At 74.1% G+C, this 217,296-nt stretch carries 226 protein-coding genes and 2 tRNA genes; 116 read left to right on the top strand and 112 right to left on the bottom strand.

From position 1 onward, the window contains the following. The 3 genes from GCU56_RS01715 to GCU56_RS01725 all read right to left on the bottom strand — a co-directional run. On the bottom strand, positions 1-749 hold a 749-nt coding region (locus GCU56_RS01715), incomplete at its 3' end, for a hypothetical protein (RefSeq protein WP_204331308.1). 243 nt (positions 750-992) lie between these two features. Beyond that, positions 993-1,077 (bottom strand) — tRNA-Leu (locus GCU56_RS01720). A gap of 75 nt (positions 1,078-1,152) precedes the next feature. After that, a complete protein-coding gene (locus tag GCU56_RS01725; RefSeq protein ID WP_345771578.1) occupies positions 1,153-2,190 on the bottom strand; it encodes a GGDEF domain-containing protein in 1,038 nt (345 codons plus the stop codon). A gap of 87 nt (positions 2,191-2,277) precedes the next feature. Between GCU56_RS01725 and GCU56_RS01730 the strand changes: the two genes are divergently transcribed. Both GCU56_RS01730 and GCU56_RS01735 read left to right on the top strand, forming a co-directional pair. Next, a complete protein-coding gene (locus GCU56_RS01730; RefSeq protein ID WP_163479794.1) occupies positions 2,278-3,606 on the top strand; it encodes a M20/M25/M40 family metallo-hydrolase in 1,329 nt (442 codons plus the stop codon). Next, positions 3,606-4,415, top strand: a complete 810-nt coding sequence (locus GCU56_RS01735; RefSeq protein WP_204331309.1) for an SDR family oxidoreductase — start codon at positions 3,606-3,608, stop codon at positions 4,413-4,415. Before GCU56_RS01730 ends, GCU56_RS01735 begins: the two co-directional genes overlap by 1 nt. A 1-nt stretch (position 4,416) precedes the next feature. Here GCU56_RS01735 and GCU56_RS01740 read toward each other — a convergent pair whose 3' ends face one another. Continuing rightward, complete coding sequence (locus tag GCU56_RS01740; RefSeq protein WP_163479796.1) at positions 4,417-4,995, bottom strand: class I SAM-dependent methyltransferase; 579 nt, start codon at positions 4,993-4,995, stop codon at positions 4,417-4,419. Between the two features lie 125 nt (positions 4,996-5,120). Between GCU56_RS01740 and GCU56_RS01745 the strand changes: the two genes are divergently transcribed. Next, complete coding sequence (locus tag GCU56_RS01745; protein ID WP_163479797.1) at positions 5,121-6,077, top strand: NADPH:quinone oxidoreductase family protein; 957 nt, start codon at positions 5,121-5,123, stop codon at positions 6,075-6,077. Positions 6,078-6,084: 7 nt separating this feature from the next. On the opposite strand, the gene GCU56_RS01750 is transcribed toward GCU56_RS01745, so the two are convergent. Then, positions 6,085-6,291: a DUF5703 family protein gene (locus tag GCU56_RS01750; protein WP_239521645.1), complete on the bottom strand. Its 207-nt coding sequence runs from the start codon at positions 6,289-6,291 to the stop codon at positions 6,085-6,087. A 115-nt stretch (positions 6,292-6,406) separates the two neighbouring features. On the opposite strand from GCU56_RS01750, the gene GCU56_RS01755 reads away from it, so the two are divergent. After that, entirely contained in the window at positions 6,407-6,673 is a 267-nt protein-coding gene (locus GCU56_RS01755; protein WP_163479799.1) for a hypothetical protein, read from the top strand. A gap of 89 nt (positions 6,674-6,762) precedes the next feature. Beyond that, positions 6,763-7,524 (top strand): DUF2470 domain-containing protein, encoded by a 762-nt coding sequence (locus GCU56_RS01760; protein ID WP_163479800.1) that lies wholly within the window; start codon positions 6,763-6,765, stop codon positions 7,522-7,524. Positions 7,525-7,587: 63 nt separating this feature from the next. On the opposite strand, the gene GCU56_RS01765 is transcribed toward GCU56_RS01760, so the two are convergent. Continuing rightward, entirely contained in the window at positions 7,588-9,540 is a 1,953-nt protein-coding gene (locus GCU56_RS01765; protein ID WP_163479801.1) for an AAA family ATPase, read from the bottom strand. Beyond that, positions 9,537-10,517 carry an aldo/keto reductase gene (locus tag GCU56_RS01770; protein ID WP_163479802.1) on the bottom strand — a complete coding sequence of 327 codons (981 nt, stop codon included), beginning with the start codon at positions 10,515-10,517 and terminating at the stop codon, positions 9,537-9,539. Before GCU56_RS01770 ends, GCU56_RS01765 begins: the two co-directional genes overlap by 4 nt. Positions 10,518-10,675: 158 nt before the next feature. On the opposite strand from GCU56_RS01770, the gene GCU56_RS01775 reads away from it, so the two are divergent. Then, positions 10,676-11,509, top strand: coding sequence for an undecaprenyl-diphosphate phosphatase (locus GCU56_RS01775; RefSeq protein ID WP_163479803.1), 834 nt, complete (start codon positions 10,676-10,678; stop codon positions 11,507-11,509). Between the two features lie 127 nt (positions 11,510-11,636). Here GCU56_RS01775 and GCU56_RS01780 read toward each other — a convergent pair whose 3' ends face one another. After that, complete coding sequence (locus GCU56_RS01780; protein WP_163479804.1) at positions 11,637-12,491, bottom strand: alpha/beta fold hydrolase; 855 nt, start codon at positions 12,489-12,491, stop codon at positions 11,637-11,639. A 43-nt stretch (positions 12,492-12,534) separates the two neighbouring features. Here GCU56_RS01780 and GCU56_RS01785 point away from each other — a divergent pair, with 43 nt between their 5' ends. The 5 genes from GCU56_RS01785 (at position 12,535) to GCU56_RS01805 (ending at position 15,627) form a co-directional block, all read left to right on the top strand. Then, entirely contained in the window at positions 12,535-12,990 is a 456-nt protein-coding gene (locus tag GCU56_RS01785) for a MarR family transcriptional regulator (RefSeq protein ID WP_163479805.1), read from the top strand. Positions 12,991-13,068: 78 nt separating this feature from the next. Then, positions 13,069-13,770: an MSMEG_4193 family putative phosphomutase gene (locus GCU56_RS01790; protein ID WP_163479806.1), complete on the top strand. Its 702-nt coding sequence runs from the start codon at positions 13,069-13,071 to the stop codon at positions 13,768-13,770. A 49-nt stretch (positions 13,771-13,819) separates the two neighbouring features. Next, complete coding sequence (locus tag GCU56_RS01795) at positions 13,820-14,371, top strand: DUF3090 family protein (protein ID WP_163479807.1); 552 nt, start codon at positions 13,820-13,822, stop codon at positions 14,369-14,371. A gap of 19 nt (positions 14,372-14,390) precedes the next feature. Beyond that, positions 14,391-15,146: an SCO1664 family protein gene (locus tag GCU56_RS01800; RefSeq protein ID WP_163479808.1), complete on the top strand. Its 756-nt coding sequence runs from the start codon at positions 14,391-14,393 to the stop codon at positions 15,144-15,146. 94 nt (positions 15,147-15,240) lie between these two features. Continuing rightward, positions 15,241-15,627 carry a VOC family protein gene (locus tag GCU56_RS01805; RefSeq protein ID WP_163479809.1) on the top strand — a complete coding sequence of 129 codons (387 nt, stop codon included), beginning with the start codon at positions 15,241-15,243 and terminating at the stop codon, positions 15,625-15,627. Here GCU56_RS01805 and GCU56_RS01810 read toward each other — a convergent pair whose 3' ends face one another. Then, positions 15,628-16,344 carry a maleylpyruvate isomerase N-terminal domain-containing protein gene (locus tag GCU56_RS01810; RefSeq protein ID WP_163479810.1) on the bottom strand — a complete coding sequence of 239 codons (717 nt, stop codon included), beginning with the start codon at positions 16,342-16,344 and terminating at the stop codon, positions 15,628-15,630. Positions 16,345-16,424: 80 nt separating this feature from the next. On the opposite strand from GCU56_RS01810, the gene mshC reads away from it, so the two are divergent. Beyond that, on the top strand, positions 16,425-17,678 hold the full coding sequence (gene mshC / locus GCU56_RS01815; RefSeq protein WP_163479811.1) for a cysteine--1-D-myo-inosityl 2-amino-2-deoxy-alpha-D-glucopyranoside ligase: 1,254 nt from the start codon (positions 16,425-16,427) through the stop codon (positions 17,676-17,678). Further along, positions 17,678-18,706 (top strand): HD domain-containing protein, encoded by a 1,029-nt coding sequence (locus GCU56_RS01820; protein ID WP_163479812.1) that lies wholly within the window; start codon positions 17,678-17,680, stop codon positions 18,704-18,706. The genes mshC and GCU56_RS01820 overlap by 1 nt, the downstream gene beginning before the upstream one ends. 211 nt (positions 18,707-18,917) lie before the next feature. Here the strand turns inward: GCU56_RS01820 and GCU56_RS01825 are convergent, their stop codons facing one another. Further along, entirely contained in the window at positions 18,918-19,778 is an 861-nt protein-coding gene (locus tag GCU56_RS01825) for a PAC2 family protein (RefSeq protein WP_163479813.1), read from the bottom strand. Between the two features lie 116 nt (positions 19,779-19,894). Between GCU56_RS01825 and GCU56_RS01830 the strand changes: the two genes are divergently transcribed. Further along, complete coding sequence (locus tag GCU56_RS01830) at positions 19,895-20,608, top strand: HAD family hydrolase (protein WP_204331311.1); 714 nt, start codon at positions 19,895-19,897, stop codon at positions 20,606-20,608. On the opposite strand, the gene GCU56_RS01835 is transcribed toward GCU56_RS01830, so the two are convergent. Further along, a complete protein-coding gene (locus GCU56_RS01835) occupies positions 20,605-21,792 on the bottom strand; it encodes an amidohydrolase family protein (RefSeq protein WP_204331312.1) in 1,188 nt (395 codons plus the stop codon). The two genes, GCU56_RS01830 and GCU56_RS01835, sit on opposite strands and share 4 nt — an antisense overlap. 248 nt (positions 21,793-22,040) lie before the next feature. On the opposite strand from GCU56_RS01835, the gene GCU56_RS01840 reads away from it, so the two are divergent. After that, positions 22,041-22,601, top strand: a complete 561-nt coding sequence (locus GCU56_RS01840; RefSeq protein WP_163479815.1) for a dihydrofolate reductase family protein — start codon at positions 22,041-22,043, stop codon at positions 22,599-22,601. A 33-nt stretch (positions 22,602-22,634) separates the two neighbouring features. Here GCU56_RS01840 and GCU56_RS01845 read toward each other — a convergent pair whose 3' ends face one another. Beyond that, the gene (locus tag GCU56_RS01845) at positions 22,635-23,594 is read right to left on the bottom strand and encodes a RecB family exonuclease (RefSeq protein WP_163479816.1); all 960 of its coding nucleotides are present in this window, start codon (positions 23,592-23,594) and stop codon (positions 22,635-22,637) included. A gap of 81 nt (positions 23,595-23,675) precedes the next feature. On the opposite strand from GCU56_RS01845, the gene GCU56_RS01850 reads away from it, so the two are divergent. The 9 genes from GCU56_RS01850 (at position 23,676) to pafA (ending at position 32,467) form a co-directional block, all read left to right on the top strand. Continuing rightward, positions 23,676-24,560: a tRNA (adenine-N1)-methyltransferase gene (locus GCU56_RS01850; protein ID WP_440588724.1), complete on the top strand. Its 885-nt coding sequence runs from the start codon at positions 23,676-23,678 to the stop codon at positions 24,558-24,560. 198 nt (positions 24,561-24,758) lie between these two features. Then, entirely contained in the window at positions 24,759-26,537 is a 1,779-nt protein-coding gene (gene arc / locus GCU56_RS01855; RefSeq protein WP_163479817.1) for a proteasome ATPase, read from the top strand. A gap of 143 nt (positions 26,538-26,680) precedes the next feature. Then, the gene (gene dop / locus GCU56_RS01860) at positions 26,681-28,186 is read left to right on the top strand and encodes a depupylase/deamidase Dop (RefSeq protein ID WP_163479818.1); all 1,506 of its coding nucleotides are present in this window, start codon (positions 26,681-26,683) and stop codon (positions 28,184-28,186) included. 102 nt (positions 28,187-28,288) lie between these two features. Beyond that, entirely contained in the window at positions 28,289-28,498 is a 210-nt protein-coding gene (locus GCU56_RS01865) for a ubiquitin-like protein Pup (protein ID WP_163479819.1), read from the top strand. 132 nt (positions 28,499-28,630) lie between these two features. After that, the gene (locus GCU56_RS01870; protein ID WP_345771579.1) at positions 28,631-29,062 is read left to right on the top strand and encodes an endonuclease VII domain-containing protein; all 432 of its coding nucleotides are present in this window, start codon (positions 28,631-28,633) and stop codon (positions 29,060-29,062) included. Beyond that, positions 29,059-29,901 (top strand): proteasome subunit beta, encoded by an 843-nt coding sequence (prcB, locus tag GCU56_RS01875; RefSeq protein ID WP_163479821.1) that lies wholly within the window; start codon positions 29,059-29,061, stop codon positions 29,899-29,901. The genes GCU56_RS01870 and prcB overlap by 4 nt, the downstream gene beginning before the upstream one ends. Positions 29,902-29,905: 4 nt before the next feature. After that, complete coding sequence (prcA, locus tag GCU56_RS01880; protein WP_163479822.1) at positions 29,906-30,772, top strand: proteasome subunit alpha; 867 nt, start codon at positions 29,906-29,908, stop codon at positions 30,770-30,772. 37 nt (positions 30,773-30,809) lie between these two features. Continuing rightward, the gene (locus tag GCU56_RS01885) at positions 30,810-31,043 is read left to right on the top strand and encodes a hypothetical protein (protein WP_163479823.1); all 234 of its coding nucleotides are present in this window, start codon (positions 30,810-30,812) and stop codon (positions 31,041-31,043) included. Between the two features lie 65 nt (positions 31,044-31,108). Then, a complete protein-coding gene (gene pafA, locus GCU56_RS01890; RefSeq protein WP_163479824.1) occupies positions 31,109-32,467 on the top strand; it encodes a Pup--protein ligase in 1,359 nt (452 codons plus the stop codon). 80 nt (positions 32,468-32,547) lie between these two features. Here the strand turns inward: pafA and GCU56_RS01895 are convergent, their stop codons facing one another. Continuing rightward, positions 32,548-33,651 carry a DUF3866 family protein gene (locus tag GCU56_RS01895; protein WP_163479825.1) on the bottom strand — a complete coding sequence of 368 codons (1,104 nt, stop codon included), beginning with the start codon at positions 33,649-33,651 and terminating at the stop codon, positions 32,548-32,550. Between the two features lie 110 nt (positions 33,652-33,761). On the opposite strand from GCU56_RS01895, the gene GCU56_RS01900 reads away from it, so the two are divergent. The 8 genes from GCU56_RS01900 to GCU56_RS01935 all read left to right on the top strand — a co-directional run bounded on the left by GCU56_RS01900 (position 33,762) and on the right by GCU56_RS01935 (position 42,082). Beyond that, the gene (locus tag GCU56_RS01900) at positions 33,762-34,730 is read left to right on the top strand and encodes a WYL domain-containing protein (RefSeq protein ID WP_163479826.1); all 969 of its coding nucleotides are present in this window, start codon (positions 33,762-33,764) and stop codon (positions 34,728-34,730) included. Next, the gene (locus tag GCU56_RS01905) at positions 34,727-35,710 is read left to right on the top strand and encodes a helix-turn-helix transcriptional regulator (protein ID WP_163479827.1); all 984 of its coding nucleotides are present in this window, start codon (positions 34,727-34,729) and stop codon (positions 35,708-35,710) included. The genes GCU56_RS01900 and GCU56_RS01905 overlap by 4 nt, the downstream gene beginning before the upstream one ends. A gap of 10 nt (positions 35,711-35,720) precedes the next feature. Beyond that, on the top strand, positions 35,721-35,912 hold the full coding sequence (locus tag GCU56_RS01910) for a hypothetical protein (protein WP_163479828.1): 192 nt from the start codon (positions 35,721-35,723) through the stop codon (positions 35,910-35,912). Between the two features lie 89 nt (positions 35,913-36,001). Continuing rightward, a complete protein-coding gene (tatA, locus tag GCU56_RS01915) occupies positions 36,002-36,322 on the top strand; it encodes a Sec-independent protein translocase subunit TatA (RefSeq protein ID WP_163479829.1) in 321 nt (106 codons plus the stop codon). Positions 36,323-36,345: 23 nt separating this feature from the next. Next, positions 36,346-37,302 carry a twin-arginine translocase subunit TatC gene (gene tatC / locus GCU56_RS01920; protein WP_239521646.1) on the top strand — a complete coding sequence of 319 codons (957 nt, stop codon included), beginning with the start codon at positions 36,346-36,348 and terminating at the stop codon, positions 37,300-37,302. A gap of 128 nt (positions 37,303-37,430) precedes the next feature. Beyond that, on the top strand, positions 37,431-38,330 hold the full coding sequence (locus GCU56_RS01925; protein WP_163479830.1) for a diacylglycerol kinase family protein: 900 nt from the start codon (positions 37,431-37,433) through the stop codon (positions 38,328-38,330). Between the two features lie 119 nt (positions 38,331-38,449). Beyond that, on the top strand, positions 38,450-41,299 hold the full coding sequence (locus GCU56_RS01930; protein WP_163479831.1) for a DEAD/DEAH box helicase: 2,850 nt from the start codon (positions 38,450-38,452) through the stop codon (positions 41,297-41,299). A 99-nt stretch (positions 41,300-41,398) separates the two neighbouring features. Then, positions 41,399-42,082: a DUF4333 domain-containing protein gene (locus tag GCU56_RS01935; RefSeq protein WP_163479832.1), complete on the top strand. Its 684-nt coding sequence runs from the start codon at positions 41,399-41,401 to the stop codon at positions 42,080-42,082. Positions 42,083-42,134: 52 nt separating this feature from the next. Here the strand turns inward: GCU56_RS01935 and GCU56_RS01940 are convergent, their stop codons facing one another. Further along, a complete protein-coding gene (locus GCU56_RS01940; RefSeq protein WP_163479990.1) occupies positions 42,135-43,055 on the bottom strand; it encodes a 5'-3' exonuclease in 921 nt (306 codons plus the stop codon). Positions 43,056-43,121: 66 nt separating this feature from the next. On the opposite strand from GCU56_RS01940, the gene GCU56_RS01945 reads away from it, so the two are divergent. From GCU56_RS01945 to GCU56_RS01960, 4 genes are all read left to right on the top strand, one after another. After that, positions 43,122-44,267 carry a M24 family metallopeptidase gene (locus tag GCU56_RS01945; protein ID WP_345771580.1) on the top strand — a complete coding sequence of 382 codons (1,146 nt, stop codon included), beginning with the start codon at positions 43,122-43,124 and terminating at the stop codon, positions 44,265-44,267. After that, the gene (locus GCU56_RS01950; protein ID WP_345771581.1) at positions 44,242-44,727 is read left to right on the top strand and encodes an Lrp/AsnC family transcriptional regulator; all 486 of its coding nucleotides are present in this window, start codon (positions 44,242-44,244) and stop codon (positions 44,725-44,727) included. The genes GCU56_RS01945 and GCU56_RS01950 overlap by 26 nt, the downstream gene beginning before the upstream one ends. A 107-nt stretch (positions 44,728-44,834) precedes the next feature. After that, on the top strand, positions 44,835-45,398 hold the full coding sequence (locus tag GCU56_RS01955; RefSeq protein ID WP_163479833.1) for a dihydrofolate reductase family protein: 564 nt from the start codon (positions 44,835-44,837) through the stop codon (positions 45,396-45,398). Positions 45,399-45,520: 122 nt separating this feature from the next. Further along, the gene (locus GCU56_RS01960) at positions 45,521-46,630 is read left to right on the top strand and encodes an Rv2578c family radical SAM protein (protein WP_163479834.1); all 1,110 of its coding nucleotides are present in this window, start codon (positions 45,521-45,523) and stop codon (positions 46,628-46,630) included. 22 nt (positions 46,631-46,652) lie between these two features. On the opposite strand, the gene GCU56_RS01965 is transcribed toward GCU56_RS01960, so the two are convergent. Further along, a complete protein-coding gene (locus tag GCU56_RS01965; protein WP_163479835.1) occupies positions 46,653-47,498 on the bottom strand; it encodes a hypothetical protein in 846 nt (281 codons plus the stop codon). Positions 47,499-47,744: 246 nt separating this feature from the next. Between GCU56_RS01965 and GCU56_RS01970 the strand changes: the two genes are divergently transcribed. Beyond that, positions 47,745-48,911 carry a carboxylate-amine ligase gene (locus tag GCU56_RS01970; protein WP_345771582.1) on the top strand — a complete coding sequence of 389 codons (1,167 nt, stop codon included), beginning with the start codon at positions 47,745-47,747 and terminating at the stop codon, positions 48,909-48,911. A gap of 110 nt (positions 48,912-49,021) precedes the next feature. Then, positions 49,022-49,894, top strand: coding sequence for a lysophospholipid acyltransferase family protein (locus tag GCU56_RS01975; RefSeq protein ID WP_163479837.1), 873 nt, complete (start codon positions 49,022-49,024; stop codon positions 49,892-49,894). A gap of 11 nt (positions 49,895-49,905) precedes the next feature. Here the strand turns inward: GCU56_RS01975 and GCU56_RS01980 are convergent, their stop codons facing one another. Beyond that, positions 49,906-50,436 carry a GNAT family N-acetyltransferase gene (locus GCU56_RS01980; RefSeq protein WP_163479838.1) on the bottom strand — a complete coding sequence of 177 codons (531 nt, stop codon included), beginning with the start codon at positions 50,434-50,436 and terminating at the stop codon, positions 49,906-49,908. A 43-nt stretch (positions 50,437-50,479) separates the two neighbouring features. Continuing rightward, complete coding sequence (locus tag GCU56_RS01985) at positions 50,480-51,880, bottom strand: lysine 2,3-aminomutase (RefSeq protein WP_163479839.1); 1,401 nt, start codon at positions 51,878-51,880, stop codon at positions 50,480-50,482. A gap of 103 nt (positions 51,881-51,983) precedes the next feature. Here GCU56_RS01985 and GCU56_RS01990 point away from each other — a divergent pair, with 103 nt between their 5' ends. The 7 genes from GCU56_RS01990 (at position 51,984) to GCU56_RS02020 (ending at position 60,100) form a co-directional block, all read left to right on the top strand. Then, on the top strand, positions 51,984-53,009 hold the full coding sequence (locus GCU56_RS01990; protein WP_163479840.1) for an L-erythro-3,5-diaminohexanoate dehydrogenase: 1,026 nt from the start codon (positions 51,984-51,986) through the stop codon (positions 53,007-53,009). After that, positions 53,006-54,520 (top strand): amidohydrolase, encoded by a 1,515-nt coding sequence (locus tag GCU56_RS01995; RefSeq protein ID WP_163479841.1) that lies wholly within the window; start codon positions 53,006-53,008, stop codon positions 54,518-54,520. The genes GCU56_RS01990 and GCU56_RS01995 overlap by 4 nt, the downstream gene beginning before the upstream one ends. Before the next feature lie 64 nt (positions 54,521-54,584). Then, complete coding sequence (locus tag GCU56_RS02000) at positions 54,585-56,195, top strand: lysine 5,6-aminomutase subunit alpha TIM-barrel domain-containing protein (protein WP_163479842.1); 1,611 nt, start codon at positions 54,585-54,587, stop codon at positions 56,193-56,195. Beyond that, on the top strand, positions 56,188-56,934 hold the full coding sequence (locus GCU56_RS24965; protein ID WP_163479843.1) for an OAM dimerization domain-containing protein: 747 nt from the start codon (positions 56,188-56,190) through the stop codon (positions 56,932-56,934). The genes GCU56_RS02000 and GCU56_RS24965 overlap by 8 nt, the downstream gene beginning before the upstream one ends. Continuing rightward, the gene (locus tag GCU56_RS02010; protein WP_163479844.1) at positions 56,931-57,335 is read left to right on the top strand and encodes a MaoC family dehydratase; all 405 of its coding nucleotides are present in this window, start codon (positions 56,931-56,933) and stop codon (positions 57,333-57,335) included. The genes GCU56_RS24965 and GCU56_RS02010 overlap by 4 nt, the downstream gene beginning before the upstream one ends. A 496-nt stretch (positions 57,336-57,831) precedes the next feature. After that, a complete protein-coding gene (lnt, locus tag GCU56_RS02015) occupies positions 57,832-59,442 on the top strand; it encodes an apolipoprotein N-acyltransferase (RefSeq protein WP_163479845.1) in 1,611 nt (536 codons plus the stop codon). A gap of 136 nt (positions 59,443-59,578) precedes the next feature. Then, positions 59,579-60,100 carry an FxsA family protein gene (locus GCU56_RS02020; protein WP_163479846.1) on the top strand — a complete coding sequence of 174 codons (522 nt, stop codon included), beginning with the start codon at positions 59,579-59,581 and terminating at the stop codon, positions 60,098-60,100. Positions 60,101-60,282: 182 nt separating this feature from the next. Here GCU56_RS02020 and GCU56_RS02025 read toward each other — a convergent pair whose 3' ends face one another. From GCU56_RS02025 to GCU56_RS02050, 6 genes are all read right to left on the bottom strand, one after another. After that, positions 60,283-60,627 carry an RNA polymerase-binding protein RbpA gene (locus GCU56_RS02025; protein WP_163479847.1) on the bottom strand — a complete coding sequence of 115 codons (345 nt, stop codon included), beginning with the start codon at positions 60,625-60,627 and terminating at the stop codon, positions 60,283-60,285. A gap of 182 nt (positions 60,628-60,809) precedes the next feature. Then, positions 60,810-61,550: a thymidine kinase gene (locus GCU56_RS02030; protein WP_345771583.1), complete on the bottom strand. Its 741-nt coding sequence runs from the start codon at positions 61,548-61,550 to the stop codon at positions 60,810-60,812. Continuing rightward, positions 61,547-62,899: an MFS transporter gene (locus GCU56_RS02035; protein WP_163479848.1), complete on the bottom strand. Its 1,353-nt coding sequence runs from the start codon at positions 62,897-62,899 to the stop codon at positions 61,547-61,549. Before GCU56_RS02035 ends, GCU56_RS02030 begins: the two co-directional genes overlap by 4 nt. 46 nt (positions 62,900-62,945) lie before the next feature. Continuing rightward, a complete protein-coding gene (locus GCU56_RS02040) occupies positions 62,946-63,842 on the bottom strand; it encodes a lysophospholipid acyltransferase family protein (RefSeq protein ID WP_345771584.1) in 897 nt (298 codons plus the stop codon). After that, positions 63,839-64,615 (bottom strand): glycerophosphodiester phosphodiesterase family protein, encoded by a 777-nt coding sequence (locus GCU56_RS02045; RefSeq protein ID WP_345771585.1) that lies wholly within the window; start codon positions 64,613-64,615, stop codon positions 63,839-63,841. The genes GCU56_RS02040 and GCU56_RS02045 overlap by 4 nt, the downstream gene beginning before the upstream one ends. A 34-nt stretch (positions 64,616-64,649) precedes the next feature. Next, the gene (locus GCU56_RS02050; protein ID WP_345771586.1) at positions 64,650-65,864 is read right to left on the bottom strand and encodes a MalY/PatB family protein; all 1,215 of its coding nucleotides are present in this window, start codon (positions 65,862-65,864) and stop codon (positions 64,650-64,652) included. An 86-nt stretch (positions 65,865-65,950) separates the two neighbouring features. Between GCU56_RS02050 and GCU56_RS02055 the strand changes: the two genes are divergently transcribed. After that, on the top strand, positions 65,951-66,370 hold the full coding sequence (locus GCU56_RS02055) for a hypothetical protein (RefSeq protein ID WP_239521647.1): 420 nt from the start codon (positions 65,951-65,953) through the stop codon (positions 66,368-66,370). 12 nt (positions 66,371-66,382) lie between these two features. Here the strand turns inward: GCU56_RS02055 and GCU56_RS02060 are convergent, their stop codons facing one another. The 3 genes from GCU56_RS02060 to GCU56_RS02070 form a co-directional block, all read right to left on the bottom strand. Continuing rightward, the gene (locus GCU56_RS02060) at positions 66,383-66,625 is read right to left on the bottom strand and encodes a hypothetical protein (RefSeq protein ID WP_163479850.1); all 243 of its coding nucleotides are present in this window, start codon (positions 66,623-66,625) and stop codon (positions 66,383-66,385) included. Positions 66,626-67,186: 561 nt separating this feature from the next. Next, positions 67,187-67,561 (bottom strand): PIN domain-containing protein, encoded by a 375-nt coding sequence (locus GCU56_RS02065; protein ID WP_163479851.1) that lies wholly within the window; start codon positions 67,559-67,561, stop codon positions 67,187-67,189. Next, positions 67,558-67,803, bottom strand: coding sequence for a type II toxin-antitoxin system Phd/YefM family antitoxin (locus tag GCU56_RS02070; RefSeq protein ID WP_345771587.1), 246 nt, complete (start codon positions 67,801-67,803; stop codon positions 67,558-67,560). The genes GCU56_RS02065 and GCU56_RS02070 overlap by 4 nt, the downstream gene beginning before the upstream one ends. 266 nt (positions 67,804-68,069) lie before the next feature. Between GCU56_RS02070 and GCU56_RS02075 the strand changes: the two genes are divergently transcribed. After that, complete coding sequence (locus GCU56_RS02075) at positions 68,070-68,441, top strand: VOC family protein (RefSeq protein ID WP_345771588.1); 372 nt, start codon at positions 68,070-68,072, stop codon at positions 68,439-68,441. Here GCU56_RS02075 and GCU56_RS02080 read toward each other — a convergent pair. After that, the gene (locus tag GCU56_RS02080) at positions 68,438-68,674 is read right to left on the bottom strand and encodes a hypothetical protein (RefSeq protein WP_163479853.1); all 237 of its coding nucleotides are present in this window, start codon (positions 68,672-68,674) and stop codon (positions 68,438-68,440) included. The genes GCU56_RS02075 and GCU56_RS02080 overlap by 4 nt on opposite strands. Positions 68,675-68,840: 166 nt before the next feature. On the opposite strand from GCU56_RS02080, the gene GCU56_RS02085 reads away from it, so the two are divergent. Next, positions 68,841-69,641, top strand: a complete 801-nt coding sequence (locus tag GCU56_RS02085) for a helix-turn-helix domain-containing protein (RefSeq protein ID WP_163479854.1) — start codon at positions 68,841-68,843, stop codon at positions 69,639-69,641. Between the two features lie 52 nt (positions 69,642-69,693). Further along, positions 69,694-70,284, top strand: coding sequence for a TIGR03086 family metal-binding protein (locus GCU56_RS02090; protein WP_163479855.1), 591 nt, complete (start codon positions 69,694-69,696; stop codon positions 70,282-70,284). A gap of 35 nt (positions 70,285-70,319) precedes the next feature. On the opposite strand, the gene GCU56_RS02095 is transcribed toward GCU56_RS02090, so the two are convergent. Continuing rightward, positions 70,320-70,961: a LysE family transporter gene (locus GCU56_RS02095; RefSeq protein WP_163479856.1), complete on the bottom strand. Its 642-nt coding sequence runs from the start codon at positions 70,959-70,961 to the stop codon at positions 70,320-70,322. Positions 70,962-71,222: 261 nt separating this feature from the next. Here GCU56_RS02095 and GCU56_RS02100 point away from each other — a divergent pair, with 261 nt between their 5' ends. Continuing rightward, positions 71,223-71,918, top strand: coding sequence for a M50 family metallopeptidase (locus tag GCU56_RS02100; RefSeq protein WP_345771589.1), 696 nt, complete (start codon positions 71,223-71,225; stop codon positions 71,916-71,918). A gap of 67 nt (positions 71,919-71,985) precedes the next feature. On the opposite strand, the gene GCU56_RS02105 is transcribed toward GCU56_RS02100, so the two are convergent. Together GCU56_RS02105 and GCU56_RS02110 are read right to left on the bottom strand one after the other, a co-directional pair. Then, on the bottom strand, positions 71,986-74,349 hold the full coding sequence (locus GCU56_RS02105; protein WP_163479858.1) for a glycosyl hydrolase family 65 protein: 2,364 nt from the start codon (positions 74,347-74,349) through the stop codon (positions 71,986-71,988). After that, positions 74,346-75,065 (bottom strand): HAD-IA family hydrolase, encoded by a 720-nt coding sequence (locus GCU56_RS02110; RefSeq protein ID WP_163479859.1) that lies wholly within the window; start codon positions 75,063-75,065, stop codon positions 74,346-74,348. Before GCU56_RS02110 ends, GCU56_RS02105 begins: the two co-directional genes overlap by 4 nt. Positions 75,066-75,210: 145 nt before the next feature. Here GCU56_RS02110 and GCU56_RS02115 point away from each other — a divergent pair, with 145 nt between their 5' ends. Both GCU56_RS02115 and GCU56_RS02120 read left to right on the top strand, forming a co-directional pair. Next, the gene (locus GCU56_RS02115) at positions 75,211-75,756 is read left to right on the top strand and encodes a YbhB/YbcL family Raf kinase inhibitor-like protein (RefSeq protein ID WP_163479860.1); all 546 of its coding nucleotides are present in this window, start codon (positions 75,211-75,213) and stop codon (positions 75,754-75,756) included. A gap of 76 nt (positions 75,757-75,832) precedes the next feature. Then, complete coding sequence (locus GCU56_RS02120) at positions 75,833-76,729, top strand: serine hydrolase (protein ID WP_163479861.1); 897 nt, start codon at positions 75,833-75,835, stop codon at positions 76,727-76,729. A 6-nt stretch (positions 76,730-76,735) separates the two neighbouring features. On the opposite strand, the gene GCU56_RS02125 is transcribed toward GCU56_RS02120, so the two are convergent. Continuing rightward, positions 76,736-77,551 carry a GNAT family N-acetyltransferase gene (locus GCU56_RS02125; RefSeq protein ID WP_163479862.1) on the bottom strand — a complete coding sequence of 272 codons (816 nt, stop codon included), beginning with the start codon at positions 77,549-77,551 and terminating at the stop codon, positions 76,736-76,738. Between the two features lie 92 nt (positions 77,552-77,643). Between GCU56_RS02125 and coaA the strand changes: the two genes are divergently transcribed. Next, complete coding sequence (coaA, locus tag GCU56_RS02130; RefSeq protein ID WP_163479998.1) at positions 77,644-78,606, top strand: type I pantothenate kinase; 963 nt, start codon at positions 77,644-77,646, stop codon at positions 78,604-78,606. Positions 78,607-78,784: 178 nt separating this feature from the next. Continuing rightward, on the top strand, positions 78,785-78,988 hold the full coding sequence (locus GCU56_RS02135; protein ID WP_163479863.1) for a DUF5999 family protein: 204 nt from the start codon (positions 78,785-78,787) through the stop codon (positions 78,986-78,988). A gap of 111 nt (positions 78,989-79,099) precedes the next feature. On the opposite strand, the gene gcvP is transcribed toward GCU56_RS02135, so the two are convergent. The 12 genes from gcvP to GCU56_RS02195 form a co-directional block, all read right to left on the bottom strand. Next, positions 79,100-82,042, bottom strand: a complete 2,943-nt coding sequence (gene gcvP / locus GCU56_RS02140; protein WP_163479864.1) for an aminomethyl-transferring glycine dehydrogenase — start codon at positions 82,040-82,042, stop codon at positions 79,100-79,102. A gap of 98 nt (positions 82,043-82,140) precedes the next feature. After that, complete coding sequence (locus GCU56_RS02145; protein WP_163479865.1) at positions 82,141-82,713, bottom strand: MerR family transcriptional regulator; 573 nt, start codon at positions 82,711-82,713, stop codon at positions 82,141-82,143. Positions 82,714-82,971: 258 nt separating this feature from the next. Continuing rightward, complete coding sequence (locus tag GCU56_RS02150) at positions 82,972-83,460, bottom strand: bifunctional nuclease domain-containing protein (RefSeq protein ID WP_163479866.1); 489 nt, start codon at positions 83,458-83,460, stop codon at positions 82,972-82,974. A gap of 114 nt (positions 83,461-83,574) precedes the next feature. Then, positions 83,575-84,330 (bottom strand): transcriptional regulator FtsR, encoded by a 756-nt coding sequence (ftsR, locus tag GCU56_RS02155; RefSeq protein WP_345771590.1) that lies wholly within the window; start codon positions 84,328-84,330, stop codon positions 83,575-83,577. A gap of 55 nt (positions 84,331-84,385) precedes the next feature. Continuing rightward, on the bottom strand, positions 84,386-84,901 hold the full coding sequence (odhI, locus tag GCU56_RS02160; RefSeq protein WP_163479867.1) for an oxoglutarate dehydrogenase inhibitor Odhl: 516 nt from the start codon (positions 84,899-84,901) through the stop codon (positions 84,386-84,388). Between the two features lie 254 nt (positions 84,902-85,155). Next, positions 85,156-85,557: a glycine cleavage system protein GcvH gene (gene gcvH, locus GCU56_RS02165; protein WP_163479868.1), complete on the bottom strand. Its 402-nt coding sequence runs from the start codon at positions 85,555-85,557 to the stop codon at positions 85,156-85,158. 67 nt (positions 85,558-85,624) lie between these two features. After that, positions 85,625-86,572 (bottom strand): DUF881 domain-containing protein, encoded by a 948-nt coding sequence (locus GCU56_RS02170; RefSeq protein WP_163479869.1) that lies wholly within the window; start codon positions 86,570-86,572, stop codon positions 85,625-85,627. Then, positions 86,569-86,901 carry a DUF1290 domain-containing protein gene (locus tag GCU56_RS02175; protein WP_163479870.1) on the bottom strand — a complete coding sequence of 111 codons (333 nt, stop codon included), beginning with the start codon at positions 86,899-86,901 and terminating at the stop codon, positions 86,569-86,571. Before GCU56_RS02175 ends, GCU56_RS02170 begins: the two co-directional genes overlap by 4 nt. A 3-nt stretch (positions 86,902-86,904) precedes the next feature. Beyond that, entirely contained in the window at positions 86,905-87,852 is a 948-nt protein-coding gene (locus GCU56_RS02180; protein WP_163479871.1) for a DUF881 domain-containing protein, read from the bottom strand. Continuing rightward, complete coding sequence (locus GCU56_RS02185; protein ID WP_163479872.1) at positions 87,849-88,517, bottom strand: CDP-alcohol phosphatidyltransferase family protein; 669 nt, start codon at positions 88,515-88,517, stop codon at positions 87,849-87,851. Before GCU56_RS02185 ends, GCU56_RS02180 begins: the two co-directional genes overlap by 4 nt. A 217-nt stretch (positions 88,518-88,734) precedes the next feature. Further along, positions 88,735-90,819 (bottom strand): elongation factor G-like protein EF-G2, encoded by a 2,085-nt coding sequence (locus GCU56_RS02190; RefSeq protein ID WP_163479873.1) that lies wholly within the window; start codon positions 90,817-90,819, stop codon positions 88,735-88,737. A gap of 5 nt (positions 90,820-90,824) precedes the next feature. Next, the gene (locus GCU56_RS02195; protein WP_163479874.1) at positions 90,825-91,025 is read right to left on the bottom strand and encodes a DUF1918 domain-containing protein; all 201 of its coding nucleotides are present in this window, start codon (positions 91,023-91,025) and stop codon (positions 90,825-90,827) included. 187 nt (positions 91,026-91,212) lie between these two features. Here GCU56_RS02195 and GCU56_RS02200 point away from each other — a divergent pair, with 187 nt between their 5' ends. From GCU56_RS02200 to GCU56_RS02220, 6 genes are all read left to right on the top strand, one after another. Continuing rightward, complete coding sequence (locus GCU56_RS02200) at positions 91,213-91,416, top strand: hypothetical protein (RefSeq protein ID WP_163479875.1); 204 nt, start codon at positions 91,213-91,215, stop codon at positions 91,414-91,416. Between the two features lie 90 nt (positions 91,417-91,506). After that, the gene (locus tag GCU56_RS23335; protein ID WP_204331314.1) at positions 91,507-91,683 is read left to right on the top strand and encodes a hypothetical protein; all 177 of its coding nucleotides are present in this window, start codon (positions 91,507-91,509) and stop codon (positions 91,681-91,683) included. 189 nt (positions 91,684-91,872) lie between these two features. Then, complete coding sequence (locus GCU56_RS02205; protein ID WP_345771591.1) at positions 91,873-92,391, top strand: sigma-70 family RNA polymerase sigma factor; 519 nt, start codon at positions 91,873-91,875, stop codon at positions 92,389-92,391. Then, complete coding sequence (locus GCU56_RS02210; protein ID WP_163479876.1) at positions 92,375-93,448, top strand: hypothetical protein; 1,074 nt, start codon at positions 92,375-92,377, stop codon at positions 93,446-93,448. Before GCU56_RS02205 ends, GCU56_RS02210 begins: the two co-directional genes overlap by 17 nt. Further along, positions 93,445-94,440, top strand: a complete 996-nt coding sequence (locus GCU56_RS02215) for an ABC transporter ATP-binding protein (protein WP_345771592.1) — start codon at positions 93,445-93,447, stop codon at positions 94,438-94,440. Before GCU56_RS02210 ends, GCU56_RS02215 begins: the two co-directional genes overlap by 4 nt. Continuing rightward, positions 94,437-95,285 (top strand): ABC transporter permease subunit, encoded by an 849-nt coding sequence (locus GCU56_RS02220; protein ID WP_163479877.1) that lies wholly within the window; start codon positions 94,437-94,439, stop codon positions 95,283-95,285. Before GCU56_RS02215 ends, GCU56_RS02220 begins: the two co-directional genes overlap by 4 nt. Before the next feature lie 15 nt (positions 95,286-95,300). Here GCU56_RS02220 and amaB read toward each other — a convergent pair whose 3' ends face one another. The 7 genes from amaB to GCU56_RS02255 all read right to left on the bottom strand — a co-directional run bounded on the left by amaB (position 95,301) and on the right by GCU56_RS02255 (position 104,191). Then, positions 95,301-96,830, bottom strand: a complete 1,530-nt coding sequence (amaB, locus tag GCU56_RS02225) for an L-piperidine-6-carboxylate dehydrogenase (protein ID WP_163479878.1) — start codon at positions 96,828-96,830, stop codon at positions 95,301-95,303. A gap of 10 nt (positions 96,831-96,840) precedes the next feature. After that, positions 96,841-98,007, bottom strand: coding sequence for an FAD-dependent oxidoreductase (locus GCU56_RS02230; RefSeq protein WP_163479879.1), 1,167 nt, complete (start codon positions 98,005-98,007; stop codon positions 96,841-96,843). A gap of 49 nt (positions 98,008-98,056) precedes the next feature. After that, entirely contained in the window at positions 98,057-99,493 is a 1,437-nt protein-coding gene (gene hglS, locus GCU56_RS02235) for a 2-oxoadipate dioxygenase/decarboxylase (protein WP_163479880.1), read from the bottom strand. 48 nt (positions 99,494-99,541) lie between these two features. Beyond that, positions 99,542-100,411: a 3-hydroxyacyl-CoA dehydrogenase family protein gene (locus tag GCU56_RS02240; protein ID WP_163479881.1), complete on the bottom strand. Its 870-nt coding sequence runs from the start codon at positions 100,409-100,411 to the stop codon at positions 99,542-99,544. A gap of 74 nt (positions 100,412-100,485) precedes the next feature. Further along, complete coding sequence (locus GCU56_RS02245; RefSeq protein WP_163479882.1) at positions 100,486-102,069, bottom strand: FAD-dependent monooxygenase; 1,584 nt, start codon at positions 102,067-102,069, stop codon at positions 100,486-100,488. 218 nt (positions 102,070-102,287) lie between these two features. Further along, on the bottom strand, positions 102,288-103,352 hold the full coding sequence (locus tag GCU56_RS02250) for an amidohydrolase family protein (protein ID WP_163479883.1): 1,065 nt from the start codon (positions 103,350-103,352) through the stop codon (positions 102,288-102,290). Positions 103,353-103,558: 206 nt separating this feature from the next. Beyond that, a complete protein-coding gene (locus tag GCU56_RS02255; protein WP_163479884.1) occupies positions 103,559-104,191 on the bottom strand; it encodes a LysE family transporter in 633 nt (210 codons plus the stop codon). Between the two features lie 72 nt (positions 104,192-104,263). Between GCU56_RS02255 and GCU56_RS02260 the strand changes: the two genes are divergently transcribed. Further along, positions 104,264-105,163: a LysR family transcriptional regulator ArgP gene (locus tag GCU56_RS02260; protein ID WP_163479885.1), complete on the top strand. Its 900-nt coding sequence runs from the start codon at positions 104,264-104,266 to the stop codon at positions 105,161-105,163. A gap of 158 nt (positions 105,164-105,321) precedes the next feature. Here the strand turns inward: GCU56_RS02260 and GCU56_RS02265 are convergent, their stop codons facing one another. Beyond that, positions 105,322-105,843 carry a GNAT family N-acetyltransferase gene (locus GCU56_RS02265; protein WP_163479886.1) on the bottom strand — a complete coding sequence of 174 codons (522 nt, stop codon included), beginning with the start codon at positions 105,841-105,843 and terminating at the stop codon, positions 105,322-105,324. 238 nt (positions 105,844-106,081) lie between these two features. On the opposite strand from GCU56_RS02265, the gene GCU56_RS02270 reads away from it, so the two are divergent. Next, complete coding sequence (locus GCU56_RS02270; protein ID WP_204331315.1) at positions 106,082-107,386, top strand: FAD-binding protein; 1,305 nt, start codon at positions 106,082-106,084, stop codon at positions 107,384-107,386. 43 nt (positions 107,387-107,429) lie between these two features. Here GCU56_RS02270 and GCU56_RS02275 read toward each other — a convergent pair whose 3' ends face one another. Both GCU56_RS02275 and GCU56_RS02280 read right to left on the bottom strand, forming a co-directional pair. Continuing rightward, entirely contained in the window at positions 107,430-108,452 is a 1,023-nt protein-coding gene (locus GCU56_RS02275) for an alcohol dehydrogenase catalytic domain-containing protein (RefSeq protein ID WP_163479887.1), read from the bottom strand. Positions 108,453-108,495: 43 nt separating this feature from the next. After that, complete coding sequence (locus GCU56_RS02280) at positions 108,496-109,380, bottom strand: aldo/keto reductase (protein WP_163479888.1); 885 nt, start codon at positions 109,378-109,380, stop codon at positions 108,496-108,498. Positions 109,381-109,542: 162 nt separating this feature from the next. Between GCU56_RS02280 and GCU56_RS02285 the strand changes: the two genes are divergently transcribed. Continuing rightward, entirely contained in the window at positions 109,543-110,439 is an 897-nt protein-coding gene (locus GCU56_RS02285; protein WP_163479889.1) for an MmyB family transcriptional regulator, read from the top strand. Positions 110,440-110,468: 29 nt separating this feature from the next. Here GCU56_RS02285 and GCU56_RS02290 read toward each other — a convergent pair whose 3' ends face one another. Beyond that, positions 110,469-110,642: a hypothetical protein gene (locus GCU56_RS02290; protein WP_163479890.1), complete on the bottom strand. Its 174-nt coding sequence runs from the start codon at positions 110,640-110,642 to the stop codon at positions 110,469-110,471. Positions 110,643-110,727: 85 nt separating this feature from the next. Between GCU56_RS02290 and GCU56_RS02295 the strand changes: the two genes are divergently transcribed. Next, positions 110,728-111,657 carry a MarR family winged helix-turn-helix transcriptional regulator gene (locus GCU56_RS02295; protein ID WP_163479891.1) on the top strand — a complete coding sequence of 310 codons (930 nt, stop codon included), beginning with the start codon at positions 110,728-110,730 and terminating at the stop codon, positions 111,655-111,657. Positions 111,658-111,691: 34 nt separating this feature from the next. Here the strand turns inward: GCU56_RS02295 and GCU56_RS02300 are convergent, their stop codons facing one another. Further along, positions 111,692-113,617: an FAD-binding monooxygenase gene (locus GCU56_RS02300; RefSeq protein WP_163479892.1), complete on the bottom strand. Its 1,926-nt coding sequence runs from the start codon at positions 113,615-113,617 to the stop codon at positions 111,692-111,694. Positions 113,618-113,833: 216 nt separating this feature from the next. Between GCU56_RS02300 and GCU56_RS02305 the strand changes: the two genes are divergently transcribed. Then, complete coding sequence (locus GCU56_RS02305; RefSeq protein WP_204331316.1) at positions 113,834-114,298, top strand: MarR family transcriptional regulator; 465 nt, start codon at positions 113,834-113,836, stop codon at positions 114,296-114,298. Positions 114,299-114,390: 92 nt separating this feature from the next. Here GCU56_RS02305 and GCU56_RS02310 read toward each other — a convergent pair whose 3' ends face one another. From GCU56_RS02310 to GCU56_RS02325, 4 genes are all read right to left on the bottom strand, one after another. Then, positions 114,391-115,803 (bottom strand): alpha/beta hydrolase family protein, encoded by a 1,413-nt coding sequence (locus tag GCU56_RS02310; protein WP_163479894.1) that lies wholly within the window; start codon positions 115,801-115,803, stop codon positions 114,391-114,393. A gap of 128 nt (positions 115,804-115,931) precedes the next feature. Beyond that, a complete protein-coding gene (locus GCU56_RS02315; protein ID WP_163479895.1) occupies positions 115,932-116,360 on the bottom strand; it encodes an acyl-CoA thioesterase in 429 nt (142 codons plus the stop codon). Next, positions 116,357-117,970: a long-chain-fatty-acid--CoA ligase gene (locus GCU56_RS02320; protein ID WP_204331317.1), complete on the bottom strand. Its 1,614-nt coding sequence runs from the start codon at positions 117,968-117,970 to the stop codon at positions 116,357-116,359. Before GCU56_RS02320 ends, GCU56_RS02315 begins: the two co-directional genes overlap by 4 nt. A 5-nt stretch (positions 117,971-117,975) precedes the next feature. Further along, positions 117,976-119,355, bottom strand: a complete 1,380-nt coding sequence (locus tag GCU56_RS02325) for a hypothetical protein (RefSeq protein ID WP_163479897.1) — start codon at positions 119,353-119,355, stop codon at positions 117,976-117,978. Between the two features lie 124 nt (positions 119,356-119,479). Here GCU56_RS02325 and GCU56_RS02330 point away from each other — a divergent pair, with 124 nt between their 5' ends. Further along, positions 119,480-120,391, top strand: a complete 912-nt coding sequence (locus GCU56_RS02330; protein WP_204331318.1) for a PaaX family transcriptional regulator C-terminal domain-containing protein — start codon at positions 119,480-119,482, stop codon at positions 120,389-120,391. Between the two features lie 23 nt (positions 120,392-120,414). Here GCU56_RS02330 and GCU56_RS02335 read toward each other — a convergent pair whose 3' ends face one another. The 3 genes from GCU56_RS02335 to GCU56_RS02345 all read right to left on the bottom strand — a co-directional run bounded on the left by GCU56_RS02335 (position 120,415) and on the right by GCU56_RS02345 (position 124,042). Beyond that, positions 120,415-121,698, bottom strand: a complete 1,284-nt coding sequence (locus tag GCU56_RS02335) for an aminomethyltransferase family protein (protein ID WP_204331319.1) — start codon at positions 121,696-121,698, stop codon at positions 120,415-120,417. 40 nt (positions 121,699-121,738) lie between these two features. Next, complete coding sequence (locus tag GCU56_RS02340) at positions 121,739-122,722, bottom strand: ABC transporter substrate-binding protein (protein ID WP_163479899.1); 984 nt, start codon at positions 122,720-122,722, stop codon at positions 121,739-121,741. A gap of 126 nt (positions 122,723-122,848) precedes the next feature. Then, a complete protein-coding gene (locus GCU56_RS02345; RefSeq protein WP_163479900.1) occupies positions 122,849-124,042 on the bottom strand; it encodes an MFS transporter in 1,194 nt (397 codons plus the stop codon). A 315-nt stretch (positions 124,043-124,357) separates the two neighbouring features. Between GCU56_RS02345 and GCU56_RS02350 the strand changes: the two genes are divergently transcribed. Further along, positions 124,358-124,708 (top strand): hypothetical protein, encoded by a 351-nt coding sequence (locus tag GCU56_RS02350; RefSeq protein WP_163479901.1) that lies wholly within the window; start codon positions 124,358-124,360, stop codon positions 124,706-124,708. A 37-nt stretch (positions 124,709-124,745) separates the two neighbouring features. On the opposite strand, the gene GCU56_RS02355 is transcribed toward GCU56_RS02350, so the two are convergent. Beyond that, entirely contained in the window at positions 124,746-125,351 is a 606-nt protein-coding gene (locus GCU56_RS02355) for an acyl-CoA-like ligand-binding transcription factor (protein ID WP_163479902.1), read from the bottom strand. Positions 125,352-125,482: 131 nt separating this feature from the next. Between GCU56_RS02355 and GCU56_RS02360 the strand changes: the two genes are divergently transcribed. From GCU56_RS02360 to GCU56_RS02380, 5 genes are all read left to right on the top strand, one after another. Further along, the gene (locus GCU56_RS02360; RefSeq protein ID WP_163479903.1) at positions 125,483-126,319 is read left to right on the top strand and encodes a mycofactocin-coupled SDR family oxidoreductase; all 837 of its coding nucleotides are present in this window, start codon (positions 125,483-125,485) and stop codon (positions 126,317-126,319) included. Next, positions 126,319-127,164 (top strand): mycofactocin-coupled SDR family oxidoreductase, encoded by an 846-nt coding sequence (locus GCU56_RS02365; protein WP_163479904.1) that lies wholly within the window; start codon positions 126,319-126,321, stop codon positions 127,162-127,164. The genes GCU56_RS02360 and GCU56_RS02365 overlap by 1 nt, the downstream gene beginning before the upstream one ends. Positions 127,165-127,336: 172 nt before the next feature. Then, on the top strand, positions 127,337-128,245 hold the full coding sequence (locus GCU56_RS02370; RefSeq protein WP_163480004.1) for an AAA family ATPase: 909 nt from the start codon (positions 127,337-127,339) through the stop codon (positions 128,243-128,245). Between the two features lie 6 nt (positions 128,246-128,251). Further along, positions 128,252-129,241, top strand: coding sequence for a vWA domain-containing protein (locus GCU56_RS02375; protein WP_345771593.1), 990 nt, complete (start codon positions 128,252-128,254; stop codon positions 129,239-129,241). A 284-nt stretch (positions 129,242-129,525) separates the two neighbouring features. After that, positions 129,526-130,263: a ComF family protein gene (locus GCU56_RS02380; protein WP_163479905.1), complete on the top strand. Its 738-nt coding sequence runs from the start codon at positions 129,526-129,528 to the stop codon at positions 130,261-130,263. A gap of 31 nt (positions 130,264-130,294) precedes the next feature. Here the strand turns inward: GCU56_RS02380 and GCU56_RS02385 are convergent, their stop codons facing one another. Continuing rightward, positions 130,295-131,002, bottom strand: a complete 708-nt coding sequence (locus tag GCU56_RS02385) for a histidine phosphatase family protein (protein ID WP_163479906.1) — start codon at positions 131,000-131,002, stop codon at positions 130,295-130,297. 353 nt (positions 131,003-131,355) lie between these two features. Between GCU56_RS02385 and GCU56_RS24970 the strand changes: the two genes are divergently transcribed. Together GCU56_RS24970 and GCU56_RS02395 are read left to right on the top strand one after the other, a co-directional pair. Continuing rightward, a complete protein-coding gene (locus GCU56_RS24970) occupies positions 131,356-131,559 on the top strand; it encodes a zinc-ribbon domain-containing protein (RefSeq protein ID WP_163479907.1) in 204 nt (67 codons plus the stop codon). Between the two features lie 123 nt (positions 131,560-131,682). Beyond that, positions 131,683-131,889, top strand: a complete 207-nt coding sequence (locus GCU56_RS02395; protein ID WP_163479908.1) for a hypothetical protein — start codon at positions 131,683-131,685, stop codon at positions 131,887-131,889. 96 nt (positions 131,890-131,985) lie between these two features. Here the strand turns inward: GCU56_RS02395 and GCU56_RS02400 are convergent, their stop codons facing one another. Continuing rightward, on the bottom strand, positions 131,986-132,870 hold the full coding sequence (locus GCU56_RS02400) for an IclR family transcriptional regulator (protein ID WP_163479909.1): 885 nt from the start codon (positions 132,868-132,870) through the stop codon (positions 131,986-131,988). A 243-nt stretch (positions 132,871-133,113) separates the two neighbouring features. Between GCU56_RS02400 and GCU56_RS02405 the strand changes: the two genes are divergently transcribed. From GCU56_RS02405 to GCU56_RS02430, 6 genes are all read left to right on the top strand, one after another. Beyond that, on the top strand, positions 133,114-134,319 hold the full coding sequence (locus tag GCU56_RS02405; RefSeq protein WP_163479910.1) for an FAD-dependent monooxygenase: 1,206 nt from the start codon (positions 133,114-133,116) through the stop codon (positions 134,317-134,319). Between the two features lie 51 nt (positions 134,320-134,370). Then, entirely contained in the window at positions 134,371-135,801 is a 1,431-nt protein-coding gene (locus GCU56_RS02410; RefSeq protein WP_163479911.1) for an aminomethyl transferase family protein, read from the top strand. Positions 135,802-136,149: 348 nt separating this feature from the next. Beyond that, positions 136,150-137,157, top strand: coding sequence for an ABC transporter substrate-binding protein (locus GCU56_RS02415; protein WP_204331320.1), 1,008 nt, complete (start codon positions 136,150-136,152; stop codon positions 137,155-137,157). A 104-nt stretch (positions 137,158-137,261) separates the two neighbouring features. After that, a complete protein-coding gene (locus GCU56_RS02420; RefSeq protein ID WP_163479912.1) occupies positions 137,262-138,212 on the top strand; it encodes an intradiol ring-cleavage dioxygenase in 951 nt (316 codons plus the stop codon). Beyond that, positions 138,209-139,330 (top strand): iron-containing alcohol dehydrogenase, encoded by a 1,122-nt coding sequence (locus tag GCU56_RS02425; RefSeq protein WP_163479913.1) that lies wholly within the window; start codon positions 138,209-138,211, stop codon positions 139,328-139,330. The genes GCU56_RS02420 and GCU56_RS02425 overlap by 4 nt, the downstream gene beginning before the upstream one ends. Further along, positions 139,300-140,058 carry a B3/B4 domain-containing protein gene (locus tag GCU56_RS02430; protein WP_345771594.1) on the top strand — a complete coding sequence of 253 codons (759 nt, stop codon included), beginning with the start codon at positions 139,300-139,302 and terminating at the stop codon, positions 140,056-140,058. The genes GCU56_RS02425 and GCU56_RS02430 overlap by 31 nt, the downstream gene beginning before the upstream one ends. 129 nt (positions 140,059-140,187) lie before the next feature. Here the strand turns inward: GCU56_RS02430 and GCU56_RS02435 are convergent, their stop codons facing one another. Then, positions 140,188-141,702, bottom strand: coding sequence for a mannitol dehydrogenase family protein (locus GCU56_RS02435; protein ID WP_163479915.1), 1,515 nt, complete (start codon positions 141,700-141,702; stop codon positions 140,188-140,190). Between the two features lie 118 nt (positions 141,703-141,820). Continuing rightward, complete coding sequence (locus tag GCU56_RS02440; RefSeq protein WP_163479916.1) at positions 141,821-142,615, bottom strand: IclR family transcriptional regulator; 795 nt, start codon at positions 142,613-142,615, stop codon at positions 141,821-141,823. Between the two features lie 234 nt (positions 142,616-142,849). Between GCU56_RS02440 and GCU56_RS02445 the strand changes: the two genes are divergently transcribed. From GCU56_RS02445 to GCU56_RS02470, 6 genes are all read left to right on the top strand, one after another. Beyond that, positions 142,850-143,713: an extradiol ring-cleavage dioxygenase gene (locus GCU56_RS02445; RefSeq protein ID WP_163479917.1), complete on the top strand. Its 864-nt coding sequence runs from the start codon at positions 142,850-142,852 to the stop codon at positions 143,711-143,713. Next, positions 143,710-144,084, top strand: coding sequence for a hypothetical protein (locus GCU56_RS02450; RefSeq protein ID WP_163479918.1), 375 nt, complete (start codon positions 143,710-143,712; stop codon positions 144,082-144,084). The genes GCU56_RS02445 and GCU56_RS02450 overlap by 4 nt, the downstream gene beginning before the upstream one ends. A gap of 80 nt (positions 144,085-144,164) precedes the next feature. Continuing rightward, positions 144,165-145,577, top strand: coding sequence for a vanillate/3-O-methylgallate O-demethylase (ligM, locus tag GCU56_RS02455; RefSeq protein WP_163479919.1), 1,413 nt, complete (start codon positions 144,165-144,167; stop codon positions 145,575-145,577). A 166-nt stretch (positions 145,578-145,743) separates the two neighbouring features. Next, positions 145,744-146,727, top strand: a complete 984-nt coding sequence (locus tag GCU56_RS02460) for an ABC transporter substrate-binding protein (protein WP_163479920.1) — start codon at positions 145,744-145,746, stop codon at positions 146,725-146,727. Between the two features lie 151 nt (positions 146,728-146,878). After that, positions 146,879-148,063, top strand: coding sequence for a CaiB/BaiF CoA transferase family protein (locus GCU56_RS02465; RefSeq protein WP_163479921.1), 1,185 nt, complete (start codon positions 146,879-146,881; stop codon positions 148,061-148,063). Then, positions 148,056-148,373: a hypothetical protein gene (locus GCU56_RS02470; protein WP_239521648.1), complete on the top strand. Its 318-nt coding sequence runs from the start codon at positions 148,056-148,058 to the stop codon at positions 148,371-148,373. The genes GCU56_RS02465 and GCU56_RS02470 overlap by 8 nt, the downstream gene beginning before the upstream one ends. Before the next feature lie 190 nt (positions 148,374-148,563). On the opposite strand, the gene GCU56_RS02475 is transcribed toward GCU56_RS02470, so the two are convergent. Both GCU56_RS02475 and GCU56_RS02480 read right to left on the bottom strand, forming a co-directional pair. Next, positions 148,564-149,679, bottom strand: coding sequence for an ATP-binding protein (locus GCU56_RS02475; protein ID WP_163479922.1), 1,116 nt, complete (start codon positions 149,677-149,679; stop codon positions 148,564-148,566). After that, positions 149,672-150,367 (bottom strand): response regulator transcription factor, encoded by a 696-nt coding sequence (locus GCU56_RS02480; protein ID WP_163479923.1) that lies wholly within the window; start codon positions 150,365-150,367, stop codon positions 149,672-149,674. The genes GCU56_RS02475 and GCU56_RS02480 overlap by 8 nt, the downstream gene beginning before the upstream one ends. An 88-nt stretch (positions 150,368-150,455) precedes the next feature. On the opposite strand from GCU56_RS02480, the gene GCU56_RS02485 reads away from it, so the two are divergent. Together GCU56_RS02485 and GCU56_RS02490 are read left to right on the top strand one after the other, a co-directional pair. Continuing rightward, positions 150,456-151,181 carry a M15 family metallopeptidase gene (locus GCU56_RS02485; protein ID WP_163479924.1) on the top strand — a complete coding sequence of 242 codons (726 nt, stop codon included), beginning with the start codon at positions 150,456-150,458 and terminating at the stop codon, positions 151,179-151,181. Positions 151,182-151,225: 44 nt separating this feature from the next. After that, entirely contained in the window at positions 151,226-151,651 is a 426-nt protein-coding gene (locus GCU56_RS02490; RefSeq protein WP_163479925.1) for an SRPBCC family protein, read from the top strand. A gap of 70 nt (positions 151,652-151,721) precedes the next feature. Here the strand turns inward: GCU56_RS02490 and GCU56_RS02495 are convergent, their stop codons facing one another. Together GCU56_RS02495 and GCU56_RS02500 are read right to left on the bottom strand one after the other, a co-directional pair. Continuing rightward, positions 151,722-152,273, bottom strand: coding sequence for a hypothetical protein (locus GCU56_RS02495; protein WP_163479926.1), 552 nt, complete (start codon positions 152,271-152,273; stop codon positions 151,722-151,724). Positions 152,274-152,822: 549 nt separating this feature from the next. Then, positions 152,823-153,263, bottom strand: coding sequence for a VOC family protein (locus GCU56_RS02500; protein ID WP_204331321.1), 441 nt, complete (start codon positions 153,261-153,263; stop codon positions 152,823-152,825). 327 nt (positions 153,264-153,590) lie between these two features. On the opposite strand from GCU56_RS02500, the gene GCU56_RS02505 reads away from it, so the two are divergent. After that, complete coding sequence (locus tag GCU56_RS02505; protein ID WP_163479927.1) at positions 153,591-153,956, top strand: YciI family protein; 366 nt, start codon at positions 153,591-153,593, stop codon at positions 153,954-153,956. Between the two features lie 28 nt (positions 153,957-153,984). On the opposite strand, the gene GCU56_RS02510 is transcribed toward GCU56_RS02505, so the two are convergent. The 3 genes from GCU56_RS02510 to GCU56_RS02520 all read right to left on the bottom strand — a co-directional run bounded on the left by GCU56_RS02510 (position 153,985) and on the right by GCU56_RS02520 (position 156,202). Next, the gene (locus GCU56_RS02510; RefSeq protein ID WP_163479928.1) at positions 153,985-154,626 is read right to left on the bottom strand and encodes a dihydrofolate reductase family protein; all 642 of its coding nucleotides are present in this window, start codon (positions 154,624-154,626) and stop codon (positions 153,985-153,987) included. Beyond that, positions 154,623-155,744, bottom strand: coding sequence for a serine hydrolase domain-containing protein (locus GCU56_RS02515; protein ID WP_163479929.1), 1,122 nt, complete (start codon positions 155,742-155,744; stop codon positions 154,623-154,625). Before GCU56_RS02515 ends, GCU56_RS02510 begins: the two co-directional genes overlap by 4 nt. 203 nt (positions 155,745-155,947) lie before the next feature. Beyond that, the gene (locus tag GCU56_RS02520) at positions 155,948-156,202 is read right to left on the bottom strand and encodes a proline racemase family protein (protein ID WP_163479930.1); all 255 of its coding nucleotides are present in this window, start codon (positions 156,200-156,202) and stop codon (positions 155,948-155,950) included. Positions 156,203-156,513: 311 nt separating this feature from the next. Between GCU56_RS02520 and GCU56_RS02525 the strand changes: the two genes are divergently transcribed. Beyond that, positions 156,514-157,500: a sensor histidine kinase gene (locus tag GCU56_RS02525; RefSeq protein WP_345771595.1), complete on the top strand. Its 987-nt coding sequence runs from the start codon at positions 156,514-156,516 to the stop codon at positions 157,498-157,500. 418 nt (positions 157,501-157,918) lie between these two features. Here GCU56_RS02525 and GCU56_RS02535 read toward each other — a convergent pair whose 3' ends face one another. Beyond that, a complete protein-coding gene (locus GCU56_RS02535) occupies positions 157,919-158,314 on the bottom strand; it encodes an ArsR/SmtB family transcription factor (protein WP_163479931.1) in 396 nt (131 codons plus the stop codon). Between the two features lie 87 nt (positions 158,315-158,401). On the opposite strand from GCU56_RS02535, the gene GCU56_RS02540 reads away from it, so the two are divergent. The 3 genes from GCU56_RS02540 (at position 158,402) to GCU56_RS02550 (ending at position 161,854) form a co-directional block, all read left to right on the top strand. Next, entirely contained in the window at positions 158,402-160,117 is a 1,716-nt protein-coding gene (locus GCU56_RS02540; protein WP_163479932.1) for a SpoIIE family protein phosphatase, read from the top strand. 199 nt (positions 160,118-160,316) lie between these two features. Continuing rightward, positions 160,317-161,105: an alpha/beta fold hydrolase gene (locus GCU56_RS02545; RefSeq protein ID WP_163479933.1), complete on the top strand. Its 789-nt coding sequence runs from the start codon at positions 160,317-160,319 to the stop codon at positions 161,103-161,105. A gap of 143 nt (positions 161,106-161,248) precedes the next feature. Further along, positions 161,249-161,854, top strand: a complete 606-nt coding sequence (locus GCU56_RS02550) for a dihydrofolate reductase family protein (RefSeq protein WP_163479934.1) — start codon at positions 161,249-161,251, stop codon at positions 161,852-161,854. Positions 161,855-162,119: 265 nt separating this feature from the next. Here the strand turns inward: GCU56_RS02550 and GCU56_RS02555 are convergent, their stop codons facing one another. Beyond that, entirely contained in the window at positions 162,120-162,281 is a 162-nt protein-coding gene (locus GCU56_RS02555; protein ID WP_163479935.1) for a hypothetical protein, read from the bottom strand. Between the two features lie 316 nt (positions 162,282-162,597). On the opposite strand from GCU56_RS02555, the gene GCU56_RS02560 reads away from it, so the two are divergent. Both GCU56_RS02560 and GCU56_RS02565 read left to right on the top strand, forming a co-directional pair. Then, entirely contained in the window at positions 162,598-162,789 is a 192-nt protein-coding gene (locus GCU56_RS02560; protein WP_204331322.1) for a hypothetical protein, read from the top strand. Positions 162,790-162,799: 10 nt separating this feature from the next. After that, positions 162,800-163,150 (top strand): DUF1980 domain-containing protein, encoded by a 351-nt coding sequence (locus GCU56_RS02565; RefSeq protein ID WP_163479936.1) that lies wholly within the window; start codon positions 162,800-162,802, stop codon positions 163,148-163,150. 48 nt (positions 163,151-163,198) lie between these two features. On the opposite strand, the gene GCU56_RS02570 is transcribed toward GCU56_RS02565, so the two are convergent. Further along, positions 163,199-164,494, bottom strand: coding sequence for a hypothetical protein (locus GCU56_RS02570; protein ID WP_163479937.1), 1,296 nt, complete (start codon positions 164,492-164,494; stop codon positions 163,199-163,201). Between the two features lie 357 nt (positions 164,495-164,851). On the opposite strand from GCU56_RS02570, the gene GCU56_RS25830 reads away from it, so the two are divergent. Next, positions 164,852-165,175, top strand: coding sequence for a tyrosine-type recombinase/integrase (locus tag GCU56_RS25830; RefSeq protein ID WP_440588725.1), 324 nt, complete (start codon positions 164,852-164,854; stop codon positions 165,173-165,175). A 375-nt stretch (positions 165,176-165,550) separates the two neighbouring features. Here GCU56_RS25830 and GCU56_RS02580 read toward each other — a convergent pair whose 3' ends face one another. Next, positions 165,551-166,213, bottom strand: coding sequence for a TetR/AcrR family transcriptional regulator (locus GCU56_RS02580; protein WP_163479939.1), 663 nt, complete (start codon positions 166,211-166,213; stop codon positions 165,551-165,553). A 211-nt stretch (positions 166,214-166,424) separates the two neighbouring features. Between GCU56_RS02580 and GCU56_RS24975 the strand changes: the two genes are divergently transcribed. The 3 genes from GCU56_RS24975 to GCU56_RS02595 are packed head-to-tail and all read left to right on the top strand — an operon-like array spanning position 166,425 to position 168,973. After that, entirely contained in the window at positions 166,425-167,624 is a 1,200-nt protein-coding gene (locus tag GCU56_RS24975) for a cytochrome P450 (protein ID WP_163479940.1), read from the top strand. Positions 167,625-167,627: 3 nt separating this feature from the next. Beyond that, positions 167,628-167,819 carry a ferredoxin gene (locus GCU56_RS02590; protein ID WP_163479941.1) on the top strand — a complete coding sequence of 64 codons (192 nt, stop codon included), beginning with the start codon at positions 167,628-167,630 and terminating at the stop codon, positions 167,817-167,819. Beyond that, a complete protein-coding gene (locus tag GCU56_RS02595; RefSeq protein WP_204331323.1) occupies positions 167,816-168,973 on the top strand; it encodes an NAD(P)/FAD-dependent oxidoreductase in 1,158 nt (385 codons plus the stop codon). Before GCU56_RS02590 ends, GCU56_RS02595 begins: the two co-directional genes overlap by 4 nt. Positions 168,974-169,220: 247 nt before the next feature. Here GCU56_RS02595 and GCU56_RS02600 read toward each other — a convergent pair whose 3' ends face one another. The 18 genes from GCU56_RS02600 to GCU56_RS02685 all read right to left on the bottom strand — a co-directional run bounded on the left by GCU56_RS02600 (position 169,221) and on the right by GCU56_RS02685 (position 187,055). Further along, positions 169,221-169,727, bottom strand: a complete 507-nt coding sequence (locus GCU56_RS02600; RefSeq protein ID WP_163479942.1) for a MarR family winged helix-turn-helix transcriptional regulator — start codon at positions 169,725-169,727, stop codon at positions 169,221-169,223. A 16-nt stretch (positions 169,728-169,743) separates the two neighbouring features. Beyond that, positions 169,744-170,646: a dioxygenase family protein gene (locus GCU56_RS02605; protein ID WP_163479943.1), complete on the bottom strand. Its 903-nt coding sequence runs from the start codon at positions 170,644-170,646 to the stop codon at positions 169,744-169,746. A gap of 91 nt (positions 170,647-170,737) precedes the next feature. Beyond that, positions 170,738-171,334 (bottom strand): nitroreductase family protein, encoded by a 597-nt coding sequence (locus GCU56_RS02610; RefSeq protein WP_163479944.1) that lies wholly within the window; start codon positions 171,332-171,334, stop codon positions 170,738-170,740. Between the two features lie 18 nt (positions 171,335-171,352). Continuing rightward, on the bottom strand, positions 171,353-172,060 hold the full coding sequence (locus GCU56_RS02615; RefSeq protein ID WP_440588726.1) for a GTP cyclohydrolase II: 708 nt from the start codon (positions 172,058-172,060) through the stop codon (positions 171,353-171,355). Positions 172,061-172,276: 216 nt separating this feature from the next. Next, positions 172,277-173,947 carry an NAD-dependent malic enzyme gene (locus GCU56_RS02620; protein WP_163479945.1) on the bottom strand — a complete coding sequence of 557 codons (1,671 nt, stop codon included), beginning with the start codon at positions 173,945-173,947 and terminating at the stop codon, positions 172,277-172,279. Between the two features lie 7 nt (positions 173,948-173,954). Beyond that, positions 173,955-175,115 carry an alpha/beta fold hydrolase gene (locus tag GCU56_RS02625; RefSeq protein WP_163479946.1) on the bottom strand — a complete coding sequence of 387 codons (1,161 nt, stop codon included), beginning with the start codon at positions 175,113-175,115 and terminating at the stop codon, positions 173,955-173,957. An 11-nt stretch (positions 175,116-175,126) separates the two neighbouring features. Continuing rightward, positions 175,127-176,188 carry an SMP-30/gluconolactonase/LRE family protein gene (locus tag GCU56_RS02630; protein ID WP_163479947.1) on the bottom strand — a complete coding sequence of 354 codons (1,062 nt, stop codon included), beginning with the start codon at positions 176,186-176,188 and terminating at the stop codon, positions 175,127-175,129. After that, complete coding sequence (locus GCU56_RS02635; RefSeq protein ID WP_163479948.1) at positions 176,185-177,612, bottom strand: aldehyde dehydrogenase family protein; 1,428 nt, start codon at positions 177,610-177,612, stop codon at positions 176,185-176,187. Before GCU56_RS02635 ends, GCU56_RS02630 begins: the two co-directional genes overlap by 4 nt. 1 nt (position 177,613) lies before the next feature. Beyond that, positions 177,614-178,417, bottom strand: a complete 804-nt coding sequence (locus GCU56_RS02640) for an SDR family oxidoreductase (protein WP_163479949.1) — start codon at positions 178,415-178,417, stop codon at positions 177,614-177,616. Beyond that, a complete protein-coding gene (locus tag GCU56_RS02645) occupies positions 178,414-179,430 on the bottom strand; it encodes a fumarylacetoacetate hydrolase family protein (protein WP_204331324.1) in 1,017 nt (338 codons plus the stop codon). The genes GCU56_RS02640 and GCU56_RS02645 overlap by 4 nt, the downstream gene beginning before the upstream one ends. A 13-nt stretch (positions 179,431-179,443) precedes the next feature. After that, a complete protein-coding gene (locus GCU56_RS02650) occupies positions 179,444-179,737 on the bottom strand; it encodes a putative quinol monooxygenase (protein WP_163479950.1) in 294 nt (97 codons plus the stop codon). Between the two features lie 35 nt (positions 179,738-179,772). After that, positions 179,773-180,909, bottom strand: a complete 1,137-nt coding sequence (locus GCU56_RS02655) for an FAD-dependent monooxygenase (RefSeq protein ID WP_163479951.1) — start codon at positions 180,907-180,909, stop codon at positions 179,773-179,775. Between the two features lie 149 nt (positions 180,910-181,058). After that, positions 181,059-181,358 (bottom strand): DUF2218 domain-containing protein, encoded by a 300-nt coding sequence (locus GCU56_RS02660; protein ID WP_163479952.1) that lies wholly within the window; start codon positions 181,356-181,358, stop codon positions 181,059-181,061. Then, the gene (locus tag GCU56_RS02665; protein ID WP_163479953.1) at positions 181,358-182,419 is read right to left on the bottom strand and encodes an ABC transporter permease; all 1,062 of its coding nucleotides are present in this window, start codon (positions 182,417-182,419) and stop codon (positions 181,358-181,360) included. Before GCU56_RS02665 ends, GCU56_RS02660 begins: the two co-directional genes overlap by 1 nt. Continuing rightward, positions 182,416-184,074: a sugar ABC transporter ATP-binding protein gene (locus GCU56_RS02670; protein WP_163479954.1), complete on the bottom strand. Its 1,659-nt coding sequence runs from the start codon at positions 184,072-184,074 to the stop codon at positions 182,416-182,418. Before GCU56_RS02670 ends, GCU56_RS02665 begins: the two co-directional genes overlap by 4 nt. 70 nt (positions 184,075-184,144) lie before the next feature. After that, the gene (locus GCU56_RS02675; RefSeq protein ID WP_163479955.1) at positions 184,145-185,320 is read right to left on the bottom strand and encodes a sugar ABC transporter substrate-binding protein; all 1,176 of its coding nucleotides are present in this window, start codon (positions 185,318-185,320) and stop codon (positions 184,145-184,147) included. A 241-nt stretch (positions 185,321-185,561) separates the two neighbouring features. Continuing rightward, complete coding sequence (locus GCU56_RS02680) at positions 185,562-185,987, bottom strand: VOC family protein (protein WP_163479956.1); 426 nt, start codon at positions 185,985-185,987, stop codon at positions 185,562-185,564. 51 nt (positions 185,988-186,038) lie between these two features. Further along, positions 186,039-187,055, bottom strand: a complete 1,017-nt coding sequence (locus GCU56_RS02685; RefSeq protein ID WP_163479957.1) for a LysR family transcriptional regulator — start codon at positions 187,053-187,055, stop codon at positions 186,039-186,041. A gap of 116 nt (positions 187,056-187,171) precedes the next feature. Here GCU56_RS02685 and GCU56_RS02690 point away from each other — a divergent pair, with 116 nt between their 5' ends. From GCU56_RS02690 to GCU56_RS02735, 10 genes are all read left to right on the top strand, one after another. Further along, positions 187,172-188,098, top strand: a complete 927-nt coding sequence (locus GCU56_RS02690) for a LysR substrate-binding domain-containing protein (RefSeq protein WP_204331325.1) — start codon at positions 187,172-187,174, stop codon at positions 188,096-188,098. Between the two features lie 130 nt (positions 188,099-188,228). Beyond that, entirely contained in the window at positions 188,229-189,161 is a 933-nt protein-coding gene (locus tag GCU56_RS02695) for a VOC family protein (RefSeq protein ID WP_163479958.1), read from the top strand. Positions 189,162-189,375: 214 nt separating this feature from the next. Continuing rightward, on the top strand, positions 189,376-190,290 hold the full coding sequence (locus GCU56_RS02700) for an alpha/beta hydrolase (RefSeq protein WP_163479959.1): 915 nt from the start codon (positions 189,376-189,378) through the stop codon (positions 190,288-190,290). Between the two features lie 404 nt (positions 190,291-190,694). Beyond that, entirely contained in the window at positions 190,695-191,672 is a 978-nt protein-coding gene (locus GCU56_RS02705; protein WP_163479960.1) for a cyclase family protein, read from the top strand. 15 nt (positions 191,673-191,687) lie between these two features. Beyond that, a complete protein-coding gene (locus GCU56_RS02710; RefSeq protein ID WP_163479961.1) occupies positions 191,688-192,821 on the top strand; it encodes an FAD-dependent monooxygenase in 1,134 nt (377 codons plus the stop codon). 22 nt (positions 192,822-192,843) lie between these two features. Then, a complete protein-coding gene (locus tag GCU56_RS02715; RefSeq protein ID WP_163479962.1) occupies positions 192,844-193,782 on the top strand; it encodes a VOC family protein in 939 nt (312 codons plus the stop codon). Between the two features lie 17 nt (positions 193,783-193,799). Continuing rightward, positions 193,800-194,768 carry a fumarylacetoacetate hydrolase family protein gene (locus GCU56_RS02720; RefSeq protein ID WP_163479963.1) on the top strand — a complete coding sequence of 323 codons (969 nt, stop codon included), beginning with the start codon at positions 193,800-193,802 and terminating at the stop codon, positions 194,766-194,768. Then, positions 194,765-194,944 (top strand): SDR family oxidoreductase, encoded by a 180-nt coding sequence (locus GCU56_RS02725; protein ID WP_204331326.1) that lies wholly within the window; start codon positions 194,765-194,767, stop codon positions 194,942-194,944. The genes GCU56_RS02720 and GCU56_RS02725 overlap by 4 nt, the downstream gene beginning before the upstream one ends. 20 nt (positions 194,945-194,964) lie before the next feature. Beyond that, a complete protein-coding gene (locus GCU56_RS02730; protein WP_163479964.1) occupies positions 194,965-196,134 on the top strand; it encodes an alpha/beta fold hydrolase in 1,170 nt (389 codons plus the stop codon). Positions 196,135-196,152: 18 nt separating this feature from the next. Next, positions 196,153-196,554, top strand: coding sequence for a VOC family protein (locus GCU56_RS02735; RefSeq protein WP_163479965.1), 402 nt, complete (start codon positions 196,153-196,155; stop codon positions 196,552-196,554). 762 nt (positions 196,555-197,316) lie between these two features. Here GCU56_RS02735 and GCU56_RS02740 read toward each other — a convergent pair. Both GCU56_RS02740 and GCU56_RS02745 read right to left on the bottom strand, forming a co-directional pair. Next, on the bottom strand, positions 197,317-197,721 hold the full coding sequence (locus GCU56_RS02740) for a PaaI family thioesterase (RefSeq protein WP_204331327.1): 405 nt from the start codon (positions 197,719-197,721) through the stop codon (positions 197,317-197,319). A 131-nt stretch (positions 197,722-197,852) separates the two neighbouring features. Beyond that, positions 197,853-199,244, bottom strand: coding sequence for an MFS transporter (locus GCU56_RS02745; protein ID WP_163479966.1), 1,392 nt, complete (start codon positions 199,242-199,244; stop codon positions 197,853-197,855). A 165-nt stretch (positions 199,245-199,409) separates the two neighbouring features. On the opposite strand from GCU56_RS02745, the gene GCU56_RS02750 reads away from it, so the two are divergent. The 6 genes from GCU56_RS02750 to GCU56_RS02775 all read left to right on the top strand — a co-directional run bounded on the left by GCU56_RS02750 (position 199,410) and on the right by GCU56_RS02775 (position 204,524). Beyond that, positions 199,410-199,853 (top strand): winged helix-turn-helix transcriptional regulator, encoded by a 444-nt coding sequence (locus tag GCU56_RS02750; protein WP_163479967.1) that lies wholly within the window; start codon positions 199,410-199,412, stop codon positions 199,851-199,853. A gap of 156 nt (positions 199,854-200,009) precedes the next feature. Continuing rightward, positions 200,010-201,002, top strand: coding sequence for an NADP-dependent oxidoreductase (locus GCU56_RS02755; protein ID WP_163479968.1), 993 nt, complete (start codon positions 200,010-200,012; stop codon positions 201,000-201,002). Between the two features lie 154 nt (positions 201,003-201,156). Next, the gene (locus GCU56_RS02760; protein WP_163479969.1) at positions 201,157-201,870 is read left to right on the top strand and encodes an SDR family oxidoreductase; all 714 of its coding nucleotides are present in this window, start codon (positions 201,157-201,159) and stop codon (positions 201,868-201,870) included. A 712-nt stretch (positions 201,871-202,582) separates the two neighbouring features. Continuing rightward, positions 202,583-202,753 (top strand): hypothetical protein, encoded by a 171-nt coding sequence (locus GCU56_RS02765; RefSeq protein ID WP_239521650.1) that lies wholly within the window; start codon positions 202,583-202,585, stop codon positions 202,751-202,753. 208 nt (positions 202,754-202,961) lie between these two features. Then, on the top strand, positions 202,962-203,270 hold the full coding sequence (locus GCU56_RS02770; protein ID WP_163479970.1) for a helix-turn-helix domain-containing protein: 309 nt from the start codon (positions 202,962-202,964) through the stop codon (positions 203,268-203,270). Between the two features lie 81 nt (positions 203,271-203,351). Continuing rightward, on the top strand, positions 203,352-204,524 hold the full coding sequence (locus tag GCU56_RS02775; RefSeq protein WP_204331328.1) for a tyrosine-type recombinase/integrase: 1,173 nt from the start codon (positions 203,352-203,354) through the stop codon (positions 204,522-204,524). Between the two features lie 219 nt (positions 204,525-204,743). On the opposite strand, the gene GCU56_RS02780 is transcribed toward GCU56_RS02775, so the two are convergent. From GCU56_RS02780 to GCU56_RS02820, 9 genes are all read right to left on the bottom strand, one after another. Continuing rightward, positions 204,744-204,817: transfer RNA gene (locus tag GCU56_RS02780), tRNA-Pro, on the bottom strand. Between the two features lie 99 nt (positions 204,818-204,916). Continuing rightward, positions 204,917-205,798 (bottom strand): alpha/beta fold hydrolase, encoded by an 882-nt coding sequence (locus GCU56_RS02785; protein ID WP_163479972.1) that lies wholly within the window; start codon positions 205,796-205,798, stop codon positions 204,917-204,919. A 72-nt stretch (positions 205,799-205,870) separates the two neighbouring features. Further along, on the bottom strand, positions 205,871-207,217 hold the full coding sequence (gene der, locus GCU56_RS02790) for a ribosome biogenesis GTPase Der (protein ID WP_163479973.1): 1,347 nt from the start codon (positions 207,215-207,217) through the stop codon (positions 205,871-205,873). Continuing rightward, positions 207,214-207,915, bottom strand: coding sequence for a (d)CMP kinase (cmk, locus tag GCU56_RS02795; protein ID WP_163479974.1), 702 nt, complete (start codon positions 207,913-207,915; stop codon positions 207,214-207,216). Before cmk ends, der begins: the two co-directional genes overlap by 4 nt. Further along, positions 207,912-208,274 (bottom strand): chorismate mutase, encoded by a 363-nt coding sequence (gene aroH / locus GCU56_RS02800; RefSeq protein WP_163479975.1) that lies wholly within the window; start codon positions 208,272-208,274, stop codon positions 207,912-207,914. Before aroH ends, cmk begins: the two co-directional genes overlap by 4 nt. A 90-nt stretch (positions 208,275-208,364) precedes the next feature. After that, on the bottom strand, positions 208,365-209,282 hold the full coding sequence (locus GCU56_RS02805) for an aldose 1-epimerase family protein (protein ID WP_163479976.1): 918 nt from the start codon (positions 209,280-209,282) through the stop codon (positions 208,365-208,367). Then, a complete protein-coding gene (gene xylB / locus GCU56_RS02810; protein ID WP_163479977.1) occupies positions 209,279-210,679 on the bottom strand; it encodes a xylulokinase in 1,401 nt (466 codons plus the stop codon). The genes GCU56_RS02805 and xylB overlap by 4 nt, the downstream gene beginning before the upstream one ends. Before the next feature lie 43 nt (positions 210,680-210,722). Further along, positions 210,723-211,565, bottom strand: coding sequence for a pseudouridine synthase (locus tag GCU56_RS02815; protein WP_163479978.1), 843 nt, complete (start codon positions 211,563-211,565; stop codon positions 210,723-210,725). A gap of 60 nt (positions 211,566-211,625) precedes the next feature. Then, entirely contained in the window at positions 211,626-212,045 is a 420-nt protein-coding gene (locus GCU56_RS02820) for a hypothetical protein (protein ID WP_163479979.1), read from the bottom strand. Positions 212,046-212,136: 91 nt separating this feature from the next. Between GCU56_RS02820 and GCU56_RS02825 the strand changes: the two genes are divergently transcribed. Further along, entirely contained in the window at positions 212,137-212,943 is an 807-nt protein-coding gene (locus GCU56_RS02825) for an alpha/beta fold hydrolase (RefSeq protein ID WP_163479980.1), read from the top strand. 9 nt (positions 212,944-212,952) lie between these two features. On the opposite strand, the gene scpB is transcribed toward GCU56_RS02825, so the two are convergent. From scpB to xerD, 5 genes are all read right to left on the bottom strand, one after another. Then, positions 212,953-213,786: an SMC-Scp complex subunit ScpB gene (gene scpB, locus GCU56_RS02830; protein ID WP_163479981.1), complete on the bottom strand. Its 834-nt coding sequence runs from the start codon at positions 213,784-213,786 to the stop codon at positions 212,953-212,955. After that, the gene (locus GCU56_RS02835; RefSeq protein ID WP_163479982.1) at positions 213,783-214,607 is read right to left on the bottom strand and encodes a segregation/condensation protein A; all 825 of its coding nucleotides are present in this window, start codon (positions 214,605-214,607) and stop codon (positions 213,783-213,785) included. Before GCU56_RS02835 ends, scpB begins: the two co-directional genes overlap by 4 nt. Before the next feature lie 31 nt (positions 214,608-214,638). Further along, positions 214,639-215,139 carry a hypothetical protein gene (locus tag GCU56_RS02840; protein WP_163479983.1) on the bottom strand — a complete coding sequence of 167 codons (501 nt, stop codon included), beginning with the start codon at positions 215,137-215,139 and terminating at the stop codon, positions 214,639-214,641. 73 nt (positions 215,140-215,212) lie between these two features. Continuing rightward, positions 215,213-216,121 (bottom strand): AAA family ATPase, encoded by a 909-nt coding sequence (locus GCU56_RS02845; protein WP_163479984.1) that lies wholly within the window; start codon positions 216,119-216,121, stop codon positions 215,213-215,215. Between the two features lie 215 nt (positions 216,122-216,336). Further along, positions 216,337-217,296, bottom strand: a 960-nt coding sequence (xerD, locus tag GCU56_RS02850; RefSeq protein ID WP_440588727.1) for a site-specific tyrosine recombinase XerD, incomplete at its 5' end; no start/stop codon positions are given.

Genomic DNA, 217,296 nt, shown 5'->3' on the forward strand with positions numbered 1-217,296 from the left:
GTGTCATGGCGCACTCCGACCGAGCAGGCGACAGCCGTAGCTACTCTCGTCCGGCCGCTGCGCTGGTGGGCGGGACGTCCCGGCCCATGACGAGACATCCGGCCACGGTCAGCAGCCAGATGCAGAACACGGCGTAGCACCCGGGCGTCGACGTCATGGCGGGGCGGCCCGTCAGCAGTGCAGCAATCACCTCGGCCTCGAAGGTGACGCCCTCGGTGTGCGGAGCTTCGAGGACGTGGTCGGAACCCGAGGTCGATCCGGGCGTAGACGTCGGCGCCTTCGGGAATCCCGGCCGCCCGCCGCACCCCGGAGGTGAGCATGAGTCGGCCACGGGCGTCCAGCGGCAAGGCAGCGACGGCGAAGTTCGGCCGCGGGCCCTCGGTTGAGCCCGGCAGGAACACGGTGAGCACCGCGCCGTCACGCTCGGCCGGCACGCGGGCCGCAGCGGCGATCTTGAGCGGCAGCATCAGCCGGCCCTCGACGTCGAGAGCCCGCAGCACGGTATGGCTGCGCACGGCAGCCATCTCGGCCGGCAGCGTCCAGATGCCCGAGAGGTCCACCGCCGAGGCGGCTTCGGTCGAGGAGATGACGGCGGTGAGGGCGAGCGCGTCGGCGGGCACTCGCTCGTCGGCGTCGGCCAGCAGGGCGCCGAACCCGGCGAAGGAGGCGGGCAGCCCGGCCGGGGACGGGGATGAGGCGCACAGCGGCGCGGCCAGCGCAGAAGAGGTCGGGGTGGACGGCGGGACCACGGCCCGACGGCGTGCGGCCGCCGGCGTCGGGGGAGCAGCGTTGGGCACTTGCCCGGACCGTCCGTGCCGCCGCTTGCTCGGCAGTCGCGTCCAGGACGCGTCGTAGCGCCGGCTCGTCGGAGGTTCCCGCGGACGGCGCGGTGGGAGGGATCGTTGCCGATCGCGTGTCGGCGGGGACCGTGTCGGTCGTAGATGTAGAGCCGGGCTCCGGCTCGACCTGGTGGGACGGCTCCCACTTCGAAGTGTCCGAGGGGGGACTTGAACCCCCACGCCCGATAAAGGGCACTAGCACCTCAAGCTAGCGCGTCTGCCATTCCGCCACCCGGACGAGTGCGTTGACGAGACTACCCGACCGCACGGGGCCGATCACGCACCCCCTGCCGCCCGCTGCGGGGCTGGAGCATCAGGCCGCGGCGACGGCGACCCGGCCCCGACCGGCCCGCTTCGCCTCGTAGAGCGCGGCGTCCGCCGCCGAGTACAGCGCCCGCAGCGAGGCCCCGGCGTGCGCCTGGTGGGCGACGCCGAGGCTGATCGACAGGGCCAGCAGCGAGCCGTCGGCGAGGGGGAGCGGCGTGGCCCGCACGGCGTCCAGCAGCTGCGCGGCCCGTCGGGCGGCGACCTCGGTCGAGCAGCCGCGGAGCAGGACCGCCAGCTCGTCCCCACCGAGCCGGGACAGGACGGCGTCCTCGGCCCGGATCTGGTCACGGAGCACCCCGGCGAGGTGGACCAGGACGTCGTCACCCACCGGGTGGCCGTGCGAGTCGTTGATCGCCTTGAAGGCGTCGACGTCGATGAGCACCAGCGCCGTCCCGCCGGCCGCGCGGTCGCCCAGCGTGTCGGCCAGCGCCTCGTCGAAGACCCGCCGGTTGACCAGCCCGGTCAGCGCGTCCCGCGACGCCTGCTCCTGCAGCGCGACCACCAGCTGCTCCTGCACCCGGTTGGCGCGCACCAGCATCACCGCCATCACCACGAGCACGGCGCCGAAGAACAGCAGATCGGTCAGGGCCGCGGCCGCGGGGAGGTACCGGAACAGCGTGAGACCGTCGGCCGCCAGCGCCGCGCCGGTGACCAGCGTGACCGCCGCCCAGCGCAGGTGCGAGGCGACCCACAGCACCGGGAAGGCGAAGAAGGCCTGGGCCGCGGCCGAGGTGTCCGCGGTGAGCAGGTTGAGTGTGGCGGTCAGGACGATCCCGCCCATGGCGAGCGCCGCGCAGGCCCCGAGCCGGTCGAGGACGCGGGGGTCGACCCGGACGCAGACGGCGGCCGCGGCGAGGAGCGCGAGGATGCCCGACCAGTGGACGACGGCGGCGGCGGTCCCGCCCTCGGACTCCTGCAGCAGCGGCAGGGCGACCAGCACCGCGGCGCAGACGACGAGGATCAGCGCGGCACTGCGGGCGGCTGCCCGCGGGTCGCGCGCCCGCAGTGCGCCGAGGATCTCCACGGCGAGGGGATCGGCATCCCGCGCGCGGGGGAGCAGCCTCCCGTCACCCGTCCGGGGGATGCGGGCCGCGGGTGGCACCATCGCCGCATGGCCGAGCCGACCCCCGCCCCCCTCGTGCGCGCCCAGGACGAGGTCGCCGAGCTGCTGAGCGACCTCATCCGGATCGACACGACGAACACCGGCGACACCGCCACCGGCAAGGGCGAGCGGAAGGCGGCCGAGTGGGTGGCCGGCAAGCTCGACGAGGTCGGCATCGACTCGGTGGTCCACGAGTCGGAGCGGGGACGCGCCAGCCTGGTGGCCCGCATCCCCGGCCGGGATCGGGAGCGGCCGGCCCTGCTGGTCCACGGCCACCTCGACGTCGTCCCCGCCGACCCGGCCGAGTGGAGCGTCCACCCCTTCTCCGGGGAGGAGCGCGACGGCTACGTCTGGGGCCGGGGCGCGGTCGACATGAAGGACATGGACGCGATGGTCCTGGCGCTGGTCCGCGACTGGGCCCGCACCGGCGTCCAGCCGCCCCGCGACGTCGTGCTCGCCTACGTCGCCGACGAGGAGGCCGGCGGCCGGCTCGGGGCGCGGTTCCTCGTCGAGGAGCACCCCGACCTGTTCGAGGGCTGCACCGAGGCGATCAGCGAGGTCGGCGGCTTCTCCATCACCGTCCGCGACGACCTGCGTCTCTACCTGGTCCAGACCGCCGAGAAGGGGCTGGCGTGGATGCGGCTCACCGCCGGCGGCAGGCCCGGCCACGGCTCCTTCGTGCACGACGACAACGCCGTCACCCGACTGTGCGAGGCCGTCGCCCGCCTGGGAGCCACCCGGTTGCCCACCGTGCTCACCCCGCCGATGCGGCAGTTCCTGGACGCGGTCAGCGACGCCTACGGCATCGAGATCGACCCCGACGAGCCGGAGCAGGCCCTCGCCCGGCTGGGCAGCATCAGCCGCATGATCGGCGCGGCGCTGCGCAACACCGCCAACCCCACCATGCTCGACGCCGGCTACAAGGCCAACGTCATTCCCGGCACGGCGAGCGCCACCGTCGACGGCCGCTTCCTCTACGGCCAGGAGGAGGAGTTCGAGCGGCAGCTGGCGGGCCTGCTGGGGGAGGGCGTGCAGCGCGAGTGGCTGGTCCACGACCAGGCGGTGGAGACGACGTTCGACGGGCCGCTGGTCGATGCGATGGTGGCCGCGCTGGAGGCGGAGGACGCCGGCGCCCGCCCGGTGCCCTTCACCATGAGCGGCGGCACCGACGCCAAGAGCTTCGAGCGCCTGGGCATGCGCTGCTTCGGCTTCTCCCCGCTGCGGCTGCCGCCGGACCTGGACTTCGCCTCCCTGTTCCACGGCATCGACGAGCGGGTGCCCGTCGAGTCCCTGCGGTTCGGCATCCGGGTGCTCGACCGCTTCCTGCGCTCTGCATGATGAGCAGGGTGAGCGACCCCACACCTGCCGCCGGCTCCGTCGCGCTGATCACCGGCGGGACGGGCGGCTTCGGCCGGGCCCTCGCCGCGACGCTCCGGCAGCGCGGTGTCACCGCCGTCCTCGCTGACCTCGACAGCGACCGCAACCGGTCCGCCGCCGCCGACCTGGGCTGCCCGTTCGTCGTCCTCGACGTCACCGACCGGGCCGCCAACCGGGCCGCCGTCGACCAGGTCGAGGCCGAGCACGGCCGGCTGGACGCCGTCTTCCTCAACGCCGGCATCGCCGGGCAGTCGCGCGAGGACCTCGACGTCGACGAGTTCCTGCGGGTCGTCGACGTCGACCTGTTCGGGATCGTCTACGGCACCGCGGCGGCGCTGCCGGCCCTGCGCCGGGCCGGGGGCGGCGCCATCGTCGTCACCGCCTCGCTGGCCGGGCTGTCGCCGATGGCCACCGATCCGGGGTACAGCGTCGCGAAGGGCGGCGCCGTCGCCTTCGTCCGGTCGATGGCGCCCCGGCTGGTCGCCGACGGCATCACCGTCACCGCCATCTGCCCCGGCTTCGCCGACACCGCGATCATCGACCCGCTCCGCGAGGAGTTCGAGAAGGCCGGCTTCCCGGTGCTGACCGCGCAGGAGGTCGCCGACGCCATGGTGGCCGCCTGGGCCTCGGGCGAGCCGGGCGCGGCGTACATCGTCCAGCCCGGGATCGGCGCCGTCCCCTACCGGTTCAAGGGCGTGCCCTCGGCGAGGACGGCGTCCGGCGAGACCGCCGTCGTCCCCGAGGCGTTGCGCCCGCCGACGATGCGCTGACCTACAGCGCCGGGCCGGTCGGCTGCCGGCAGGCGAAGAGGAACGCCGGCGGCACGTTCCACGGGGAGATCCGGCGCTGCACCGAGGCGAACCGCTGGCGCAGCTCGCCCTGCATGAGGGGCGAGTACTGGATCACCAGGGTCACGCCCTGCGGCGTCATCGCCCGCGGCAGCACGTCGAGGATGCGGCGCCGCAGCGCCGGCTCCAGCGAGGTGTAGGGCAGCGCGGACACCACGACGTCGGCCAGCGCGCCACCCAGGTGGGCGTCGAGGAACTCCGCGGAGTCGCAGACCACGGTCAGCCGCGGGTCCCGGTGCCGCTCGGCGAGCAGCTTGGCCAGCTGCGGGTCGATCTCCAGGGCCACCAGGCGGGCGTCGGGTCCGAGGCGGGCGAGGATCTCGCCGGTCTGCGAGCCGGTGCCGGCGCCCAGCTCCACGACCAGGCCGGCGGTGGCGAGGTCGGTGAGATCGAGCATGTCGCGCACCGCCCAGCGCGATGTCGGCAGCACCGCGCCGACCTGGCGGGGGTGGGCGACGAAGGCCCGCAGGAAGCGCAGGCGGTCGGTGAACTGGGAGATCATGTCGGCCTTCCGGGTGGTCGCGGGACGACGACCGCCCGGAGGGCACCCTGTCACGGCTCCGGCGCGAGGGCGAACCGAGGCGGGCCCGGGACGTGGGTCACGGGGACGTCTGGCAGGGTCTGCCCATGCGGGCATGGCGGGTCCACGAACTCGGCGATCCCTCGACGGTGCTGCGGCTCGAGGACGTCGAGCAGCCCACCCCCGGCGCCGGCCAGGTGCTGGTCCGGGTGCGGGCGGCGGCGCTGAACTTCCCCGACATTCTGATGGTGCAGGGGAAGTACCAGGAACGGCCGCCGCTGCCGTTCACCCCCGGCGTCGAGCTGTGCGGCGAGGTCGTCGAGACCGGCCAGCGGGTGATCGGCGGCCCCTCGGGTGGGCCCGGCGCCTTCGCCGAGTACGCACTCATGGACGCCGACAGCGCCTGGCCGGTGCCCGACGGGATGCCGGACGAGAAGGCCGCCGCGCTGTTCCTCACCTACCAGACCGGCCACGTCGGCCTCCACCGCCGCGCGCACCTGCAGGCGGGGGAGTGGCTGCTCGTGCACGCCGGCGCCGGTGGCGTCGGGTCCGCGGCCATCCAGCTCGGCAAGGCCGCCGGCGCACGGGTCATCGCCACCGCGGGCGGCCCGCGCAAGGTCGAGGTGTGCCGGGAGCTCGGCGCCGACCACGTCGTCGACTACACCGCCGAGGACTTCGTGCCGGTGGTCAAGGAGGTCACCGGCGGGCACGGTGCCGACGTCGTCTACGACCCGGTCGGCGGTGACGTGTTCGACAAGAGCCGGAAGTGCATCGCCTTCGAGGGCCGGCTGGTCGTCGTCGGGTTCACCAGCGGCCGCATCTCCGACGCGCCGGCCAACCACGCGCTGGTCAAGAACTACAGCGTCGTCGGGCTGCACTGGGGCCTGTACCGCACCCGGGAGCCCGCCCTGATCGGCCAGGTGCACCAGGAGCTCGCGGAGCTGGTCCGCAGCGGCCGGATCGACCCGATGGTCGGCGCCGTCCGCCCGCTCGAGCAGGCGCCGGAGGCCCTGGCCCAGCTGGGCGACCGGAGCACCGTCGGCAAGGTGGTGCTCGTCCCCTGAGCGGGGGTCAGATGTGCGGCTTGGGCAGGTAGGACAGCCGCGCCCGGCGGCGCATGACCACCTTCCGGGTGCCGTCGGCGTGCAGCTGGAGCCGGATGAGCTCCCAGCCCCCCGTCTCCGACTGCAGGCTCAGCATGGTCGCCGCCGCGGACCGGGACGTGCCCGGTGGGATCCGCAGCGGCGCGAACTCGTAATCCCCGGCAACCGCCTCCATCCGCGCGATTGTGCCTGCCCCGCGCCCGCCGGTCATCCTCCGGTCTGCCCGTATCCCCCTCCGGGGCGGCAGGATGGCGGGCGACCCAGCCCGCGAGCAGGAGAGGGAGGACGACGTGAGCGAGCCCGGCAGTGAGGTGCCCGACGCCGACCGCGCGGAGCAGGAGGCCCTGCTCGACCCGCCGGCCGTGACCACCGCCGGCGACGCGACCTCCCCCGGCGAGGGCGTGCCCGAGGCCGACGCCCTCGAGCAGCAGCTGGCCGCCCGGCCCGGTGAGGCCGGCAGCCCGATGCGGCCGGTGGGCGACCGCGAGGCCGACCCCGCCGACGTCCTCGAGCAGCAGGCCGACGTCCCGCTGGACGACGACGAGACGCCCGCCTGAGCCCGACCACCGTCGGCCACTTCCCTCCGTGGACCCGGCCTGGTTAGGCTTGCCTAACCAACGGTGTCGTAGATCTCGGAGGTCCGGCCATGACGACGAGCGCCGCCCGTCCCGGCGTCCTGGCCGAGCCCGCCGAGCGGGCCCGCACGGTCGCCTGCCGGCTGGCCGCCGCGCTGTGCGTGCGGGGCCTGAGCCCCAGCCGCCCGCTGGCGCACGCCACCACCCGCAGCGGGCAGGTCCTGGTGCTCGTGCCCGCCGAGGGCGAGGTGGCGACCGCGCTGGCGGCCGAGGACGACCGCTCCACCGTGCTGCTGGTCAGCGACCGGGCGCCGGTGGCGCTGCGGGACAGGCTGCGTGCGCAGCTGTGGCTCTCCGGCTGGCTGACCCCGGTCCGGCCGGCCGGCGAGCGTGCTGCCGCGCTGGCCTTCGCCGACGTGCACCCGGCCGGCGACCTGCTGGGCGTCGGGCGCGAGACGCGGCTGCTGCGCCTGGACCTGGCCGAGGTGGTGCTGCGCGAGAACGGGTCGTGCGCCGAGATCGCCCCGCCGGACTACGCCGCCGCCCGGCCCGACCCGCTCAGCGGCGTCGAGGCCGCGATGCTGCGGCACCTCGACGAGGACCATCCCGACGTCCTGGCGCTGCTGCGCTCGCTCCTGCCCGCCGGACTGGTCGGCCCGCGCGACGTCGTCCGCCCCCTGGGGCTGGACCGGTACGGCTACCGGCTGCGGATCGAGCGGCCGACCGGCACGGCCGACGTGCGGGTCCCGTTCCCGCACCCGCTCACCTGCCCCGGCCAGGTGCACGCGGCCACCCGCCAGCTGCTCGGCACCGCCCGCGCCCGCCCCTGCTGAGGGACCCGGCCCCGTCCGGGGTACCGCCCCGCGAGCTGGCGAGCGGTGGGGAGGACGGGTCCGTCAATCGGCGTTCTCGGCGAGGAGGCGGGCCAGGCGGGTGCGCCGCGGCCGGACGTCGACCTCCCGCACCGCACGGGCCAGCGCGGCCCCGCTGGCGTGCACGATCGACAGGTGCCGCTGCGCGCGGGTGAGCGCCGTGTAGACCAGCGGGCGCGACAGCATCCCGCCGGCCTCGGGTGGCAGGACGACGACGACCCCGGGCCACTCGGAGCCCTGGGCGCGGTGCACGGTGATGGCCCACCCGTGCCGCAGGTCGCTCAGCGCCGTCCCGGTCACCGTCACCGGCCCCGAGGAGAAGTCCACGGTCAGCGCGCCGTCCCCGGTGCCGGTCACCACGCCCACCTCGCCGTTGGCGAACCCGATCGGCTCCAGGTCCAGGTGGTTGGCGGTGGCCACCACCCGGTCGCCGACGTCGAAGCCCCACACCGTGCCCTCGCCCGGGTTCAGCTGGGCCTTCAGCGCCTTGTTCAGCTCGATCGTGCCGGCCGGCCCCCGGTGCACCGGGGTCACCACCTGCACGGTCGCCGGGTCGATCCGCAGCGCCCGGGGGATGGAGTCGGTGACCAGCTGCACCACCCGCCGGGCCGCCTCGGCGCTGCCGGTGGCCGGGACGACGACCACCTCGCGGTCGGGGGAGTCCACCGGCGGCAGCTCCCCGGCGCGGACGGCGTTGGCCAGCCGGGCGATCGCGCCGCCCTCCGCCTGCCGGTAGAGCGTGGTCAGCTCGGTCACCGGCACCGCCTTCGAGTCGATGAGGTCGCCGAGGACGTGCCCCGGGCCGATCGAGGGCAGCTGGGCCGGGTCGCCGACCAGGAGCAGGTGGGTGCCGTCCGGACAGGCCTCGAGCAGCGCCGCGGCCAGCTCGACGTCGAGCATCGAGGCCTCGTCCACCACCACGACGTCGGCGTCCAGCGGCCACTCCTCGTTGCGGGCGAACCCGCCCGACGTGCCCTGGGCGCCGAGCAGCCGGTGCACGGTCACCGCCGGGTGGTCGGTCAGCTCCTCCAGCCGCTTGGCCGCCCGCCCGGTCGGCGCGGCCAGCGCGACCTCGGTGCCCTTGGTCCGCAGCAGCTGCACGATGGCGGCCACCGTGCGGCTCTTGCCGGTGCCCGGCCCGCCGGTCAGCAGCGAGACGCCGGCGCCGAGCACCTGCGCGACGGCGGCCTTCTGCGCCTCGTCCAGGCCCTTGGCCACCGACCGGACGGCGGCCGGGTCGGCGATCCGCTCGCTCGTCGCGGCCAGCCGGGCGACGTTCTCGGCGAGCGCCTCCTCGGCCATCCCGTAGCGCGCCAGCGACAGCGTGCGCAGCGCCGGGTCCGGCTCGGGCAGCTCGTCGGCGTCCGCCGCGTCGTCCTCGGCGAACTCGGGCTCGGGCGGCTCGTGGTCGAGCACCTCGCCGGACTCCACCGCCGCGACGATCGCCGCCACCGGGTCGGCCACCCCCTCGGCACGCAGCGCGGCCACGACCAGGTCGGCGGGCAGCACCGTGTGCCCGTCGCGGGTCGCCGTCCGCAGGGTCAGGGCCACGATCGCCCGGCCGCGGCGGGAGTCCTGCCGGTCGGCGCCGGGCAGGACGGCGATGGCCAGCCGGTCGGCGTCGGCCAGGGTGACGCCGGTCAGCCCGAGCAGCGCCCACGGGTCGTCGCGCAGCCGGCGCGCGGCGTCGGCGCCCAGGGAGTCGGCGGCGGAGGCGGCCAGCCGCGCCTCCAGCCCGGCGCCGACCAGCAGCGCCACCACGTCGTAGGTGGGGGCCGCGGACAGGAAGCTGGAGAACAGCCGCTCCGCGCGCTGCTTGCCCACCCGCGGCAGCTTCAGCAGCCGGGCGGCGGTGACGTCGTCGGGGGAGGTGATCCCGGCGGCGGGCAGCTCGGCCGCCGTCCGCTTGCCCAGGCCGGGCCACAGCCCGGCGGCGCAGAACGCCGCGAACACCGGGTCGGGCGAGGGGGCGCTCACCGGTCCGACCGGCGCTCGGGATAGGAGAACCAGGGCGCGGAGACGTCTTCGAGGGCCGTCCGGATCGCGGCGGGCAGCCGCACCGCCTCGGCGTCGAGGGAGGCCTGCAGCTGGTGCGCGGTGCGCGCGCCGACGACGGGGGCGGTGACGCCGGGCCGGTCGCGGACCCAGGCGAGGGCGACCGCCAGCGGCGTCGTGCCCAGGCCCTCGGCGGCGGTGATCACCGCCTCCACGATCCGATCGGCCTTGGCCGAGCGCAGCCCGTCGATGAAGCCCTGCCACTGCGGCGAGGCGCCGCGGGACTCCGACGGCGTGCTGTGCCGGTACTTGCCGGTGAGCAGCCCCCGCCCCAGCGGCGACCAGGCGAGCACCCCGAGCCCGAGCGCCTCGGCGGCCGGGACGACCTCCCGCTCGACGCCGCGCTGCAGCAGCGAGTACTCCACCTGCGTGCCCACCACCGGCACCCGCCCCGGCCACGCCCGCTGCCACGTCGCGGCCTGGGCGGTCTGCCAGCCGGTGAAGTTGCTGATCCCCACGTAGCGCACCCGCCCGGAGGCCACCGCGGCGTCGCAGGCGGCGAGCGTCTCCTCCAGGGGGGTGGTCTCGTCCCACGAGTGCAGCTGCCAGAGGTCCACGTGGTCGAGGCCGAGACGCTCCAGCGAGGCGTCGAGGGCGGCCAGCAGGTGCCCCCGGGACCCCCCGCGGCCCATCGGCCCGGCGCCGGTCCGGCCGACGGCCTTGGTGGCCACCAGCACGTCACCGCGGGGGACGACGTCGGCCAGCAGCCGGCCCAGGGTCCGCTCGCTGTCCCCGTCGCAGTAGACGTCGGCGGTGTCGACCAGCGTGCCCCCCGCGTCGACGAACGCCGTCAGCTGCATGGCGGCCTCGTCCTCGTCGGTGTCGCGGCCCCAGGTCATGGTGCCCAGCGCCAGGCGGGAGACGACCAGTCCGCTGCGCCCGAGTGCGCGTTGCTCCACGGAGGGCCAACCTACCGGCGACCCGACCGGCGGGCCGGTGACCCAGGGTGTCCCGGGGCGGCGCGCCGGGATCGGCCGGCCGCCCGCCTAGGGTGGCCTCCCGTGCTCCGACGACCCCCCGCCACGCCCTGCTCCCCCCGCGTCCCGGGAGGCGGACGGTGAGCTGGCTCGAGGCGGTCGTCCTGGGGCTCGTCCAGGGCCTCACCGAGTTCCTGCCCATCTCCTCCAGCGCGCACCTGCGCGTGGTGGGGGAGGCCTTCGGCTGGGGTGACCCCGGCGCGGCGTTCACCGCGATCACCCAGATCGGCACCGAGGCCGCGGTGCTGCTCTACTTCCGCCGCGACATCGGGCACATCATCCGCGCCTGGGTGCGCTCGCTCACCGACCGCTCCGTGCGCCGCGACCCCGACGCGCGCATGGGCTGGCTGATCATCGTCGGCAGCGTGCCGATCGTCGTCCTCGGGCTGCTGTTCCAGGACGACATCGAGACCACGTTCCGCAGCCTGTGGATCGTGGCGACGGCGCTGATCGCGTTCTCGCTGATCCTGTTCTGGGCCGACCGGGTGGGGCGCAAGGACCGCGACCTGCGCCAGCTCACCGTCGGGCACGGCATCGCCTTCGGGCTCGCCCAGGCCATGGCGCTCATCCCCGGCGTGTCCCGCTCGGGCGGCACGATCACCGCCGGCCTGTTCCTCGGGTACTCCCGGGCCGCCGCGGCGCGCTACTCGTTCCTGCTCGCCGTCCCGGCGGTGCTCGGCTCGGGCTTCTTCCAGGCCTACGAGGCGCTCACCGGGGACGTCGCCGGGCAGACGGTGTCCTGGGGACCGACGATCCTGGCCACCGTGCTCGCCTTCGGGGTGGGGCTGACCGTGATCGCCTGGCTGCTGCGCTACCTCGACCGCGGCAGCTTCACGCCGTTCGTCGTCTACCGCGTCGTCCTGGGGGCGCTGCTGCTCGTGCTGCTCGGCAGCGGGGTGCTCGCCGCCCAGTAGCACCCCGGTTGCGGCCGGGACCTCCTCGTCCCCTCGTCTCCCCGATGATCATGGGGTCGGTGCTCCCGGACACGCCGCCCGTGGCGTGTCGACCGGCCACGACCCCATGATCGACGGTGCGGGGGGCTCAGGCTCGCCTGCTGCGGTCGACGTGGTCGCTGACCGCCGCGGCGATCTCACCGGCGTCGAGGACGGGCACCGTGTGGTGGCTGGCCCGCGCGAGCTCCAGGACGGTGGCGGCGGGGAGCAGGGACCGGGCGTTGCGCGCCACCCGCCGCGGGTCGTGGGCGCGGCTGCGTCCGGCGACGAGCACCAGCGTGGGGGCGGTCAGCCGCGCCAGCTGCGCGCGCGGCGGACGGCGGGTCGCCACGATCGGCGTCCGGCGGAACTCGGTGGCCCCCCGCACGTGGACGTCGAGCCATGCGGGATCGAGGGCGCGTCCCCCGGCCTCCCAGGCGAGGAAGCGCCGGACCCGCGCCGGGGTGGGGCGCACCAGGGAGGGGACCGCGTGCAGCAGGTACCGCGGGGCGAAACCGGCGAAGCAGGCGGTGGGGTCGAGCAGCCCGAGGGAGGCGGCGAGGCCCTCGTGGTCGAGCACCGCACGGAGGGCCAGGTGGGCGCCGGCGGAGTGCCCCACCAGGTGGACCGGGCCGGTGTCCAGGGCGGCGAGCAGCTCGGCCAGCCAGGCCGTCAGGTCCGCCGTCCGCCGGAACGGGCGGCTGCTCTCGCTGCGCCCCGGGTTGCCGGGCTGGTCGGGGGCGAGCACGTGGAACCGCCCGGCCAGCTCGCCCGCCACCCCCGCCCACGCGGTGGCGGTGGCGCCGTCCCCGTGCAGCAGGACCACCGGGGGCGCCCCGGGCGGTCCGGCCGCCAGCACGTGCGTGCGGCCCCACGACGTCGGGACGTCGAGGGCGCGGTGCCCGGCCGGCCACCGCGCGGCGGCCGCGTCATAGCTCGCGAGGAAGCCCATCGGCCCAGACAACTAGACAGCCTAGCCATCAGGCAAGCGAGCTATCCTGCGCCCCGTGGCCGATCGGCAGCGTGACGCACCGGCGGCCGTGCACCGCCTGCGGGCCCTGACCCTGCTGCTGGACGACGCGGGCAGCGCCTTCGCCGGCCGGCACGGCCTCACCGCGACCGACGTCCGGGCGCTGATCTGCCTGCTCGACCGGGAGCGCACCGGGGCCCCGGCCAGCCCGACCTGGCTGGCCGGGCAGCTGCGGATGACCACGGCCTCGGTGACCGCGCTGCTCGACCGCCTGGAGCGGGCCGGTCACGTCCGCCGCACGCCCCGGACCGATGACCGCCGGCGCGTCGACGTCGTCGTGCAGCCGTCGGCGAAGGAGCTCGGCTGGTCGTTCTTCGGCCCGCTGATCGACGCCACCGTCGCCGTCCTGGACCGCCGGACGCCCGCCGAGCGCGCGGTCATCGACGGCTTCCTCGACGACATGGTCGCCGCGGTCGAGCAGGCGGGTGGCTGACCGTCGGCCCTCTGCAGGGGCCCGCCGCGAGCCTGCGAGCGGTGGGGGCTGAGGGTCCCTTCTCTAGGCTCGGCGGTCGTGACCACCGTTCTCCTCCTGCGCCACGGCCGGACGACGGCCAACGCCGGCGGTGTCCTCGCCGGCTGGACCCCGGGCGTGCAGCTCGACGAGACCGGTGAGGCACAGGTCCGGGCGGTGGGGGAGCGACTGGCCCCCGTGCCGCTGGCCGCGGTCGTGAGCAGCCCGCTGGAGCGCTGCCGGCAGACCGCCGACGCGGTGCTCGCCGGGCGGCAGCTGGACCTGCAGACCGACGACCGGCTCGGCGAGGCCCGCTACGGCGACTGGACCGGCCGGCCGCTCAAGGAGCTGGTCAAGGAGCCGATGTGGAAGGTCGTGCAGCAGCACCCCTCGGCCGCGGTGTTCCCCGGCCCGGAAGGGGAGGGGCTGGCGCAGACCCAGGCCCGCGCGGTGGCCGCCGTCCGTGCCTGGAACGCCACCCTCGGGCCGGACGCGGTCTGGCTGGCCGTCAGCCACGGTGACGTCATCAAGGCCCTGCTCGCCGACGCCCTGGGGCTGCACCTGGACCAGTTCCAGCGGATCGTCGTCGACCCGGCATCGCTGTCGGTGATCACCTACACCGAGACCCGCCCGTTCGTCGTCCGCATGAACGACACCGGTGGCGACGTCGCCGCGCTGGTCCCGCCGAAGAAGAAGGGCCGCCGCCGCCGCACCGCCGACTCCGACGCCGTCGTGGGTGGCGGGGCCGGCGCGCAGGCCTGACCTCGGCGTCCCCCTCGCCCGGCCCCGGCGCCCGCGTAACCTGGGTGCCGTGCCGCGCCAGGTCTTCCTCTTCGACCGCCCGTCCCGGTTCGTCGCCGGCACCGTCGGACAGCCCGGTGACCGCACCTTCTACCTGCAGGCCTCCGACGCCGCCGGCCGCGTGGTCAGCGTGGCGCTGGAGAAGAGCCAGGTCCAGGTGCTCGCCGAGCGGATGAACGAACTGCTCGACGAGGTGGCCGCCCGCCCGGGCACCGTCGTCCCGCCCGACGCCGAGGTCGACGACCTCGAGCCGCTCACCGCGCCGGTCGACGAGGAGTTCCGCGTCGCCGCGATGGGCCTGGCCTGGGACGGCGAGGAGCAGGCCGTCGTCGTCGAGGCCGTGGCCGCGGGGGAGGAGCCGGTCGAGGAGGACGTGATCCTCTCCGACAGCGACGAGGGCCCCGACGCGCTGCGGGTCACCATGACCCCTGCCGCGGCGCGCGCCTTCGTCGTCCGGGCCCGCCGGGTGGTGGCCGCCGGCCGTCCGGCCTGCCCGCTGTGCTCGCTGCCACTGGACCCCGCTGGGCACGTGTGCCCACGCCAGAACGGCTACCGCCGCTGAGCCCGGCGCCGCGGCCCCGATGACCGAGCGTCCCGCCGACCCCGCGTCGGACCTGCGCGCGCCGACGGGTCACGACGAGGCCATGACCCTGCTGCTCGAGGGCGAGATCGACCTCGAGGGCCGCATGCTCGACGCCAGCAACGTCACCCTCGTCGGCACGATCCGCACCGGGGAGCTGGAGGCGGAGTGCGTCTACAAGCCCGTCGCCGGTGAGCGGCCGCTGTGGGACTTCCCGGACGGCACCCTCGCCGGGCGGGAGGTCGCCGCCGCGCTGGTCTCGGAGGCCACCGGATGGCGGGTGGTCCCGCCCACCGTCCTCCGGGACGGCCCGTTCGGGCCCGGCATGGTGCAGCTGTGGATCGACGGTGACCCGGAGGTCGACCTCGCCGCGTTCGTGCGGTCGGACGACCCCGGACTGCGGCGCATGGCGGTGTTCGACGCGGTGGTCAACAACGCCGACCGCAAGGGCGGGCACATCATCCCCACCCCCGAGGGCCACGTGTACGGCGTCGACCACGGCATCTGCTTCTCCGTCGACCCCAAGCTGCGCACGCTGCTGTGGCGCTGGGCCGGCCAGCCGCTGCCCGCCGAGGCCCGGGACGTGCTGGAGAAGCTGACCGTCGACCTGCTCGGCGACCTCGGCGAGCAGCTGCACGCGCACCTCACCCGGCGCGAGGTGCGGCGCACCCAGCAGCGGGTGGCCGAGCTGCTGCGCAGCGGCCGGCACCCGCTGCCCAGCGGCGACTGGCCCGCCCTGCCCTGGCCGCCCTTCTGAGCGAGGACCCTCCCGCCCCCCACCGCCCGCACGCACGCAGCGGGCCCCTGCAGGAGGGCCGCCGCTCGGGGACCGATCTGGCAGGGTGACCGTCGTGGCGCACCGGAGCCGACTGGCGATCCTGCTGCTCGACCTGCCGCCCGAGCACCACGACGCCGGGCGCACGTTCTGGTCCGCCGCGACGGGGCACGCCGTCGAGCCCGACCCCGAGGACGAGCGGTGGTCCTCGCTCGGCTCGTTCGCCGACGGCGTCCACGTCGAGGTGCAGCGGACGGGGGAGGGCACCCCACCCCGCTGGCACGTCGACGTCGAGACCGACGACGTCCCCGCCGAGGTGGCCCGCCTGGAGGCGCTCGGTGCCCGGCGGCTGGCCGACATGGGCACGTTCTGGCAGCTGCTGGACCCCGCGGGGCTGGTGTTCTGCGTCGTCGGCGTCCAGACCGGCGCGGAGTTCGAGCGGCACGCCACCACCTGGCCGTGATCAGCCCACCCGCACCAGGTCGATCATCGCGGCCGCCTGGAGCCCGTCGCCGTCCACGGTGAGCACCTCCAGCGGCACCCGCCGCCACACCGTCAGCAGCAGGTCGCCCGCGGTGCCGGTCAACCGGGCGATGGGCACCGGCCGCGAGCCGGGGAACAGCGTCCGCTCCACGGCGGCGTCCACGGCGTGCAGGACCACCGGGTGGGCGGACTCCGGCGGACCGTCGGGCAGGGCGGCGGGGACGACCACCTCCAGCCACTCGTCGAGCCCGTCCAGGCCCACGTCGGCCGGGACGGGGCGGACGTCGCCGAGCACCTGCTCGGCGTCGACCGTGTGCACCACCGCCTCCTGCACCTGCCGGCGGAGCACGAACGCGACGTCCTGCCGGCGCGCCCAGGTCCACACCCGCTCGGCGGGGTCCGCGCCGGCGAGCACGGTCTCCAGCTCCGACGACCGGGCCACCAGCCAGCCGAGCAGCTCGTCGTCGGGGTGGCGGGCCGGCCGCGGGTAGCCGCCGACGTCGGTGGCCCGCGTCCGCACGACCCAGGCCCAGAAGTGCTGCACCTCCGCCAGGTGCGAGACCAGGTCGGCCAGCGACCACCCGGGGCAGCCGGGCACCGGCGCGGTCCAGCCCCGGTGGAGGACGGCGGCCGCGGCCACGTCGGCGAACCGGGCGTTGGTCCGCCGCAGGAGCGGCAGGTACTCGTCGGGTTCCACGGTGGCCTCCGTCTCGCGGGCGTGCACCGACAGGATGAGGGGCGGACGGCGCGGTCGGTAGCCGCAACTAGGCTCGGTGCGTGCTCGCCTGGCCTGCCCCGCTCCTGCCGACCCTCCCGGGCACCGGTCCCGCGCTCAAGCTGCACGACACCTCGCGCGGCGAGGTGGTCGCCACCAGCCCCGACCGCACCGCGCGGATGTACGTCTGCGGGATCACCCCCTACGACGCCACGCACCTCGGCCACGCCGCCACCTACCTCGCCTTCGACCTGGTCAACCGGGTGTGGCGGGACGCGGGGCACGCCGTCCACTACGTGCAGAACGTCACCGACATCGACGACCCGCTGCTGGAGCGCGCCGAGCGCGACGGCGAGGACTGGATCGTCCTGGCCATGCGGGAGACGGCCCTCTTCCGGGAGGACATGACCGCCCTGCGCGTCCTCCCGCCCGAGGACTACGTCGGCGCGGTCGAGTCGATCCCGCGGATCGTCGCGCACCTCGAGGACCTGCTCCGCGAGGGCCTGGCCTACTCCCTCGACGACGGGACCGGCGACGTCTACCACGACGTGGCCCAGGCCCCGGGCTTCGGCGGCGAGTCCCGCTACGACGAGGCCACCATGCTGCAGTTCTTCGCCGAGCGCGGGGGAGACCCCGACCGCGCGGGCAAGCGCAACCGGCTCGACCCGATGCTGTGGCGGGGCGAGCGCCCCGGCGAGCCCTCCTGGCCCGGTCCCGGCGGCGTGTCCGGTCGCCCCGGCTGGCACATCGAGTGCGCGACCATCGCGCTGGACACCATCGGCATGGGCTTCGACGTCCAGGGCGGCGGCAGCGACCTCGTCTTCCCGCACCACGAGTACTCGGCCGTGCACGCCGAGGCCCTGACGGCCACCAAGCCCTTCGCGCGGGCCTACGTGCACGCGGCGATGATCGGTCTCGACGGCGAGAAGATGAGCAAGAGCCGCGGCAACCTGGTGTTCGTCTCCCGACTGCGGGGCGAGGGCGTCGACCCGATGGCGATCCGGCTGGCGCTGCTGTCGGGTCACTACCGGACCGACCGGCACTGGACGCCGGACCTCCTCGACACCGCCCGCGAGCGCCTGGCCACCTGGCGCCGGGCGGTCGCCCGGCCCGCCGGGGCGCCCGCCGCACCCGTCCTGCAGGGGCTGCGCGAGCGGCTGGCCGACGACCTGGACAGCCCGGGCGCCATCGCCCTGGTCGACCACTGGGCGGCCCGGACGCTCGCGGGGGAGGACGACGACCGGGAGGACGGCGCCCCGACGATCGTGTGCGACGCGGTCGACGCGCTGCTCGGTGTCGCCCTGCAGGACTGCTGATGACCTCCTTCCGGCTGGTGAGCCGCGCCGCCCGGGAGCGGGAGGAGGAGGCCCTCGCGCCGGCGGCGACCCGCTCGACGGCCAGCCGTGGGCGCGTCGTCGCCGAGCCGGAGGACGCCCTGCGCACCGCGTTCGAGCGGGACCGCGACCGGATCCTGCACGCCAAGGCCTTCCGCCGGCTCAAGCACAAGACGCAGGTCTTCCTGAACCCCGACGGCGACCACTTCGTCACCCGGCTGACCCACACGCTGCAGGTGACCCAGGTCGCCCGGTCCCTGGCCCGGGGGCTCGGGCTGCACGAGACCCTGGCCGAGGCGATCGCCCTGGGCCACGACCTCGGCCACTCACCGTTCGGCCACATCGGCGAGGACGCGCTGGAGCCCTACGTGCCCGGTGGCTGGCACCACGCCGCGCAGGGCGTGCGGATCGTCGAGGTGCTCGAGCGGCTCAACCTGACCTGGGAGGTCCGCGACGGCATCCGGGCGCACAGCTGGAAGATCAACCCGCCCCCGGACACCCGGGAAGCCGAGTGCGTGCGCTACGCCGACCGGATCGGCTACCTGTCCCACGACGCGCTGGACGCCGTCCGGGCCGGGGTGCTGCGGGTCGACGACCTGCCCGTGGGTGCCCGGGCCGCGTTCGGGGCGCCCGGCAGCGAGATGGTCGGCGCCATGATCGACGCGGTCCTCGAGGGCTCCATGGCCGACGGTGGTGCGGTGGTCATGGCGCCGGACCGGCTGGCGGCCATGCACGAGCTGCGGACGTTCATGTTCGAGCGGGTGTACGCCTCACCGACGGCCGCGGGGCAGAAGCACGTGGCGATCGACGTCATCCGCCGGCTGGTCGACCACCACCTGGCCCATCCCGAGCTCATCCCGCCCACCTACCGCGACACGGAGGCCGACGCGGTCACCCAGGTCGTGGACTACGTCTCCGGGATGACCGACCGGTTCGCCCTGGCGATGCACGACCGGCTGTTCGACGCCGACGCGTCGACCCGCATGACGCCGCTGCTCCGCCTCCCGTAGCCCGGTCCGGCCCGGGCCGACGAAGGAGCGCCCGCGCGTCCGCGCGTCCGGCGTACGACCGTTATCCCCAACACCGCGCTCGTCGAGCACGAGCCGCGAGGGTGCCGGCGCGCAGGTCAGGGGCCGGTTGGGGGAGGAGCCCCGCCCACGGGAGCACCAGGAGCCCGTCGCCCCATCACGCCCGCGGCGGCGCCCTGCGACGGGGCCACCGTCAGCTCGTGCCGCCCCGGCGGCGCAGGTACCGCTCGAACTCCCGGGCGATGGAGTCGCCGTTGGCGTTGGAGAGGTCGAACTCGGTGGCCCGCTCCTCCAGCGACCGGACGTACTCGACGACCTCGGCGTCCTCGTTGGCCATCTCGTCGACGGTCTTCACCCAGTCCTCGGCCTGCTGGGGGAGCGCGCCCAGCGGCACCGGCAGCTCGAGCACCTCCTCGACGCGCTGCAGCAGCGCGACGGTGGCCCGCGGCGACGGCGGCTGGGACACGTAGTGCGGAACCGCGGCCCAGAAGCTGATGGCCGGCAGCCCGGCCTGCACGCAGGCGTCCTGGAAGACGCCGAGGATGCCGGTCGGCCCCCCGTAGCGCGACGTCTCCAGGCCCCAGCGCTCGGCCGACTCGGTGTCGTACGCGGAGCCGGTGACCGGGGTCGGCCGGGTGTGCGGCGTGTCGGCCAGCAGCGCGCCGAGCCCCACGACCGTGCGGACGTCGAGCTCGCGGCACAGCTCGATGAGCTCCTCGCAGAACCCGCGCCAGCGCATGTTGGGCTCGATGCCGCGGATCAGCACGACGTCACGCTCGGTGCCCGGCGGGCGGGCGACGGAGATGCGCGTCGTGGGCCACTCGATCCGGCGGCTGACCCCGCCGACGAGCGAGACGGTGGGGCGGTTGACCTGGAAGTCGTAGTAGTCCTCGGGGTCCAGGGCGGCGAGCGGAGTGGCGTCCCAGATGAGCTCGAGGTGCTCCAGCGCCCCGGTGGCGGCGTCCCCGGCGTCGTTCCAGCCCTCGAAGGCGACGACCACCATCGGGTCGGTCAGCCGGGGCAGGTCCTCAGGGGTGGACTTCGGGTCGATCACCCCTGCCAGCCTACGTCGGTCGGCTCGCGGGACCGTGCGATCGGACCCGTGCGTGTGGCCGACGTCGCCCTCCGGGGCGACCGGACGCCCGGTCCACCGCGCGTAGCGTGGCCGGGATGGTCTCCCGCGCGCCCGTCCTCTCCGCCGTCCTCTTCGACATGGACGGCACCCTGGTGGAGACCGAGCAGCACTGGGGCGAGGCCATGGCGGCGCTCGCCCGCCGGCTCGGCGGCGAGATGTCGGCCAAGGCACGGGAGCAGACGGTCGGCACGAGCATCGCGGTGTCGATGGCGATCCTGCACGCCGACCTGGGCCTGGAGCGCACCGAGGAGCAGTTGCTCGCCGCGGGGCGCTGGGTGGAGGACGCGACCGCGGAGCTGCTGGCCGGGGAGATCCACTGGCGGCCCGGCGCGCGGGAGCTGCTGACGGAGGTGCGGCACGCCGCCGTCCCCACGGCCCTGGTGACCACCACGCCCCGGCGGCTGGCCGACATCGTCCTCGGCGCGATCGACCGGGCGTTCCCCGACGTGCCGCCCTTCGACCACACCGTCTGCGGCGACGAGGTGCCCGCCCGCAAGCCCGACCCGGCGCCCTACCGCCAGGCGATGGCCGCCCTCGGGGTGCCGGCGTCCGGCTGCGTCGTGGTGGAGGACTCGACGGCCGGGGTCACCGCCGGACTGGCCGCCGGCGCGGCGGTCCTGGGCGTGCCGTCCCTGCAGGAGCTGTCCCCGGCGCCGGGCCTCGTGCTCCGCGAGGCCCTCGCGGGGGTCGGCCTCGGCGACCTGGTGGACGTGCTCGCCGCCCGGCAGGCCGTGGACGCCCGGGTCTAGCCCGCCAGGCGCACCTCGCGCCCGCGGGACAGCACCAGTCGCGGCCGCTGCAGGCAGGTCACGTCGGTGGCCAGGTCGCCGTCCACGGCCAGCAGGTCGGCGTCCAGCCCGGCCCGCAGCCGGCCGGTGCGATCGGCCAGACCGCAGGTGCGGGCCGCGACGCCGGTGGCTCCCGCCAGCGCGTCGGTCACCGGCACCCCGCAGGAGCCGACCAGTTCGGCGACCGCGAGCGGGACCAGTCCGTGCGGCTTGACCGGTCCGATCCCCGCATCGGTACCGGCGACGAGGGTCACCCCGGCGCGGTACAGCGCCGCGGCGTTGGGCAGCTGTGCCTCGTACGTCGCGCCCACTGCCTGCATCCTGGCCTGCACGTGCGCCGGGGGGTCGATCCCGGGCACGCGGCCGAGCGTCGGGCACACCGACGTGCCCGCGGCCACGAGCCGACGGGCCAGGTCCGGTGGCGTCCGCACGCCGTCGGGGGTCAGGCAACTGCAGTGCTCGATGCCGTCGACCCCGGCGGCGGAGCTGCGCTCCACGGCGGACAGGCCGTGCGCATGCGCCGTGACCGGCAGCCCGTGCCGGTGCGCCTCCTCGACCAGGGCCCGGAGCTCCTCGAGGGAGAACTGGCACGCGAACAGGTCGGTCCCCGGGGTCAGCAGCCCGCCGCTGGCCATGACCTTGACGACGCCGGCGCCCCGGTCGACCCGCTCCCGGACCGCCCGGCGCAGCGCGTCCACGCCGGACGTCTCCCCGCCCATCGACCAGCAGTGCCCGCCAGGGGAGGTGATCGGTGGTCCGGCGGCGACGACGGTGGGCCCGTCGGTACCGGCGCGAGCGCGCTCGACGACTGCCCACTGGTGGTCGCCCAGGTCCCGGACCGTGGTCACGCCGGCGCGCAGCTGCTGCTGCTCCGCGGTGCTGATGACCGCGTCGAGTTCGTCCGCGGACAGCTCCGGGATCCGGTCGAGCGCCCGCGGACTGTCGTCGGCGCAGAGGTGGACGTGCGTGTCGACGAGGCCGGGCAGCAGCGTCCCGGCCGGGAGGTCGGTGACCGGGCACCCGGCCGGAGCGGGTGCCGAGGCCGGCTGCACCGCCACGATGGCGCCGTCCTCGACGAGCACGAGGGCGCCGTCGGGGAGGAACCGCTCGCCGTCGAAGGCACGGGGTGCCCGGTAGCCGTGCACGGGACCTCCTCGGGCTGCGGGTCCGGCGCGGGGCCGGCCCGTCCGAGGCGACCCCGACCGACACGCGGTCGTGCAGGTCGCCACGGACCTCGACGTCGGCATCGTCCTCGGTCCGGCGACCGCGGGCCAGCAGGTCGAGGACCTCCGCTCGCGTGCCGGTCGCGGGTCCCGCGGGCCGCCCGCGACCGCGGGAGGCGTGCCACGCTGCCCCGGCCCCGCACCGACGACCGCACGGAGGAGCACTCGCCATGGCCCGCCTGGTGTACGCAGCGATCGCCTCGCTCGACGGCTACGTGGCCGACGACGCCGGCTCCTTCGACTGGGCCGTGCCCGACGCGGAGGTGCACACGGCGGTCAACGACCTCGTCCGCCCGATCGGGACGTACCTCTACGGACGCCGCCTCTACGAGGTGATGGTGGGCTGGGAGACGGCCTTCGACGGCCCGGACGACCCGCCGGAGGCGCGGGACTTCGCAGCCGTCTGGCGGGCGGCGGACAAGGTCGTCCACTCGCGGACGCTGGAGGCGGTCGCGAGCGCGCGGACGCGGGTCGTGCGTGAGTTCGACCCGGAGGAGGTCCGGCGGCTGAAGGCGACCGCCGACCGGGATCTCTCCGTCGGCGGGCCGCACCTGGCCGGCCAGGCGTTCGCCGCCGGCCTCGTCGACGAGTGCCACCTGTTCCTCGTGCCGCACCTGGTCGGCGGCGGCCTGCGGGCGCTGCCCGACGGCGTGCGCCTGGAGCTCGAGCTGGTCGGGGAGCGCCGGTTCGCCAGCGGCGTGGTGCACCTGCACCACCGCGTCCGCCCGTAGCCACCCCGGGGCCGGCGGCCAGGACGGTGGCGGTCAGTCCCGCTCGACGACCGGCAGGAGGGCCGGCCAGCCGGCCGCCGCGGCCGCCTCGGCGGGGAACGGCGGAGGCGTGCCGCCGAACGACGGGCAGAGCGCCTGGTGGTCGCACCAGTCGCACAGCCGGGTGCGGTTGGGCCGGAAGTCGCCGGTGGCCACCGCCCGCTCGATCGCCGCCCAGATGGCCAGCAGCGTCCGCTCGAAGCGCACCAGCTCGGCCTCGTCGGGCGCATAGGTCAGCGCGTCGCCGTCGCCGAGGTAGAGCAGCTTGAGCTGGCTGGCGACGACGCCGCGGGTGCGCCAGAGCACCAGCGCGTAGAACTTCATCTGGAACAGGGCCTTGCCCTCGAACGCCTCGCGGGGCATCGACCCGGTCTTGTAGTCGACCACCCGCAGCGCGCCGTTGGCCGCGACGTCGAGCCGGTCGACGTAGCCGCGCAGCAGCAGCCCGTCGGGCAGGGTGACCTCGACCAGCTCCTCGCGGCCCTGCGGCTCGATGCGGGACGGGTCCTCCAGCGAGAAGTACGTCTCCACCAGCTTGCCCGCAGACGCCAGCCACGCCTGGAGCGACTGCTCCGCGGGCTGGTCGTCGGCCGCGCCGCCCTCGGCGAACAGCTCGGCCACGGACGGGTCCTCGCGCAACTGCTCCCAGGCGGGCGCCACCAGTTCGCGGGCGGCCTCCGGCGTCCGCTCCCGGGCAGGCAGGTCGTAGAGCTGCTCGAGGACCGTGTGCACCAGCGTGCCGCGGACCGCGGCCAGGCTCTTGCGCTCGGGCAGCCGGTCGATCGTCCGGAACCGGTAGAGCAGCGGGCAGGTCTTGAAGTCCGCCGCCCGGCTGGGGGACAGCGAGGGCCGACGCGGAGCCTGCTGCTCGAGGGGCCCGGTCGCGTCGACGGGGGTGTCCGGGGAAGAGGCAGCCGCCTCCGCGGGCTGCCCGGTGACCGTCGCCGTCGTCATGTCCCGAGGCTAGGTCGGTCCACCGACAGTTCCGAGTGCGCGCGCCGAGACGTGCGGCACGGCTCCGTAGGCTGGCCGCCCGTGGACGATCAGCAGCAGGACCCCGGACCCGTCGTCGAGATGCCGGAACCGCCCGCGCAGCCGGTCGCCGGGGCCTTCGTCGCCGGTGACCGGGTCCAGCTCACCGACCCCAAGGGCCGGCTGCACACCGTCGTCCTCGAGCCGGGCAAGCAGTTCCACACCCACCGCGGGGCGATCGAGCACGACCACCTCATCGGCGCGCCGGAGGGGTCGGTCGTGCACTCGACGGCCAACACCGGCTACCTGGCCCTGCGGCCGCTGCTCGCCGACTTCGTGCTCTCCATGCCGCGCGGCGCGCAGGTCATCTACCCCAAGGACGCCGCCCAGATCGTCGGCTTCGGCGACGTCGGCCCCGGCATGCGGGTGCTGGAGGCCGGCGCCGGCTCGGGGGCGCTGAGCTGCTCGCTGCTGCGGGCGGTCGGCTCGGAGGGATCGCTCACCAGCTACGAGCGTCGAGAGGACTTCGCCGAGGTCGCCCGGTCGAACGTGGCGGCGTTCTTCGGCGAGGTGCCCGGCACGTGGTCCCTGCGGCTCGGTGACCTGGCCCAGCACCCGGCGGAGGAGACCGTGGACCGCGTCGTCCTCGACATGCTCGAGCCGTGGGCGGTGCTGCCCACGGTCGCGGCGGCGCTGCGGCCCGGCGGCGTCCTCGTCGGTTACGTCGCCACCGTCACCCAGCTGTCCACCTACGTCGAGGCGCTGCGCGCCCAGGGCGTGTGGACCGAGCCGTACTCCTGGGAGTCGCTCATCCGGCCGTGGCACGCGGTCGGCCTGGCGGTCCGGCCCGAGCACCGGATGGTCGCCCACACCGCCTTCCTGGTGACCGCCCGCCGGCTCGCCGACGGGGTCACGGCACCGCTGCGGCAGCGGCGCGCGCACAAGTAGGAGGCCCTTCCGCCCCCACCCGTCGCACGCCGGCGGCGGGGCCCGGCTGCGTGGCGATCGCACCACCGGGGCGGGTGGGACGTTCCGGAACCCAGCCGTAGCGTGGTCGGTACCGGGGTCCCGCGAGCCCCCGGCACGCTGTCGTCAGGCGTGTATAGATTTGCCTCCTGGCTCCCCCGATGTGTGCGGAGGTGCGCGATGGGCCTGGGTCCCGACGAGTTCCGAGCGCGGCGTGAGCGTGACGTGGCGGCACTGCTCAGCCAGATCTCCTACCTGGAGGAGGAGATCGGACTGCTGCGGCGCAAGGTCGCCGACAGTCCCCGCCAGGTCCGTGCGCTGGAGGAGCGGATCGCCGAGGCGGAGGGTCGCGCGGCGTTCCTGTCCGAGCGCAACGACAAGCTGGCCGGCACGCTGCGCGACGCCCGCGAGCAGCTGGTCACGCTCAAGGAGGAGGTCGACCGGCTCGGTCAGCCGCCGTCCGGGTACGGCGTCTTCCTGAACCGGTACGACGACGGCACGGTCGACGTGTTCACCAGCGGTCGGAAGCTGCGTGTCTCGGTCTCGCCGAACGTCGAGGTGACCGAGCTGCGCCCCGGCCAGGAGGTCATGCTCAACGAGGCGATGAACGTCGTCGAGGCGCGGTCCTTCGAGCGCCAGGGCGACGTCGTCATGCTCAAGGAGCTGCTCGAGCCGGTGGACGGGGTCACCCCCCGGGCGCTGGTCATCGGCCACACCGACGAGGAGCGCGTGGTCTTCCTCGCCGACTCCCTCACCGGGCAGCCGCTGCGCAGCGGGGACTCGCTGCTGCTGGAGACCCGCTCGGGCTACGTCTACGAGCGGATCCCCAAGAGCGAGGTCGAGGAGCTCGTCCTCGAAGAGGTCCCCGACATCGACTACGGCGACATCGGCGGGCTCTCCCGGCAGATCGAGCAGATCCGCGACGCCGTCGAGCTGCCGTTCCTGCACGCCGACCTGTTCCGCGAGTACGAGTTGCGGCCGCCCAAGGGCATCCTGCTGTACGGCCCGCCCGGCTGCGGGAAGACGCTCATCGCCAAGGCGGTGGCCAACTCGCTGGCGAAGAAGGTCGCCGCGTTGCGCGGCGAGGAGGGCACCAACTCCGGGCGGTCGTTCTTCCTCAACATCAAGGGCCCGGAGCTGCTCAACAAGTACGTCGGGGAGACCGAGCGGCACATCCGCCTGGTGTTCCAGCGCGCCCGGGAGAAGGCCAGCGAGGGGACGCCGGTCATCGTCTTCTTCGACGAGATGGACTCGATCTTCCGCACCCGCGGCTCCGGCGTCTCCTCCGACGTCGAGTCGACGATCGTGCCGCAGCTGCTCAGCGAGATCGATGGCGTCGAGGGACTCGAGAACGTCATCGTCATCGGCGCCTCCAACCGCGAGGACATGATCGACCCGGCGATCCTGCGGCCCGGCCGCCTGGACGTGAAGATCAAGATCGAGCGGCCGGACGCCGAGGCGGCCCGGGACATCTTCAGCAAGTACCTGACGACGTCGCTGCCGATCAACCCCGACGACCTGGCCGAGCACGGCGGCAGCCGCGAGGCCACGATCGCCGGGATGATCCAGCGGACCGTCGAGCGGATGTACACCGAGAGCGAGGAGAACCGCTTCCTCGAGGTCACCTACGCCAACGGTGACAAGGAGGTCCTCTACTTCAAGGACTTCAACTCCGGCGCCATGCTGCAGAACATCGTCGACCGGGCGAAGAAGATGGCGATCAAGGAGTTCCTGGAGACCGGCACGTCCGGTCTGCGGGTCAGCCACCTGATGGCCGCCTGCCTCGACGAGTTCAAGGAGAACGAGGACCTGCCCAACACCACCAACCCCGACGACTGGGCGCGGATCTCGGGCAAGAAGGGCGAGCGGATCGTCTACATCCGCACGCTCATCAGCGGCAAGGGCAGCGAGTCGGGCCGCGCCATCGACACCGCGACCAACACCGGCCAGTACCTCTGACGGCCGGGGACGCGGCGCGGGGCCCTGCTGCCGGGGCCCCGCGCCGAGCCCGCCGGGTACCGGGCTCGGTGCAGCCCTGCTGCCGGGGCCCGCGCCGAGCCCGCGAGGCGTGGGGGGTAGCAGGGTCCTTCTAGGGTTGGTGCATGAGCGCGCGGCGGGTCATGGGGACCGAGATCGAGTACGGCATCTCGGTGCCGGGGCAGCCGTCGGCGAACCCGACCACCCTGTCCAGCCTGGTCGTGAACGCGTGGGCGGTGGCCGAGGCGCCGACCCCACGGCGGCCGCGCTGGGACTTCGAGGAGGAGTCGCCGCTGCGCGACGCCCGCGGGTTCGACCTGTCGCCGGCGCAGGCGCTGGACCACAACGACCTGGACGAGGACTCGGGGATGGCCAACGTCATCCTCACCAACGGCGCGCGGCTCTACGTGGACCACGCGCACCCGGAGTACTCGACGCCGGAGGTCACCAACCCGCGTGACGTCGTCCTGTGGGACAAGGCGGGGGAGCAGGTGATGGCCGAGGCGGCCCGTCGGGCCGCCCGGATCCCGGGTACCCAGCCGATCCAGCTGTACAAGAACAACACCGACGGCAAGGGCGCCTCCTACGGCGCCCACGAGAACTACCTGATGGACCGGCGGACACCGTTCCTGGACATCATCCGCGGGCTGATCCCGTTCTTCGTGACCCGCCAGGTCGTCGCCGGGTCGGGGCGGGTCGGCATCGGCACGGAAGGCCGGACGCAGGGCTTCCAGCTCTCCCAGCGGGCGGACTTCTTCGAGGTCGAGGTGGGCCTGGAGACGACGCTCAAGCGGCCGATCATCAACACCCGCGACGAGCCGCACGCCGACGCCGACAAGTACCGCCGGCTGCACGTGATCATCGGCGACGCCAACCTCGCCGAGCTGTCGACGTACCTGAAGGTCGGGACGACGTCCCTCGTGCTGGCGATGATCGAGGCGCGGACGCTCACCCAGGACCTCTCGCTGGAGGAGCCGGTGGCGGCCCTGCAGGCGGTCAGCCACGACCCCTCCCTGTCGCACAAGGTGCGGCTGCGCGACGGGCGCCGGATGACCGCTCTGGAGGTGCAGGAGGCCTATCTGGAGATGGCCCAGCGGCACGTCGACCGGCGCGGGGACGGCGACGAGCAGACCGCCGACGTGCTGCGCCGGTGGGCCGAGGTGCTCGAGGACCTCGCGGTCGACCCCATGCGCTGCGCGGACCGCCTCGACTGGCCGGCCAAGCTGCGGCTGCTGGAGGGCTACCGCTCCCGTGACGGGCTGGGCTGGGGCGACTCCCGGCTGCACCTGGTCGACCTGCAGTACTCCGACGTCCGTCCGGAGAAGGGGCTGTACCACCGGCTGGTGGCCCGCGGGTCGATGCAGCGGCTGCTCGCCGACGACGAGGTGACGCGGGCGATGGTGCACCCGCCCACCGACACCCGCGCCTTCTTCCGCGGGGAGTGCCTGCGGCGCTACCCGGCCCAGGTGGCCGCCGCCTCCTGGGACTCGGTGGTCTTCGACCTCGGCCGGGAGAACCTGGTACGGATCCCGACGATGGAGCCGCTGCGCGGCACCCGCGATCACGTGGGGGGCCTGTTCGAGTCGACGTCGAGCGCGCAGGAGCTGGTCGACACCATCACCGGCGGCTGATCCACCGCCCTGCCGGTCGACACCCGATCGTCACCGGGCGCGGGTAACTTCGGCTCAGGCACCAGCGCACACGCGAGGTGCACCGAGACCTGGAGGCACCCCATGGCCACGAGGGACACCGGCGGGCAGCAGAAGGCGACGCGGACCCGGGAGGAGACCGACGAGGCGGAGGCGTCGGTCGACACCGAGGTCGCCGAGCGTCACAAGGAGATGAGCGAGGACGTCGACTCGATCCTCGACGAGATCGACGAGGTCCTCGAGGAGAACGCCGAGGAGTTCGTCAGGTCGTATGTGCAAAAAGGGGGTCAGTGACCATCCTCGGCTGATTCTCTCGAATTGGTCGAAGTCGTGGCGGACTTCCCCGGGACGCGCGCCACTCGCAGTGGGACGTACACCCACGGCAAGCCCTGTCACAACGCGCGCGGCAGAGCATCGACAGACGGAGTGGGCGGGGCGCGGACGTACCACCTCACACGGCGGTACGGCATCACGGCTGGGGAAGCCGACGCGAAGCTCGAGTACCAGGGCGGGCTCTGTGCGATCTGCCGGACCGCGCCGGCGGCGCACGTCGACCACGACCACGTCACCGGAGCGGTGCGGGCGCTGCTGTGCTCCACCTGCAACGGCGGGCTGGGCCAGTTCGCGGACGATCCCGGCCTCATGCACGTCGCCGCGCTGTACGCCGAGGGTCATCGCGAGCAGCAGGCCCTCGCCCGGCTCCCGGAGACACCGGGCGTCCGGCCCGGGGCCGACGGCCGACCGGGGGAGCCGCCGGTAGGGTCGCAGCGACGTCCTGGTGCGGCCCGAGGCACGCGGTCCACCGGACGGGTCAACGGGGAACGCCGACAGGGTGCGGCAGGAGAGGTGGATGGGTGACCGAGTCGTCAGCTGGCCGGAGCGGGTTCTCGCCCGCGTACCTGGACCGGGTGGGTTCCTCGTTCACCGACTTCCTGGCGTCGGCCGCGCCCGACCTGCTGCCGGGCCGCCGTCCGGTGCCGCCGCTGCCGGCCGGTGACCTCACCCCGCACGGGACCACGATCGTCGCGGTGACCTACGCGGACGGCGTCCTGATGGGCGGCGACCGGCGCGCCACCATGGGCAACCTGATCTCCAGCCGGGACATCGAGAAGGTGTACGCGGCGGACGCCTGGTCGGTCATCGGCATCGCGGGCGCGGCGGGCATCGCCATCGAGATGGTCAAGCTCTACCAGGTCGAGCTCGAGCACTACGAGAAGATCGAGGGCCTCACCCTCTCCCTCGACGGCAAGGCCAACCGGCTGGCCCAGATGATCCGCGGCAACCTCGGCGCCGCCATGCAGGGCCTGGCCGTCGTCCCGTTGTTCGCCGGGTACGACCTCGACGCGGCGCCGGGCACCTCCCCGGGGCGGATCTTCAGTTACGACGTCACGGGCGGGAACTACGAGGAGCGCGGCTACTCGGCCGTCGGCTCCGGATCGCTGTTCGCCCGCAGCTCGCTGAAGAAGACGTGGCGGCCGGACCTCTCGGCGGCCGACGCCACCCGCACGGTCGTCGAGTCCCTCTACGACGCCGCCGACGACGACTCCGCCACCGGCGGGCCCGACCCGGTGCGCCGGCTGTACCCGATCGTCTACCGGGTCGATGCCGAGGGCGCCGTCCGGCTGACCGACGACGAGGTCTCCGCCGTCGCCGCCACCATCGTCACCGAGCGGTCCGCCGCGGACGGGCAGGGCTGATCCCATGACCATGCCGTACTACGCCTCGCCCGAGCAGCTCATGCGGGACCGCTCGGAGTACGCCCGCAAGGGCATCTCCCGCGGTCGCAGCGTCGCCGTGGTGACCTACGCCGACGGTGTGCTGTTCATCGCCGAGAACCCCAGCTCGACGCTGCACAAGGTCGGCGAGATCTACGACCGCATCGGCTTCGCCGCCGTCGGCCGGTACAGCGAGTTCGAGAGCCTCCGGGTGGCCGGTGTGCGGCTGGCCGACGTCCGCGGGTACTCCTACAACCGGCGCGACGTCACCGGCCGGGTCATCGCCAACGCCTACGCCCAGACCCTCGGCGAGATCTTCACCCAGCAGACCAAGCCCTACGAGGTGGAGCTCTGCGTCGCCGAGGTGGGCGACACCCCGGAGAACGACCAGCTCTACCGGCTCACCTTCGACGGCTCGGTCGTCGACGAGCCCGACTTCATCGTCATGGGCGGTCAGGCCGACGCCGTGAGCGGCAACCTGCGGGAGCACTACCTGCCCGGCATGAGCCTGGCCGAGGCGCTCCAGGTCGGCGTGCAGGCCCTGTCCGCGGTCAGCCCCGCCACGACGGCCGGCGCCGACGGCGGCCCGAAGCTGCTCACGGCGGAGCAGATCGAGGTCGCCGTGCTCGACCGGCGCCGGCCCAAGCGCGCCTTCCGCCGGGTCGTCGGGGCCGCCCTGCACCGGCTGCTCGACCGGGGCGACGTCGCGGCCGTCGAGGACGTGGAGGAGCCGCACACCGCCGCTCACGCGCCCAGCACGCCGGCCCCGGGCACCCCCGCCGGGCTCGGCGACCCCAGCGCCCCCGACACCGGTGGCACGGCCGGCAGCGGGGGACAGGCCCCCACCACCTGACGGCGTCCTCCGGCCGCCGGCGGGGTGGGCCGGGCGCATGCCCAGCTGCGAGGTGGACCGGCCCGGCGTCCGGGGGGCGCGGGAGCTGATCGACGCCGGCCGGGTCGACGTCGACACCGAGAAGCGCCACGCCTTCCCCTTCGGTGACCTCCGCCCGGTGGACCGGGCCGCGCTGGTCCACGCGGAGCAACGCGCGGCGCAGGACGACCACCGGGAGATCGGGGAGGTGGCCGACGACCTGCTCGGCCGGCTGGACGCGCGGCAGGGATGACGGGGACCCGCCGGGCGGCACGCCGAGGCCGCGCTTCCGTCGGTGTCGCGGCCTAGAGTCGGATCGTGGACCGACGGATCTTCGGGATCGAGACCGAGTACGGCGTCACGTGCACCTTCCGCGGCCAGCGTCGGTTGTCCCCGGACGAGGTGGCCCGCTACCTGTTCCGCCGGGTGGTCTCGTGGGGGCGCAGCTCGAACGTCTTCCTGCGCAACGGCTCGCGCCTGTACCTCGACGTCGGCAGCCACCCCGAGTACGCCACCGCCGAGTGCGACGACCTCACCGAGCTCGTCGTCCACGACAAGGCGGGGGAGCGGATCCTCGAGGGCCTGCTGGTCGACGCCGAGCAGCGGCTGGCCGAGGAGGGCGTCACCGGCGACATCTACCTGTTCAAGAACAACACCGACTCGGCCGGCAACAGCTACGGCTGCCACGAGAACTACCTGGTCGGCCGGCACGGGGAGTTCAGCCGGCTGGCCGACGTCCTCATCCCGTTCCTCGTCAGCCGGCAGATCGTCGTCGGCGCCGGCAAGGTGCTGCAGACGCCGCGGGGGGCCATCTACTGCGTCAGCCAGCGCGCCGAGCACATCTGGGAGGGCGTCTCCAGCGCCACCACCCGGTCCCGGCCGATCATCAACACCCGCGACGAGCCGCACGCCGACGCGGAGCGCTACCGGCGCCTGCACGTCATCGTCGGCGACTCGAACATGAACGAGACGACGACGCTGCTCAAGGTGGCCATCACCGACCTGGTGCTGCGGATGATCGAGGCCGGCGTCCCGATCAAGGACATGACGCTGGAGAACCCGATCCGGGCCATCCGCGAGATCAGCCACGACATGACCGGACGGCGCAAGGTGCGGCTGGCCAACGGCCGGGAGATGTCGGCCCTGGAGATCCAGTCGGAGTACCACAGCCGCGCCGCGGAGTTCGTCGACCGCGAGGGCTTCGGCCCGGTGCACCGGCAGATGCTGGAGCTGTGGGGGCGGGTGCTCAAGGCCGTCGACTCCGGCGACCTGTCGCTGATCGACCGCGAGATCGACTGGGCGACCAAGTTCTCGCTGATCGAGCGCTACCGCGCCAAGCGCGACCTGCCGCTGTCCCACCCGCGGATCGCGCAGATGGACCTCGCCTACCACGACATCAGCCGCACCCGGGGCCTGTACTACCTGCTGGAGCGGGCCAACCAGGTCGACCGGGTGGCCCACGAGCCGCGGGTGTTCGAGGCCAAGAACGTCCCCCCGCAGACCACCCGTGCCCGGCTGCGCGGGGAGTTCATCCGCAAGGCGCAGGAGAAGCGGCGCGACTTCACCGTCGACTGGGTGCACCTCAAGCTCAACGACCAGGCCCAGCGCACCGTCCTGTGCAAGGACCCCTTCAAGGCCGTCGACGAGCGGGTGGACAAGCTCATCGCCTCGATGTGAGGAAGGGCCCCTCCTCCCCACCCCCCCGCCCGCTCGGGGCGGGACGCGGGAGGGGGCCTGGCCCCGGGTGCGATCGGAGATCAGTCGGGGACCGGCACCTGCAGGGCGGCGTAGCGGCCGGCGGCCGCCGCGGCGAGGAAGTAGGGGCGCTCCTCGTCGTAGCCGCGACCCATCGTCGACAGCGGCACGGGCGAGAGTCCCAGGGCCTTCTCCAGCCCGTCGACGTCGACCCAGACGACCGGGTTGCGCTCCGGCTGCCCGGCGAGGTCCTCCTCGACCTGCCCGCCGAGCTCGGACCCCAGCCCCCGGGGCGCCACCAGGGTCACGCCGGCCAGCGCCACCCGGCCGAAGGCGGTCAGCGAGTGGTGGGAGACCCCGCGGTGACGGGGGCGCGGGTCGGCGGCGGAGATCCGCAGCGCGCCGACCGCCTGTCCGCCCAGGACGGTGACCGCGTTGCACGCCTCGCCCGCGGCCACCCCGGAGAAGCCCCACGGCGTCCCGGTGCCGAGGTTCCCCGGCCCCTGCGTCACGATCGCCACGTCCGCGCCCAGCACGTGCTTGGCGGCCAGCAGCCCGGTGTGCAGGGTGACCGCCTCGACGTCCCCGCCGAACGCCTGGCCGACGGTGACCACGCCGGCCAGTGACGGGGCCAGGGCCGAGACCGTGCGCGAGAAGCCGCTCACCAGTGCGCCGCCGTCGGTCATCACGTAGGCGACCGCCAGGTCGGGGTCGGTGGCCAGCACGCCGATGAGGGCGGCCGGGAGCGCGGAGTGCAGGTCGGCGACGACGACCGGCATGCCACCGAGGTCCTCGGCGTCGGCGATGGTGCGGTGGTGCTCGGTGTCCTGCTCGTCGACGCCCTGCACGGCGACCTGCAGCGGCGTGTACCGGGCCTTGACCAGGTGCCCCGGCCCGGAAGGGTCCGGCGGCAACCGGTCGGGGACGGCGACGACGAGGGCGTAGCCCCCGGTGCCGAGCCGCTGCGCCCAGGCGGTCGTGTTCAGCAGCACCTCGTCGCCGACCTCGGGGACGCCGACCAGCGACGGGTGTGCCAGCGCCCGCAGCTCACCGTCCTCGGGCACCTGCACGGTCAGCTCTTGGGCGTCCCGCCAGGCCCGGCCCAGCGCGGTCACCGTGCCGCGTCGCCATCGGATGCGCTGCGTCGTCGTTCCCTGTTCCCCCACGCGGGCAGCGTAAGGACCCCGGCGCCCCCCACGCCTCGCAGGCTGGGCGCGGGCCCCTGCACCGGGGCCGCTCCGAGTGGCGATACGTGGCGGGGCCCTAGTCTGGGCGCGTGGCGGCGAAGCGGGCAGAGCGGCTGGTGAACCTGGTCATCGCCCTGCTCGGCACCCGGCAGTACGTGACGGCGGCGCGGATCCGGGCGACGGTCCCGGGCTACGAGCCCGAGGACGGCACCGCCCGCGCCGACGAGGCCTTCAAGCGCATGTTCGAGCGGGACAAGGCCGAGCTGCGCGAGATGGGCGTGCCCCTGGAGACCGGCCGCACCAGCGTCTTCGACACCGAGGACGGCTACCGGATCGCCCGGGCCGACTACGAGCTCCCGGAGATCACCCTCACCGGCGACGAGGCGGCGGCCGTCGGGCTGGCGCTGCGGCTGTGGGAGTCCGCGCAGCTGGCCGGTGCCGCCCAGAGCGCCCTGGTCAAGCTCAAGGCGGCCGGGGTCGACGTCGACACCTCCCGCGCCATCCCGCTGCGCCCGCGCCTGGACTCCGACGAGCCGGCCTTCGAGCCCTGCTACGCCGCGGCGCGCGACCGGAGGACGCTGGAGTTCGACTACCGCCGTCCCGACGAGGAGACCCCCAGCCGCCGGCACGTGCAGCCCTGGGGCGTGGTGGCCTGGCACGGCCGCTGGTACCTGGGCGGGCTCGACCTCGACCGGCAGGCACCGCGGGTGTTCCGGCTCTCCCGGGTGACCGGCACGCCGCGCGCCACAGGCCCGGAGGGTGCCTTCGAGCCGCCGGCCGACGTCGACCTCGCCGCCATGGTCGCCGGCCAGTCCAGCGGCGACGAGCAGCTCGTCGTCGTCCGCGCGCGGCCGGGCACCGCCATCGGGCTGCGCCGGCACGCCACCCCCCTCGGCCCGGGTGAGGACGGCGACGACCGGCTGCAGCTGCGCACCACCGATCCGCTGCGGCTGGCCGACCAGCTGGCCGCGTACGGACCCGACATCGTCGTCGAGGCACCGACGGTGGTCCGCGCGGCCGTCGTCGAGCGGCTGACCCGCCTGGCGGCGATGGCATGAGCGCGCCCACGACGACCGAGCGGATGACCCGGCTGCTCGCCCTCGTCCCCTACCTCACCGCCCGGCAGGAGGGCGTGCCGCTGGCCGAGGCCGCCCGCGACTTCGGCGTCCCGGAGCGGCAGCTGCGCCGCGACCTCGAGCTGCTGTGGATGTGCGGCCTGCCCGGTTACGGCCCCGGCGACCTCATCGACCTCGTCTTCGAGGGCGACCGGGTGAGGGTCACGTTCACCGCCGGCATGGTGCGGCCGCTGCGGCTGACCACCGACGAGGCGGTCGCGCTGGTCGTCGCGCTGCGCACGCTGCTGGAGCTGCCGGGCCTCGCCGAGCGGGACGCGGTCAGCCGGGCGCTGGCCAAGGTGTCGACCGTCGCCGGGCACGCCGGCGACCGGGTCAGCCCCGTGGCGCTGTCGGTGGACGCCCGCGAGCAGGCCCTCGCCGTCGTCCGGGAGGGGCTGGAGCGCCGACGCGCGCTGCACCTGCACTACTACGTACCGACCCGGGACGAGCGCACCGAACGCACCGTCGACCCGATGCGGCTGCTGCTGGTCGACGGGAAGTGGTACCTGGAGGCGTGGTGCCGGCGGGCCGAGGGGGTCCGGCTGTTCCGCCTGGACCGGGTCGACGACGTGGTGGTGCTCGACGAGCCCGCCGCCCCGCCGGCCGAGGCCCACGAGCGGGACGTGGACTCGGGCATCTACCAGCCCGAGGCCGGCGCCTCGGTGGTCCGGCTGCGGCTGGCCCGCACCGCGCGCTGGGTGGCCGAGTACTACCCGGTCGAGGACGCCCGCGAGGTCGACGACCCGCCCGGCGGCCTGGCCGTCGCCGTCCGCACCGCCGACGTCGCCTGGGCGCGGCGGCTGGTCGCCTCCCTGGGGGGCGCCGCCACGGTCGACGAGCCGGCCGAGGTGGCCGCGGCGGTGGCCGCCGACGCACGGGCGGCGCTGGCCCGGTACGCCGACGTCGCCGGGCGCGAGGGCTAGGGTCGGGTCCGTGCTGCTCGTGGTGTGGATCGCCGTCGCCGTCCTCGCCGTCGTCGTGCTGGGCGTCCTGGCGTACGGGCTCGTCGGGGCACTCAGGCGGCTGACCGGGGAACTCGCGGCGTTCGACCGCGAGCTGGCGCCGGTGCGATCGCAGCTGCAGGCCACCGCCGCCCGTGCCGCGGACACCCGTTCCTCACCCTGAGTTCACCCTCTCCCCCCCTTGTTGCGGGGGAGGCACGGGGCGCTGTGGCACGTAGCATTCGTCTCAGCCACCCGAACTTGGAGGACGACATGGCCGGACTCGGCCCGCTGGAGATCGGCCTGATCATCTTGGCCATCCTGCTGCTCTTCGGCTACAAGAAGCTCCCCGACGCCTCGCGTTCCCTGGGCCGCTCGCTGCGGATCTTCAAGGGCGAGATGAAGGGCATGAAGGACGACGACGTCCGCGCCAAGGACGCCGCCAAGACCACCCCGGTCCGCGGCGAGGTGCTGCCCCCGGTCGACCCGGAGCGCGCCGCCCTCGAGGCCGAGGCGCGGGCCGCGGAGGCCCGGGCCGCCGAGCTGCGGGCGCGCGCCGCCCAGCAGACCGGCTCGGCCGACACCACCCGCTGACCGTCGTCCGCCCCGGCACCCCGATGAGCGAGGACGGTCAGCGGCGGACCCGGCTGCGGCGCCGGCGTCCCCCGCGGGACGCGGCGGCGACGATGTCGCTCATCGCGCACCTCACCGAGCTGCGCAACCGGGTCGCCAAGTCGCTGCTCGCCATCGCGCTGGGCACGGTCGTCGGCTTCCTCTGGTACGACCACGGGCTGCTGACCTTCCTCAGCGATCCCTACTGCCGGCTCCCCAACGAGCTGCGGCTGCAGGGCGACGGGGACTGCCGGCTGGTCGTGCTCGACGTCTTCGGCGGGGTGCTGCTCCGGCTGAAGATCGCGTTCATCGCCGGCACGGTGCTCTCCTCACCGTTCTGGCTCTACCAGCTCTGGGCGTTCGTCACGCCCGGGCTCAAGCGCAACGAGAAGCGCTACACGATCGGCTTCGTCGTCGCCTCGACCACGCTGTTCGCCCTCGGCTCGGTGCTCGCCTACCTCACCCTGCGCAAGGGCCTGGAGCTGCTGCTCACCCTGGCCGGCGACGAGGTGGCCTTCCAGCTCACCGCCGAGCTGTACCTGGGCTTCGTCATCAGCCTGCTGATCGCCTTCGGGTTGTCCTTCGAGCTGCCGCTGATCGCCGTGGCGCTCAACCTCGTCGGCGTCCTCAGCTACCAGGCGCTGAAGAAGTCCCGGCGCTGGATCTTCTTCCTCACCATCGTCTTCGCCGCCTTCGTCACCCCGACGCAGGACCCCTTCACGATGCTGGCCATGGCCGGGCCGATGGTGCTGCTGTTCGAGATGGCCATCCAGATCGCCCGGTTCGTCGACCGGCGGCGGGCCCGGCGGGCCGACCTCGAGCACTTCCACGACGTCGACGACGACGAGGCCTCCCCGCTGGACGCCACGCCGTCGGCGCTGGAGACCACGCCGCCCGCCTACGTCGACGACCTCCGTCGCGAGGACCAACCGGCCGACGGCCCCGCCCACACCCGCGGCTGAGAGAGGACCCCCTGCCCCCCACCGGGGAAGGACCCCGTCCCTCTCACCCCTCGCCTGCTCGGGGCGAGCCTCCGGACGGGGCCGCAGCGGGCCCCTGCAGGGGGGCTGACTCTGGCGCGACCCGGCGCGTGGCCGTCCTGCTGAGCCCGTCCGCCGGGCGCGGGCGGGCCCGCGCGGTCGCCGAGCCGGTCCTCGCCGCCCTGCGCGACGCGGGCCTCCGGCCCCGCGTGCTGCCGGCCGCCACCCCGGCCGACGCCGAGCGCCAGGCCGCCGACGCGGTGGCCGCGGGCACCGGAGCGGTCGTGGCCGTCGGCGGTGACGGCGCCGCCCACGCCGCCCTGCAGGCCGTCGCCGGGACGCGCACGCCGCTCGCCGTCGTCCCCGCCGGCACCGGCAACGACCTGGCCCTGGCGCTGGGCACCCCGGCCGACCCGGTCGCCGCGGCCCGCGCGGCCGCGGCCGACCTCCTGGCCGGCGACGTGCGCGACCTGGACGCCGGCCGCACCGGCGGCCGGTGGTGGGCCACGGTGCTGTGCTGCGGCTTCGACTCGGCGGTGACCGACCGCGCCGACCGGCTGCGCTGGCCGCGTGGGCCCCGGCGGTACGACCTGGCGATCCTGGCCGAGCTGGCCCGGCTGCGGCCCCGGGAGGTCGGGCTCGTGCTGGACGGCGTGGCCAGCACCCTGCCGGTGACCCTGATCGCGGTGGGCAACACCGCCTGGTACGGCGGGGGCATGCGGATCTGCCCGGACGCCGATCCCGCCGACGGGCTGCTCGACGTCACCGTCGTCGGTCCGGTCAGCCGCCGCGAGCTGGTGGCCACCCGGCCGCGGCTCACCGCCGGCACCCACGTCGAGCACCCGGCCGTGACCGTGCACCGCGCGGCCCGGGTGGAGCTGGCCGGGGCCGGTCTCACCACCTACGCCGACGGTGAACCGGTCGCACCGCTGCCCGCCGTCACCGAGTGCGTCGCGGGGGCCCTGACGGTCATCGGCACCGGCCGCCGGGGCTCCCCGATGATCAGGTGACCTGACCGTTCCGGCTCGGACCTCACGACCGGTGGCGGGGGAGGAGCCGGTTGGACCAGCGAACCTGATCACCGTGGGGGCGCCGAGCCGACGGCGGACGACGCGCCTAACGTGGAGCCATGTCCAGCCCCGCTGAGCGGTACGCGGCTGCCCGGCGGCGCAGTGCGCATCCCACGCTGGCCGACTTCACCGCCGGCCTGTCGTTCTCCCTCGACCCCTTCCAGGTGGAGGCGTGCGAGGCGCTCGAGTCCGGGGCCGGGGTGCTGGTGTGCGCGCCCACCGGGGCCGGGAAGACCGTCGTCGGCGAGTTCGCCGTCCACAAGGCGCTGGCCGAGGGCCGCAAGGCGTTCTACACGACGCCGATCAAGGCACTGTCCAACCAGAAGTACGCCGACCTCGTCGAGCGCTACGGCGAGAAGAACGTCGGGCTGCTGACCGGGGACAACGCCATCAACGGGGACGCGTCGGTGGTCGTGATGACCACCGAGGTGCTCCGCAACATGCTCTACGCCGACTCCCCGGCGATCGAGGGGCTCGGCTACGTGGTCATGGACGAGGTGCACTACCTCGCCGACCGGTTCCGCGGCGCGGTGTGGGAGGAGGTGATCATCCACCTCCCGCAGTCGGTGACCCTGGTGTCGCTGTCGGCGACGGTGAGCAACGCCGAGGAGTTCGCCGACTGGCTGGTCACCGTCCGCGGCCACACGTCGGTCGTGGTGAGCGAGATCCGGCCGATCCCCCTGTGGCAGCACATGCTGGTCGGCAACCGGGTGTTCGACCTGTTCAGCCTGCGCCCGGCCGCGCACGCCGCCGAGCAGGGCGAGACGCCGCGCGGTCAGTCCACCCGCGAGCGTGGCGCCAGCGTGGTCGACCCGGAGCTGGTGCGCTACGTCCGCGAGTACGAGCGGCGGATCGACACCTGGGGCGGCGGCGGCAACGGCGGTTCCCGCCGGGACCGCGACTGGCACAAGCCGAGGTACCGGCCGCCGGCCCGCCCCGACGTCATCGAGCGCCTCGACCGCGCCGGCCTGCTGCCGGCGATCACCTTCGTCTTCAGCCGCAACGGCTGCGACGCCGCCGTCGACCAGTGCCTGCGCGCCGGGCTGCGGCTGACCGACGAGCACGAGCGCGCCGAGATCGCCCAGGTCATCGACGAGCGGACCGGGGGACTGCCCGAGGAGGACCTGCACGTCCTCGGCTTCTGGGAGTGGCGCGAGGGCCTCATGGCCGGGCTCGCTGCCCACCACGCCGGCCTGGTCCCGGCGTTCAAGGAGACCGTCGAGGAGTGCTTCGTCCGCGGCCTGGTCAAGGCGGTGTTCGCCACCGAGACCCTGGCGCTCGGCATCAACATGCCGGCGCGGACCGTCGTCCTCGAGCGGCTGGTCAAGTGGAACGGCGAGGCGCACGTCGACGTCACACCGGGGGAGTACACCCAGCTCACCGGCCGGGCCGGACGGCGCGGCATCGACATCGAGGGCCACGCCGTCGTCGTCTGGGCCCCGGGCATGGACCCCTCGGTGATCGCCGGCCTGGCCAGCACCCGCACCTATCCGCTGAAGTCCTCCTTCCGGCCCAGTTACAACATGGCCGTCAACCTGGTCAGCTCCTTCGGCCGGGCCCGCGCCCGCGAGCTGCTGGCCTCCTCCTTCGCCCAGTTCCAGGCCGACCGCTCGGTGGTCGGGCTGGCCCGGGCAGCCGCCCGGCACGAGAAGGACGCCGAGCGGCACGCGCTGGACATGCACTCGGACTCCGGGGACGTCGGCGCGTACGCGTCCCTGCGCCAGCAGATCGCCGACCGGGAGAAGGCGCTGTCCCGCGACTCGCAGGCGCAGCGCCGGATGGAGGCCTCCGACTCGCTGGCGGCGCTGCGCCCCGGCGACGTCATCCGGGTGCCGACCGGTCGGCGGCAGGGGCTGGCCGTCGTGCTGGATCCCGGCATCACCGACCTGACCGAACCGCGCCCCCTGGTGCTCACCGAGGACAAGTGGGCCGGCCGGCTCGGAGCCGTCGACTTCCCCGCCCCGGTCACGGCCCTGGCCCGGGTGCGGGTGCCCAAGAACTTCAACCACCGCAGCCCGCACGCCCGCCGCGACCTCGCCGCCACCCTGCGCAACGCCCGGGTGGAGCACGACCTGGGCGCGCGACGGGTCCGGCACCGCTCGGCCGCCGCCGACGACCCGGTGCTGCAGGACCTGCGCCAGGCGCTGCGGGCGCACCCGGTGCACTCCCTGCCCGACCGGGAGGAGCGGGTCCGGGCGGCCGAGCGGTGGCTGCGGGCCGTCCGGGAGGCCGACGCGCTGCAGCACCGGATGGCCGAGCGCACCGGCTCGCTCACCCGGCAGTTCGACCGCACCTGCGACGTCCTGGAGGAGCTGGGCTACCTCGTGCCGGAGGTGGTGCCGCTGGTGCCCGCCGACACGGGGGCGGTACCCGCGGTGGACGACGTCCCGGTGGTCACCGACGACGGGCGACGGCTGTCCCGGATCTGGTCGGAGGCCGACCTGCTGGTCGCCGAGTGCCTGCGCTCGGGGGTCTGGCGCGGGCTCACCCCGCCGGAGATGGCCGCCGTCGTGTCCACCCTGGTCTACGAGGCCCGCCGCGACACCGCGAGCCAGCCCGCGGTGCCGGCGGGCAAGGTGGCCGCGGCCATCGCCGAGATGCGGCGGGTGCGCGCCCGGCTGCAGGAGGTCGAGCTCGACCACGGCGTGCCGGCCACCCGCGACCTGGACCTGGGTTTCGCCTGGGCGGCCTTCCGCTGGGCCGACGGGCAGAGCCTGGACCGCGTCCTGGCCGGCGCCGAGCAGGCCGGCACCGAGCTCTCGGGCGGGGACTTCGTGCGCTGGGCGCGGCAGCTCATCGACCTCCTCGACCAGCTCGCCAAGGTCGCCGACGAGCCGGTGTCGACGACCGCCCGCAAGGCCGTGGAGCGGGTGCGGCGGGGTGTGGTCGCGGTGGCCGTGGGCGGCTGACGGCCTCTCCACACCGCCGGCCGGGCACCTCCGGTGGTGCACAATCCCGACGCCCCGGAGCGGAGTCCCGGGGCCCGAGCAGTCCGACCGGGAGCGACGATGACCAACCCGCCGCAGGGTGGCGACCAGCCGGGCCCCTCCGGGCCACCCGGCCCCTACGGCCAGCCCGGGCCGTACGGTCCGCCGGCCGGGGGCTACGGCGGCCCGCCACCGTACGGCCGGCCGCCGCCCGGTCCGTACGGGCCGCCGGGCCCTCCGTACGGCCCGCCCGGCCAGTACGGCCCACCGGGCTCCCACGGTCAGCCCGGGCCCCACGGTCAGCCCGGGCCCTACGGTCAGCCCGGGCCCTACGGGCCGCCGGGCCCGCAGTACGGACAGCCCGGGCCGTACGGGCCGCCGCAGTACGGGCAGCCGCCCTACGGCGGGCCACCCGGCTACGACCCCGGCCAGCCGCCCTTCGGAGGCGCGACGGCTCCCCGGAACTCGCGGCTGCGGCTGTACCTCGGCCTGCTCGTCCTCGCGGTGCTGCTCGCCCTCGCGGTGGTGCTCGCCCGGGTCATGGGCGACACCGTCCTGGACCGGTCGGCCGTCGAGCGCGACGTCGCGGTCCAGTTCGAGGAGCGGGCGGGCGTGGGGATCGACCTCGAGTGCCCGGCGACGATGACGGTGGAGTCCGGCGCCGTCTACCAGTGCACGGGCACCACGGCCGACGGCGAGGACGTCACCCTGGAGATCCGGATCACCAACGTCGTCCTGGCCGAGTACACCTGGGAGGAGATCTGAGGAAGGCCCCCTGCACCCCGTCGCTCGCGGCGGGACGCTGCGGGGGCCGCGCTCACGTCCGGGCGTCGGCCGGCCAGCCGAGGGCGGCGCCCAGGCGCGCCACCGACGACTCCAGCCCGTGCGCGGCGGCCAGCGACGCCAGCGCGTCGGGGTCGGCCGGACGTGAGGGCAGGGTGTCGTGCAGCGGCGGCAGGTCGATGTCGCGCGCCACGGCGACCACGACCGGGGCCGCGTCGAGGTAGGCCGCGCCCTCGTGCAGCCGCTTGAGGACGGCGGCGGTCAGCGGCGGCTTCGGGACGACGGTGCGCGCCGCGGCCGCCCGGATCCCGGCGAGGTCGCCGAACTCGCAGATGAGGGCGGCGGCCGTCTTCGCGCCGATGCCCGCCACGCCGGGCAGGCCGTCGCTGGGGTCGCCGCGGAGGACGGCGAAGTCGGCGTAGGCCCGCCCCGGGATGCCGTACTTCGCCGTCACCGCCGCCTCGTCGACCAGCTCGAGGTCGGTGATGCCGCGGGCGGTGTACAGCACCCGCACCCCCCGCGCGTCGTCCACCAGCTGGAACAGGTCGCGGTCGCCGGTGACCACGTCGACCGGCCCCTCGTCGCGGGTGGCCAGGGTGCCGATGACGTCATCGGCCTCGTACCCGGGCGCGCCGACGCGCGCGATGCCGGCCGCGGCGAGCACCTCGGCCAGCACCGGCACCTGTGGCGACAACTCGTCGGGGACGATCTCCTCGCCGCCGTCCGGGGCCAGCCGGTGCGCCTTGTAGGACGGCAGCGCCTCGACGCGGAAGGCCGGCCGCCAGTCGTCGTCCCAGCAGGCCACGAACCGCTCCGGGCCGTGCGTGGTGACCAGGCGTGCGGTCATGTCCAGGAAGCCGCGGATGGCGTTGACCGGGCGGCCGTCGGGGGAGGTGACGCTGGTCGGCACCCCGTAGAAGGCCCGGAAGTAGAGGCTGGCGGCGTCGAGCAGCATGGTCGTCACAGCCCGGGACGGTAACGGCCGGGTGGGGTGCGGGGGAGCGTGGATAGTCTGCGCTGCGTGCCTCCCTCCCCCCCGCCCGGTCCGCTGGTGACCATCGACCGCGTGTACGCCGCGCGGGAGGTGGCCGCGGAGCTCGGCATCGACGTGCTGGTGGTGACACCCGGCTCCGACCTGCGGCACCTGTGCGGCTACTCGGCCCACGCGATGGAGCGGCTGACCGCCCTCGTGGTGCCGCGGCGGGCCGAGCCGTTCCTCGTCGTCCCCCGGCTGGAGGCGCCCATGGTGACCGCCAGCCCGGCGGGGGAGCTCGGGCTGGAGGTGCTGGCCTGGGACGAGACCGACGACCCCTTCGCCCTCGTCGCCCGGACCGCCACCGCCCGGCTGGGGTCCGCGCCCGCCCGGGTGGCCGTGGGGTCGCGCACCTGGGCCGAGCACGCGCTCGGCGTGCAGCGGGCGCTGCCGGGGTCGGCGCTGGAGCTGGCCGCGCCGGTGCTCGACCGGCTGCGGATGGTCAAGACACCGGCCGAGGTGGCCGAGCTCGCGGCGGCCGGTGCCGCCATCGACCGGGTGCACGCCCGGATGGGGGAGTGGCTGCGGGTGGGGCGCACCGAGGCCGAGGTGGGTGCCGACATCGCCGCCGCCATCCTCGCCGAGGGCCACGTCGGCGTGGACTTCACCATCGTCGGGTCCGGACCCAACGGGGCCAGCCCGCACCACGAGCTGTCCGGCCGGGTGGTCGCCGACGGGGACCTGGTCGTCGTCGACATCGGCGGGGAGACCGCCACCGGCTACCGCTCCGACTGCACCCGCACCTACGCGGTCGGCCGCGCTCCGGGCGCCGAGGTCGGCGAGTGGTACGGGGTGCTGCAGGAGGCGCAGCGGGCCGCGACCGCCGCGGTCCGCCCGGGAGTCCCCGCCGAGAGCATCGACGCGGCGGCCCGCGAGGTGATCGCCGGCGCCGGCTGGGGGGAGTACTTCATCCACCGCACCGGGCACGGCATCGGGCTCGACACCCACGAGGCGCCCTACATCGTGGCCGGCAACGAGTTGCCGCTGACGCCGGGGATGGCGTTCTCCGTGGAGCCGGGCATCTACCTGCCGGGCCGCTGCGGCGCGCGCATCGAGGACATCGTCGTCTGCACGGAGGACGGCGTCACGACCCTCAACGACGGTCCCCGTGACCTCGTCGTCCTCGCCGGCTGAGGGGGGCGCGACGCCCCCGGTGTCCGCCGACGTCGACCGTGCGCTGCTGGCCGCCCTCGCCCGCGACGGCCGGGCCAGCTACACCGAGCTGGCCGAGCGGGTGGGCCTGTCGGTGTCCGCGGTGCACCAGCGGGTGCGGCGGCTGGAGCAGCGCGGGCTGATCACCGGTTACCACGCCACGATCGACGCCGCGGCGCTCGGACTGGGGCTGACGGCCTTCGTCTCCATCACCCCGATCGACGTGGCCCAGCCCGACGACGCGCCCGCCCGGCTGGCCCACCTGCCCGAGATCGAGGCGTGCCACTCGGTGGCGGGGGTGGAGAGCTACATCCTCAAGGTCCGGGTGTCCTCACCGGACGCCCTCGAGGTGCTGCTCCAGAAGATCCGCGCCGCGGCCAACGTCACGACGCGGACGACGGTGGTCCTGTCCACCTCCTACGAGGACCGGCCGCCGATCTAGCCCGCCGGCGGCCTGCCCGGACGTCATGGGTCACGGAGCCTGACCGATGATCCTCCGCGCCGCGCGAGGTCTCCACGCCGGACACCGACTCACCGGAGGCTGACACCGTGCGGACACTGACCTTTGCCATGAACGTGAGCCTGGACGGCTACGTCGCCGCGCCCGGCGACGACCTCGGCTGGAGCGTGCCGAGTGACGAGCTGTTCCAGTGGTGGTCCGACCGGGTGGGGGCGACCGGCCTGGCGCTCTACGGGCGCAGAGTGTGGGAGGGGATGAGTTCCCACTGGCCGACCGCCGACCAGCAGCCCGGCGCCACACCGGCGCAGATCGAGTACGCCCGCCGCTGGCGGGACATGCCGAAGGTGGTGTTCTCCTCCACGATCGGCGCGGTCGACGGGAACACCCGCCTGGTCACGGGCGACGCGGTTCCCGAGATCACCCGGCTCAAGACCGAGGACGGCGGACCCATGGACGTCGTCGGCGCCACCCTCGCGGCGGCGGCGATGCGGGCCGGGCTGATCGACGAGTACGTGCTGGTGACCGCACCGGTCCTGGTGGGCGGCGGCACGCCGTTCTTCACGGCCCTGGACAACTGGGTGGACCTGAGCCTGGTGGAGACCCGGCCGTTCCCCGACGGCGTCCTCCTGACCAGGTACCAGACCAGGCACTGAGCGCCCGACGTCGGATCGGGGCGCGCTCCGGGCCGCCCGAGGAATCTCGCTTCCGGGGTCCTCGGCGTCGACCACGTCCATCCCCTGTGGACAGCTGTTCGAACGTGTGTTCGGATGATGGCATGAGGTGGGACGCGCAGCGGCTGGATGCCGAGGAGGCGGCGACCCTGCCGGGCATGCCGTCCATGCGCGGGCTCCTGCGCAGCGTGCAGGTGCCGGAGTTCCGGGGGCTGACCTTCCACGAGGTGCGCAGCAGGAGCGCGCTCAACGAGGTCCCCGCGGACTCGCCGATGCCGTTCCGGTGGACGATCAACCCGTATCGGGGCTGCTCGCATGCCTGTGTGTACTGCTACGCCCGCGGCAGCCACCAGTGGCTGGAGCTGGACACCGGCCGGGACTTCGACACCCAGGTGGTGGTCAAGACCAACCTCGTCGAGGTGCTGCGCCGGGAGCTGGCGCGGCCGTCCTGGCGTCGGGAGCACGTGGCGCTGGGCACCAACACCGACCCCTATCAACGGGCGGAGGGCCGGTACCGGCTGATGCCCGGCGTCATCTCGGCCCTGGCCGGGTCGGGCACGCCGCTGTCGGTCCTCACGAAGGGGACGCTGCTGCGCCGCGACCTCCCCCTGCTGGCCGCCGCCGCGCGGGACGTGCCGGTCGGCTTGGGCGTGTCCATGGCCATCTGGGACGACGAGCTGCACGCCGCGCTCGAGCCGGGCGTGCCGACGCCGCGCGCCCGGTTGGACCTCGTGCGGGCGATCACCGACGCGGGTCTGCCCTGCGGGGTCTTCCTGGCACCGGTCCTCCCGGGGCTGACCGACCGGCTCGCCGACCTCGACGCCACCATCGCCGCGATCGCCGGGGCCGGCGCCACCGGCGTCACCGTGGTGCCGCTGCACCTGCGTCCCGGCGCCCGCGAGTGGTTCTCGGCCTGGCTGGCGCGCGAGCACCCGCAGCTGGTACCGCGCTACCAGCAGCTCTACCGCCGGGGTGCCTCCGTGCCGGCCGAGTACCGGAGCTGGCTGGCCGGGCGGGTGGCTCCGTTGCTGGCGCGGCACGGGCTGGACCGGCAGGCCGGCGGCGCGGCCCGCGGCGTCCCCGGTGACCAGGACGCCGACTTCCCCGCGGGCAGCCTCCCGGACCCACCCCGGGCGGCACCGCCGGCGGGGGACCCGCCCGCCGGAACGGCTCCGCACCGGCCGGCCGAGCCCGAGCAGCTGGCGCTGCTCTGATCCGCGGTGACCCGGTGGCGGGTCAGCCGGGCAGCCGGGAGGACCGGGCCACGGCCCGGAGTGCGCGGACCGCCCCCCGGGGGCCCACGGCGGGAGCGCCGGCGGCCAGCGCGAGCCGGCGGAAGGAGTCGTAGGACAGCGTCAGGTAGGCGATGGCCAGCGCCTCGGCGGCGTCGCGACGGCGCGCCGGGGCGGTCAGCCGCAGGTGGTGCGCGGTACGGACGGCGTGTTTGGCGAAGGTGACCTGCAGGGCCTGGGTGGACAGCTGCCCCCCGACCGCCGACGCCGGCCCCGGGCCGCGGCGCAGGGCCGGGAGCACCCACGGGCTGGCGGCGAGGGCTGGGAAGCGCGACCGGGTCGCCTCCCACGCGTGCCAGGCCGTCAGGGCGCCGGGTACCGACCACTCGCCGTCGTCGGTGCGGACCAGCAGGCGTCTCGCCGTGGTGCGGACCTGGTCGCGCCGGAGGGCGCGGAACTGCCCGACCGTGGCGGGCCAGTTCAGCGCGAGCGCGCACCAGGCGACCGTTCGCAGGTGCTCGGGATCCCCGTTGCGGATCTCGGTCAGCGGCCGGAGCTCCAGGTGCGGGGGAGCGGGCTCGGGGGTGCGGACCCCCGGCAGGGCCACTCCGCCGTAGCGGGCGACCTTGCTGTAGAGGGCGACGGTGGCCGGTTTCCATCCGCGCGCAGCGGCGATCGGGTCCAGGCCCTCGTCGGCCAGGTCATCCGGGCCGAGCCCCAGCTCCAGCGCCGCCTCGGCCAGCCGGCGCCACTGCGGCTCGTAGCCCTCCGGAGCGCGCAACCGGCGCCAGGCGCGCGCCGGGGGAGGAGCCGGCATCGCCGGCAGCGGTGACTGCCATCCACCCGTCATGACGTGATACTACCGTTATCCCCAACAAATCGCGACTTACGGTCGATCGTGCGGCGCCGTCGTACCCGGCGGCGCCTTCGGCGCCGAGGCAGCGATCTCGGGAGGCGCGGGCTCGTCGGCCAGGGGTACGGGACCAGCGGGACCGTACGGATCTTCACAGCGGTGCTGTTGGTCATAACGGACGAACGCATGCGCGGGCGTGGAACTCGGCGCGCGGCGACCGCCCCCGTTGCTGACCATGACCCGGTGCGGACCGTGGGCGTGGAGGAAGAACTGCTCGTCGTCGACCCCGCCGGTCGGCCCGTCCCTCTCGGGCCTGCGGCGCTGGAGGTCGCCTCCCGGCGCGGAGAGGGCGAGACGGTGGCCGAGCACGACCGGGCCGACCAGCAGCCGCCCGATGATGCCGCACGCAGGGGCATCGACGACGGCGACCCGCGGGGGCAGCTGGTGCCCGAGCTCAAGGCCCAGCAACTGGAGTACGCCACCCGGGTGTGCGCCGACCTCGCCGAGGTGGACGACGCCCTGCGGCACTGGCGGCGGCGGGCCGACGCCGCCGCGCGGGCCGTCGGCGCCCGGGTGGCCGCGCTGGCCAGCTCACCCGTCGAGGTCGAGCCGGTGACGACCCCCGGCGAGCGCTACGAGCAGATGGCCGAGACCTTCCAGCTCACCTCCCTCGAGCAGCTGACCTGCGGCTGCCACGTGCACGTCTCGGTCGCCGACGACGAGGAGGGCGTCGGCGTGCTCAACCGCATCCGGACCTGGTTGCCCGTGCTCACGGCGCTCACCAGCAACTCGCCGTTCTGGCTCGGCCGCGACAGCGGGCACGCCAGCTTCCGCTCCCAGGCGTGGAACCGCTGGCCGTCGGCCGGCCCGAACGAGCTGTTCGCCGACGCGGCGGACTACCACCGGCTGATCGCCGACCTGGTCGCGAGCGAGACGATCGTCGACACCGGGATGATCTACTTCGACGCCCGGCTGTCCGAGCGCTGGCCCACCGTGGAGATCCGGGTCGCCGACGTCGCGCTGCGCGCCGAGGACGCGGTCACCCTGGCCGGCCTGGTCCGTGCTCTGGTGGACACCGCGGCAGGGGAGTGGCGTGCCGGCACGCCGGCACCGGCCGTCCGCAGTGAGGTCGTCCGCGTCGCCTCCTGGCGGGCCGGCCGGTCCGGGCTGACCGCGGACCTCGTGCACCCGGCCACCGGCCGGCCCGAACCGGCCGCCGACGTCGTGGCGGCCCTGCTCGCTCACGTCGGCCCGGCCCTGGACGCCGCCGGCGACGCGCACCGCGTGCGGGACGGCGTCGCCGCCGTCCTGGCCCGCGGCACCGGTGCCGACCTCCAGCGGCGGGTGCACCGGGAGACCGGTGACCTGACCGCGGTCGTCCGGGCCGCCGTGGAGCTGACCCAGTCCTGACGGCGGCGCGGGTCCGGCGAGTCCGGCCCGACCGCCGCCCCGGAGCAGCGACCCGGGGCCTGCCCGGCGCCTCGGGACGGCGGCCGGAGCCGACCGTTAGGGTCCGGCCCATGTACACCGCCACCTGGCGTGACGTCGTCCGGCGCGACCTGTTCGGACGGCGTCCCGATCCGCGGGACCGGCCCTACCGGTTCATCATCCGGGCGGCCCTGGTCGTGTTCCGGCTGCTGCGCCTGCGCTTCGACGTCCGCGGCGCCGAGCACCTCCCGGCGACCGGCGGCGCGATCATCTGCAGCAACCACGTCAGCTACCTGGACTTCACCTTCCTCGGCCTGGCCGCGCTGCCGCAGCGCCGGCTGGTCCGCTTCATGGCCAAGGCCTCGGTCTTCGCCCACCGGTTCTCCGGGCCCTTCATGCGCGCGATGCAGCACATCCCGGTCGACCGGACGGCCGGCGCGGCGGCGTTCGAGCACTCGGTCCGCGCGCTGCAGGACGGGCACGTCGTCGGCGTCTTCCCCGAGGCCACCATCAGCAGCAGCTTCATGGTCAAGGACCTCAAGGCCGGGGCGGCCCGGATGGCCGTCGACGCCCAGGTGCCGGTCATCCCGGCGGCGGTGTGGGGCGGGCAGCGGATCGCCACCAAGGGCCACCCGGTCGACCTCCGCCGCGGGGTGCCGATCACCGTCGTCCTCGGCGAGCCGCTCGTCCCCGAGCCCGGGGAGAAGACGCAGCAGCTGCTCCGGCGCATCCGGGCGGCGATGGAGGCCCTGGTCGACGAGGCCCAGCGCAGCTACCCCGACCGGCCCGCCGACGACCAGGACCGCTGGTGGCTGCCCGCCCACCTGGGCGGCTCGGCCCCGACGCCGGAGGAGGCCGTCGCGCTCGACCACCACGACGTCCGCGGCACCAAGCAGAAGCTGCCCCGCCCCCATCCGGTGGCCCGCGTCCGGGCGCTGCTGGCCCACCGGCGCCGCAACCGCTGAACGGCCCGCCGTCAGTCCACGACGACCGGGGCCATGAGCCGGAAGGCGTCCAGCTCGACGTCGTACCACCGCCGCATCCGGCCCAGCGGCTGCATCCCCAGCCGGGTGCAGACCGCCGCCGAGGCCACGTTGCCCGGCCGGACCACGGCGTAGACCTCGGGCAGTCCGGCGGCGAAACCCCGGTCGATCACCGCCCGCGCGGCCTCGGTCGCGTAGCCGCGCCCCCAGCAGTCCGGGTGCAGGTGCCAGCCGACCTCCACCTCGCCGACGCCACCGGGCAGCGGCTTCAGCAGCACCGTGCCGGCCACGGTGGCCACTCCCGCCACCTCCACCGCCCAGACGCCGAACGGTCCCTCGCCCGCGCAGACCCCCGCCCAGCGGGCCACCAGCTCCACCGGCGTCACCGAGGGCGGGCCCCCGAGCCAGCGGGTGACCTCGTCGCGGCCGTAGAGGTCGGTCAACCGGCTCAGGTCGTCCCGGCGGGTGGTCCACGGGCGCAGCCGCAGCCGCCCGGTGCCCAGGACCCCGTCGGCGGCCGTCACGGCGTCCTGCCTACCGCTGCGCGGACGCAGCGGCCACCCGGCCTCAGTCCACCAGCGAGGCCAGGCGCGACGCCCCGGCCGCCCGGTCGGCGGCCACCGGGTCCACGCCCCGGTCCCGCCACCACGCCCGGCCACCGGGAGGCAGCGTGGCGATCGGGTCGTAGTAGGTGTACCGGCGGTCGAGCGCGGCCTCGTCGCCGACCTCGATGCCGGTCCGGTAGTTCTTCGTCCAGTAGCTGATGCCGCGCTCGCGGTCGTACTCGGCCACCTGGTGCACCCAGCGCTTGCCGACGTAGGGCACGTCGCAGACGATCCGTGGCGTCGCGAAGCCGGGCAGGTAACCCATGATGTCGTGCTGCAGCGTCTGCGCCTGCGCGAGTGACACCCGCCAGTGCTCGGCGCTGGGCACCATGTCGCACATGTAGAAGTAGTAGGGCGTGATGCCGGCGCCGTCGAGCAGCGCGAAGCACAGGTCGAGCAGCGCCGGCGCGGTCGCGTTCACCCCGCGCAGCAACACGCCCTGGTTGCGGACGTCGCGCACCCCGGCGGCCAGCACCGTGCGTGCGGCCTCGGCGACCAGTGGGGTGACCGACTGCGCCGCGTTGACGTGGGTGTGCACGGCCAGGGAGACCCCGCGCGCACGCGCCGTGGCGGCCAGCCGGCCCAGGCCCGCGACCACGTCGTCCTGGAGCCAGTGCTGGGGGAGGCCCATGAGCGCCTTGGACGCCAGCCGGATGTCGCGCACCGACTCGATCTCCAGCAGCCCGCCGACGAACGCCTCGAGGCTCGCGAAGGGCAGGTTGGCGACGTCCCCGCCGGAGACGACGACGTCCCGCACCCCTGGCGTGGCCCGCAGGTACGCGAGCATCGCGGCCTGCCGGTCGACCGGCTTGAGCTCGAACCTCAGCTTGGCGACGGCGGGCGTCGAGTTGCCCACCAGGTCCATCCGGGTGCAGTGACCGCAGTACTGCGGGCAGGTCGAGAGCAGCTCGGCCAGCACCTTGGTGGGATAGCGGTGGGTCAGCCCCTCCACGGCCCACATCTCGTGCTCGTGCAGCGAGTCCCGAGCGGCGTAGGGGTGGCTGGCCGCCGCGCCGGGCAGCCGGTCGGAGGCGGCCGGGAGCATGTAGCGGCGCACCGGGTCGGCGAGCATCGCCGCGGCGGTCGGAACCGCGTCGGGCACCATCGTGTTGAGCATCTGGGGCGGCAGCAGCAGCGACATCGTCGCCCGGCCCGACTGGTCGGCCTGCACGTCGGCGTAGAAGGACTCGTCGAGCGTGTCGCCGTACACCCCGCGCAGCTGCCGCAGGTTCTTGACGCAGTGCGCGCGTTGCCACTGGGCGCTGCGCCACTCGTCCGCGGTGACGTCGGCGAAACCGGGCAGCCGCCGCCAGTCGGGCTCGACGAGCTCTCGCGCGGTGTAGTCGTAGGGCTGTTCCAGCACGGGTCCCGCCTCCTGATCTCCGCCGTCCGGAGGACGGTACGGCAGGATCTCCTGCGTGAGCGCGCTTTCACGCTAGATTGTCCCGCGATGGACGGGGAGCGGGATGTCTGACGTGGGCCGGGCACTGGGCGTACACCGGGTGCTCGAGCCATCCGGCGTCCTGCCGCAGGCGGCCTGGCGACTGGACGCCGACCCGGCGATCGGGTCCGACGAGGTGCGCCTGGCGTTACAGCGGCTGAACCTCGATGCCGCCTCCTTCCGCCAGCTGTCGGAGGCCTGCGGAGGCGACGGGTCAGCGGTGCGTGCAGCCGTGCTGGAGACGGTGCGGGCCCGCGGCAAGATGCAGAACGCGGTCACCGGCTCCGGTGGCATGCTCATCGGCGTCGTCGACGCCGTCGGCCCGCGGTCGCCGCTCGGACTGGCGGTCGGCCAGCGCGTCGCCACCCTGGTGTCGCTCACCCTCACGCCGCTGGCGATCACCGATGGACTGGCCGGCTGGGACGGCCGCAGCGAGCAGGTCCCGGCGCGGGGGACGGCGATCCTGTTCGCCCGCTCCATCGCCGCCGTGCTGCCCGACGACCTCCCCGACGCGGTCTCCCTCGCCCTCCTCGACGTCTGCGGCGCTCCGGCGGCGACCGCGCGGGTGGTCGAGCGGACCGGTGCCCGGTCCGTCGTCGTCCTCGGGGCGGCGGGCAAGTCGGGGTGCCTGAGCCTGGCCGCCGCCCGCGCAGCGGGGAGCACGCACCTCACCGGCCTGGTGCGTGACGACCGGGAGGCCGTGGCGCTCAGCGCGACCGGCCTGGCCGACCGGGTGCTCGTCGCCGACGCGACGGACCCCCTGGCCGTCGCCGCGGTCGTCGGCGCCCCCGCCGAGGTGACGGTCGTCTGCGTCGACGCGCCCGGCGCCGAGCACGGCGCGGTCCTGGCCACGTCCGCCGGGGGCACCGTGGTCTTCTTCTCGATGGCGACGTCGTTCTCCGCGGCGGCGCTGGGCGCGGAGGGGATGGCGGCGGACGTGACGATGCTGATCGGGAACGGCTACACGCCGGGGCACGCCGCCCTGGCCCTGGACCTGTACCGCGCCACCCCCGGGGTGCGCGCGCTCATCGACCCCCGCGTCGCGGCATGACGCTGCTGGTCCGCGACGTGACCGTGGGGGACCGCCCGGGGCGCGCCGTCCACGTCGCCGACGGACGGATCGGCTGGATCGGCGCGGCCGCCGACGCGCCACCGGCCGCCCGCGTGGTCGAGGGCGGGGGGGCGCTGCTCACGCCGGCGTTCGTCGACGCCCACGTGCACGCCACGGCCACCGGACTGGCCCTGGCGGGCCTCGACCTCCACTCGAGCGTGAGCCTCCGGGACGCGGTCGAGTCCGTCGTCGCGCACGCCACCGCCACGCCCACCGGCATCGTGCTGGGCACCGGCTGGGACGAGACCGGCTGGCCGGAGGGGCGCGGGCTGACCCGGCACGACCTGGACGCCGTGGTCGGGGACCGGCCGGCCTACCTCGCGCGGGTGGACGTCCACTCCGCGGCGGTCTCCACCGCGCTGCTCGACCGGGTGCCCGCCATCGCCGGCCTGCCCGGCTACGACCCTGACGGGCAGCTGCGGCTGGACGCCCACCACGCGGCGCGGCAGGCGGCCTACGGCGCCGTGGACGCCGGCCAGCGCCGGGCCGCCCAGCAGGCCACGCTCGCCGCCGCCACGGCCCTGGGCATCGGCACGGTGCACGAGATGGCCGGCCCCGAGGTGTCCAGCGCCGAGGACCTGGCGGGCCTGCTCTCCCTCGCCGCGGAGGGACCGGGCCCACGGGTGCTCGGCTACTGGGGTGAGCTGGCCGAGCGCGGCGGCCTGGACGTCGTCCGCCGGCTCGGCCTGGCCGGCGCCGGGGGAGACCTGTTCTGCGACGGCGCGTTCGGCTCGCACACCGCGGCCCTGAGCGCCCCGTACGCCGACCGGCCCGACACCGCGGGCGCGCTGCGGTTCGAGACGGCGTCGCTGGTCGAGCACGTGCGCGCCTGCACGCTGGCCGGGGTGCAGGCCGGTTTCCACTGCATCGGTGACGCCGCGGTCGACCAGGTGCTCAGCGCGGTCGGCACGGTGGTCGGCGAGCTGGGCGCCGCCGCCGTCCGCGCCTGCCGGCACCGCCTGGAGCACGTGGAGATGGCCGGGCCCGACGCCGTCGCGCGCATGCGGGACTGGGCGATGGTGGCCAGCGTGCAACCGGCGTTCGACGCCGCGTGGGGTGGCGAGGCGGGCATGTACGTCGACCGCCTCGGCCGGGAGCGGGCCCTGGCCACCAACCCGTTCGCCGACCTGTCCGACGGCGGGGTCGCCCTGGCGCTGGGCAGCGACGCCCCGGTCACCGCCATGGACCCGTGGGGCGGGGTGCACGCCGCGGTCGACCACCACACGCCGTCGTCCGGACTGCGGCCCTTCGACGCCTTCGACGCGGCCACCCACGGCGGCTGGCACGCCGCCCGGGCCGAGCACGCCGCCGGGCCGCTGGCGGTGGGTGCGCCGGCCGACCTGGCGCTGTGGGCGACCACCGACACGCTGTCCGCCGTCCTCGCCGCCCGCGGCCGCCCCACCTGCCGGTTGCTGCTCGTCGCCGGCGAACCCCTGGAGGACCCGACATGACGGGACTAACCGTGGAAGGTCCCGAGGGCGTCCCCGCGGCAGACCCTGAGAGGGGGGAGCGGCCGTGAGCGGTCTCGTGCTGGACCCGGTCCTCGTGGCCCGGGCGCGGGAGCTGGCCCGCCGCGCCGCGGAGCCGGTGGTCGAGCTGGCCCGGCGGCACACCACCGTCTCCGTCGAGCGGGCCGTGCTGCGCCTGGCCGGCCTGACCGGCACCGACCCGGTCACCGGCGAGGGCTCCGCGGGCGACGAGCAGTCGGTGGGCCGGGTGCCGTGGGTCAACCGCGTGGTGGACGCCGTCCGCGACCAGGTCGGGCTGGGGTCCGGCGTCGCGCTGCCCGTCTGGCACGCCCTCGCCTCGGGTGCGGCGCCCGGCCTCCAGGCCCTCGCCGAGCAGGTGGGCGCCGGGACGGCGCGGTTCAGCGTGCCCGCGGGCGCCGACGCCGAGCGCGCCCGGGACGCCGCCCGCGACGCCGTGGCCGCCGGCATCGCCCGCATCGACGCGAACCGGACCCGCCGCGAGGAGCTGGTCGCCACCCTGGGCGATCCGCCCCGCCGGCCGTGGATCTACCTGATCGTGGCCACCGGCGACATCCACGAGGACATCCCGCAGGCCCAGGCCGCCGCCCGCGCGGGCGCCGACGTCATCGCCGTCATCCGGTCCACCGGGCAGTCGCTGCTGGACTACGTCCCCGAGGGCGCCACCCGGACCGGGTACGCCGGCACCTACGCCACCGGCGAGAACTTCCGGCTGATGCGGGCCGCGCTGGACGACGTCGGCGTCGAGCTGGGCCGCTACGTCCGGCTGACCAACTACGCGTCCGGGCTGTGCATGCCCGAGATCGCCGTCCTGGCCGGCCTCGAGCGGCTGGACATGATGCTCAACGACGCGATGTACGGGATCCTCTTCCGCGACATCAACCCGCGGCGCACGTTCGTCGACCAGCGGTTCAGCCGGATGGTGCACGCCCGCGCCGGGATCATCATCAACACCGGCGAGGACAACTACCTCACCACCGCCGACGCCGTCGACGAGGCGCACACGGTCACGGTCAGCCAGCTGCTCAACGAGACGCTGGCCAAGGAGGCCGGGCTGGAGGACTGGCAGCTCGGCCTCGGGCACGCCTTCGAGATCGACCCCGACGTCCCCGAGTCGTTCCGGCTGGAACTGGCCCACGCCCTGCTCGCCCGGAGCCTGTTCCCCGACGCGCCGCTGAAGTGGATGCCGCCCACCAAGCACATGACCGGCGACGTCTTCCGCGGCTACCTGCTCGACGGCTTCTTCAACCTGGCCGGGGCGCTCACCGGCCAGGGCATCCTGCTGGTCGGGATGATGACCGAGGCGGTCGTCACCCCGTGGCTGTCCGACCGCGACCTGGCACTGCGCAACGTCCGCTACGTGCTGGACGCCGCCGGCAACCTGGCCGAGGACTTCGCACCCCCGGCCGGCGGCTTCATCGACCGCCGCGCCGACACCGTGCTGCGCGAGGCCGTCGACCTGCTCGGCCGCATCGCCGACCACCCCGAGGGCCTCATCCAGGCGATCGCCGACGGCACCTTCGGCATCACCAAGCGGTCCCCGGACGGCGGCCGGGGCCTCGACGGCGTCGTCGCCACGGGCCCGGACGCCTACAACCCGGCCCTGGAGCTCCTGGAGAGGGAGGTCTCGCGTGCCTGACGGGACGATCGTCCGGCCCTACGGCGACACCACCGGCGACGGGATGGTGCAGACGTCGTTCACCCTGCCCGTCCCGGCCGGCCCGAGGGCCGAGGGCGCCGCCCTGCAACTGGCCGCCAAGATGGGCATCGAGCCCGCGATGGTGGTGCACAGCCGGGCCATCGACAGCGGCTACACGTTCTTCGTCGTGTACGGCAGCGTGCGCCACCTGGTCGACCTGGACGCCGTCCGGGTGGAGGAGCGCAGCTATCCGCTGCTGTCCCCGGCCGAGGTGGACGCCGCCGTCCGGACCCGACTGCGCCGCAAGCTCGTCGTCCTCGGGGCCTGCATCGGCACCGACGCGCACACCGTCGGCATCGACGCGATCCTCAACGTCAAGGGCTTCGCCGGGGAGAAGGGCCTGGAGTACCACCGGGAGCTGGAGGTGGCCAACCTGGGCGCGCAGGTGGGCGTGCCGGAGCTGGTGCGCACCGCCCGCGCGCGGCGCGCCGACGCGGTCCTGGTCTCCCAGGTGGTCACCCAGCGCGACGCGCACCTGCGCAACACCCGCGAGCTCGCCGCCGCGTTCCGGGAGGCGATGGGGGAGGCCCGGCCGCTGCTCGTCGTCGGCGGTCCCCGCTTCGATCCGGCCATGGCCGCCGACCTCGGCGTCGACAAGGTGTTCGGCCGCGGGACGACGCCCGGCGAGGTCGCCAGCTACCTCGTGTCCGCACTGCTGCCCCAGGAGGCGACCGCATGACCGACGACCCCCGCCTCGGCCTGGTCGTCACCCACCGCCGGTACGTGCCGCACGCGCACGCCCACTACGGCGGTGCGCTCGTCGACGGGGCCTACACCCTGGGCCTGTTCGGGGACGTCGCCACCGAGGTCGCCATCGTGCTCGACGGCGACGAGGGCCTGCTGGCCGGCTGGTCGGAGGTGTCCTTCCTCGGGCCGGTGCGGGCCGGTGACGTGCTGGAGGCGACCTGCGAGGTGGTCCGCATCGGCCGGCGCAGCCGCGACCTGCGGTGCACCGCCCGCGTCGTGGCCCGCAGCCGGCCCGAGCGCGGCCCCTCGGCGGCCGGCGTGCTCGACCCGCCGGAGGTCGTCGTGACCGCCATTGCCACGCTCGTCGTCCCGACGCCAGCAGGCGCGCCGTAACGAATGGGTCACGGTCTGACACAGACCTCCCGGAATCGCCCACTCCCGTCGGCGCCGTTCCTACAGTGCCTGCAGTTCCACTCCGGGAGCACCGGCACGTGCTCTTCCGGACCAGCCGTGCGGGCATCCCGACCGCGCGGCCGGGCGGCGGTCGCCGCCCGGCCGCCACCCAGGTCGAGGGCGCCGACGGAGGGCCGGAGGACCGCGCGCCGGGCACCCGGCGGGGTCCAGCCCGGACCCGCGCCACCAGACAACGACCCGCCGGTCGCCGCCAGCGACCGGCCGGCCGGCCCGAAGGCGCGGGCCCGCGGGGAGACCGCCGTCGGCGCGACCCGGAGCGCCCGGGCCGGACGACGGCGCCGCCCGCCGGTCCCCGCCCGGATGGGATGCTGGGGCGCAGGACGCCGGCGACGTGGCCGGTGGTCGCCCCGCCGGTACGGCTCGGGGCAGGCAGCGCCCGGGACGGCCCGGTGCGCCAGGCGCACGGGAGGCGACGGTGGGAGCGGTCGCCTCAGGCACCCTGGAGCGGGCGCCGGACGCCCCCGGCGCGGCGCCCGCAGCCCGTGGACGACGGCTGCCCTGGCGCACGCTGCTGGCCGCGGCCGGGGGACTGGTCCTGCTGCTCGCCTTCCCGGGGTACGGTCTGTCGTGGCTGGCCCCCCTCGGCCCGGCCGCCCTCGCGCTGGCCGTCCGGGGCCGGCGGGCCCGCTCCGGTGCCTGGCTGGGCCTGGTCTTCGGCCTGTGCTTCTTCGTGCCGCTGCTGTCCTGGAGCGGCATCTTCGTCGGCTGGCTGCCGTGGCTGGCGCTGGCCGGCTGGGAGGCGGTGCACCTGGCACTGCTCGGCGCGGCGACGGCGACGACCTCCCGGCTCCGGCTGTGGCCGCTGTGGGCGGCCGCCCTCTGGGTGGCCGACGAGGCGCTGCGCGGCCGCTTCGTGCTCGACGGGTTCCCCTGGGGACGGCTGGGGCTGAGCCAGACCGAGGGCCCCTTCCTCTCCCTGGCCGCCTACGGCGGAGTGCCCCTGGTCGGCTTCGCCGTGGCCCTGACCGGCACGCTGCTGGCCGCCGCCCTGGTCGCGCTCGTCCGTGCACGGGGGAGGGGGGCGCGGCGGCCCGCCGTCCTGGCCCTGATCGGGGCGCTGGCGGTTCCGCTGCTGGGCGGCCTGGCCTGGCTGCCCCTGCCCGGTGCGTCGCTGACCGCGGGCGGCCCGGCGGTGACCGTGGCGGTCGTCCAGGGCGACGTGCCCGAGCCGGGACTCGAGTTCAACGCACGGCGCCGCGCCGTCCTCGACAACCACGTGACCGGCACCCTGGACCTCGCCGAGGCCGTCGCGGCGGGGGAGCGGGACCAGCCCGACGTCGTCATCTGGCCGGAGAACAGCTCCGACATCGACCCCTACCTGAACGAGGACGCGGCCCGGCAGATCAGCCGGGCGGCCGCGGCGATCGACGCACCCGTCCTCGTCGGGGCCGTCGTCGACGGCCCCGGCCGGTTCATCAGCAACACCGGGATCGTGTGGGACCCGCGCACCGGCCCGGGCGACACCTACGTCAAGCGCCATCCCGTGCCCCTGGCCGAGTACGTCCCGGCCCGCGACTTCTTCCGGTTCTTCAGCGACAAGGTCGACCTCGTGCGCCGGGACTTCGTGCACGGCACCGAGGTCGGGCTGCTCGAGTTCGGCGGCGCCCGGGTCGGCGACGTCATCTGCTTCGAGGTGGTCTACGACGGACTCGTGCGCGACGTCGTCCGGGCCGGTGCCGGGATGATCGTCGTCCAGACGAACAACGCCACCTTCGGCTACACCGACGAGAGCGAGCAGCAGCTGGCGGCCAGCCGGCTGCGGGCGGTGGAGTTCGGCCGGACCGTCGTGGTGGCCGCGACCAGCGGCATCTCCGCGATCGTCGCGCCCGACGGCTCGCTGGCCGCCCGGTCGGAGCTCTACACCGCCGACACGTTCGTCGAGGACATCGCCCAGCGCGACTCCACCACCCTGGCCGAGCGGCTCGGTGCGGCGCCGGAGTGGGTGCTGACGGCGCTCGGGGGTGGCGCCCTGCTGGCCGTCGTCCTCCGTGCCCGGACGCGGCGGCGGGCTGCCGGAGCACATTGAGCCGCTCGGGCGTTGGTACCGGGTGGGGAGGGGTCGGCCGGGCCGGTCCCGCACCGGGACGGGTCCGCGACGGCGGGCGGTGACCAGGGTCCGCCAGGGACCGGGGACCGCCCGCAGGGGCGGACCGAGGAGAGCCGTGGGTCGCCGCGTGCGCTTGCTGGCCGGGCTGCTCGCCCTGGCCGAGATCGTCGTCTTCGTGCTCGTCGCCAGCTGGATCGGGGTGGGCGCGACCGTGCTGGCGGCACTGACCACCAGCGTCCTGGGCTGGGCGCTGCTGGCCCGGCAGGGCACCCGTGCCCTGACCGAGTTGCGCGACCGCGCCCGGGAGCGCCGGGCACCCGGCCGCGCGCTGGGCGACGCCGGGTTGATCGCCGTCGGCGGGCTGCTGATGCTGCTGCCGGGCTTCATCGGGGACGTCGTCGGGCTGCTGTGCCTGCTGCCGCCCACCCGGTTCCTCGTGCGGGGGCTGCTCGCCCGCGTCCTGGCCGGCCGCCTCCCGGCCGAGCTGCGCGGCCCGGTGCACGTCCGCAGCACCCGCACGCCCCACGTCGACGGAGCGCCGGGCAGCGGCGCCACCCGCGTGGGACGTCCGATGGTCATCGAGGGCGAGATCGTCCCGGCCGACGACCTGCGGGGGCGGGAGCAGGCGCAGCCCTGAGGGCAGCGGCTACCGCAGCACCCGGAACCGCAGGCTGGCGCGCATCCCGCCGTCGGTCGACGGCCCCCGGACAGGGAACGGCCCCGGTGGGGATCCCACCGGGGCCGTTCCGTGTCCGAGGGCCGGCTCCTCTGCAAGGCCCCGCGCCGAGCCTGCGAGGCGTGAGGGCAGAGGGGCCTCCGTCAGCTGGCGCGGGTCCGCCGGCCGCGCAGCACCTCGAGGCGCTCGGCGAGCACCTCTTCCAGGTCGTCCACCGAGCGGCGCTCCAGGAGCATGTCCCAGTGCGTCCGCGGCGGCTTCACCTTCTTGGGTGCGGGCTCCGCACCCCCGACCAGCTTGGCCGCCCCGCCGTCGAACTTGCACTCCCACGTGTCGGGGAGCTCGGCGTCGTCGGCGAAGGGCACGGTGAACAGGTGACCCGAAGGGCACCGGTACTCCGCGTACTGCCGCTCGATCGGGGCGGTGTTCCGCTCGGTCTCGTAGCTCACGCTGCCCAGTCGGCTGCCCCGCAGGGAACGCTCGCCCATGGCACACCGTCCTCTCGTGCTCTGGTGTCGGTCGGAACCGGACGTCTCGACGTGGGGGCTACCCACCGGACGGCGGTGTCGAAAGAACCAACGGCGGATTTCGCGGAGAGATTCCGCAGAGTCGGTTCAGAATCATCGCATGGAGTGGTATTGGGCGCTGCAGCCACCCCCCGACGGGTGAGCTAGGGCAGGGCGAGCTGCCCCGGGCCGGCCGCGGCCGGCCCCAGCTGGCCGAGCACGTGGTGCCGCCGGCAGAGCACCTGGTAGTGGACGTCGGCGTCGGCGGAGGGCTCCCCGGGTGCCGGCGTCGGCGCGGTGTCGGCGACGACGACCGTCGCGCCCTCCCGCACCATCGACCCGTCGACCACCCGGGCGTTGAGCAGCCCGGGCAGTCCGCACCAGCAGAGCACCTCGACCTGCACCCGCTGGACGTCGTCGGCGACCTCCAGCAGCCGCTGGGTGCCCGGGAACAGCCGGGTGCGGAAGTCGGTGGTCAGCCCGAACGCGTAGACGTCCACGTGGGACTCGTCGACCAGTTCGGCCAGCTGGTCGACCTGCCCGGCGGTGAGGAACTGGGCCTCGTCGACGATCAGGTAGTCCACCCGCTCGCCCGCGGCCCAGGAGCTGCGCACCAGCAGCCGCAGGTCGGTGCCGGCGTCGACCTCGACCGCCTCCCGGCACAGACCCACCCGGGAGCTGATCCGCGGCTGGGCCGACCGGTCGCCCTGGGTGAGCAGCAGGCCCCGGCGTCCCTGGCGGGCCTGGTTGTGGTCCACCTGCAGGGCCAGCGTCGACTTCCCGCAGTCCATCGGGCCGTGGAAGAAGCGCAGGTGCGCCGGGGCCGGGTGCCGGCGGCGGTCACCGGCGACGGGGACCGCCGACGTCCGCCGCTCCACCCGCGAGTCGCCGTCCGGGGAGCTCACAGGCGCTCCGGTGGGGTGTTGCCGGCCGCCAGGACGGCGCGGCGGACCGGCAGCGCGGCCAGCGCCACGAAGCCCGCCACGAAGAAGACGACCAGGCTCACGATCGCGTACCGGTAGGAGCCGGTCAGCTGGTAGGTCAGCCCGAACGCCAGCGGGCCCAGCCAGCTGGTGCCGCGGTCGCTGATCTCGTAGAAGCCGTAGTACTCGGCCTCCTTGCCGGCCGGGATCAGCTGGCTGAACAGCGAGCGGGACAGGGCCTGCGTGCCGCCCTGCACCAGCCCGATGACCGCGGCCAGGGCGTAGAACTGCGCGACCGCCCCCTCCTGCAGGGAGAAGGCGGCCAGCAGCACCCCGATCCACGCCACCAGGGCTCCCAGGACGACCCGCTTCGCGCCGTAGCGGCCGGCCAGCCGGCCGAGGCCGAGGGCACCGGCGATGGCCACCACCTGGACCATGAGGATGGCGCCGGTGAGCACCGACTGCTCCAGCCCCAGCTCCTCGGTCGCGTAGGTGGCCGACAGGGAGATGACCGTCTGGACGCCGTCGTTGAACAGCAGGTAGGCCCCGAGGAACCAGAGCGTGAGCGGGAACGCCCGCATCTCCCGCATCGTGGCCGCGAGCTGCCGGAAACCGCTGCGCGGGCGCCCCTCGGCCGCGCGCACCGGGCGGTCCCGCAGGCGGGAGAGGGTGAACACGGTGAACGCGCCCCACCACAACCCCGCCGTGGCCAGGCAGATGCGCACCGCCTCGCCGGTGGTCAGGCCGAGGGACTCCGCGCCGAGCACCAGGCCCAGGTGGACGGCGAGCAGCAGCGCCCCACCGACGTACCCGAACGCCCAGCCCCGGCTGGAGACCGCGTCCCGCTCGTCGGGGCCGGCCAGGTCGGGCAGCCACGAGTAGTAGACGACGGTGGCCGCCCCGAAGCTGATGTTGGCCACGATGAACAGCACCGCACCGAGCAGGTAGCGGCCGTCGGCGACGAAGAACAGCCCCGTGGTCGCCAGCGCCCCCAGGACGGCGAACCCGCCGAGCAGCTGCCGCTTGCGGCCGGTCCGGTCGGCGACCGCGCCGGTCAGCGGCAGCACGAGCACCTGCAGGACGACCGACGCCGACAGGACGTAGGAGAACCAGCTGCCGGGCGGGATGGACAGGCCGAGGACCGGCAGCCGGCCGTCGGGGCCGACGGCGTCCTCGGCGACCGACGTCAGGTAGGGCCCCAGGAAGACGGTGGTGACGCTGGTGTTGAACACCGACATCGCCCAGTCGTAGGAGTACCAGCCGAAGCGTTCGCGGCGCAGCGCCCGGTCGGCGGGGGGAGCGGTCGGCCCGGCGGCGGGGGCGGTCGTCACCGGCGCAGGGTGCCAGCCGGACCCGTGACGGTCCAGCACAGGGTGGTCACGGGATGTCGTCCGGGACGACGCCGCCGGGGAACGCCGCGGTCGCCGTCGTCGGGCGGGTGGGGTCGACCCAGGCGGGGCGATCGGCCGGCTCGCCCGCCCGCAGCGGCACCAGGCCCCGGGTGATCGCCGCGGCGATGCGGGTGCGGGCGCGGTTGGCGTCGCCGACCCGGACGGGCTGCAGGTCCTCGAAGAACACCGGCGGACCGATGTGCACCCGGAGCGCCGGCTGCCGCCACAAGGCCCGCAGCAGGGTGCGCAGCTTGCCCCAGTCGTTGGCGTACTGCAGCACCTCGTGGGCGCCCCACTGGCTGACCGGGATCACCGGGACGTCGGCGGCCAGCGCCATGCGGGCCAGCCCGGACCGGCCCCGCTCGGGCCAGCCGTCGGCGGTCAGCCCGACCCGGCCCTCGGGATAGGCGACGACGTGCCCGCCGTGGGTCAGCGCCACCTGGGTGACCCGCAGCGCGTGCGCGGCGACGTCGGTGCCGCGCTCGACGCGGATGCCACCGCAGCGCTCGAGCAGGGGGCCCGCGACGGGCGAGCGCATGATCCCGCCGGTGGCCATGAACCGCGGCGTCACGCCGGCCTGGTGCAGGGCCGCGGCCACCACGAAGGTGTCGAAGTCGCCGATGTGGTTGACCGCCAGCAGCAGCGGCCCGTCCAGCCACTCCTCGGGTACCGACCCGGTGACCTGCAGCCGGCCGAAGACGCCGGGCAGCCAGGAGAAGTTGCGCAGCACGAACCGCCACAACCACCAGGGCGGGGTCGCGGCGATGGCCAGCTCGCGGGCGAACCACTCCGGATCGTCCGGGCCGACCAGGCCCGCGACGTCGTCCGGCAGCGGTGGGGCGGACGGGCGCCAGCCCCGGATCCACGTGCCCAGACCGGTCACCGGGGCTTCCACTGGCCGCGCTGCTCCAGCACGTCGCGCAGCATCGCCGGGCGGTCGGTCATCACGCCGTCGACCCCCAGGTCGAGCATCGTCGTCGTCTCCTCCACGGTGTCCACCGTCCAGACGTGCACCTGCAGGCCACGGGCGTGCGCCGTGGCCACGAACCGCTCGTCGACCAGCGCACGGCCGCCCAGCTGCAGCGGCACCTGGGCGCAGCCGGCCTGGATGCGCACCAGGCCGGCCGCCCGCGGGGAGTAGGACGACAGCCGGAGTGCGGCCACCCCCCGCGGGCCCAGGGACGTGCACACCGTCGGGCCGAAGAGCCGGCGCGCCGCGGCGAGGCGGGCGTCGGAGAACGACCCGAGGCAGATCCGGTCGGCGACCTGCAGCCGGCGCACCGTCCGCACCAGCGGCGCCAGGACACCGGCGGCCTTGATGTCGAGGTTGAACCGGACGTCGGGCCAGGCGCCGAGCAGTTCCTCGAGCCGCAGGATGGGCTCGCGGCCACCGATCCGGGCCGTGGCGACCTCCGACCAGGGCAGCTGGTCGACCCGCCCGCTCCGGTCGGTCACCCGGTCCAGGGTCGGGTCGTGGAAGACGACCGGCACGCCGTCGGCGGTCACCCGGACGTCGGTCTCCAGGTAGCGGTAGCCCATGGCCACGCAGGCCTCGAACGCCGGGCGGGTGTTCTCCAGGTGCTCGATGGCCCCGCCGCGGTGCGCCATCGCCAGGGGGGTCGGCCCGTCGAGGAAGGCGTAGCGGGCCGGGACCACGCCGACACGTTAACGCCGGGCGTGACCGGCCCGGTCAGCCCCTCGTGCCTCCCGCCCCACCGTCCTCGTGGGCACCGCCCGTCCGGCCGGCGACCGCCGTGGCCATCCGGGCGACGATGGTGTCCAGGACCGGGCGCGGGGTCGCCAGGTTCAGCCGCACGTGCCCGGCACCGGGCGCGCCGCACTCCGGCCCGTCGACCAGGGCGACGCCGGCGTGCTCGAGGAAGTACGCCCCGGGTGAGGTCGGCAGGTCCAGCGCCCGGCAGTCCAGCCAGGCGAGATAGGTGCCCTCCGGCGGCGTCCAGCGCACCGCGGGCAGGTGCTCGGCCAGCAGCTCGCCCAGGCGCCGGCGGTTGCCGTCGAGGTAGGCCAGCACGCCAGCCAGCCACGGGCCGCCCTCCCTGTACGCGGCGGTGGTGGCGAGGACGCCGGGGGTCGAGGCGCCGTGCCCGTACAGCAGTCCCACCCGCGCCCAGTGCTCGGCGTCGGCCTCGTCGGAGAGGATGAGCTGCGCGGCCTTGAGACCCGGCAGGTTCCAGGCCTTGGACGCCGCCGTGGCGGTGACCGTGTGCCGCGCGGTGGCGGGGGAGAGGGCGGCGTAGGGCCGGTGTACCGCGCCGGGGTGGACCAGCGGCGCGTGGATCTCGTCGGCGAACACCCGCGCACCCGTCCGCTCGACCACCTCGGCCAGCGCGAGCTGCTCCTCGGCGTCGAAGACGCGCCCCAGCGGGTTGTGCGGGTTGCAGTGCACGAGCAGCCCGCCGCCGTCCAGCGCCCGGGCGATGCCCTCGAGGTCGTACGACGCCCGGCCGTCGCGCTGCACCATCGGCACCTGGACGAGCTCCCGCCCGAGCAACGCGGGCACGGTGAGGAAGGGCATGTAGGCCGGCGTGGGCAGGACGACGGGGCTGCCCGGCGGCGTGAAGTGCTCGATCGCCGCCTGCAGGCCGGCCAGGACGTCGGCCAGGGGGAACACCCACTCCGGCGGGACCGCCCAGCCGTGGTGCGCCGCGTACCACCCGGCGCAGGCCCGGGCCATGCCGGCCGCGACCTCGGGCGTCAGGTACCCGAACGCCGCGCGGTCGACCGCCTCGTGCAGGGCCCGGGTGACCGCGGGGGCGGTGCCGAAGTCCATCTCGGCGACGAACGCCCCGATCGCGTCCCCGTACCGGGTCCACTTGAGGCTGCCCGAGGCGCGCAGCGCGTCCTCGGTGAGCGCGTCGAACGCCGCCGTCGGCTCCTCGGGCACGGCCCTCCTGTCCCTGCCGGGGCCGCGACGGGCCGTCCCGGGCGTGTTCCTCGGTGCTGTCGGCATCGCCGTCTACCGTGCGCAGCGTGGCAGAGCAGCACGCACCGGAGGCGACCGACGAAGAGGCGGCGCCGGGGTCCGGGTTGCCCAGCCCCCGGCGGGGGAGCGCCGCCGAGCGTCGGTGCGGGTGGTGCCGTCGGGTCCTGCCCCAGCAGGGATCGGTGGGGCGGCCGCGTCAGTACTGCGGCCAGGCGTGCCGGCAGCGGGCCTACGAGCAGCGGTCCGCGACCGCGAAGGCGGGGCTGTCGGGGGACGTCGTCCTGGTGACCCGGTCCGAGCTCGACGGCCTGCAGGACCGGCTGTACCAGCTGCGGTGCGCGCTCGAGGACGTGCAGACCCTGCTGGCCGAACGTCCCACCAAGGCCGAACTGGAGCGGTCCCTGGCCGAGCTGCTGCACTCGACCGGCCGGCTCGACCGGCTGTGGGTGTCCGAGCGAGCCGGCTGACCACGACGCCGGTCAGTCCGGGTCCTGGGTGTCGTCCTCGCCGTCCTGCTCAGCGCCGTCCTCCGGGTCGGAGTTGTCCGGGAGGTTGTCCTGGGAGTCGTCGTTCTCGTCGTCCGTGTCGGTGTTGACGCTCTCCTCGTCGTTGGTGCCGTCGCGCTGGTCCTGCCCGGCGGCCTGGCAGCCGGTCATCGTCGCGCCGCCTCCGAAGAGCGCCAGGGCGGTCATCAGTGCGGCGATCGGGCGTCGGAGTTGCATGTCCCCGACCCTACGGAGCGTCCGGCACAGCCGCCCGTCGAACCCGGCACCTATCCATCTTTTCGTAACAGTGACGTATCTGGGCATGGGTCAGCGGGTCGGGAGGAGGCACGACCGGGGGCAGTGTGGGCATCCGGGGACGGTCGCCGGTCGGGGGGTCGGCCGCCCGACGGTGCTCCGGTGCGGTCGTGGATCACGGTCAGCCCGGGCGGACTCGTGGACCGTGATCAGCTCGGGCGGACCCGTGGATCATGATCGGCGCCGGACGCGGGAACCCGGGCCGGCGAGCCGTCCAGGCCGCGCCAGCAGCGACGCCGCCGGACTCTCGGCGCCGCGAGTCCGTCCCCGGCACGACGGCGTCGGATCCCGTGCGGGACGACGGCGGTCGGACGACGGCCGTCGGACGGGGACGGTCGGACGGTCGGACGGGGACGATCGCACCGCCAGGACACCGGCCGCCTTGCCCTCGTCCAGCCCCTCTCGGGTCCGTACGGCGTGCGCCGATAATGCACATTATGTCAACTAGGCCGGACCGCGCCCCCTCCTCCGGGTCCGGGGTCATCAGGTCAGGGTGGGTACGTCGTAGTCGGCGAAGCGGCGGTCGGCGGTGACCAGGACCAGGCGACGGCTCATCGCCTGGGCGATGAGCATGCGGTCGAACGGGTCGTCGTGGTGCCGCGGCAGCGCTCCTGCGGTCAGGCCGTCCTCCACGGTGACCGGCAACGCGTCGATGCCGTGGTGCACCAGCTCCGTCGCGAGGTCGTCCGGCACCGACAGCTTGCCCAGGGCTGCCTTGATCGCCATCTCCCACGCCGACGCAGCCGACACGGCCACCGCCGTCCCCGGATCCGCGATGGCCGCCCGCATCGTCGAGGTCAGCCGGTCGTCGTCACCGAGCCACCACAGCAGGACGTGCGTGTCCAGCAGCAGCGTCACGCGTCGCCCTCGCCGCGGAACGCGGCCAACACGCTCTCCGGCGTCTCGTCGAAGTCGTCGGCGATGACGACCCGACCCCGCCACGACCCCGGCACCCGTGGCTCACGGCGCGTTCCTGCCGGCACGAGCCGGGCGACCGGCTTCCCGGCACGGGCGATGACGACGTCCTCCCCCGCCTCGACGGCTTCCAGCAGCCGGGAGAGATGGGTCTTCGCCTCGTGCACGTTCACGGTCCGGGTCACGCGTTCCATCGTGATTGACTAAGGTGGACTAAGTCAACGTGCCGCCGAGGGTTCCTGGGGGTCCTCCGGCCGGGGCTGGGCGCTGTGTTGGGGATAACGGACGCAGGTGGTCAGTCGGGCCGGGCAGTGCTGCTGCCGGTGGCCGTGCGCCCGAGTATGGCGTCGGCGGAGCCGGTCCACAGCGATCCGGCGGCCGTCCGCGCGCCGCCGATGAGAGCGGTGCCCGACGGCGGTCATCCCTGCACCGCCGACCCGAGGAGCGCCCCGTGCCGAGCACCATCCGACCGATCATCGTCACCGCCGACCTGCCTCGGCTGCTCGCCTTCTACACCGGGCTGCTCGGCGCCGCCGAGGTGATGCGCTACCCGGAGGACGGCCCCGCCTCCTACGTCGGCCTGCAGCTGGGCGACTCCGAACTCGGGCTGTCGGCCGACGACTCGGTGGTGCCGGGAACGCCCGGCCGGATGCTGCTGAGCATCGAGGTGGACGACGTCGACGCGACGTTGACCCGGGTCGACGAACTCGGCGGCTCCGCGCCCGGCCCGGCCAACGACATGCCGTGGGGCCAGCGGGTCGCCCACATCACCGACCCCGACGGCACCGTGGTCAACCTGACGACGACCACGGCAGGCTCCTAGGGGCGGTCCTGCTCGTCGGGCAGCCGCGTCCAGGTGCCCAGCGAGCCCCGCCGCGAGAACGCCGCCCACGTGTCGAGCGCGGTGATCGCCACCACCACCGCACACCAGGACACGAGGAACGCGCGGTTCCCCGTCGCGAACGCGACGACCCCGAAGACGATCAGCGCTGCGCCCACGACGATGCCGAGCACCGCCAGGGCCCTGGCCGGCTCGTACCGGTGACCGCCTGCCACGCCACTCCCCGATCGTCGAGCACCGACTGCTGACGGCGGGTCACGCGCTCCCGGCCGGCCGACACGGTGACATCACGCCGGGGGCGGTGCACCGGTGGCCGGGCTGATCGCCCACGATCGGGCGACAGCGGCGGCCCGGCCCGCATCGCGTCGTAGGGTCCGGCCGATGGACGACGACCGGCCGGGTCCCACCCGGGGGATCCTCCGCCCCGCCGCCATCCCGGCGGTGTACGGCCTGGACCGGCTGCCGCCCTCCCCCGCCCTGGCCGACCTCGTGGCGCTGTACTGGCGGGTGGACTGGGCGCTGGCGCCGGGTGCGGTGCACGACTCGCTCGTCATCTCCCATCCCGGCGTCAACCTGTCCGTCGAGCCGGACGGCGTCTGGCTGACCGGTCCCGTCTCCGGCACCTACCGGCGACAGCTCACCGGCGCCGCCACGGTCACGGCGGTGCGCTTCCGGGCGGCGGCCTTCCGGTCGCTGGTCGACCGGCCGATCAGGGAGCTCCGCGACCGGGTGCTGCCGGCCGCGGAGCTGCTGCCGCTGCCGGCCGACCTGGCCGGGCGGGTGCAGGCGGCGGGCGACCTGGCCGCCGCCCGGACGGTCCTCGAGGAATGGCTGCGCACGCTGCCGCGCTCGGCCGCCCCGGAGCTCGCCGAGCTGGACGCGACGGTCGAGCTGATCGAGAGCGACCGGACCATCCACCGGGTCGACCAGCTGGCCGAGCGCACCGGCCGGAGCGTCCGCGGTCTCCAGCGGGCCTTCGCCGACGCCGTCGGACTGTCGGCGAAGCGGCTGATCCGCGCGGCCCGGCTGCGCGAGGTCGCCGAACGCGCGCTGGAGGGCACGGTCGACTGGGCCGCGGTGGCCGTGGAGCTGGGCTACACCGACCAGGCGCACCTCGTCCGGGACTTCACCGCCGCCGTCGGCACTCCCCCGGCGCGCTACGCCCGCCAGGCCGCCGGGTGAGGCGTCGCCTTTCTCCAAGACCCGAGGGGGCGGTGCTCCTAGCGTCGAGGGCATGACGACGCCCCTCCCCGACCTCTACGAGCGGCTCCAGGAGGCCGCCGGCGAGGCGGCCCGCATCGCCCGTGGCGCCGCCGCCGCGCCCCTCGACTCCCCCACCCCGGACGGCGAGTGGGACCTGCGGACCCTTCTCGACCACTGGCAGCTCTACAGCGCCTACGGCCTGGAGTGCCGGGCCCGTCGCGAGCCGATCCCCGACGACCTCGCCGCCCGGGATCTCACCGCCGACCCCGACTGGCCCGAGCGGTACGCCGCCCAGCTCGACCGGGCCCTCGCCGCCTGGCAGGACCCGGCCGCCTGGACGGGCGAGATCGATCTGGGCGGCATGTCCTCCCCCGCGCCCACCGTGGCCGGGATGCTGGTCAAGGAGCTCGTCGTCCACGGCTGGGACGTCGCCCGAACGACCGGCCAGGAGCTGACGGTCAGCGAGGCGACCGCCCGGGTCGTCCTCGACCTCGTCGTCGAGCACGGCGAGCTCTTCCGGCAGTACGGCGGCTTCGCCGACGAGCTGCCGGTCGAGGACGGGATGCCCACCCTCGAGCGGGCGCTGCGCCTGTCCGGCCGCGATCCGCACTGGCGCCCCTGATCCGGGCCCGGCGACCCCGTGGCCACGACGTCGGGTCAGGGGCTGGAGACGGCGACGCGGACGCCGAGGCCGACCAGCACCGTGCCGCTGACCGCCTCCAGCCGACGCCGGATGCGTGGCCGGCGGAACCACGCGCCGGCGCGGGCGACCCCGGCGGCCAGGCCCAGGTACAGGCCGGTCTCCAGGGTGATCTGCAGCAGCCCCAGCAGCGCGGTGGTGGCGAACACCGGCCCCTCGGCAGGCACGAACTGCGGGTAGAAGGCGACCATGAAGACGGCGGCCTTGGGGTTGGCCAGCTGGACGACCACACCCTCGCCGAACGCCGTCCACCAGCGCCGCCGGGCGGCCGGCGCCGCGGCCGGGCCCGCGGGCTCGCGGCCGTCGTCCCGCCACGCCGCACGCCACGCACGGACGCCGAGCAGGAGCAGCACCGCCGCCCCGCCGACCCGGAGCACCAGGTAGCCGGCCTCGGACGCCGCGACGAGGGCGGCGAGCCCGGCGCCGGCGACCAGCGCCCACACGTACAGACCCAGCTCCAGGCCGAGCACCGTGGGCACCGCGCCCGGTAGCCCCCGCAGCGCCGCGCGTCGCACGATGAGCGCCATCGCGGGGCCCGGCGAGGCGGAGATGAGCAGCACCGCCAGCACGAACGCGGGCAGCGTCCCCAGCAGGTCCACGCGAGCAGGGTGTCAGCCCGTCGCGGGTCCGGTCGACGCGTTTCCGACCCCGGGTCCTCCCCGCCGCGACCCCGTCGCGGCAGCAGCTCCAGGGGACCCGGGCGCCGGCGTCGAGCCGCTGCCAGCCGGGAGGCGTCCCCTCTTGCCGCTTCCTGGTCTTCCCTCGCGGGGCACCGCCGCGCGTGTTGGGGATAACGGTCGAACGCCGAGGCCTCGGGGAACTGCCAGGGAGGTGCGGTTGACTGCCCGACCGTGGACGTCGTGGCGCGCTTCTGGACCCGGATCACCACCCCGGTCCCCGACCTGCCCCCTGCCGTCCTGCTGGCCACCCTGGCCGCCGCCGCGGTCGTCGTCCTCTCCCCCGCCCTGTGGCATCCGGCCCGCAACGTCGTGACGATCGCCCACGAGGGGGCCCACGGTCTGGCCGCGCTGGTCACCGGGCGACGGCTGGCCGGCATCCGGTTGCACTCGGACACCTCCGGGCTCACCGTCTCGGCCGGGCGGCCGACCGGGCCGGGCATGGTGCTCACCTGCGCCGCGGGGTACCTGGGCCCGGGGCTGTTCGGCCTGGGCGCGGCGGCGCTGTTGGCCGCCGGGCACGCGGTGGGGCTGCTCTGGGCGCTGCTCGGCCTGCTCGCGCTGCTGCTGGTCCAGATCCGCAACTGGTTCGGGCTGTGGTCGGTGCTGGCGACGGCCGCCGTCCTGGTCGCCGTGACCGGGTGGCTGCCACCGGAGGGCCAGGCCGCCTTCGCCGCGGCCGGCACCTGGTTCCTGCTGCTGGCCGCTCCGAAGGCGGTGGTCGAACTGCAGCGGGCGCGGCGCCGCCGGTCCGCCCCGGACTCCGACGCCGATCAGCTGGCCAGGCTCACCCGGCTGCCGGCGCTGCTGTGGGTCGGCGTCTTCCTGCTCGTCGACCTCGGCGCCCTGCTGCTGGGCGCCTGGTGGCTGCTGGCTTGAGAGAGGACCCTCCTGCCCCCACCACTCGCGCGCTCGCGGCACGGCCCTGCAGGAGGCCGGAACGGACTCAGCGCTTGCCGCGTCGCCGCGGCGCCGCACCATGCGGCTGGGAGACGGGCTCCACCGACGGCGCCGGCGGGATGTCGGCGACGACCTCCTCGGCGTCCACGGTGAGCCGGCGACCGTGGTGGTGGACGTCGAGCGGGTCACCCTCGGTCAGCCGGTAGGTCGCCTGCGTCGGGGTCACCGTGACCACCAGGCACCGGCCCTGGTAGTTCAGCCGGAAGCCGAGCCGGGTGATCCGCTCGGGCAGCCGCGGGGCGAAGAGCAGCCGGCCGTCGTGGTCGCGCATCCCCCCGAAGCCGGCCACCGCGACCGTCCACCCGCCGGCCAGCGAGGCGATGTGCAGGCCGTGCCCGGAGTTGCCGTGCAGGTTCTGCAGGTCGGTGAGGGTGGCCTCGCCCCAGTAGTCGTAGGCGAGCTCGAGATGCCCGGTCTCGGCCGCCACCACCGCCTGCTGGGTGGCCGACAGCGAGGAGTCCCGCACCGTCCGGGCCTCGTAGTAGGCGAAGTCGGCGACCTTCTCCTCGTGCGTGAACGCGTCGCCGCGCAGGTGCAGGGCCATCACCAGGTCGGCCTGCTTGATGACCTGCTTGCGGTAGATGTCGAAGTACGGGTAGTGCATGAGCAGCGGGTAGCAGTCCGGCGGTGTCGACTCGAAGTCCCACTCCTCGTGGTGGGTGAACGCGTCGGACTGCATGTGCACGCCGCGGCGGGTGTCGTAGGGCACCGCCATCAGCCGGGCCGCCTTCTCCCAGACCGCGACCTCGTCCTCGGTCACGTCCAGCCGGCCGGCGACGTCGGGCTGGCGCTGCACCGCGGCGGCGGCCTCGAGCAGGTTCCGCTGCGCCATCAGGTTCGTGTAGACGTTGTTGTCGACGACGGCGGTGTACTCGTCCGGCCCGGTCACCCCGTCGATGCGGAAGCCGTGTTCCTCGTCGAAGTGCCCGAGCGACGCCCACAGCCGCGCCGTCTCGATGAGCAGCTCGGCGCCGTGGTCACGGTCGAACTCCTCGTCGAGCGTGGCGTGGTGGTACCGGACGACGGCGTCGGCGATGTCGGCGTTGATGTGGAACGCCGCCGTCCCGGCCGGCCAGTACCCCGACGTCTCCTCGCCACGGATCGTGCGCCACGGGAAGGCCGCGCCGTGCAGCCCGAGCACCCGCGCCCGCTCCCGGGCGAGGTCCAGCGTGGCGTGCCGCCAGCGCAGGGCGTCGCGGGCCGCGGCGGGCGCGATGTAGGTCAGCGCCGGCAGCACGTAGGTCTCGGTGTCCCAGAAGGTGTGCCCGTCGTAGCCGGGCCCGGTGAGCCCCTTGGCCGGGATCGGCTGGCGCTCGGCCCGCAGGCCGGCCTGGAGCAGGTGGAAGACGCCGACCCGCACGGCCTGCTGCAGCTCGTCGTCGCCCTCGATCTCGACGTCGGCGTGCAGCCAGTGCGCGTCGAGCACCTCCCGCTGCTCGCGCAGCAACCGGTCGAACCCCGCCAGCTTGGCGGTGGCGAGCGCACCCTCGACCTGGTCGCGGAGCGCCGCCGCCGAGCGGCGGGAGGACCACCCGTAGGACAGGTACTTGAGCAGCTTGACCGACGAGCCCTGCGGCAGCCGCGCGGCGAGGGTGAAGCGGGCGAGGTCCTCCCCCGCCTCGATCTCCTCGGTGGAGGTGTCGGGCACCTCCACGACGTGCTCCATGCCGGCGGCCATGCGCAGCCGGCTGCGCTGGGTGCGGTGCACCAGCACGGCGCGGTGACCACGGGCCACGGCCAGCTCGCTGACCAGCGGCCGGGCCAGCGCGGCGGAGGCCCGCGGGTCGTCGGCCTCGGTGCCGCTGTCGACCGGCTCGTTGGCCAGCAGGTCCGACTGCAGGGCGATGTAGAGGTCACCCTGGCCGTCGTTGCACTCGACGGAGTACTCGATGGCGGCGATGGAGCGGCGGCGCAGCGAGACCAGCCGGGTGCTGGTCACCGTCACCGTCCGGCCGTTGGGTGAGCGCCACTCGGTGGTGCGGCGCAGCACCCCGCGGCGCAGGTCCAGCGTGCGGCGGTGGTCGATGATCTCCCCGTAGGCGAGGTCCAGGGGGGTGTCCCCGACCAGCAGCCGGATCAGCTTGCCGTCGGTCACGTTGACCACGGTCTGCCCCTGCTCCGGGAACCCGTAGCCGGCCTCGGCGTAGGGCAGCTGGCGCTCCTCGAAGAAGCCGTTGAGGTAGGTGCCCGGGATGACCACGGGCTCGCCCTCCTCGAACGAGCCGCGCATGCCGAGGTGGCCGTTGGAGAGGGCGAACACCGACTCGTGGACGGCGAGCGAGGCGTGGTCGAGGCCGATCTCGGTCAGCGCCCAAGGCTCGACCGGGAAACTGGGCCGGCCCTCCGTCACAGCAGCTCCTCCAGGTCGGTCACCACGACGTCGGCGCCCGCGTCGCGCAGGGCGTCGGCCTGCCCGACCCGGTCGACGCCGACGACGTACCCGAAGTCCCCGGCGCGCCCGGCCTGCACACCGGACAGTGCGTCCTCGTAGACGACCGCCGCGCCCGGCTCGACGCCCAGGGCGCGGGCGCCGGCCAGGAACGTGTCCGGGGCGGGCTTGCCGCGCAGGCCGTCCCTGGCCGCGACGACGCCGTCGATCCGCGCGTCGATGAGGTCGGCGAAGCCGCCCGCGGCGATGACCTTCTCGCCGTTGGCGCTGGCCGTGACCACCGCCGTGGCCAGGCCCGCGTCCTTGACCGCCCGGAGGTAGCGCACCGACCCGGGGTAGACCTCGACGCCGTGCTCCTCGAGCTCGCGGAGCACCATCGCGTTCTTCTGCTCGCTGATCACGTGCACCGTCGCCGCTCCCGGCGGGTCGTCCGGCCCACCCTCGGGGAGCTGGATGCCCCGGCTGGCGAGGAAGCCGCGAACGCCGTCGGCACGGTGCTTACCGTCGACGAAGCGGTTGTAGTCCTCCTGGCTGAACTCCGGCTGGCCGGGGTCGTGCCGCCGCAGGAACTCGTCGAAGGTGCGCTTCCAGGCGGCCATGTGCACCGTCGCCGTGCGGGTCAGGACGCCGTCGAGGTCGAAGAGGCAGACGCGGACGTGATCCGGGAGGCCGAGCACGGCCCGACGCTACCGGCGCAGGGCACGCGCCGCCGGACCGGGAAACACGCTGTTCACCGACGCGCGCACCCCTCCGCCGGTGCCTAGGGTCGGCTCGGGGGCCGTCTCCGGCCCACCCGTCCGCCCGAGACCGAGGAGAGGGCCCATGGCCGCCCGTCCGACGCCGCCGAGTCCCTACGAGTTCCTGCCCCAGGTGCCCGGCTTCACCGTCACCAGCACCGACTGCGCCGACGGCCAGCCGCTGGCCATGCCGCACGTCAGCGGCGTGATGGGCGCCGGCGGTGAGGACCGCTCCCCCCAGCTGTCCTGGTCGGGCTTCCCCGAGGGGACGAAGAGCTTCGCCGTCACCGTGTACGACCCCGACGCGCCCACCCACAGCGGCTTCTGGCACTGGGCGGTGGCCAACATCCCCGTGTCGGTGACCGAGCTGCCCAGCGGAGCCGGTGACCAGGGCGGGGCCGCCCTGCCCGACGGCGCGGTGCAGCTGCGCAACGACGCCGGGTTCGCCGGGTACGTCGGTGCCGCTCCCCCGGCCGGGCACGGCCCGCACCGGTACTTCGTCACCGTGCACGCCGTCGACACCGAGACCCTCGACGTCACCCCGGACACGACGCCGGCCGTCCTGGGCTTCAACCTGTTCAGCCACACACTCGGACGGGGGACGCTGGTCGCCCTCTACGAGCAGGACTGACCGCGTGGCGTGACCGACACGCCTGAGGTGCTTGAAGTCTTGAGTTCCCGTCACCTGGCGGGCGCACCATGACGTCATGCCGGCGGCCGGGTCGCACACGCGGGGGCCGAGGGCCGCCCGCGCGCTGCTGACCGCGCTGCTCCTCCTGGTCCTCGCGCTCTCCGACCCCCTCGTGCGACCCGGCGACGCCGCGGCGAGCGGTGCCCGCGGCACCGAGGTCGTCGCCGCGGTGACCGCCGCCTACGGGCCGACCGGCACCCTCGCCGTCGCCGTGGCCGCCCAGCACACCCGCGCGACCGGGCTCACCGTTCGTGCCGTGGAGGCGCGCAGCGCCCGTCTGCTCGCGGCCACCGCCGCCAACGGGCTGGGCGACCGCCCCTTCCCGACCGCCTCGATGGTGAAGCTCTTCGTCGCCGAGGAGCTCCTCCATCGCGCCCGCACCGGCCGGATCGTCCTCACCCTCGGCGACCTCGCCACGATGCAGGTCATGATCGCGCGGTCGGACGACCCGGCCGCCTCGTCGCTGTGGGTGCGCTTCGACGGCGCGCAGATGGTGCGCGACGTCGCCGTCCGCTACCGGCTGCGCGGCACCACTCCCCCGGCGGTGCGCGGGCAGTGGGGCGAGACGATGACGACGGCCAACGACCTGGCGCGCTTCCTGGCGCTGCTGCCGGTCGTGGCCCACCCCGATGACGCGGAGACCCTGCTGGGGTGGATGCGCGGCGCCACCCCGATCGCCGCCGACGGGTTCGACCAGCAGTTCGGCGTCTTCGGCACGGTCCCCGGGACCCCGGCGGTCAAGCAGGGCTGGATGTGCTGCGTCGCGGGCAACCGGCACCTGCACTCTGTCGGGGTGATCGACCAGCGGGTGGTGGTGCTGCTCAGCGAGGTGCCCCGCACGGTCGGCTACGACGCCGCCCGCGCGGCGCTCGACACGGCCGCCGCCGCGATCCCGCTCCCGCAGGACCGGTAGCGCGGGTCAGCCGGCCGGCGAGTCGTCCACGTGCTCGGCCGTGCCGACCGTCGCCAGGCGGGCGAACCCGACCCGCTCGTAGACACGGGCGACGTCGTCGTCCCCCGCGACCAGGAAGACCAGGTCGGCCGACTCGCGGGCGTGCGCGGCCAGCGCCGAGGCGACCCCGGCACCCAGGCCCCGGCCGCGCAGCCGGGGCAGCGTGGCCACGCCCGTGATCTCGCTGATCTCGGTGCCGTCGACGTCGACCGGCGCGTGCGAGCCCACCGCGACCGGCTCCCCGCCCTCGACCGCCACCATGAGGACCGTGCGCCCGGTGGCGATCCGCTCGCGCAGCACCGCGGTCCGCCGCGACTCCGGCGCCGCTCCGACCGAGGCGTCGCCGACGTCGGCCCGGGGGCCGGGGTGGGCGAAGGCGATCGAGGCCAGCCGCTGGTACCGGGGCAGCTCGGGGTCGTCGGCGCCGACCAGGTAGAGCCGCACGCCGTGCGGCAGGAGCAGTTCCACCGGGTCCGCGGCCACCAGCAGCGGCGACTCCTCGACGGCCAGCCCGGCGGCGCGCACGGCGGCGGCGGCCGACGGCGCGCACTCGCAGATCCACTCCAGTGCCGCGGGCAGACCCGCCCGCTCCTGGAGCGCGACCGCGGCGCGGACGTCGTCGGGCGTGACGGTGGCGCCGTGTCGCGGGCGGGCCGGGTGGGGCCAGTCCGGGCTGGCGAGGGGGACGTCGAGGCCGCCGGCGGTCTCGATCCGGGCGTCGGGCAGCGGCGCGGCGGCGAAGTACCGCTCGATGCACTCGAGCAGCCCTGGCTGGGTGGGCACGTCGGCACCCTAGACGGGAGAGGGCGCCCCGACGGCCGGTCGACGTCCCCCGGGCCACCCGCCCGGGTGAGGAGGAGGTGGCGGACGGCACCATGGGCACCGTGACGGCAGGCACCCGCTCCCAGGTCTCGCCCTACGCGGTGTTCGACCGCGGTTCGTGGCGAGCCCTCGCCGCCGGCACGGCGCTGCCCCTCGACGAGGCCGACCTGGGGGCGCTGGCCACCCTGGGTGACCGCATCGACCTCGACGAGGTGGCCACGGTCTACCTGCCGTTGGCAGGGCTGCTCAACCTGCACGTGGAGGCCAGCCGGCGACTGTGGGCGGCACGCAGCGAGTTCCTCGGGGACGGCACCGCGAAGGTGCCCTACGTGATCGCGGTGGCCGGCAGCGTGGCCGTCGGCAAGAGCACCACGGCGCGCCTGCTGCAGAACCTGCTCACCGCCGGCCCCGGGTCGCCGCGGGTGGACCTGGTCACCACCGACGGCTTCCTCCTGCCCAACGCCGCCCTCGACGCCCGCGGGCTGCTCAGCCGCAAGGGCTTTCCCGAGAGCTACGACCGGCGGGCGCTGCTGCGCTTCCTCGCCGCCGTCAAGTCCGGTCGCGGAGAGGTCAGCGCCCCGCTGTACGACCACTCCTCCTACGACGTCGTCCCGGGCGCCCGGCAGGTGGTCGACCGGCCCGACATCCTCGTCCTCGAGGGCCTCAACGTGCTGCAGGCCGGACGCCGGGCCGACGGCAGCGCCCCCGAGGTGTTCCTGTCGGACTACTTCGACTTCTCGGTCTACGTCGACGCCGCGGAGTCCGACATCCAGCAGTGGTACGTGGACCGGTTCCTCGCCCTCCGGCGGACGGCCTTCCAGGACACCGCCGCCTACTTCCACCGCTTCGCCGGGCAGACCGACGACCAGGCCCGCGAGACGGCGCTGCGCATCTGGGCGGCGGTCAACGGACCCAACCTGCGGGACAACATCGCGCCCACCCGGTCCCGCGCCCGGCTGGTGCTGCAGAAGGCCGCGGACCACTCCGTGCGGCGGGTCCTGCTCCGCAAGATCTGAGCCTCCCCCGGCGCGGCGCGGGCGCTGCCATGGCGAGTCCTGCCCGACCCGTTGGGAGGAGGTGGTGAGTTTCGTCACCTGACAGGGCCCGCCGGTGGGCGCACACTTCGCAGCGTCCAGTCATCAGACGGACACACAGTGTGATCCGGCCGCGCCGCGATCGATCGGAGAGTCCTCGATGTGCTCCCACGTAGCCCCCTGCCCCGACTCCGCCAGTGACCAGCGGGACCTCGCCGCGGTCGTGAGCAGCCACCCCGAGCAGGGCTGGAGCCTGCTGTGCAACGGCGTCGTGCTCTTCGACGACGACGGCGAGCTGCTGCCCGACGGCCGGGCCGTCGCCCACCACCGCGACTGGCGGGCTCCCGAGCTCGTCGCCCGCTGAGCCCGTGCTACCCCGGCGGGGTGGCCGGTCACCCGACCGCGTCGAGGTGTGTTGGGGATAACGGTCGTTGGCCGGGCGGCGGAGGTCGCCTCCCGGACCGGGCCGGCCCCGCTAGGCCCGGGCGGCGACGGGCAGCGCGTCGACCACCCGCCCGGCACCCGGCGGCTCGGCGAAGGCAGCCGGCGGCGGGCACGAGCACGCCAGGTTCCGGTCGCCGTGGGCCTGGTCGATGCGGCGCACCGGGCTGAGGTGACCGCGGCCGCGCAACCCCGGCACGGGGATCACCGCGACCTCCCGGGGATAGGGCCGCTCCCACGTCCCCGCCAGCATCGCCAGCGTGTGCGGGGCGTTGCGCAGGGGGTTGTCCTCCCGGTCGTACGCGCCCGAGGCCACCGCGTCGATCTCCGCGCGGATGGCTGCCATCGCCTCGACGAACCGGTCCAGCTCGCCCTGGTCCTCGCTCTCCGTAGGCTCGACCATCAGCGTGCCGGCCACCGGGAAGCTCATGGTCGGCGCGTGGAAGCCGTAGTCGACCAGCCGCTTGGCGATGTCGTCCACCGTGATGCCGGTGGCCTTGGTCAGCGGGCGGATGTCGAGGATGCACTCGTGCGCCACGAGGCCGTCGGCCCCCGTGTAGAGCACCGGGTAGTGCTCCCGCAGCCGGACGGCGAGGTAGTTGGCGGCCAGGATCGCGTGCTCGGTCGCCCGGGTCAGCCCGTCGGGGCCCATGAGCCGGAGGTAGGCCCACGAGATCGGCAGGATGCCCGCCGATCCCCACGGCGCCGCGGACACCGGCGCTCCCGCCGTCCCGGTGTCGACCAGCGGGTGCCCCGGGAGGAACGGCACCAGGTGCGCGCGGACGCCGATCGGGCCGACCCCGGGCCCGCCCCCGCCGTGGGGGATGCAGAACGTCTTGTGCAGGTTGAGGTGGCTGACGTCGGAGCCGAACCGCCCCGGCCGGGCCAGGCCCACCAGGGCGTTGAGGTTGGCGCCGTCGACGTAGACCTGGCCCCCGGCGTCGTGGACCGCGCCGCAGATCTCCTGGATCGCCGTCTCGAACACCCCGTGCGTCGACGGGTAGGTGAGCATGACTGCGGCCAGCCGGTCCCCGTGCTCGGCCACCCGGGCCCGCAGGTCGGCCACGTCCACGTTGCCCGCCTCGTCGCAGCCGACCACCACCACGCGCATCCCGGCCATGACGGCGCTGGCGGCGTTGGTGCCGTGGGCCGACGACGGGATCAGGCACACGTCCCGCTGCTCCTCCCCGCGGGACCGGTGGTAGCCGCGGATGGCCAGGAGCCCGGCGAACTCGCCCTGGGAGCCGGCGTTGGGCTGCACGCTGACGGCGGCGTATCCGGTGACCTCCGCCAGCGCGGCGCACAGCTCGTCGATCAGCTGCCGGTAGCCGCGGGCCTGCTCGGCGGGGGCGAAGGGGTGCAGGTCGGCGAACTCGGGCCAGGTGATCGCGGCCATCTCGACCGCGGAGTTGAGCTTCATGGTGCAGGAGCCGAGCGGGATCATGGTCCGGTCCAGCGCGAGGTCCTTGTCGGCCAGGGCGCGCAGCCAGCGCATGAGCGCGGTCTCCGAGCGGTGCTCGGAGAAGACCGGGTGGGTGAGGAACGGGCTGCGGCGGCGCAGTCCGGGCGGCAGCGCGTCCGGGCCGTCGTCGCCGAGCGCGGCGTCGTCCGCCGGGACGCCGAAGGCCGCGGCGACCGCGCGCAGGACCGGCACCGTGGTGGTCTCGTCGCAGGAGACCCCGACGGTGTCGTCGTCGACCAGCCGCAGGTTGATCCGGCGGGCCGCCGCCGCGGCGACCACGTGGCCGGCCCGGCCGGGCACCCGGGCCAGCACGGTGTCGAAGAACCGGTCGTGGACGACCTCGACTCCCCCGGCCCGGAGCCAGCCGGACAGCGTCTGGGCGCTCCGGTGCACGCGGGCGGCGATCACGGTCAGCCCGTCCGGGCCGTGGTACACCGCGTAGGCGGCGGCCATGACGGCCAGCAGCACCTGCGCGGTGCAGATGTTGCTGGTCGCCCTCTCCCGCCGGATGTGCTGTTCCCGGGTCTGCAGGGCCAGGCGGTAGGCGGGCGCGCCGTCGGCGTCCACCGACACCCCGACCAGCCGCCCGGGGAGCTGGCGGGCCAGCTCCTCCCGGACCGCCAGGTAGCCGGCGTGCGGCCCGCCGTACCCCAGGGGGACGCCGAAGCGCTGCGTGCTGCCGCAGACCACGTCGGCGCCCCACTCCCCCGGCGCCTCGAGCAGCGTGAGCGCCAGCAGGTCGGCGGCGACGACGACCGACGCGCCGGCCTGGTGGGCCGCCGCGGCCAGCGCGCGGTGGTCGCGGACGGCGCCGCTCGCGCCCGGGAGGGAGAGCAGCACGCCGAACGCCCCGGCCTCGGGCAGGTCGGCAGGCCAGCCGGCCGAGAGGTCCGCGACGTGCAGGCCGATGCCCAGGGGCTCGGCGCGGGTGCGCAGCACGGCCAGCGTCTGCGGGAGCGTGTCGGCGTCGACGACGAGGACCGACCCGGGCGCCGCCCGGCCGGCCCGGCGCACGAGGGTCATGGCCTCGGCGGCGGCGGTCGCCTCGTCCAGCATCGAGGCACCGGCGACCGGCAACCCGGTGAGGTCGGCGACCGTCGTCTGGAAGGTGATCAGCGCCTCGAGCCGGCCCTGGCTGATCTCGGGCTGGTACGGGGTGTAGGCGGAGTACCAGGCGGGGTTCTCGAGGACCGCCCGCCGGATGACCGCCGGGGTCACCGTGCCGGAGTACCCCAGACCGATCATCGAGGTGTAGACGTCGTTGGCGGCCGCTCGTTCCTGGAGCAGCCGCAGCACCGTGGCCTCGTCCTCGGCCGGCGGCAGGTCCAGCGGCGTCCGGTCGCGGACGCCCTCGGGCACGCACGCGTCGGCCAGTGACTGCACCGTGGGGTGCCCGACGACGGCGAGCATGGCCTCGGTCTGGTCGGCCCGGGGCCCGATGTGCCGGCCGGCGAACGACCCGGCGGAGCCCAGCGCCGTCAGTGCGGGGAGGGGACGGGGAGCGTGGTCCGCCATCACCGCGACGCTACCAGCGCGGGAGGTCGTGGGCGGGCCCTCGGCCCCCTGCAGGGTCCCGCCGCGAGCCTGCGAGCGGCGGGGGCAGGGGGTGTCTCTCAGACGGCGGCGCGCCGCCGGCGGCGCATCGACAGCTCGTCGTCGGCAGCGTGCAGGGGGGCGCCGTCGAGGCGCTCGGCCGGCAGCTCGGCGAGTTCGCCGGAGAGCTCGCGCAGCGCCCCGGACACCGCGATGCCGAAGACGCCCTGGCCACCGGCGAGCAGGTCGACGACCTCCTCGGCGGACGTGCACTCGTACACCGTCGCGCCGTCGGAGAAGAGCGTGACGTTGGCGAGGTCCCTGATGCCGCGGTTGCGGAGGTGGTCGACGGCCCGGCGGATGTTCTGCAGCGAGACGCCGGTGTCCAGCAGCCGCTTGACGACCTTGAGCACGAGGATGTCGCGGAACGAGTACAGCCGCTGCGTGCCCGACCCGGTGGCGCTGCGCACCGAGGGGGCGACCAGACCGGTACGGGCCCAGTAGTCCAGCTGGCGGTAGGTGATGCCGGCAGCGGCACACGCCGTCGGGCCGCGGTATCCGACGAGGTCGGTGTCGACCTCGTCGTACGCCGGTGCACCCACGGCGGCGTCGCTGAAGAGCTGACCCTGGGAGCCGTTGCTCTGGTCGCTCACGTCAGCGTCCTCCTCTGTGTCCCGCAGCGGTCGCCGCGGTGACCCGGTGCGGTGCACCCGACCGGATCGGACCAGGTCCGCGTCAGGTCATGTCCCAGGTGTCACACCGGTGTTGTTCGCCGACCGTAAGCCGGGCCCTGGGGCGGGTCAACTGAGGGGGGCGGCGTGTCGCCGCACTCATCCTTCCGAGGGTCATCGGCAGGTCGGGCGACGGAGTTGACCCCAGCGCCGGGTCGATCTGTCGGGTCACCCGACCGTTCAGGGCGTCCCGCCGGAGCCGGAGCCGGCCCCGAAGTCCTCCGGGGAGATCTGGTCGAGGAACTCGCGGAACTTCTCGACCTCGTCCTCCTGCTCGTCGGGGATCTCGATGCCGACCTCGTCCAGCAGCTCCTCGGCCCCGTAGATGGGCGCACCGGTGCGCACCGCGAGGGCGACGGCGTCCGACGGCCGGGCGCTGACCACCCGCTCGTCGCCGAACACCAGCTCGGCGATGTAGATGCCGTCCCGCATCTCGGTGATGTTGACCGCTTCCAGCGTCGCGCCGAGGGCGCGGACCACCTCGCGCAGCAGGTCGTGCGTCATGGGCCGGGCCGGGCGCACCCCCTGCTGCTCGAACGCGATCGCGGCCGCCTCGACGGCGCCGATCCAGATCGGCAGGTACCGCTCCCCCTGCGCCTCCTTGAGCAGCAGGATGGGCTGGTTGCCGGGCAGTTCGACCCGGACCCCGACGACTCTGAGTTCCTGCACGGTACGGCTCCCTCAGCTGCGGCCCGGGGCGGGCGGTGGGTGCGTCCTGGCGGCTGGTGGACGGTCGGTGCCGGGTCCGGTCGCCGACCCCGACGCGACAACGGTACGCCCGAGTCAGGGACGCAGGAGGTCCCGTAGCCGCGCCTCGAGGAGGGCTCCGTGCAGCTGCGCGGACAGGGCGGCCAGGTCCCGCAGCTTCTCGGTGGCGCGGGTCCGGGCCTCCTCCGAGCGCGCTCTCAGCACGGGGGCGACCAGCTGCTCGACCAGCCCGGCCTCCCGCTCCGCGCCGTTCTGGTAGACGCGCAGGTGCCGGGGTTCGATGCCGTGCCGGGCCAGCCCGGCCGCCGCACGCGCGATCGGCAGGTCGGCCACCGGGTGCCGGCCGTCGGCGTCGACGGCGAGCAGGCCGAACTGCACGCAGTCGGCCAGCTGCCCGGCCTCCAGCCCCGCCGACCGCGCGAACTCGTCGGCCGGCAGGGCGCCGGTCGCGGCCTCCTCCGGGCCGGCCGGGGGCCCCTCCTCGCCCGGCGCCCCGCCGGGGAGCCCGCTGCCCTCGGTGCCGGGCAGCGGGCTCCCCCGGTCGAGGGCGTCCAGGTGCTCCTTGATGACCTTCAGCGGCAGGTACTGGTCGCGCTGGGCCGCCAGCACGTACCGCAGCCGGTCGACGTCGGCCCGGGAGAACTTCCGGTAGCCCGACGAGGTGCGCTGCGGGTGGACCAGGTCCTCGGACTCCAGGTAGCGGATCTTGCTGATCGTCACGTCGGGGAAGTCCTCGCGCAGGACCGTCAGCACCTCCCCGATGGTCAGCCGCGGGGTGTGCCGGTCCTCGGCGTCCCCGTACGCGTTCGCGCGCGAGGCCACCGCGGTCACGCGGCCGTCGGAGCTGCGGGCGACCGGCGCCGTCCCCCCGGGGAAGCCGGCCCGGTCACGAGCGAGGTGCGGGCTCGCCCGTGCGCGGACCGGTCAGGTACACCAGCCGGAACTTGCCGATCTGCACCTCGTCGCCGCCGGCCAGCGTGGCCACGTCGACCGGCTCCCGGTTGACGTAGGTGCCGTTGAGGCTGCCGACGTCGTGCACCGAGAAGCCGCCGCCCTCGCGGTGGAACTCCACGTGCCGGCGGCTGACCGTGACGTCGTCGAGGAAGATGTCGCTGTCGGGGTGGCGGCCCGCGGTGGTCACGTCCTGGTCGAGCAGGAAGCGGCTGCCGGCGTTGGGGCCGCGCTTCACCACGAGCAGCGCCGACCCGGCGGGCAGGGACTCGACGGCACCGGCGTGGGCGTCGGTCTCGGTCACCTCCGGGGTCTCGGCGGAGTCCTCGCCGCCCACCTTGGGGATGACGCTGGTGGACTCACCGATCCGCTCCTGCGACAGGGCCGAGCCGCACTGCGCGCAGAAGCGACTGCCCTCGGGGTTGTTGTGTCCACAACGAGTGCAGTGCACGTCTGTCTCCTCCGGAGCGGGAAGGGCACCGCCGCGGACCTGGGGGTTTGGCCGCGGGCGGCCGGCGGACGACGGGCCGGACAGCCCGTCGCGGGTCGGCTGCCGTGTGGGTCACGGCGGGCCGTGGTCATGGAACCAGCGGGTGACCCGAGGGTCAACCGCACGTACAGGGTGGTGCCGGCGGTGCCCACGACGAGCGTCGTGCGGCCCCGCCACGGGAAGCATAGTGATCGCGGCCGGGGCCCTCCCCGGGGTCAGGACGCGTCGACCAGCGCCTGGTACGCCGCGGCGTCGAGGAGGTCCGCCGTGACTCCCCCGGCGTCCCCCTCGACGCGGATCTCCACCAGCCACCCGGCGCCGTAGGGGTCGGCGTTGACGGTCTCCGGTGCGTCGCCGAGCGACTCGTTGACCGCGGCCACCACGCCGGCGACCGGGGCGTACACGTCGGACACGGACTTGGTCGACTCCACCTCGCCCATGGGCTCCCCCGGCGCCACCGCCGCGCCCACCTCCGGCAGCTGGACGAAGACGATGTCGCCGAGCGCGTCCTGGGCGTGGTGGGTGATGCCGATCCGCACGACGGGGGCCGCACCGTCGTCGCGCACCTGGGCCCACTCGTGCTGCTCGGTGTAGCGGCGGTCCTCCGGCGTGCTCATGCCGCGGCCGTGGTCATGGGGCGTCGGTGCTCATGGGCGGGGTCTCCGGCCGTGCGTCGGGGCGGCGTCAGTCGTCGTCGCCGGGGTCCGGCGCAGCGTATTGAGGCTCGTCCAGCGGCCGCAACGCGTCGACGACGACCGGGTCGGCCTGGGTGATCTCGACGCTGCCGCCCTGGCGACCCACCCGGTCCACGACGCCGCCGGGGATGCTCATCGCCGTCTGGAGGTCGGGCGGGGAGCCGATCACGATGATCTCGTAGGGGCTGGTGACCGCCACCCCGTCGATCCGGAGGTCGCCCGGTTCCCCGGTGACCGCGGAGGACACCCCGATCCGGACGTCGTCGATCTGCATCGTCTCGGCGCCCGCGCCGCGCAGCTCCTGGACCGCGTCGAGCAGGTCGGCCACGCGCACCTCGCCCTCGGGGTCACGGATGGTCATGAGCAGCCCCGGCCCCTCGGCGGCGATGGTGCCGTTGAGGATCCCGAGGGCCTCGGCGCGCCCCCGCGCCGCCTCGAGGGCGGCGGCGGACTGGCTGTCGGAGCTGTTCAGGTCGCGCAGGGCGGCGCGCTGGTCGGCGATCTGGGTGCGCAGCCGTTCCTCGCGGACGTCGAGCTCGTCGAGGATGCGGACGAGGTCCTCCTCGCGCAGGCCGGCGAGGTCCTCGTCGGTGCCGGCGTTGCGGACCTGGACGGCGAAGGCGAACCCGAGCAGCAACGTCAGCACGCCGATCAGCACCGCCGCCAGCGGATCGCGCCGGCGACGCCGAGCCGGCGCCGCGGCCCCCGGAGGTGTCCCGGCCTCCTCCGGCGGCGGTGTGCCGCCCTCCTCCGGCGGTGTGCCGCCCTCCTCCGGCGGGGTCCCCGCGGTCACCGGCGGGCCGTCGTCCACCGGATCGGGCCGCCGGTCCCCGGCCGGGTCCGGCGCGGCGTCGTGCCCCGGCACCGCGGGCACGGCCCCCTCCGGGGGCGGGTCGCCGGGCGGCGGGTCACCGGCGGGCCGCGGGTCCCCGGTCATGCCCGGAACAGGTGCCGGCGGATGGCCGCGGCGTTGCCGAAGATGCGGATGCCGAGGACGACGACGACGGCGGTGGACAGCTGGGCACCCACCCCGAGCTGGTCACCGAGGAAGACGATCAGCGCGGCCACCACCACGTTGGACACGAACGAGATGACGAACACCTTCGCGTCGAAGATCCCGTCGAGCCGCGCGCGGGCGCCGCCGAACACGGCGTCGAGCGCGGCGACGACCGCGATCGGCAGGTAGGGCTGCAGCCACAGGGGCACGGTGGGGTCGAAGAGCAGGCCGAGGACCAGGCCGACCGCGAGTCCGAGGACCGGGATCACGGCTCAGCCTCCCGGGGTGTCGTCGGGGGCCGGGACGCCGGTGGGGTCACCGGCGTCGGCTCCGGACCCCCCGGACACCGGTCGGGCGGCACGGAGCTCCAGGGAGCTCCCGGCGGGCACGGCCAGCTCGTCCTCCTGGGCGAACTCGAAGCGCAGACCGAAGGACTCGGAGATGACGGCGAGGGCACCGACCTCGGGGCTGCCGAGGAAGCGCGACCGCAGGGTGTCCGGGTCCCCGATGGCGCTGATCAGGTACGGGTTGGTCACCGGCCGGAAGTCGACCAGGACGGCCTCGCCGGCGAAGCGGATCGCGGTCGTCGGGCCCAGCCGCTGCCCGTTGATGGCCACCGCCTCCGCGCCGGCGGCCCAGAGGGCGTTGACCACCAGCTGCAGGTCGCCGTCGCGCACCCGTCCACGGGGGTCCTCCTCCCCCGCTCCGCCGACCGGGTCCGAGTCGGCGTCCGGCTCGGCGTTGGCGAGGGTGACCAGGAGGCCGGGGCCGCTCACCGGCAGGACGGCGGCACCGAGCTCGGCGTCGGTGAGCGCGTCGAGGGCGCGCCGGCCGTCCGAGGTCGCGGCGAGCTCGTCGTCGCGCGCGGCCGTCACCTGGACCTGCAGCTCCTCCAGCTGGGCGGCGAGCACGTCGGTGGTCTCGGAGTCCTGCTCGATGTCGGCGACCAGCACCGCGCGCACCTCCTCGCGGCCCTGGGCGCCCGCCGCGGCCTGGTCGTAGGTGACGGCGGCGAGGACGCCGGCCACGGCCATGGTCAGGGCCACGGCGACCTGGGCCCACCGGCCGCGGGACGGCGGCGCGACGACGCCGGCCGCCGCACGTTCCGCCCGCGCCGCGGCGGCCTGCGCGTAGGCCGGGTCCACCGTCTCGGCCAGCACCTGGTCCAGCAGCGAGGCACCCATCGAGCGGGGCCCTCCGCCGCGCGTCACGGTGGTCACGGGCCCGACCCGGCGCGCTCCGCCCGGACGATGCCCACGACCTGCACGACGTAGAGCAGCCCGGCGACGACGTACAGGACGCCGCCCCAGATCGTCAGCGCCCAGGCCACCGGCTGCACGACCGCCACCAGGGGGCCGTCGCCGTCGGCGAGCAGCAGCAGCGGGAAGGCGTAGAGCAGGATGAACGTCGCCGCCTTGCCCAGGTAGTGCACCTGCAGCGGCGGGTAGCCGTACCGGCGCAGCACCAGCAGCATGACGCCGAGCACCAGCTCACGGCCGACGAGGACGGCGACCACCCAGAGCGGGACGACGTCGCGCAGCACGAACGCGACGAGGGTCGCGACGATGTACAGGCGGTCGGCGGCGGGGTCGAGCAGGGCACCGAGCCGGCTGGTCTGGCCCAGCACGCGGGCGAGCTTGCCGTCGGCCCAGTCGGTGACGCCCGAGACCATGAGCACGGCCACCGCCCAGCCGTCGGCCTCCGGGCCGAGCAGCAGCCACAGGAACAGCGGCACACCGAGCAGGCGGAGCACCGAGAGCGCGTTGGGGATCGTCCAGACGCGGTCGGGCAGCTCGTTGCGGCCGGGGACCGCGGGTGCACCGGGCAGCACGCCGTCGGGGCGCTGGGCCGGGGCAGCCGCCGACGGCCCGTTGGACGACGTCACTGGTACCTCCACCCCGCTGCACACCGAGCACGAGGCTAGTGGCCGACGCCGACACCCCCGAGGGCGGCGCACCGGAGCGGACCCCCCGGCTCCCTACCTCGGCGTCCCCGGGCCCCGGGCGGCCCCGTCCCGAGCCGGCGCGGGGCCGGCTGGACCAGCGGCCCCCGGCAGGGTCCCGCCGCGAGCTCGCGAGTGGCGGGGAGCCGGGGGTCCTTCTTCACGCGGGCACGGCGGTCAGCGAGGCGGGCGCCGGCTCGTAACCCAGGGGCCGGCGGGTGAAACCGCCGGTGCCGTGCGAGACCGAGCGCAGCACGCCGGCATAGCTCAGCAGCTCCACCTCGGGCACCTCGGCGCGCACCGTCGTCCGGTCCCGGTCGGGATCGGCGTCGCTGCCGGTGACCCGGGCCCGCCGGCCGGACAGGTCGCTCATGACCGCGCCGACGTACTCCCCGGGGACGGCCACCTCGACCTCGCACCAGGGTTCGAGGACGCGGGTGCCCGCGGCGGCCACGGCCTCGCGCAGGGCCAGGGCACCGGCGGCCTGGAAGGCGGCATCCGAGGAGTCCACCGAGTGCGCCTTGCCGTCGACCAGGGTGACGTGGACGTCGACGATCGGCCGGTCGCCGGAGACGCCACGCTCGGCCTGGGCGCGGATGCCCTTCTCCACGCTGCCGTGGAACTGGCCGGGCACGGTGCCACCGACGATCCGCTGCTCGAACACGACCCCCGAGCCCGGCGGCCCCGGCTCCGCCTCGACCACGACGATCGCGTACTGGCCGTGCCCACCGGACTGCTTGACGTGCCGCCCGGTGACCCGTGCCGGCCCGGCGAGGGTCTCGACCATCGGCACCCGCACCGGCACCGTCGTCACGGTCACCCCGTGCCGGACCCGCAGCCGCTCCAGCAGCACCTCGGCGTGCGCCTCGCCGACGCACCACAGCAGCAACTGGCCGGTGTCGGGGCGGCGCTCCAGCCGGACCGTCGGGTCCTCGGCGACCAGGCGGGTCAGGGCGGTGGTCAGCCGGTCCTCGTCCGAGCGGGACGCCGCCTCCAGCGCCACCGGCAGCTGGGGGGTGGGCAGGTCCCACGGCGCGACCAGCCGCGGGTCCTCGGGCGTGGACAGGGTGTCGCCGGTCTCGGCGGACCCGAGCCGGGCGACGGCGCAGACGTCCCCGGCCGGGCAGGACGCCACCGGCCGCAGCACCGACCCCAGCGGGGAGCTGACCGCCCCGATCCGCTCGTCGACGTCGTGGTCGGGGTGCCCCCGGTCGGCCATCCCGTGCCCGGAGACGTGCACCGCGGTGTCCGGCCGCAGGGTGCCGGAGAAGACGCGCACCAGCGAGACGCGGCCGAGGTAGGGGTCGGTCGTCGTCTTGACCACCTCGGCGACCAGCGGTCCGTCGGCGTCGCAGGACGGCACCGGCGCCGGTGTCCCGTCCGGGCGGGTGACCGGCGGGCAGCCGTGCTCCATGGGGCAGGGGAAGGCCGAGACGAGCAGGTCGAGGAGCTCCGGGATGCCGACGCCGGTCAGCGGGGCGGCGCAGAGGACCGGGTGGAAGTGCCCGCGGGCCACCGCCGTCTCGAGGTCGGCGACGAGGTCGGTGACCGACAGCTCCTCGCCGCCGAGGTAGCGGTCCATGAGGGTCTCGTCCTCGCTCTCGGCGATGATCCCCTCGATCAGCTCCGCCCGGAGCCGGTCGGCGTCCTGCCCCTCCTCCCCCGCGAGCTCGACGTGCGGCTCCAGCAGCGACACCAGGCCGGTCACCGCGCCGTCCGGGCCCCGCCGGAGCAGGTGCATGGGGAAGACCCCGTCGCCCAGCATGGTCCGGCAGGCCCGGACGGCGTCGTCGACGTCGGCGCGGGGGCGGTCCAGCTGGGTGATGACGACGGCGCGGGGCATGCCCACGGCCGCGCACTCCTCCCACAGCTGGACCGTCGTCGCGTCGACGCCGGCCACCGCGGAGACGACGAAGAGGGCGGCGTCGGCGGCGCGGAGCCCGGCGCGGAGCTCGCCGACGAAGTCCGGCGACCCGGGTGTGTCCAGCAACGTCAGCCGGTGCCCGGCGTGCTCGACGGTCGCCACGCCGAGGGAGACCGAGCGCTGCTGGCGGACCTCCACCTCCTCGTTGTCCAGGCACGTGTTGCCGTCCTCGACCCGGCCGGCCCGGGGCAGCGCGCCGGTGGCGACCAGCAGCGCCTCGGCGAGGGTGGTCTTCCCCGCGCCCGCGTGGCCGACGAGGGCCACGTTGCGCACTTTCTCGGCCGGTCGCGGTGCCGGCGCGGTGCCGGTGTCCTTGGCCACGCGGCTCAGCCGTTCGCCGGCTCGGGGACGACGCTGCACGACCCGGCAGCCGGGTGGAACACCCCGGTGTGCCCGTCGGGGTCCCAGCGGACCACGAAGGGTGGCCCGCCGCCCTCTCCCCGCACCTCGAGCACGTGCCCGATGCGCTCCGGCTCTCCCTGGTGGGTGGAACGGACGACGATCCTGTCCCCGACTCGCGCTTCCACGGCGGCCTCCCGGCTGACTCCGGTCTGTGTTGTGGGTCACAGCCTGCCCGCGGCGTGGGGACCGATCAAGGCCCCGCGGAGCCGGCTGCGGCGTCCACGGCGGCGGTGTGGGCGGCGACCGCCGCGGCCAGCGGACCGACGACGGCGGCGGGCAGCGCGGGACAGCCGCGGGGCCGTGCTGGGGCGCATGACGAGCAGCGGGCACGCGGCCGGCCGGGACCAGGAGACCGACCGGGCGCACGCCGTCCCGCGGGAGGACGCCGACGGCCCGCCGCCGTGGGTCGCCCTGTGCGGCACCCCCGTCGCCGTCGTCCAGGGCAGCTGGGCCGGGCGGCGGGGACTGGGCTCCGGCGATCCGTGCCCGGACTGCCGCCGGCTGGCGCCGGGCTGAGGCGACGAGCCGGGGCCCGCCGGGGCCTGCCGGAGCCTGCCGGAGCCTGCCGGGGCCTGCCGGAGCCGGCCCGCGTGCCACCCTTCCGGCATGGCGTTCGACCTGCACCGCGCCGACGGTGAAGTGCTCCGGTTCGACGACGACGCGCGGTTCAGCTTCACCGCCGCCGGCCACCTCGTCGTGTACGACCCCGAGGGTGGCAAGACGGTGTTCAGCCACCACAGCTGGAACTGGCTCGAGGAGCCGGTGCCCCCACCCGGCGACTGAGCGCCCGGCCGGCTGACGGACCCGCCGCGCCCCGATCGGGCGGACGTGTCACACGGGCGGCACCGGCGGTGCTCTACGGGTGTGGATGTCGTGAGGCACGGTGCGAGTGCACCGGCCGCCGCCCTGACCGCCGCCCTGTCCCCTGACGGGCGCCCTGCGGCGGTCCGGCGAGCCCAGCGGAGGAGCGGCGTGGCGGTGTCGACTCGCCCGGGAGCCGTCCGGGCCGACCTCGAGGAGGTCTTCCGCGCCGCCTACCCCCGGGTCGTCGGCGTCGCCGCCCGCGTGCTGGGCTCCCGCGACGAGGCGGAGGACGTGGCCCAGGAGGTCTTCCTCAGCTTCGGTCACTCCTCGGTGCCGGCCGGTGAGGCGACGGGCTGGCTGTCGGTCGCCGCGGCGCACACCGCGCTGAACCACCTGCGGTCCGGTCGTCGGCGGGCCACCCGTGAGCAGGTCGCCGGCGACGGCGACGTCCTCGCGCCGGACGTCGCGGACACGGTCGTGACCCTCGACGAGCGCCGCCGCGTGCGGGCGGCGCTGGCCCGGCTCCCCCGCAAGCAGGCCGTCGCCCTGGTGCTGCGGCACAGCGGCCTCAGCTACGCCGAGGTCGCGGCCGCCCTCGAGCTCTCCCCCGGCAGCGTCGGCACCACCGTGCGTCGCGCCGAATCCGCCCTACGCGAGGAGTTGACCCGTCATGCGTCATCCCACTGACGGCACGCTGCGCCGGCTCGTGGACGAGCCGGTCGGCGTCGCCGACGCCGACCGCGAGCACGTCGCGGGCTGCCCGGTCTGCCTGTCCGGGCTGGCCGCCGCCCAGGCCGACGCCGCGCTCGCCGGTGCCGCGCTGGACGCGCGTGTCTCCCCCGACGTGGACGCCGGGTGGCACCGCCTGTCGCACGCGGTCCCCGTCCGCGCGCGGCCGGCATCCGCCGCCCGCACCCCCCGCCGTCGGGCGCTGCTGCGCAGCCCCGTGGTCGCCGTGGCCGGCGTCGTGGCCCTGCTCACGGGGGCCGGCGCCGCGGCCGCCGCGGACTGGCTGCAGATCTTCCGGACCGAGCAGATCGCCCCCGTCGCGGTCAGCTCGGCCGACCTGGTCGCCCTGCCCGACCTCACCGCCTACGGCGACGTCGAGGTGGTCGAGGAGCCCGACGTGCGGGAGGTGGCCGACGCCGCCGCCGCGGAGGAGGCGACCGGGCTGCCCGTCCCGCAGGTGGGCGACCTGCCCCGGGGCGTGTCCGGCGACCCCGCGTACCAGGCCGGCGGCCGGCTGAGCGCGGTGTTCACCTTCTCGGCGGAGGAGGCCGCGCAGGCCGCCGCGGCCGCCGGCGAGACCCTGCCGCCCGCGCCTCCCGGCCTCGACGGCGGCCAGTTCCGGCTCTCGGCCGGGCCGGGGGTCGCTGCGGTCTGGTCCTCCGACAGCGGCCTGCCGGGCCTGGTCGTGGCCCGGGCGGTCGCCCCCACCGGGGAGTCCTCCGGCGTGCCGTTCGAGACCGCCCGCGACCACCTGTTGTCCCTCCCGGGGCTGCCCGACGAGGTCGCGTCGCAGCTGCGCAGCTTCTCCGGGGACGGGACGACGCTGCCGCTGCCCGTGCCGGCCGAGTTCGTGTCCAGCTCCGGCGCCGACGTCGGCGGGGTGCCGGCGACGGTGCTCACCTCGCGGGACGGCGTCCTGGCGGCCGTGGTCTGGGTCGAGGACGGGATCGTGACCGCGGTGGCGGGCTCGCTGAGCGCCGACGAGGTGCTGTCCGTCGCCCGCGGGCTGCGGTGAGCGGGACCACCACCGGAGGCGCCGTCCAGCCGGGCGGCGCCTCCCTGGCTGCCGCGGAGCGGCTGCTCGCCGAGCTCCCGCCGTCCCCGGCGGTGTGGTGCTCCGGCCTGCGCAAGCGGTACGGACGGCGGACCGCGGTCGACGACGTGTCGTTCACCGTCGGCCGCGGCGAGGTGCTGGGGCTGCTGGGCCCCAACGGTGCCGGCAAGACCAGCACCATCAAGATGCTGCTCGGTCTCGTCCGGCCCGACGCCGGAGAGGTGCTGCTGCTGGGGCGGCCGGCGCGGGATCCGCAGTCGCGGTCGCGCGTCGGCTACCTGCCGGAGCTCTTCCGGTACCAGCCGTGGCTCACCGCGGCCGAGGTGCTGCGGCTGCACGTCCGGCTGGCGGGCGTCGCCGTGCCGGTCGGGGAGCAGCGGGAGTGTCTCGCCCTGGTGGGCCTGGCCGACCGCGCCGGCGACCGGGTGGGCGGGTTCTCCAAGGGCATGCAGCAGCGGCTCGGGCTGGCCGTCGCGCTGGTGGCCCGCCCGGAGTTCGTCGTCCTCGACGAGCCGACCAGCGCCCTGGACCCGCTCGGCCGGGCCGACGTCCGGGACCTGGTGCTCACCCTCAAGGCCCGTGGCGTCGCCGTCCTGCTCAACTCGCACCTGATCGGCGAGGTGGAGCGGGTCTGCGACCGGGTCGTCATCCTCGACAAGGGCCGGGTGGCGGCCTCGGGCAGCCTGTCGGAGCTGCTCGGCCGGCGGGAGGTCCGGCTGCGGCTGGACGGGGTGCGGCCCGAGGCGGAGGCGCGGCTGGCCGCCACCGGCCGGCTGCGCCGCACCGGCGACTGGTTCACCGTGGAGCTGCCCGACGGCGAGGAGGCGGCCGCGGTGCCCGACCTGGTGGCGGAGCTCGTGGGCCTCGGGGTGCGGGTGCACGCGGTCGAGCCCGGGCGGATCAGCCTCGAGGAGCGGCTGCTCGGCATCCTGCGTGACGGGGTCCGGCCGTGACCGTCCGGATCGTGCTGACCATCGCCGCCCTGACCCTCCAGGAGGCCGCCCGCCGCAAGGTGCTCCGGGCGCTGGCCGGCCTGACGGTCGTGCTGCTGGCGCTGTCGGCGTGGGGGTTCTCGCGGATCGACGCCGAGTTCGGCGGCCTCACCACCGGGGAGGCACGGCTGGCGGGCGCCACGGTCCTGAACCTGGTGATGTTCGGCTTCAGCCTGATCGCCGCGCTGGGGACGGCGTTCCTCGCCGGCCCCACGCTCGCCGGCGAGGTGGAGTCCGGGACCGCGCTGGCGATGCTGGCACGGCCGGTGCGCCGCTCGGCGGTGCTCGTCGGCAAGTGGCTGGGGCTGGTGGCCTTCGGCAGCGGCTTCGTGGTGCTGGCGGGGTTCGCCCAGTTCGTCATCGTCCAGGTGACCGTGGGCTACTGGCCGCCGTCGCCGGTCACCGGGCTCGCGCTGCTCGCCGCGCAGACGGCGGTGCTGCTCACCCTCGGCCTGCTCCTGTCCACCGTGATCTCCCCGATGGCGTCGGGGGTCGTCGCGGTCGGCCTGTTCGGCGCCACCTGGATCGCCGGGGTGGTCGGCGGGATCGGCGGCTCCCTCGGCAACGAGGGCGTGGCCCGGGTCGGCACCGTGTCACGGATGGTGCTGCCGACCGACGGCCTGTGGCGCGGGGCGATGCACGCCTTCCAGGACCCGACCCTGCTGACGCAGCTGGGCCCGGGCTTCGACGGCTTCCCGTTCCTGGGCGAGGCACCGCTCACCGCCGCCTACCTCGCCTGGGCCGCCCTGTGGATCGCCGTCGTCCTCGCCCTGGCCGGGCTGGCCTTCCGGCGCCGCGACCTGTGAGCCCCCGGCAGCGGGTCAGACGGTGAACTCCACGCCCTGCGCGAGGGGCAGCTCGCCCGAGAAGTTGACGGTGTTGGTGGCCCGGCGCATGTAGCTGCGCCAGGCGTCGGAACCGGACTCCCGGCCGCCGCCGGTCTCCTTCTCCCCGCCGAAGGCGCCACCGATCTCGGCCCCGGAGGTGCCGATGTTGACGTTGGCGATGCCGCAGTCGGAGCCGTCGGCGGCGAGGAAGCGCTCGGCCTCGGCGTGGTCACCGGTGAAGATGCTCGACGACAGGCCCTGGGGCACGCCGTTGTTCAGCGCGACGGCCTCCTCCAGCGTGCGGTAGGGCAGCACGTACAGGATCGGGGCGAACGTCTCCCGCCGCACGACGTCGGTCTGCTCGGGCATCCGCACGACCGCCGGCTCCACGTAGTAGGCGTCGGGTGCCTCCTCCTCGAACCGGCGGCCCCCGCCCACCACGACCTCGCCGCCCTGCTGGCGGGCGGCGTCGAGGGCGTCCTGCATGCCCTTGTAGGCCGCGCCGTGGACGAGCGGCCCGACCAGGGTGCCCTCGGCCACGGGCGAGCCGATCGGCAGCCGCCGGTAGGCGTCGGTGAGCCGGCCGGTCAGCTCCTCGATGACGTCGACGTGGCAGATGACCCGCCGCAGGGTGGTGCACCGCTGACCGGCGGTCCCGGCCGCGGAGAAGACGATGCCGCGGGTGGTGAGGTCGAGGTCGGCCGAGGGCGTCACGATGGCGGCGTTGTTCCCGCCGAGCTCGAGCAGCGACCGGCCGAAGCGCTCGGCCACCCGGGGGCCGACGGCCCGGCCCATGCGGGTCGACCCGGTGGCGCTGAGCAGGGCGACACCGGGGTGGTCGACCAGCGCCTCGCCGACGTCCGGGCCGCCGATCAGCAGCTGGCTGAGGCCCGCGGGGGCGCCGGTCTCGGCGATCGCGCGGTCGAGCAGCGCCGCGCTCGCCGCGGCGGTGAGCGGGGCGAGCTCGGAGGGTTTCCACACCACGGGGTCGCCGCAGACGAGGGCGACGGCGGTGTTCCAGGACCAGACGGCCACGGGGAAGTTGAAGGCGCTGATGACGCCGACGACGCCGAGCGGGTGCCACGCCTCCATCAGCCGGTGACCGGGACGCTCGGAGCTGATCGTCTTCCCGTAGAGCTGCCGGGACAGGCCCACGGCGAACTCGCAGATGTCGATCATCTCCTGGACCTCGCCCAGGGCCTCGGAGGTGATCTTGCCGACCTCGAGGCTGACCAGGGTGCCGAGGTCGGCCTTGTGCTCGCGGAGGAGCTCGCCGAGGCGGCGGACCACCCCGCCGCGGACCGGCGCCGGGACGGTCCGCCACTGGCCGAACGCCTCCTGCGCCCGGGTGACGGCGCCGTCGACGTCGGCGGCGGTCGACCAGCGCACGGAGGCCAGTGACCGCCCGGTGACCGGTGAGGTGACGGAGCGGTCGCCGGCCAGGGCCTCCAGGTCGACGCCGCAGCGGCGCGCGGCGTCCACGGCCCGGCGGCGGAGGTCGTCGGCACTGGGCAGGGTGGTCACTGGCTCTCCTTCAGACGACGTTCAGTTCGGGGCGGGCCCGTGCACCGGCGAATCGTGCGGCATCGAGGCCGGAGACGTCGACGAAGGGTTCCTCACCGAGGTACAGGTCGCGCACCACCTCCCCGACGGCGGGTCCCATGAGGAAGCCGTGCCCCGAGAAACCGGTGGCGTACAGGAAGCCCGCCACGGCGTCCGCGCGGCCGATCAGCGCGTTGTGGTCGGGCGTCATCTCGTACAGCCCGGCCCATCCGCCGGCGATGCCCACCTCGGACAGGGCGGGGACGCGCCGGTCGATGGCCGCCCCCAGCCGCGGCAGCCAGGCGTCGGACTGGCCGAGGGCGAAGCCGGGCTCCTCGTCGGGGTCGGACATCCCCAGCAGCACGCCCTCCCCATCGCCGTGGAAGTAGAAGGAGCTGTCGAAGTCGATGGTGAACGGGGTGGCCGGATCCAGCCCGGGAACCGGCTCGGTGACCAGGACCTGCCGCCGCAGGGGGGTGACCGGCAGGTCGACGCCGGCCCACGCCCCGACCTCGGCCGACCAGGCCCCGGCGGCGCACACGACGGTGTCGGTCGCGATCGTCCCGCCCGCGGTCCGCACGGCCACGATCCGCCCGTCCCGGACGTCGATCCCGGTGGCCGCGCAGTGCGGCAGCAGCGTCGCCCCCGCCCGACGTGCCGCCGTCGCGTAGCCGAGCACGACGGCCTCCGGCGTGCAGTGGCCGTCGGTCGGCGACCAGGCCGCGGCCAGCAGCCCGTCCGGGGCGACCAGCGGGGACAGCCGCCGGGCCTCGGGGACGTCGATCACCCGGCTCGGGACGCCGAGGTCGTTCTGCAGGGCGACGGCGGCCTCGAACGCGGCCACGGCCTCCGGCGTGCCGAGCAGGAACAGGTAGCCCACCTCGTGCAGGTCGATCTCCTGGCCGAAGCGCGGGCCGAAGTCGCGGAAGGTCTCCAGGCTCCGGGCGCCGAGGGCGACGTTGACCGGGTCGGAGAACTGCGCGCGGACGCCGCCGGCCGCCCTGCAGGTCGAGCCGGAGCCGAGGGCGCCCCGGTCCAGGAGGACGACGTCCCGGACCCCACTGGCGGCCAGGGAGTACGCCGTGCTGAGCCCGATCACGCCGCCGCCGATGACGACGACCGAGGCGGCCGCCGGCGGACGGCGTCCGGCAGCGGTCACGAGCCCCCTTCCCTCGGGTGGCGGGCCGCAGGACGCCGCAACTCCGTGGTCACCGGACGACGGGACCGACCGCGTCCCCGGCGACCGGCTCGACGGACACGCCCCCGGGGATGCCCAGTGCCGCGGCGGCGCGGGCCAGGGACTCCGCCCGCTGCTCGGCGTACAGCTGCTCCGGGATCCGCACCGGGCGGCCGATCGCGCCGGCCAGCCAGTCGGCGTCACGGGGCGCGCCACCCTGTCCGGCGTCCATCTCACCGCGGCCGCTGAGGTTGGAGGCGAAGATCCCCGCCGCGGAGCGCGGGAGGAAGTCCTCGTAGACGATCGGCTCCGCGACCAGCCAGCCGCCGTCGAGCAGGCCGGCCAGGTCGCGCGGCGGCTCGGTGCCGTCGGGCCGGCGCTCGGCCGGGCGGAAGGTGCAGAAGGTGAGGTCCCGCCGCACCAGCTCGGCCTCGGTGTCGGGCAGCCCGGCGGCCCACACCTCCGCGCCGACGTCCTGCCGCGGGCGGCCGGGCGTCTCGGCCAGGCGCCGGTCCACCTCGGCGACGAGGTCGTCGTACAGCTCCCGTCCGCGGGGCGTCAGGGCGATGCCGCGCGCCTCCACCTCGCCGAAGCGGACCCGCAGCTCCCCCTGCGCGATGGTGCCGTCGGCCTCGCGGAACCGGCGGGGCTCGGCCAGCGCCCGGAAGGAGGTCTGCCGCAGCAGGACGTCGGGGCCCTGCCACCGCGGCGGGCCCTGGATCTCGTCGATCATCTGGACGCCCAGCGACTGCATGCTGGCGTAGAGGTCGTCGATGTCCAGCACCCGCGGCGTCAGGTGGTTGACGTGCGTGGTGGTGACGCCGCCGATGTCGGCCGCGACGCCGGAGACGCGCTCGAGCTCGGTGTACCAGCCACGGTCGACCGGGTCGGCGGACAGCGCGAAGGCCCCGGTGGCGAGGTCCAGGAAGCGGGCGGCGTCCGCCTCGCCGAGCTCGCCCTCGGCCTCCGCCCGGTCGGCGAGGTCGAGCAGCTCGCCGGGGAAGAGCGTCCGGGCGGCGAGGAACCGGCTCAGTCGCCGCTCCAGGTCCTCGTCGAAGAACCGCCGGTCCTGCGGCACCAGCATCGAGGTGAACACCCGGAACGGGTTGCGGGCGAGCTCGGTGCGGTCCACCGGCCGGAACGCGGTCGACACCACGGGGACCGGCTGCGGATCGGCGTCGCGCAGGTCGTAGAAGCCGGTGGGGTGCATGCCCAGCGCGGCGAAGACGCGGGCCACCTGGCTGAGCTCCTGCGGCGTCCCCACCCGGATGGCCCCGTGCCGTTCGGCGGTGACCCGGTCGATGGAGCCCAGCCGCTCGGCCGCCGCGCCGTCGCGCTCCATCACCCGCCGGTTCACCTGGGCGGACACGTCGACGAGGGTGGTGTAGGCGGGCACCTCGCGGCCGTAGAGCTCGGAGAGCCGCCGGGCGAAACGCGCGCGCAGCTCGGTGGTGACGACGGTGCTCATGGCAGTGCCTCCGGGGGACGTGGTGACGGCGGCGCGGATGGGCCGGGCTCAGCCGTAGTCGTCGTAGAAGCCGCTGCCGCTCTTGCGGCCCAGCCGGCCCTGGTCGATGTGCTCGCGCAGGAGCCGTCGGGGCCCCTCCGGGATCCCCTCGCGCACGGCGGCGTAGTGCTCCTCGATCGCCAGCACGACGTCGAGCCCCACGACGTCCATCAGCCGGAAGGGCGGCGTCCCGGGCCGGGTGAACAGCTGCCACATCAGGTCGACGTCCTCGGGGGCGGCCACGCCCTCCTCGACCACCATCAGGCACTCGCGCTTGATGGCCGCCCAGATGCGGTTGAAGATGAAACCGTCGCTCTCCCGGCGCACCCGGAACGGCACCAGTCCGTACCGGGGCAGCCACGCCATCAGCGCGTCGACCACGGCCGGGTCGGTCCGCCCGCAGGACATGAGCTCGACGGCGTTGTGCTCCGGCGGCGACTGGAAGTGCGTGTTGAGCACCCGCTCCGGGCGCGTGACCTCGCCGATCACCTGGCTGGTCGGGATGGACGACGAGTTGCTGGCGAGGACGGCGTCGGGCTCGGCCAGCCGGTCCAGCCGGCCGAAGACCGCGGTCTTCACGTCCAGCCGCTCGGGCACGGCCTCGACGACCAGCCAGGCGCCGGCCAGGGCCTCCTCCAGCTCGGCGACCGCGGCGACCGTGCCGCGGCCCGTGCTGTCCATGCCCATGGCCCGGTGGACGTCCTCGATCGCGGCCACCGCGTGCTCGCGGGCGGACTCGCGCTGCTCGGCGGAGGTGTCGGTGATGCGCACGTCCGTGCCGCCGGCCGCCAGGACCGCGGCGATGCGGCGGCCCAGGGTGCCGGCGCCGACGACGGCCACCGGCCGCCGGTCCACGTCCTCGGGAAGTACGTAGCCCATCGCGGTCCTCCTCGTGGTGGTCGACCCCAGGGTCGCAGGGTGCCGTCGCCGCCGTGCCGGCGGATCGGGCCCGGTCAGGCGGTGGCGCGTCCGACGACGGTGGCGATCACCCGGTCGGGGTCGTCGACGGCGTCCCCGGCCCAGGCGACGAACTGGTCGGGTCGGACCAGCACCAGGTCGGCTCCGTAGGCGTCCCGGACGTCGGCGCCGACGTCGACGGCCCGGACGGGGACCGAGGCGCGCTCGGCCGCCGCGAGCAGCTCGTCGCCGGCACCCCCGGCGCGGAGCAGGACGAAGCCGCCCCCGGTGAGCTGGTCGAAGAGGTCCGCGCCGGTGCCCTCGGGCTGGCTCGCCAGGTGGTGCCCCGGGCGGGCCCGCGTCTCGTGCCGGCCCCGGGCGCTGGGGGTCCCCCCGCCGCCGCCGGCGACCACCGGGGACCCCTCGTAGTTCGGCTCGAAGGCGTCGACCTCGTCGACGGCGGCCTGGGCCCGCGCCGCCCACGCGGCCTCGAACGCCGCTTGGTCGGTGTCCGGGTCGTGGGTCGCGAGGAACTCCCGGTCGACCTCGATGGACCGCGCGATGAAGTCGTCCCGGGTCGAGGCGAAGACCGGGCGCCGCTCCGCGTCGTAGGAGTCCAGCAGGTGCGGCCCGGCCCAGCCCTCCAGCGTGGCGGCGAGCTTCCAGGCGAGGTTGGCGGCGTCCTCGAACCCGGTGTTGATCCCGTAGCCGCCGTAGGGCGGGTGGCTGTGCGCGGCGTCGCCGGCGATGAGGACGCGGCCCTGCCGGTAGCGGTCGGCGAGGGCGAACCGCATGTCCCAGTGGCCGACGTGCTGGATCTCGGCGTCGACGTGCGCCCCGATCGCGCGCTCGAGCAGCGGCTCGAAGTCGGTGGAGCCGGGGTCGAGCTCCCGCTCCACCGGCGCGTGGAAGAACCAGGTCTCCCGGGCGTCGACGCGGCCGAGGAACTGCCAGTAGCCCTCCAGGTCCGGGTGCAGGACGTTGACGAACGACATCCCCGGGAAGCGCTCGAGCAGGCCGTCGAGCTGCTGGGAGCGGAAGACCAGCAGGACCATCAGCTGCTCGTGGTCGGTCCCCTCCTGGGTGATCCCGGCGGCCTCGCGCACCATCGAGCGGCTGCCGTCGCAGCCCACCACGTACTCGGCGTCGATCTCCAGCACGTCGCCCGACCCGTCGCGGGCCGTGACCAGGACCCGGTCACCACGCTGGGTGACCTGCTCGGCCCGCCAGCCGTCGTGCAGCGAGACCGTCGGCAGCTCGGCGACGCGGCCGCGCAGTGCCCGCTCGGTGGCGTACTGCGGCAGGCGCTCGTTGTCCGCCGCGTAGAACCGGCGCACCGAGCTGCGGCGCAGCCACTCGTAGTCGTACCCGCTCAGCAGCGAGCCGTAGGCGGTCATCCCGCGGCCCTGCGCCGCGGAGATGGTCCGCCCCGCCCGGACGCGGTCCTCGACGCCCCAGGCGCGCATGTGCTCCATCGTCCGCTGGGTCAGGTTCTGCCCCTTGGGCACCGGCTGCGGTCCGGGACGGCGCTCCACCACGGCGCACTCGATCCCGCGCTGCCCGAGCGCGATGGCCAGCCCCGTCCCGACCGGCCCTCCTCCGACGACGGCGACCCGGGTCGCGATCGTCCGGGTGGTCATCGGGCCACCTCGCCGGCGGAGCGCCGTCCGTGGTGGCCGCCGGGGGTTCCGGCGCCCCTGCTGATGGTCTGCGCGGGAGAGCGCCGATCGGTGACGGTCACGCCACGTCCTTTCCTGAGTCCGGATCGTCGATGGGGCGGTGGCCGGGACCACCGCCGACGCCGGCCCCCGGTCGCGCCGCGGCCGTGGTCGGCGGCTGGCGACCGGGGGCCGGCGGGTCAGGAGGTGCCCAGGCCGAAGACCCGCTCGGCGTTGGTCTGGAACAGCATCTTCCTGGTGTCCGCGTCGACGTCGAGCTGGTCGTGGGTGCGGACCTCGTCGATCTCGTACTCGTACGGGTAGTCCATCGCGTACATGACCCGGTCGGCCCCGAGGACCTGCTGGCAGAAGCGGATGGCCGGCTCCCAGGCCATGCCGCTGGTGGTGATGTAGACGTTCTCCCGCATGTAGTCGCTGATCTTCCGCTCGATCGGCTTCATCGACTCGTACCGCTGGGCACCCACGGTCGCGGCGTGCATGTGGTCGAGCCGGAACAGCCAGAACGGGATGGCCTCCCCCGCGTGACCGACGACGATCCGCAGCCGCGGGAACCGGTCGAACACGCCGGCGGTGATGATCCGCAGCAGGTGCAGGCCGGTCTCGACGCCGAACCCGTAGATCGCGCCGTCCAGCCCGGCCTCCTGGAACGGCTCGATCATGTTCTTCGGCAGTCCGGCCGGGTGGATGTAGATCGGGACGTCGAGGTCCTCGGCCGCCTCGAAGATCGGCCAGAACTCCGGGTCGGAGAGGTAGCGGCCCTGGGTGTGGGAGTTGATCACCCCGCCGTGCAGGCCCAGCTCGGTCACGCCGCGACGCAGTTCCTCGGCCGCGGCCGCCGGGTCCTGCGGGGCGACCGCGGCCAGGCCGGAGAACCGGTCGGGGTGCCGCCGGCAGGCGTCGGCGAGCTCGTCGTTGGTCGACCTCGCCAGCGCCACCCCCTCGGCCCGGTCCAGCCACTGCACACCGGGCGAGGTCAGGAGCAGCAGCTGCCGGTCGATCCCGGTCGCGTCCATGTCGGCGAGCCGCTCCTCACCGAGGTCGATCAGCCGTCGCTTGATGTTGCGCGGACGCTCGGCCTGGCTGGTCGTGTAGAAGCCGGCCAGTCCGGCGAAGCCGGGGTCGACGTCGGGGCCCTCCATGGCGCGCGCCCAGGCGTCGAGCAGGTCCCGGGTCGCGAAGGCCTCCTCGGTCGCGATGCGCAGGTAGCCCTGGGCGCCACCGGTACGGGGGGTGTCGTCGGTCATGCGGTGCTCCTCCTCGGGAGACGGGCGGGGTCCGGCGGCGGCGACCTCCTCGAGGTCGACCGTGCGCCTGGGCGCCACCCCTCGACGGGCCGGCCGTGACGCCGGGATCGTGACCGGAGCCACCCGGACGGGAGGAGACCGTATCCGGCCGTTCCGCCCACGGGCCACTCCCCCTGGACGATTCCGCAGGACCGAACGGTGCCGGGTCAGACCGCGCTGATGCCACGGACCACGAGGGACACGGCGAGGAGGGCCATGACGACGGCGATGACCCCGTCGAGGACCCGCCAGGCCGCGGGGCGGGCGAACACCGGCCGGAGCAGGCGGGCGCCGTACCCGAGACCGGCGAACCACACGATGCTGCCGAGACCGGCACCGGCGGCGAACTGCCATCGGTGCTCGCCGTAGGTGGAGGCCGTCGACCCCAGCAGCACCACCGTGTCCAGGTAGACGTGCGGGTTGAGCCAGGTCAGCGCCAGCCCGGTGCCGACGGTGGTCAGGAGCCCGACGCGGGCGCCGGCGGCCTCGGGCAGCAGCGCGGCCGGTCGCAGCGCCCGGCGCGCGGCCCGCAGGCCATAGGCGAGGAGGAACGCCGCCCCGCCCAGGCACACCGCCGGGATCAGCCAGGGCAGCCTCGAGAGGACCGTCCCGGCGCCCAGGACACCGGCGATGATCAGCGCCAGGTCCGACAGCGCGCACACCGCCACCACGGCGGCCACGTGCTCCAGGCGGAGCCCCTGCCGCAGGACGAAGGCGTTCTGTGCGCCGATGGCGACGATCAGTCCGAGGCCCAGAGCGAGCCCGGACGCGGCGGCGAGCAGCGCGGTGGTGGTCAGCACACGGTGACGCTAGGAAGCCGGACTGCCGGACGTCCAGCTCATCATCTTGACGCATCATTAGCGTTGCTGTCCATGGAGCTGGACCTGGCCCAGTTGCGGGCGCTCGATGCGACGGTCCGGGGCGGCACCCTGGAGGCCGCCGCCCGGGCGCTGCACGTCACTCCCTCGGCGATCAGCCAGCGGCTGCGTGCCCTGGAGGTCGCCACCGGCCGGATCCTGCTGGTCCGCACCAAGCCCGTGCAGGTCACCGAGTCCGGTCAGGCGCTCCTGGGCCTGGCCCGGCAGATCGACCTGCTCACCGCGGAGGTCGCCCGCGGGCTCGGCGGCGACACCTCGCCCGAGCGCGCGCCGACGCTGCCCATCGCGGTCAACGCCGACTCGATGGCCACCTGGGTGCTGCCCGCGCTGACGCCGCTGGCCGGCGACGTCTGCTTCGACCTGCACCGCGAGGACCAGGAGCACACCAGTGCCCTGTTGCGCGCCGGCACCGTCATGGCGGCGGTGACCGCGGACGCCGAACCGGTCCCCGGCTGCACCTCCACCCGCCTGGGCGGCATGCGCTACCGGCCGATGGCCGCCCCCGGCTTCGCGCAGCGCTGGTTCCCCGACGGTCCCACCGCCCAGGCGCTGGCCCTCGCCCCCGTCGTCGTCTTCGACCGTGAGGACGACCTGCAGCACCGCTTCCTGCAGGAGCGGGCCGGCCGCGACGTCGATCCACCGGTGCACTACGTCCCCGCCGCGGCGGACCACGTCGCCGCCGTCACCCTGGGCCTGGGCTGGGGCATGGTGCCCGACCAGCAGGCGCGCGCGCTGAGGACGCGCCTGGTCGTCCTCGACCAGGACGCCGGGCTGGACGTCGTCCTGTACTGGCAGCAGTGGAAGCTGCGCTCCCCCCTGCTCGACCGCGTCCGCGCGGCCGTCCTCGACGCCGCCGGCCGCGACCTCGACCAGCCCGGCCACGCCGGCCGCTGACCGGCGCGCCGGCGGGTGCCACCTGTGCTGCTCACCTCGGCCCCCCGGGCCGGCCCGGCCGCCGGTGTCACGGTGCTGTCGTGCCCGAGGAGCGGCTCCGGTCGTCGGAGCAGCGAGGTCAGCGCTCCGAGCACGCGACCGCGGGGGGCGCGGACGCCTCAGAGGTCGTGGAAGGGCTGCGCGTAGCGGAACCGGCCCCGGAGCTCGGGGCGGTGGCGGGTGAGGGTGCGCGCCTGGAAGTGCGGTGCCCACTCGGGGTGCTCGGGCTCGACGCCGATCTCGGCTGCGGGCCGGAAGCCGAAGCGGGGGTAGAAGTCGGGGTGTCCGAGCAGGACGACCAGGGGTTCGTCGAGCGCGTCGGCGGCGCCGAGGACGGCGTGCATCAGGGCGCCGCCCACACCCTGGCGCTGATGGCTCGGGCGTACGCCGAGTGGACCCAGGCCGACGACGGGGTGCCCACCGGGCAGCAGCGTCGCGCGGGAACAGCAGACGTGCCCGGTGACCTCGCCGTCGGCCAGCGCGACCAGGGACAGCGCGCCGAGGAAGGCATCGCTGACGCGGAGGTCGTCGACGAGTCGAGGTTCCACCGGCTGCCCGCCCGGGTGCAGCGGGGCGAACGCCTCGGCGTGCACCCGGCGGATCGCGGACTCGTCACCGGGCGCCTCACGGCGGATCAACACCGTCCTGCCTCCTGTCGTCGCACCGCGGCGCGCCCAGCGGCGGGCCGCGTCGATTGACCGCGCCGGGCCGTCCTGCCAGCCTCGGCGACGGCCCACACACCGGTCGGGCCGCGGACGTGGCTCGCCGCCCCCTGCCACCCGTACCCGGCCGGTCGTGCGACGCCGCAGCGGTGACCAGCTGGTACCCCGGGCCAGGCACGGCCACCACCGTCGAGCTGGTCCGGACGAGGAGCTGACCGTGACCGACGCCGAGTTCCTCCGTCCCGGCGAGGCGGGGTACGACGAGGCGCGCCGGGTGTGGAACGCCATGGTCGACCGGCGGCCGGCACTGATCGCGCGCTGCCGGGAGACCCGGGACGTCGTGGCGGCGATCGCACTGGCCCGCCGTGCCGGCCTGGAGGTCGGCGTCCGGTGCGGCGGCCACGGCGTGGCCGGACTGGCGGTGCCCGAGGCCGGGCTGATGATCGACCTGACCCCCATGGGAGGTGTCCGCGTCGATCCGGAGCGGCGGCGGGCGTGGGTCCAGGGCGGCGCCCTGCTGGGAGCGCTGGACGCGGCGACCCAGCCGTACGGGCTGGCGACGACGGCCGGGAACGTCTCGCACACCGGCGTGGGGGGGCTGACGCTGGGCGGCGGGATGGGCTGGCTCGCGCGCCGGCACGGGCTCTCCTGCGACAACGTGGTGGCGTTCGAGCTGGTGACCGCGGACGGCGACGTCGTCCGCGCCTCGGCGGAGGAGAACGCCGAGGTCTTCTGGGGCTTGCGCGGGGGCGGCGGCAACTTCGGCGTGGTGACGGAGTTCGAGTTCGCGCTGCACGCGACCGGCACCCGGGCGATGAGCGTCGAACTGGACTTCCCGGTCGCGGACGCCGGGGCGGCCCTGGTCCGCTGGCGCGAGCTGGCCGCGGTCGCACCCAGGCCGGCGACCTACACCGCGACGGTGTCCGGTGGGATCGCCGCGCTCGGCTTCGTGTGGGTCGGTGATCCGGGCGCGGGCCACCAGCACGCCCGCGCCCTCGACACCCTCGGCCGGCCGATCGAACGGCGACTGCAGGAACCGTCCTACCTCGACCTGCAGCGCCGCGAGGACACCCCCCAGGGTCACGCCCAGCGCCGGTACTGGAAGGGGCACTACGTCCGGGAGCTCTCCGAGGGTGCGATCGCTGCGCTCCTGGCGCACGACCCGTCGGTGGCCGCCGGCCTGCAGGCGTACGGCGGGGCGATCGCCGAGGTGCCCGACGAGGCGACCGCGTTCAGCCAGCGCGACGCCGCCTTCGAGTACGTGGGCGCCGCCCGCTGGACGGATCCCGCCGAGGACGAGGCGCGGATCGCGACCGCCCGGCAGTGTGCCGCCCGGCTCGCGCCGTTCGCCTCCGGCGTCTACGTCAACGTGCTCGGCGACGAGGGCGCGGCCGGGGTACGACGCGCCTACCCACCCGCGAAGCTCGCCCGGCTCACCGCGCTCAAGGACGCCCTCGATCCGCACAACGTCTTCCACCTGAACGCGAACATCGCCCCCAGCCGGCAGAGCGCCCCGGCATGACGACCCTCGTCGTCATGCCGGGGGGAGGACGGGGAGCGGTCGCTCAGGGGCGGACCAGGACCTTGAGCGCCTCGCGCTGGTCCATCGCGCGGTAGGCCTCGGGGGTCTCGTCGAGGCCCACGGTGCGGTCGAACACCCGTCCGGGCTCGATGCGGCCCTCCAGCACGTCGGGCAGCAGCTCCTCGATGTAGGGCCGCTGGGCGCCGGGCCCACCGGTGAGTGTGACGTTGCGGCCGAACAGGCTGTCGAAGCCCACCGGCGCCGACTCGTACTGCGGCACGCCGACCCGGCTGATCACGCCACCGGCCCGCACCGTGCCGACGGCCTGCTCGTAGGCCGGCAGGTGGCCGACGCACTCCAGCACGGTGTGGGTGCCGCGGCCGCCGGTCAGCTCGAGCACCTTCGCGACGCCCTCCTCGCCCCGCTCGGCGACGACGTCGGTGGCGCCGAACTCCCGGCCGAGGTCGGTGCGGGCCACGTGCCGGCCCATCAGGACGATCTGCTCGGCGCCCAGCCGCTTGGCGGCCATGACCGCCAGCAGCCCCACCGCGCCGTCCCCGATGACCGTGACCGACGTCCGGGCGTCGACGCCCGCGGTGACGGCGGCGTGGTGGCCGGTGATGAGGACGTCGGAGAGCGTCAGCAGCGAGGGCAGCAGCGCCGAGTCCTCCCCCACCGGGGCCTTCACGAGGGTGCCGTCGGCCTGCGGCACGCGGACGGCCTCGGCCTGCGTCCCGGAGAAGAAGCCGCCGTGCAGGCAGGAGGTGGTCAGGCCCTCGCGGCAGAACTCGCAGGTGTTGTCGAACCACGCGAACGGCGCGATCACGACGTCACCCCGCTGGACGGTGGTGACGTCGGCGCCGACCTCCTCGACGACGCCGACGAACTCGTGGCCCATCGTCCGGCCGTGCTCCGAGGCCGGCATGGAGTGGTAGGGGTGCAGGTCGCTCCCGCAGACGCAGGCGCGGACGACGCGGACCACGGCGTCGGTGGGCGCCTGGACCGTCGGGTCGGGCCGGTCCTCGACCCGCACGTCGCCGGCGGCGTACAGGACTGTTGCTCGCACGGACTCGTGCCTCTCTCTCGGACGGACTGTCAGTGGGGTGGGCTCAGGCCTCGGGGATGACGCGACCGAAGGTCTCGCGGGTGACCTGCTCGGGCTCCGGGCCGCCGCGGACGCCGGTGTCGAGGGCGTCGATGGCGGCCAGCTGGTCACCGGTGAGCTCGAAGTCGAAGACGTCGAGGTTCTCGGCGATCCGTGACGGCGTGACCGACTTGGGGATGACCTGCCGGCCCTCCTGCACGTGCCAGCGGAGCATGACCTGGGCGGGCGTCTTCCCGTGGGCGGCCGCGATCTCGCCGATGGTCGGGTCCTGCAGGGTGCTGCCGTGCGAGCCGTCGCGGTAGAACGTGATGCCGCCGATCGGCGACCAGGCCTGGGAGAGGATCCCGTGTGCTGCGTCGGCCGCCAGCAGCGCGGGCTGCCGGAAGTAGGGGTGCACCTCGATCTGGTTGACCGCCGGCACCACCGACGTCTCGGCCAGCAGCCGGGTGAGGTGCTCGGGCATGAAGTTGCTGACGCCGATCGCGCGCACCCTGCCGTCGGCCAGCAGCTGCTCCAGCGCCCGGTAGGCGTCCAGCGTGAGGTCGAACTCGCCGGGCAGCGCCTGGTGCAGGATCAGCAGGTCGATCTGCTCGAGCCCGAGCTTGCCGGCGCTCTTGTCGAAGGCGTGCAGCGTTGCGTCGTAGCCGTAGTCGGTGATCCACACCTTGGTCTCGACGAAGACCTCGGAGCGGTCGAGGCCGGAGCGGCGCAGCGCCTCCCCCACCCCGCGCTCGTTGCCGTAGGCCGCCGCGGTGTCGACGTGCCGGTAGCCGGTCGCCAGCGCGGCCTCGACGGCCGCGACCGTCTCCTCCGGTGGGGTCTGGAAGACGCCGAAGCCGACGGCGGGGATCTCGACTCCGTTGTTCAGGGTGAGGGAAGCGCTGCTCATGGACTCCATGTTCGGCGTGATCGCCGTCCGCTGGCAGTGCCTGTCCGTCCAGGCACTGCCAGTGCCCCCTTCGCTCGCCGCGCCGCGGCTGGGCCCGGAGCCCTGGTCCCCGGGTACTGGCAGGACCTCCCTCCCGCCGCGCCGCCTGCCTACCGTGGAGACGTGAGCACTACCGGCCTCAACGCCCAGATCCGCGACTTCCTCAGCACGCGACGGGCGCGGATCACCCCGGAGCAGGCCGGCCTGCCCGCCTACGGCGGCAACCGCCGGGTGAAGGGGCTGCGCCGCGAGGAGGTGGCGATGCTCGCCGGCGTCTCGGTGGACTACTACGTCCGCATGGAGCGCGGCGGCCTGGCCGGCGCCTCGGAGAGCGTGCTCGACGCCCTGGCCGACGCGCTGCGCCTGGACGAGGCCGAGCGGACCCACCTGTACGCCCTCGCCCGGGAGAGCGGCGCCCGCGGCCACTCCCGCAGGCGCCCCGCCCAGAGCGCCGTCCGGCCGCAGGTCCAGCAGGTGCTCGACGCGATGACCGACGCCGCCGCCTGGGTGCGCAACGGCCGGCACGACATCGTCGCGACGAACTCCCTCGCCCGTGCCCTCTACTCGCCGGTCCTCGCCGAGCCCCGCCGTCCGGCCAACACCACCCGGTTCGTCTACCTCCGGCCCGAGGCGGCCCGGGAGTTCTTCGTCGACTACGACCGGGTCGCCAACGACGCCGCCGCCATGCTGCGCCTGGAGGCCGGCCGCAACCCGCACGACAAGGCGCTCATCGAGCTGGTCGGCGAGCTCTCCACCCGCTCGGAGCTGTTCCGCCGCCGGTGGGCCCAGCACGACGTCCAGTTCCACCGCAGCGGGCAGAAGCGGCTGCGGCACCCCGTGGTCGGCCAGCTCGACCTGGACTTCGAGGGGATGGAGCTCGCCTCGTCGCCGGGGCTGCACCTCAACGTCTACACCGCCGCCGCCGGCACGCCGGCCGCCGACGCCTTGCGGCTGCTGGCCTCCTGGGCCGCCTCCCAGGAGGAGCAACCCACCGGGACCGCCTCCGCCGTCCCCGACTGACCGGCCGCCGCCCCCCGGGCGGGCGTGGGTCAGGTCGCCGGCCCGGCGGTGCCGGGGAACAGCCACGACAGGCTGCGCCGGGCCGCGTGCAGGTACTCCTCGTGGCCGCTCTCGCGTCCGTGGGCGGGGTCGTCGAGGGCCGCGCGGCGGGCGGAGGAGGTGATCCGCTCGCGCAGTCCGGTCTTCCCGCCGGAGCTGCTCACCTCGGGCCCCCTGCTCCACCCGGTCCCCGTCCTCGTCGGGGCTCGGACCGGCTCGGTCCACCCGGCGGGTGCGACACTGCGGGCGATGACCGCGAACGGTGCCGAGCCGATGCCGGCCGCCGCCGTCCCCGTCCTGGACCTGGACCGGACCCCGGGCCACCTCATCCGGCGCGCCCAGCGGGTGCACGGGGCGCTCTGGGCCCGGCAGGTCGGTGCGGAGCCGACCGGCCCGCAGTTCGCCGTCCTCTCCGGCATCTCCCGCCGCCCGGGACTGGACCAGACGACGGTCGGCGCGCTGGCCTCCCTGGACGCGTCCTCGACCGCCGACATCGTCCGCCGGCTGGCCCGCCGCGGCTGGGTCACCGCCGATCCCGATCCCGCCGACCGCCGCCGCAAGGTCCTGCACCTGACCGGGCCGGCCCGCGCCCGGCTGCGGGAACTCACCGCACGGGCGGCGCTGGTGCAGCAGGCGCTGCTCGCGCCCCTGCCCGGCGAGCAGCGAGGTCAGTTCGTCACCGACCTCGCCACGGTGGCGTACGAGGGCGACCCGCCGCCGCGCCGGCGGGAGGGCCCCGACGACCTCGGCCTCGAGTCCTCCACCGCTCCCGGCCACCTCATCCGCCGCGCCCAGCAGGTGCACACGGCGAGCTGGACCCGGCACTTCGGCGGCACCCTGACCGGACCCCAGTACGCCGTCCTCTGCGCACTGGCCCGGCACGAGCCCAGTGACCAGGCCACCCTCGGCGACGCCGCCGCCCTGGACAAGTCCTCCGTCGCCGAGGTGGTCGACCGGCTGGCGTCCCGGGAGTTGATCACCGTGCTCGCCGACGCCGGCGACCGTCGCCGCAAGGCCCTGCGCCTGTCGGTCGTCGCCCGTGAGGCCCTACCCGCCATGACGCGGGCCGCCACCGAGGTGCAGGTGGAACTGCTGGCCCCCCTGCCGGCGTCGGCGCACCGCCGCCTCCTCGACGCACTGGGCGCCATCGCCCACCCGGATGCCTCCCCCGGCACCTGAACCCCGTCGAGGACGGCGACGCCCCCGGCCGCGCTCAGCGGGCAGCGACCGGCTGCCGCGCCTCGACCATGAACGCCGCGAAGAACCGGGCCAGCTCCTCGTGGGCGTCCAGGGGCAGGACGTGGGCGACGTACTGGTCGGGACGGACGACGACGAGGCAGCCACGGTCGCGATCGACGCCTCGCAGGTCGAAGACGTCGATCCCCGCCTTCAGGTCCGGGCAGAAGGCCTTCTCGTAGTCGACGAGGCCGAAGCGCCCCTTCCGGGGCAGCAGCAGGGGCGGCAGCGCCTCGATCGGCAGCTCGCGGTGCCCCTGCTGGAACACCGCCCGCAGGTCGAACACCGCGTCGTCGTCGGCACCGGCGGGGGTGGACCGGCGGACCGGTGACGCCTCGGCACCGGCGAGGAACTCGCAGAGACCGCGGATCCGCGACGCCGGGTCACGGGGATCCGCGGCGTCGGCGAACGCGTAGAGCCGCCACCGTCCGTCGGCCTCGGCCACGTGGCCGAGGTGCATCGGCCGGGCGTCCCCGAGCCGGACGACAGGGGCGGAGTGGAACCGCTCACCGATCGGGAAGCCCGTGGCGAGGTGCTGGTGGGTGGCCTCACCGGTGATGAGCGAGGGCTCGTAGTGGGTCGCCACGCCGGCGGTGAACCGCCCCTGCTCGGTGTAGAGGCGCTGCAGGCCCGCCGCGTCCGCACCCTCGGTCGCGGCGGCGTCCTGCGGCCGGGCACTGTGTCTGGCGGCCCAGTCGCGGTCGAAGTCGATCAGGCGCTTCGCCACCGCCTGGCGCTCGGCCGAGTAGGTGTGCAGCAGTTCCGGGGAGCTCCGGCCCTCCAGGACGGCGGCGAGCTTCCAGCCGAGGTTGAACGCGTCCTGCATCGACACGTTCATGCCCTGCCCGGCCTTGGGGCTGTGCGTGTGGCAGGCGTCGCCGGCGATGAACACCCGCGGCAGGCGGGCGCCGACCTCGCCGGCGGGGACGTCGTCGAACGCGTCGGTGAGCCGCTGGCCGATCTCGTACACCGACCACCAGACCACGTCGCGCACGTCGAGGGAGTACGGGTGCAGGATCCGCCGGGCCGAGGCGATCAGCGTGTCGAGGGTGATCCCCCGCGCCGCCACGCGCTCGCCGGGGCCCAGCTCGTCGAGCTCGATGTAGAAGCGGACGAGGTACCCGCCCTCCCGTGGGATGAGCACGATGTTGCCCTCGCCGGACTGGATCACCGCCTTGAACCGGATGTCGGGGAAGTCGGTCACGGCCAGGACGTCCATCACCCCCCACGCCTGGTTGGCGGCGTCGCCGCGCAGCGTCCGGCCGATCGACTGCCGGACCGTGCTGCGTGCGCCGTCGCACCCGACGACGTAGCGGGCCCGGACGGTCAGCTCCTCCCCGGCACGGTCGGGATCGGTCCGCTGGAGGGTGACCTCGACCGGGTGGTCCCCCCCACCGACCGCGAGGTCGCGCACCTCGAGGCCGTAGTCCGGCGCCAGCCGGCTCGGCGCGTGGCCCATCACGTCGAGCAGGAGCTGCTGGATGCGGGCCTGGTTCACGATGAGGTGGGGGAACTCCGACAGCCCGTCCTCGACGTCCTGGATCCGGCCGCTCCGCGAGATGCGCGTCCGGTCCTGCTGGTCCGGTCGCCAGAAGACCGTCTCGTTGACCCAGTAGCCCTCCCGCATCAGGCGCCCGCTGAGCCCGAAGGCGTCGAACATCTCGACCGAGCGGCAGGCGACGCCGTCGGCCTGGCCGAGCTCGAGCGGCCCGGGCCTGCGCTCGACGATGCGGGTCGTGATGCCGGGGAAGGCGGCCAGCTGCGCCGCGAGCACGAGCCCGGCCGGCCCGGTGCCGACGACGAGGACGTCCACCTCCTCCGGCAGCGGGCCGGCCGCGGAGGCGGGACCTGCCGGGTGGATCTCCGGGTCACCGGGGCGGAATCCGTTCAGGTAGAACTGCATGGTCCCTCTTCGACGACTCGGCGGGGCGGGCAGATCGACCGCGGGCGGCACGGCGACTCCGGGCGCGGCGTCCTCGCGAATTACTGCGTACACGGAGGACCTTAGGCGGAGCCGTGCTCCCGTGGCAAGGGCGCGCGGGCGAGACGCCCGGGCGACATGCGGGACACCGGCCGCTGGGCGCGCCGGGCACGGGCCGCCCTGGGCGATGATGGTCCGGTGTCCACGACCACCGATCCGGCCGCGGTCGACGGATCAGGCCCGTCGACGCTGTACCTGGTCAAGCAGCTGGAACAGGCCGTGCGCGCCCGCCTGGACGAGGTCCTCCGACCGGCCGCCATCACACCGCTGCAGTACACGGCGCTGACCGTGCTCGAGCGCCACGCCGATCTCAGCACCGCCGAGCTGGCCCGGAACTCGTTCGTCACCGACCAGAGCGCCGCCGACATGGTCGCCGTCCTCGAGGACCGCGGCCTGCTGTCCCGGCTCCTGGACCCGCGCGACCGGCGGCGCCGGGTGCTGCGGCTGACCGAGCGGGGCCAGGAGCTGCTGGACCGGTACCGCGACGAGGTCGACCGCCTCGAGTCGCGGATGGTGGCCCCGCTGACGCCCGTGCAGGCCGACGACCTCCGCCGGTACGTCGCGCTCTGCCGGGCCGCGCTGGACGGCACCGCGCGCCGCTGAGGCGACGGGCCATCGGCCACCCGGCCGGCCGGGGCGCGACGGGGACCGGCGGGCCGGGGATCGCTCCCCGGCCCGGCCGGTCCCCGCCGGGCTCAGCGGTGCCGCTTGCGGCCCGGCTCCCCCAGCCCGCCGACGAGGCGGGACGGGTCGAACTCGGTGAACCGCGCGCTGGTGCCCAGTGCCAGGGCGTCGGCGGCCGCGTTCAGCCGCTCCGGTTGCGCGACCCGACCCCAGCGGCCGGTGTCGAGCCGCTGCTCGAGAGCCTGCAGCGCCGCCACCTGCTCCGCCGCCTGGAACTCGCAGTGCCCCGTCCCCTGGACGTAGGCCTGGCGCAGCTGCCGCTCCTCCCCGGCCCGGCGCACCAGCTCGGCGTACCAGTCCTCGTGCTCGACGGGGACCAGTTCGTCGGCGACGGTGTGGATCGCCAGCTCGGGGACCTCCAGCTCCCCGGTGACCGTCGACGAGCGGGCCAGGTCGGCGACCGCGGCCGGGTCGGCCACGACGTCCGCGTCCCGGGTGAGGGCGGCGAGGTCGGCCTCGAGGTCGAGTCCCGCCTCGCGGTAGAGCGCCGCCACCTGCTCGGCGTGCGGGCTGCTTTGGAGGAGTGTGCGGTAGTCCACGCCCACGTTGGAGGCGGTGTTGCCACCGGCGACCAGCTCGATCTGCTGCCGGCCGGTCACGTACCGCTCGAGGCCACCGCCCTCGATGAGGGCCTGGTACTGCTGCAGCTGCTCCGCAGCGTGGTCACCGGGCGGCGCGGGAGCGTCGCCGGAGAACCAGGTCGCCAGGTTCAGGTAGACCGACGCGAGCGCGATCCGGGCCCGCCCCTCCGGCGTGGCCTGGGCCGCGGTGACCGACGCGATGAGCTGGTCGGCCGCCTGCTGCGCCTGCTCCGGGCTCTCGTACCGGACCAGCGGGACGTCGGGACCCAGCAGGTGCGACAGGGTGTACACGCCGTCGAGCTGGTAGGCGTTGAGGTTGAGCGCGCCCGCGACGATGCCGCAGGTGGTGAGGACGCCGCCGATCTCCCCCCGCGGGTCCTCGGCCTGCCGGGCACTGACGAGTCCGCCCATGGACCGGCCGAAGGCGATGGTCCGCTCCGGCTCGACGCCGAGCAGGTCCTCGAACGCCGCCAGGGCGGCGAACTGGTCGTCCACCGCCGTCTCGAGCGCCCAGAACGACGGCCCCGAGTAGGACGAGCCGACCAGGGCGTACCCCCGGTCGAGCAGCGCCTGCCGGGTCTCGTCGTCCGGCGCGTCCTGGGCGGTCAGCGGACCGAAGCCGTGCGCGTAGAGCACCACGGTCCCGTTCCACTCCGGCGGCACGTGCGCCACCCACGTGGCGCCGCTGGCCAGGTCGCCGCCGTACGGGCCTGGCGCCACCTCCGGCTGCAGCGTCGCGTCCGGCGGCGGCGTGGCGTCCGCGCCGGCGGCGGTCACCGACGCGCCACCGACCAGTGCCACGGCTCCCGCGACCGCTGTCAACCGTGTCGTCCACCTGCTCATCGACCACCTCGTCTCCGCCGGGAAACCCGGCATCGGGCTGCGTGTGATGCGGGCCACCCTCGCAGCCGTGGTGGACGAAGTACAGGCTTCCTGTCCTTTTTCCGCGCGCCGGCGCACGACGCGCCGCCTCAGGACGGCGGCACGCCGTCGGGAGCCGCTTGCAGCATGCCGGCGAGCTGGCCCCGGAACGCCTCGGGCAGGGGCAGTGGCCGCTCCCCGTCGCCGACGTAGACCACGGAGTGGCGCCCCTCGACGGCCGGCCGGCCGCCCGTGTGCACCGTCCAGGCATAGGCGATCGAGGACCTCCCGACCCTGACGACGCCGAGCGCGAGCTCGAACGCGTCGTCGAAGCGCAGTGCCGCGCGATAGGTGGCCTGGACGTCGACCCGCGGGAAGCCACCGTGGAACGAGTGGCCCAGGCTGCGCAGCAGGTCGTGCTCGGCGGCCTCGGCCCAGCGGAAGGCCGCCGTGAAGTGGATGCGGCCGCTGGCGTCGGTGTCGACCCACGCGACCCGGCCGCGGTAGAGGTGCTGCCCGCCCTCGGCGCTCCCGCTCATGCTCGGTCCTCGTGACCGGGCGCCGAGGCGTCGGGGCCGTCGAACCGTTGCCGCAACGCGATCTTGTCGTACTTCCCCACCGCCGTCTTCGGGATCGCCTCGACGAACTCCACGCGCTCCGGGAGCCACCAGCGGGCGACCTTGGGAGCGATGAACTCCCGCAGCTCCTCGGGCGTGGCCGAGGCCCCGGGCTTGAAGGACACCACCGCCATCGGCCGTTCGGTCCACTTCTCGTCCGCGACGGCGATGACCGCCGCCTCGGCCACCGCCGGGTGGTCCATCAGCGCGTTCTCCAGCTCGGGGGTGGAGATCCACTCACCACCGGACTTCACCAGGTCCTTGGCCCGGTCCTGGATGTGGATGTACCCGTGCGGTGTGATCGCGACGACGTCCCCGGTCCGGAACCAGCCGTCGTCGGTCCACTGCTGCCCGCTGGCCTGCGGGTCCCCGACGTACTCCCGGGCGACCCAGGGCCCGCGGACCTCGAGCTCGCCCATGCTCCGTCCGTCCCAGGGCACCAGGCCGGAGTCGCCCCGGGCCCGGATCTCGAGGAAGGGCATCGGCAGCCCCTGGGCGTGGCGGTGCCGCCGCTGCTCCTCCTCCGGGGCCTGCCGCAGCTCGTCGGTGAGGTTGGCGATGGCGCCCATGACCAGCTCCGTCATGCCCCAGGTGTGCACGAGGGGGACGCCGTGCCGCCGGCGCAGCCCCTCGATCATCGCGGGCGGTGCGGTGGCACCACCGCTGAGGACGGCGCGCAGCGAGCTGGTGTCGTACGCACCGGGCGCACCGTCGAGAGTCGTCAGCAGGCCCATCCAGACGGTGGGCACACCACCGGTGAGGGTCACCCGCTCCCCCGCGACGAGCTCGAGCAGGCTGGCCGGGTCGAGGAAGCGGCCGGGCAGCACCTGCTTGGCCCCGAGCAGCGCCGCGGTGTAGGGCCAGCCCCAGGCCAGCGCGTGGAACATCGGCACCACCGGCATGACCACGTCGTCGTCCCGGATCGCCAGCCACCCGCTGAGCGCACTGGACAGCGCGTGCACCGCGATGGCCCGGTGGCTCACCTCGACCCCCTTGGGCCGCCCGGTGGTCCCGCTGGTGTAGGTCACCAGCGCGGTGGACCACTCGTCGAGCTCGCCCGGCTGCCACTGCGGGTCCCCGCCGGCGAGCAGCTCCTCGTAGGACAGCAGCCCCTCCGGCGCCTGCCCCACGACGACCACGTGCCGGAACGGCGTCCGGTCGCGGATCTCCGCGTAGAGGCCCAGGAACGACTCGTCGACGACGAGGACCCGGTCGCCGGCATCGGCGGCGATGTAGGCGACGTCGTCGGCGTGCAGCCGCGGGTTGAGCGGATGGGTGACCAGCCCGGCGATCGGGGCGGCGTAGTAGACCTCCCAGTGCTCGGCCTGCGTCCACAGCAGCGTGGCCACCCGAGCGCCGGGCTCGAGCCCGAGGCCCAGCAGCGCGGAGGCGAGCTGCCGCGACCGGCGACCCAGCTCGGCGTAGGTCGTGCGGTGCAGGGAGCGGTCCGGACGGCGGCTGACCACCTCGCGGCCGGGGGCGAACTGCTCGGCGCGGCGGAGGATCGCGGCGATGTCCAGGGACTGGTGCACGGTCCTCACTCCCCCCGCGCGGCGGCGGCCGCGACCGGGTCGTCGCGCCGGTGGTCGGGCAGCAGCGGCTGCTCGGAGACGGTCGCCCGCAGTCGCCAGGTCGGTGAGCCCGGGAAGCCCCAGTCGACCGTGACCTCGGCGCCGGGCTGCAGCCCGGCGTCCAGGCGGGCGTGGCTGACCATCCGGCGCAGCGTCGGGCTGTGCGCGGCCGCCGACGCCCAGCCGGCCGCCTCGCCGTCCCGACGGACGCGGTGGAACTGCAGCCGGAACTGACCCCAGGCCTGGTCGGGCGCCGGCGGGGCCGGGGCATCGCGGAACTGCGCGGCGAAGAGCTCGCCGACGTCGTCGGCGTCCCACACCAGGGCGCGCCATCGCCGGGTCGGGCCGCCGGCGTCGGCCTCGGCGCGCACGGCGTCCCGCCCGACGAAGTCGTGGTCGAGGTCGACCGCCCGGCTCCAGCCGAGTTCGGCCGGCGTGACCAGGTGCTCGGTGAGGTCGTGGTCGAGTGCGGCGAGCTCGTCGTCGGTGGCCCACAGCCGGGCGAAGCGGGGCAGCTTGTCCGCCGGGAAGCGGTCGGGGAGGTAGTCGCGGATGACGGTGGGCACGTTGCTCTCGGTGTGGCCGATCATCTGGGCGCGGTAGCCCAGCTCCCGCAGTCCGACGTCCCGCCCGACGTCCCGGATGCGCCGCCACAGCTCGTGGGCGCGCCCGGTGTCGGTCCGCATGAGGAACTCGTAGCCGATCTCGCCGGTGACCCCCTGACGCTGGACGATCACCTCGGTGTCGAACAGCGTGGTCCGGCGCCAGCGGGAGAAGCGCAGGTCGGCGAACGACTCGCCGGTCACGGCCTCCAGCACCGGGAGCGACTGCGGCCCCTGCAGGGCGAAGCACGTCCAGTCGGGCGTCTGGTCGGCCAGGTGCACGTCCATGCCCAGTCTCTGCGCCTGGAGGGGCAGCCAGAACTGCGCGCCGGACTGGGTGAAGAGGAAGTCGTCGTCGGCGAGCTTGAGCGCGACCCCCTCGATGGCGATGCGGCCGGCCGCGCTGAGCATCGGGGTGAACCGGGTGGCTCCGACCTGCTGGCTCAGCACGCTCTTGGCGGAGATCCGGTCCAGGAACGCCTCGGCGTGCGGTCCGGTGATCCGGACCTTGTTCAGCCAGCTCCAGTCGCCGAGCACGGCCGTCGTCCGCAGCGCGCGGGACTCCTCCCACCAGCGGGTGTACTCGTGGGCCATGAGGAAGCCGCCGTTGAGGTGCGCCCACAGCCGGCTGGTGTTGGACTCGTCCTGCGCCGGCGCCCCCGGACTGCCCAGGTAGGGCCGCTCCACGAAGGCGAGGTCGCGGTACTGGTTGGCGCGGAGGTACTGCTCGCGCAGATCGTCCATGGCTCCTCGCTCGTCGCGTCGTCGCTGTCCGCACGGACCGACTCAAGCTAGACGCTCATCCGGACGAGCGTCAACGATGGTGTCCAGCGGTGAGCCGGCCCGCCAGGTGCCTACGATCCCTGGCGTGAGCGAGGTGACGGCGATCCCCGACGCCACGTCCGGTGCCGCCGTCGGCACCCGGCCGCAGCACCTGCTCCTCACCTTGCTGGGCGACTTCTGGTACCACCGCAGCGAGTCGCTGCCGTCGACGGCGCTGGTCCGGCTCCTGGCCGAGTTCGGCGTCACCGAGCCGAACGCCCGGGCCGCGATCAGCCGCCTGGCCCGCAAGGACCTCCTGGTCGCCACCCGCCAGGGCCGGCGGACGGCGTACGCCCTGAGCGAGACCGGCCACGCCACCCTGGTCGAGGGCACCCGCCGGATCTTCCGGTTCGGCAACGACCCCCAGCCGTGGGACGGCCGGTGGACGATGGTCGCCTTCTCCGTCCCCGAGGAGAACCGCCCGCTGCGGTCCACCCTGCGCACGCGCCTGCGCTGGCTGGGCTTCACCGCGCTCTTCGACGGCGTCTGGACCGCCCCCGGCGATCACAGCGCCGAGGCCGGCGCCCTGCTCGCCGAGCTCTCGCTGACGACCGCGACCATCGTCGTGGGCACGGCCTGCGGACCGGCCGAGGGAGATCCGGCGCGCGCCTGGGACCTGCAGGGCCTCAGCGACCGCTACACGGCCTTCCTCGCGGACTTCGGCGACATCGCCGAGCGGGTCCACGCGGGTGAGGTCAGCGACACCGAGGCGCTGGTCCGGCGGACGACGCTGATCGACGTCTGGCGCACCTTCCCGGCGCTCGACCCCGAACTTCCGGTGGAACTGCTCCCCGCCGACTGGCCGGCACGCCGGGCCCGCGAGCTGTTCACCGACGTCTACGACGCCCTGGGCCCGCGGGCCACCCGCCGCTTCCGCGAGCTCGTCGCGGTCGACGACCCGGCTGCCGCACCACTCGCCCGGCACCACACCTCGACCGAGGCCCTGTCCGAGGCCTGAGCCCTCGCCGCCCCGCGCCGGGGTCAGACGGCGCGCAGGTCGCTGCGGCGGCGGTCGGTCTTGTACGGGGCGGGGGCGACCGTGGCCCGGATCGCCTTCTGCGGACCCTGCGGCGTCCCCCAGTGGACGGTCACCCGGGTCCCCGGCTCGCTGTGCGCGACGTCGATCGTGCACAGCGAGAGCATCTCGCGGAAGTGGTGGCTGTAGCCCCGGGAGGTGGCCACGCCGACCAGGTCGTCCCCGACGGTGACCCGGTCCGCCCACATGAACCCCCGGGGATCGCGGGGCATCTCCATGAACGGGTACACCTGCCCGGGCCGGAACAGCGACATGAAGACGTCGCCGACGTCCTCGCTGTCCCAGACCAGCGTGCGGATCACCCGTCGCGGGTCCGCCTTCTCCGCCTCCAGCGCGGGGCGGCCCAGGAAGTCGTGGTCGAAGACGATGTTCCGCGCCCAACCGAGCTCGACCGGGCTCCGGTAGTACTCGCCGACCTCGCGGCCGTCGTAGCTGCCGGCGATGTACGCCGGCTGCGCGAACGCCGGCATCGAGGCGGTGAACTCGGCCAGGTACCCGGCCATGTCCGCGCCGAAGATGGCCGGGATGTAGTCGGTGGCGATGGTCGGGAAGCACGCCTCGAGGTGGTTGATGGGGGCTGCTCGCCAGCCCAGCCGGCGGAGGTCGAACCGCTGCCCGGCCGCCACGATCAGGTCGTAGACCTCCTGGCCGTGCTCGATCGGCCCCTGCAGCTCGAAGCCGACCTCGCCGGCCATGCCCTGCCGCAGGGCCCACACCTGGTGCCCGGCGATCGTCACGGGCGCGACCCGCATGAACCCGGTGTCCCGCAACTGGGGCGAGCCCGTCACCTCCTCGAGGAGTGCGATCGAGCTCGGGCCCGACACCTGGAAGATGAACCAGTCGTCCCGCTCCACCCGGGCGTCGTAGCCCCCGCGGGCGAGTTGATGGCTCATCCAGAACCCACCCCGGCCGTGCAGCATGAACTCCTCCGCACCGAAGCGGGTGAGGATCCCCTCGTGGATCACCTTGCCGTCCCCGTCGGTGTGGATCACGTGCTTGGACTGGCCGAGCTGGAACCGGGCGAAGCTGTTCACCGAGAAGTCCGAGAACAGCCGGAGGACGTCGGGGCCGGTGAAGCGGTGCTGCCAGAGGAAGGACCAGTTGCCGATGTAGCAGGCGTCCTTCCACGACAGGCTCTCGTCCAGCCAGTCGGTGTACTCCGGCTCGCCGAACCGCGTCCATGCGTAGGTCGGCGGCGGGGTCCGCATGCTGTCCACCGTGTAGGTCATCGCCGGTTCCTCCCCTTGCGTCGCGGCCCTCGCTGCGCGGTCACCGGGCACTCTCGGCGACCAGGTCCTCGACGGCGACCTCGGACTCGATGAGTTCGTCCTCCAGGGCCAGGTCGATGAGCCGCTGCGTCGAGTCCACGTTCACCTCCGGCTCCCAGCCGGGCAGCGTGACCTCCGCGACGACCTCCGGCGGGATCTGCGTGTAGGTCGTGATGACGTCCCGGGCCTCCTCGGGGTTCTCCTGCGCGTACTCGGCCGATCGGGCCACCGCGGTGGCGAACCGCTCCACGAGGTCGGGGTCCTCCTGCAGCCTCTGCTCGGAGGTGAAGTAGGCCGAGGCCATCAGGTCCGGCGAGACGTCGATCCAGTTCCACGCCACCGGCACCGCTCCCTGCGCGAGCGCCCCGGTGAGGAAGGGCTCGACCACCCAGATCGCGTCGACCTGCCCGGTCTGGAGCGCGGCGGCCATGTCCGGCAGCGGCAGCTCGACGAACTGGACGGCGTCGGGGTCACCACCGGCGGCCCGGACCGACTCGCGGATCGACGTGTCGCCGATGTTGCGCAGGGTGTTCACCGCGACGCGGCGGCCCGCCAGGCCGGCGGCGTCGGTGATGTCGCTGCCCGGCCCCACGACGACGGCGCCGTAGTCGGCCCCCACCTCGCCGGTGCTCGAGCCGCCGGGCGCGATGATCTTGACCGGGAGCCCCTGGCTGCGCGCGAGGATCAGTGACGTCGGGTTGCTGAAGCCGAAGTCGAGTTCACCGCCGAGCACGCTCGGGATGATCGCGGCTCCGCCCTGGGCGGTGGTGAAGCTGAGCTCGATCCCCTCGTCGGCGAAGAAGCCCTCCTCCACGCCCAGGTAGATCGGTGCCAGGTCCACCAGCGGGAGGACGCCCAGGGACACCTGGGTCACCGAGGTCCCGCTGCCCGTGGCCTCCGGCTCGCCGGACGCCTCACCACCTCCACACCCGGCCAGCGCCAGGCAGGCGGCGGCGACCGCGGGCAGAACTGTGGACCTGCGCATGTCGGCTCCTCGGGACACGGCCGCTGACTCGAGTGTGGCGGCGCGCACATCACGTTAGACACCGGCGCGGTCGACCGTCAACAGCGACGTCGACAGTGGGCCCAGGCCGCGGTTGGCACCCCCGTCTCAGCGACCGGAGGTCGACGGGCCGGCTGCCGGCGGGGACGTCGGGTGCGGGGCTCCCCCGTCCGAGGTCGGGGCCCATCGGGACCGGGCGATGGCAGCCACCGCGGTCAGCGCGGCCGCGAGGACGGCGGCCAGACCGGAGATCAGGGTGAACCGGCCGGCGTCGACGAGATCGGCCAGCGCGACCGCGGCCACCGAGCTCCCGGCGAAGAGGGCCCCGGCGAAGCACGCCACGACCAGGGCCCGGGCGGCCGGCAGGACCTCGGTCGCCCAGGTCTGCAGGGAGGCGTGCAGCGCCGTCCAGGTGAGCCCCAGGAGGCCCGCGACCGTGGCCGCCATCCAGAGCTGCTGCGTGGTGGCCAGCAACGAGCAGGCGAGCACCGCCAGGGAGCCGCCGAGGGTGATCAGGCGCCACGGGTGCCAGCGGCGCGACAGGCGCCCGAACACGGCGGACCCGACCAGGACCGCGGCGCCGTATACCGCGGTCGCCAGCCCCGCCGACGTGAGCGAGGCGCCGCCGTGATGGGCCGCGACCGGCAGCAGCGTCACCACGCCGATCAGGACGGCACCCTCCACGAACGCCAGGCCCAGGACCAGGAGCGCGGGCCGGGATCGACCGATCAGTCGCAGGGACGCCGACGGCGACGACCGGGCCAGGCCGGTCCGCGGCTCGGGCAGGGACCGCAGCACCCAGGACAGCAGCAGCGCCCCGGCGCCCGTGGCGAGGAAGGCCGCCCGCCAGGTGAACCGGTCCGCGACGACGCCCGCGCCCGCGGACGCCACGGCCGTACCGAGGGCCACGCCGACCATCAACCGCGAGATGGCGTGCTGTCGAGCGGCCGCGGGGACGGTGTCACCCAGGTAGATCAGGCACGAGGGGTAGGCCGCGCCGAAGAACCCCCCGGCCAGGCCTCGGGTGACCGCCAGGACGGCGAGTGAGGCGGAGAGCACCGAGCCCGCGGTCAGCAGGCCGCCCAGGAGCAGGGCCACCCGCATCGTGCGCACCCGACCGAACCGCTCGGCGGCGACGCCCCACAGCGGCTGGGACAGTCCGTACACGAGGAAGTAGACGCCCGCGGCGGCGACGACGTCCGCCACCGGAGCGCCGAGATCCGCGGCCATGGCCACGAGCATCGGCGCCATCGCGAACCGGTCCAGCGTGCTGACCAGCCCGACGGCCTGGAGGAGCGGCATCGGGGAGGCGGCCGACGCCCGGCGCGTCCGGCCGCCGGCGTCCGCACGGGGTGGCTCTGCTGCCGACGTCAGGACCTCGCTCCTCTCCCCCGGCGCCCGCCCCGGGGCGGGCCACCGACCGCGACGGTATGCGTGGCACCCGCCGCCCGCTCGCCTCCGGATCGCCCTCCCCTCCCCGGGGGCGGCGGCCGACCGGCGTGTCGATCGGCTGTGGTGCGGACGACAGCCGAGCCGGGACGATGGCGGGCGCCAGGACGGTCAACGACAGGTCACCGGGTGGGCGCCACCCCCCGGGCGGCCGCCGACGGAGACGCCATGCCGACGTACCTCGTGAACGACGCCGGTCTCGCCCACGCGCGGGACCTCATCGCCGCCCGCCACTACGTCCTGCGCAGCGAGTGGGGCCGGGTGCAGCCCTCCGCCGAGGAGGAGAACGCCTTCCTCGCCCGGCACTCGTGGGAGGAGTACGCCGCCTGGCACCTGGCACTCACCGACGGGGCCAACGACGGCACCAAGGGCCGGTACGCCTTCGTCTTCGGCGACTTCCGCCGCGTGCACCGGATGGGGATCATCGCCTGCCACTACCGCGCCGCGGAGTGGGGTCACAAGGAGATCGAGCTCGCCGCACACGACCTGCTGCAACTGCTCGACGCGACGCGGGCCTGACCGCCGGCCGCCGCGGGCTCCGGCCCGGCCGCCGCGATCACCGTGCCGTCGGTTCGGCCGGGAGCACCAGGTCCAGCATGCGGACCAGGACCTGGGCGAGGTCGCTGCCCGGATGGGTGATCCAGTGCTCGTGCGCGGCGAGCGTCCCGGCGAGGACCGCGTGGCCCACCGCCAGGGGGAAGAGCTCGTCGGTGTGCGGCAGCCCGCGAGCGAACTCGGCGGCCGAGTCCCGCCACTCGGCGAACACGAGGGACGCGTGCGCCTGCAGTGCCGGCACCGTGAGGATCAGCTGGGCACGTTGCCGGGCCCACTCGTGCTCGCTCGCCGGCACGTGCAGGGCGGCCGCCACCGCGCGCGTGACGACGGCGCGGTACGGATCGCCGGGAGCCGGCTGCCGCAGCCCCTCCCGCAACCGGGCGAGTTCGGCCGGGGACTCCACGAACAGCACGTCGGCCTTGGTCGCGAAGTAGCGGAAGAAGGTGCGTCGGCTGATCCCCGCCGCCCGGGCGATGTCCTCGATGCTGGTCTTCTCGAAGCCGATCGTCAGGAACAGGCGTTGCGCCACCGCGGCCAGCTCGTGCGCGGTGGTCGCGGCCGGGCGGCCACCGCGCTCGCCGGCCTCGGGCCTCCACCGTTCCTGCATGCCGTGATGGTGCCCGAGGTGTCCGCGACGGGTCGCCCCCGACACTTTTGTTGTGACACCTGGTGTCATAACCTGCGATGCACGTCACAGCGCGGCTCGCGGAGCCGGTCGTCCGATCAGGAGGAACTGCGATGGGCAAGCTCGAGGGCAAGGTCGCCTTCATCACCGGTGCGGCTCGCGGTCAGGGCCGCAGCCACGCCCTCCGGCTGGCGCAGGAGGGCGCGGACATCATCGCCGTCGACCTCCTGGGCACGGTGGGGACGGTCGGGTACCCGCTGGCGACGCAGGAGGACATGGACGAGACCGTCCGCCAGGTCGAGGCGCTCGACCGCCGGATCGTCGCCAGCAAGGCCGACGTCCGGGACACCGCCGGGCTCCGGGCCGCGGTGGACGACGGCGTCGCCCAGCTCGGCCGGCTGGACATCGTGCTGGCCAACGCCGGGATCGCCAGCTTCGCGCCGGTCGACGAGATGACCGACGAGATGTGGGACGACATGATCGACATCAACCTCACCGGGGTGTTCAAGACGGTGCGGGCCGCCGTCCCCCACCTGAAGGCGGGCGGCAACGGCGGAGCCATCGTGCTGACCAGCTCCACCGCCGGCATCAAGGGCCTGGCCAACCTGGCGCACTACGTCGCCGCCAAGCACGGCGTCGTCGGTCTGGTGAAGACGCTGGCCAACGAACTGGCGCCGCACATGATCCGGGTGAACTCGGTGCACCCGACCTCGGTGGACACCACGATGATCCACAACGAGCAGACGTACGCCGCCTTCCGACCGGACAAGGCGCCGGCCGACGTCACCCGGGACGACGTCGGCGAGGCCTTCCAGAGCCTGAACGCGCTGCCGATCCAGTGGGTGGAGCCGGTCGACATCAGCAACGCGATCCTGTGGCTGGTCAGCGACGACGCGCGCTACGTCACCGGGGTCCAGCTCCCGGTCGACGCTGGGTCGGTGATCAAGTGATGGCCGGTCGCATGGAGGGCAAGGTCGCCTTCATCACCGGTGCCGCCCGGGGGCAGGGGCGGAGCCACGCGGTCCGGCTCGCGCAGGAGGGCGCCGACATCATCGCCGTGGACATCTGCGCGCCCATCGACAGCGTCACTCCCGCCTTCTACCCGGGCGCCACGGCGGAGGATCTCGCGGAGACCGTCCGCCAGGTGGAGGCACTGGACCGACGGATCGTCGCCCGGCAGGCCGACGTGCGGGACGTCGCCGCCCTCCAGAAGGCCGTCGACGAGGGGGTGGCCGAACTGGGCAGGCTCGACGCCGTGATCGCCAACGCCGGCATCTTCACCTTCGGCACGAACACCCACGAGGTCCCCGAGCAGTCCTGGGCAGACCTGATGGACGTCAACGTCACCGGGGTCTGGCACACCGTGAAGGTCGCCACCCCGGCGCTCCTGGCCACCGGGCGGGGCGGCTCCATCACGTTGATCAGCTCGCTGGCCGGCTTCAAGGGGCTGGCCAACGTCGCGGCGTACACGACGACCAAGCACGGCATCGTCGGGCTGATGAAGGTGCTGGCCAACGAGATGGGACCGCACGGCATCCGGGTGAACACCATCCACCCCAACGCCATCGACACCCCGATGGTGAAGAACGAGACGACGTACAAGCTGTTCCGGCCGGACCTGGAGCACCCGACGCTGGCCGACGCCGAGCCGTCGTTCGCCGGGCTGAACCCCTTCGGGATCGGGTTCATCGATCCGGTGCACGTCTCGAACGCCGTCCTGTTCCTCGCCTCCGACGAGGCGGTGTACGTCTCCGGCACCCAGTTGTCGGTCGATGCGGGGGCCGCCGTCCTGTGAGGCGGCCCGTCGGGACGGCGGTCGGCCCGGCCGCCGTCCCCTCCCCGATAGGCCCCGCAAGCACCAGCCCGAGGAGCACGTCCTGACCGAGCACATCGCACATCCCACCGGGGACGACCCGGTCGTCACCGGCCACCGGGTCACCTTCGACGACGGCGCGCACGTCCGCGCGATCCGCACCCGCGTGGCTCGCCACCTGGTGGGCCGCACCGGGGAGCTGGACCTGCTGCTGGCCGCGGTCGCCGCCGGCCGCGACGTCCTCCTCGAGGGACCGCCGGGGACGTCGAAGTCGACGCTGCTCCGCTCGATCACCGCCGAGTGGGGCATCCCGCTGGTCTTCGTCGAGGGCAACGCCGACCTGACCCCCACCCGGCTCGTGGGGCACCACGACCCGGCCCGGGTGCTGCGCGAGGACTACTCGCCGGAGAACTTCGTGCCCGGTCCGCTGGTCGAGGCCATGCGCTCCGGGGGTTTCCTCTACGTGGAGGAGTTCAACCGGGCGCCCGAGGACACCCTCAACACCCTGCTGACGGCGATGGCCGAGCGGCGGATCACCGTCCCTCGGGTGGGGACGGTCGAGGCGGCGGCGAGCTTCCGGGTCATCGCCTCGATGAACCCCTACGACACGATCGGGACCACCCGGCTGTCGACGTCGGTGCACGACCGGCTGTGCCGGCTGGCGATCGGCTACCAGGACGCCGAGGCCGAGCGGGGCATCGTCGCCCGCCGGACCGGGCTGGGGTCCCCGCGGCTGGTCGCGGACGCGGTGGCGCTCACCCGGGCCACCCGGGAGCGCGAGGACCTGCGGCAGGGCAGCAGCGTGCGCGGCGCGATCGACGTCGCGCTGGTCGCCGCCCAGCTGGCCGCCATCCGCGAGGTGCCGCTCCCGGACGACCCGTCGGTCGCGCCGCCGCGCGGCCTGCCCGAGGAGTACACGGCCGTCGTCCTGGACGCGATGCTGCTGGCGCTGTCCGGCAGGGTCTTCCTCGACGAGACGCTGGAGACGACCCCGGAGAGGGTGCTCCGCGAGATCTGGGAGGACCACTTCCTGCTCTCCCCGGCCGCGGCGGAGCCCGGTTGAAGAGCCGTGGACGCCGACTCCCCGGTGACCCGGCGCGACCGTCCGGGAGCGCGGGCAGCGGGGATGCGGCCGCTCCGGCGCAGGCCCAAGCAGCTCACCGAGCAACCGCTGCTCTACGAGCCGTCGCGCGGCGGCGCCGGCATGGCCCTGTCCTCCGGGGACCGGCGGCGGGCGCGGACGGCGGCGACCCGCACCGGCGGGACGGCGTCCGGCACGACCGACGAGCCGGCCGACCTGATCGCGCTGGCCGACCTGGCCACCGAGAGCGCGGCCGACCAGCTGACCCGGGCCCGCGCCCGGCAGATCGCCCGCCGGCTCGCGGTGCCGCGCCCGCCGCGCGACCAGCGCCCCCGCCGCGGCGTGGGCGAGCTGGCCAGCCTGTCCTGGAGCGGGGGCTCCGACGAGCTGGACCTGGAGCGCACGCTCGAGGCGATCGCCGGCATCCCCCACCCGGCGGGCACCGACCTGGTGGTGCGCGAGCGGGTGCGGCAGCGGCGCTCGGTCGTGCTGGTCGTGGACGTCTCGGGGTCCATGAGGGGCGAGCGGGTGCGGACGGCGGCGGCCACGGTGGGCGCCCTGGCCGGCGAACTGGCCCGCGACTCCCTCGCCGTCGTCGCCTTCTGGTCCGACGCCGCGGTGCTGGTGCGGATGGGCGAGCAGGTCGCGCCGCTGGCCGTCCTGGAGCTGCTCCTGCGGGTACCGGCCCAGGGACTGACCAACGTGTCCTTCGCGCTGGAGACCGCGGCCCGTCAGCTGGACGGGGTCCCGCCGCGTGACGCCCGCGTGCTGCTGCTGTCCGACTGCGTGCACAACGCCGGACCCGACCCCCGGCTGACCGCGGCCCGGCTGCCCCGGCTCGACGTCCTGCTGGACACCTCCGGGGAGCAGGACGTCGAGCTCGGCCGCGACCTCGCCCGGCTCGGTCGCGGCCGGGCCCGGCTGGTGCGCGACCACCGGGACGTCGCGGTGGCGCTCACCGCCGTCTTCACCGACTGACCGGGTCGGACCGGCCCGGTCAGCGCGGCTCGCCCTGCACCCGTGGCCGCTCCACCACACACCGCGACCTCGGTCACGGCGCGCGGGACGGCTCCGCCGGCCGGACCGGTCGCGTACGGTCCGGCGATGCCGCTGAGGGGGAACAGCAGAGGACGCCGGCGTGGGCCTGGGAGGACGGCGACCCGCGGGCGACCGGCACCCTCCGGTTGGCCGAGCGGCCGTCGCCGTGCGCTCCGCCACCCGGTGCCGGCCGCCCTCCGTGGCCGCCGTCCCCGTCGCTCCCGGTGATCCCCCTGGGCCCGCTGGACCCCCAGCCGGCCGGGTTCCCCGGCTGCATGTCCTGTCCGTACCGCACGACCGGCACCCCGGCGGTCTGCTTCACCTGCGCCAACGGCGGGGCCGCGACGGTCCCCACGGCGGCCTGCCCGGTGTGCGGTCAGGAACTCGGGGACGACGACCGGTGCCCGAACACCGTGTGCACCCTCGACGACCGCTGGTTCTCCCGCGTCCTCACCGCGTGCGAGCGCCCGGAGGAGATGTGGGCCGCCGTCTGGCAGTACAAGTACGACCAGGACCGCGCGTGGGCGCCGATCCTGGGGCGCATCCTGGTCGGCTTCCTCGAGCAGAACCGGGCGGACCTGGCCCGCTACGACCTCATCACGGCCGGGGCGCTCTACGTGGGGCCCCGAGCCAGGCGGCTCTGGGACACGCTCCGGCTCATCCTCGACGGAGCGCAGGCCGCCGGACCCGACTGGCCCTTCGTCCCCGACCTGATCACCAAGTCCGGTCCGACCGGGCAGTTCCTGGGCCGGAGCGTGGCCACCCGGCGGGCCATCGCCGAGCACTCGCTCCGGCCGGCGCTCGCGGTGCCCAGACCCGACCTGGTCGCCGGCCGACGCATCCTCGTCCTGGACGACGTCTACTCCGAGGGCTTCACGCTGCGCGAGATGGCCCGCGTGCTGATGGATGCCGGGGCCGCCGAGGTGGCGGGGCTGGTGCTCGCCCGCAGGAAGGGCGGCTGACCGGGTCCCTGCCGCGCCGTCGGCTCGCCGGTCACGCGTCGGCTGCGGGCGCCTCGCCGGGCAGCGGCACGGCGTCGTGGGGCGGCGGGACGGGCGGTCCGCCGCCGGCCAGGTGGCCGGCGTCGTTGTAGGAGACCAGCGTCCACTCCGGACCGCGGGCGGGTGCCGGCCGGTGCCGCCAGTGGGTGAGGCTGGTGTTCAGCGGCGCGCAGTCGACCCGGTTCCCGCTCGCTCCCACGCCGAACGCCAGCGCGAACGACGCCTCCACGATCCCGGCGTGACAGACGGCGACCACCGTCTCGTCCCGGTGCCGGGCGACGAGACGGGACAGTGCCCCACCGGCGCGGGCCAGGAACGTCGCCCAGCTCTCCCCACCCGGGGAGAACACGCGGTGCGGGTCCCACGTCCCCGGTTCCTCGCCGGCGCGGTAGCGGGACCGCCACTGGTCGACGGTCAGGCCGTCGGCCTCCCCGGGACGCAGCTCGTGCAGCCCGTCGTCGGGCAGCACCGGCAGGCCCAGCGCCCGCGCCACGTACTCGGCGGTCTCCAGCGCCCGCGGCAGGGTGCTGGACACCAGCCGGTCGGCGCGCATCCGCTGCTCCGCCAGCCGTTCCTCCAGCAGGCGGGCCTGGGCACGTCCCCGGGGAGTCAGGCCCGGGTCACCCCGCATCCCGCCGATCAGCGGCTCGACGTTCGCCACGGCCTCGCCGTGCCGCACCAGGTACAACTCGGTCGCCACCAGGCACTCCCCTCGAGGAGCCCGGCGGCCCCGCCGGCACAGCGTTTCCCACGGCCCGGCGCACTCCCGCGGCGGGGTCGCGCACCCGACGGTCGGCCAGGCCCCGACGGTCGTACCCGGAGGACACGGACGGGCCGGTACGCGGCCACGAGGAACGCGGTCGCCACCGTCCGGCAGCGCTCCCCCGCGCCGGCCGCCGGCGGTCGTCGGGTAGCCGTGCGAGCGGTAGGGCGCAGCGAGCGTCCGCGGGTCGAAGGCCAGGACCAGCGCCTCGCCGTCCCGGTCGGAGGACAGCGGCACGACGTCTGGACTCCTGACCGGCCCGGACGACCTGCCCGGCCTAGGGTGGCCGGGTGTTCTTCCTCTTCGGCTTCGGCACCAAGCAGCAGGACCTCGGTCCCGGGGAGGTCCGCACCTGCCCACGCTGCGGCAACACCACACCGTGGGCGCGAGTCAGGCAGGTCAAGCAGTTCACGGTCTTCTTCGTGCCCATCGCCCGGTGGGGACGCCAGCAGCTCGAGGTCTGCGGGATCTGCGGCACCGCCGTCGAGGTGTGAGCCCCGCCTGGGCCGGTCGCCGGCTCCGGCGGCCGCGGACCGGCAGGTCCCTGCACTCTTGTCACCCTGCGGCGTGTGCCCGATCGTGGACGTCGAGGCAGCGCGACACCAGGGGGTAGAGGCATGACGACTCCACGATCCACGTCGGCGGAGCACCCCGAGGTCCCTCCACCGACCGGAGACGCGGTCCCCGACACGACCCGGCCGGACGAGGCCGTCCAGAACCCCGACGCACAGGGCGACGACCATCCCACCGCCGTCTTCGCGGACGCGGAGCGGGCCGACGTCGCCGCGGACGAGGTCGACGCGGCGCGCCGGCACCACCGCTAGGACCGCACCGCGACGCAGTCGGCCGGGCACCGGTGGCCGCTCGGTGGCCGTGGTCTCCCCGAAGCGGGCGAGGGCACTGGCCGATCGACACCGGCCTCAGAACGCGGAGCGGTCGACCCCAGCCGGCGGGGGCAGGTCGGCGACCGGGGGCAGCGCGGCCGGGAGGTGGCCCGTGGCCGAGGGGTGCGCCTCACCCGGTGCCACGCCGTGCCGCACCCCCACGCTCGGGATCCAGCCCAGCCGGCGGGACATGCCCAGACCGCTCGCGACCACCGAGGGGATGACCGTCCTCAGCGCCACGGACCCCGACGCGACGACGACCGACAGCGCCGCGACGACGTGACCGTCGGCGTCCATGATGCGGGTCGCGACCGAGTCCGCGCCGGCCGTCATCTCCTCCCGGACGGTCGCCGTCCCCGTGCGTCGGCAGTCCCCCAGCTCACGACGCAGGTGCGCGGGATCGGTGACCGTGCGCGGCGTGAACCGGTCGAGCCCGCGTTCCACCAGGCCGTCGAACAGGGCACCGTCCGCGTGAGCGAGCAGCACCTTGCCGACGCCCGAGCTGTGCAGGGGCAGGCGTCCACCCACCTGCGAGGTCAGGCCCACGGCGCCCGGCCGGGAGAGTCGCTCGACGACCACCGCCTCGCGCCCCTCGAGGACCGCGAGCTGCACGTGCTGCCGGAGAGCGGTGTAGAGGTCCTCCAGGAACGGCATGGCCACCGTGCGCAGCGGCTGGGTCCGCGGGGCCAGCGTGCCGAGCTGCCACAGCCGGGTGCCCACGGTGAGGGAGCCATCAGAACCCAGGTCCAGCGCACCCGCGCGCACCAGCTCCAGGGCCAGCCGGCGCACCGTGGCCTGGGGCATCCCGGTCTGCCGCGCCAGCCCGGCGAGGGTGAGTCGGGTGTGTCCCGGTCGGAAGGCGAAGAGCACCTCGAGCAGCCGGGAACTCACGCTCCGCCCGGGTTCGCTGGTCCGTGGCATGGCTCCTCCCCCGCTGCGAGACGACGTCCGGCGCAGGCTATGTCCGCGGGACGGGCCGCTGGGGATCGGTTCATCCAATGGACGACCCGCTTCCACCGCACGGTGCGTCCACCGACCATCGTGGTCGTCTCACCGCCGCGAGGCCGGCCCGAGGACCACACCCGTGCCGCCGGCGTAGGCGGGTGGTCGCTCCCGCTCGCCGACCGGACACGGGTCCCCGTCGCAGGAAAGGACAGGCCTCCGATGGTCGATCGAGCTCGGAGCACTCCCCGCATCGCCGTCGTCGGTGGCGGCATCGGTGGCCTGGCCGCAGCCGCCCTCCTGCACCGCGCGGGACTGCCGAACGTCGTCTACGAGCAGACGTCGCAGTTGAAGGAGGTCGGCGCGGGACTCGTGCTCGCACCCAACGCGGTGCGCCTCCTCCGTCGGCTGGGCGTGCTGGACCACCTCCTGGGCAGCGCCGTCCCGCTGGACGTGGGCTGGGAGTTCCGCCGCTGGGAGGACGGCCGCATCCTGTCCGCCGAGGACCTGGCCGGCTCGTGCGAACGGCTGTACGGCGAGGCGACCTACACCGTCCACCGGGCCGATCTGCTCAACGCCATCAGCTCCGCCGTCCCTGCGGGCAGCGTCGAGCTGGGCAGGCGCCTCACCGCCGTGGCCGCCGACGGCGACACGGCGCGCCTGACCTTCACCGACGGGAGCACCGTCGAGGCCGACGTGGTCATCGGCGCGGACGGAGTGCACTCCACCGTGCGGGGTGCGGTGACCGAGCCCTCACCGGCGACGTACTCGGGGATGTGCGCCTTCCGGGCCATCGTGCCGGCCGACCGTGCTCCCGCGTTCGCCCGCCGTCGGGCGCAGACGCTGTGGATCGGACCCGGCCACCACCTCGTCCACTACCCGATCTCCGGCGAGACGGCGGTCAACCTCGTGGCCTTCGCCCCGGCCGGCGACGTCACCACCGAGTCGTGGAGCGCCACCGCCACCGTGGAGGAGTTCCTCGCCGAGTTCGCCGGGTGGGACCCGCGCCTGCAGGACCTGATCAGACAGGCCGGCACGCCCGGTCGCTGGGCGCTGCTGGACCGCCGGCCCCTCCAGCGCTGGAGCAACGGTCCCATCACCCTCCTGGGCGACGCCGCGCACCCGATGTTCCCCTTCTTCGCCCAGGGCGCCGCCCAGTCGATCGAGGACGCCGCGGTCCTCGCGCGCTGCCTGGCCGACGACGTCACCGCGCCGGCACGTGCGCTGCAGCGGTACGAGTCCCTGCGGATCGAACGCACGACCCGGCTGCAGGAGATCAGTCACGGGCGTGCGCACGTCAACCACCTGCCCGACGGGCCGGACCAGGAAGCCCGCGACGCGGCACTGGCCGCGGCGGACCCGTTGGTGGCCAACGGCTGGATCTACGCCTACGACCCCGACCGCGCGGAGACCGACGCCGCCGTCTGATCTCCACCACGCCGACGTCACCGAGAACCCGGACACGAGAGGAACCCAGCGATGACCGCTGCCGGACACACCAGGTCGCTCCAGGACCTGGTCGACGCCACGCCCGACCTGGTGGCCCACCTGTACAACGACACCCCGGGCCCGCACAGCCGCGTGCGCTCGGACCTGTCCCCGGTGCCCGCCGAGTTCACCAACTGGCGCGACGAGCAGCGGGCCTGGCGCGAGACGGCGATCCTGTTCGACCAGTCCCACCACATGCCCGAGCTCTACGTGAAGGGACCCGACGCCCTCGCGCTGCTGAGCCGGATAGGGGTCAACAGCCTCGCGAACCTGACCCCCGGCATGGCCAAGCAGTTCATCGGCTGCAACTCGCGGGGCCAGATGATCGGCGACTGCGTCCTCTACGACCTCGGCGACCAGACCTACGAACTGGTGAGCAGCATGCCGCTGTTGAACTGGGTCGAGTACCACGCGCAGACCGGCGACTGGGACGTCACGACCGAGCGGGACAACAACACCTCGGACAACCCCACCGGCCGGCGACTGAAGTTCCGGTTCCAGCTCGACGGCCCGACGGCGAGCGAGATCTTCGACGAGGTCGTCGACGGGGAGACCCCGGAGATCAGGTTCTTCCGCACCGCGCGGGTGACCATCGCCGGCGTCGAGGTGCTCGTCCTCCGGCACGGCATGGCCGGGCACAAGGGGGTGGAGATCTCCGGGCCCTACGAGCACAGCGAGACCGTCCGGGCCGCGATCCTCGCCGCCGGCGCGGCGCACGGCCTGCGCCAGGGTGGGACCAAGGCGTACTTCAGCACCCTGTACGAGCAGGCCTGGGTGGCCTACCCCCTGCCTGCCGTCTACACCGGCGACGACCTGCGGGGCTACCGGGAGTGGCTGCCGGCCGACGGCTGGGAGGGGAAGTTCTCCATCGCCGGGAGCTTCGTCTCGAGCAACGTCGAGGACTACTACGTCACGCCCTACGACCTCGGTTACGGGCACATCGTGAAGTTCGACCACGACTTCATCGGCCGGGAGGCTCTCGAGCGGGTGGCCGAGAACCCCCCGCGCAGGAAGGTGACCCTCGTCTGGGAGAAGGAGGACGTCCTCCGGGTCTTCGGCTCGCTCCTCGACCCCGGCGTGCCCTACAAGTACATCGAGCTGCCGGTCGCCGACTACGGGAACATGGTCCAGCGGGACGAGGTCCGCACCCTGGACGGGAGGCTGGTCGGCCTGTCCACGTACACCGGTTACAGCAGCAACGAGCGCAAGATCCTCTCCCTCGGTCTGCTCGACACCGAGCACGCCACGATCGGCGACCAGGTCACCTTGCTCTGGGGCGAACCGGACGGCGGCTCCCGCAAGCCCCGCGTCGAGCGGCACCAGCAGATCCTCGTGCGGGCGACGGTCGCTCCGGCCCCCTACGCCTCCACCGTGCAGCAGATGATGCGCTCGTCGGTGGGCGGCCGGTCCGCCGCGCAGTGACCGCGTAGCTCCCCGGGCTCGCCGGGGGTGCGTGCCGCGCCGGTCAGCAGGACCCCGCGACGCACCCCCAGCGAGGCCGGCTGGTGGCGCCCACCCCCGCGCCCCGGACCCACGATCCCCGGCCCGTCGGCCGGGGCTGTCGGGCGTGCCCGCTCCCGGCCGAGGGCGGGTCGGCGCCGGTCCGACGATGCCGGTCCATGGCAGTCCATCCAATGACCGGCTCGGTTCTGCCGGTGCGCGACTGCGGCCACCATCCCCGACGGCGAGGCACCAGTGACCTGGCCCCCGATGACGCCCGGCTCCTGCCGGACGGCAGCCACGGTGGCCGCGACGAGAGGACCGACGATCGTGCTCACCCGACACCCCAGGCAGACCCGGTGGACGCCGGCCCGACAGCGGCGGCGCGGGATCGCGCTGGCCGGCGCTCTCGCCCTGGCGGTGACCGGCTGCGGCTCCTCCGACGACGGGACGCCGAGCAGCGGCGGCGCGGAGTCCCTGGACGCGGTGACCGCGGGCATCGTCCCGGTCGTCGACAGCGCCCCCATCTACCTGGGCCAGCAGCAGGGCTTCTTCGAGGACCCGGGGATCGACCTGACGCTGCAGAGCGGGCAGGGCGGCGCGGCCATCGTGCCCGGCGTCGTGAACGGCACCTTCCAGTTCGGGTTCGGCAACGTCACGTCCGTGCTCCTGGCCGCCGACCAGGGGCTGCCGCTGGAGATCGTGGCCGGCGGGGTGGCCTCGACCGGCGAGGCCGGGGCCGACTTCAGCGGCGTCGTGGCCCGGCCGGACAGCGGCATCGCGACCGCTGCCGATCTCGCCGGCAAGCGCGTCGCCGTCAACACCCTGAACAACATCGGGACCACCACGATCAACGAGTCGGTGCGGAAGGCCGGTGGCGACCCCGCGAGCATCCAGTACGTCGAACTCCCCTTCGCCGACATGCCCGCGGCGCTGGACCAGGGCAACGTGGACGCCGTCTGGGTGGTGGAACCGTTCCTGACCGTGGCGGCCGGCGGCGGGGGCCGGGTCGTCGCCTCGAACTACGTCGACGCCGCCGACGACCTCACCGTGGCGGTCTACTTCACCAGCGCGCAGCTGGCGGCCGACGACCCCGACCTCGTGGACCGCTTCCAGGCCGCGATGACCCAGTCGCTGGAGTACGCGCGGCAGAACCCCGACGCGACGCGGGCGATCCTGACCGAGTACACGGACATCGAACAGTCGGTCCTCGACTCGCTGCAGCTGCCGGAGTGGCCGACCGAGATCAACCGGGACTCCATCGAGACCCTGGCCGAACTGGGGGTGGCCGACGGGCTCCTGACGCGGGTCCCCGACCTGGCCCAGCTGCTGCCGTGACGTCCCTCGTCGGCCCCGGGAGCCCCGTCAGCGCGGCTGGTCCCGGGGTCGGCGAGGCTGGACGGCAGCACACCCACCCGCACGACAGCGAGGAGAGCCCGGGCATGAGCCAGCGTGAGTCGTTCAGCGAGGAGCGGTCGGCCGAGGTGGTCGCGGCGAGCTTCGCCGGCACCCCGGACCCGCGGTTGCGGCAGGTGCTGACCTCGCTGGTCGAGCACCTGCACGCCTTCGTGAAGGACGTCGAGCTGACCGAGGAGGAGTGGGGTGCCGCCATCGCGTTCCTCACCGCCACCGGGCAGACGTGCGACGACGTCCGCCAGGAGTTCGTCCTGCTCTCCGACGTCCTCGGGGTGTCGATGCTGGTGGAGACCATCAACCACCGGACCGGCGGGCAGTCGACGGAGTCGACGGTGCTCGGCCCGTTCCACATGGTGGATTCCCCGCCGCGGGAGCTCGGCGCCGACATCGCGCTCGACGGCAAGGGGAACCCCTGCCTGGTCACCGGGCGGGTGACCGGCCCGGACGGCGAGCCGCTGGGCGGGGCGCTCGTCGACGTCTGGCAGGCCAATGACGACGGCTTCTACGACGTCCAGCAGCCCGGCATCCAGCCCGAGCGCAACCTGCGCGGACTGTTCACCACCGACTCCGACGGGCGGTTCTGGTTCCGCACGATCGTGCCGCGGCACTACCCGATCCCCGACGACGGCCCGGTGGGGCGGCTGCTGGCCGCCACCGGCCGGCACCCGAACCGGCCGGCGCACGTTCACTTCATCGTCACCGCGGACGGTCACCGCCCCGTCACCACCCACCTGTTCGTCGACGACAGCCCCTACCTGGACTCCGACGCCGTCTTCGGGGTCAAGGACAGCCTGGTGCGGCCGTTCCCGGTCGTCGACGACGCGGCGCGGGCAGCCGAGGTCGGGCTGCCCAACCCGTTCCGCACCGTCCACTTCGACGTCGCCCTGTTGCGCGGCGACCAGGCGCCGCCCGCCGCCCAGCCGGCGGAGGTCGCGCCGACCGTCGTCCGCGGCGCTCCCGGGGGATCCCCGGAGTGATCCCCCCGTTCACCTACCAGGCCCTGCCGATGCGGGTCGTCTTCGGCGTCGGGGTCCTGGCCGAGCTCCCCGCCGAGGTCGACCGGCTCGGGCTGCGCCGGGTGCTGGTGATCTGCTCCCCCGGCCACGAGGACACCGGTCGGAGGGTCGCCGACGCGCTGGGCGACCGGGCGGCCGGCGTCCTCCCCGAGGCCCGCACGCACGTGCCGATCGAGGTCGCCCGCCGGGCCCGGGGGCGCGCCGCCGTCCTGGCGGCGGACGGCTGTGTCGCCGTCGGCGGCGGCTCGGCCATCGGCCTGGGCAAGGCGATCGCCCTCGAGTCCGACCTGCCGGTGGTCGCCGTCCCCACCACGTACGCCGGCTCGGAGATGACCCCGGTGTGGGGACTCACCGAGGGCGGGGTGAAGCGCACCGGCCGCGACGCCCGCGTCCTGCCGCGCAGCGTCCTCTACGACCCGGAGCTCACCGTCGGTCTCCCCCCTGCGCTGTCGGCAGCCAGCGGGATGAACGCCGTGGCGCACGCCGTCGAGGGGCTCTACGCACCGGACGCCACCCCGATCGTCTCGCTGATGGCCGAGGAGGGTGTCCGCGCGCTGGCCTCCGCACTCCCCGCGGTCGTGGCCGACGGCCGGGATCTCGACGCGCGCGGCGAGGCCCAGTACGGCGCCTGGCTGTGCGGGGCGGTGCTGGCCGCGACCACGATGTCGCTGCACCACAGGCTGTGTCACACCCTCGGCGGCGCCCTCGACCTCCCGCACGCCCAGACCCACGCCGTCGTCCTCCCCCATGTCCTGGCCCACAACGCCCCGTCCGCGCCCCAGGCCGTGGCCGCCCTGACCCGGGCCCTGGGCGGTACGCCCGACCCGGCCCGGGCGCTGTGGGAGCTCGCCGGCCGGCTGGGTGCACCGCGCTCCCTCCGCGAGCTCGGCATGGCCGAGGAGGACGTCCCCCGCATGGCGGCGCTCGCCGCGTCGGGGGCGGGTGGGGACTCGTACCGCAACCCCCGCCCGGTCACGGCGGCCGGCGTCGACCTCCTCCTGCGGGCGGCATGGACGGGGGGCCCGCCTCCCCCCGGAGGATCGGCCACGTGCCTGGACCCGACGACGAGCAGCACGTGAGCGGATGGCTCGCCACCGCCACGGTCGACGCGGCGGTGTTCGAGCTGCGGCCGGACTACCGGGCACTGCTGCTGACCGCCGACGGACTGCACGGCGGCCCCAGCGACGAGGTCAGCGAGCGCGTCCTGGCCGACGCCGAGGACGCCGCCCGGCGGTTGCTCGGTGGCCGGCCGCCGGAGCAGCTGGCGCACCTGAGCGCCTGGCGCGAGGCCTACCGGGCCTTCGGCGCCAGACCGCAACGCACGCGGCCCAGCGTCGAGGCGCTGCTGCGCCGCGTGCAGCCGGACGGGCTGCCCCGCATCGACCGGATCACCGACGTCTACAACGCCGTCTCCGTCGCCCACCTGCTGCCGATCGGCGGCGAGGACCGCGCCGCCTACGCCGGTCCCCCGCGGCTGGTGCGCGCGACCGGGGACGAGGCCTTCGACACGACGGCGGGCGGCGAGCCGGTGATCGAGCACCCCGATGCCGGCGAGGTCGTCTGGCGCGACGACGCCGGCGTCACCTGCCGCCGCTGGAACTGGCGGCAGGGCACCCGCACCCGGATCACCACCGACACCACCAGCGCCGTGTTCATCCTCGACGCGCTCGCCCCGCTCCCCGACGACGCCGTCTGCGCCGCGGCCGACGCGCTCACCGACGCGCTGCTCGCCCTCAGCCCGGCCGCCGTCGTCCACCGGCGGCTGCTCGCGCGTCCCGGCCGCGACACCTCGACCCCGCCGGGCTGACCCACCCTCGGTGCGCCCGTGCTCGGTCGTACCGCCGTGCGCAGCGGCTCACGCGGTGCGGGTCATCGTGGACGCGGAGCCGCCGCCCGGCCGCTGCCTGGCCGACGGGGCCTCATCGGCGCGACGCCGTCACGGTGGGGTGCTGTCGGGCGAGGAGGACGGCGCCGGCAGGGAGTCGACCAGCGCCTCGAGGGTGGCGCGGGTCCCGCGTTCGTGCAGCGACCCCAGCACGGCGCGGTAGTGCCTGGTGAAGCGCTCGTCGTCGACCAGGTCCCCGAACAGCTCGCGGTCGGCGAGGAAGGCCAGGGGGTCCTCCCGCTGCCGGCGGGCGCCGGCCACGAGGGTGTCCCGCCGGCGGTCGACCACCTCGATCGGCTGCCCCTGCTCGTCCACGCCCTCGGCGAAGCGGGCCCACCCGGCGACGACCGCGGCCGACCGGCGCACCTCCCCGCCGGAGGCGAGGTTCTCCCGGACGACGGGGAGCAGCCACTTGGGCAGCCGTTCGGAGCCGTCGACGGCGAGCCGGGCGAGGGTGTCGCGGATGTGGGGGTTGGCGAAGCGGGCGACCAGGGTGCGCCGGTAGTCGTCGAGGTCGATCCCGGGGACCGGCAGGAGGGTGGGGGTCGCCTCGTGCTCCAGGTAGCCCAGCAGCAGGCGTGCCAGCAGCGGGTCGGTCACGGCGTCGTGCACCAGCTCGTGGCCCGCGAGCCGGCCCAGGTAGGCCAGCGCCTGGTGGCCGGCGTTGAGCAGCCGCAGCTTCATCCGCTCGTAGGGCTCGACGTCGTCGACGACCTGGACGCCGGCGTCCTCCAGCGGCGGGCGACCGAGGCCGAACCGGTCCTCGAGGACCCACTGGGTGAAGGGCTCGCACACCACGGGCCACCGGTCCTCGACGCCTGAGCGCCGGGCCACGTCGGCCCGGTCCTCGTCCGTGGTCGCGGGGGTGATCCGGTCGACCATGGAGTTCGGGAAGGGCACCTCACGATCCACCCAGGCGCCGAGCTCGGGGTCGCGCAGCGCGGCGAAGGCGGCGAAGCTGCGCCGCGCCACGTCCCCGTTGTGCTCGATGTTGTCGCAGGACAGGACCGTGAACGGGGCCAGCCCCCGGTCCCGCCGGCGCACCAGCGCCTCGGTGACCAGGCCGAACGTCGACCGCAGCGCGGCGCCGGGACGCAGGTCCCCGACCACCTCGGGAGCCGTCGCGTCGAACTCCCCGCTCACCGCGGAGACGTTGTAGCCCCCCTCGGTCACCGTCAGCGACACGATGCGCGTCGTCGCGGCCGCCATCCTCTCGACGACCGATTCCGGGTCGTCCGGCGCGAGCAGGTACTCCACGATCGACCCCACGACCCGGGCGTCGAGCGTGCCGTCGGTGTGCTTGACCACCAGCGTGTACAGACCCTGCTGGGCCGCCATCACCTCGGCCATCCGGCGGTCCGAGGGCAGGACGCCGACCCCGCAGATGCCCCAGTCCTGCGCCTGCCCCTGCTCCAGCAGCCGGTCGACGTACATGGCCTGGTGCGACCGGTGGAATCCCCCGACGCCCAGGTGCACGATCCCGACCCGCACCCGGGACCGGTCATAGGTGGGCACGGACACCGAGCCGGCCAGAGCCGGCAGGGACCGCGCGTCGAGCGGCTGCATGACGGGTCCTCTCACAGGTCAGGTGGCCGGCCGCCGTCCGGTCGACGAGGAGGATCCGCTCCTGCTGGTGGTGGTCCCATGGTGGCGAGACCGCCCCTGGCGCAGCGGCCCGGGGCTCTCAGCCGGCGTGGCCCCGTTCCGACAGCACCCGGGAGATGCCTCCCGCGGCCGTCATCACCGCGCCACTCAGGCGCCGCGCATCGGTCCTCTGCTCGGGCACCACGACGGACAGCGCGGCGATCACCCGGTCGGCCGATGCCACGATCGGGGCGGCGACGGACACCAGCGGAACCGGCTCGTCACGCCGGAAGACGGCCACCCGGTTCCTCCGCACCGCGGCGAGTGTCCGCCGTAACGCCGCGGAGGAGATGGGCAGCATCTCCGGCTCCTGGACGAGGTCACGAGCCAGCAGTGCCTCCTGCACCTCCCACGGGGCGTAGGCCAGGAGGACCAGGCCACCGCCGGTCGAGTGCAGCGGTAGCCGATCGCCGGTGTGGTACAGCGGCGTGAGGGCCCGGTGCGACGAGATCCGGTCCACGAGGACGCCGTGCTCGCCGTCCCGGACGACGAGCAGGACGTGCTGGTGGACCGCCTCGGCGAGATCGCCCATGAAGGGCAGCGCGATCTCTCGCAGGCCCTGCCCCCTCGGGGCCAGGGAAGCAACTCCCAGGAGGCGCAGTCCCACGGTGAACCGCCCCTGCTCGTCGCGCTCGAGAGCGCCCCAGCCGACGAGCCGGCCCGCCAGGCGGGCGGCGGAGCTCTTGGGGATCCCGCTACGTCGGCTCAGGTCCAGCAGGGTCAGCCGGGGATGGTCCCGGTCGAAGGCGCCGAGCAGCGCGAGTCCGCGGTCCAGGACCGGGTCCCCGTGCGGCGGGCGACGACCGCGCCGGACAGGTGGCTCAGACGGCGTCATCGGACGACACGGGGAGCGACCCGTTCGGTCGAGCCGAGAGGTTCTGGGCCATTGATTGGGATTGTGCCTCACGCCATGTGAGCCGCACCACCGATGCTCACGCCGTCCGGCAACCCGCCGGCGGATCGCTCGAGGCCCTGGGCAGACCGGCTCCCTGACGAGGGGTGAGCCCTGACCGTTCCCCGACCAACGGGCCCCTCTGCTCGAGCAGCGAGTTCACGAGAAGAGGAGACCGTGGCAGTCGTCAGTGCCGTCCTGGCCACCACGCACCATCCGTTCTTCTACCGGGAGACCGAACTGACGCCGCCGGAGAGGCGACGTCCGGAGGCGGCCGAGTGGAAGCGGAAGGTCGAGGCGTACCGCGAGACCCTCACCGCCGCCCGGCCGGACCTCCTGGTCATGGTGGGCGCCGACCACTTCCACCAGTTGTTCTACGACAACTACCCGACCTTCCTGATCGGCAAGCAGCCCAGGTACGACGCCACCTGGCACAACGAGGAGCGGTACTTCGGGCTGCCGACCTTCGTGCTGGACGGCCACGAGGACCTCTCGGGACACCTGCTGCAGGGCCTCATGGACCGGGGCTTCGACTTCGCCGTGAGCCACGAGCTCAAGCTCGACCACTCGATCACGTGCGCGATCCTCGCGGTGCGGCCGGAGGGCGACCTGCCCATCGTGCCGATCTACACCAACATCTTCGCGCCGCCGCTGGCCCGCCCCGCCCGCTTCTACGCCCTCGGCCAGGCGATCCGGGACGTCATCGAGGCGTATCCCGGCGACCAGCGGGTCGCGGTGATCGGCACCGGCCACCTCTCCTTGGAGATCGGCGGCCCGCGCCAGTTCCAGGAGACCGCCCCGGACCTCGAGTTCGACCGTCGGGCGGTCGAGTGGCTGGCCGACGGGGACATCGACGCCATCCTCGAGAACGTCACGCCACAGGTCCTCGAGGCTGCCGGGAACGCCACGGACGGCTTCCTCGACCTCGTCCTGATGCTCGGCGTGGCCGGGCGCGGGAAGGCCCACCACGCCGATCACCTCGAGCTCTTCCAGACGACCGAGGCGTTCTTCACCTGGTACCCGCAGGGGGACCCGCGGTGAGCAGGTACTACGTGAACAAGTTCCTCTTCCAGGCGGACCGTTCACCGGAACTGCTGGCCGCGTACAAGGCCGACCCCGTCGCCGCGCTCGCGCGGTGGGAGGAAGACCACGGCCGGTGGCTCGACAAGAACGCGACGGTCGAACGCACCACCTGGCTCGCCTTCACCGACGAGGAGCGCCGAGCGCTCGAGGAGCACGACCACGTCGCGCTCTTCGAACTGGGCGCGCACTGGTTCCCGACCCTGCAGGTCTTCGTCGGGATGCACGAGAAGGACTACGAGGCCACGAGCGGTCCCCTGTCCTACCAGCGGGAGTTCGCGGCCGACCTCGCGCACTGGCGCGGCAGGACCTACCCCGACATCCGGCCCTGACCGGCGTCTGTCCGCCCACCCACAGCACACCGGCGTCCCGGCACGGCGCCGACGTCCCCACCCGAGGAGCAGAGGACCACATGACCCCCCAGACCCTGCAGGACCGGATCGACCAGCACGGCGACGTCGTCGGGATGCTGCGCAACTCCACGGCTCCGCCGTACGTGTCCCACCCCGTCGTCCAGCCGGAGTTCCACAACTGGCGGGACGAGTCGCTGGCCTGGCGCCAGGGCGTCGTGCTGTTCGACCAGACCCACCACATGGACGCCCTGTACATCCGGGGCCGTGATGCGCACCGGCTGATCAGCGAGACGTCGGTGACCACCCCCAGCTTCCCCGTGGACTCGGCCAAGCAGTACGTCGCCGTCAACCACGACGGGCACGTCATCGGCGACGGCATCATGCACCGGGAGGGCGACGACGACTTCATGTACGTCGGCCGCTCCCCCGCGGCGAACTGGCTGCTGTTCAGGGCCGAGAAGGGTGGCTACGACGTCGACGTCGACGTCGACCGGCGCTCCTTCGAGTACCCGCTCGGCCGGCAGATCTCGCGACGGTACTGGCGGATGCAGATCCAGGGGCCGCGGGCCTGGGAGGTCATCGAGGAGGTCAACGGCGGTCCGGTCGAGGAGATCAAGTTCTTCCGCGAGGCCTGGATCGACATCGCCGGGGTGCGCGCCCGGTCCCTGCGCCACGGGATGGCCGGCGCGCCCGGACTGGAGATCTGGGGACCCTACGAGTCCTACCTGCAGGTCCGGGAGTCGATCCTGGAGGCCGGGCAGGAGTTCGGCATCGTCCCGGTCGGCGCCCGCGCCTACCCCACCTCGGCCGTCGAGTCCGGCTGGATCCCGTCGCCTCTGCCGGCTGTCTACACCGGCGACCGGATGCGCGACTACCGCGAGTGGCTGCCCGCCGACGGCTACGAAGGGCGCCTGCCACTCGCTGGTTCGTACGCCCCTGGGGCGGTCGAGGACTACTACCTCACCCCGTGGGACCTCCGGTACGGCTCCTTCGTCAAGTTCGACCACGACTTCATCGGCCGTGACGCGCTCGAGGCACACGACCCCGAGACGTTCCGCCGCAAGGTCACCTTCGCATGGAACGCCGAGGACGTGACCCGCATCCTCGGCTCGGTCGTGAACGTCGACGGGCCGCAGTTCAAGTACCTCGAACTCCCCCTGGGCAACTACGGACAGTCGCAGTACGACAGCGTGCTCGACGGAGCCGGCACGCTGGTCGGGCTCTCCCTCCTCAACGTCGCTCTGTCCTACAACGAGCGCCAGGTCCTCTCCACGGGCGTGGTGGACCGCGACGTCCCCGACGGCGCGGAGCTGGAGCTCGTCTGGGGCGAACCCGACGGCGGAACGCGCAAGCTCAACGTCGAGCGCCACGAGCAGACCACGGTGCGCGTGGTGGTCAGCCCGTCGCCGTACTCCTCCGTCGTGCGCTCCGAGTACCAGGGCGGCTGGCGGAGCTCCACCACCGTCCTCTGAGCCCGTACGGGCCGCGGGACGACGGATCGACTGAGTGCCCGATCCCCGGCGCGTCCACCTGATCGATCCGGGCGCCGACGGCGACGTCCCGAGCACTGGTCACCGCACGTCCTCGGTCGTCGACCCCGCCGCCCCACCCCTGAACCTCTTCGACAAGGAGAAAGCGATGCGACAACTCCCTCGTCCCACGGTCAGCGCGGCGCTCGCCGCGGTGGCCGCTTCACTGCTCGTCGGATGCGGGTCCGACGACGAGCCCTCGGCGACGGACTCCTCCGGCGTCGTCACCCTCAGGGTGGCCGTGTTCCCCATCGCCAACCTCGCGCCCCTCTACGTGGGCATCGAGCAGGGCTTCTTCGAGGAGGAGGGCCTCAGCATCGAGCCCGTGGAGCAGGGCGGCGGCGCCCAGGTGATCACCGCGCTCAGCGCTGGTGAGGTCGACGTGGGCTGGTCTTCCACGCCCGGCACCATCATCGCCGCCGCGCAGGGACTCCCGATCAGGATCGTCGCCCCGGGAACCGTCGGTCCGGACTCCGCGGACGCCATGACCGGCCAGCCGATGGTGGTGGCGGCCGACAGTCCGATCCAGGGCATCGAGGACCTGGCGGGGAAGAAGATCGCGGTCAACACCGTCGGCAACATCCTCGAGGTCACCATCTCGGCGGCGCTGGAGAAGGCCGGCGTGGACCCGGGGTCGGTCGAGTTCGTGGAGATCCCGCCGCCGGACCAGCCGGCCGCGCTGGCCACCGGGAACGTGGACGTCATCTCGGCGTCCGAGCCGTTCTACACGCAGGTCACCTCCTCCGGTGAGGGCCGGGCCATCTTCGACGCCTTCTATGCCGCGGCGCCCAGCCTCCCCACCGGTCACTGGATCTCGACCGACCCACATGCCAGCGAGAACGAGGACGTGCTGGCTCGCTTCGACAGGGCGATCACGGAGGCGAACGAGTACTCCAACAGCAACCCCGACGAGGCACGCGCCGCCATCCCGACGTTCACGCAGATCCCACCGGGGATCGTGGACCGGATCGGACTGTCGACGTGGTCGGACGACATCGACGTGAGCGGTCTGGAGACGGTGCAGGAACTGACCCGCAGCTACGGGCCGCCGGACCTCGACGAAGTCGACCTGGACTCGCTCGTCCTGGAGTAGTCGCGACCGAGGCGTGTCCGGGGGAGCTCCGGACGCGCCTCGGTCCGTGCACCACCGTCGATCGACGGTCCGGACGTGGGTCACCGCGTCCGCCGACCGTCCCTCCCCCTCGGCCGCACACACGCACCCAGTACCGCAGGAAGGCATGACGATGACATCGACCGACGCAACCTGCGTCAGCTCCGCAACAGGACCTCTGGCCGGCCTCGTCGTGGCTGACTTCTCCCGGGTGCTCGCGGGCCCCTACGCCACCATGCTGCTGGCCGACCTGGGCGCCGAGGTGATCAAGGTCGAGGGTCCCGACGGCGACGACACCCGTGGCTGGGTGCCCCCCGTCCGCGACGGCGTGGGTACCTACTACCTGGCGGTCAACCGGAACAAGCGGTCCATCGCCCTCGATCTGGAGGACCCCGACGACCTGCAGGTCGCGCACGAGCTGTCGGCCCGGGCCGACATCATGATCCAGAACTTCAAGCCCGGCGGCCTGGCCCGCTTCGGGCTCGACTTCGACGCCGTCCGAGCCCGCAACGAATCGGTCATCTACTGCTCGATCAGCGGATTCGGCGCCGCCGGTGGCGCGAAGCTGCCCGGCTACGACCTGCTGGTGCAGGGCATGTCCGGGCTGATGAGCCTCACCGGCGCCGCGGACGGGCCACCCTTCCGCGCCGGCATCTCGGTCTTCGACGTGATGACCGGCCTGCACTCGGTCATCGGCATCCTCGCCGCGCTGCACCACCGCGACCTCACCGGCGCGGGTCAGCACGTCGAGACGAACCTGCTGTCCACCGCCCTGTCCACGCTGGTCAACCAGACCTCTGCCTACGTCGCCGGCGGCGTCGTCCCGACCCGGATGGGCAACGCCCACCTGAGCCTCTTCCCCTACGAGCCGCTCCGGACCGGCGACGGGGAGCTGATCGTGGTCGCCGGCAACGACGGCCAGTTCCGCAGGCTCGCCGCCGCGATCGGCCGCCCCGAACTGGCCACCGACCCGCACTTCGACACCGTCGGCAAGCGCAACGACAACCGCGAGCGGCTGCGCCCGCTGCTGCTCGACGCGCTGTCGACGAAGAGCGCGCAGGACTGGTTCGGCATCCTCACCGACGCCGGGCTGCCCTGCGGGCCGATCAACACCGTCGCCGGCGGCATCCAACTCGCCGAGGACCTCGGTCTCGAGCCGGTCGTCGACGTCGGCGACGACGTCGTACCGACGGTGCGCAACCCGATCCGGCTGTCCCGGACGCCACCGAGCTACCGGCTCCCTCCGCCCGCGCTCGACGAGCACGGCGCCGACGTCCGAGCCTGGCTCTCGACACCGCGGGAGGCCGACCGTGGCTGAGGCGACCGAGGCCCGGCAGCAGATCGACCTGCGGACCCCGCGGCTGCTCTCGATCGCGGCGGAGGAGGGCCTGTACGGCCCCCACTTGTCGCTGTTCGCCGCCATCGGACGGGTCCACCCGCAGGTGCTGGACCGCACCCTGCCGCTCAACGGCGCCGGCGTCTGCGGCGCCGCGCTGGCCGACCTCGGGCTACCGCTCCCGCTGCTGCGCGCCTTCGCCCTGCTGGCGCGCACCGCCGGCCTCTCGGCCAGCTCGCCGAGGAGATCCGCCACCCGGTCGGCCGCGACGTCTTCCTGTCCGTCGACCTGAACAACCGCTCGGTGGCACCCGACCCCCACCTCCCCGACGTCCTGCCCACCCGCCGCGACTCGGAGTCCGGCGGGGAGGGACACCGGAGCTGCGTCGGAGGATCCGCGCGGACGCGCTCGTCGTGACGACCGCTGCGCCCGACCGCGCAGCGCGGTGGGCCACGTGGGCGGTGCCGACAGTCCTCCGGTCGTCAGGGACCGGTCCGCGGGGGTGCGGCGGGCAGCTGCACCGTGACGCGGAGGCCCCCGGCGGGGCGGGCGGTGAGGGTGAGGGATCCGTCGTGCGCTCCGGCGATGCTCTGGACGATCGCCAGACCGAGACCCACGCCGGCGTGGTCGGTGCGGGTGCGTCCGGTGCCGCGCTGGAAGGGCTCGGCGAGCGTGGCGACCACCTGGGGCGTGATCTCCTCGCCGGTGTTCTCGACGGTGAGCACGGCGGTCCCGGGACGAGCGCTCGTCGTGACCCAGACGGTGCCGCCGTCGGGCAGGTTGTGGACGATCGCGTTGTGGACGAGGTTCGTGGCCAGCTGCAGCAGGAGCGCAGGTGAGCCGCTGGTGGCGGTGGTGTCGCCGGAGGTGTGGAGGGTGACGCCGCGCCGCTCCGCGAAGGGCAGGAGGGTCTCGGTGGCCTCCTCCGCGACGAGGGACAGGTCGACCCGTGCCCGCGTGGAGGGCCGGTGGTCGGCGCGACTGAGCAGCAGCAACGCCTCGGTCAGCTCGATCGCTCGGGCGTTGACGTCGTGGAGGCGGTCGACGAGCTCCCGCGGGTCGCGGTCCGGGTCCTCGCGGGCGACGTCGAGCAGGGTCTGGGTGATCGCCAGTGGGGTGCGCAGCTCGTGGGAGGCGTTGGCGGCGAACCGTTGCTGTCCGGCGACGTGTGCCTCGAGTCGCGCGAGCATCCCGTCGAAGGCGTCGGCGAGCTCGCGGAACTCGTCGCCGCGGCCCGGCAGCGCGACCCGGTGGGAGAGCGACCCGGTCGCGGCCAGACGGGTGGCGTCCGTGATGCGGGTCAGCGGAGCGAGGACCCGGCCGGCCAGGAACCACCCGCCCACGAGACCGAGCACCAGCAGGAACCCCAGCGCCGCGGTCGCCCGCGGCGTGAAGGCGCGCTGGAGGTCCGACCGGTTGGGGACGAAGACGCCGGGACGGCCCCCGGGTGCGTCGGGGGTGACGAACACGCCGTCGGGTACGTAGCGCAGCAGGAACACCCACACGACCGCGAGGAGCAGGGCACCGGCGAGCAGGAGGAAGCCGGCGTAGCTCAGGGTGAGTTTGAGCCGGACGCTCGGACCAGGCGCTCTATCCACGGCCGCCTCCCTCGCGTCCGGGCCCGGGTGGGGTGTCGATGCGGTACCCGACGCCGGCCAGGGTGGCGATGATCCCCGGTTCACCGAGGCGTTTGCGCAGCGCCGAGATGGTGATGCGCACGGCGTTGGTGAAGGGGTCGGCGTTCTCGTCCCACGCGCGTTCCAGCAGCTCCTCGGCACTGACGACACCGCCTTCGGCGGCGACGAGGACCTCGAGGACGGCGAACTGCTTCCGGGTCAGCGCGACGTACCGGCCGTCGCGGTAGACCTCGCGGCGGAACGGGTCCAGCCGCAGACCGGCGATCTCCCGGACGGGCGGCCTGCTGTGCGCGCGCCTGCGGTCGAGCGCTCGCAGCCGGAGCACGAGCTCCCGGAGCTCGAACGGCTTGGTGAGGTAGTCGTCGGCCCCCAGTCCGAAGCCCGACGCCTTGTCGTCGAGCCGGTCGGCAGCCGTGAGCATCAGGATCGGCATGCCGCTGCCGGACGCGACGATGCGGGTGGCGATCTCGTCACCGGAGGGGCCCGGGACGTCGCGGTCGAGCACGGCGATGTCGTAGGCGTTGATGCCCAGCAACTCCAGAGCGGTGTCCCCGTCACCGGCGAGGTCGGCCGCGATCGCCTCCAGGGCCAGCCCGTCGCGGATGGCCTCGCCCAGCCAGGGTTCGTCCTCGACGATCAGCACGCGCATGCCCGCGAGGCTAGAGAGCCGGTGCGTATCGCCGGCATATCGAGAACGGCATACGGGCTGACGACACGACCCTGCCTTGGCTGGGGGCATGTCCTCCAGCGAGCAGGTACGAACGACAGCCCGGCGTGCAAGATCGACCATCGCCGTCGTCCTGGCCCTGGCCGTCGCCGCGGTCATCGGCCTCGCCCTCGGGTACCAGGCGGTGGCAACCCCGGTCCTCTCGGCGGCCTCACCCGGCGGCGCCCCGCACGGGGACGGGCGAGCGGCGGACGCCCCGGGCCCCGGTGACCGGGCACGCCCAGCTCCCGGTCTGCCTCCTCCCCCACCGGACGGCACCGGCTGGGCCGTCACCGACGGCGTGACGGTCGACGACGGCGTCGTCCCTGACGGCGTGACGGTCTTCGACGGTCGGTTCCCGGCCGTGGCCGATCTCGACCCCGATCTGCTGAGCGCCGTCCGCGAGGCCGCGACAGCTGCCGCGCACGACGGCGTCGAGTTCTCCGTCACCAGCGGCTGGCGTTCCCCGGCGTACCAGGAGCACCTGCTCCGCGAGGCGGTCGCCGAGTACGGCTCGGCGGAGGAAGCTGCCCGATGGGTCGCCACGGCGGAGACGTCGGCGCACGTGACGGGGGACGCCGTGGACATCGGGCCCGCCGATGCCACGGCGTGGCTGAGCGAGCACGGCGCCGAGTACGGGCTGTGTCAGGTCTACGGCAACGAGCCGTGGCACTACGAGCTGCGCCCGGGAGCCGCCGAAGACGGTTGTCCCGCCCCGTACGCCGACCCCACGCACGATCCCCGGTTGCAGCAGTGACCGGGAGGGGTGGTCCACCGGCAGGACCGGAGCAGGATGACCGGGTGGAGCAGAGCACCAGGATCGACGTCGAGGCCCCGGTCGAGCAGGTGTGGGAGGTGCTGCGCGAGGTCGAGCGGTGGCCGGAGTGGGCGCCGACGGTGACCTCGGCACGGCGGCTCGACGACGGGCCGCTCGCCGTCGGGTCCCGGGTCCGGGTGGAGCAGCCACGGATCCCCCCGACCGAGTACGTGGTGACCACCCTCGAGCCGAGCCGGTCGTTCACCTGGGTGGCCACCGGCCCCGGCGTCCGGACCACCGCTGCGCACCTGCTCGAGGACCTGGGCGTCGGTGGCACGCGCGTGACGCTGACGGTGGAGCAGGCCGGGCCCGTGGGCGTGGTGATGGGACGGTTCTACCGCCGCCTCACCGAGCGCTACCTGACCGCCGAGGCCGAGGGGATCAAGGCCAGGAGCGAGGGACGGGTGTGACGTCCGGCCGTGCGCGAGTGCGCACGGACCACCGCTCGATCGCCTGCGGACGCCGCCCTCGCGGGACGGCTCAGTCGTCGGTGTCCCGACCGCCGCCGCGGCCGTGGTGACCCCAGTCGTCGCTGTCCACCCGCTGGGCGACCCGCTCCTCCAGGTCGGCCAGCCGCTGGTCGGCCTCCTCCTGGCTGAGGTCGCCGTCCTCGACGGCCTGCGCGATCCGCGCCCGCTGCTCCTCGACGAGGGCGTCGACCAGGGTGTCGACCTGCACGCCCTGCTCCTCGGCGACGTCGGCCAGCGACGTGTCGTCGACCTCGAGGGCGTCCCGCAGCTCCTCCTCGGTCATGCCGAGCGCCGTCGCGGCGGCCGACAGGTCGAGCCGGCCACCGCCACCGTGACCGCCGCGGCCGCCACCGAGACCGGACTCGGCGAGCGTCGAGGCGACCGCGTCGGCCTGCGCCCCGGTGAGGGACCCGTCCTCCACCAGGCCCGCCAGAGCGTCCCGGATGCGGTCCTCCCGCGTGGTGGACGAGTCCGGGCCCGCCAGCGCCGGCACGGCCCACACCAGGCCGCCGCCCAGGGCCAGCACCCCGGCCGTCGTGGCGATGATCAGCTTCTTCCGCACGTGCGCTCCTCGGTCCGGGTCGGTCTGCTGCGACCGATCCGGCCAGGGTCGGGGGCGCACCTGTGGCGCAGCTGTGACCAGGCCGTGCCGCTCGCCGTGAGTCCGCTCCGGTCCGGTTGCTGCCAGGCGCCCGGGTCGCTCCCCGGTCGACCGGGGACTGCGACGGCAGCAGCTAGGGACGGGTGAGCCAGCCCGACGGGGGCTGTCGCCGATGCGCGAGGGTCCGGGACTGTGCCGCGGTCAGGTGACACCCTGCCGTGCACTCGAACTCGACCGGCTGGTCGTCGATCCAGCCCACTGCCGCCGTCCGCCCGCAGCCGGGGCAGACCTCCCAGGAGACTCGCTCGTCCACGGCCCTTCCCCCACCCCGCGACCGGTCGCGGGTCCTGCAGAGCTGGCAGCCCTGGGTTCGGGCCGTGGCCCCTGCGACGTCCGGGATACCCACGGTCGCCCTCCCGACATGCGGCACGGTCGTTCCTTTCCGCGGTGGCGCCCGGTCGGTCCCAGCGGATGGCTCCGGTGGGGTCGCAGCTCGGCCGCGGCGGGCCGTCAGCCGAGCTGCTCGGCCAGCGCGACGATGATCCCGGCGGGCCCCCGCACGTAGCAGAGCCGGTAGCCCTCCTCGAACTGCGCCACCTCTCCGACGAGTTCCGCGCCGTGGGCTCGCAGGCCGGCGACCGTGGCCTCGAGGTCGTCGACGGCGAACATGACGCTGCGCAGGCCCAGCGTGTTCCCCAGTGCGTTCTCCGGCTCGGGGCGGACCACCTCCGGGGAGTGGAACTCGGTCAGCTCGAGCCGGCCGTGTCCGTCCGGGGTGCGCATCATCGCGATGTCCACCCGGACGCCGTCGAGCCCGTTGACGCGGTCCACCGAGCGTCCCTCGATCGGCGCCTGACCCTCCAGCGCCATCCCGAGCTCGGAGAAGAACGCCGTGGCGGCCTCGAGGTCGTCGACGACGACGCTGACGTGGTCCATCCGCTGGATCGCCATGGTGGTCCTCCCTCGTCCTCGCGCGGCCTGTCGTCGGCCACTGATGTCCCCGGGACGGAGCCGGCGCCGCGTTCTCGACACCGGGCAGCCGCCGAGTTCCAGGGACCGGCGTCCGGCGCTCGAGCCCCGGCACTCACGCCACCGGAGGGGATCGCACGATCGACGGGCCCTCCACTGAGTCGTGCAGCGCCGCACTGGGCGCCGGGGGCAGGCATGGCTCTGCCGTCCGCCCTGCCCGGCCCCGACCGATGAGATCCGGCGGCGCACGGGGTCATCCGGTCGTGAGCGCGGCCGGACGGGCCGCCGTGACGAGCCCGGAGGACCACCGTGACGCAGTACCTGCTGTCCATGCCGCACGACTCCGCCGAGGAGCCCACGATGGCGTCGATGGACCCCGCCGAGCTGGAGGCCACGCTGGCAGTGGCTGGTGCCTTCCTCGAGGAGCTGGCGGCGTCCGGCGCCCTCGTCTTCGCGGGTGGACTGCACCCGCCGTCCACGGCGGTCACCGTCGACCACACACGCGGCGACCTCGTAGTGGCAGACGGGCCCTACACGCAGGCGCCGGAGTACCTCGGAGGCCTCTGGGTGGTGGAGGCGACGGACCGGGAGGCCGCCATCGCCTGGGCCGCGAAGGCATCCCAGGCCCTCGGCGCCCGGATCGAGGTCCGCGCGTTTCAGGAGGTCCCGGCCTGAGGACGTCGAGGCAGGACGATCCCCGCGGTCACGACCTCGTGAAGGTGAGGTGGGTGACGCCGCTGGGCGTCGAGACCGCCTCGATGTCGTAGTCCGCCTCCAGGGCTTCGAGGCCGTCCCACAGCCGCACCCCGCGGCCGAGCACGATCGGCACCTGGACCAGGTGGACGTGGTCGACGAGCCCCGCCGCGATGAAGTCGCGGGCGACGGTCGGGCCGCCGCCGATGCGCACGTCCCGGCCGGCTGCCGCCTCGCGCGCGACGTCCAGGGCCTCGGCCGGGGACGCGTCCAGGAAGTGGAACGTCGTCCCGCCGGCCATCTCGATCGGCGACCGTGGCCGGTGTGTGAGCACGAAGGTCGGGGTGTGGAACGGCGGGTTCGGGCCCCACCACCCTCTCCAGTCGGCGTCGTCCTGCCAGCCCGGGGGGCCGAACTTGCCCGCGCCCATGATCTCGGCGCCGATGCCCGGCTCGTGCTGCTGGGCGACCGCGTCGTCGATGCCGGCGGTGCCGCCGCTGCGTCCCAGGATCGGGGCGCCGAAACGGGTGGCGATCATCCACTCGTGCAGCCGGTGGCCGGCGTGGCCCATGGGGGTGTCCAGGGCCTGGCCCTCACCGGTGGCGAACCCGTCCAGCGACATGGAGAGGTTGTGGATGCGGGTCCGTGTCATCTGCTCGCTCCGTCTGCTCGGCTGCCGTCCGCGGGTGGAGACCCCCGCCGGCCCCGGCTCTCATCGGTCCGGTCGCCCATGGGCTGGCCGCTCAGCGCGGTGAGCAGGTCGAAGCCGACCCGGTCGACGCTGCGCACGTCGTTGGCCAGGGCGACCACGCCCACACCGGCGGCCGGCACGAATCCGGCGAACGCGCGGAAGCCGCCGGTGCCGCCGTTGTGCCAGAGCAGGACGCGGCCGCCCCTCATCGGCACCCGCAGCCAGCCCAGCCCGATGCCGAGTCGCGAGCCGGGGCGGCGCTCCGGGTGGGTGAGTGCGATCGCCGGTCCGAGCGGGGTGTCCTCCGGGCGCAGCTGGGCCTGCAGGAAGGTGAGCACGTCGGTGGCGGTGGAGCGCAGCGCACCAGCGCCGGGCAGGCCGGCGACCCGCCAGTGGCCGGTGGTCCGGCGGCGGCTGCGGTGGCCGACGGCCTCGCGCTCGGACTGCTCGCGGTCGGGCAGGAGCACGGTGTCCGCCATCCCGAGCGGATCGCAGATCCGCGAGCGCACGAGCTCGCCGAAGTCGCGGGTGGCGGCCGCAGCGACCAGCGCGTGGCCGAGCACGCCGGCACCGAGGTTGGAGTAGGCGATCCGGCCGGTGCCGGGCGTGCGGCGCAGCGTGGTCCCGGCCAGCGCGGTCAGCAGGGCGGCGCGGTCGAACGCCTCCCACGGGTCGCCGTTCCGGGCCTTCCACTGGGCCCTGATCGCAGCCGCGAGCGGCATCGGGTTGTTGGGCAGCCCCGCGGTGTGGGTCGCCAGGTGCTCGACGGTGATCGCCACGCCGTCCCGAGTCGGGACGACCACCTCCGGCAACAGGTCAGCGACCGGCGTGTCCAGCGACAGCTCGCCGCGCGTCACGGCCACGGCCAGCAGCAACGCGGTGAACACCTTGGTGACCGAGCCGATCTCGAACAGGCTGTCCGCGCGGGGTGGCGGGCCGTCAGGCGCGCGAACCCGCCCGACCGGCACGACGAACCGCGCGCCCTCGGAGGTCACCGCACCCACCACCAGCCCGACGTGCCGCGTGCCGTGCCGGGCAGCGATGCGCTCGACGGCCTCGTCGAGAGCGCCGCGGTCCATCACGCCCGCTCCCCCGTCCGCCGGCTCGGGAGCGGAGCTGTCGCGACGTCGATCCCTGGGCTCGGGTGCAGGGGCATGCCCGTGATCAGACCATGCCGGTGACCGTGGCGAAGGGTGCCCGACCCTCGCGCGAGCAGGCAGGTGCGGGCCAGCGACGAGGGCACGGAGACGGGGACGGTGCAGCACGCGGGGCTGTCGCCCGGTCACCCCCGCGGAGCGGCCACCCGGCCGGTCTCGACAGCCCACACGCCGAGCGCGATGGTGCCGTGGCCGCAGGCGGTGGAGGCGCCGTCCTCGTGCCAGGACACCACGCCCAGAGGGGCGCCGGCGTCATCGGGCGGGACGACGAAGCCGCCGTACATGTCGGCGTGGTCACGCGGCTCCGAGCACAGCACGGCCCGCAGGGCCTGCACGTCCGGGTCCTCGATCGCCCGCCCCCTGCGCTCGGCGACCGTCATCCCCGAGACGCCACCGGGGGTTCGGCGACGATCCGGAACGGCTACCGCCGGTGTGGTGGTCGGTGGTGCGGATCGACGAGGGCAGCACCAGCGAACCGTGCCACACGGCGGTGCTCGCGGCGGTTCCCACGGCATCGAGCACGCACGTGCACGTGGCAGCACCGCCCGGGACGGCTGGAGCTGCGCTGCTGCGGATGCGGCGCATGACAGGATGCCGTCGCTGTCGAGCGGCGTGACCGCGGCGCAGGTAGCCGAACTGCGCACGATGGGACGGTGGGACGCTGACGCGACGGCGTACAGGGGGAAACGGCGTGGGAGTGCGTCCCAGGAACAGCACCGAGCAGCGCGAGGATGACGGCACGGCGCGCCACGCGCCCGCCTTCGTGCACGACGCGCTGATCTACGACTCACCCGAGGACCTGGCCACCGTCGCCGCCCCGTTCCTCCTCGAGGGCCTGGCCGCCGGCGACGGCGCCGTCATCGCCGTCGGTCCCGAGGTCACCGAGGTCCTCTGCGACGCGGTCGGCCATGACCCGTTGGTGCTGGTGCTGGAGCGGCACGCTCTCTACCGCGCACGAACCCCGACCGCCATCACCACCTTCCGCGCGCTGGGCGAGCAGGCCGGCGCCGGCCGGCGGGTCCGTGTGGTCGGCGAGGTCGACTTCGGCACCACCACGGCGGACCGGACCGAGTGGCAACGGTACGAAGCGGTGATCAACTCCGCGTTCGCGGCCTCACCGATCTGGGGGCTGTGCGTGTTCAACACGGCACTGCCCGACGCGGTGCTGGCCACTGCCCGCGACACCCATCCGCACCTGGTCACCGCCACCGGTCGGGCGACGAATCCCGGCTTCGTCGACCCGGCGACCTACCTGACGACCCTGCCAGTGCCCGACGAGCCGCTGGAGCGCACGCCGCCGGCGCTCGCCGCCGACGACGTCGACGACTTCATCGGCCTGCGCCGCGCCGTCCGCGCCCTCCTCACCGGCGTCGACGGACCACCGGACCTCGTCCAGGACTTCCTGCTGGCCGTCGACGAGATGACGTCCAACGGCGCCCGCCATGGCCGCCGACCCGTGAGCCTGCGACTGTGGACTGCGCCCGGCACGCTGGTCTGCACGATCCGCGACGCCGGGACCGGTCCAACCGATCCCTTCGCCGGGTACGGACCCGCGCACGGAGAGGACCTGTCCGCTGGGGGGATGGGTCTGTGGCTGGCCCGTCAGCTCTGCGACCACGTGGCCCTGCGCCGCGACGAGCACGGCGCCAGTGTCCGGTTGAGCACGCACTGGTCCTGACCTGGGACCTCGCGTCCCGCCGGCGACGAGTTCGTCATGCTCCCCCGAGCCGACGACACGACCCTCGAAGCGCTGACCCGCCGCATCGAGGACCAGATGAGCACGCCCCTGACCACACCAGCCGGTCCCCTGCCCATCGGCATCAGCATCGGCGGCGCGATCGGCCGACCGGAGGACGACCCCGACGACGTCATGACCCGAGCCGACGGGTACACGTACCACGTCACGGCAGACCGTCGCCGGCTCGACGCCAGGAACGGACCCGACCGGGCCGAGAACCGCTCCGGCACCCGCTCGGGCCCGAGTCAGTCATCCCCAGCAGCTGATCACCACGGGCCGGCGGGAGTCGGCGGGAGACGTTTCCCGCCCGCTGTGCCTCAGCGACGGCGTGGACCGGCAGGAGGGTCGCCTGTCCCCTTCACTGCCTGGACGGGCTCGGGATCGCGCGCGTGGTGTCCGCCTGCGCGACGGCGTCCTGCGCGCCGTCCAGCGCCTCGAGGAGCGCCTGACCCTGCCGCAGGTTGGCGGTCAGCAGTCGGCGGGCGACGGCGAGCAACTCTGCCGTCTGCGGGTCAGCGAGGCAGCAGATCACGTTGTTGCCCACGCGGCGGCTCCCGACGATGCCCGCCTTGCGCAGGACCGAGACCTGCTGGGAGAGGTGCGACAACTCCAGTCCGGTCCCCGAGGCCAGCTGGCCGACGGTCCGCTCACCGTCGGCGAGGAGCTCCAGCACCCGGATGCGGGCCGGATGACCCAACGCCTTGAACAGGTCTGCCTTGGCCTCGGCCAGCGGGCGACCGGGAGTGAACGGCATGGCCTCGATCCTACCGAGGGGACGAGTCCGGCTCGCTTGATAAACTCATCAAGTCGGCAACATGCTTCGTTCGAGTGAAGAGGTGCGATGGCGCGCTGGTGGCGCACCGACGACGGATCCGGGGACGGGGATCTCGCCGAGGCCCAGACCCTGGAGACGATGCCGATCGGGCTGATGGAGCTCGACGGCCAGTGGACGGTCCGCTACGTCAACGCCGCGGCAGAGACGATGGTCGGGTACTCGCGGACCGAGCTCCTCGACCGGTCCTACTGGGACGCCTTCCCCGCCAACGTGGACAACGAGTTCGGCCGCGCCTACCGGGAAGCGGTGACCACCGGGGTGCCCCAGATCGTGGACGCCTTCTACCCAGAGCCGCTGAACCGGTGGTTCGAGGTGCAGGCAGTCCCCACGCCGCACGGGCTGTGGCTGTACTTCTCCGAGGTCACCGCTCGCCGCCAGGCCGTCGAGCGGCTGGCCCTGCTGGCGCGGGTCAGCGACGAACTGGTCTCCACGTTGCATGCCCCGGCGGCCGTGGCACGCATCCCCCGTCTCCTGGTGCCCGCCCTGGCCAGCTGGGCGACGGTGACCGTGCTCGGCGAGGACGGCAGCCTCCGGGATGTCGGCGGCTGGCACGTCGAGCGGGCGAAGACCCCCCTCGTCCGTCGCTACGCCTCCGCCGCGCAGGAGTCGTCCCCGACGACGGCGCCGGTGCTGCGGGCCGTGACCACCGGCGCCCCGGTCACCGTCTCCGCCGCGCAGCTGACCGGTTCGGCAGTGCGCACCGTGGCGGCCGGCGCCGCCCGGGTGGCGCTGCAGGCGTTGACCCCCGGCGCGATGACGGTCCTGCCGATCCGTGGCCGGGACCGGGTGCTGGGGGCCCTGACCCTGGGCTACGACAAGCACCGTTCGCCGGAAGCCGCCGACCTCGCGACCGCTGGCGAGGTCGCGGATCGGACCGGGCTCGCCCTGGACAACGCCCGGCTGTACGAGCAGCAACGCCGGCTCGCCGAGGAACTGCAACGGAGCATGCTCACCGCACCTCCGGAGCCCGATCACGCGCACATCGTCGTGCGCTACCTGCCCGCCGCCGAGGCCGCCCGCGTCGGCGGCGACTGGTACGACGCCTTCGTGCAGCCCGATGGCGCCACCACCTTGGTCATCGGCGACGTCGTCGGGCACGACACGGCGGCGGCCGCGTCCATGGGCCAGCTGCGCAGCATGCTCCGCGGCATCGCCGTCACCGGCGATGCCGGACCAGCCCAGTTGCTCTCCCAGCTCGACGCCGCGATGACCCAGCTGCAGTTGCACACCTACGCCACCGCCGCTCTCGCGCGCTTCGAGCAGACGACGTCCGAACTCGAGCGCGGCACCACCCGGATGCGGTGGGCCAGCGCCGGCCATCCCCCGCCGCTGGTCATCCATCCCGACGGGACGATCGCCGAGCCGGCCACCTGGCGCGGTGACCTGATGCTCGGAGTCGACCACACGGCACAGCGCAGCGACTCCGTCATCGTCCTCGACCGCGACACCACCGTGCTGCTCTACACCGACGGCCTCATCGAACGCCGAGACTCCGATCTGGACGGCGGCATGGATCGCCTCCGCACAGCCGCCGCGGAGCTCGCGGACCGGCCCCTGGACGAGCTGTGCGACCAACTCATCAGCCGACTGGTGCAGACCAGGCCCGAAGACGACGTGGCCCTGGTCGCCATCCGCCTGCACCGCCAGGACCGGCCGCGCCCGGACGAGGCCGGCGCGCTCAGCGTTCCGGCGACCGCGAGACCTGACCCGGCCGGCCCCTGACGCCACGTCCTCCGGACGTCTCCGGACCCGGCCCCTCCTGCGCAGCTCGACGGCCTGCGGCGTCCGCCTCGGGTCGCGGCGGTGACCGGGGGACGTTTCGGGCTGCGTCCTGCGTCGGGGGGCGCGGACGGGTTCCGCGCTCCGCTCCCCCGCGGGAGGGTCGACGTCGCCGTGCAGTCGGTCGACCGAGGGAGCGGACATGGCTTCGTACGTGCGGACGGGACCGGTGACCACCTGGTACGAGGAGCACGGGGACGGCGAACCGCTGGTGCTGCTGCACGGCGGCCTGGTGGACGCCCGCTTCTTCGAGCCGAACCTGGAGCCGCTGGCCGAGCGGTTTCACGTCTACACCCCCGAGCGGCGGGGGCACGGGCACACGGCCGACGTGGAGGGGCCGATCACCTACCAGCTGATGACCGACGACACGATCGCCTTCCTCGACCAGGTCGTCGGCGGGCCGTCGGACCTGGTCGGGCACAGCGACGGCGCCTTCGTCGCGATGCTCGTCGCGATCCAGCGCCCCGACCTGGTGAACCGGCTGGTCCTGATCAGCGGTGGGTTCGACAAGTCCGGCGAGGCCGCGCCGGACGTGGAGTTCGACGTCGACGAGGTGGTGCAGTTCCTCGGCACCGCCTACGGCGAGGTGTCACCGGACGGCGAGGCGCACTTCCCGGTCGTCGTCGCGAAGATCGGCGAGCTGATGGAGAACGAGCCGCACGTGGACATCGCCGAACTGGGGAAGATCCGCGCCCGCTCCCTGGTCATGTTCTCCGACGACGACCTGGTGACGCTCGAGCACGCGGTGGCCATGTTCGACGCGATCCCGGGCGCGGAGCTCGCCGTCGTCCCCGGGACGTCGCACTTCCTCACCCAGGAGAAGCCGCACCTGGTGAACGCGCTCGTCCTGGACTTCCTGACCAACGAACCGGTGCCGACCGTGGCCCCGATCCGGCGGGCCCAGGAGGAGTCGACCTCGCCGCAGCCGTAGTGCTGGGTCGAGCGCTGCGCCCGCGCGTCGAGGACCCGGGACGGTGCAGCGTCATGGCTCCCCTCGTCACCCCCCAGCGCGACCGATGAGTTCGTGGCTCCCGGCCGGTCCGAGCTCCTGACATCCGAGGAAAGGACCCCGCCATGTCGGAGCTTCTCGTCGACTTCATCACCTCTCTCGACGGCTACGCATCGGGAGAGGGATGGCCCGGCTTCTGGGGCCTCGAGGGCCCGGAGTACCTCGCCTGGCTCGGCGAGCAGCCCGAGGTCACCTACCTGATGGGAGCGAACACCTACCGCCTGATGTCGGGGTTCGCCGCCGGCGAGGTCCCGGCTGGCCAGGACGAGTTCAGGCCCGAGGAAGAGGCGTCCGTCGACGAGCTCACGCGAGCGCCCAAGGTGGTGTTCTCCTCCTCACTCGAGGAGCCACTGACGTGGGCCAACTCCACGCTCGTCCGCGACGACGCCGTGGAGGCGGTCCGCGCCATGAAGTCGAGTGGCTCGGGAGTCCTCAGCACGATCGGCAGCCTCAGCCTGTGCCGGTCCCTGCTCCGGGCCGGACTCGTCGACCGCTTCCGGGTCGGGATGTTCCCGGTGATCACCGGGGCCACGGGCGAGGAACGCATCTACGACGGCTATCCGGACGTCGCCCTCGAGATGATCGAGCAGCGCACCTTCGACGGCCGCATCCTGCTGGTCGAGTACAAGCCCCGCGTGCTCGAGCACCCGCCGCTCAGCGCCCCTGCGTGACGTCGCCCCGTCCGACGGTGTCGCTGCAGCCGTCGGAGGAGTTCGGGCCGTCGACCTGGTCTCGCGCCTCTCCGCCATGTCGGCCAGCGCCTGCATGGTCCTGTGCACCCGGTTGCGGTGACGCTCAGCGTCCTCGTCCGCGCCCGCCAGGTCATCGGACCGCAGCCGGTACTCCGACCACGGCTCCAACGAGTTCGGCCGCTCGGCGGCACCCACCCCCAGCTCGCTCCGAGGGCGGCCCGTGGGTCACACGTCGATGTGGGCGCTAGCCGCCCACCACCGGCGGCAGCCCGAAGACGCCTGGTCCGGTGCGCTTGCCGCAGAGGCGACAGACCTTGGCGTCGGGCCCCTGCGGTCGCTCCTCATGCGGATGCTCCACGACGAAGGCATGGAGCCCGACGCGACATCGGATCGGCTTGCCGGCCATGTGGAGCAGGCTAGGAGTCAGTCGGGCGTGGCCCCAGTGTCGTTGGGCCTGGGTCGTGGCCGCCCTCACCGCGCCGGCCACTGTGCTGACTCTGACCGGCTGGCGAGCCATCGCACGGCGCTGATGCGCTCGACCGCGTCGATGGCAGGGAGAGACCTCTTCCCCGCGTGTCTCGGTGCGGCCGGGGGTGTCAGGCCGTCGGAGTCGTCGCTCACGACACGCACGGACGGACGGCACCCGGTTCGACCGTCTGTCCGTCATCGTCCTGGCGGTCCTGGCCGTACTCCTGGCGATCTGCTCGGAGGCCGACGCCTTCGTGGCGGCGAGCCTGACCTCGTCCAGCCTCACGTCGCGGCTGGTGTTCCTCGTCGTCGGGCCGGTGGTCGACGTCAACCTGATCGCGCTGCAGTCAGGGACCTTCGGACGGCGATTCGCGGTGCGGTTCGCTCCGGTGACCTTCGCCGTGGCGGTGCCCGCCGCTCTGGCGGTCGCCTGGGTCGTGTGGTGAGGAGCCCCTCGTGGACCGACTGACTCACGTCGGCCTACTCGTCCTGCTCGGCGCGGTCACGGTGGTCGTGTCGGTCACCGATGCACACCTGGCCTACGTGCGGCCCGGTTTCCGGCCGTTCCTGCTCGGGGCCGGAGTCCTCCTCCTCGCTCTCGGCGTGCTCGGGCTGACACGTGGGCACGCCACGACCAGGTCGGCCCGCCCCGCGCCGTCAGCGCACGACCACGAGCACGGGACCACGCCTCGTGTGGCGTGGCTGCTCCTCCTACCGGTGGCCGTCATGTTCCTCGTCGCACCTCCCGCGCTGGGCGCCTTCACCGTCGCGCGACGGGCTCAGTGCGTGCGGGCATCCCGTGCCTGACAGGACGTCGCTCCCCGGCGGGGGGCAGCCCGCCGCGTGGAACTCGCTCTAGCCCTCCGTCGGTGTCCGGGGCGACTCCGCGTCCCGGTTGGGCGCGTCGTCGTCGGGCGGCCGCGGGCTCTCGACCTGCGGGTGCGGGTCGTCGCCGCGGTCGCGGGCGCGTCCGGCACCGGGCAGGCCCGACACCACCTGGTGGAGGTCGTCGATGAGTTCGAGGATCGCGTGCAGGTCGGTCGGCACCCGCCCCAGGTCGGCGGTGCGCGGGAGGGAGCCGGATTCCAGTCCGCCCAGCAGCCGCGGCACCTGGTCGGTGAGCGCGGCCAGGGCGGCGACCCTCTCCTCGCTGAGCAGCGCGGGCAGGCGCTCGAGCAGCGTGCCCAGCGCGCGAGCCGCGTCGTCGGTGAGCTCGCGGTCGAGCCGGGTCAGCAGGCCCAGGGCCGTGGCCGGCTGCCCGCTCTCGAGCAGTTCCTCGGTGCGGTCGAGGTTCTCGTCGGACAGCACCCGGTCCAGCCGGGTGCCGACCCGCGACAGCCGCTCGTCGTCGAGCAGGGCGCCGGCCCGGTCCACCAGGCGCGGGACGCGGTCGGCGGCGAGCAGGGCGTCGAGCCGGTCCAGCAGGTGCAGGACGCGCTCGTCGGCCGCGAGGTCCAGCAGCGTGCGCACGCGCTCGTCGGCGGCCAGGTCGAGCGCCTGCTGGACCCGGTCACCGGTCAGCAGGTCCAGGGTCCGGTCGACCCGTTCGTCGGTGAGGACGTCGAGGGTCCGGTCGACCCGGTCGCCGGTGACGAGCTCCAGGGCCCGCACGACCCGGTCGTCCCCGGCCAGGCCGAGGGCGCGCTCCACGCGCTCGTCGGCCAGGTGGTCCAGCAACCGGTCGACGCGGGGCAGCAGGTCGGCGGCCAGCAGCCGGTCGAGCCCGTCGCCGAGCCGGTCCAGCCGCCCCGAGGACAGCAGGCCGTCGAAGGCATCGAGGACGCGTGGCACGACGTCGGCGCGCGACCGCAGCGTGTCCACGGCGCGGGTGACCGCCTCGACCCGCTCCGGCGCCAGCGCGGCGCCGAGCCGGTCGACGAGGGCGCCCAGGGTCGCGACCCGCTCCGGCGTCGCGACCGCGGCGACGCGCCGCACGACGTCGGCCGCCACCTCGACCGCCTCGGGCCCCACCGCCGCCGCCCGGGCCACCGCGGGCCCGGCGCCGTCGAGCAGGGAGCGGGTGCGGCGCAGGACGTCGTCGGCCAGGGGCAGCAGGGTCTCGGCGCGCGGCAGTGCCGCGCTGAGGCTGCGGACGGAGTCGGCGAGCGTCCAGGGCAGGTCGAGGAGGTCCGAGGGACCGGGCAGGCGCACGAGCGTCGTCTACCCGCGCCACCGCACCTGACGCCCCCGTGACCTCAGACCCTGGCGTCGAGCCGGTGCGCGCAGCAACCGCGGAGCAGGCACTGGCGCGACTCGAGGCGATTCAGGGCGACAGGCCTGGAGACCCTGTTCCGGGTGATGCTGGCCACCGGGCTCCGCCGCGGCGAGGCGCTGGGGCTGCACTGGTCCGACGTCGACCTCGACGCCGGGCTGTCGCGGGTCCGCTGGACCCTCGCCCGGACGCCCAGGGACTGCAGCTCGACGAGCCAGAGACCGACAGATCCCGGAGGACCGTGCCACTCCCACGTTCGGCGGTCGCGGCGCTCCGAGCGTGTCGACAGCAGCAGGATGACGAACGACGCGCGGCCGCCGGAGCACGGCCGGAGCACGGCCTGGTCTCCACCCACCGAGATCGGCACACCGCTCGAGCCCCGCAACGTCCTGCGGCGCTTCGAGGTGCTCGCAGACCGCGCCGGTCTCACCGGCGTCACGCTGCACACCCTCCGGCACTCCGCGGCGAGCTTCCTGCTGGCGGCCGGCACCCACACCGAGGTCGTCCAGGAGCACCTCGGTCACTCGTCGTCCGCCATCACGGCCGACATCCACAGCCACGTCGGCCCCGCCCACCAGCGCGAGGCAGCCGGCCGGCTCGACCAGGCACTCCGCTGGTGACCGTTGCTGTACGCGTTGCTGTACGCGTTGCTGTAGTCATGCAGGAGGCGGGTCGGCCACCAGGGCCGACCCGCCTCTGACCTGCGGTCTCGCTGTCGGGCTGACAGGATTTGAACCTGCGACCCCTTGACCCCCAGCCGTCGGCCGCGGGTCCGCGGTCGTTCGCCGGAGTCCATCTGCCCAGGTCAGGCGGCATACGAAACGACGGTGAACGGTGGCGGATCAGCCCGAACAGGGTGCAATGGTGGTCAAAATGGTGGTCAAGGATCGCCGTATCGACCAGCACGGATGTGGCCCCTCCCTTGCCCGAAAGGCCATCGCTGAGCGTGACGGCGTCTCGGAGGGTCATGCCATCCCGTGTGGGGTCGTCCGAGCTCACGTCCCTGACGGAGCGCCCAACAGGTGGTCGGCCACGATGTCACCGAGATGCCGGACGAACGCGTGCTCCTCGAGGCCGCCCCAGGCGAAGGTCGGACCGTAGGCCGTGCGCATCACCAGCGCGGCGAAGACGGTCGAGAAGGACGCGCGCACTGCAGTCTCTGCGTCGTCCGACCGGAGCTCGGACCCGAGGGGCAGGACCACGGCGGCGAAGGCATCGGTGAGCTCATCCGCGTAGACACGGCCGCGCTCGGCCACCTCCGGATGGGCCCCCGACACGAGGACCACCGCACGCAGGAAAGCGGCGTGCGTGGCGAAGACGCTGGCCACGGCAGAGACGGCCCGACGGATCCGGTCCCGGCCGACGAGGTGCGACCAGCCCTCGACGTCCGCCAGCACGTCCTGGTCCGTACGGACCCGCGCCATCCCGTGCTCGTACACGGCGAGGAACAGGGCGTCCTTGCTCGCAGTCCGGGCGTAGATCGCTCGAGGCGGGACAGAGGCCCGCTCGCACACCGCGGCGATGGTGAACGCCTCGTACCCGCCCTCCTCGAGAAGCGCGACGCCGGCGTCGAGGATCTGCGCCCACCGCTCGCGGGAACGGCGCTGCTGCGGAGGGCGGACGGCGAGCGCCTGCACGGCCGCGGGCGTCGTGGGCATGCCGTTCATCGTGCCTGGTACGCCGGCTGACGCGACCTCTGGCGAGGTATCGGCGACGTCGCTCTGAGGCATAGCTGTTCGTGATGCAAGCGGTGACGTGACCCGCACTACATTTCTGGTCCAGAGCGTAGTGCCCGCTCCGGTTCGCGGACGGTGCTCGTCCGCTGCGTCCCCTGGTCCCCCAGCCCGAGCGCTGGAGAGAGGTGTCCCCGTGACCTCGTCATCGGTCTCCGCCCCCGTCAGCGACGTCGACCTGTTCGCCGGCGACGTGCTCGCCGACCCGTATGCGGCATACCGAAGCTGGCGGGACGCAGGCCCAGTGGTCAAGTCGAGCGTCCACCCGATCTGGATCGTCGCCCGCTACGCCGACGTGCGGGCCGCATTGGCCGACTGGCAGTCATTCACCTCGGCGCAGGGCGTGGCCCTGACCGACGAGATGAACGCCCCGATGATCGGCAGCGTGCTGGGCACCGACCCACCCGAGCACGACGCGCTGCGGAGCGTGCTCACCGAGAAGCTGGCACCGCGGGCGCTGGCCAAGCTCCGGGGTGACATCGCCGAGCGCGCCGACGCGCTGGTCGCCGAGGTCGTCGCTCGTGGGTCGTTCGACGCCGTCACCGAGCTCGCGCAGCGACTGCCGGTGGACGTCGTCGCCGACCTCATCGGACTGCCCGCGGAGGGTCGTGAGCACCTCCTCTCGGGTGCCGACGCCGTCTTCGCGTCGTTCGGGCCGCTGGACGGGCGCATGCAGGCCCGGATGCCACAGTTCATGGCGTACATCCAGTACATCCAGTCCTTCGACAGCAAGGACAAGTTCACGCCCGGCAGCTGGGGCGCAGCGGTGTTCGACGCGGTGGAGGACGGCCGGCTCACGCCCGAGTCCGGGATGCAGCTGCTCAACGCCTACCTGGTTGCCGGCATGGACACCACGGTGAACGCCATCAGCGCGTACATCCGGTTCCTGGCGGAGGACCCGGAGCTGTGGGCCGCGCTCAAGGCCGACCCGAGCTTGGTCGCCAGCGGGTTCGAGGAGACCCTGCGACTCGAGTCCCCGGCGCAGGGCTTCTTCCGCAACACCACCCGGGACGTCGACGTCGACGGGGTCCTCGTCCCTGCGGGTAGCCGGGTCCTGCTGAGCTTCGGCGCCGCCAACAGGGACGAGCGGCACTATCCCGACCCGGACCGCTTCGACGTCCGCCGCAACCCGGTGGACCACCTGGCCTTCGGTTACGCCGTCCACGGCTGCGCCGGACAGGGCCTGGCCCGCATCGAGGCGCAGGCGCTCATCGGGTCCCTGCTCCGCCGGGTGGACCGCATCGAGCTCGCCGGCGAAGCGGTCCAGCACGAGCACCCGGTCGTCCGCGGCCTCGGGTCACTGCCCGTGACCGTCGTCCCGGCGCGGGAGGGCTGATCCGTGCAGGTGCACGCCGACCGGGACAAGTGCGAGGGGCACGGCCTCTGCGCCGACGTCGCCCCCGAGGTCTTCGAGCTCGACGACGACGCGGTCGTCGTCGTGCTCCACGAGCAGGTGCCGTCAGCGCTGGAGCGCAAGGCCGAGGCGGGCGCCCGCGTCTGCCCGGTTGCGGCCCTGCGGGTGTCGACATGAGCCTGCGGGAGGTCGTCGTCGTCGGCGGCTCGATCGCCGCACTCACCGCAGTGGAGACGCTGCGGATGGAGGACTTCGACGGTCGCATCACCGTCCTGAGCGACGAGGAGCTGCCGCCTTACACCCGGGTGCCCCTGTCGAAGGGTGTGCTGGCAGGCCGGGAGTCGGCCGACGACGTCGTCCTGGCTCCCCTGGCCGACGAGGTCGACCTCCACCTGCGGACTCCGGCCACCGGGCTGGACCTCGAGGCGCAGACCGTCCTCACCCCGGACGGCCCCGTCCGCTACGACGGCCTGGTCATCGCCACCGGCGCCCGCGCCCGGCGCATCGGCACCCCGGGGCAGAGCGAGCGCGTGCTGCGCTCCTACGAGGACGGCCTGCGGCTCCGGGACGACCTCCGCCGCGTGTCCTCGGTCCTCGTCGTCGGCGGCGGTTTCCTCGGCATGGAGATCGCCTCCACCGCCCGCGAGCTGGGCAGGGACGTGACCGTGGTCGACCTGGCTCCGCCTTTGGACCGCCTGCTCGGCACGACGGTCGGGCGCCACGTCCGCGCAGTGGCCGAGCGGGCCGGCGTCCACATCGTCCTCGCGCACGGCGGCGTCCGACTGCTCGGCGAGCCGACCCCCACCGCGGTCGAGACCCCCGACGGGCACCGACTGGAAGCCGACCTGGTCATATCCGCGGTCGGCGACCTCCCGAACGCGGAGTGGCTGGCCGGCTCCGGCGTGCCGCTCAGCGGAGGAATCGTGGTCGACGAGCGCTGCCGGGTCAGCCCCTACGTCGTGGCCGCCGGCGACGTCACCGTGATGGCCACTGACGACGGCGCCCTCGCCCGCACCCCCAGCTGGACCAACGCCGTCGAGCAGGCGCGGGCGGCGGTCCGATCGCTGCTGCACGGGGACGACGCGCCCGAGTACCGGCCGTCCCGCTACTTCTGGACAGAGCAGTTCGGGCTCGACGTGAAGATGGTGGGGCCGCTCGATCCACAGGGCCAGCCCGCCGTCCTGGACGGCAGCCTCGACGCCGGATCAGCACTGCTGGCCTGGCCCGACGCTGCCACTCCGCGACAGGTCGTGGCCGTCAACCACCACACTCCGCCGGCGAAGCTCAAGCGCATGCTGACAGGAGCTCGACGTACACAGCTCCCGGCCTGACCGCACGGTCCTGGATCCTTCGCGCTCCCCCATGGTGCGTTGCCGTGCCGCCGTTGTAGCCGTAGTCGGGTACTGCCTGCGGCGCATACAGTCCTAGCGAGGTCCCGTCGGGGCACGGAGTTGCGATCGAGCCCTCCATGTCTACGGCGAGGCTGACACCGATGGTGTCGATGAGCAGCGTCTTCCTCGTTTTCCTCTCCGAGTGACCGGCTCAGTGCGCCGCCGGACGGCGGCTCACGTCCGGCGCTTAGGCGTCCAGCGGGCCGAGGAGCTTGAGCCCGAGGGAGCGCAGCTGAGCGATCTCGTCGTCGGAGAGTCGGTCGAAGACCAGACGGCGGACCTCGGCGACGTGCCCGGGCGCGATCCGCTCGAGCAGGGACAGGCCTGCGTCGGTGAGGGTGGCGTACTGGATGCGCCGGTTGGTCGGGCACGGCCGGCGGGTCACCCAGCCGCGCTCCTCCAGCGCGGCCACCGCGTGGCTGAGCCGCGAGGCGCTGGTGGCAGCCAGCCGGGCCAGCTCGCCCATGCTCAGGGTCTGCTCCGGCTGGGCCGAGAGGATGGCGAGCACCTGGTAGTAGGTGTGGCCGATGCCGGCTTCCTGCCGGAGCTGCCTGTCCATTGCCTGCGGCAACAACTGGACGACGCGCAGCAGCGGCAGCCAGGCAGCCGTCTCGTCCTCGGTCAGCCACCGCGGCGCCGGATCACCGGGCCGGGCGTCCGAGTCGATCGGCGTGGCGTCGTCGTGCAGGGTCATCGGTGCAGCCTCGCGCTCAGGCGACCTGGAAGGAGCGCTTGGCCAGGCCCATGACGAAGCCGTCGATGGCGGTGGTGACCGGCGCGGTGGGGTCGGTCGCGGCGCCGAGCGTGACGAACAGCGGGGTGAAGTGCTCGACGGTCGGGTGGGCGTAGCGAAGGCCGGGAGCACGCAGGCGGAAGCGGGCGAGTTCCTCGACGTCGCCACGCGCCAGGGAGTCGGCGACCCAGGCGTCGAAGTCGGCCGACCAGCCGGGGATCACGTCGGGGCGCGTCCAGTCGACGTACTGCAGGCCGTGGGTCATGAATCCGGAGCCGATGACCAGCACCCCCTGCTCGCGCAGCGGCCGAAGGCGTTCCCCGAGGGAGAGCAGGGCGGTCGTGTTGTGGGTGGGCAGGCTCAGCTGCAGCACCGGGATGTCAGCGGCCGGGTACATGACCTTCAACGGCAGCCAGGCACCGTGGTCCAGGCCGCGGTTACGGTGCTCGAACACGTGCTCGGTGTCCGGCAGAGCCGAGAGAACCTGCTGCGCCAGGGCTGACGGATCAGGCGTGTCGTAGCGCATCCGGTAGTACATCGGGTGGAAGCCGCCGAAGTCGTACACCAGCTCCGTCGGGGCGGTGCTGGTGATGCCGAGGGCGTCGGACTCCCAGTGCGCGCTGACGATGAGGATGGCCTTCGGCTTCGGCAGTGCCCGGGCCCAGTCGTGCAGCTGGCGCATCCACGGGCCGTCCTCGAACGTCGGCGGGGCGCCGTGGGAGAGATACAGCGCCGGGAGCGGGGCGTCGCCGGGAGTCCAGGCCTGCTGCACCGCCGCCGCATCGACAGTGGCGACGTGCCGCAGGTGGGCGGCGAACGGGTGGCGCGGGTCGATCAATGCATCGGCGGCGGCCGTGGTGCTCTGCGGTGCGGTGGTCATCGTGGTCTCCAAGGGTGGTTCACGGGGTGGGGGTCAGCGGGTGACGCCGTGCCATACGACGGCGTGAGCGCGGTCATCGAGGTCTCCGGTCTCAGGCGGCCGCGGGGACGGCCGACTGGACGTCGACAACCACCTGCAGAGCGTCGAGCGGCAGCCGGTCCCGGGCGGCGGTCTCCCGGCCGGCGAACGGCTCGGCCAGCTGAACCGCGTCGTCCCGGCGGCCAACGGCCAGGACGACGAGCGGCGTGACCCCGGCGGGCAGCAGCGCCGCGATGCGGACCGCGTCGAAGCCGCCGAGCTGGTGCACGGCGAGCCCCTCGTCCTGGGCCTGGACCGACAGGTACGCGACAGCCTGCCCGGTGTCGTAGACGGCCCACGGCCGTTCGGCGCCGTCCGGGCCATGCGTCTCGGCCGCGGCCACGACGAGCGCGGAGGCGGCTGACGCCCAGGCTCGGTTGCCCGTGGCGAGGGAGTCGAGGACGGCGGCGTGTTCGGACGTCCCGCGCAGAGTGACGGCGAAGCGCCAGGGCTGGGTGTTGGAAGCGCTCGGGGCCCAGCGGGCGGCCTCGAGCAGGGCGGTCAGCTGTTCCTGGCTGAGCTCGTGGCGCGGGTCGAGGGCCCGCGGGCTCCATCGCTCGGCGAGCAGCGGGTGCAGCGGAACGGCTGTGCTAGCGGTCTTGGGGCTCATGATGTCCTCCGGGACGGGTCAGCCGGCCAGCGGCAGGTCGAGGGTGTGCGCGGTGTGGTCGCGCTTGACGGTCAGGTACCGGGCGTTGGCCGCGGACAGGTGGACGCCGGTCGGGACGCGCTCGGCGACCGCGATCCCGAGCAGCTCGAGCTGGGCGGCCTTGTCGGGGTTGTTGCTCAGCAGGCGGATGCGGTCGGCGCCCAGCGTTGCGAGCATCTGCGCCGCGGCGGTGTAGTCGCGCTCGTCCTCGCCACGGCCCAGCGCTGTGTTGGCCTCGTACGTGTCCAGACCGACGTCCTGCAGGGCGTAGGCGTCGAGCTTGGCGTACAGGCCGATTCCCCGGCCCTCCTGGCGCAGGTACAGCAGGAAACCCCCGGCGACGGTGATGCGCTCGGCAGCCTCGCGCAGCTGTGGCCCGCAGTCGCAGCGCTCACTGCCGAAGACGTCGCCGGTGAGGCACTCGCTGTGCGGCCGCACCAGGGGTGCCTGGCCGCCTGCCGCGGAGACGGCCAGCGCGCGGCGCCAGTCGCCGAGGCCCAGCAGCAGGTGCTCCCGGCCGTCTGCGAGGCCCTCGAAGCTGACTACGTCCGCCGTGGTGGCGTAGCCGTCGGCGAAGCGGAGCGGCACGGTGACACGGGTACGGACCGTCGCTGACGGCAGCGGGTCGAGCGCCGTCAGCGCGCGTCGCCCAGCCGCAACGGCCGTCTCCCCAAACACGAGTGACACGGTGTCCTCCGATCGCTTGAACCTTCAAGAACCACTATACGACTGATGCTTGAGAGTTCAAGTGTGGAGTCATCATGAGGGCGGATGGCCGACATGGCGCGGACCGATCGCTGGGTGCGAGGAAGAGGAGGCCCCCCTAGAGGTCGGTCACGAGGCTCTGGCTGCGGGCGGGAACCGACGAACCGGCAGACCCCGACGCCACGATGCTCGACGCGCTCAGCCCGCCGACAACGGCCGGTAGACCGGTACCCACATCGCCGCGCGCACGGCCGCGTCCCAGTCCGGCTGGCGGGTGCGCGCTACTCCCTCAGCCGAGGCGGTCTCGGCGACCGCCACGGCGACGGCTGCAGAGACGGCCCGGAGGTGGTCGATCGCAGGGAGGACCGGCGCACCGGTGGCGGTGGCGTCAACGGCGCGAGCGACGGCCTGCGCCGCGGCCGCCAGCATCCCGTCGGTGACCAGCCGCGCGCGGCTGACGACCACGCCGAGCCCGAGCCCGGGGAAGACCAAGGCGTTGTTCGCCTGAGCGATGACGTGGGTCGTCCCCGCCCAGGCAACTGGGGGGAACGGGCTGCCGGTGGCGACCAGTGCCCGCCCGTCGGTCCAGCGAACGAGGTCCGACGGCTGCGCCTCCGCGAGGCTGGTGGGGTTGGACAGGGGCAGCACCACCGGCCGCTCGACGTGGCGCGCCATCTCCCGGACGACGCCCTCGTCGAAGGCGCCCGGAGTACCCGACGTGCCGATCAGCACAGTCGGCCGCGCCCGCCGGACCACCTCGGCGAGGTCGATGCCCCCGCTGTCGTGGTCACGGGACCACTCCGCCGTCTCCCCTGCCGGCCGCGCGTATGGCTGCTGGAAGTCCCGGATCCCCGGACCGCCGTCGACCAGCAGCCCGCGCCGACCCAGACACCAGAACCGCCGTGTCGCCGCCGCCCGGTCCAGGCCCTGCCGCACCATCTCGTCGCGGATCTGGTCGGCGATGCCGATGCCCGCCGTGCCCGCCCCGAAGACCACCACCCGCTGGTCGCGCAGCGGCACCCCGGACGCCGCGGACGCGGCGAGGCCGGCCGCGAGGACCACCGCTCCGGTGCCCTGGACGTCGTCGTTGAAGGTGCACACCGTGTCGCGGTAGCACTGGAGGATCCGGGTGGCGTTGTCGGCGCCCAGGTCTTCCCAGTGCAGCAGCGCGTGCGGGAAGACGTCGCCCACGGCTCGCACGAACTCGTCGACGAAGGCCTCGTACCGCTCGCCTCGCACCCGGGCGTGCCGGTTGCCCACGTACAGCGGGTCGTCGAGGAGCTCCTCGTTGTCGGTGCCGACGTCGAGCACCACGGGTACCACCCGCGCGGGGTCGATCCCGGCCGCGGCCGTGTACACGGCGAGCTTGCCGGTGGCGATGGCGATGCCGCCGACGCCCCAGTCGCCGATGCCGAGGATCCCCTCGCCGTCGGTGACGACGACGAGGTCGACCTCGTCGCCGGTCAGGCCGTAGTTGCTCAGCGCCTGCCGGACGGACCCGGGCTCGTCGACCGACAGGTAGACCCCGGTCGGTCGGCGGAAGTCGCGGCTGTACTGCTGGATGACGGTGCCGACCGTCGGGGTGTAGACGACGGGCAGCATGTCGGCGAGGTGGTCGAGCAGCAGCCGGTGGAACAGGGTCTGGTTCCGGTTCAGCAGGGCCCACAGCATGATCGACCGGCCGACGTCGTCCGGGATCTGCCGGTACTGCGCGTAGGCGCGGCGGGCCTGGTCCTCCAGGCCCAGGACGGCCGGGGGCAACAGTCCGTGCAGGCCCAGCGCCGACCGCTCCTCCGCTGGGAATGCAACGCCCTTGTTCAGGATGGGGTTGCGCAGCAGCTCCCGGCCGCGCAGCGACGTGGTGGCCATGTCCGGGTCAGGCGGCGCGGAGGCCGAAGGTCTCGGCGACCCAGTCGGCCACGAAGCGGGTGGCGTTCATGGGGTCGTCGAGGTTGCAGTGCTCGACACCCCCCTCCCGCTCGGTGAACACCTTCAGCTCCCGCTTGGAGCTGTTGATGGCCTGCTCGTAGCTGCGGTGCGCGTACTCGACGGGGATCTGCCGGTCGTGCGCACCGTGGACGACCAGGTAGGGGACCCGGATCCGCTCGACCACGCCGTCGAGGGTGATCCGGTCCCAGAGCTTCTCGAAGTCCTCCATCGAGGTCTGCCCCCACACCCAGAGCGCGTGCTCCCAGTAGTGCGGGACCGGGTTCTCGCCCTCGCGCTGCAGCCGCCGCCGCTGCACCTCGCCCCAGTTGTGGTTGGCGCCCCACGAGACGCAGAGGGCGAAGCGGTCCTCGAACGCGGCGGCACGCGGCGCGTAGTAGCCGCCGAGCGAGACGCCGAGGATGCCGATCCGCTGCGGGTCGACGTCTCCCCGGCCGGCGAAGTAGTCGTAGCAGGCGGTGCCGTACTGCTCGGTCTCGACGATCGCGTGCAGGCCGTGCAGGCGGAGCGCCCCGCCGGTCCCCGGCTGGTCGACCAGCAGCGTGGACACCCCACGCCGGGCGAGCTCCTGCGGGAGTCCGGAGCCGAGCAGCTGCTCCTTGAAGCTGTCGAACCCGTTCCAGACGACCAGGCAGGGCGCCGGGGCGCCGTCCGCCGACGGGGCCCGGTGGAAGTAGGCGGGGAGAGAAGACCCGGCGTACGGGATCTCGACGATCTCCACGGGGTCCTTCGCCAGCCGCATGGCGCGGTGCTGCAGGCCGATCGCCCGCTCGTAGTGGGCTCGGCGGTCGGGGGCGTGGATGCTCTGCATGCGGTCGGCGTTGATCAGGTACAGCGCCGCCCGGCGGTACTTCTCCCCCGCCGACAGGTACCGGCCCGCGGCCTCGTCCTCCTCCGCCAGCCCGACCAGCCGGTCGGCCACCGCCGACCAGGAGGCGAAGAACTCCTCAGTGCCCGCGTCCGCGCCCTGGGCGGCGGCGTCGCGGATCGGCCGGCAGGCCTCGTCGATCTCAGCGAGGGCGCCGCCGTTGTGCAGCGTGGCGACGACGGCCAGGTTCCACACGTAGTTGCCGGGGAAGTACTCGAACACGGCAGGGCTCCTCAGAACGACGCCGACCAGTGCGGCAGCGGCGCACCGGGGACGGGGGAACGGAAGGTGGGCAGCGAGGTCCCGCCGAGCGAGCCGACGTAGACGGTGCGCAGGTCGGGGCCGCCGAAGGTGATGCTGGCCATGCGCGGGGCCAGGCCGTCACCCGGTTTGGCGCCGAGGGCGGTGCCCGCGCCGCTGTCCTGCGGGTTCTTCCGCGCGGCCTCCTTGACCGCGCGGTCGCCGTCCTCCCAGATCGTGAGGACGTCGCCCTCCGGCGTGATGGCGACCAGCTTGTCCTGGCCGATGAGGGTGGTCCACAGGTTGCCGTGAGCGTCGAAGGCGAAGCCGTCGGGGGCGCCGTAGAGCCGCTCCGGCCCGTAGACCTCCCGGCCGGTGAGCGTGCCGCCGGCCTCGACCCGGAACCGGGTCATGTGGTCACCCCCGGTCTCGGCGACGTAGAGCCACTGCCCGTCGGCGCTGAAGCGCAGCTCGTTGGTGCCGGCGAGGTCGGTGGCGACCACGCTCGCCTGCGCCTGCTCGCCCGGGACGAAATCGTCGATCACGGCGATGTAGCCGTCGGACTCGACGGCGTCTCCCCGGTGGCGCCACGCCTCGGCCGAGGCCGTGACCGAGAACCACAGCCGGCCCTCGGCGTCGATCGCCGGGAAGTTCGCCTTGCCGATCGGCCGCACCTGGCCGTCGGGCCAGACCACCGAGTCCGCGACCAGCGACCAGTGCCCGTCGCGGGTCAGGTGCTCGACGACGTTGGTGCCGAAGTTGGCGACGACCAAGTCGCCGCTGGCGTCGAAGCACAGCCCGTTGGGCATGGAGAAGCCCTGGTTGCCGTCGATGTTCGGGTTCTCGTCCGGCGCGAAGGGCCCGCCGCCGTCGGTCGGGCGGATGGTCTCCTGGCCGCCGTCGGGCCGGATGTGCACGACCCCGCCGCCGAGGTCGGCGACCCACAGGTCCCCGGACGGCTGGGCCAGCACGCACTCCGGACGGCGTAGCCCGGTGCCGGTGAGAGTGATGTCGGCCGGGTCCACCGACCAGCCGGCGAGGGGGTTGGCGGTCATTCGACGGGCTCCCCGGGGGCGACGGCGTCCTGGGCGCCGATCCAGACAGTGCGGACGTTGGTGAACTCGCGGATGCCCTCCTCCGACAGCTCGCGGCCGTAGCCGCTGCGGCGGGTGCCGCCGAAGGGCAGCCGGGCGTCGGAGGCGACGACGGCGTTCACGAACAGGGCGCCGGAGGTGATCCGCCGGCCGACGGCGAGCGCCCGGTCGACGTCGCGTGACCAGACGCTGGCGCCCAGGCCGAAGGGGCTGTCGTCGGCGAGCCGGGCGGCTTGGTCGTCGTCGAACGCGCGGATCACGGCGGCGACCGGGCCGAAGGTCTCCTCCTGGAAGACGGCCATGTCCGGGGTGACGTCGGCGAGCACGGTCGGTGCGAAGAAGGCACCGGGTCCCTCCGGACGCTTTCCGCCGGCGACGACCGTGGCCCCGGCCGCGATCGAGGAGTCCACCTGCCGCTGCAGCGCCGTGACCTGCTCCTCGCGCGCCAGCGGCCCGATCTGGGTGGCCGGGTCGTGCGGGTCGCCCACGCGCAGCGCGGCGACCTCCTCGGCGAAGCGGTGGGTGAACTCGTCGGCGATCGCGTCGGCGACGACGAAGCGCTTGGCGGCCAGGCAGGACTGCCCGCTGTTCAGGAACCGGGAGCGCACCGCCATCCGCGCCGCCAGCGCCACGTCGGCGTCGTCCAGCACGACGAAGGGGTCGGAGCCGCCCAGTTCCAGGACGGACTTCTTGATGACGCGGGCGGCGGCCGAGGCGACCGCCGCACCGGCGCGCTCGCTGCCGGTCAGCGTCACCGCGGCCACCAGCGGGTGCTCGATGATCCGCGTGGTGACGTCCGCGACGTCGGCCTCGTCGACCAGCAGGGTCGTGAACAGCGCGGCAGGAGCACCGACCGCAGTCGCCGCGTCGCGGAAGACCTCCTCCGCGGCGAGGGCGCAACCGGTCACGGAGGGCGCGTGCTTGAGCAGCGCGGCGTTGCCCGCGGCCAGTGCGGGCGCGGAGAAGCGGACCACCTGCCAGAACGGGAAGTTCCACGGCATCACCGCGAGCACGACCCCCACCGGCTCGTGGGAGACCCAGCTGCGCGCGGCTGGCGTCTCAACCTCCCGGTCGGCGAGGAACTCCGGCGCCTTCTCCGCGTAGAACCGGGCGGTCCAGGCGCACTTGTCGACCTCGGCGAGGGCCTCGGCGACCGGCTTGCCCATCTCGTCGGTCATCAGGGCGGCCAACTCCTCGCGGCGGGCGGTGAGCCGGTCGGCGACCGCCTCCAGCAGCGCCGTCCGCAGGGCCCAGTCCGACGTACGCCACGAGGTAAAGGCGGTGTGCGCAGTCCGCACCGCCTGCTCGATCTGCTCGGCGGTGTGCGTCGGCCAGGAGCCGACCTGCTGGCCGGTCGCCGGGGACGTGCTCGTCAGGATCCCCACGTCATGCCCCCACGGTCGGGACGCCGGGCGCGACGCCGCGCACCGCGTCGGACAGGAACTTGACCCCGGCCTGGCTGGTGAAGCCGCCGTCGACGGCGATCTCGGCGCCGGAGACGTACCGGGACTCGTCGCTGACCAGGTACACGACCAGGTACGCGACGTCCTCGGGCGCGCCGTTGATGCCGAGCGGGTTGGCCTCGAGCTGTGCCTGGCGGAACGTCGCCGGGGCGTTGGCCACCATCGGCGTCTCGATGTACCCGGGGTGCACGAGGTTGGAGCGGATGCCGAGCGGTCCCAGCTCCAGGCTGGCCACCTTCGCCAGGCCGCGCACCGCCCACTTGGAGGCGGTGTAGGCCACGGTGTAGTGCGGAGTGAGTGCTGCGGCGCTGCCGATCGTGACGATCGACGAGCCCGGCGACATCAGCGGCACCAGCGCCTGGATGCCCAGCAGCGGACCGGTCGTGTTCACCCGGAACATCCGCTCCCAGTCGGGCAGCTCGACGTCGAGCAGCCGGGCACGGTGGGTGAGGCCGGCGTTGTTGACCAGGCCGTGCACCTGCCCGTACCGCTCCCCCAGCTCGGCGGTGAGTGCCGCCCAGCCGGCCGGGTCGGCCACGTCCAGCTGCCGGTAGACGATCGCCTCCCCGTGCCCGTCGAGCTCGCCGGAAGCGACATCGTCCGGCGCGACGACGTCGGTCGCCACGACGATCGCTCCCTCGGCGGCCAGCGCCCGGGCCTCGGCGGCGCCCTGGCCCCGCGCGGCACCGGTGACGACGACGACCTTGCCGGAGACGCGGCCGCTCACGCACGCACCCCCGTCCGGGCCTGCAACTCGGCCAGCGGGGTGGCCCGAGGGATCGGGCTGCGCTCGGGGGCCGCCGCAACGACCGTGGTGGCGATCGAGCCGAGCCGGTCGACCTCCATCGTCACCGTGTCACCGGGTTGCAGCGGCCGCGGCTCCTGGCGACCGGCCCGGCCCCAGGCCTCCGCGAGCGAGCCGCCCGAGCAGGTGCCCGAGGCGATCAGGTCACCGGCCCGCACCCACGCGCTGCGGGAGGCGTAGCTCACGAGCTGCTCGAACGACCAGCCCATGTGCGCCAGCGAGTCCTGGCCGAAGACAACCCCGTTGACGTACACGGTCATGGTCAGGTCCAGCCGGTCACCGACCCGCGCCGGCTCCAGCTCGTCCGGCGTGACCAACCACGGGCCGATGGTGGTGGCGAAGTCCTTGCTCTTGGCCGGCCCCAAGCCGCCCCTCATCTCGTGCCGCTGGACGTCGCGCGCCGACCAGTCGTTGACGACGAGGTACCCGGCGATGTGCTCCCGGGCCTCCTCAGGGGTGAGGTCGCGGCCGTCCCGGCCGATGACCACGCCGACCTCCAACTCGAAGTCCAGTGCCTGGTCCTCCGGCAGGCCGGCCACCGGCTCGTCCGGGCCGACGACCGCGTGCGGGCTGCCGTAGAGGTAGGTGGGCTGCTGGTGCCAGGCCGCCAACGCCGTCTCGGCGTTCCCGGTCATCGCCGCCGCACCCTGCACGTGCTGCTCAAAACTCACGAAGTCCCGGAAGCTGGCCGGGCGCACCGGCGCCAGCAGCCGCGCGTCGGCCAGCGCCATCCCCGGGGCGTCGTCGCCGGGCGCCTGGCGGGCGATCGCGGCGGTCAGCAGGTCGGTGCCCGGGGGGAAGAGCCGCAGCGTGGCGCCGGAGTACGCCTGCGCCACCACCGCAGCCGACACGTCGCCGGCGGCCGTGTCCTCCACTTCCTGGACCACGAGCCCGACCCGTTCCTGGCCGTCGACCTCGATGCGTGCGTACCTCACGAGTGGGCTCCGCTCAGACGTCGAGGACGGTGGTGAAGACCCGCTCCCGGTTGGCCAGCGCCGGGATGGCCTTGCCGAGGGCGTGCTCCTCGAAGTGCGGGTAGGTGGCGTGCTTCTTGAAGGCGTCCTCGTCGTCGTAGACCTCGAAGATCTTGAAAACGGACGGCTGCTCGGGGTCCTGGTGGACGACGTAGGTCTGGCAGCCGGGCTCGTTGCGCGAGGCGGGGGCCAGAACGGTGAGCGCCTCGCGGACGACGTCCTCCTTGCCGGGCTGCGCGGTCCAGGTGGCGGAACAGACGAATGCCATTGCGTTCTCCTCAGTTGTCGGTCTGGTGGTTCGGGTCAGTAGGGGCCGGCGAGGATCTCCATCGACGACCGCATCAGTCCGGCCGGATCGGCTCCGGGGGTGTCGGGCTCGACCTCCCACCGGGCCAGCTGCACGGAGTTGTCGACGACCATCGCCGCGCGCTGCTGCCGGCGCTCCATGAACAGGCAGAGCACCGTGTCGACGGGGTGGCCGTCGCCGATCAGCTCGGCCAGCACGATGGCGTCCTCGGCGGCCATCGCCGCGCCCTGGGCGAGCATCGGCGGGCAGGCGTGCGCGGCGTCCCCGATCAGCAGGACGCGGCCTTGGTGCCAGGGCCCGTCGATCAAGAGCGCGTCCAGCGATCGGTAGTCGATCGTGGTGTCCGGTCCCATGCTCGCCCGGATGGCCGGCCACAGTCCGCCGTAGCCCTCTGCCCGCTCGGCCATCAACTCGTGCAGCGGCCGGTCGCCGTAGGACTCCAGGCGCCGGTCCTCGTCGAGGACGTAGGCGTACATGCGGTCCGGGCTGATCGGCGCGTAGCCCGCCTTGTAGCGGGGACCGCCGTAGTACAGCTCGGCGCAGTCCATGCCGGGCTGGCGCGGGCCCTCCATCCGCCAGATCGCCATGCCCACCGGTCGCCGCCGGGCCTCGACGCCGATCAGCGAGCGGACGGTGGAGTGCTGGCCGTCGGCGCCGACGACGAGGTCGACGACCTCCCGTGAGCCGTCGGAGAGGGCCACTGCGACACCGGCGTCCGCCCCGTCGTCCTCGATGGCCTCGACGGCGGTGCCGAGTCGGACGTCGGCGCCGGAGTCGTGCACGTGCCGGCTGAGGACCTCCTGCAGCAGGAAGCGCATCGAGCCCATGGTCGGGGGGAGGTCGTCGCCACCCAGCGGCGGGGAGACGATCTCCTGGATCAGCTCGCCGTCCACGGTGCGCATGCGGAGCCGGTCGAACGGAGCGCCGGCGGCCACGACCTCGTCGGCCACGCCCACGTCGCGCAGCGCCCGCAGCGCGTTGCCCTGGATGGTGATGCCGTGGCCGATGGCCTTCCACTCGCTCTGCCGCTCGACGAGGACGACGTCGAGGCCGCGCTGCCGGAGGGCCAGGGTGAGCACCGAACCTGCGGTGCCACCACCGACCACGAGCACGCGGCGAACGGGTTGGTCCATGAGGTGCCCTCCGGGGCGGTGTCGGTGTGTGCCCGCTCACCATTGGTCGTGGCGGGTGCGGTGAGAAGAGCGTCTCCGGGATCGCAGCCATGGCTGCGGCCGATACCTGACCGGCCCCACGGGGAGCGGTCAGCCGGTAGCAGGGTCGGTCAGGGCGCCGGGATCCACCGCACGGCGAGCTCCTCGGTGGATGCGGCGAACCGCTGCAGGTGGGACCCGACCACGTCGGTGATCCGGTCCAGTCCCTCGGCGTCCTCCGCCGATGCCTCGAGGACGAGGGTGGGACCGACGGGTTCGAGCGTCACCGACATCCCGGGGCCGTCCAGCCGGCCGACGCCGGTGGTCTCGTCGACCGAGCCCTCCAGGCGGCGGCCGAGGTGGCTGACCAGCTGCTTGACCCAGCGCTCGGGGCGATCGGTCGGTACCTCGGCCCGCGCGTGCAGCGTCATCACGTGGTCCGGACGCCGCGGCTGCGGCCGAGGTAGTGCGACAGCCCGACGGCGACGAGGAGCGCCGCGCCGTTGAAGACCGGGCTGGCCCAGGTGCTGGCTCCGGACAGCGTCAGGCCGCTGACGCTCACCGACACGAACAGGACGCCGATGATGGTGCCGACCACGTTGAAGAAGCCGGGCCGGACGGCGGTGGCACCGAGGAAGGCCGCCGCCAAGGCCGGGAAGAGCAGCCCGGTGCCCGGGTCCGCGGTTGCCGACCCCGACCGGGCCAGGGCCAGCACGCCGACGAGCCCGGCGAGGGCGCCGGCGAGCACGAACGTCGTCCACACCGACCGCTGCACCCGGATGCCCACCAGCGCCGCGGACCGGGGGTTGGAGCCGATCGCGTACAGACCTCGGCCGAACGGCGTCTGGGCCAGCAGGTACCAGAGCAGCGCGGCGATGAGGGCGACCACGTACACGACCTGCGGTACGCCGAGCAGCGTCGTCGACCCGAACTGGGCCAGGCGCGGGTCGAGCCCGTTCACGATGGCCTGGCCGCCCGTGTACCACTGGATGAGGCCGCCGAGCAGCGTCGCCATGCCGAGCGTGGTGACGAACGAGTTGAGCCCGAACCGCGTGACCAGCAGACCGTTGAGTCCGCCGATCAGGACACCCACGCCGATGCCGACGGTCATGGCCAGTCCCAGCGGCAGGTCGTTGAAGCTCATCAGGCCCGCGGTGAGGACCGTCGAGGTCGCGGCGATCGCGCCGAGCGAGAAGTCGAAGTAGCCGCAGACCAGCGGCAGGATCACCGCCAGGGCCAGGAGGGCCACGGTCGCCTGGTTGCCGAGGAGGACGCTGGCGTTCTGCTGGGTGAAGAAGATGTCGCCGCTGGCAGGGTTGAACGAGAAGAACGCCGCGACGGCGACCAGCAACAGGAGCAGGGCGTGCCGCTCCAGCAACCCCTTCACCCCGCCGTGGGCCCCTGCCGTGGACACCGGTGGCGAGATCCGGTCGTCTGCTCCGGTGTCGCCAGAACCCGGGGACTGCAGGGGTGGAGTGTCGGTGACGCTCATCGGGATGCTCCCTGGAGGGTCGGGGACGGCGGCTCGGTCGTGCTCTGGGTGAGGACCGTCAGGTGGTCGGGGGTGAGCTGGGCGCCGGAGACGTGGGCGGCGACCCGGCCGTCCTGGAGGACGATCACGCGCTCGCAGAGGCTGCACAGTTCGAGCAGGTCCGAGGAGGCGACCAGGACGGTGCACCCGCCCGCGGCCGCCTCCTGCACCGTGCGGTAGATGTCGGCGCGGCTCATGACGTCGACGCCCTGCGTGGGCTCGTCGAGCAACAACAGCGACGGTTGCCGCTGCAGCCAGCGGGCCAGGACGACCTTCTGCTGGTTGCCGCCCGAGAGAGAGGTGAACGGCGCGTCGGCGGAGGCGGCCCGCACGCCGTACCGGGCCACGAGGTCCGCGGCGTCGGCCCGCTCCTGACGCTGGGACATCCCCCAGAGGCGCCAGTACTTCCGGCGCACCGTGACGCTGAGGTTGTCCCGGATGGTGAGCTCCGCGAACGCGGCCTCTCCTGCACGGTCCTCCGGCACCATGGCAACACCGGCCTCCATCCGGGTCCGGGGGTCCCCGTCGGCGTGCACCCGGCCGGCGGCGTCGCGCACCGTGACCCGGCCGGACGCCGGGCGGTGCTCGCCGAAGATGGTCCGCAGCAGCGAGCTGCGGCCCGATCCCACGAGCCCCGCGACGCCGACGATCTCGCCCCGTCGCAGTTCGAGGTCCACACCGCGCAGCGGGCCGCCGTGCAGGTCCTGTACCCGCAGGACGACGTCGTCGTCCGCGGCGGCAGTGGCAGGCTCGGCCGCCGGCCGGTCGTCGGCGGGCACGGGGGTGTCCCCGTCGAGCGCCCCCGGCACGACGCTCTCGTCGATGGTCCGGGCGAGCGCGGCGCCGGTCATGTGCCGCACGAGTTCGTGCTCGGTGGGGCGCTGGCCCACCAGAGCGGCGACGGTCCGGCCGTCGCGAAAGACGGTGAAGTCGTCGCAGACCGACAGGACCTCAGGCATGCGGTGGCTGACCATCATCACGGTCTGCCCCTGGTCGGCACGGCGCCGCACGGCCTCGAGCAGCACGTCGGACTCGTGCTGCGGCAGGGTGGCCGTCGGCTCGTCCAGGATGAGGATCAGCCGCTCGTCGCCCTCCTGGTCCTGCAACGCTCGGCAGATCGCGACCAGCGTGCGCTGCGCGGGCCGGAGGGCGCCGACCGGGGTCCGCGGATCTGCGTCGATCTCGTAGGTGGTCAGCAGCTCGGCGACGCGACGGTGCAGGTTCCGCCACTGGACGCGGCCACCCGGGCCGGTGGGGTAGCCGGCGTCGAACGCGAAGTTCTCGGCGATAGACAGCTGCGGGAAGAGGCCGAGGTCCTGGTGGACGAATCGGAGACCGGCGGCGCGACCGGCGCGCGGGTCGTAGGCGTCGACGTCCCAGGCGGTGCCGGCGACCTCGATGCGGCCCTCGTCCCCGCGGTGCACCCCGGCGAGCACCTTGATGGTGGTGCTCTTCCCGCAACCGTTGCCGCCCACGAGAGCGTGGACGGTGCCGTGGCGGAGCGCCAGGTCGGCCTTGTCGAGGGCCAGCGTCGCGCCAAAGCGCTTGGTCAGGCCGGCCACGCGGAGGACGACGTCGGTCGCTGCGGGAGCCTTCGGGCTCGCGGTCTCGGTCATGGGTTCTCCCTCCCGGCCGGTGGCCGCCGCGACGGGCGGCCACCGGCCGGACTGAGTGACGGGACGAGGATCAAACGCCCCAGACCTCGCGGTAGGCGGCTTGGTAGTCGACGTCGCCGGTGAAGGGCTCGCCGGCCGCGGGCAGGTTGTTGTCGGCGTCGACGACCTTGACGCCGGAGCCCTGCGGGAGCGGCTCCTCGCCGTTGAGCAGGCGGATCGCGGTGTCGACCGATCCCCAGCCGCCCCACTCCGCGGGGATCGTGACAGCAGCGTCCAGGCCGCCGTCGTTGCGGATGAGGTCGAGGTTGGGCCCGGCGCCCAGCGTCGAGACGACGTTCAGGTCGGCGGACTTGCCGGAGGCGATCACCGCCTGGGCGAGGCCGACGTTGACGACGCCGCCGACCGGGAAGTAGACGGAGTTCACGTCCGCTGCCTGCAGGAGGGCGGTGGAGAAGGTCTGCGGCAGGGAGCCGCTGCCGACGTCCTGGTTCGAGTACTCGAGCGTGTCGACGATCTCGCACTCCGAGCAGGTGGCGAGCTCGTCCTCGAAGCCCTGGGCGAGCCAGGGACCCCACACGGGGTCGGTGAAGGTCAGCTGGAGGACCCTGGCCTGTCCGTCGGTCTGGCCGATCAGCCAGTCGGCTGCCAGCTTGCCCTGCAGCTCGAAGAATGCCTGGGCGTCCACGCCCTCGAGTTCGATGCGCTCGCTGCCCCACAACGGCTGGCCGCCGGCCGCGTCGCAGTCCACCCCGCCGCCGCCGACGACGGTGACGCCGGCGTCCTTGGCCTCCTGGAAGGGCTGCTGGACGGACGGGCAGTCGATGCCGATCGGGATGATGACGTCCGCTCCGGCGCTGACCGCCTGACGCACGCACGTGCCCCACCCGTTGGGGTTGAGCTGACCGTCGCAGACGTTGACGGACCACCCGGCGGCCTCCCCCGCTTCGCGGGCAGCGGCCGTCGGGACGGCGCACCCCGGCACCTGCTCACCGCAGGAGACGACCCAGAGGTTGACGCCCTCCGGCGGGGTCGTGGTGGCGGTCGGCGGGGTGCCCATCTCGCCCTCGTAAGCGATCTGCAGCGCCTCCTGGGCCTCGGACGAGGCCGACTCGGCGCCGCCGTCGGAGCCGGAACCGGAACCGGAACCGGAAGCGACCTCCGAGGGAGAGCTGCAGGCCGACAGCAGGATGGCGAACACGAGCGCCAGGACGGCGCCGAGGCCGTACCGGCGCGGGGACTGGGACATGGGTCCTCTTTCTCTGGACGGCGGGACGGGAGAGAGGCCCGGTCGGACCCGTGGTCGGGGTGACGCAGGTCTCGCGAGCTAGATCACAGAGAAGCGCGAGCAGGACCCGACCGGAAATCACGATCCGCGATGGAATCCATGCCGCTGACCGATGCGCGGCCGCGACGAGGGATGTCGACGCCCCGCCGAGGCGTCCCCCCGGAGTCCCGCCGGCCCGCCAGGTACGAGCCGGATGGGGTGCTCAGGCCGGCGGCTGGCCGATCAGCTCGACGAGGTTCCCCTCCGGGTCGTGGACCCAGGCGAACCACCAGCCCTCCTCCGGGGAGGGGCTGGGAGCGGACACGTCGGACCCGCCGAGGGCGATCAGCCGGGCGTGCGTCGCGACGAGGTCAGGGACGACGAACGCGACGTGTCCGAAGCCCCAGGTCGCCGCAGCCTGGACCGGCGTGGCCGCCCGCAGCCCGGGGGCCCCGTCGCTTCGGGCGAGCAGCTCGAACCGGCGTCCCTCGTCGTCGACGAGCATCACGATCCGGAGGTCCAGCGCCTCCAGCGCCAAGCGGACCTGCTCCCGGTAGCCGAAGGCGCGCACGTACCAGTCGGTCATGCCGTCCAGGTCGCGGACGTTGAGCCCGACGTGGTCGAGACGCGCTCGGTCTACCGCAGCCATCAGGTCTCCCGTCGTCCGCGCCGGCGTGGCACCGCGGGTGGCGGCGCGACGCTAGGCGGACGCACCCGGATCCGACCCCGCCGATCCGGCCATACCAGGTATGAGCAGCCCCGCCTCGGCCGGGGACGGGAGGTGCGGACGCGCGCCCACGGGGTCGTGGGCAGCGAGCTCCGCCGCCACCTCCTCCAGGATCCCGACGAACCACTGGTGCCCCGCGTCGACCGCGCGGGAGGAATGCCACCACGCCGTCTCCAGCATGTCCACGAACCCGAAGGGCGGCTCGACCTGCAGCAGCCGCTCGTCGGTGCGGAACCGGACGGCGAGCCGCTCGGGAACGACGGCCACGGCGTCCGTGCCGACGACAGCGAATGGGAGCAGGAGGAAGCCACGGGTCTTCAGCGCCACCCTGCGGACGACGCGCAACTGGTCGAGGACCCGGTCGATCGGCGTCACGGCCTCGTGGTGGAACACCGTCACCGCGTGCGGCATGGTGCGCAGCGCCTGGAGGTCGATGCCGCCGTCCCGCAGGTAGGAGTTGCCCCGGTCCACCAGGCAGACAAGCCGGTCGTGGAAGAGGAACGTGTGCTCGCCGGCGAACCCGAACCCCAGTGGGCCGACCACCACGTCGTACCGGAGCAGCGCCCCGGGCGAATTCACCAGGTCGGACGGCAGGTCCACGAACCCGAGCCGCACCGACGGGGCGTGCTCGCGCAGCCTTCGTCGGAGCGGCTCCAGCAGCACCGTCATCGCGTAGTCGCTAGCCGTCACGGTGAACAGCCGGTTACTGCGCTGCGGATCGAAGGCGCCCGCGACCCGCAGCGCCTCACGCATCAACCGCAGGGCCTCCTGCACCTGAGGAAGCAGGTCCCGGGCCAGCGGGGTCAGCTCGTACTCCCGCCCGACGCGGACCAGCAGCTCGTCGTTGAAGTGACGCCGGTACCGGCCGAGGATCCCGCTCATCGCCGGCTGGGCGATGCCCACCTTGGCGCCGGCCCGGGTCAGGTTCTCCTCCTCGAGGAGGGCACGCAGGGCGGCCAGCGTGTTGAGGTCGAGGGCACCGAGGTCCACCGCGCCTCCTCATCCGGGACATCGTTGTCCGAACCGGCAGCTGAAGACGCCGTCGCCGGTCGCTGAGCAGCATATTGTCGGCCGCGGCCGATCGCGCCGTAGCGGAAGGGGGCAGGGTGCCCGGGACCCGGGGTGTCGACTTCAACCTCCTGGTGGCCCTCCGCGCGCTGCTCGAGGAGCGCAACGTCACCCGCGCGGGGGTGGCGGTCAACATGAGCCAGCCCGCGATGAGCGCGGCGCTGGCACGCCTGCGCGAGCACTACGGGGACGACCTGCTGGAACGGCAGGGACGCACGTACGAGCTGACGCCACTGGCGGAGGAACTGCTGCCTCAGGTCGCACGAGCGCTCGACGCGGTGAGCACTGCGCTGGAGCCGTGGGCCGGCTTCAATCCCACGACGAGCACCCGCCGGTTCACCGTCTCGGGGTCGGACTACGCGCTGGCCGTCCTGGTTGAACCCCTGATGACCGTCGTCCACCGGCGGGCGCCGGGGATCACCGTGGACTTCGGACCCATCTGGACGCCCGGCAGTGACCTGACCGCCCACCTCCTGCGACGCGATCTCATGATCGCGGCGATGGGCTACGACTTCCCCGGGCGGCGGCAGGTCGTCTTCTCCGACCGTTTCGTGTGCATCGTCGCCGCGGACAACCCGCGGCTGCGCCACGGGCGACTCACGCACCAGGACCTCGGGGAGCTGCCCCATGCCGCGGCGTTCGGCGGAGGACTCCCGACGCCGGCTGACGCGGTCCTCGCCGAAGCCGGCATCACCCCGCACGTCGAGGTCTCCGTCCAGGGCCTGCTGGCCCTGCCATTCGCCGTCTCCGGCACCGACCTCTGCGCGTTCGTCCCGGAGCGGCTGCTCGACCGCTGCCCGGCCAGCCTCGACCTGGCAGTCGCTGAGGTGCCGCTGGAGGACCCGGAGCTGGCCGAGGCCGCGCACTGGCACCCGTCGCGGGAGAGCGACCCGAGCGTGGCGTGGCTGCGGGGCGTCCTGCAGGAGGTCTCCGCCGCCCTCGGCCACGACGTGCGCACCTCCTGACCGCTACGCATCACGCCAACCATGACTGGTATGGCCGTCGTCCATTTCCACGACCCGCGTCACCCCGCCTACCGTCACCAGCGACCCCGGCCGCACGCGCGGCCCGGCCCTGCAAGGTAGGAGGACCGCCTTGACCGCCCGACCGATCACCCACCTGCGCCACGTCGACCTGGCCGTGCCGGACTTCGACAAGCAGCTGGCGTTCTACACGACGACGTGGGGCCTGACGCAGGTCGCCGACGACAACGGCATCGCCTTCCTGGCGGCCGAGGGATCGCCGGAGCAGTACGTCGTCCGGCTCCGCCGCGGCGAGAAGCGGATGGACCTCATCTCGTTCGGCGCCGCCAACGCGACGGACGTCGACGCGCTGGCCGCACAGCTCATCGCCGACGGCGTCCAGATCGTCCGGGAGCCCGACAAGCTCGACACCCCTGGAGGCGGCTACGGCTTCCGCTTCTTCGACGTCGACGGCCGGGTCGTCGAGGTCTCCAGCGACGTCGAGCTGCGCCGGCACCGCAAGATCGAGGAGCGCGAGGCCATCCCGGTCAAGCTCTCCCACTGCGTCGTCAACTCCCCCGACCCGACGCGGATGCGGGACTGGTACGCGCAGCACCTCGGCTTCCGCCTGTCCGACACGCTGGTCTCCCCGCACATGGGCGACCTCATGTACTTCATGCGCTGCAACGACTGGCACCACAGCTTCGCCATCGCCCGCGGCCCGCACGCCTCGCTGCACCACGCCTCGTTCGAGATGCGCGGCCTCGAGGAGTGGATGCGCGGGACCGGGAAGATGCTCCGCGCCGGCGCCCGCCTGACCTGGGGTCCGGGCCGGCACCTGGCGGGTGACAACACGTTCTCGTACTTCCACGACCCGCACGGCAACACCATCGAGTACACGACCGCGATCGCCACGATCGACGAGGACACCTGGCACCCGGGCCTCCATGACGTCACAGACCCGCTGACCCAGGACCAGTGGGGCACGTCCGACCCGATGAGCGAGTCGGTCGCCAGTACGTCCTTCAACGACCCCGACGTCCTGTTCACCCCTCCACCGGTCTGACTCCCAGCGGATCGGCGTGCAGCCCTGACAGGACCCGGCCGAGGGCTGACCGGCGACCCACTCCCGTCGGACGGCGCGGCCACCGGAGGAACGTCCTGTGGATCCGGGCAGTGGTGGGGCTGTCGGCCGTCACCGTGCTCGGCGGCCCGACCGGGCGAGGTACCGGTTGGGCCGACCGCGCCGATCCGCTGGCCCTCTCGGAAGGCACGCCCCCTTGTTCTTCGCCACCCATCCCAGGATCGCCAAGCTGGCTGCTCGGGTCTTCCAGCGCATCGCCCCCATCGCCTTGGCGAAGGCCGCGCCCGCAGTACGGTTCGCAGAGGTCGCGGCACGCAGTGAGGACCTCGTCGCGCCGACGCGCTTGGGTCCGGCGCCGGTCAGGGCCTACTACCCGCCGGACGACGGCGGCTCGCCGGCCGTCTACGTCAATTTCCATGGCGGCGCGTTCATCGTCGGACACCCCGATCAGGACGACCCCTGGTGCCGTTACCTGGCCGCGGCGGCCGGCGTGGTGGTCCTCAACGTGGACTACGTGCTCGCGCCGCAGCATCCGTTCCCGGCCGCAGCACACCAGGCCTTCGACGTGCTCCGCTGGGCCGCTGAGGCAGGCGTCGAGCACGGTTGGGACGGTGCGCGCCTGGCGGTGGGCGGGCAGAGCGCCGGCGCTTCGCTCGCGGCCGCGGCCGCACGGCAGGTGTCGGAGGCGGGCGCTCCCCCGCTTGCCCTCCAGGTGCTGAACTACGGGCCCTTCGACCTGGCCGGCGACCCGGTCCACAAGCACAGGCCAGTGCCCAAGCCCATGCTGCCCATCCCCGTCATAGACCTGTGCATGGGCGCCTACCTGCCCCATCCCTCGCAGCGACGGCACCACCTCGCGTCACCTGTCTTCAGCGACCCCGAGGAGTTGAGGGGCATCGCCTCAGCGCTGGTCGTCACAGCTGAGCACGACCGCCTGCGGGCCGAGTCGGAGACCTACGCGCAGCTCCTGGATCGGGCAGGGGCTCTGCAGGAGCTCGTGATCGTGCCCGGTGCCGACCACGCCTACAACCTCGTGGCCAAGGACGGCCGCCAGACCCGAGAGATGTATGACGCCATCTCGGCTCGCGTCCGTCACTCGCTGAAAGCCTGACCGGACGCGAGGCTGCCTGGCGCCACCCCGCGCGGCTGCAGTGCCGGTGGCGACCGAGCGGCGCCGGCCGGACCCTGATCACTGCCGAACACACCGATCAGGGCTGTGCAACCTCCGATGCCGACGCCACCGCCCGCTACGCCGCGCGGGTCACCAGGTCGCGCAGCCAGCCGGGTTCGGGGTCGTTGTCGACGACGGGGTGCCACCACATGGCCTCGATCAGCGGCCCCTGCGCTGGTGGCGCAGGGCGTCGAGCGAGACGAGGAGGTTGAGGTCCACCCTCACGACCGCGACGGTATCGACGCCGGTGATGCGAGGCATCAGGTATTTCGACTTCCCAACCCAGGGGAGCTCACCGACTGTGGCGTGCGTCGCTTCGAGGAGGACCCGATGTGCCCGACCGCATGAGCCCCGCCGATCTCGACCGCTCCGACCCGGAGGGGGCGATCGCCGCGGCGGTGAAGCGATGCTCGAACTGGGGCCGCTGGGGCGCCGACGACGTGCTGGGCACGCTGAACTTCCTGGACGAGGCCAAGCGCGTCGAGGGTGCGCGGCTGGTACGGCGCGGGGTGAGCTTTTCGCTCGCCCAGTCGTTCGACATGAACGGCCCGCAGCGGGGCTGGCGGCGGCGGACGAACCCGGTGCACACGATGCTCGACACCGGCACCGACGCGGAGCGCGGCGCGCAAGGCTTCCCGCACGGCATCGGTGGCGCCGATGACGTGGTCTTCATGCCGCTGCAGGCCTCCACGCAGTGGGACGGCCTCGGCCACATCTTCGACCACGGCAACGCCTGGAACGGCCGCCGCGCCGGTGACGTCGTGACCAGTGACGGCGACAAGGTCACCGGCATCGAGACCGCCGCCTCCCTCATCGCCGGACGCGGCGTGCTGCTGGACGTCGGCCGCGCGGTCAGCACCGACGGCGGACTGCCCGACGGCTTCGCCATCACGTCCGAGCACCTCGAGGCCACCGTCGCCGCCCAGGGCCCGAGCGCCCGGGTCGGCCGCGGAGACCTGGTCTGCGTGCGCACCGGCCGGCTGGCCCGCGCCCGCCGGGAGGGCTGGGGCGACTACGCCGGCGGGGACTCCCCCGGGCTGAGCTTCACCACCGCCGAGTGGCTGCACGACACCGAGATCGCCGGTATCGCCACCGACACCTGGGGCTTCGAGGTGCGGCCCAACGAGTTCGACGTCGCCTTCCAGCCGCTGCACCAGGTCGCCATCCCGAACATGGGTCTGTTCATCGGCGAGATGTGGGACCTCGACGCGCTGGCGGCCGACTGTGCCGCCGACGACGTGTGGGACTTCTTCCTCACCGCCGCACCGCTGCCCGTGACCGGCGCCGTCGGCGCCCCGGTCAATCCCATCGCCGTCAAGTGACAAAGGAGTCCTGACGTGTCTGCCGTCGACAACGTCCTGGTGGTCGGCGCCGGCCTCGCTGGCACCGCCACCGCCATCCACCTCGCCTCCTCCGGGGTCGCGGTCGACCTCGTGGAGATCAAGCCCGAGGTGACCGCCCTCGGCTCCGGCATCACCCTGCAGGGCAATGCGCTGCGCGAGCTGCGCGCCCTGGGCGTGCTGGACGAGTGCATCGCCGAGGGGTGGACGTCGGAGGGTCTGGTCCTGCGTGCGCCCTTCGCGCCGGACGCCACGGTCATCGCCCGGATGCCCAACGTCCGGTCTGGAGGGCCCGACCTGCCCGCCAGCATGGGCATGTACCGCCCCGATCTGGCCCGCATCCTCATGGGCCGGGCGGAGCAGGCGGGCGTCAAGACCCGGTTCTCCTCCACGATCCAGGAGCTCGAGCAGGACGGCGTCGGCGTCGACGTCCGGTTCACCGACGGGTCCACCCGGCGCTACGACCTCGTGGTGGCCGCCGACGGTGTGCGGTCGTGGACCCGCCGCATGCTGCAGATCCCGCTGGAGACGCGGTCGGTCGGCATGGGCATCTGGCGGGTGTTCGCGCCCCGCCCCGCCGAGGTGGAGAACTCGGAGTTCTACTACGGCGGCCCCTGCTACATCGCCGGGTACACCCCCACGGGGACGAACTCGGTGTACGCCGTCCTGGTCGAGGATGCCCAGGACCGGACGACCGTGAGCCCGCAAGAGAAGGTCGCGATCGTCCGGCAGCTCTCGGAGGCCTACCACGGTCCGTGGGATGAGATCCGGGAGTCGATCACCGACCCCGAAAAGATCCACTACACCTGGTTCGAGGAGCACCTGCTCGACGCACCGTGGCACCGCGGCCGTGTCGTCCTCATCGGGGACGCGGTCCACACCTGCCCGCCGACCCTCGCCCAGGGCGGTGCGCTCGCCCTCGAGGACGCCTCGGTCCTCGCCGAACTCCTGACCTCCGCCGACAGACTGGACGACGACCTCCTGTCCCGTTTCGCCGCCCGCCGCCACGACCGCGTGAAGACGGTCGTGGACGCCTCCCTGCAGCTCGCCCGGTGGCAACTCGCTCATGAGCAGGGCGACGTGCCGGCCCTCATGGGGCGGATCGCCGCTCTCACCAGCCAGCCGGCCTGAAGCACGACCGAGGGGAACCGCCATGACCGAGCGCCTGATCACCCACCTGCGGCACGTCGACCTGGCGGTGCCCGATTACCAGACCCAGCTGGACTTCTACACCAACGCCTGGGGGCTGAAGGCGGAGCACAGCGACACCGGCCTGACCTTCCTCGCCGCTGAGGGCAGTCCGGAGCAGTACGTCGTCCGGCTGCGGCAGTCCGCCGACAAGCGGATCGACCTCATCTCCTTCGGTGCCAAGGACGCGGCCGACGTCGACACCCTCGCCGGGCAGCTGGCTCGCGACGGGGTACGGCTGGTGTCCGAGCCCGGTGACCTGCAGACCCCCGGCGGCGGGTACGGCTTCCGGTTCTTCGACAACGAGGGCCGGACCGTCGAGGTCAGCTCCGACGTCGGCGTGCGGCAGCACCGCGCCATCGAGGAAGGCGAGTCGATCCCGGTCCGCCTCTCGCACGTCGTGATCAACTCTGCCGACCCCGAGGGCACCCGGGCGTTCTACGAGAAGCACCTGGCCTTCGCCCTGTCCGACACCCTGATGCACCCGCACATGGGCGAGATGATGTGGTTCATGCGGGTCAACAGCTGGCACCACAGCATGGCCATCGCCCGCTGCCCGCACCCCTCCCTGCACCACGCCTCCTTCGAGCTGCGCGGCCTCGACGAGTACATGCGCGGCACCGGCCGGCTGCTGCGCGCCGGCGTGGAGAAGATCTGGGGTCCCGGCCGGCACCTTGCCGGTGGCAACACCTTCAGCTACTTCCTGGACCCGTCGGGCAACACGATGGAGTACACGACGGAGCTCGAGGAGATCGACGAGGACACCTGGCACCCGCACCTCTACGACTCCACCAACCCCGATGTCGCCGACCAGTGGGGCACCGCCAACCAGATGAACGAGTTCGTGGCGACGAAGTCGTTCAACGACCCGGACAAGGGCCTGTTCGTGGCCCCTCCGGTCTGAGGGTCGAGGTTCGTCAGATGCGCTTTGCCACCTGGGAGGCGGAGGGCCAGGTACGCGCCGGTGTCCTCAGCGACGCCGGTCTCCATGAGCTCCCCGCGCGGACGACGGTGCTCGACATCGTCCGCGCGGGGCTCCCCCACGCGCTCGACGCGGGCGCCGCCGCGCTGGACGGCCCGGCGGTGCCGGTCGGGTCGGTCCGACTGCTGCCGCCGCTGGACCCGCCCACGGTGCGGGACTTCGTCGCCTTCGAGGAGCACGTCGAGGGCGTGCGCAAGGCCATCGACGGGCAGGCCGGCGTCGTCCCGGAGTGGTACGAGGCGCCGACCTTCTACTTCACCAACCCCTACGCCCTGGTCGGCGCCCACGACGACGTGGCCGTCCCGCCGGGTTCGCAGCGGTTCGACTTCGAGCTCGAGGTCGCGGTCGTGGTCGGCCGGGACGGCGCCTCGCTGACCCCGGAGCAGGCCCGGGAGCACGTCTTCGGCTACACCGTCCTCAACGACTGGTCGGCCCGCGACCTGCAGGCCCGCGAGATGAAGGTCAGCCTCGGTCCGGCGAAGGGCAAGGACTCGGCGAGCACGCTGGGCCCGTGGCTGGTCACCGCGGACGAACTCGAGCCGTACCGGGACGACGAGGGCTTCCTGGCGCTCGACATGCGCGTCTCGGTCAACGGCGCCGAGGTCGGCCAGGACCTGCTGTCCAACATGGGGTGGCCGTTCGAGGAGCTGATCGCCTACGCCTCGCGCGGCACCTGGGTGCGAGCCGGGGACGTGCTGGGTTCGGGCACCTGCGGCAACGGCGGCTGCCTGGCCGAGCTGTGGGGCCGCCGCGGTGAGCTGTCCCCTCCCCCGCTGGAGCCGGGCGACGTCGTGGAGATGACCGTCGAGGGCATCGGCTCGATCCGCAACCGCGTCGTCCCCGGCCTCGAGCTGCCCCCCGTCCGCGCGGCGCGGCCGCGGCCGCGCACCCGCAAGCGGCCGTCATGAGGATCGCCGCCCAGGTCCAGTCGATCCCAGGGGCCATCCCGCTCGGCCGGGTCGGCGCCCCGGAGGAGGTCGCCCGCTGCGCCCTCTTCCTCGCCCCCGACGAGGCCGCCTACGTCACCGGCGCCAATCCCGAGATGGACGGCGGCTGGTCCGCCGTCCTGCCCGGGGCCTACTGACCCCACGAGAGGACGAGTTAGTGTTCGAGTACTTCCCCGGCAACTACGTCTGGAACCTCGGCGTCGTCGCCGCACTCAACTCCGGCGGGCTGATCGACGAGGTCGACCGCGCCTGCCGGCCGATCAGGGAGGCCGCTCAGCAGGGCGAGGACGCCGGCACCCAGGACTTCCTGCGCGCCTGGAGAGCGCTCACCGACCAGCTCGTCGGCCAGGCCGAGGAGGCCGAGAACGCGGGGCACACGCGCACCGCCGGGGAGCTGTACTTCCGGGCCAGCAACTACCTCTGCCAGGCCGAGCGGATGCTGTCCAAGTCCGACCCCGACAGAGTGCCCACCTACAAGCGGGTGCTGGAGCTGGCGCAGAGGTCGTTCGAACTCCGGGACCCCCGGATCAGCCGGGTCGAGATCCCGTATGAGGGGACCACGCTGCCGGCCTACTTCAGCCAGGCGCCCGCCGCCGACGACGGCCCGGTGCCGGTCATCGTCCTCGTCAACGGGCTGGACTCGGCGAAAGAGCACATGTACGGCTCGGGTCACTGGGCGGAGCTCGCCGCCCGGGGCATCTCCTGCCTGATGCTCGACCAGCCCGGCACCGGCGAGGCCCTGCGGCTGCAGGGGCTGACCGCGCGCATCGACACCGAGGCCTGGGCCAGCGCAGCGGTCGACTGGCTGGAGACGCGCGAGGACGTCGACACCTCCCGGATCGGCATCGTCGGCTGGTCGCTGGGCGGCTACTACGCCCCCCGCGCGGCCGCCTTCGAGAAGCGCCTCGCACTGTGCGTCGCCTGGGGGGCCAACCACAACTGGGGCGCCGTCCAGCGCCGCCGCCTCGAGCGCGAGGGCGAGCGGCCGATCCCTCACTACTGGGAGCACGTCCTGTGGGTGTGGGGTCACGACGACCTGGACCGCTTCATCGAGTTCGCCGACGACGTCCACCTCGACGGGGTCGTGGAGCACATCACCGTGCCCTTCCTCATCGCGCACGGCGCCAACGACCGGCAGATCCCGCTGGAGTACGCGCACCGCTCCCACGAGCAGGCGGTCAACAGCCCCAAGCGCGAGCTGCGGGTCTTCACCCCCGACGAGGGCGCGACCGAGCACATCGGCCTGGACCACCTGCCCTACGTCAGCACGTTCGTCGCCGACTGGGTCGCCGACACCTTCGCCGAGCTCGACTCCACTCGGGGCTGACAGGAGAGGACTGCCACCATGCCCATGCTCTTCGTGAACCTGCCGGTCCGGGACCTCACGGTCGCCCGAGACTTCTACGGCGCCCTCGGGTACCGCTTCCACGACCACTTCTCCGACGAGGGCACGGCCGCCGTGGTGGTGGCCGACGACATCGCGGTCATGCTGCACACCCGGGACCGGTTCGCCGACCTCGTGGCGGGCAAGGTCGGCGACCCCTCGCGGGAGACGACGGCGGTGCACAGCCTGTCCGTGGAGTCCCGGGCCGAGGTCGACGACCTGGTGCAGCGTGCGCTGGACGCCGGCGGCAAGCCCTGGCTGCCGTCCCGCGAAGGCAACGGGGGGTACCGCGGCAGCTTCACCGACCCTGACGGAAACGTCTGGGAGGCCATCTGGCTGGGGCAGCAGCACGTCATCAACTGACGGGTCATCCCGCCCGACCGAGGACCCGCCGGTCCCGGCGGCGGTCGCCGCCCACAACCCCCCTGTGGGGACGTCCCGACCCAAGCCGTAGGAGGAGCACATGCCCGGCCCTGAGGTGGTCAGGACCCGTGTCGGGATTGTGGGAGGAGGCCCGCCGGGCTGCTGCTCTCCCACCTGCTCGCCGCGGCCGGGATCGACAACGTGGTGGTGGTAGAAGAACGGCCTCGTCATCGGCGTGGAGGTGAGGGGACTCGTACCTCTGACCCCCACGCTGCCAGGGCGGCCGGTAGGGGTCCGCGGTCGTCCGCCGCCGTCAGCTTCCGCAGGTCAAGGGCGAATGCCGTCGTCAGCGAACAGCTGCGGACAACTGCGAACGTCGTCAGTTGGCCACCATCGTGGCACCACCGCGGAGCCGTATGATGGTCCGGGCAGCGCAGCCCGTTCCCCCCGGTCATTTGCGAACGACGGGACCGGCGTGGATCTTCTTTATGAAACCGGGCTCGGGCGGGGCCGCCGATGCCAATGGCGACGCCGCCGAGCTTGAGCACTTCTCGTCGTGACCGCCGGCGACAAGCGTCGCGACCAACGGGGCGTCCGCGCTCGCGCGCGACGCGCGGATCAATGGCTCGATTGCCGCGCCGACCTTCGCCGCGCGCCAGTGGTTGGGCGCATCGTCAGCTGGGCATTCGGGCTGGCTCGGCTGTCGGGGTGGCCGGTCGGCTCGTTGGCCCGTAGCCGGGTAGGTGAGCGGCTGTCGTCGCTTCACTCCTCCGGCAGTGGGAAGACCAGGCAGGTGCTGGACGCGGTAGCGATCAACCTGCCGTCCTCGTCACGTGCCTCGCCGCCGGCGAAGGCGGCGCGACGGCCCGGTTTGGTGACCCGCCCGGTTGCGGTCAGCTCCCCCTCTCCCTGCCGGACGGGGCGCAGACAGCTGACCTTGATCTCGAGGCTGGTGAAGCCAACGCCCGCAGGCAATGTGCTGTGGACTGCGCAGCCGGCGACGGAGTCCAGCAGTGTGCAGACGAGTCCCCCGTGGACCACGCCGATGGGGTTGTACGCCGACTCGTCCGGCCGGCAGCGGTACTTAACCATCCCCTCGCCCACGGAGACAGCGGTCATAGCCATGAACCCGCCGATCGGAGCTGGCGGCAGCCGGCCGTCGATCATCGCCTGCAGGTACTACTCGCGCCCGCTGAGAATGGGCATCGCGCGAGCGCCGATCATGGGATCCCACCATGAGACGGTCTTCGATCGCGGTCGTCCTCAGCCTTCGGAGGGGGGTGACTCTGCGTGGGAGCTCATGCCGCCTCCCGCGGTCGATCGTGCTGGAACGCCGCGGCGACTGGAGTCGACTGGACGGGCCGGGCCAACACCGCGAGGCACACCGCCCCTGCGGCGACGAAGAGCGTGATGATCACGAGGATGCCGTACCGGAATGGGGTCAGCGGATCTGCGGCCGGGGCACCGAGGGCCGCCACCAGCCCCGCCACGCCGAGCACCGTGCCGACCTGGCGGGCCATGTTCAGCACGCCGCTGCCGGTGCCCAGGCGCGCCGCGGGCATCCCCACGCTGCCCGCCCCCAGGAGCGACGGGATCGCCAGCCCGACCGCGGCGCCGCCGAGCAGTTGAACCGGCAGTAGATGAGTGAGATAGGCAGGCTCAGCCTGGAGCAGCGTCAGCCACAGGAGCTGCGCCACGGCGCCGACCCCGCAGCCCAGGGCGGCGACGCGCCCGACCCCACCCAGGAGCGGAATCAATCGGGGCGCGACCAGCCTCGCGAACGGCAGCACCATCAGCGGCCCCGGGGCGATGGCCAGCCCCGCCTGCAACGGCGAGTACTGCCAGACACCGGTGAGGAACTCCACCGTGTGGAGGAGGAAGGCGCCGAAGCCCGCGTAGTAAAGCACCGACGCCGCCCCGGCGCCCGCGAAAGCCCGGGACCGGAACAGGCCGGGCTCGAGCACCGGCGCCGGGTGACGCGACGAGCGGAGGACCAGCACCCCCGTGCAGAGCGCTGCTGCGAGCAGCAGGCCCCCGAAGCCTGCCGACGCCCAGCCCCAGTCCGGCGCCATGACCAGGGCGCCGGCGACCGACCCGACAGCGAGCGCCAGGAACAGTGCGCCCAGCAAATCGGGGCGAACCCGGCGCGCATCGTCCCGACTCTCGGGTACCAGGCGCAGTGCGAGCAGGATCGCTACGACGCCCACCGGCAGGTTCACCCAGAACACCCAGCGCCAGCCGATCTCGACCAGTCCGCCACCGATGACAGGACCCAGGGCAGCACCCAGCGCGCCGAGTGCGGACCACGATCCCAGCGCCCGGGCACGCTGCTCCACGGGGACGACGGCCAGCAACAAGGACAACGACGCCGGCACCATCACGCCCGCGCCGATCGCCTGCACCATGCGCGCCGCCACCAGCCAGCCCACCCCCGGGGCCAGCCCGCAGAGGAGCGATCCGGCCGTGAACACGGCAAGGCCCGCGACGAGCGCGCGGCGGCGACCTACTTGGTCCGCCCACCGTCCGGCCGGGATCAGCACAGCCGCGAAGACGATCGTGTAGGCGTTGAGGATCCACGACAGCTCCCCCAGCCCCACCCCCGCGTAGTCCTCCGCGATCGACGGGAACGCCAGGTTGACGATGAACAGGTCGAGGCTGGACATGAACACCGCGATCGACAGCACCGCCACGATCGGCGCGGTGCCTCTGGTCGGCCGGGGCCGGCCCCTTGGTCCAGACGAGCGCGTGCCTAGTCCCATTGACCGGCCCCCGGGGTGAGTTGGAATTCTGGATGCACCGTAGCCGGTCTGGATGGGTCCGTCCAGATTTCGGACTGACAGCGGTACGCTGGCGTCATGGCCGCACCGACGGAACCCCGTGTCTGCTCCATGGCCCGCACCCTCGAGGTGGTCGGCGAGAAGTGGGCGCTACTGGCGGTCCGCGAGGTCTTCCTGGGCAACCGCCGCTTCGACGAGATGGTTCGACGCACCGGCGCACCGCGGGACACCCTGACTGCCCGTCTGCGCACCCTGGTTGACTCCGGCGTCCTGCAGCGTCGCCAGTACAGCGACCACCCCCAGCGCTTCGAATACCACCTCACTGCCGCCGGCCGTGAGCTCTACCCGGTCGTCCTGACCTTGCTGAGGTGGGGTGACGAGCACCTCGCCGGTCCCGACGGGCCGCCACTGATCCTCGAGCACGACTGCGGGCACCGCCTGATTCCCGAGGTCTCATGCCGGGCCTGCGGAGAGGTTGTCGATGCTGCGGACGTCACGAAGCGGTTCGCCGCGAGCTCGTGACCTCCGGAAGCGCGACGTCTCCGACTCCCCCGGCACGGTCCACGGCGGTAGCAGGGTCGCTGAACGGGCCACCACGCGGTTCGGCGGGCTCATGACATGAGAACTCCGCGATCGACACGCCTCACCACACCGCTACGGAAGCAGGGGCAGGCTCGCATGAAGGCGTTCATCGTCGATTCCTACGGCACGGACGGACTCCGGGCCGCGGACGTTCCCCAGCCCACCGTGGGCCACCGTGATGTTCTGGTTCAAGTCCGCGCGGCCGGCATCAGCCCCCTGGACAAGATGGTCCGCAACGGGGAGTTCAAGCGACTGCTGAAGTACCGGCCACCGTTCATCCTGGGTCACGACGTCGCCGGTGTCGTGACCGAGGTCGGCACAGATGTGCGTGCCTTCACGGTCGGCGACGAGGTGTATGCAAGGCCCCGCGACCTTCGCATCGGGACCTTCGCCGAATTCATCGCGATCGACGCGGACGACGTCGCACTCAAGCCGCGGTCCCTGTCGTTCGACGAGGCCGGCGCCGTACCCCTCGTCGCTCTGGCGGCGTGGCAGACGCTCCTCGACCTCGCCCACGTCGAGCCCGGCCAGAAGGTGCTCGTCCACGCCGGAGCCGGCGGCCTCGGCTCGACGGTCATCCAGGTCGCCAAGCATCTGGGCGCCCACGTGGCCACCACAGCACGCACCGGCGACCTCGAGAGAGTGCGCGCTCTGGGCGCCGACGAGGTCATCGACTTCACCGAACGGGACTTCGCCGAGGTGCTCTCCGGATACGACGTCGTCCTGGACTCACTCGGCGGCACCAATCTGGAGAAGTCCCTGACGGTCCTCCGGCGGGGCGGCCTCGCCATCAGCGTCGCCGGCCCACCCGACCCCTCCTTCGCCGCCCAGCTCGGACAGCCGATCCTGGCCCCGGTGATGGCGCTGCTCAGCCGTAAGGTGCGCAAGCGAGCAAAGCAACTGGGCGTGCGGTACGTGTTCTTCTTCATGAGAGCGAACGGCGCGCAGCTCGAGGAACTGGCCGCGCTCTACGACAGTGGCACGCTGCGGCCGGTGCTCGACCGCACCTTCCCCTTCGAGGAGACCCTCGAGGCCATGGCGTACGTCGAGCAGGGCCGGGCCAACGGCAAGATCGTCGTCACACGCTGAGCGAGGGCGTCCCGCTCCGCAGCGCCCGCACAGTCCGGCGGGCGACCTCGACGCCGCTCGAGCCGGCGCGCCCACCGGCGAGGCCGGGACCGCCGCCGATCACCCCTGGACGCGCACAGCATTCCGCAAGCCCCGCCCCACACAGGAAGAGCCCATGCCCTCACTCAACGGAGCGGTCGTCCTCGTCACCGGAGCCAACGGCGGCATCGGAACCCATTTCGTCCAGGAAGCCCTGGAGCACGGTGCCGCGAAGGTCTACGCCAGCGCCCGCAGCCCTCGCACCTGGGACGACGATCGCATCGTGCCGCTGCCCCTCGACGTCACGAGCCCCGCGTCCATCCAGGCCGCCGCCGACACCGCCCCGGACGTGAGCGTCCTGATCAACAACGCGGGCGTCTCCACGTCCAGCCCCCGGATCCTCACTCACACCGACGAGGAGATCCGCACCAACGTCGAGACCAACTTCCTCGGTCCACTGTTCCTGGCCCGCGCCTTCGCCCCGATCCTGACGAGCAAGGACGAGTCGACCCTCGTCCAGGTGCACTCGCTGCTGAGCTGGTACGCCGTCGCAGGGGTCTACAGCGCCACCAAGGCAGCGCTGTGGTCGGCGACCAACTCGCTGCGCCTGGAACTCGCCCCGCACGGCGTGCACGTGGTGGGCGTCCACGTCGGCTACGTCGACACTGCCATGGCGGCCCACGCGCCCCAGCCGAAGACGCAGCCTGCGGACCTCGTGCGCACCGTCTTCGACGCAGTCGAAGCCGGACGGTACGAGGTCCTCGCCGACGAAGGCTCCGTTCGGGCCAAGGCCGGACTCAGTCTCCCGGTCGAGAAGGTCTACCCGCAGTTGAGGGCCACGACCGCCTGACCCGACTCCGGGGTGCCGGGGCGGTCCCGCCGCGAGCAGGTCAGCGCCACGCCGGATCGTTGGACAGCGATCGCGGCGCAACCGGGACCAGAGTCACGGGCGATCGCGGAGCCCGGGACGGCCCCCGATCCGGCGGAGCGCCTAGCCGAACTGTCGACCACCGGACCGCGACCCTCGGTGCGCCGGCACGCTGCGCCGACCAGCACCCCGAACCAAAGACACTCTCCACGGCCCCGATTGGATCCCCATGCGGCTCGGGCCTCGCCTGTTCGAACACCGGAGAACCGTCAAGATCAACTGCCACACACCTCTTGCACCTCAGGTCCCGGAACTCGTGGTGACGAGTCACTGAAGGCTTATCTGCAGGGTCATTGGCATGGGAAACAGCGGGAGCCCCGGATACCGAGCACGGCAGCGTGAACGTGAGAGGCAACGGCGGGAGCAGGAGTCCCGGCGGCATCAGCGGGCGGAGCAAACGCAGACCACCAAGGCCGCGAAAGCGCCCGACGCTGGGGCGGCCGGTCGCGAGCGACGAGCCGCGGCGCGGACCTGTGGGTGGTGCGGTGGACCGATCAGCCCGAACAGCCGTGGACCGATCCCCAAGTGGTGTTCGGCCACCTGCCGACACCGGGCTTGGGAGCAGACACGGGCCACGAAGTCGAACCGACCACCGGTCCAGGTTGTCGAGAGACTGGTCAAGGTCCACGTCCCCTTGGCCCCGACGCGGCGGGACTGGCCACAGCTTCTCGAGGAGCTCGTCGGCCAAGTCAGCGACGGTCGCGTCTACGACCGCGACCTGCCCGCGCTCGCGCGGCAACTGGAGAAGGTGCTGCAGGCCTACCGGCGACGCGCACGCCTGACCGGCGCACCCGACGTGCGCTGACCTGGGTCTCCAGAAGTTCTGCAGTAGACCGGGGCGAATCTCCAGTCGTCGGCCGGCTGCCTGGAGCCAGCGCTGTCGACCTGGCCGGCAGAACTGGAGAAGGCCCGGGGACTTCTCCCCCATCGTCGGATGCGGGAGCACGCAGCCACCGGGCCGGCAGGCCACCGGAATGGCGGCCTGACGCATGACGGACTCGGGAGTTGACGACATGGGCGATCCGCAGCGCCTCCGGGACGTGCTGGCGAGCGACTCGCTCCTCCTGACCCCAGAGGAAGCCGCCCAGATCCTCCGCATCGGGCGCACCACCATCTACGCGCTCATGAAGTCGGGGGACCTGCGGCCCGTACACATCGGACGCAGCTGCCGGCTGTCGCGGGGCGAACTCGAGCGCTATGTGAACCGTCTGCAGTCTCCTCCAGCTCCCCCGGCCGAGCGCGAACGTCGACGCAGCAGGGCCATTACCACGGACCAAGGCGGCCTGTTCGACCTCGTCCACAGCCCGCCGGACGTCCCGTGACGTCTGTGGACCAGCCGTCATATGCGGGGCGTCGCCCCTGACACTCGTCGTCGCCGGGAGCGGCGACGGAGGAGCCGGCCAGTGAGTCCACCCAGAGGGAAACCCTCATCGTCGGCGCGGCGACGCGGCAACAGCGAGGGGTCGACCCCGCGCCGCCGACCCGACGGGCGGTGGCAGATCAACCTCCGCGTCACCGACGACGTCGGAAGGGCCAGCCGCCACACCGTCTACGGCGACACCGCCCAGGAGGCACGCGACAAGGCCGCCGAGATCCGCAGGAGGGTGGAGGGCGGTCAGCCCGCCCGAGACCGGCGGGAGACGGTCGCGGCCTTCACCCTGCACTGGATCGACACCTCGCTACAGGCGTCCGAGCGCAAGCGCAACACCAAGGTCATGTACGCCGGCGTCGCCCGAACCCACATCCTCGGCAGCTCCCTCGCCGGCGTGACCCTCGACAGGGTCCGGCCGTCCCACGTCGAGGGCTGGGTCGTCGAGCTCCGCCGCAAGGGCCTTGCCGAGTCGACCATCCGCTCGACGTACACGATCCTGCGCGCCGTCCTGGACACCGCCGTCCGTGACGGTGCGCTGGCGGCCAACCCGGCTGCGGCCATCCGGCGGCCCAAGGTCACGGCCAAGGAGGCGCCGCACCTCACACCCGCCCAGGTTGCCGAGCTGCTCCGCGCGGCCGAGGGCAGCCGCTACGCGCCCCTATTCGTGCTCCTCGTCCACACCGGCCTCCGCCGCGGCGAAGCACTGGCGCTGCAGTGGTCGGACGTCGACCTGGCCAAGGGCCTGCTGCGGGTGCGGGGCACCCTGTCGCGGATCGACGGCGAGCTGACCGTCACCGAGCCCAGGACCGCCAGGTCCAAGCGCTTCGTACCGATCTCCGAGCCGGCCGAAGGGGTGCTCCGCCGCGTGCACGCCGCGCAGGCGGAGGAGCGACGACTGGCCGGCTCGGCGTGGCGGCAGACGGGCTTCGTCTTCACCACCGAGTTCGGCGAGCCCTGCGATCCCCGCAACGCCCTCCGCGCCCTGCGCGCCGCCGCGACGAAGGCCAGCCTTCCGCACGCCGGGCTGCACACGCTCCGGCACTCGGCAGCCAGCGTGATGCTCACGAGGGGCGTCCCGCTCAAGGTGGTCTCGGACATCCTCGGCCACTCGTCGATCGCGATCACCGGCGACATCTACGGTCACGTCTCCCCCGACGTCGCCCGCCAGGCCATGGACACGCTCGGCGACGCCTTCGACCGGTAGCCCAACCCGCAACCACCCCAAGCTGCCGTCGCTCTCCGTGACCGTCGGACCCGCCGCGAACAGCCACCGCGGCCTCGACCCGGCGCTCGCAGCAGTCAGCCGCAGCCCACTTGGGGTCGGCTAATGGTGGTCAAAATGGTGGTCAAACCGCCCCGGGAAGCGGTCAGGGGCCGTTCCGGATCTCTCCGGATACGGCCCCTGAGCTGCGGTTTCCCGCTGTCGGGCTGACAGGATTTGAACCTGCGACCCCTTGACCCCCAGTCAAGTGCGCTACCAAGCTGCGCTACAGCCCGAGCGCCGGGCGGTTCGCACCCCCCGGTCGCTGCAGGAGCAGGTTACCGCACCCCGTGCGCCGTCCCGCCCGGTGGTCGGCGGCGTCCGGTCCGCCGGCCTCACTCCTCGTCGAGCACCCTGCGCAGCGCGGCCGCGAATGCCTCCGGCTCGCCCGTCTGGCCGTACTCGCCGCCCAGGAACCCGCCGTGGTCCCCGGGGAACTCGACCGTGCGGACACCGATCCGCGCGGCCACGGCCTCCCCGCCCCGGTGCGCCAGCTCGCCGTCGGAGCCCGCGCCCACGCCGATGACGATCCGCGTCGAGGTCGAGCCGAGGGCGGCGAAGTCGTGCTCGTGGTGGCTGCACGACACCAGGTTCTGCCCGAGCATCACGTCGTCCCGGGAGCCGTCGTCCTCGGTCGGCAGGCCGAAGGCGGCCGGGTCGGCGGCCGGCTGCTCGGCCCAGTCGGCCGGCACCGGGCCCCGGTGGCTGACCAGCCGGATGAACTCGGCCATGCCCGCGCCCGTGCCGCGCTGCTGGTAGACGTCGTGCACGTGCCGGGAGGCCGCCAACGCCTCCTCCCGGTCCGGCAGGGCCGCTGCCGCGGGCGGCTCGTGCGCCACGAGGGTGCGGACGTCCCCCGGGTGCCGCGCCACCAGCACCAGCGCGTTGACCGCTCCCCCGCTGGACGCGAAGAGGTCCACCGGCCCGGCGTCCAGCACCGCGATCAGCCGGTGCAGGTCGTCCGCGTGCTCCTCGGGTGTGGACACGCCCGCGCCGTCGGTGCGCCGGCTGCGCTCGACGCCCCGCGGGTCGTAGGTGACCACGGTGCGGTCGGTGAACGAGGCGGACAGGGTGGTGAACCCCGCGGCCCCCATCGGGGAGCCGATCATCACGAGGACCGGGGAGCCCGACGGGCCCGGCCGGACGTCGTAGGTGAGCACCGCCCCGGGGACCTCCAGGGTCTGCGTCTGCAGGGCGGGCGCGTCGGTGGTGCTCATCGGGGGCCTCCGGCGGAGTTCGGGTGGGGGATCTCGCCTCGGCAGACCCCCGCCCCCACCCGAACTCATCGCTCAGCCCTTGGGCCGCTCGTTCCCGCGTCCCTCGCGGACCTTGATCGAGATGTCGATCGGCGTCCCGTCGAAGCCCCACCGCTCGCGCAGCTTGCGCTCCAGGAACCGGCGGTAGCCGGCCTCGAGGAACCCGGTGGAGAACACGACGAACCGCGGCGGCCGGACGTCGGCCTGCGTCACGTACTTGATCTTCGGCGCGCGCCCGCCCCGCGCCGGCGGCGGTGTCTCCTGGACGAGGGCCCGCACGTAGGTGTTCAGCTCCGCCGTCGGCACCCGCGTCTCCCACGACGCGAGCGCGTCGCGCAGGTGCTGCGCCAGCTTGTTCACACCCCGGCCGGTCGCAGCGGAGATGTTGACCCGGCTGGCCCACTTGACCCGGGCGAGGTCGCGGTCGATCTCCCGCTCGAGCTGGGCGTGCCGGTCCTCGTCGAGGGTGTCCCACTTGTTGAAGGCCAGCACGAGCGCCCGCCCGGACTCGATGACCTGGGTGATGACCCGCTGGTCCTGCTCGCTGATCACCTCGTCGGCGGCCAGCAGCACGACCGCGACCTCGGCGGCCTGGATGGCGGCCTCGGTCCGCAGGCTGGCGTAGTACTCCATGCCGCTGGCGGTGTTCACCTTGCGCCGCAGGCCCGCGGTGTCGACGAAGCGCCACTCCTCGCCGCCGAGGACGACGATCGAGTCCACCGGGTCGACGGTGGTGCCCGCGACCGAGTCGACGACCGACCGCTCGTCCTTCGCGAGCCGGTTGAGCAGGCTGGACTTGCCCACGTTCGGCCGCCCGACCAGCGCCACCCGGCGTGGGCCGCCCTCCTCGAGCTGCTCGCGGGGCGCCTCCGGCATGGCGTCGAGGATCAGGTCGAGCAGGTCCCCGCTCCCCCGGCCGTGCAGCGCGCTCACCGGCTGCGGCTCCCCGAGGCCGAGTGACCACAGCTCGGCCGCGTTGGCCTCGCTGCGCTCGTCGTCCACCTTGTTGGCCACGACGATCACCGGCTGCTGGCTGCGCCGCAGGATCCGCGCGGCCGCCAGGTCGGTCTCGGTCGCGCCGACCGCGCTGTCGACCACCAGCACGATGACGTCGGCGGTCTTCATGGCGTACTCGGCCTGCCGGCTGATCGAGGCGCCCAGGCCCTCGGCCTTGGGGTCCCAGCCACCGGTGTCGACCACGGTGAAGCGCTTGCCGTTCCAGAGCGCCTCGTAGGTGATCCGGTCGCGGGTCACGCCGGGCACGTCCTGCACCACCGCGGCGCGCCGGCCCAGGATGCGGTTGACCAGCGTCGACTTGCCGACGTTGGGCCGGCCGACGACCGCCACCACCGGCAGCGGCGCGCCGGTCCCCTCGGTCATCGCCGGGCTCCCACGGCGGAGCGGGCCAGCTCGACGACGCGGTCCACCACGCCCTCCTGGGACAGGTCGGTGCTGTCGACGACGACGGCGTCCGCGGCCGGGCGCAGCGGGCTGTCGGCGCGGCTGCTGTCGTACTCGTCGCGCCGGCGCAGGTCGACGGCGAGCGCGGCCACCTCGTCGGCGGTGCGCAGGCCCAGCTGCGCCGCCCGCCGCTGGGCCCGGGCCTCCGGCGCGGCGGTCAGGTAGACCTTGAGCGTCGCGTCGGGCAGGACGACGGTGCCGATGTCACGCCCCTCCACGACGACGGCGTCGGCCGCCTCCACCAGCGCCCGCTGCTGGTCGACCAGCCGGCGGCGCACCGCGGGGACGGCGGAGACCGCCGACACCGCGCGGGTGACCTCGGCGCCGCGGATGCGGACGGCGACGTCGACGCCGTCGACCTCCACCAGCTCGGTGCCGGCCGAGGTGCCCACCTCGATCCGGGCCTCGGCGACCACGCGGGCCACCGCCTCGGCGTCCTCGGGGTCGATGCCGGCGTCCAGGACGGCGACGGTCGCGGCCCGGTACATCGCGCCGGTGTCGAGGTAGGCCGCGCCCAGGCGGGCGGCGACCGAGCGGGCGACGCTGGACTTCCCCGTCCCCGACGGCCCGTCCAGCGTGATCTGTCCCAGGAACCCGGACGAAACGTCGCCGCTCACTGGGCGATGTCCCGTCGCAGGGCCACGGCACCGCGCAGGTACACGTGCGCGACCTCCGACCGCGGCCGGTCGGTCTCCACGTGCGCCATCAGCCGCAGCACCCGCGGCAGCGCGTGCGGGACGCCGATCTCGGTCGCGCACATCAGCGGGACGTCGCCGAGGCCGAGCTCACGGGCGGCCAGCGCCGGGAACTCCGAGACGAGGTCCGGGGTCGACGTGAAGAGGATGCTGATCAGGTCGGCGGTGTCGAGTTCGTTGCGCTCGATCACCGCGCTGACCAGTTCCCGGGTCGCGTCGAGGATCTCCTGCCGGTCGTCGGCGTCGACCTGCGTCGCGCCGCGGATGGCTCGGACGGCCACTACCACTCTCCTCGATCGATGCGGGGCGCGGATCGCCGTGCCCCTCGGTCGAGTCTAGGGAGGCGCCGCCACCCGCCTCCGGCCGCGCCGTCAGCGCAGCGGCCGGATGCCCCAGGCGGCCGTCGTCGACTCCCCCGGGGCGAGCCGCACGACTCCCTCGCCGGTCTGCAGCGCGTTCGGCGGGCAGGTCATCGGCTCGACCGCCAGCCCGCGGCGCCGGCGCGGCGCGGGCAGCACGTCGCCGGTGAACAGCTGCAGGTAGCGGTAGCCCGCATCCATCCACACCGCCGCCCCCCGGCCGTCCGGCGCGGTGAGCCGCACCCAGGCCAGCCCGTCCGCATCGCGGTCCAGGTCGGTGGAGCACGAGTCGAGGACCAGGTCGCCGACCGGGCGGCCGGTGCGCAGGTCGTACGCCGTGTCCGCCACCGGGACCGCGCCGGTGGGGATCCCGCGGTCGTCGGTCTCCAGCCGGACGGCGCCGGGCGCGACCAGGGTGCAGTCGTCGACCCGCAGTCCCGGCCCGGCGGCCAGGTAGGGGTGGTGGCCCTCCCCGTAGGGCAGCGGGCGGTCGCCGTCGTTGGTCGCGGTGGTGGTCACCCGCAGGCCGGCGGCGGACAGCTCGTAGGCCACCTGCAGGCGGAGGGTGAACGGATAGCCCGGCTGCGGGTGCAGCACGCAGCTCAGCACCACCCGGTCGGCGGCCCGCCCGGTCGCCGACCAGGCGACGGAGCGGACCAGGCCGTGGAGGGCGGTGCCGCGCTCGGGCTCGGTGACCGGCGTCCGGTGCTGCCCGCCGTCCCAGGAGTAGGCGCCGTCGCGCAACCGGTTGGGCCACGGCGCGAGCACCTGCCCCCGTCCGTCGGTCGCCGCCTCGCCGGCGTCGTAGCCGTCGAGGACCTCGCGGTCGCCGCAGCGGTAGGTGCGCAGCCCGCCACCGACCTCGACCACGGTGACCTCCGCGTCGCCGGAGCGCAGGACGAACTGCTCCCCCGTCGGCGGGCGGGTCATCCGAGCCGCTCGGCGGTGAGGTCGCGGACCTGCGCGTAGCGCTCGCGGACCTGCGGCACCGGGTCGGCCTCGTGCACCTCGGTGCCGGGCAGCGCCCACTGCGGCGGATGCTCTCCCCCGGCGAGCACCCAGGCGGCCTGCCGGGCCGCGCCGTCGGCCACGTACTCCCCCGGCGGCGGCGCGAGGACGGGCACGCCCAGGACGGCGGGGGCCAGCCGGCGGACCGCCTCCGAGCGGGCGCCGCCGCCGACGAGCAGCACCCGGCGGACCGGCGTCCCGACCGCCGCGACCGCGTCCAGCCCGTCGGCGAGGCCGCAGAGCAGGCCCTCGACGGCGGCCCGGGCCAGGTGGGCCGGGTCGCTGGTGGCCAGGGTGAGCCCGTGCAGGGCACCGGTGGCGTGCGGCCGGTCGGGGGTGCGCTCGCCCTCCAGGTAGGGGACGAGCACCAGGCCACCGGCGCCGGGCGGCGCGGACAGCGCGAGCCGGGACAGCTCGGCGTGGTCCACGCCGAGCAGCCGGGCCGTCGCGTCGAGCACCCGGGCGGCGTTGAGCGTGGCCACCAGCGGCAGGTAGTGCCCGGTGGCGTCGGCGAAGCCGGCGACGGTGCCGGTCGGGTCGGCGGCCGGGGTGGTGGAGACGATGGAGACCACCCCGGACGTCCCGATCGAGCAGACGACGTCGCCGGGCTCGGCGGCCAGTCCCAGCGCGGCCGCGGCGTTGTCACCGGTGCCCGGGCCCAGGACCGCCCCGCCCGCCGACGGGCCGGCCGGCTCGGCGGGGCCGAGCACCCGCGGCACCCGGGCGTCATGTCCCAGCGCCCGCCGGAGCAGGTCGGGCCGGTAGGCGCCGGTGGCCGGTGACCAGTAGCCGGTGCCGCTGGCGTCCCCGCGGTCGGTGACCAGCCGGTCCAGGTCGGCCCCCCCGGCCAGCTGCCAGGTCAGCCAGTCGTGCGGCAGGCAGACCGCGGCCGTCCGCGCCGCGCTCTCCGGCTCGTGCTCGGCCAGCCAGCGCAGCTTGGTGACGGTGAACGAGGCGACCGGCACCAGGCCCACCGCGTCGGCCCACGCCTGCCCGCCACCGAGCTCGGCGGTGAGGTCGCGCGCGGCCTGCGCCGACCGGGTGTCGTTCCACAGCAGCGCGGGGCGGACCACCGTCCCGTCCTCGTCGAGGCAGACCATGCCGTGCTGCTGGCCGCCGACGGCGATCGCGGCGACGTCGTCCAGCCCACCGGCCTGCGCCACCGCCCGGTCCAGCGCCGCCGCCCACGCGGCGGGGTCGACCTCGGTGCCCGCCGGGTGCGGCGCCCGGCCCTCGCGGACGAGGACGCCGCTGTCGGCGTCGCGGACCACGACCTTGCACGCCTGCGTCGAGGTGTCGACCCCGGCCACCAGTGTCATGGGGACTGCCTACCGGATCCGCCGGGCGGCGGGGCGCGCCGGGTCAGAGACCGACGGCCTCCTGCAGCGCGCCCACCTCGGCGCGGGTGAGCCGGCGGATCGAGCCCGACCGCATGCGCTCCAGCCGGACCGGGCCGACCGCGGTCCGGGTCAGCCGGGACACGGGCAGCCCGACGTGCGCCAGCAGCCGGCGGACGATGTGCTTGCGGCCCTCGTGCAGGACCACCTCCACCACCGACTGGCCGGCGTGGGTGTCGACCACCGCGAACGAGTCGACCCGGACCGGCCCGTCCTCGAGCTCGACCCCGCCGCGCAGCCGCTTGCCCAGGTCGCGCGGCACGGAGCCCGACACCTGGGCCAGGTAGGTCTTGCGCACCTCGAACGACGGGTGGGCCAGCCGGTGGGCGAGCTCGCCGTCGTTGGTGACCAGGAGCAGACCCTCGGTGTCCTGGTCGAGCCGGCCGACGTGCACCAGGCCCTTGGCGAGGTCGCCGACCATGTCCCCGACGCAGGGCCGGTTCCGGTCGTCGCTCATCGCGGTGACGACACCCGAGGGCTTGTTGAGGGCGTAGGTGACCCGGTCGTCGCGGAGCTCCAGCCGGGCCCCGTCCACGGCGATCTTGTCGCGGCGCGGGTCCACCCGCATGCCCTGGACGGCGACGGTGCGGCCGTTCACGCTGATCCGGCCGGCGTCGATCATGTCCTCGCAGACGCGGCGCGACCCGACCCCCGCCCGGGCCAGCACCTTCTGCAGGCGCTCGCCCTCCCGCTCGCCGTCGGCGTCCGCGGGCTCGCGGTCACCGGGGTGGGCGGGGGCCAGCTCCATGTCCTCCGACCAGCCCTCGCCGGCGTCGGTGGGGTTCTCGTCGTGCGGGGCGGTGTTCATCCCCGCCAGTCTCCCACCCGGCGGGACGGTCGTTCCCGCCCTGCCGGGAGGAGACGGCGGTCAGCAGTTCTCCTGGCCGTACTCGTCGACGGCGCTGCCGGTGGAGACCAGGTCGGACTGCAACTGCTGGGCCTCGGCGGCGAACTCAGTGTTGGCCGAGGGATCGGTCAGGTCGACCTGCTCGAGCAGGTCGCGCATGCCGCTCCACGCCTCGACCAGCGCCTGCCAGTCGTCGGCCACGCCCTCGGGCGGGTCGACGGCCTCGAGTCGCTCGACGGCGTCCCCGACCATCTCCGGCGCCTGTTCCGGGGTGGCCGTCACGCCCTGCAGGTCGGTGGTGACGTCCTCGAGCAGGTCGGGCACGTTCTCGCAGAACGCCTCCTGGCGCTGCTCCTCCTCCGACGAGCCGCAGCCGGCGAGCAGCAGGGCGGCGAGGGCGAGGGGGACCCCGGCGGAACGGACGGACAGTGATCGGCGCATCGTCAGACCGTAACCGCCGATCGCCGGCCGGGTCGCTCCGGGGAACCCGATCGGGTGGGGACCGGCGTCGGCGGGGCTAGCCTCCGCCGGCATGGAGCCCGCTCGCGAGGGCCGCGCGCTCCTGTCGACGGGTCTCACCACCGGCTGGACCCGGTCGGGGGACCCGCGCGGGCGACCCGCGGTCCTGCTGCTGCACTCCTGGGCGGCGTCCCGGCGCGAGTTCGGCCGCCTCCAGCCACTCCTGCCCCGGTCGGTGTACGCCGTCGCGGTCGACCTCCGGGGGCACGGGGACGCCGACCGGGCGGCCGGTGGCTACGACCTGCCCTCGCTCGCCGCCGACGTCGTGGCCGTCCTGGACGCCCTCGACCTGCCCCGCGCGGTCCTGGTGGGGGCCTCCAGCGGCGGGTACGTGGCCCAGCAGGTCGCCGTCGCCGCCGCCGACCGGGTCGCCGGGCTGGTGCTGGCCGGCGCGCCCCGCGACCTGAGTGGCCCCCGCCCGCCGTTCGCCGAGACGGTCGACCGGTTGACCGATCCCGTGCCGCCCGCCGTGGTCCGCGTCCTCACCGCGGGGCTGACCGACCTCGCCGTCGTCCCGCCGGAGTTCGTGGACCTGATGGTGGCCGAGGGGTGCCGGCTCCCGGCCGCGGTGTGGCGGTCCTCCCTGGCCGGGTTCGTCGCATCCCGGCCACCGACCGACGGCGGCACGATCACCGCGCCCACCCTCGTCGTCAGCGGCGACGCCGACACCGCGCTGGGCGCCGAGCAGGCGAGGGCCCTGGTCGCCGCCGTCCCCGGTGCCCGCTGGGTCCGCTACGCCGGGACCGGGCACCTCGTCCTGTGGGAGCAGCCGGAGCGCCTCGCGGCCGACGTCACGGCCTTCCTGGCCTCCCTCGGCTGAGCGTGCGACTCAGCCGCCGAGGTGCTCGTCGAGCAGGGACGACGGCTCCGGCAGCAGCGGGCCGAGCTCGGGCAGCTCGTCGAGGCCGCTGAGCCCCAGCCGCTCCAGGAACAGCGGGGTCGTCGCGTACAGACCCCCGCCGCTGTCGGGGTCGCTGCCGACCTCCCGCACCAGCCCCCGCGAGAGCAGCGTCCGCATGACGCCGTCCACCCCGACCCCGCGGATCGCCGCCACCCGGGCCCGGGTGACCGGCTGGCGGTAGGCGATGACGGCGAGGGTCTCCAGCGCGGCCTGGGTGAGCCGGCTGCGCTGGCCGTCGACGAGGTAGCGCTCGACGACCTCGGCGTGCTCCTCGCGGGTGTAGAGCCGCCAGCCCTCCCCCACCCGGCGCAGCGTGATGCCGGCGCCGCGGCGGTCGTAGTCCCCGGCCAGCTCGGCCAGCGCGGCGCGCACCCGCGGCACCGGGGCACGCAGCGCCGCGGCCAGCGTGACGTCGTCGACCGGGCCGTCCACGACGAACAGCAGTGCCTCCAGGCCGGCCCGCAGGACGGCGGGGTCCGCCTCGGCCTCGGCCACGGCGTCGGCCTCGGGCGGCTGCACCGGGTCGGCGGTGGGCTCTGGCGCCTGGACCTGCACGGGCGCCGGCAGGGGGGCCGGCTCGGCCACGGGCGCCGGCTCGGCCGCCGGCGGGGGCCGCTCGGCGACGCGGGCGGCCAGCTCGGCGGCGACGGCGTCCCAGGTGGCCGGGTCCGCCTCGCCCCGCTCCTCGGCCTCGGCCCGGCCGGCGGCCAGTTCCGCGGCCAGCGCCTCCCAGGAGATGGGCCGGTGGTCCTCCTCGCTCACGTGTCCCCCTCGTCCGGGCCGTCGTAGCGGTCGGCGGCGGGGTCCTCGTCGTCCACCGGGCGGTCGCCCCCGATCCAGCGCACGTGCAGCTCTCCCAGCGGGGTCAGCTGCTCGAAGGTGACCCGCTGCTGACGGTAGAGCTCGAGCAGGGCCAGGAACCGGGCAACCACCTCGAGGGTGTGCTCGCAGTCGGCCGACAGTGCCCGGAAGGTCGTCGTGCCCGACGCCATCAGCCGGGTGCGGACCAGCAGCAGCTGCTCGGCGACGCTCACCGCCGGCGCGTGCAGGTGCGACACGCTCACCACCGGCGGGGCCTTCGGCGTCAGCACGCGGGTGGCGAGCGCGGCGAAGGCCTCCGGGGTGACGCCGAGCAGCACCTCGGGCAGCAGGTCGGCGAACCGCGGCTCGAGGCCGACGTCGCGCGGGAACCGGCGGACGGCGGTGGCCTCGCGCTCGCGCAGGAAGGCCGCCGCCTGCTTGTAGGCCCTGTACTGCAGCAACCGGGCGAAGAGCAGGTCGCGGGCCTCGAGCAGCTCGAGGTCGTCGGCGTCCTCGACGTCGGCGGCCGGCAGCAGCCGGGCGGCCTTCAGGTCGAGCAGCGTGGCGGCCACGACGAGGAACTCGCTGGCCTGGTCGAGGTCCAGCTCGTCCCCGAGCGCGCGCAGGTGGGCGATGAACTCGTCGGTGACCGTCGACAGCGCGATCTCGGTGATGTCGAGCTGGTGCTTCCCGATCAGCTGCAGCAGCAGGTCGAACGGGCCCTCGAAGTTGGTCAGCCGGACGGTGAACCGGTTCGGCTGCCCACTCGCCACGCCGACCACGGAGCCCGAGCCTAGTGAGCGGACCTCGTCCTCAGTTCTTCTTGAGCCGGCGGACCAGCACCGAGTCGGCGCCGTTCTCGCCCAGGTCGGCCAGCAGCACGGCGATCGCCTCGCGCACGATGCGGCCGCGGTCGGCGGCCAGCCCGTGCTCGGCCCGCAGCGACAGCCGGGCGCTCTCGAGGGCGAGCAGCTCGTCGGCCGAGATGTACACGGTGATCTTCTCGTCGTGCCGGGTCCGCTCGGCGCGCTGGGCGCGCCCGCGGGTGGGGCGGGCCGGAACGGCCGGGGCGGGTGCGGCCGACCGGTAGCCGGCCAGCGGGTCGCCCTGGTCGCCGCCGCCGGCGACCAGGGTCAGCGGCGCGGCGGTCTCGGCGTCCGCGTCGCCCCGGCGGCCGGTCGCACCGGCGCGCAGCGCCGGGGAGCTGACGGTCGCGCTGATGCTGGGCAGCTCGGTGACCTCGGGGACGGCGGAGGCGGCGTCGGTGCGGCGGAACAGCTCGGCGGCGCCCGGCAGCACGGGACGGCGGGTCACGCTTCCTCCTCGCTGGCGCTCGTCGGGCGCGTGCCCCGAGGTCCTGCGTCACTGTGTGCCCTCGCGAGCTCGGTCACAGTGCGATGACCTCCTTCGCCAGGTCGCGGTAGGCCGCCGCACCCGACGACGTCGGCGCCCAGGTGGTGATCGGCTGGCCGGCGACGGTGGTCTCCGGGAAGCGCACGGTCCGCTGGATGACGGTCAGGAAGACGGTGTCGCCGAAGGCCTCCACGACCCGGCTGAACACCTCGCGGCAGTGCACCGTCCGGGAGTCGTACATCGTGGCGAGGATCCCGGAGATCTCCAGGCCCGGGTTGAGCCGCTCCTTGACCTTCTCGATCGTGTCGACCAGCAGGGCCACCCCGCGCAGCGAGAAGAACTCGCACTCCAGCGGGATGATCACGCCCTGGGCGGCGGTCAGCGCGTTCACGGTGAGCAGGCCGAGCGAGGGCTGGCAGTCGATGAGGATGTAGTCGTACTCGTCGCGGACGTCGTCGATCACCCGCAGCAGCGTCTGCTCACGGGCCACCTCGCTGACCAGCTGGACCTCGGCGGCGGACAGGTCGATGTTGCTGGGGACCAGGTCCAGCCCGGGGATGTCGGTGGACACCCGGACGTCGGCCAGCGTCGTCCGCCGCTCCATGAGCGCGTTGTAGACCGTGCGGTCCATGTTCTGCGCCGGCACGCCGAGCCCGACCGACAGGGCACCCTGCGGGTCGAGGTCGATGAGCAGCACCTTGCGGCCGTACTCGACGAGTGCGGCACCCAGGTTGATCGTGGACGTCGTCTTGCCGACGCCGCCCTTCTGGTTGCACATCGCGATGATGCGGGCCGGACCGCGCTGCGTGAGCGGCTTGGGCTCGGGCAGCGGGCGCATCCGCGCCCGGGCCGGGTCCAGCCGCGAGGCAGCGGCACCCATCTCGGGTCCGGTGTCGGTCGCGAGCGCGACGGCCGGGCCGGCCGCGTCCCCTCGGATCGCCATCGCTTCGTTGCCTCCACTCGTCCCCGTCCCGGCTGTGCAGCCAGGGTGCGGTCAGCGGTTCTGCCGCCCGGGTGAGCCCGACGCTAGGGAGAGGGAGCCGGAGAACCGAGGAGGCACGCCGGACGAGATGTCGACTTGGCGACCACTGCCAACACATCGGCGTCGTTGAGCCGAAACCCATGGCAACATCAGCCCAGTCGCCGCTCGCTGGGCTGTCAGGTCAGTGCACGCGGGTGACTGCTCGCGTAGACCTCGCGGAGCCGGTCCACGGTGACCAGTGTGTAGACCTGGGTGGTGGTCACCGAGGCGTGGCCCAGCAGCTCCTGCACGACGCGGACGTCGGCCCCGCCGTCGAGCAGGTGGGTGGCGAACGAGTGGCGCAGGGTGTGCGGGGAGACCTCCGCCGTCAGGCCGGCGCGCTCCGCCGCCGTTCGCAGGATCGACCAGGCGCTCTGCCGTGACAGCCGGCCGCCGCGGGCGTTGAGGAACAGCGCGCCGCCACGGACCCCGGCACGGCCGGTGGCCGCGAGCGCCGGCCGGGCGCGCACCAGGTAGTCCTCCACCGCGCGCAGGGCGTAGCTGCCCACCGGGACCAGCCGCTCCTTGCCGCCCTTGCCCGCCAGCCGCACCACCGACTGCCCCCGGTCGAGGTCGTCGACGGCCAGCCCCACGGCCTCGGAGATCCGCGCGCCGGTGCCGTACAGCAGCTCCAGCAGCGCCCGGTCGCGCAGTCCGCGCGGCCCCTCGAGGGCACCCGCCCCCTCGATGAGGGCCACCACCGACTCGACCGGGATGGCCTTGGGCAGCCGCCGGGCCGGCGCCGGGGGGCGGACCTCGTGCGCCACGTCGTCGGGAACCAGCCCGTCGAGCAGGGCGAAGCGGTGCAACCCCCGGACGGCGACGACCGCGCGGGCCGCGGACGTCGCCGAGAGGGGCGGGTGGTCGTCGTCCCCGCGGCGCAGCGCGGCGAGGAAGGCGGCGACGTCGGTCTCGGCGACCTCGGCCAGGCGGTGCACGCCCGCGGTGTCGAGGAACTCGGTGTAGCGGCGCAGGTCGCGGCGGTAGGAGGCGATCGTGTTCGCGGCCAGCCCGCGCTCCACCGTGAGGTGGTCGAGATAGCCACTGACCACCCGGCCCACGTCGGTGGCAGGAGCCGCTGTCGTCAGGCTCTGCCC

This window comes from Geodermatophilus sabuli, assembly GCF_010686765.1.
Lineage (GTDB): Bacteria > Actinomycetota > Actinomycetes > Mycobacteriales > Geodermatophilaceae > Geodermatophilus > Geodermatophilus sabuli_A.

What these genes read in the sequence shown, in the direction of transcription:
- GCU56_RS01730 (WP_163479794.1), top strand. Translation starts at nt 2,278, where the DNA reads ATGGCCGAGCCGACCCCCGCCCCCCTCGTGCGCGCCCAGGACGAGGTC.
- GCU56_RS01735 (WP_204331309.1), top strand. Translation starts at nt 3,606, where the DNA reads ATGAGCAGGGTGAGCGACCCCACACCTGCCGCCGGCTCCGTCGCGCTG.
- GCU56_RS01740 (WP_163479796.1), bottom strand. Translation starts at nt 4,995, where the DNA reads ATGATCTCCCAGTTCACCGACCGCCTGCGCTTCCTGCGGGCCTTCGTC.
- GCU56_RS01745 (WP_163479797.1), top strand. Translation starts at nt 5,121, where the DNA reads ATGCGGGCATGGCGGGTCCACGAACTCGGCGATCCCTCGACGGTGCTG.
- GCU56_RS01750 (WP_239521645.1), bottom strand. Translation starts at nt 6,291, where the DNA reads ATGGAGGCGGTTGCCGGGGATTACGAGTTCGCGCCGCTGCGGATCCCA.
- GCU56_RS01760 (WP_163479800.1), top strand. Translation starts at nt 6,763, where the DNA reads ATGACGACGAGCGCCGCCCGTCCCGGCGTCCTGGCCGAGCCCGCCGAG.
- GCU56_RS01800 (WP_163479808.1), top strand. Translation starts at nt 14,391, where the DNA reads ATGACCGAGCGTCCCGCCGACCCCGCGTCGGACCTGCGCGCGCCGACG.
- GCU56_RS01820 (WP_163479812.1), top strand. Translation starts at nt 17,678, where the DNA reads ATGACCTCCTTCCGGCTGGTGAGCCGCGCCGCCCGGGAGCGGGAGGAG.
- GCU56_RS01830 (WP_204331311.1), top strand. Translation starts at nt 19,895, where the DNA reads ATGGTCTCCCGCGCGCCCGTCCTCTCCGCCGTCCTCTTCGACATGGAC.
- GCU56_RS01840 (WP_163479815.1), top strand. Translation starts at nt 22,041, where the DNA reads ATGGCCCGCCTGGTGTACGCAGCGATCGCCTCGCTCGACGGCTACGTG.
- GCU56_RS01845 (WP_163479816.1), bottom strand. Translation starts at nt 23,594, where the DNA reads ATGACGACGGCGACGGTCACCGGGCAGCCCGCGGAGGCGGCTGCCTCT.
- arc (WP_163479817.1), top strand. Translation starts at nt 24,759, where the DNA reads ATGGGCCTGGGTCCCGACGAGTTCCGAGCGCGGCGTGAGCGTGACGTG.
- dop (WP_163479818.1), top strand. Translation starts at nt 26,681, where the DNA reads ATGAGCGCGCGGCGGGTCATGGGGACCGAGATCGAGTACGGCATCTCG.
- GCU56_RS01865 (WP_163479819.1), top strand. Translation starts at nt 28,289, where the DNA reads ATGGCCACGAGGGACACCGGCGGGCAGCAGAAGGCGACGCGGACCCGG.
- prcA (WP_163479822.1), top strand. Translation starts at nt 29,906, where the DNA reads ATGACCATGCCGTACTACGCCTCGCCCGAGCAGCTCATGCGGGACCGC.
- GCU56_RS01885 (WP_163479823.1), top strand. Translation starts at nt 30,810, where the DNA reads ATGCCCAGCTGCGAGGTGGACCGGCCCGGCGTCCGGGGGGCGCGGGAG.
- GCU56_RS01905 (WP_163479827.1), top strand. Translation starts at nt 34,727, where the DNA reads ATGAGCGCGCCCACGACGACCGAGCGGATGACCCGGCTGCTCGCCCTC.
- tatA (WP_163479829.1), top strand. Translation starts at nt 36,002, where the DNA reads ATGGCCGGACTCGGCCCGCTGGAGATCGGCCTGATCATCTTGGCCATC.
- tatC (WP_239521646.1), top strand. Translation starts at nt 36,346, where the DNA reads ATGAGCGAGGACGGTCAGCGGCGGACCCGGCTGCGGCGCCGGCGTCCC.
- GCU56_RS01930 (WP_163479831.1), top strand. Translation starts at nt 38,450, where the DNA reads ATGTCCAGCCCCGCTGAGCGGTACGCGGCTGCCCGGCGGCGCAGTGCG.
- GCU56_RS01935 (WP_163479832.1), top strand. Translation starts at nt 41,399, where the DNA reads ATGACCAACCCGCCGCAGGGTGGCGACCAGCCGGGCCCCTCCGGGCCA.
- GCU56_RS01940 (WP_163479990.1), bottom strand. Translation starts at nt 43,055, where the DNA reads ATGCTGCTCGACGCCGCCAGCCTCTACTTCCGGGCCTTCTACGGGGTG.
- GCU56_RS01960 (WP_163479834.1), top strand. Translation starts at nt 45,521, where the DNA reads ATGAGGTGGGACGCGCAGCGGCTGGATGCCGAGGAGGCGGCGACCCTG.
- GCU56_RS01965 (WP_163479835.1), bottom strand. Translation starts at nt 47,498, where the DNA reads ATGACGGGTGGATGGCAGTCACCGCTGCCGGCGATGCCGGCTCCTCCC.
- GCU56_RS01975 (WP_163479837.1), top strand. Translation starts at nt 49,022, where the DNA reads ATGTACACCGCCACCTGGCGTGACGTCGTCCGGCGCGACCTGTTCGGA.
- GCU56_RS01990 (WP_163479840.1), top strand. Translation starts at nt 51,984, where the DNA reads ATGTCTGACGTGGGCCGGGCACTGGGCGTACACCGGGTGCTCGAGCCA.
- GCU56_RS01995 (WP_163479841.1), top strand. Translation starts at nt 53,006, where the DNA reads ATGACGCTGCTGGTCCGCGACGTGACCGTGGGGGACCGCCCGGGGCGC.
- GCU56_RS02010 (WP_163479844.1), top strand. Translation starts at nt 56,931, where the DNA reads ATGACCGACGACCCCCGCCTCGGCCTGGTCGTCACCCACCGCCGGTAC.
- GCU56_RS02025 (WP_163479847.1), bottom strand. Translation starts at nt 60,627, where the DNA reads ATGGGCGAGCGTTCCCTGCGGGGCAGCCGACTGGGCAGCGTGAGCTAC.
- GCU56_RS02060 (WP_163479850.1), bottom strand. Translation starts at nt 66,625, where the DNA reads ATGCAACTCCGACGCCCGATCGCCGCACTGATGACCGCCCTGGCGCTC.
- GCU56_RS02085 (WP_163479854.1), top strand. Translation starts at nt 68,841, where the DNA reads ATGGACGACGACCGGCCGGGTCCCACCCGGGGGATCCTCCGCCCCGCC.
- GCU56_RS02090 (WP_163479855.1), top strand. Translation starts at nt 69,694, where the DNA reads ATGACGACGCCCCTCCCCGACCTCTACGAGCGGCTCCAGGAGGCCGCC.
- GCU56_RS02115 (WP_163479860.1), top strand. Translation starts at nt 75,211, where the DNA reads ATGGCCGCCCGTCCGACGCCGCCGAGTCCCTACGAGTTCCTGCCCCAG.
- GCU56_RS02120 (WP_163479861.1), top strand. Translation starts at nt 75,833, where the DNA reads ATGCCGGCGGCCGGGTCGCACACGCGGGGGCCGAGGGCCGCCCGCGCG.
- coaA (WP_163479998.1), top strand. Translation starts at nt 77,644, where the DNA reads ATGGGCACCGTGACGGCAGGCACCCGCTCCCAGGTCTCGCCCTACGCG.
- GCU56_RS02135 (WP_163479863.1), top strand. Translation starts at nt 78,785, where the DNA reads ATGTGCTCCCACGTAGCCCCCTGCCCCGACTCCGCCAGTGACCAGCGG.
- gcvP (WP_163479864.1), bottom strand. Translation starts at nt 82,042, where the DNA reads ATGGCGGACCACGCTCCCCGTCCCCTCCCCGCACTGACGGCGCTGGGC.
- gcvH (WP_163479868.1), bottom strand. Translation starts at nt 85,557, where the DNA reads ATGAGCACGCCGGAGGACCGCCGCTACACCGAGCAGCACGAGTGGGCC.
- GCU56_RS02170 (WP_163479869.1), bottom strand. Translation starts at nt 86,572, where the DNA reads ATGACCGGGGACCCGCGGCCCGCCGGTGACCCGCCGCCCGGCGACCCG.
- GCU56_RS02200 (WP_163479875.1), top strand. Translation starts at nt 91,213, where the DNA reads ATGACGAGCAGCGGGCACGCGGCCGGCCGGGACCAGGAGACCGACCGG.
- GCU56_RS23335 (WP_204331314.1), top strand. Translation starts at nt 91,507, where the DNA reads ATGGCGTTCGACCTGCACCGCGCCGACGGTGAAGTGCTCCGGTTCGAC.
- GCU56_RS02210 (WP_163479876.1), top strand. Translation starts at nt 92,375, where the DNA reads ATGCGTCATCCCACTGACGGCACGCTGCGCCGGCTCGTGGACGAGCCG.
- hglS (WP_163479880.1), bottom strand. Translation starts at nt 99,493, where the DNA reads ATGAGCACCGTCGTCACCACCGAGCTGCGCGCGCGTTTCGCCCGGCGG.
- GCU56_RS02240 (WP_163479881.1), bottom strand. Translation starts at nt 100,411, where the DNA reads ATGGGCTACGTACTTCCCGAGGACGTGGACCGGCGGCCGGTGGCCGTC.
- GCU56_RS02245 (WP_163479882.1), bottom strand. Translation starts at nt 102,069, where the DNA reads ATGACCACCCGGACGATCGCGACCCGGGTCGCCGTCGTCGGAGGAGGG.
- GCU56_RS02250 (WP_163479883.1), bottom strand. Translation starts at nt 103,352, where the DNA reads ATGACCGACGACACCCCCCGTACCGGTGGCGCCCAGGGCTACCTGCGC.
- GCU56_RS02260 (WP_163479885.1), top strand. Translation starts at nt 104,264, where the DNA reads ATGGAGCTGGACCTGGCCCAGTTGCGGGCGCTCGATGCGACGGTCCGG.
- GCU56_RS02280 (WP_163479888.1), bottom strand. Translation starts at nt 109,380, where the DNA reads ATGAGCAGCGCTTCCCTCACCCTGAACAACGGAGTCGAGATCCCCGCC.
- GCU56_RS02295 (WP_163479891.1), top strand. Translation starts at nt 110,728, where the DNA reads ATGACCGCGAACGGTGCCGAGCCGATGCCGGCCGCCGCCGTCCCCGTC.
- GCU56_RS02300 (WP_163479892.1), bottom strand. Translation starts at nt 113,617, where the DNA reads ATGCAGTTCTACCTGAACGGATTCCGCCCCGGTGACCCGGAGATCCAC.
- GCU56_RS02310 (WP_163479894.1), bottom strand. Translation starts at nt 115,803, where the DNA reads ATGAGCAGGTGGACGACACGGTTGACAGCGGTCGCGGGAGCCGTGGCA.
- GCU56_RS02315 (WP_163479895.1), bottom strand. Translation starts at nt 116,360, where the DNA reads ATGAGCGGGAGCGCCGAGGGCGGGCAGCACCTCTACCGCGGCCGGGTC.
- GCU56_RS02325 (WP_163479897.1), bottom strand. Translation starts at nt 119,355, where the DNA reads ATGGACGATCTGCGCGAGCAGTACCTCCGCGCCAACCAGTACCGCGAC.
- GCU56_RS02335 (WP_204331319.1), bottom strand. Translation starts at nt 121,698, where the DNA reads ATGACCTACACGGTGGACAGCATGCGGACCCCGCCGCCGACCTACGCA.
- GCU56_RS02340 (WP_163479899.1), bottom strand. Translation starts at nt 122,722, where the DNA reads ATGCGCAGGTCCACAGTTCTGCCCGCGGTCGCCGCCGCCTGCCTGGCG.
- GCU56_RS02345 (WP_163479900.1), bottom strand. Translation starts at nt 124,042, where the DNA reads ATGCCGCTCCTCCAGGCCGTCGGGCTGGTCAGCACGCTGGACCGGTTC.
- GCU56_RS02350 (WP_163479901.1), top strand. Translation starts at nt 124,358, where the DNA reads ATGCCGACGTACCTCGTGAACGACGCCGGTCTCGCCCACGCGCGGGAC.
- GCU56_RS02355 (WP_163479902.1), bottom strand. Translation starts at nt 125,351, where the DNA reads ATGCAGGAACGGTGGAGGCCCGAGGCCGGCGAGCGCGGTGGCCGCCCG.
- GCU56_RS02360 (WP_163479903.1), top strand. Translation starts at nt 125,483, where the DNA reads ATGGGCAAGCTCGAGGGCAAGGTCGCCTTCATCACCGGTGCGGCTCGC.
- GCU56_RS02365 (WP_163479904.1), top strand. Translation starts at nt 126,319, where the DNA reads ATGGCCGGTCGCATGGAGGGCAAGGTCGCCTTCATCACCGGTGCCGCC.
- GCU56_RS02395 (WP_163479908.1), top strand. Translation starts at nt 131,683, where the DNA reads ATGACGACTCCACGATCCACGTCGGCGGAGCACCCCGAGGTCCCTCCA.
- GCU56_RS02400 (WP_163479909.1), bottom strand. Translation starts at nt 132,870, where the DNA reads ATGCCACGGACCAGCGAACCCGGGCGGAGCGTGAGTTCCCGGCTGCTC.
- GCU56_RS02405 (WP_163479910.1), top strand. Translation starts at nt 133,114, where the DNA reads ATGGTCGATCGAGCTCGGAGCACTCCCCGCATCGCCGTCGTCGGTGGC.
- GCU56_RS02410 (WP_163479911.1), top strand. Translation starts at nt 134,371, where the DNA reads ATGACCGCTGCCGGACACACCAGGTCGCTCCAGGACCTGGTCGACGCC.
- GCU56_RS02420 (WP_163479912.1), top strand. Translation starts at nt 137,262, where the DNA reads ATGAGCCAGCGTGAGTCGTTCAGCGAGGAGCGGTCGGCCGAGGTGGTC.
- GCU56_RS02435 (WP_163479915.1), bottom strand. Translation starts at nt 141,702, where the DNA reads ATGCAGCCGCTCGACGCGCGGTCCCTGCCGGCTCTGGCCGGCTCGGTG.
- GCU56_RS02440 (WP_163479916.1), bottom strand. Translation starts at nt 142,615, where the DNA reads ATGACGCCGTCTGAGCCACCTGTCCGGCGCGGTCGTCGCCCGCCGCAC.
- ligM (WP_163479919.1), top strand. Translation starts at nt 144,165, where the DNA reads ATGACCCCCCAGACCCTGCAGGACCGGATCGACCAGCACGGCGACGTC.
- GCU56_RS02460 (WP_163479920.1), top strand. Translation starts at nt 145,744, where the DNA reads ATGCGACAACTCCCTCGTCCCACGGTCAGCGCGGCGCTCGCCGCGGTG.
- GCU56_RS02465 (WP_163479921.1), top strand. Translation starts at nt 146,879, where the DNA reads ATGACATCGACCGACGCAACCTGCGTCAGCTCCGCAACAGGACCTCTG.
- GCU56_RS02480 (WP_163479923.1), bottom strand. Translation starts at nt 150,367, where the DNA reads ATGCGCGTGCTGATCGTCGAGGACGAACCCTGGCTGGGCGAGGCCATC.
- GCU56_RS02485 (WP_163479924.1), top strand. Translation starts at nt 150,456, where the DNA reads ATGTCCTCCAGCGAGCAGGTACGAACGACAGCCCGGCGTGCAAGATCG.
- GCU56_RS02500 (WP_204331321.1), bottom strand. Translation starts at nt 153,263, where the DNA reads ATGGCGATCCAGCGGATGGACCACGTCAGCGTCGTCGTCGACGACCTC.
- GCU56_RS02510 (WP_163479928.1), bottom strand. Translation starts at nt 154,626, where the DNA reads ATGACACGGACCCGCATCCACAACCTCTCCATGTCGCTGGACGGGTTC.
- GCU56_RS02515 (WP_163479929.1), bottom strand. Translation starts at nt 155,744, where the DNA reads ATGGACCGCGGCGCTCTCGACGAGGCCGTCGAGCGCATCGCTGCCCGG.
- GCU56_RS02520 (WP_163479930.1), bottom strand. Translation starts at nt 156,202, where the DNA reads ATGACGGTCGCCGAGCGCAGGGGGCGGGCGATCGAGGACCCGGACGTG.
- GCU56_RS02535 (WP_163479931.1), bottom strand. Translation starts at nt 158,314, where the DNA reads ATGCCGTTCACTCCCGGTCGCCCGCTGGCCGAGGCCAAGGCAGACCTG.
- GCU56_RS02540 (WP_163479932.1), top strand. Translation starts at nt 158,402, where the DNA reads ATGGCGCGCTGGTGGCGCACCGACGACGGATCCGGGGACGGGGATCTC.
- GCU56_RS02545 (WP_163479933.1), top strand. Translation starts at nt 160,317, where the DNA reads ATGGCTTCGTACGTGCGGACGGGACCGGTGACCACCTGGTACGAGGAG.
- GCU56_RS02550 (WP_163479934.1), top strand. Translation starts at nt 161,249, where the DNA reads ATGTCGGAGCTTCTCGTCGACTTCATCACCTCTCTCGACGGCTACGCA.
- GCU56_RS02555 (WP_163479935.1), bottom strand. Translation starts at nt 162,281, where the DNA reads ATGGCCGGCAAGCCGATCCGATGTCGCGTCGGGCTCCATGCCTTCGTC.
- GCU56_RS25830 (WP_440588725.1), top strand. Translation starts at nt 164,852, where the DNA reads ATGACGAACGACGCGCGGCCGCCGGAGCACGGCCGGAGCACGGCCTGG.
- GCU56_RS02580 (WP_163479939.1), bottom strand. Translation starts at nt 166,213, where the DNA reads ATGCCCACGACGCCCGCGGCCGTGCAGGCGCTCGCCGTCCGCCCTCCG.
- GCU56_RS02595 (WP_204331323.1), top strand. Translation starts at nt 167,816, where the DNA reads ATGAGCCTGCGGGAGGTCGTCGTCGTCGGCGGCTCGATCGCCGCACTC.
- GCU56_RS02600 (WP_163479942.1), bottom strand. Translation starts at nt 169,727, where the DNA reads ATGACCCTGCACGACGACGCCACGCCGATCGACTCGGACGCCCGGCCC.
- GCU56_RS02605 (WP_163479943.1), bottom strand. Translation starts at nt 170,646, where the DNA reads ATGACCACCGCACCGCAGAGCACCACGGCCGCCGCCGATGCATTGATC.
- GCU56_RS02610 (WP_163479944.1), bottom strand. Translation starts at nt 171,334, where the DNA reads ATGAGCCCCAAGACCGCTAGCACAGCCGTTCCGCTGCACCCGCTGCTC.
- GCU56_RS02620 (WP_163479945.1), bottom strand. Translation starts at nt 173,947, where the DNA reads ATGGCCACCACGTCGCTGCGCGGCCGGGAGCTGCTGCGCAACCCCATC.
- GCU56_RS02630 (WP_163479947.1), bottom strand. Translation starts at nt 176,188, where the DNA reads ATGACCGCCAACCCCCTCGCCGGCTGGTCGGTGGACCCGGCCGACATC.
- GCU56_RS02650 (WP_163479950.1), bottom strand. Translation starts at nt 179,737, where the DNA reads ATGGCATTCGTCTGTTCCGCCACCTGGACCGCGCAGCCCGGCAAGGAG.
- GCU56_RS02655 (WP_163479951.1), bottom strand. Translation starts at nt 180,909, where the DNA reads ATGGACCAACCCGTTCGCCGCGTGCTCGTGGTCGGTGGTGGCACCGCA.
- GCU56_RS02660 (WP_163479952.1), bottom strand. Translation starts at nt 181,358, where the DNA reads ATGACGCTGCACGCGCGGGCCGAGGTACCGACCGATCGCCCCGAGCGC.
- GCU56_RS02665 (WP_163479953.1), bottom strand. Translation starts at nt 182,419, where the DNA reads ATGAGCGTCACCGACACTCCACCCCTGCAGTCCCCGGGTTCTGGCGAC.
- GCU56_RS02670 (WP_163479954.1), bottom strand. Translation starts at nt 184,074, where the DNA reads ATGACCGAGACCGCGAGCCCGAAGGCTCCCGCAGCGACCGACGTCGTC.
- GCU56_RS02675 (WP_163479955.1), bottom strand. Translation starts at nt 185,320, where the DNA reads ATGTCCCAGTCCCCGCGCCGGTACGGCCTCGGCGCCGTCCTGGCGCTC.
- GCU56_RS02680 (WP_163479956.1), bottom strand. Translation starts at nt 185,987, where the DNA reads ATGGCTGCGGTAGACCGAGCGCGTCTCGACCACGTCGGGCTCAACGTC.
- GCU56_RS02705 (WP_163479960.1), top strand. Translation starts at nt 190,695, where the DNA reads ATGAGCCCCGCCGATCTCGACCGCTCCGACCCGGAGGGGGCGATCGCC.
- GCU56_RS02715 (WP_163479962.1), top strand. Translation starts at nt 192,844, where the DNA reads ATGACCGAGCGCCTGATCACCCACCTGCGGCACGTCGACCTGGCGGTG.
- GCU56_RS02720 (WP_163479963.1), top strand. Translation starts at nt 193,800, where the DNA reads ATGCGCTTTGCCACCTGGGAGGCGGAGGGCCAGGTACGCGCCGGTGTC.
- GCU56_RS02725 (WP_204331326.1), top strand. Translation starts at nt 194,765, where the DNA reads ATGAGGATCGCCGCCCAGGTCCAGTCGATCCCAGGGGCCATCCCGCTC.
- GCU56_RS02735 (WP_163479965.1), top strand. Translation starts at nt 196,153, where the DNA reads ATGCCCATGCTCTTCGTGAACCTGCCGGTCCGGGACCTCACGGTCGCC.
- GCU56_RS02740 (WP_204331327.1), bottom strand. Translation starts at nt 197,721, where the DNA reads ATGATCGACGGCCGGCTGCCGCCAGCTCCGATCGGCGGGTTCATGGCT.
- GCU56_RS02750 (WP_163479967.1), top strand. Translation starts at nt 199,410, where the DNA reads ATGGCCGCACCGACGGAACCCCGTGTCTGCTCCATGGCCCGCACCCTC.
- GCU56_RS02755 (WP_163479968.1), top strand. Translation starts at nt 200,010, where the DNA reads ATGAAGGCGTTCATCGTCGATTCCTACGGCACGGACGGACTCCGGGCC.
- GCU56_RS02760 (WP_163479969.1), top strand. Translation starts at nt 201,157, where the DNA reads ATGCCCTCACTCAACGGAGCGGTCGTCCTCGTCACCGGAGCCAACGGC.
- GCU56_RS02770 (WP_163479970.1), top strand. Translation starts at nt 202,962, where the DNA reads ATGGGCGATCCGCAGCGCCTCCGGGACGTGCTGGCGAGCGACTCGCTC.
- GCU56_RS02785 (WP_163479972.1), bottom strand. Translation starts at nt 205,798, where the DNA reads ATGAGCACCACCGACGCGCCCGCCCTGCAGACGCAGACCCTGGAGGTC.
- der (WP_163479973.1), bottom strand. Translation starts at nt 207,217, where the DNA reads ATGACCGAGGGGACCGGCGCGCCGCTGCCGGTGGTGGCGGTCGTCGGC.
- GCU56_RS02805 (WP_163479976.1), bottom strand. Translation starts at nt 209,282, where the DNA reads ATGACCCGCCCGCCGACGGGGGAGCAGTTCGTCCTGCGCTCCGGCGAC.
- xylB (WP_163479977.1), bottom strand. Translation starts at nt 210,679, where the DNA reads ATGACACTGGTGGCCGGGGTCGACACCTCGACGCAGGCGTGCAAGGTC.
- GCU56_RS02815 (WP_163479978.1), bottom strand. Translation starts at nt 211,565, where the DNA reads ATGAACACCGCCCCGCACGACGAGAACCCCACCGACGCCGGCGAGGGC.
- GCU56_RS02820 (WP_163479979.1), bottom strand. Translation starts at nt 212,045, where the DNA reads ATGCGCCGATCACTGTCCGTCCGTTCCGCCGGGGTCCCCCTCGCCCTC.
- GCU56_RS02825 (WP_163479980.1), top strand. Translation starts at nt 212,137, where the DNA reads ATGGAGCCCGCTCGCGAGGGCCGCGCGCTCCTGTCGACGGGTCTCACC.
- GCU56_RS02845 (WP_163479984.1), bottom strand. Translation starts at nt 216,121, where the DNA reads ATGGCGATCCGAGGGGACGCGGCCGGCCCGGCCGTCGCGCTCGCGACC.